Here is a 228290-nt window from a genome sequence, read left to right as displayed (position 1 = left end):
TACTTCATCTTCTTGATGGATGTCTTGCCGTCGTCGGAGTGATCCTCCGTCGACCGCGCCCAGAAGGCGGCGTCGGGTTCGATGGAGACCGTCTCTTCGGACTTGAGATTGGCAAGGCGACCGATACCAACACCTCGTGCGTGCACCCGGACGGCGGTTGCGTCGATGGTGACAGAGACCTTGTCGGAGCGCAGGCGCTTGGGCATCCAGAGGTAGGTCGCGTGCAGCAGGAGGTTCATCAGCTCATCAGCTCGGTGCGCGCGAACGGAGAGCACCTCGGCGTTCTCTTCACGGCGCGCGCGGACGTCGTCCCACTCCCATCGCTCAAGGCGGCGGTGTCTGTTGAAGATGGGGTGGTAGTCGATGAGGCTCATGATGCGGTTGGTCGACCGGCGTGCGCGCTCGTACCAGCCATCCGGGCTGACGGACGCGTCGAGGGTGATGCCGAGAATCGCGGCTGTCTCGGGTGTCAAGCGTTCGGTGATGATGTCGCGGAGCTTCTTGAGCTGAAGGGGCTGGTGCTCCCATGCGAGCACCAGCCACAGGATGAGGATCCCGCGCATCGGAACGGTCGCTGGCCGCCCCCCTCGGTTGGGCGCATGAACGTCCTGGTCCCATTGGTCGAGCAGCTCGGGAATGCCGACGCTGTCGATGAGGTTGGCACACTGCTGCACCATTCCGGTCGCGACGGGCCCGCGGGCGCGAGGGTTGAAGAGCATGTCTTCAAGGTCTGCGTTGTCGTCGAGGAAGAGGTCGTTCTTTTTCGGCTTGTCCGTTCTCATCGCGCCGCACCGACCATCCGGAGCGCCTCGTAGGCTCGGGAATCGGACATCGGGCGGACGAAGCTCATCGCCCGACGAAGGGAGTCTGTGGACGTCATCCCGGATGCCGGGAGCAGGGCGGCGAGCGGCGTTCCAGCTTCGAGGTGCGCGACCAGCCACGTCATCCGCAAGCGTGCCGGAGTGGGCTTCACGACCCCCGTAGACCCCCGCAGCACGTGTTGCATTGCACCCTTGCGGTTGGTGGCGTTCGGTGCGACGAGAAGCTCGTCCGCGGTATCAGCAAGGACCTTCTCGAAGCATCCACGCCAGCGGTCCACGACGGGAACGATTCGTCCGTCGCGTGCGACGTGCACAGCCAGCACCCCGTCCAGATCAAGCAGATCGCTGCCGCGGACCGCGAGGATCTCGCCAGAGGTCAGGCCGCATCCAACGCCGAGGGCGAAGATGGCCATACACGCCACGCGCTGGTGCTCTGTGCGCTGATAAGTAGCCCAGTGGCGGAAGGTCGCTAGTTCCTCGTCGGAGTACGGGCGCTCCGGTTCCGACGCAGTGGAGACCGCGCGCTTCTCTATCGACGGCGCGATGCCGGCCAGACGCCGAAGCATCTTCCGCTCGCGCTCAGCCATCACGCGCGCAACCTCGTGTGCCCGGTCCTCCGTGTAGACGTCGATCACGTCGTCCGCCAAGGCTTCGTCGAGCTGCACCATGCCGGTCTGCACGATCCAGTCGCCGAAGAAGGCGAGCGACCGCTGGTGCTCTTCGATCTGGCGCCGACTCATGTCAGCGCATCGCTCTGCGGTGATCTTGTCAACGAAGGGCTGCACGCGAGACCAAGTCGTCGGCGCGAGCATCGGGGTGTACTGCGAGTGAGAGGTGGACGCCGAGGCAACGATGAGGTCTGTCATGAAGACCGTGTGCGCGGCGTTCTCGCATCACTCGCGAGAAAGTGATTCCTAAGCTCACGCAATGACCATTCGTGACATTAAGTATCACAGATTGTGCGAGGATGAATCGGTGTCCCCGAGTCGCCGCGCCCCACGTATGTACGCCCCGAACCCCGGCAAGTTCGGCCAGCACGCGGCAAGACGACTCTGGACTCCATTGCCGGAGGACTCGACCGAGCGCGCACGCAGCCGCGCCGCTCAGGTCCAGGACGCGACGGTCGGGCTTGTGCTCGCCGGGCTGAAAGCGGGTCGATACAAGAGAGCCGACCTCCTCGAACGAACGGGTTGGGGCCGCGAGCGCCTGTCGCGCCTCATGAACGGAAACACCCCGGCCGGCCTGGATGACTTGATGCTTCTGCTCGATGCCGCCGGGGTGCCGTTCTCCATGGTCGCGTGGCCGTCGACGGAGGAGCAGCACAGAGAACGGCAACGCCTCACCGACGTCCGCGACTACCTGACGAAGGCACAGCAGCAGGTGCAGGAAGAAATCGCTCGAATCGAGCGAGCGCGTCCAACGACTTGACCCCGGCCGCGTACAGAAGGTCTTGAACGGGGACCCCTTCCGTCATCCGCTGCAGGAGCCACGTCGCCCGCATCCGCTGCGGCTTCGGTCGAAGTTGGTCTCCCCGCGTGGAACGAACGAAGTCACTGATCTTGTTCGGGTACCACCGCACGTTCGGCTGGAAGATGGGGCCGTCCGCGATGTGCAGTGCCCCGCTCAGCGCGTCACGCCACTCCGCCTCGACGAAAACGGCTCGCGCTCGGGGCCCGGAGACTTCGATCCATGAGGCATCAGACGAAATATCGGACGAAGTGACCCCGCAGAGCTCCGAGGAGGTCAGGCCGGCTCCCATGCCGAGAGCGAGAAGAACCCTCGCCGACGCCCGACGGCTCTCTTGCTGGACTGCGGACCATACCCGAAGCTCAGCGATCTCCTGCGCGGCATATGGCGCGCTCGGCTCGGAACCGTAAAGGGGCGGCATCGCTCGCTCGGAGACTCCGAGGGCTTCCGCCACCCGCAGGAGGATCGCACGGCGACGACCGAGGGACGCGTCGGACTTCATCGGGAGCTGTTGAACCGCCACAGCGATGACGTCTCGCCGGAACAGGAACTCCCGCTCGAGTGGGAGCCCCGACACCACGTGCGCCCACCGAACGTGCTGTTGGACGGCCGTGAGTAGGTTCTCGTGCCGATAGGACACGCGGCGGCTCACATCGTCAACGACGAGGGCGGCGAAGCGGCGCGCGTCCAGGTCCACTCCGTCGACCGTGTCATCGAGTTCGAGTGGTTTCGGTGACGTCATGACTCCTCCAAGGCATCTGCTGCGATGACGCCAAGTTAGGGCGACTGCTCGCGCACACGTCGCATCAACTGCGAGCGACACCACCGCCACGGCGTGTCACTCCAGAGCGAACGCCACCGCGCATGCCTACCGCATGCACACACCACGCAATGCCCCCAGATCCAAGAGAGACCTCGGCCCCTGGTGGGCCAGCTACGAAAGAGTCGCCGAGCACGCCCACGCTCTCGGACGGCTCCCCCGCCTCAGCGATGGAATCCCCGCCGACGTCGTGGGATGGGCGGCCGGACAGCGCCGCGCCACGACCCTGACTGCAGATCAGAAGGCCGCCCTGGTGTCGCTCCCCGGATGGAGCGACAAGCCGCGCGCGGACGCGTGGGAGGACCGGGCCGAGGAACTCCGTCGCTTCATCACGGTGGAAGGGCGGCCGCCCCGAGTAAGGGGCTCGATTCCGGGCGAGTCCGCGCTCGCCCACTGGTTCTCTCGCCAGCGCGTCGCCGAGGCCGACGGACGTCTCTCGCCTGAACGAATACGACTCCTGACCTACGCAACCCGCAATATCTGAACTGACCAACTGACGCAGACCTGCGTCCGTGCAGAAACGAAGAACGGGCTGTCCGAGGTGGACAGCCCGTTCGTCATCTTTAGCGCCTAGTTGGTGCTATCTCCCTTGTCGCAGGGGGTCTGCGTGGACCGGACACCAGCCGGGCGGAGCATGGCCCGGCGCACCCGCGGGGACTTGCATGTTGTCGTCCCCGCCGCGGGCGCGACCACCGCGACCTGAACCAGCGGCGGAACGGGCACCGTCCGGTCGCGGGGCGTCTCTCGTGCGGCGTGAAAGTCCTCGATGATGCGTGCGTTCGTCCCGATGACCGTGAGCACGCTGAGGAAGGCCTGTGCCGTCGCGCCTCGCATTCCTGCGCCCATCTTCGTCCGCGCTTCCGTCAGGGAGGCGGCGTAGAACTCGAACGCCCGACGGCCCATGCTGTACACCTTGCCCCACTGCTCGGAGCGGTAAGGGTAGTGCTGCTCATCGCGCTCATCCGAGGAGGCTGCCGGGACGTGCGGGTGGAGGCGGGCGAAGTCGGCCCGGGCATCGACGAGTGGCTTGAGCTCCTGGAACGCCTGGAAACGCTCCTTCAGGTCGGTCGCCGCCGAGAATGCACGCGCGAAGTTCTGACCTGCGGCCTGCAGGTGTGCCGGCAGCGCAGGCGCATACCAGGTTCCGTCGACCATGAGACCTGTGTCCGACTTGCCCTGAACTCCGAGCCGGGTCGCCGGATACTCCGCGACGAGCTTCACGCCGAGGTCGGCGAGCGGGGTACGGAACGAGGCCGGCTGAGAAGCCGTGTATGCGCGGTCGACGACGACATGGTCCACACCAGCGGAGCGGGCTGCGATGTCCTGAAGCATCTCGGTGGCGGCACCGGCGAACCCGACGCTAGGCCGGTGCGGATTGATGCCGATGACGATGTTCGGCACAGAGCGTCGCTTGTCGGGGTCGTTGGAGATCAGCACGGCGAGTTCGTCCTCCCACCCGTACCGTGCCTGGCCGCGCCCGCCAGCCGTCGCACCGTATACGGCGAAGCCGGCATCAGGCTCGGCGGAAACGCGTCCTTCGGCGTCGAGAGCCTCGAACCGACGACGGCTGATACCGCGGGCACCCGCCGCACGGAAGCAGCTGTCGACGACGACGCTCACCGGGGCGTCCGAGTCCGCAACTCCAGCCGCCCTGTACTGGGCTGCCAGGAGCCGGTTGGCGAAGACCACGAACCGCGTGCGTCGCTCCTGCAGTTCGTCGGCATGCTCACCACGTACCTGCACAACACGCTCCCACTCGCTCTTCGTGAGTCGACGTCCCCGAGATAAGGACGGGTAGGCATCGACGGTGTTCATCAGAGCCCGAGTCACTCGCTCAACCATGCGCGCGACCTGCTCCGGAGCGAGCGATGAGAAGCCATCGGGGAGATCAAGGGCGCGGCGCCGCGCGGACGTGAGGTTCTCGCACAGCACCGAGGTGGCGTTCGAGATGGTCAACGGCCTCCGCGTCAGTCCGAGAGCGATCCACACTGCGAGCACCTGCCGAGAGGTCAAATTCCCGGGGCGAACCGACCTGCCATCGTCCTTCGCCCAGTCCGCGAACAGTTCCGCGACCCGCGAGGCGTCGACGAGACCGAGCGCTTCCTTGAGCGTGGCCGTCGGGATCGGAGCCGTCGGACGGGCGTCGTACGACGGGAGGCGCAGACCGTTGCCGGCGAGCGTGTTCGAGTTGTTGGTGGTCATGTTGGTAGCTGAGTTGTTCATGTCAGGCTTGTGCGCGGCGAGATCTCCGCTTCTGCGAACATGTGAGCCTTTGAGTCACGCGACGATAATCTGTGATCCTGAGTGTCGCAAATCATGCTCGATCTGGGCTCTCCACGCACGCGTTCGCAGTTGATGCGAGTTCAGCACGATCCCCGGGGCGAGTTCTTGGCAATGTGAATCAGACCACTGTTGTCGCGGAGAGGATCGAGGTCGGGTGAGACACCGAGAAAGCGTCATCGACATGACGCGTGAGCAAAGTCAACCGTCGAGCACGACCGCGTGCCCGGGAGGGCGTCGCCGCTTCTTGATTGAGCTCAGCGGTGCCCGCTGGGCGCGGATATTGGCGAGAGCTCTCCCCACTCTCGCCGCGCAGGCGGCATGAACACGATGACTTCCCCCGCAACGAACCAGAAGGACAACCTGAGTGATGTGGACCCCACCGCCCCTGAAAGCACTCGAGGTCGCGCACGAGATCTCACTTCCTGACCAGCGAGTAGCCGTCGTCGGCGACATCCACGGCAACTTTCGATGGCTGGACATCGTCGCGAGGGCGGCTCAGACGCTCGCGCCGGATGTGAGCACCATGCTGCAGCTCGGCGACTGGGCGATGGATCCCGATACGACCGACGAAGCCCTCGACGGAACAGGTATCGAGCGCATCTACGTGGTCTTGGGCAACCACGAGAGTTGGAACCAGATCACCCCGCTGCTCGACGCGCATCCGGGCGCCGCCATTCGCGTCTCGAAGATCACGTGGTTGCTACCGAGACCAGCCCGTCTGACCATCGGCGGCCGCAGCGTGCTGTCGCTGCCCGGCGCGGTGTCCGTCGACAGAGCGTGGCGGCAGGAAGGGGTCAACTATTGGAAGGACGAAGAGATCACCAGTGAGCACGTGAAGGCGGCCATCGCCGGCGGTCCCGCGGATCTCATGCTCACGCACGAGCCGCCGGCGGGAACCCCGGTGCGAGCGGTCCAGGAGATCCTGCGCACGAACCCGATGCAATTCCCTGATGATGCCATCCGGGACTCGGCCAACTCCCGCGCGCGAGTCGCCAAGGTCTGGAACATCGTGTACCCGGAGCTCCTGATTCACGGTCACATGCATGCACCAGGCGGTGGTCAGACCGAGTACGGACTACGCGTGGCGAGCCTCGGTCAGGACGGTCAACAGGGCAACGTCGGATTCCTCGACATGAAGACGCTGCGCATCGAGACGCCATCGCTCCGCCAGATCCGGGAGGCGGCAGCGCGATGACCGGCGTGAACCCGTGGGCCGAGATCATCGGGCCCTGCTATCGCTCTACCTCGTTGGCGCGCGCCCTCGGATGGACCGATGAGCAGGTCGTCGAGGCCGCGGCTGCCCTCCAGATTCTCGAACTACTGACAGATGACGGTGTTCTGCTGTACCCCGCATTCCAAGTGCACGATGGTCGGGTGTTAGAGGGCCTGGCAGAAGTGTTGCGGGTCCTCAGTTCTGGAACCAGCGGCAGATGGACGTGGGCGCAGTGGCTGAACGCATCAGTTGACGATGACTCTGGCGAGGAAGCACCCAGCGCCATCGAACAACTACGTGCGGGACAACTCGATGATGTGATGCGCGACGCGAAGCACGTTGCGTGGGCGTGGAGCAACTGAGCATTGGACTGAACGCTGCTCCTGCGCCCTCACCCATTCCGGAGCCGAGGCTCTATGCATCAGCGGCGCTCTCGACGGCGTTCGCCCACACCCAACAGCGAAAGACCTTCTCTTCGGCCCGGAACTCAATGCCGACAGCGTACGGGGTGGAACGTGCGAGCTTCGCGTCGACACGGATGGCGCGTGGGCCGAAGCGAACCCAGGCGCGAACGACCCGATACGGCTGTGGGTAGATCGTCACTGGGTTCTCTCTGAGCGCAAGCTCCCGTTCGCTCAGCGACTGCAACTGCCCCGCCTGTGCTGCCCGCAGGATCTCCTGGTGCTGAGACCGCATGTCATAGTGCGCCGCTAACCTCTTGCTCGTCCCCATGCCGGCGCCCCTTCCTCCCGCCAGAGATCCAGGCTAGCAACATTCGTACTTATGTTCTATTCTCGATGGATGCGATCCGACCTCACCCACCCCATTACGACCCTGTGGATGGTCGATGACCTGCCGTCGCGGATGCTGTTCGCCGGGCAGCGGTGGCGGGTGACAGACGTGCCTACTCGGTTGAGGGACTCGATCTGGTCTTCGCTCGGTAAGCAGGCGTCTGGGCTCTACGGATGGCGCTTTCAAGGCGAGAGCCAGGACGGAACGGTCCGTGTGTTCGATGTCTTTAAAGAGCAAGACGGCTGGCATGTTCATCACGCCTGGGAATGAGGTCGGAGAAGGGGCATGTGCGTGCCGCTGCGATGCGCGATACCCCGAGGACTACTCGCTCCCCTCGGCCCGAGGTCGGCGCATGCGGCTGACTACGTAAGTCGTGACGATGATGACCGCTCCAACGACGACCACAGTGACGATGATGGGGACGACGATCCCCGCCGCGTCTTCGGTGCGCCCGGGGGTCGTCGCGGCTGGCGTGGGCGCGGTGGTTCCGGTCGGAGGGGGCCAGGTCGGTGTGTTCCCTGCCAATTGAGGTTGAACGCGGGTGGTTTCGTTGCCACACGCAGGCAGGTCCCATCCGGAGTCCGACATGCTGGGGTCCGGCGCGGTGTAGGTGAAGGTGTATCCCTCGGAGATGGGGTGGCCGTCGCTGGAGACGGCTGTCCAGACGACGGAATACAAGCCGGACGGGCCGAGCGCGACCGGAGTGGTGAGGACGTTCCTGTCGATGGTGGAGCAGGAGGTCTCGTAGAACAGACCGTCGGGACCTTGGATCTGGGCGAAGCTCGACTGGCTGAAGTCGATGAGTTCGCCGCTGAACGTGAGGACGACTGCGTCGACCTGCGTGACGACCTGGTCTGCGGCCGGGTAGGCGTCGGAGAGGTTGTCGTGGGCGACAGCAGCGGACGCCGGCGCCCACGCCATGAACGCGGCGACTACGAAGATCGCTGTGGTGTACCAGGGTGTTTTCTTAGCGCTCATTCTGAGATTCCATCCATGATGTGAGGTCGAGGTGCAGACTTCAGGGCCCGCGCCCGGCTTATCCACTGTGTGAATGCGAGAAGCGCGACGCCGACGCCCGCGAACAGAAGGATCTGACCGCCGCGGGCCTGATCCTCGAGCGGACCGACGCCCCATGTGCGTCCCATCGCTCCGAACCATTCGGAGGCCATCAGATCCGAGCGCGCGATGACGAGCAGGGCGAGAACGGTCGTCAGCATCGCGACGGAGACCAGGATGGCCGGTGTCCATCGGTGTACGTGTCGATCCTCGATGTTCATGCCGAAGAACGACGCGATGAAGAGGACCCCGACCACCAGCAGCAGCGCAGTAACGACTTCGTAGCCGAGCTGGTCGTAGACCGACCAACGGAGGATGTCGCTACCGAACACCAACCACAAAGTAGCGGCGAATAGCAGGCCGGCGACGGCCGGCTGGCGCAGCACTTGTGCAAGACGCGAGGCCGTCACGAGACTCAGCCACTCGAGCGGTCCACGGGAACCGTCACGGCGCGAGTGAAGTGTGCGTTCAGCAAGCGATCCTGGAGCTGCCAGACGCAAAAGGATCGGGATTCCGAGGATCAGAACGCACGCCGCGAGCATTCGCATGCTGAGAAGGTATTGTCCGTAGACCGCCGGTGCTCCGCTCGTTGCCCAGAACAGGAGGACCATCGCCCCGCCCCAGCTCAGTGAGCGGTACGCATGCCATCGCTCTCCGCGCCGTCGCAGTCGTCGCACACCGGCGGCGTAGAAGAATGACCCGAAGCCGACGATGAACACCCACAGCAGATCGGGGCTCCACGCCAGCACCCACTGAGTTCCTGTGAGCGGTGGAGGAACTGGCGCATCCGTCAAGATCTCCGCCGCCGTGGACTGTGCGGCCGGCGCGATGTCAGCAGGAGCCGCCGTGCGGGCGAGTGCCGCGGCCGCGCCGCTGGCAATACCCATGAAAGCAAGCTCAATGCAGACGAACCCCCAGAAGGCTTTTCCGCCGCCGCTGGCGGCTGCAATGAGGCGTCGACGGTAGAGAGCGCCGAGAACGCCCATCACGACCAGTGCCAGGATCTTGGCGACCAGGATCGCTCCGTAGGGGGTCGCGAGATCGTCCCAGCGTCCGAGTGCGGTGAGGGCACGGAAGTAGCCGGACACAGCGACGACGACGAATGCAGCGAGCGCGAGGGTCGAGTATCGGCGGAGGATGTGCTCGAGCGAGCCCTTGGCGACAGTTGGGCGGAGGAAAATGAGCAACAGCAATCCGCCCATCCAGACGGCGGCAGCGATGACGTGGAGCACCAAAGACATCACCGCAGCATCGTGGTTCGCCAGTTCCCCGGAGTGCCCCTGGGTGGCCATGGGTATGAGCGTCACCAACGCGATGACGGTGGTGACCAACACCGCTCCGTACCCTCGCACTGCGAAGGCCAGCACGGTCACGACGGCCGCGAGGATCACGGTGACGAGCCAAGCGCGGCCGAGTTCCGTATCGAGGAGGAAACGACCGAGCTGGGCACCGAACTCCGCTCCCGCGTCCACCTTCGCATTGAACGATGACAGGAACGTCAGGAACGCGACGGCGGCGCTCGTCACGGTGAGAAGAGCGGCGCCCACGGATGCCGCGTCAAGGCTCACGGCGAAGGGCTTCGTCGCAGCGTTGAGCGCAAAGGAGGCGAACACGAGCGAGCCTGCCATGAGTGCGCCGGAGAGGTTCACGAAGAGCTTGGCGACGGGAAGCCCCCACCGGACGAGTGCGCCAGGGTCGCTGATGAGGCGTGGTGCCGCGCCATCGCCGACCACAAGAGCGAGGATCATTGCGAGCATGGCGCTGACTACGAGGATGGTGGGGCCCGCTACGCGGAGGACGGAGACGTTCACGGTGTGCCCTCCCCTGCATTCGTGTCGTCGGTGGCGGGCGTCGTGCAGGCCGTTGTTGCCGGGATCTGTTGAACGGCGCCAGCGAGAGATTCCAGGACGCTGTCGGCGGAGATGGTGGTGGTGTCGACGAACACCTGCACTGCTGGCGCGCGTCCGTATGTCGTCAGCCGAAGGTTGGGGCTATCCGACTCGTCGACGAGCCAGTCGGCTCCGCCTAAGCTGACGCATTGCTGGGTGGTCTGTGCCGGTTCCTTGAGGCCGCAGGTGAGGAGGACGACGCTGGGCGTTCCCCACGCTGCGGTCGCTTGTGCGTCCGTCCACACTCGAGCTTGTTCACCCAGGGATGCCGGGAGGCGGACGATGACTTCTGCGCACATCGGGTCGTTGGCCGCGGCGGCCGGCTCGAGGTGAACGGTGGGTGCGCACCCGCTGAGCGCTGCGGTGATGCCGAGCGCGGCGGTGCCGGCGAGTACGAGGCGAGAGAGTTTCATGAGGCTCGTCGATCTTTCGGTGTCGAATGGGGAGAAAGGCGCCGCGCGAGCGGGAAGGCGGCGAACCAGAGGATGCTTGCAGCGCTCAGTGTCGGTGCGAGGGTGGGCATGAGTAGGACCGCGGGGGTGGTTCCCGAGTTCAACGCGACCTCGCTGATGCGAGCGCCGGTGGTGTTCTCAGGCAGGCCCGACGTCACAGTCCCGGCCTTCGTGATGATCTGGCTGCGGCCGGTCGTGGAGATGTTCGCGACGGTGCGGCCGGTCTCGATGGCGCGCATGCGCGCGATGGCCAATTGCTGGAGGTTCTCGTCGGTGCCGCGGAAGTCAGCGTTATTAGTCTGCAGCACGTACAGCTCTGCCCCGGATACGGCTGCGGCGTAGATCACGTCGTCGTAGATGACGTCGAAGCAGATCGCCAGTCCAATGCGCGTGCCCGCGGTGTCCATGGTCGGCGAGGTCGAACCCGGTGTGTACTCCCGCTGGATCAAGCCGACCAGATCGGGAGCGAGCGTCTCGTAGAACCATCGGTCGGGAACGTACTCGCCGAACGGAACGGGATGGGCCTTGTCGTAGAGCTGTTCCGCGCCTCGCGAGGTCCACAGCAGAGACGTGTTGAACGTCTCGTCGCCGCGCGTAGTAGCGGCGTTCAGGAGGAGGTCCGTTCCTGACGTCTCCACGAGCTCCTCGAGACGTGCGGCGGCTGACCAGTCGTTGAGGGGGTCGGCGTCGACCGACCCTTCGGGCCAGACAAGGAGGTCCACGTCTTGCCCTCGAAGCGGCTCGGTGGCACGAAGGTGCGCGTCGAGGATGTCTCCGGGCTCCTTCGCGTCGAAGTAGCCGCTGGGTCCGTCTGCTTGTACCCATCCGAGCCGGAGGGTCCCAGCGGACTCTGTCGGAAACAGCGGGACGGCGTACATGGCGACGAGCAGCGCGACCGACGCGACCAAGGACTGCCACCTTCGTCGAAGAGCAGCGTCCAGCGCGCTCGCGCAGACGAGCACCACCAGGAATGAGAGGCCCGTCGCACCTGTCCACGACGCGGTGTCGGCGAACGGCGAGTCCACCAGCGTGAGTCCCACCCGCGACCAGGGGAACCCGCCGTACGGCCAGGCGCCCATGAGGGTCTCGCGGAGCACCCAGAGTCCTGCCACCCACACCGGGATCAGCAATTCTGAGACGCCGCCGCGCGCCCGGCTGAGCCGGTACGCCAGTGCGATGAGAACGCCACCAGCACCGAAGAGGATCGACTGCAACCCCGCCAGGGCCAGCCACGGAAGCGGTCCCAGGAAGGTGACAACCCACGAAAGGTGCAGCAGGTAGAAGGCTGCGCCAAAGCCGCCCGAGACGAGGAACGCCGTTGGTAGCGAACGGCCGACAAGGGTCCAGAGGCCAACGCTGACACTCAGGAATGCAAACGGCCACCACCCGAGATCCGGATACGCGAGGTCAAGTGATGCGCCCGCGAGGACGGATGCGGTTAGGGCGACCGGCAGGGGTAGCGCACGACGGGCACCGGGTGCGACCACGGGGTCGCGTGTCAGGACCAACCTGGAGCTCATGCCGGCGACATCACGAATCTCAACGCTGTGGACCATCGACGTCCAATCCCCGTAGGTATGCGTTGTACGCGTCCAGGTCGCTGTCCCCGTGGACGTCGCGATATCGGTCCGCTGCCGCCGCCTTCGCCGTGTCATCCCGGAACCACCTGTGCATGACGTACATAAGCATGAGCACGGTCGGTGCCTCGCCGTAGGACCATGCCAGCCCTCCTGCGAGGCGTTGGTCCTCGAGCGGGTTGACTCCGAGCGCTTCGGTCGGAGCGACGAAGGACGTGATAAGGATGGTGCTGCCCATCATGAGGAACACACCGAAGAATGCGTGAAGGGCTGCTTCGGCGAAGACGTCAAGCGCGCGTGCTGCGTGGCCAAGCCGAACGGGAAGCGGGTCGGACGAGAGGATCGGGATCGTGAAGAGCATCCCGGTGATGAGGAAGCCGACCTCCAATGCCATCTGGCCGCCCGGTAGGGCAAGGATGCCGTCGGCAGCATTCGCGAGGTAGAGCCCGTAGAACGCGAGCAGGTACAGAGGCACCGTGCACCACGGGCTCAGGACCCAACGGGCGACGGGGCTGCGCAAGGCCGCGTGCGCAACGGAAAGCACGCCCAGTCCGATACCACTGTGTGGAGTCGCGCGAAGCAGGAGGGTTCCGGGCGATCCGAGCACCAGCAGCGGCGGCACGGTCATCATGAGGGTGAGCTGCTGAAACATGAAGACGGATACGAGTGCGTGCGCGTAGTCCTCGACGCCGAGGCCGGTGACCGCGGCCAGCAGCGCGCATCCGACGAAGAACGAAACGGTACGCCAGACCGGCCACCGTCGCCCTTGCCTCCACAGGCAGATCGCTCCGCAGAGGTATCCGCAGGCGAAGACCGCCGCGACGAAGGGCAGCACCGGGAGATGGACGGTCGAGGGGGCAAGGAAAGTATCGAGGCTGGGCGGTGCGCCGGGTAACTCAAACCTCATGTGGGTAGACCTATCTGGAGAACTCGGATCGCTTCGCGAGATTCGATCTGTGAGCCGTCCGTTCGCGGGTGACCTGCTGGGATAGCGACGGGCGTGACCAGCTGGCGCCCCTCACCTGCGGGCGTAGCGGGCGGCATTCACTTTCGAACGATCCTGATGGTCGCTCCAGCGGCGAGGAACACGACGGCAGCGGCTGGCTGCGCGGCGGTCCACACCGGCCCTGTGAACGGGAACGGCGCCACCGGGTTCCAGAGGACAGCGACAGCGACGAAGACGGGAATCCACCACCAGTGGCGTGCCTGGAAGGCGAACCAGGCAATGATGAGCGCGAAGATGGCCGCGACGAACTGGACCAGGGGTGCCCATCCGGCTGTGATGAGTGCAGGGGCGAGGAAGAGGATCGCAGCGGCGATGAGACTCGGTGCGAGTGCGTTGCGCTGATACTGCGAGGGGGTTCGCTGCTTCTGGGCCATGTCAGGGGTGTATCTCTTTCGTCGGTTGCTGAAGGGGTTCTTGTGCGTTCCGCGGAGGGGTACGTCTCGCCGTCAGGGCGGAGCCGAGGAGGATCGCGGCGCCGATGCCGAGCGCGACATCGGCGAGGTTTCCGATGAAGAGGTCGCCGTAGGCGAGGAAGTCCGTGACGTGGCCACGTCCGAAGGCAGGGGGTGCGAAGAGGCGGTCAGTGAGGTTCCCGACGGCGCCGCCGAGGAGGAATCCGAAGGCTACGGCCGCCGACGTGGTGCGGGTGCGGCTGGCGGCGATGAACAGACACGCCGTGACTCCGACCCCGATGAGAGTGATGACGGCGGTGCTGTCCGCGCCGAGCGAGAAGATGGAGCCCGGGTTGAACGCGAGTTGCAGGCCGAGGAGGTCGCCTAGTAGGGGGATCCGGTGCTGTTGGCTCAGTGTGTTCTGGGCTGCCGCTTTCGTTCCTTGGTCGAGGAGCAGGATGGCGGCGGCGATGATGAGGGCGAGGCCGCTGCGGCAGAGTCGCTCAGGCATCCGCGTGCTCAACTTGTTCTCGGTCCTGTCGGTGACGTCGGCGGCCGGCCATCACCACGCCGATGACTCCGCAGCCGAGGATGAGGATCGGGGCGAGCAGGTACAGCACTGGTGGAAACTCTCCGCCTCCGGAGGCTGTGCCGCCATAGGTCTGCGTGGCCGGAGATGGTGACGGAGTCGGTGTCTCCGCGTTCTCAGTCGGAGTCGGCGTGGGCGTCGGGCTAGCCTCGGCCGCCGCCGTGGGTGGAGTTGTCGCGGGTCCTTCGACTGTGTAGGTGTACTCGCCGCTGATGGGGTGCCCGTCGCTGGAGACGACCTTCCATCGGACGTTGTAGAGCCCGGGTGTCGCCTCCTGGGAGAGGTGCTGGGTCACGAAGGTGGTGCTGACGTCCGCTTCGTCCTGTGCGACATCGTTGCCTGTCTCGTCGATGACCTCGATGACGGCGCTCCCGTCCAGCTCCGTGAGCGCGGCGCTGAACCCGAGGGTTATCTCATCGGGCGAGTTCACGACGCTGCTGCCCGCCGCGGGATATGAGGTGACGAGCTCGTCGTGGGCGAACGCCGCGTTCGCGGGCCCGATGACCGCGAAAGCGGTCAGAAGCAGCGATGCGAAGGCGATTGCTGGGCGGTGATGCTTAGACATGCGTGGAGTGTTCTCCGGAATGAGATTCGGTTTCGATCTGGAACGTGGAGTGCTCGACGCTGATGGCGAAGTGCTGGCTGACGCACTCTTGAAGCGAGCGCAGCAGTGTCGCGGAGTCATCCATGGTCGTTGCGTCGTCCACGACGACGTGAGCGGTGAGTGTCGGCAGATCCGTTGACACTTGCGTGGCGTGAAGATCGTGGACGGCGATGACATGGGGAAGCTCGAGCATGTGTCGGCGGACCTTCTCGAGATCGAGGCCCGTGGGGGTGGACTCGAGAAGCACACGACCGGAGGCCTTCAACAGGACGAGCGTGCGCGGGATGATGAGCAGCGCAATGAGCACTCCGGCTACCGCATCGGCTTGATACCACCCGAACACGGCGATGAGAACAGCACTGAGGATGACACCCGCCGACCCGAGCGCGTCGTTGACAACCTCCAGGAACGCGGCGCGCATGTTGAGGTTGCGGCCACGCCCTCCCATCAGGACCAGCAGAGACGCGATGTTTGCGACCAACCCCACGATGCCGAAGAACAGGAGACTGCCCGACGCGATCTCCGGAGGCTCGAAGAGTCGACGGATGCCCTCGACGAGGGCGAAGAGCCCCACTCCAAGCAGGAGGGTCGCCTGTGCGAGCGCAGCGAGCACTTCTGCCCGTCTAAGCCCGAACGTGTATCTCGGACTCGGCGGCCGGTTCATCAGGCTGGCGGCCGTCACGGCCATCGCTAAGCCGACCACATCGGTCAGCATGTGGGCGGCGTCGACGAGCAGCGCGAGGCTACCCGTGACGACGGCCCCGACCACCTCGATGACGAACACCGAAGCGGTGATGGAGAACGCGACGACCAAGCGGGTCCGCGGCGTTCTGCCACCAGAGGCACTGTGGCTGTGACCAGAAGACATTTGCAGTCCTGACTCTTCGGTGAACGTCCTAGCGGCTACCGAGCGCGGACGAGATGGTGTCTTCGAGGTCCGTCCATCGCTCCAGGGTCACCGGTTGTCCGTCGATGAAGAAGGATGGTGTGCTGCTCACGCCGAGCGCTTCCCCATCGGCAACGTCCTGCTCGACGCGTTCCGCCGTGGCAGGGTCGGCGACGGCGGCATCGAATGCATCCATATCGAGACCGAGGTCGACGGCGAAGTCGCGGAAGATGTCGGGACGGGATTCCTGGCCCTCTCCCCACTGCGCCTGGGTCTCGAATAGCCGGTGGTACATGTCCTCCAGCCGGCCCTGCTGCGCGGCCGCTTCGGCGGCGATAGCCGCATTCTTGGAGTTGATGTGGCCGGGGAGCGGGAAGTAGCGAATCACATACGTGATCTGACCGTCGTACTTCTCCCGGATGTCTTCCACCAGTGGGTAGAAGGCCCCGCACGCCTCGCATTCGAAGTCGAGGAATTCGACGACTGTGACTGCTCCTTCCCCGCCATCGTCGAGGACGTGCGAGTTCTCGCGAACGACGAGCGAGTCCTCCTCGCCGGCGGCAACCGGTTTGGGATCTGGTTGATTCACGACGATGTAGATCAATGCCGCCACCAACAGCAGAACGACGACACCGACGGTCGCGAGGGTTACCTTCGCGGAAGTCTTCACAGCACACACTCCAAGCACGCAGAACAACAGGGCCTCGGCGTCTGCCGAGCGGTCGACATCAGGTGATGATGAGGATGTTCTGGTGATTCAGGTGCGGGACAGCGACAGTTGTTCGAGGGTGAGGGGTGTTGGTGCCGCGAGACCGGTGGACAGAATTGGAGCGGTGCTTCTGGGCGCACTGCTGAGGTGGCGCGAGGAGCGGCGGGTCAGGACCCAGCGCGCGAGAGCGAACAAGAGGATGCAGCAGAATACGCCGAGCAGACATCCCACCGATCCGAGGAGAGCCTCATCGACGGCATCCATCGCGGGCAGGGCGTCCGAAACGGGTGTCGACGCGATGGGCTCAGACGCATGGCTGAGAGCGACCGCTGAACTGGCAGCGACGACACCGAGGGAGGGCGTCTGTTCGCCCTCGTGGTGCCCGCCGACGATAGCGCCTAGGAGGACGATGAGTGAGAGCGCCACCGCCGTAATGATCTTCGTTATCAACCAGCGCGAAGTCAGCGACGCAGGTGCGAGGTACCTGGCTGGCGCGTTCATCCTTGTCCGATTGTAAATCATGGCGGGCAGTGATCTGTGCCGTGCCAGTCCTCGGGGCAGTGGGGAGCACGCGGGCTGCGGGCTCGAGCGCTCCCTCCCGCGTCAGCTCTTCAATGGAACGCGGTCTCGGGCTCCTACAAGCGCACGCACGGCCGCGGGGCGGCGAGCCGCGCGCACGCCGTTGAGGATGACGATGATCTCCGCGACCTCGTGGACGAGGACGACGCCGGCGAGGCCGAGCACACCGAAAAGCGCCAGGGGGAAAAGCACGATGATGATGGCTAGCGCGAGGCCGATGTTCGCTGTCATGATCCGACGTCCGCGTCGCGCGTGCGCCAGCGCAGCCGGGATCAGCCGAAGGTCACGCCCCGTGAAGGCGACGTCCGCAGACTCGATGGCCGCGGCGGATCCCTTCAGCCCCATCGCGATGCCGACCGTTGCCGTCGCCAGCGCTGGTGCGTCATTGATGCCGTCGCCCACCATTGCGGTCGGCTTGAGCGCGCTGAGCTGGCCGATGACCGCTGCCTTGTCAGCCGGGAGCTGTTCCGCGCGGACATCGGTGATCCCCGCCTGCGCGGCGATAGCGTCGGCGGTACGCTGGTTGTCTCCAGTGAGCATGGTCACGTCGATTCCCTGCGCCGCGAGGAGCCGCACCATCTCGCCGGACTCAGGCCTCAGTTCGTCGCGCACGCCGATGAGGCCAGCGGCACGGCCGTCTACTTCGACCGCGACGACAGTCATCCCGTCCCGCGCCATTTCTTCCGCGGGTTCAGCCAGATCCTTGAGGTCGGCGATCCAGCGCACGTTTCCCACGCGCACTGATCTGCCGTCTACGGTTCCGGAGAGACCGCACCCCGCTTCTTCAATGACATCAGTGGCAGTGGCGCGTACGGACGCCGCCCTGTTGATGGCTGCGGCCAACGGATGCGTGCTTGATGACTCGAGCGCGGCGGCGACCGACAGAACATCTTCGCGGCTGAAGGAGAAGGCTGTCGCGACGGTGACGACCTCGGGCTCGTTTCGCGTGAGTGTTCCGGTCTTGTCGAGCGCGACCGTCCGGATGGTGCCGAACTGTTCGAACGTCTCCCCGGACTTGATGACCACACCGTATTTCGACGCCGAGCCGATGGCGCTGATGACCGTGACGGGGACCGCGATGGCAAGCGCGCACGGGGAAGCCGCGACGAGGACGACGAGCGCCCGCTCAACCCATAGGCCGGGATCGCCGATGAGGAACCCGAACAGGACGACGAGAGCCGCTACGACGAGAACGGAGGGTACGAGCGGTCGTGCGATTCGGTCGGCGAGGCGTGCACGCTGGCCCTTCCGCGCGTGGGCTTGCTCGACGAGCTGAACGATCTGAGTGAGTGAGTTGTCGCGCCCATTCGCTGTCGCCTCGATGCGCAGCGTCGCGGAGCCGTTGATGGAACCGGCGGGCACCGTGTCCCCCGGGCCGACCTCGACCGGAATGGACTCGCCGGTGACGGCGGACGTGTCGATACTGGATCGACCGTCAACGACGACACCATCGGTAGGGACGCGCTCACCAGCGCCGACGACGACGATGTCGAGCTCGCGAACCTCGGCAGCCGGGATGCTGACCTCACCGGCGAGACGTGACACACGGGCCGTCTCCGGGATCAACGACAGCAGTGCACGCAGGCCCTCCTTCGCGCGATCCATCGCCCGATCTTCTAGAGCCTCGGCGAGGGAGAACAGGAACGCCAGCGCGGCCGCCTCGCCGACATGGCCGAGCAGCACCGCGCCGACGGCGGCAATGGTCATGAGCAGACCGACGCCGAGGCGACCGCGAACGAGGCGACGGAGCGCTCCAGGCACGAATGTGTACGCGCCTGCGAGGAGTGCCAGCCATTGCAGGATCAACGCTGGCATCGGCATCCCGGCCCATTCGCAGATGTAGCCAGCGAGCAATGCGACTCCGGCGATGGCGGAGGGAAGCAAAGCGGGATCACGCCACCAGGCCGGGCGAAGCTCGTCGTCGTCCGAGTCTTGTTCGACGATGACGGCCGGTCCGCAGCACGCATCGCCGTCGATGTGATCCACGCTCGGAGTCAATCTCCGCTCGTCCTTCGGGTCTGGTCCGCAGCACGCATCGCTGGCAACCACCGACTGTCGCAGCTCGATACGCCTGACGGTCTTGACTGGTCGCGGCTCGTCAGGGCCGCAGCATTCCTCGCTCACCGGGCAACCTCCACGGATTCCACGGCTAAAGTGCAGCACAGGGGTACGTCGCAGGCTTCGTCCATGCACGGCTCGCCATCGTCGTACGCCAGCACGGTGTTGACGAGCAAAGTGATGGCCTTCGTAACATGCGGGTCGGCGATCTCGTAGCGAGTCTGCCGACCTTCCGGAGTCGCCACGACGATCCCGCACCCTCGCAAGCAGCTGAGGTGGTTCGACACGTTGGTGCGGGAAAGCTCGAGCGATTCAGACAGTCGAGCCGGATACCCGGGACCGTTCAGCAACTCGAGGAGAATTCGGGATCGCGTCGGGTCCGCCATGGCACGTCCCAAGCGGTTCATCACGTCTAGGCGCGAAGCAATAGTCAGCACATGATGACCATACAGCAGCCAATGGATCGTTTCCTGACGAGGCGCCACCGTCGCCAAGGAACGTACACCGCCGTCGAAGCTGCTGAGGCCTACGAAATCGCAGGCGAACTCAGAGCGCCACCCGCCCCACCTTCATATTGGTCAGGTTTCGCTGTATAGTCAGTACATGCTGACTATTGCCTCACGACTCGATGTCATGAACCGGCTCGGACGCGCCATGGCCGATCCGACCCGCTCCCGCATCCTGATGTCGCTTCTCACTGCTCCGAGCTACCCCGCGGCGCTCTCACGCTCACTCGACTTGACCCGGTCGAACGTCTCCAATCACCTGACATGCCTCCGAGACTGCGGGATCGTGGTCGCGGAGCCCGAGGGCCGACAGACGCGTTACGAGATTGCGGACCCCCACCTGACCGCCGCTCTCATCGCGCTGCTCGATGTGACACTAGCGGTCGATGAGCACGCACCGTGTGTCGACTCGATGTGCGAAGTGCCGGGATGCTGCCAGACGGGGAAAGACCAATGAGCGCGGCGCTCAGCACCGCTCGACGGGCGACACTGCACCGTCGAGTCAGGTTCATTGTCGGCTTCACGATCTCGTACAACGTCATCGAGGCGATTGTCGCAATCTTCGCGGGAACGCTCGCTTCATCCGCGGCTCTCATCGGATTCGGACTCGACTCGATTGTCGAGGTCTTGTCGGCCGCTGCCATCGCCTGGCAATTCTCACGAAAAGATCCCGAACGGTGGGAAAAGGTCACTGTCCGAGCCATCGGACTGGCCTTCTTCGCTCTCGCGGCGTATGTGACGGTTGATGCCGTGATAAGCCTGGCGAGCCAGGAGGGCCCTGAGCACAGCCCGTTCGGGCTCGGAATTACAGCGTTGAGCCTGGTAATCATGCCGCTTCTGGCGTGGTTCGAGGTGCGTACCGGTCGCGAACTTGACTCGAAGAGCGTCATGGCCGACGCCAAGCAGCTCATTCTGTGCATCTACTTGTCCGGCGCGGTGTTCATTGGTCTGGTCCTGAACTCGCTGTTGGGTTGGTGGTGGGCTGATTCGGTTGCCGCGCTCGTTGTCGCCTTCCTGGCGATTCGGGAAGGCCTCGAAGCATGGAGAGGGGACGTGGAGTCCCCCTTCGAAGTACTCGAAGACCTCGAAGGAAGCGACAACTCAGCGGAACGACGACGGTAGGCGCGCATTCGCCTAGTGGGTCGACCTCGGCGAGGGCGGCGGGACGGTTCGCATAGACTGCTCGTTTGCGTATCACGAATAGACATGAAGGGTGTGGCGTGGACTTCCACGCCACACCCTTCCCCTGTCAGAGGGTTGCGAGGATCTCCTCCATCGTCGCGATCTCGGACGTCTGCGCATCGATGATGGTCTCGGCCAGGGCAATGGCTTCGCTGTTCTGACCGTTGTCGACTTCCTCCTGAGCCATGTCGACGGCGCCCTCGTGGTGCTGGATCATCTGCTCGAGGAACAGCCGGCCGGCGTCCGCACCGGTGGCGTCGTCGAGGGCCTTCATGTCCTCCTCGGACATCATCCCGTCGCCGTGGTCCATGCCCTCCATGTCGGAGGTGTCAGCACCCCAGTCTTCGAGCCACTGCGCCATCTTCTGGATCTCAGGCTCCTGGGCGGCTTTGATCTCCTCGGCAAGGGCGACGACGCGCTCGTCGACGTCATCCTTGCTGAGCAGCATGTCGGACATCTCGATGGCCTGCGCGTGGTGTTCCTTCATCATGCTGGCGAACATGATGTCGGCATCGTTGGCGTCAGCGGATGCCGGGGCGGAGCTGCTGCCGCCGTGGTTCATGCCCGGCATGTCGCCACCGGAGCTGGTTCCCGCGCAGCCGGTGAAGGCGAGCAGAGCGGTGAGGGTGATGGCGGCGGTCGCCACAGAACGGTTCTTCATGATGGTTCTCCAAGAGTCGGTGATGACGCCCAGCGGGTCGCTGGACGAGCGTTGTGTCCACGAGGCGCGGGCGCGGCGCTGCTCACGTACGACTGATGCAGAGAACGGTCAGGGAGGGCGGACGGAGAGGGTGACCCGTCGGTCGCGCCCACAAAAGGAGGTGCAGGATGGTCAGCTGCGACAGTGAGTGCCACCATGCAGCGGGACGTGCGAGCAAGATGACGGCGACGAGAAGCGCGAGAACGCACGCCATCCATGTCATCCCGGCGTCCTCGAAGCACCCGGCACATCCCGCGTCGTCGCTCGGCAAGGCCGGTGCGGGAGCAGTGAGCTCATGGTGCGTCTCGGTGACGTTGCCGACAGCAACGGTGTCGCTGTGCCCGGAGGCCAGGGCGTGGGTGTTCATGGAGTGCATCGCCAGCAACCCGAAGATGACACCGAGGGCGACAGCGACCACCGTGATGACGCTGCGGGTGAGCGAACGCCGGCCCTGCACGCGTCGTGCGAGTGTCGTCAACATCCGCTCACCTCCCTCCCGTCCAGCGTACGTAGCGCCCTCTGATGCGACTAGTTCTTGATGACTTCCTCCGGGGCGAGGTTCAACCGGCGCAGCAGCTGAGCGTTCAGGGCCACGACGATGGTCGACAGGGACATCAGCACCGCACCCACCGACATCGGCAGCAAGAACCCGATGGGGGCGAGAACACCGGCGGCGAGAGGAACCGAAAGGAGGTTGTAGCCGGCAGCCCACCACAGGTTCTGCTTCATCTTCCGGTAGCTCGCCCGAGACAGCTCAATGACCGACAGCACCGAGCGCGGATCGTCGCTGGCGAGGATCACTCCCGCCGATGCGATGGCGACGTCGGTTCCGGCACCGATGGCGATCCCGACATCGGCCTGAGCCAACGCGGGGGCGTCATTCACGCCATCACCGACCATCGCGACCTTCCGCCCCTCGGATTGCAGCTCCTTCACCTTCGACGCCTTGTCCTCCGGCCGCACCCCGGCGAAGAACCGGTCGATACCCAGATCTGCGGCCACGGACGCGGCGACGGCCTCGGCGTCGCCCGTGATCATGACCACCTGCACGTCGCGGTCGTGCAGAGCCTGGATGGCCGGGCGGGACTCCGGTCGGATCTCGTCCGCCAGCCGTAGCGCGCCCGCGACCCCGCCGTCAACGAGGACATGGAGGATGATAGCGCCCTCCTGCCGCCACTCGTCGGCCACGGCGAGCTCGGATGCGTTCTCCTGCTCGAGCATGTACGGACCACCCACCTGGATGGTGCGGGCGCCCACCCGTGCTCGGACGCCGACAGCTGGCGACGACTCGAAGTCCTGCGAGCTCGGAACGGTGAGGTTTTTCTCCTTCGCGGTGGCCACGATGGCCCGCGCAAGCGGGTGCTCGGAGTCAGCCTCGGCCGCAGCCGCGAGCGCGAGCAGTTTATCCCGCGATATGTCGCCCGCAGGTTCGATGGCGGTAACCGCGGGGGTTCCCTTGGTGAGCGTGCCGGTCTTGTCGAACAGCACGGTGTCGACCGTGCGCATGCTCTCCAACGCGAGGCGATCCTTCACCAGACACCGCTCCGGGCGGCGCGCTCGGTGGCAATGGACACGACCAGCGGGATGGCGAGGCCCAGCGCGTGCGGGCAGGCGATGACGAGCACGGTGATGGTGCGGATCACGGCCTGATCCGGCAGGCCGACGAGCGTCCACACCACGGCGGTGAGAACTCCGGCGCCGAGGGCGAACCAGAACAGCCAACCGGCCGCGCGGTCAGCGAGACGCTGCGCGCGCGACGACGAGCTCTGAGCCTCCGTAACGAGCTTCTGGATCCCCGCGAGAGCAGTGTCCTGCCCGACAGCGGTGATCTCAACCCGCAGCCCAGAGTCCGCGGCGACGGTACCTGCAATAACCTGGTCGCCGTCAGCGCGACGCACCGGACGCGACTCCCCGGTGATCATCGACTCGTCCATGCTCGCCGAGCCCTGCACGATGCGGCCGTCCGCGGGAACTCGTCCGCCGGGGCGGACGACGACCACGTCGCCGACCTGCAGATCGGCCGGTGCGACCGTAACTGTCGCCTCGCCGTCGACCTTCTCCGCCTCGTCGGGCAGCAGGGCGGCGAGCGAGTCCAACGCGGACGTCGTCTGCGCGAGAGAGCGCATCTCGATCCAGTGGCCGAGCAGCATGATGACGATGAGGAGCGCCAGCTCCCACCAGAAGTCGAGCTCGTGATGCAGTAGTCCGACACTCGCTCCCCAGGATGCGAGGAACGCCACGGTGATGGCGAGCGCGATGAGCAGCATCATGCCGGGCTTACGCGCCCGGAGCTCGCTTACCGCACCGGTCAGGAACGGTGCCCCGCCCCAGACGTACAAGACCGTTCCGAGGACCGGCGACACCCACATCACCCACGCCATGTCGGGCAGCGTGTAGCCGAGCAGCATCGAGAACATCGTGGAGAAGCCGACCACAGGTATGGCGAGCACGAGCATGATCCAGAACAGACGTCGGAACTGCCCGACGTGGTCGCCATGACCACCGTGACCACCGTGCCCGGCGTGACCGCTGTGGGCGTCGCTCTCGGCGTGCCCATCGTAGCTGTGGTGAGCGTGGTGGTCGTGACCGTGGTCTGCCGTCTCAGTGGTGGTGTGAGACGCGGTGTGCTGCATCGCTGTGTGGTCGTGCTGGCTCATGACGAGCCTCCTTCACTTCTGACGCGTGACGAGTGAGTGGGAGTGTGCGGGCTCAGCCCTGGGTTGAGAGGGCGTAGCCTGCTTCTTCAACCGCGGCCGTGATGGCGTCGCCGTCGATGTCGGTTTGGCTGTGGATGGTCACGCGCGACGTGCCACCCGCGTTCAGGTCGACAGTGACACTGTCGACGCCCGCGATGGCGGTCAGCTCTTCGGTGACACTGGAGACACAGTGCGAGCACGTCATGCCGTCCACCAGTACCTCCTGGGTAACCGCGGATGCCGCAGTCACGTCGACGGCTTCTTTCGCAGGTGCGGCGCAGCAGGCGCATCCGGCGGCGGCGTCCTTCAGGCGGAGTTCGATGCGTTCAGTCATGATGATCCTCCAGGGGTGTCAGGAACGGACGAGACGGGCAATCGCCTCGTTGGCTTCACGGATCTTCTCGGCAGCCACCTGGCCACCCTCGGCGCTGGCTTCAGCGACGCAATGACTCAGGTGATCTCCGAGCAACGACAGGGCCACGGTTTCCAAAGCCTTTGTCGCCGCAGACACCTGCGTGAGGATGTCGATGCAGTACTTGTCCTCGTCGACCATCCGCGCGATTCCGCGTACCTGGCCCTCCACTCGCCGCAGGCGCTGCTGCAGCGCGTCCTTGTCGTGCGCGTATCCGTTCATGCCACCGACTATACCCCCCGGGGGTATACGAGTGGCTCGAATCGGTCAAAGTGAGACCTGATGCCGTGCGGACCCGCTTGCAGGACACCGCGATGCGGAAATCCCCTCCGCCGGGGAGGCGACTACTCAGGCAAGTCGCCTCCGGCGCTCCCAGTCCTGGGTCGCCATCTGCACGGCGTCCCAGGGCGAACCGAGCGGCGGCGTATAGGAAAGGTCGAGGTCGCTCATCTGAGCGACGGTCATGCCGTGGTGCAGTGCCGTGGCGTACGTGTCGACGCGCTTGGCGATCTCTGCGGATCGCTGGCCGACGAGTTGAGCGCCGAGGAGACGGCCGTCACGGTCTCCGGTGATGCGGATGTTGATGGGGGTCGCGCCCGGGTAGTAGGCCTTGTGGTCGTTCGGCGTTGAGGATGCGGAGAACGGGGTGAAGCCAGCAGCCCTGGCTTCGTGGTCGCGGAGTCCGGTGCGGGCGGCGACCAGGTCGAAGATCTTGACGACCTGGGTGCCGAGACTCCCGGCGAAGCGGGCGTCGCCCCCGATGGCGTTCTCTCCGGCGACGCGTCCCTGCTTGTGGGCGGTGGTGCCGAGTGGGAGGTAGGTGGTTCCGAGGAGGCGGTGATGGGTGACGACGCCGTCGCCGGCAGCCCAGACATTCGGCAGGCCGGTACGCATCTGCTCGTCGACACTGACGGCGCCGCCAGGGCCGGTGGTGGCACCGGCTGCGGTGAGCAGCGTGGTGTTGGGGCGCACGCCGACGACGACGAGCACGACGTCCGCTGTGCGTTCGAATGTCTGTCCGTCGTATGCGCCTGCGACGGTGATACCGCGGTCGGCGCGGCTGATGGTTTCGATGCGCGTGTTTGTGACGACGTCGACTCCGTGGCGACTGAGCTCATCATGGACAAGGGCACCCAACTCGGCGTCGACGGTGGAGAGCACCTCCGGCCCACGCTGGATCTGGGTGACCCGGAGTCCCCGCACGGTGAGGGCCTCGGCCATCTCGAGACCGACGTAGCCGGCGCCGACGATGATGGCCGTCTCCGGCTTGTTGTCGTCGAGGTAGCGCTCGAGGGCGAAGGTGTCGCCCATGGAGTGCAGCAGGTGCACGCCGTCTTGAGGGCCGAGCTGGTCGAGGCCCGTGATGCCCGCGGTGGAGGGCGAGGCGCCGGTGCCGACCATGAGCTCGTCGTACGGGATGGTCGATTCGGCACCGTGCTCGTCGCGGACGGTGAGGTGCCGGCCGGCGACGTCGATGTCGGTGGCGAGGGTGTTCAGGCGCAGGTTCATGCCGGTCGCTTCGAGGTCGGCGTGGGTGCGGTGAGCGAGGGATTGCCAGGGCTGGACTTCGCGGGAGAAGTAGTACGGGATGCCGCAGATGGAGAAGTTCGGGTAGGCGTCGGCGACGACGACGGTGACGTCGACGGACGGGTCGAGTTCGCGGGCGCGGAGGGCGGTGGAGATGCCGGCGTCGCTTCCGCCGATGGCTACGAGGTGCATGGTGGGCCTTTCAGGAGTGGGCGGGAACGACGACGTCGCCGGCCGTGGCCGCGACGCGTGGGTAGAGGGCGACGACGAGCATGAGGCCGATGGCGCCGCCGACGAGCTGCGCGACGAGGAACGGCAGTACTGCGACCGGGGCGATGCCGGCGAAGGTGTCGGTGAACATGCGCGCGATGGTGACGGTCGGATTGGCGAAGGACGTGGAGCTGGTGAACCAGTACGCCGCTCCGATGTACGCGCCGGCAGCTGCAGCGGTGACGGTCGGTGTCGCTGTCCGTGCGAGCGCGAAGATCAGGAAGACGAGCCCCGCGGTGGCGACGACCTCGCCGACGAGGTGCCCGAACGAGACACGGTTGTTCCCGGAGAAGGCGGGCGCGACATCGAACATCACCCCCGCGAGGAGCGTTCCGCCGATACCACCGAGGATCTGTGCCACCAGGTACGGGACGACGTCACGGGCAGGGAGTGCTCCCGCGGTACGGCGCCCGAGCACGTAGTCGGCGAGCGTGACGACGGGGTTGAAGTGGGCGCCGGAGACGGGGCCGAACATGAGGATGAAGACCGCGAGTCCCAGAGCGGTCGTCAGGCTGTTCTCTAAGAGCTGCAGCCCGGTGTCCCCGGGCGACAGACGTTGCGCGGCGATACCGGAGCCGACGACCGTCGTGACGAGGAGGGCTGTGCCGAGAAACTCGGCCAGAAACCGTCGAGCAGGCGACGGGCGGTGGGGTGCGTGTTCATTCATGGCTGGCCCATCTTGACTCAGACATGTTCACTCAGTCAAGATTGAGTCAATGAACAGTGAAAGAAGTGATCTCGACCGGCGAGCGGCGAAGCACGCGGCGCTCGGTGACGCGTCGCGGCTGCGGATCGTCGACCTGCTCACGCTCGGCGACCTCTCGCCCAAGGAGATCGGCGTCACGCTCGACCTGCCCTCCAACCTCGTCGCACACCACCTCGGCGTGCTGGAGTCCGTCGGGATGGTCGCCCGCTCCCGGTCGGAGGCGGACAAGCGGCGCAGCTATGTGCATCTGACCGCCAGCGCTCTCGACGACCTGGTTCCGGCACCGTTGGAGCGTGCGCAGCGGGTGCTGTTCGTCTGCACCGCGAACTCCGCACGCTCACAGCTCGCGGCCGCTCTGTGGTCGCAGCACAGCAGCATCCCCGCGGCATCCGGGGGGACTCACCCCGCCGACCGCATCGCCGACGGCGCGGTCCACACTGCCCGGCGGCATGACCTGCCACTCCCGGATGCGGCGCCACGGCATCTGGACGAGGTGGCGACGGAGACCGACTTCATCGTCACCGTCTGCGACAGCGCGCATGAGGCGCTCAGCCCGCGCGGCCATCTGCACTGGTCGATCCCGGACCCCGTGCGCGTCGGTGACGAGAGTGCCTTCGACGCCGCCTACGACGACCTCGAGCGTCGCATCAGCGAACTCGCTCCCCGCCTGACCCCTACCCTCTGAAAGACCACGCACGTGACCTCTGTTCCCACTGTCCTGTTCATCTGCCAGCACAACGCGGGCCGCTCGCAGCTCGGCGCAGCCCTCCTCGAGCACCTCGCCGGCGACCGTTTCACTGCGACCTCCGCCGGGCTCGCCCCCGCCGACGCGGTGAATCCCGCTGTCGCCGCGACCGTCGCCGAGCTCGACATGGACATCACCGACCGCGTCCCCCGCGCCGTCACCGAAGCCGACCTCCAGGACGCGGACATCGTCGTTCTCATGAAGCCCGGACTCGAGCTCCCGGCCACCCCTCGGGGCAAGGTGCTTCAGTGGGAGTTCCCCAACCCCGAGACATGGGATGCCGACGCCGTACGCCCCCTGCGCGACGCGGTCTCGGCGAAGATCACCGAGACGCTGCTCACCCGCTGACTCAGACCGACGCCGGCGCACGACCGATCTGCAGCACCTGCGCCGGCGGAGCACAGCATGCTCCACCCAGCGACGCCCCGGAGGCATCGAAGATACCCGCACCCCCGCAGACACCCGTGTCCGGGAGAACGAGCTCCACGCGCCGGGCGGCCTCGTGGTCACCGACCAGTTCAGCCACCACGCTGCGAACCTGCTCATAACCGGTCAACGCGAGGAACGTCGGCGCTCGACCGTACGACTTGGCACCCACCATGTAGAAGCCGGGCTCGGGGTGTGCGAGGTCTGCAGCGCCGGTGGCGGCAACCGAACCGCACGAGTGGATGTTTGGGTCGATCTCCGCCGCAATCTTGGCGGGTGCCTCCAGTGTGGCATCCAGCTCCAGCCGCAGCTCGGACAGGAATGAGAGGTCCGGACGGAATCCCGTCAGTACGACGACGCGGTCTGCGGTCAGCGTGCGACCATCCTCGGCGGCGAGGACCACGCCGTCAGACTCCTCAGCGACGCGCTCCACTCGGAACCCGGTGACGACATCGACGAGACCGGCGTCGACGAGCTCCTTGGCTTTGATGCCCAGCGCGCCGCGCGCGGGCAACTCGTCAGCGTCGCCGCCACCGAAGGCGCTCGCTGCCGTCGCTCTGCGGATCGCCCACGTGACCTTGGTGGAAGGATCGCGTCGCGCCATCCGCGCCAACGCCAGCACGGCGGTGATGGCCGAATGGCCGGATCCGATGACGACGGTGTGTGCGCCAGCGAACTCGCTCGCCTTCCGGAAGTCCGGGATTCGATACGTCAGCCGCTCAGCGGCCCCTCGTTCCCCCAGCGCCGGCAGCCCGTCGGCTCCGGCCGGGTTCGGGCTCTGCCAGGTTCCGGATGCATCGATGACCGCTCGTGCGTGCAGCCGGTACTCCCCGTCCCCCGACGCGACATGAACGGTGAACGGCTGCTCACCTCGTCCGGCATCCACCAACCGATCCCGGCCTCGTCGGGACACGCCGGTCACGCGGGACCCGTACCGGATGCGGTCTCCGAGCAGTTCAGCGAGGGGTTTCAGGTACGACGCGATCCACTGGCTCCCGGTCGGGTACCCCGACTGCGGCGCCATCCATCCCGTCGGCGCGAGCAAGCGGGCGGACGCGGAATCGACGAGCTCGCGCCACTCGGAGAACAACCGCACGTGCCCCCACTCGGCGACCGCCGACGCGACACCTTTCCCCGCTTCGAGAACGACGACCTCTTCGCCGCGTTCCACCAGATGTGCGGCCGCCGCCAAGCCCTGCGGACCTGCACCGATGACGACGACGGGCAATGACTCATTCATCCTGACCTCCTCTGTTCGACGTATCGAGACTTGTCGATACATCGACAGATGTCAATACGTGTGGCAGACTCGAACCGTGACGACCCCACTTCCGCTTCTCGACGCAGACGCCGACGCCTGCTGCTCACGAGTGACCGACGGCGTGCTCGCGGTCGAAGACGCCGAACGGATCTCCGCCACGTTCAAGGCGCTCGGAGACCCGACGCGTCTCCGACTGCTGTCGCTCATCGCCGCATCCGAGGGCGGAGAAGCGTGCATCTGCGACCTGACCGAGCCGGTCGGCCTTTCGCAGCCCACGGTGTCCCATCACATGCGCCTGCTCGTCGACGCGGGCCTCGCCACCCGGGAACAGCGCGGACGATGGGCCTACTACCGCGTCATGCCGGATACGTTGGAACAAGCATCACGTGCAATCCGGCCCTGAGGCTGACGGTCGACCGCGACACTGGCGCGCCGCCGCGGACGAGTAGCTCTGACTTCGTCATAATGCTGAAAAGCACGCCTCAACGGCTGATGTAGGTGACCGGAGGTAACCTGTGTTCATGCGAGCTTCTGAAGACAACCTGGCACTGCTCGCCCTTGCCAGTCGCCCGAAGTTCTCCTGGGCATCCACGCGCCTGCAGATCGAGCAGCTTGGTTCACCCAGCGCGGTTCTCGAGTCCTCCTACGACGGGCAGCTCATCAATGGCGAACGGGATGCCGAGCTCCAAGCTGCCGCGGAGACAATCGCTGATCTCGAGCGCCGTTCCATCCATGTGTCAACTGTGGTTAGCGACGACTACCCTGCCGCACTCCGGACTGTTCACGACGCGCCTCCGGTTCTGTACTGGCAAGGGTCGATGGCCAGCCAGGACAGCAACGCCGTCGCCATCGTCGGAACTCGCCACCCCAGCCAGGGCGGTGAGATCTTCGCGCGCGATCTCGCGCGAATCCTCGCCACCAATGATGTGCCGGTGGTCAGCGGACTCGCGAGAGGAATCGACACTGTCGCCATACGCGCCTCGCTCGAAGCCGGAGGACGCACTGTCGGCGTAATCGGCACTGGCCATGGCATCTACTACCCGCGGGAGAACTCGGCGCTTCAAGACGAACTGGCGAAGAATCACCTGCTCTTGTCTCAGTTCCCACCGGGCGCCGCAGCGAGCAAGCGATCCTTCCCGATGCGAAACGTGGTCATGTCCGGCTTCTCCTCCGCGACCGTGATTGCCGAGGCTGGTGAGACGTCCGGCACCCGCATCCAGGCCCGCGCCGCGGTTCGGCATGGGCGTCCCCTCATATTGAGTGCGCATGTAGCGAACACCATCGTGTGGGCGCGCGACCTGCTGCAGGCCGGGTATGACATTTCGGTCGCACGGGACGCGGTGGAGGCGGCCGATCTCGTTCTCGCCCTTCACCGTCGACGCGACGAGGCCGCACATGGGATGTCGTTCGGCACGCTGCTCGCGTCGTGACCGCGTCGGAGTTCGACGACCTAGAGCGCGTCATTCGAGGCGCGTATCGCAACGTGCCACCGCCCGGTCCGGGCCTATGCGAACTCTGCTCCGCACCGACTACGTCGCAGAGCTACAGTCACTGTGTGCCATGCGACGCGTACCTTCGGTCCGGCATTCAACTCGCGCAGGGCGGAGTGGTCCCCCTTAGCTGGGCTCCGATGGATTCCCAGGGTTACCAAGACCTGCGGCAGTACAAGGAGCCCAGCGTCACTCCCGACCAACTCGGGCGGCTGCGCACGATGTTCGCACTAGCCTTCACGCGACACTCCGGATGCCTGGCGAAAAAGGACGACACTCGCCCGCTCGCGGTCACGTACGTGCCGAGCACCAGCGGACTCCGTCCAGGACCGCACCCTCTCAGGGAAAACTTCATCTCGATGCTGAGCGACAATGTGCCGCGAGTTGAAGTCCGCTATGTCGGCCCGGTTGGAGGAACCAGAAACTCCCGACGAGCGCTCGCCCCCGATCACTGGGAGTTTGACATGCCGCCGCAGAATCCTGGCCGCGTGCTGGTGTTCGATGACACGTGGGTCACCGGCGGACATGCTCAATCTGTTGCGGCAGCTTTTGAGCGGCAGGGCGTCGCTGCCCGAATAGTTGTTCTCGGCCGAGCTCTGGATCCGTCACGGGGCGACCACGGCGGCTTTCTGCGTGCCCACCCGGCACAGCCTTTCGATAGCAGCGTTTGCCCCGTCCATCGCGTTGAGCATTAGACACCCCATCGCGGAGGTTGAGGTAGCAGCCAGGCCCGGGACGCAATGCTGCAATGGGCGTCTCGCGGTCAATTGGCGCGCGGCGTCGCCGCCTTGTCACTCCGGGATTCTCGATCCAACCGTCGCTTCATCGCCTTCAATCGTGCGTCCGCCCGCGCCGCCGCGCCGCTCTCCTCGTCCTCCAACGCACCCGCGATACTTGCTGGTTCCTTCTTCCATGATTCGAGTAACGGAAGGAACTCATCCAGCTCTCGGTTCATGCGCGAAGGGTGCCGGCGCTGCGCGACTTCTTTCGCACTCAACTCTTTGAGTTCGAGGTCTAGGGCGCCTAGCCGTCGCCTGTACAACTTCAACAACCGAAGCCCGTTCTCCTCACCCTCCCTTTCAAGACGACGCTCGATCTGCTTCATCTGCTCGCGAAGTTGCTTACCCGCGTCGTCGTCATAGACGTGGTAGAGCCCGAACTTCGCGCGCCAGGTGGACTCGGCGAGCCATTCACGTACGTCTACGGCTACGCCACGACGGAATCGCGCGTCTCTGTCGTCCCGGTCCTCGGCTCGGTGTTTCTCCACAATCTCGTTCGCCTTCGTGGACGTCCGCCAAGAGAAGAAAGCGACCACCAGAGCAGCGAGCGCGAGAACAACGGTCGCGATTGGCGACCAGTACTCGTTCACAGGATTTTCGGGAAAGCGCTCCGAAATGAGTGCGATGAGCGACTCAATCGCGTCACGAATCCCAGCCGGATCCTCGGGCTGAACGCTTGGCGTAGGTGTTGGGCTCGGAGAGGCTAGTCGTAGCACGGTTCCTGAATCTAGCGTACGGCCAACCACTAGGTTCTTCTGCCCGATGGTTGCCGAGCACTCAACCGGTCTGCAGCGCACGGGTCGCCATGTACTCCTCAGCTGCTGGCTCGAGCTTGAAGTCGAGGAGCTCGACGGAGTGCGCCTTCAACACCTCTCGCACCTCGGTTGGGGTGGTCCGGAAGTACTCGCGGCGTAGGTTGATCTGGTTGATCCGCCTGTCGGCGAAGTGCTGGTGGAGCATTGCTTCGATGCTGACGGCATCGTCGGCGAAGAATAGGGCGTGGACGTCGAACCGGAACGGCACGGATGCGTCGCCGAGTTCGTTGACACGGTCCATCGGTTCAAGACGCCGGGTGAGGCCGATCTTCACCACGTCCGGCCCGAAAGAGCCGACGTTGCTGATGACGTACACGTAGCCGGCGCGGATGTTCGCTGCACGATAGTCGACATTCTCGATGGCGTGCTCGACATCAGCGAGCCGCGCCCGCATCCGCTCTGCACCTTCGAGGTCGCCATTGGCTTCGAGGGCCGCGATGGTGTTCGCGTAGTGTCCCCGCTCCTTCTCGAGGCGCGCCTTCTCAGCTGCCAGCTCCTTCTCCGCCTTGCGCTGCTCCCGGAGCTCTTCACGGTGAGCCCGCTCGGCTTCCTTCTCTTCCTGGACAGCACGGAGATGCCGGTTGGCAAGTTCGAGCTCACGAAGCCGGAGCTGATGGAAGTACGGCGTGATGCTTAGGTCGATCATCGTGCCGAGCCGGGCGATCTGCTCTTGCGCCGTGGTGAGACGCTTCTGCGCGGTGGCCAGGTTCCCGGCGCGAACGGCCTTGACGCAGTTCTCGGCTTCGGCGTTGTAGGAGCGGAGCATGAGCTTCGACATGTCGCGAACGAACTTCGCACCCTTCGCGGTGCTGTTGTTGAAGGTGAAGTTGCTCGTCGCCTGCGTGGCTCGACCAGAACGAACCGCGGCCTTGATGTCTGCACGCAGCGCTTCGAGCTGCGTGGCCAAGGCGACGGAGTCTTCGGCGGGATGCTCGTAGTCGTACAGACCGAGCTCCTGGACCTCGACGGCACCGCGCAGGTCGAGGAGCGACGCTTCGGTCGACGCGATGTCCGCTTGACGAGACGCCAGCTCCCCGCTGGCGGCTGCGACCTGCGCGCGCACGCCGTCGACTTCCTGGTTCAGGTGACGCTTCAGATCATCGAGGGCGGCCACCTCTTGCAACCCGTACTGGTCGATGAGGCCTTGGAGCCGCGCGACCTCCGACCGGAGCTTCTCGGCGTGCTTGCGGGCGCCGACGAGCGGGATGTTCTCGAGCACTAGTGCGTTCTGGGTGCCGCCGGACACCGGGACCTGCACCGGTTCAGCAGAGGCTACGGGCGCCGCGCTCGGCTCAGGGCGCGGGGCGACCGCGCTCTGCGTCGCGAACGCGCGGGCCTCTGCCCGGCTGCGGGCCAACGGAGCGACGGCCTGGGCACCGCCAGCGAAGACATGCTCCGTCCACGCCGTTCCATCCCAGTAGCGCTGTTCAAACTGCCCTGACGGGTCTGGATGCCAACCGGGCTGCGCAGTCTGTTCGGTCACTCGCTCAACGTAGCGCAGAGTCAAGTAGCCGACCGACCTCAGCGCTTTGGCGCCGATAGTGTCGAGCCATGGAACAACCGCGTCCATTCGAGAGAGGCCTGATTCGCGTTCCGGTGACAGATGCCGACGAGCTCGATGCCTCGCGCGTTCTCACCGAACGGCTGCTGCAGGTTGATACGCTCCTGGAGCGCTACGCGACCATCGCTCAGCTTCGAGCGAAGCCGACTTCGGAGCTCGGCGACGACGACCGACGCACGAGTTGGCTCCACTTGAGCCACTTCGTCGCATCCTGCATGTCCATGGCCACGGACAACCTCGCCGCCGCGAAGCAGTTACTTCTTCCACACGGCGAACAGCTCGAGCACCGTGTCACCGCTCACTTCCCACTTCTGCGCAGCGCGCTGGAGTCCACATCCACCGCGCTGTGGCTCCTCCGACCGGAAGTTCAACGCGACCGCATCGTCCGGCTGCTTCAGCTTCGCACGACCGACGTCGACTACGACTTGACGCTCGTCAAGGCCGCCGCCAAGCTCGCCGACCTCAGCACGCCCGAAGGAAGATCAGCTTCGCAAGCCGCCATCCGAGGTGCAGTCGCTCGCCGAAAGCGCCACTCGCAGCAGATGGCAAGGATTGCCGACGCTGAAGGCATCAGTGCCGACGAGTACACCGGCGGCGCTCCCGGACACGGTGTGATCGTCGAGCAAGCGACCGACTACCCCGACCTCAACGGCGGCTACACGTCGACGGTCTGGCGACTCATCTCCGGCCTCACTCACCCTTCCCCGCTCCGCATGATGAGCACGAGCAAACACGGCGACACTGTCGACAACGAAGACGGCACGCTCTACGTCGTCGCATCCATGAACGTCGCGCACACCACGAACGCACTGCTTGCCTCGATGATGACGTATCGCCGAGCCACCGAGACTCTCGCCGCGCGCATCTTGCGCGTCCACGCTCGACCCTAGCCACCAGGCTGGCCGCTCATACTCACTGGGCTCGGACCGGCGCCGTCATAGAACAGCGTCATGGGCGTCCCGCAGGGGCCCGGCGAGACAGGTCGACGGAAGTAGAGGATTACGGCCAAGCCAGCAGAGGATTGTCTCTAGCGACTGCACCAAACTCCCCCGGGATTACGCGGCAATACACCTTCCGCGTACAACCCACCACGTACGAGAAAGCCGCCTGGTTTCAGGCGGCTTTTCTCGTTGACGCTGGGTCTCGTTCCGGCGCGTGAATGCCGAAGCCGCCCGCGCAGCGGTCGCGGCCGCTGCATTCGTCACGGACGGGACGTCGGAGTCGGTGTCGCGTCCTCCACCGGCAGTCTCTGACGCCCGCGCGCCCGGCAGGAACGCGAACTAGCGCGCGTCCGCCCAGCCGGAGGCAGCGACGATGTCGGCGGCGATGTCTGAGACGGTGCGGCCGTCGGTGGCGATGCGGCTCACCGACCCGTCGGCGGCGTGGTCGAGCCGCCGCGCCGCGTCAGCACTGCGTCGGATGTGGGCATCCCGTCCTGATCCGATCTCCCGGCCCGCGAGTCGGGAGGCGGCGGTCTCGTCCGTCGCCGTCAGCAGGAACGAGAGCGCACGCACCTCGCCGCCGAGTGCGGCACTCAGGGTCGGGACGTGCAGCACACTGACCGTGTTCGTGAAGATGAGGCGCGCGTACCCGACGGCTCGATAGTTCGACCACGTAGCGGCGAGGTTCCGTTCGGCCAGATCGACGCCTGCACGCCACGGCTCCGGGTACGCCTGGTCGAGGTTGTCGCCCTCGATCACGGCATGACGCACGTCGAACGCCGCGAACTGCAGCGAGGCTTCCGCGGCGACGGAGGACTTGCCGACGCCCGAGCGCCCTCCGATGAACAGCACATGAGTCGGTCCCATCACTCGATCCTCCCTCACGCCTCCGAGACTGCGTCATCGACGACGCGGGAGTTCACCGTAGGGCAGTTGTGGGGTCGAGCGCTCCTGCGTCAGCCGAGCTTGCCGGCGTACATCGCGCGGTCGGCGCGATTCAGGGCGCTCTCCAGGGTGTCGTCGGCGTGGATCTGTGCCACGCCCCACGACCACGGGTGGCTGGCGTACTGACGCAGCCGCGCCATCACGGCCCGCGCCTCGTGCTCGTCGGTCTCGGGAAGCAGCATCGCGAACTCGTCGCCGCCGAGCCTGCCCACGATGTCGGTCTGACGGGAGAGTGACATCCACTGGGCGGAGAGGGAGCGCAGCACGTAGTCGCCGGCCGCGTGACCCGCCTCGTCGTTGACGGACTTGAACTTGTCGAGGTCGAGGACGACGATGCTCAGCGGCCGACCGTGGCGCGCCGCGCGACGCATCTCGAGTTCGGCCTTGGCCACGAACCCTCGGCGGTTGAGCGCCCCGGTCAGCGGGTCGGAGTGCGACTCAAGCCGGATCCTGTGCCGCACGAACAGGCCGGCCTCGAGGCACAGCCAGGTGAAGAACGCCGCGCCGATGAGGTTCGACGGGCCGAGCAGGGCCCCGGGCCCCGTGAACGGGCCGAGGGCCGCCGCGGTCCCCAGGACGACGACGATGGCGAGCTCTCCGGCGCGGGCCACCCTGGCGCCGTAGAACCAGGAGAAGAACATCGCCATGAGCGGCAGTTCCTGCAGCGCCGCGACGGCGTTCTGCCGCTCATCCGAGAAGCCGAGGTAGTAGACGGAGACGAGGGCATGGGCGAGCACGAGGGCCAGCCCGACCCAGTGCGGAAGTTCCACCCCGAAGAGGGCGACGAGCGCGAAGACACCGAGGCACACCAGTGCCGTTCCGCCGGAGAGGATCTGCTCCCACCGTGTGATGTCGGTCTCGAAGATCTCGATGACACCGAGCACGCCGAAGAGCAGGAACAGGCTGGCCGTGACGACCGAGTACGTCGACGTGCGTTCGCGGACGCGCGTGAGCCAGCCGACGCGCAGCCAGCGCAGTTCTTCCGCGTCTGCAACATGGATCCCCTGAATCACCATGCGTCTCTCCCCTTCCTCACCGTCGCAGACCTGCCTTGCACGACGTCCGCGTGTCTGCGCGGGCACCAGGCGGTATGCGGCCTCGTGCTCCTCGAACGTTTCGGACGACGCGGTTCCCCCGAACCGTGTCGTCACGTGGGTCACACCACTGGGGGAAGGGTGGTGTTCAGCGAGCGGATCGACGACACTCCCCGACGTCGACCCGCCTCCCCAGCTCGGAATCACACGTTAGCAGAGAATCGATGCGCTTGTCCCCCATTTGGGGGACAAGCCATCTTTCGGCGCACCGGTCCGTGTCGCGGCGCCGACCGGGGCTACAGTGAACCAATGACCTCCCCCGCGCGCGAAGACGCCGCCTCCGACGGCGCACCGGCGCGGGTGGTGTTCCAACCGATGGTCGATCTGCACGAGTGGCGCATCGTCGGTTTCGAGGCCCTCGCGCGCTTCCACGACGACGCGCCTCCCCCTGAGCATCTCGAGCGCGCATCGGCGTGCGGCGAACGCGAAGATCTCGAACTCCGTCTCCTCGCGCTCGCGATCGAGGACGCGCGCATGCTGCCGAAGGCCGCCGCAGTGACGCTGAACGCCTCCGGCACCACGATCCTCCGTCCTGAACTCGACAATCTGCTCTCCGGATGGGACCGCGTGTGGGGACTCGAGCTGTACGAGGGGGCGACCTCCGCCGACCTCGCCGAGGTGCGGGCGCGGGTGACCGCCCTCGGCGGCAACCTCCTCGTCGACGACGCGGGTGCCGGATGCGCGGACGAGTCGCGTATCGCGCAGCTGCAGCCCGACGTGGTGAAGATCGACCGCGCCCTGTTCTGGGCGGCCTTCGACCAACCCGACGCCCGTCGCCGGCTGGATCGGTTACGCACGGCCGCACGGGATGCAGGGGCGCTGGTGCTCGTCGAGGGCGTGTCGGAGCCGGCGCACGTCGACCTCGCGATCGAGCTCGGCGCCGATATCGCCCAGGGATTCCACCTGGGCGTGCCCACCCCCGCGGAAGACATCGATGCGTTGATCGAGGCTCTACACGGGAGCATCGGGGTGGATGCTCCGCGTTTCTGAACGCCGACTGGCACCCTGGTGCCGACGTCGGAACCGGAACCGCGGCAGGATCTTGATCATGCCGAGCACCAGGTAGACCACGGTGTTGATCGCCACGAACGTCGCCAGGACGCTGAACCAGTCCGACGAGAGGATCTCCGCCGGGAGCAGGATGCCCGCGTGCACCGGGTTCATGCCCGCACCTCCTTCGCGGCGCGATGCTCGACGTGCTTCCATGTCGCTCGGCGTCCGAAGGCGATCTCGAACACGCCCTTGAGGAACGCCAGGTTCAGGAAGCAGTCGAAGACGAGCTCGGGGAACACGAGCATCGCCACGATGCGCGCGCGCCACCCGCCTCTCCAGACCGTGACGGTGCGTTCGACGGCGAAGAGCACACCGATCCCCAACCAGAACGGGAACCACACCCACGTGTCCATGGCGAGGATCATGAGCAGGATCAGCGCGAAGTACGAGAAGAGCGCCACGACGCCGTAGCCGATGCCGATCTGCTGCGACCAGTACCGAAGTGTCTGCGGGGTGACGCCGTAGGAGCCGAGGTTCTCCAGCGCCCCGCGCTGCCATCGCAGCCGCTGGGCCCAGAGCATCCGCCACGTCGGCATCAACTCGGTGACGACCGTGCAGGCGGCCGGCGAGATGGTGAGGCCGCCCAGGGACTTGATCGCGATCGTGAGTTCGTTGTCCTCGGTCAGCGCGAACGTGTCGTACACCTCACCGGGCGTCCCCGGCAGCTGCGCGCCGCGCGCGGCGGCGACCGCCCGGAGAGCCGAGGCGCGGAACACCGACGCCGTGCCGGTCAGCACGAACACGCGTCCGTCCCGCCTCCGGATCTCGCGCTGATACCGGGTGTACTCGTTGCGCTGGAACTGGCCGAGAAGGCCGTGCCGCTGCTCCCCCTCGAACAGGCCGCCGACGGCCATGAGTGCACGGTCGTCGGTGAAGCGACGCGTCGCTTCTGCGAGGAACCCGGCGCCGATCTGACTGTCGGCATCCATCACCATCACGGTGTCGTTGTCACCGAGGGTGGGAAGCAGATCACGCAGCGCCTGATTGAGCGCCCCGCCCTTCTTGTGCACGTTCCCGACGGTCTCGTAGACGTCCGCACCGTGCTGTCGCGCGACCTCCACCGTGCGGTCGGTGCAGTTGTCGGCCACGACCACGATGCGAGTCGGGAGCTGCAGCTGGCCGCGTAGCGAGGCGAGGGTGAGTGGCAGCGACGCCTCCTCGTTGTGGGCGGGGATCAGCACGGTGACGGTCACGTCGCCGGAGAAGACACCGCGCGTCCGCGCCATCACGGCGCGCGGCGCGAGCGTGAGTCGTACCTTCTCGGGGGTCGCGCGGCGGTAGCGCGCCGCGACCACACGTTCGCTCACCGCCACCAGCAATGCGAAGAACAGCGCGATGGCGAGCGCGGTCGCCATCACCCCGAGGTTCGGCAGATCGCTGCTGTAGAGCACCTGCCAGATACCGGCGAGGGTGATCCGCGCCGGCTCCCACAGGGCAGGCGGGTTCGTCGCTGCGACACCCCACCACAGCAGACCGGCGCCGATCAACACCACGACGATCACCGCCAGCCCGACGGTCCGTTGAAAGAACCCGTTCACATCCACCCCTCCATCGCTCCCGCGCGCGCACCACGCGCCCGCATCGGCCCACGCGAAAGTTCGGAGCCGACGGAGAATCGGTTTGGCCCGCCTGTCGCTCACGACGCTGCGCGAGTGGTCCACGGAGCACTCACCCGGTCGTGGTGACGATACACCGCTGAGCCATCGCGACGGTCTCGACAAATCCCTCGCGGCGAGCGCATGCTGATCGCATGAGCGCATTCCAGACGGCACACGCCTTCAGCGGGTTCAGCGTCGACTCGATCGATGCCGCCCGATCGTTCTACCGAGACGTGCTGGGCATGGACGTCTCGACGAACGCCATGGGGTTCCTCGAGCTCCGACTCGCGGGCGACGCGATGATCCTCGTGTACGAGAAGCCCGATCACACACCGGCGGGCTTCACGATCCTGAACTTCCCGGTCGACGACATCGACGGCGCGGTGGACGAGCTCCGCGCGAAGGGTGTCGAGACGAAGATCTACTCCGACGCCGAGTTCCCCACCGACGATCGGGGGATCCTGCGCGGCGGGCCCGACCGCGGCCCCGACATCGCCTGGTTCCGCGACCCAGCGGGGAACGTTCTCGCCGTGCTGCGGCCGGCCTGAGCCGTGGGCCCCGGTCGCTCGGACCGGGGCCCCGCTGTCAGATCTCGCCGAGCGCCTGCAGGGGGATGGACACCCACCCGGGGCGGTTGCGCTTCTCGTAGACCGCTTCGTAGACCGCCTTGTCGGCGACGTACGCATTCAAGAGCGTGCGCTCCCCCTCGCTCAGGTGGGCGCCGCCGTCGTCGACAGAATCGGAATCCTCGTCGTCGGCACCGCGCATGGCCTCGATGTATGCATCGAGGAAGCATCCCCTCGCGCGCTCGGCCCATTCGCGACCGCGCTGGATGCGCAGATCGTCTTCCGCATCTTCGACAGGCTCGGTCGACGACGCCTGCGCCATCTCGACCACTCCGGGGACGTAGTCGAACGACCGCAGCATGCCGGCGACATCGCGCCAGGGCGAGTCGGGCAGCGCGCGCTCTGCGAATGGCCGCCCCGGCTCGCCCTCGAAGTCGACGATGCGCCACCCGTGGGCGGTGCGCAGCGTCTGCCCGAGGTGCAGATCGCCGTGCACGCGCTGCACGTCGAGGCCCGGCAGCTGGGCGACCGCGGCGTACGCGGCCCGCAGGCGGTCGGCGTGGGGTGCGAGCTCGGGCACCACGCCGAGGGCGTGCTCGAGCCGGTCCGCCATCGTGCGCGCGAGCGAGGCGGCCGCACGCGGGCCCCGCCGGTCGACGGGGAAGCGCTCGCGCAACGTGGCGTGCACCTCGGCGACCGCGGTGCCGAGGCGAGCGGCCTCGCCGGCGAAGTCGCCGCCCGACCCTTCGATGCTCTGCTCCGGGTCGGCCAACAGGGTCCGCACGCTGCCGGTGGCGAGGTCGAACCCGTCGGTCGCCGTCCGCAGGAACTCCTGCACCATCGCGAGCTGTACGACCTCGCCGTCGACGTCGGCCTCGACCCACCCGTACAGGACGGCGATGTGCTCGGCGCCCGCACGCGTGAGTTCGCGGTGGATCTCGATGTCGGGATTGAGTCCCGGGGTCACCTTGCGGAAGACCTTCATGATCGCCGTGTCATCGAATCGCACCGAGGAGTTCGACTGCTCGCCCGCGAGCGGCGAGGAGCGCAGAGCGGGGTCGAGCGCCTCGGTCCCGGGCACGCGACGGAAGCGCAGGCCCCCGCGCTCGTCGGTCTCGGATGCCTCGGCCGCGACGAGCCCCTCCAGCCACAGCGCCATCGCGTAGCGGTCGTGCACGGCGTCGTAGAGGTGGCGCACACGCCCCTCGTCTTCGACGGAGCCGATCGCCGCGTGCGAGATCGCCTCCTGGGGCTCGTCGTACGACGCCAGCGGCACCTGATAGGTCTCGCTGCCGCCCTCGGGGTCGTCGTACTCGACGGTCACGAGGAAGACGATGGCCTGCACGCGCCCGTCGGTGGCGGACAGGTCGGCGATGCGTCGCACGGCCGGCACGTGGAAGGGCCGGCTCTTGCCTCCGAACCAGCGCGTGCGGACGAGATAGTCCTCGAGGATCGCGTTCTCGATGAGGTTCACAGCATCCCCCTCTCGATCGCGTCCTCCGCGGGCGCCTGCAGCTGGAACCAGAAGAACCCGTGGCCGCCGAGGGTCAGCAGGTAGGGCAGCTCCCCCACGCGCGGGAAGGGCACGCCGCCCACGAGCTCGACCGGCACCATGCCCTCGAAGCGCCGCAGGTCGAGCTCGACCGGCTGCGGGAACTGCGAGAGGTTGTTCACGCACAGGATGACGTCGACGGTGCCGTCGTCGTTCGTGTGCTCCCGCGTGTACGACAGCACGGCGGGGTTCGACCCACCGAGGTCGTTGAAGCTGCCGAGGCCGAAGGCCGGGTGCTTCTTGCGCGCCTGGATCATGAGTCGCGTCCAGTGCAGCAACGACGAACGGTCCTCCTGCTGCGCCTCGACGTTGACCGAGAGGTAGCCGTACACGGGATCCTGCACGAGCGGCAGCGTGAGCTTGCCGGGGTTCGCGCTCGAGAAGCCCGCATTCCGGTCGGATGTCCACTGCATGGGAGTGCGGACACCGTCACGGTCGCCCAGCCAGATGTTGTCTCCCATGCCGATCTCGTCGCCGTAGTACAGCACCGGCGATCCGGGCAGCGACAGCAGAAGAGCGGTGAACAGCTCGATGCGGTCGACGTCGTTGTCGAGCAGGGGCGCGAGGCGCCGACGGATGCCGATGTTCGCCTTCATGCGCGGGTCCTGGGCGTACTCGCTCCACATGTAGTCGCGGTCCTCGTCGGTGACCATCTCGAGGGTGAGCTCGTCGTGGTTGCGCAGGAAGATGCCCCACTGGCATCCGGCGGGGATGGGCGGGGTGTCCGCGAGGATCTCGCTGATCGGGTAGCGCGACTCGCGCCGCACGGCCATGAAGATGCGCGGCATGACGGGGAAATGGAAGCACATGTGGCACTCGTCGCCACCGACCTCGGGGTCTCCGAAGTAGTCGACCACGTCGGCGGGCCACTGGTTCGCCTCAGCGAGCAGCACGCGGCCGGGGTACTCCTTGTCGACCATTCGGCGCACCACCTTGAGGAACTCGTGCGTCTCCGGCAGGTTCTCGCCGTTCGTGCCCGACCGCTCGAACAGGTACGGCACGGCGTCGAGGCGGAACCCATCGAGACCCATGTCGAGCCAGAACCGCATGGCGTCGAGCATCGCCTCCTGCACCTTCGGGTTGTCGAAGTTGAGGTCGGGCTGGTGGGCGAAGAAGCGGTGCCAGAAGTACTGCTGGCGCACCGGATCCCAAGTCCAGTTGCTGGGCTCGGTGTCGACGAAGATGATGCGGGCGTCCTCGTAGAGCTCGTCCGTGTCGCTCCATACGTAGAAGTCGCCGTACGGACCATCGGGGTCGCTGCGGCTCTCCTGGAACCACGGATGCTCGTCGCTCGTGTGGTTCATGACGAAGTCGATGATCACGCGCATGTCGCGCGCATGCGCCTCGTCGAGGAACTCCTTGAAGTCGGCTGTGGTGCCGAGGTCGGGCTGGATGCCGGTGTAATCGGCGACGTCGTATCCGCCGTCGCGCAGCGGGGACGGGAAGAACGGCGGCACCCACAGGCAATCGACTCCCAGCCAGTGCAGGTAGTCGAGCTTCTCGATGAGCCCGCGGAAGTCGCCGGAACCGTCTCCGTTGCTGTCGTTGAACGAGCGCACCAGCACCTCGTAGAACACGGCGGTCTTGAACCATTCCGGCGCGGGGCTCCCCGGGGTGTCCGGGAACGGCTCCTGGGTCAGGATCGGGATGGATGCCGTCGCGGGGGCCGGCTCGACGGCGGTCATGCAGTGGTCCTCAGGCAGGTCATGGGGTGAATCTTCCATACGCGCGGTCCGAAGTGTGTCCCCTTGCGCCCGCGGAGGCCGAAGGTGTACCGGCGTGCGTGTCGGGGGCGGTGTCGGCGGCCCGGCGTAGCATCCCGACCATGTCGTCGCCGCTCCCCCTCCCCGGCCCGTGCGCGTTGTGCGGGCACCGGGCAGGAGTCCGCACACGAAACGGCGCGCTGTCGTGCGCCCTCTGCGCGTGGCGGTTCGGCGACGTCCCCGACGACGACCTCCCGTTGCCTCGCATCGATGTCGTCTACTACCTGCGCTACGACCGTCGAGTGAAGATCGGCACGAGCCGACGCCCGCGGCAGCGGCTCGCGAGCATCCGTCATGACGAACTGCTCGCGTTCGAGCGCGGCGACCGCGCCCTCGAGCAGTCGCGGCACCGCGAGTTCGCCGAGCTGCGCGAGGGCGGCGAGTGGTTCACGTTCGCCGCACCGCTCGACGTCCATGTGGCGACCCTCCGCCGCGGTGGCGACCCGTGGCACCAGTACGCTCGCTGGCTCAGCGCCGAGCTGCGCCGCTGAGCTCCTCGCTCGCGAGTTGACATGAGTTGTGCACAATTTAATTGCGTGCAACACTATTCGACATGCCCGTGACCGATGAGATGGTGTGCTTCTCGCTGTACTCCGCCGCTCGAGCGACGACTCAGGCGTACCGCACGCTTCTGGCGCCGTGGGGGCTGACGTACCCGCAGTACCTCGTTCTCGCCATCCTCTGGCACGAGGGCGAGCAGACCATCGGGTCACTCGGCGACGCCATGCAACTCGACTCCGGCACACTCTCGCCCCTGGTGCGTCGACTCGAGCAGGCCGATCTGGTCACGCGGTCGCGCAGCACCACCGATGAGCGGGTCGTGACGGTGCAGCTGACCGAGCGCGGCGAAGGACTCCGCTCCGAGCTCGCCACGGTCGCGCTCGACGTCGCCCGCCTGTCGGGCATCCGCGACGACGCACACCGCCGCCGGCTCATCTCCGAACTCCAGGAACTCACGGCTCTGCTGCAGAACGCACGGAGCTGACCGCCGTCGTCGCGCGACCCGCGCCGACGCACACCACAGGAAGGAAATCCCCATGGAAGCCCTCTACACCGCAGAAGCGCTCGCCACCGGAGCCGGCCGAGACGGGCACGTCGCCACCGACGACCGCCGCGTCGAGTTCGACCTCGCCATCCCGAAGGCGATGGGAGGGAGCGGCGACGGCGCGAACCCCGAGCAGCTCTTCGCCGCCGGCTACGCCGCGTGCTTCCACTCCGCGCTGCAGTCGGTCGCGCGTGCACAGAAGGTGAAGCTCACCGACAGCTCGGTCGGAGCGCGCGTGCACATCGGCTCGAACGGTCAGGGCGGCTTCGGCCTCGCCGTCGAGCTCGAGGTCGTCATCCCCGACCTCCCCCACGAGCAGGCGCAGGCCCTCGCCGACGCTGCGCACCAGGTGTGCCCGTACTCGAACGCGACCCGCGGCAACATCGACGTCACGATCAGCGTCTCCGACGACTGAGGGAGGCAGAAGCATGCGCGCACTCATCCACGAATCCTTCGGCGAGGCGGAAGACGTCCTCGCCCCGCAGGAGCGTCCGACCCCGGATCCCGGCCCCGGCCAGGTGCGGATCAAGGTCCTGCTCTCCCCCATCCACAACCACGACCTCTGGACCGTCCGCGGCACCTACGGCTTCGTGCCCGAGCTTCCGGCACGCTCCGGCACCGAGGCGGTCGGCACCGTCGACGCGCTCGGTGACGGCGTGACGCACCTGTCGATCGGGCAGCGCGTCGCCACCGGTGGCACGTTCGGCGCGTGGGCCGAGTACATCGTCGCGGATGCCGCCGGCCTCATCCCGGTGCCCGACGGCCTGGCGGACGAGAGCGCCGCGCAGCTGGTGTCGATGCCGTTCAGCACGATCGCCCTGCTGCACTTCCTCGATGTCGCCGAGGGCGACTGGATCGTGCAGAACGCCGCGAACGGCGCCGTCGGCCGCATGCTCGCGCAGCTCGGGGCCGCCCGCGGGATCAACGTGATCGGCCTCGTGCGTCGGAGCGAGGGCGTCGACGAGCTGCGTGATCAGGGCATCGTCAACGTGATCGCCACCGATCAGGACGACTGGCGCGACCAGGTCGAGGCTCTCACCGGCGGCGCCGCGATCGTGGCCGGCGTCGACTCCGTCGGCGGACCGGCCTCGGGCGATGTGCTCTCGCTCCTCGGCGAGGGCGGCACGCTCGTCGCCTTCGGCGCGATGAACTCGCCCATCATGGAGATCGCCTCCGGCGACGTGATCTTCAAGCAGGCGGTCGTGAAGGGCTTCTGGGGCAGCAAGGTCACCCAGCAGCTCGACGCCGACACGAAGTCGGGCCTGTTCCGCGAACTGATCCAGCGGGTCGGTGACGGGACGCTGACACTGCCCGTCGCAGGCGTGTTCGACGCGGACGAGATCGCCGACGCGGTGCGCCTCAGCAAGACGCCCGGGCGGGTCGGCAAGGTGCTCCTGCGGTTCTGACACCGCCTGGCCGTATCGAAGGGGATCGCCGGCCGGCGGTCCCCTTCGTCATGCTCAGCGGAGGGCGAGCGCGATCGCGGTGACGACCACGGCGAGCAGGGGCAGCGTGCCCTGCATCAGGGCGGCCCGGGCCTTCGAGCGGTCGGAGAGGACCAGCACGAGTGCGGCGGCGAGCATCATGCCCGTACCGGCGAACACGAGGGTGAGCCCGATCGTCTCGAAGCCGAACAGCGCGAACCCGATGCCGAACAGCGTGGTGAGTGCCAGGAACAGGTTGTAGAAGCCCTGGTTGAACGCCAGCTGCTTGGTCGTCAGGGCATCCGCCTCGTTGGCGACCCCGAAGATCTTCCTCGTCTCGGGCTCGCTCCACTTCAGCGACTCCAGCGCGAAGATGAAGACGTGGAACGCGGCGGCGGCCGCGGCGAGGACGAGTCCGACGATCAGCATGGCTCGATTCTGACAGAACCGCCCACTGCTGTGTTCAGACCAGGAAGATCGGGAGCATGCCCGGGTTGTGCGCGTGCACCAGGACGCCGAACACCACGGCGTCGAACAGCAGGTGCACCGTGACCACGTACGCGAGCGAGTGCGTGCGCAGGAAGATGAAGCCCTGGAGCAGCGCGAACGGGATCGTCAGGAGCGGACCCCACTCGCGGTAGCCCAGCTCCCACAGGAACGAGACGAAGACGATCGTCTGCAGCACGTTGGCGAGGACGTCCGGGAAGTGCCGCCGCAGCAGCGCGAAGACCGTGCAGATGAAGAACAGTTCGTCCCAGATGCCCACGGCGCCCACACCGACGAACAGGCGCGCGATGAGGTCGGGAGTGTCGACGACCGGCCAGTTCTGGTAGACGCCGCTGGTGATGAAGTAGAAGGGCAGGATCAGCCACCCGAGCACGAGAACGGCGACGAGCCAGCCCCACTGCAGCCGACCCCAGCGGCGCCCACCGCGCCAGGGGAACGAGATCGCCCGATCCCGGAAGACGAAGCGCGAGACGACGTACGGCAGCACGACGGCACCGCCGAGGGCCAGCGTGAAACGCAACATGGCACCGTTGTCGAGCTCGGCCGCCAGGGGGATGACACTGACCACCAGCATCCCCAGGGCGATCAGCGAGAGATCGCGGGTGAGCGAGGGGGCGGATGCCCTCACCCGCCCGCGCTCCAGGAGCGCTGCGAGAGCGATACCCGCGGCGAGCAGGAGCCACCCCAGCCACGGCGTCTGGAGCACGAAGAAGGCGGGCGCTGCCGCGCAGACGAGGACGGCCGGGGCGAGACCGGCGCGGGCCGGAAGGCGGACGTCGTTCACGGCCGAGCGCGGCGACGGTAGACCAGGTCGCGGATATCCCGCCCCTTCGCGAGACCCTTGCGTTCGAACGCCGTCATCACGCGGCCGTCGAAACGATCGGCCCAGTCGCCCTCGAACGCCCGCTCGAACAACGGCTCGGCGTCGAGCACCTCGCGCATCTGCAGCGCGTAGTCCTCCCAGTCGGTCGCCAGCCGCAGCAGTCCGCCGTCGACGAGCGCCCTGGCCGCGTTGTCGGCGAAACCGGGGCGCACGAGCCGGCGCTTGGTGTGGCGCTTCTTGTGCCAGGGATCGGGGAAGAAGATCCACACCTCGCGGGCCGCCGACTCGGGAAGGTACGACGAGAGCACCTCGGGGGCGTTCGCCTCGACGACGCGGAGGTTGCGCGCGCCCTCCCGTTCGGCGTCGAGCATGGTGCGCGCGAGCCCGGCCCGGAACACCTCGACGGCCAGGAAGTCGGTGTCGGGACGTGCCGAGGCGGCCGCGACGATCGCGTGGCCCTGCCCGGAGCCGATCTCGACGATCAGGTCGGCCTCGCGTCCGTACTCGGCGGCGACGTCGAGGCGGGCCTCGGGGTGCACCGAGGTCCATGCGACGTCACGGGGAACGTCGAGGAGGTAGTGCGCGGCAAGATCGGTGAAGGCTCGTTCCTGCGCCTCCGACATGCGGCCGCTGCGGCGCACGAACGACACCGGTTCGTCGCGGAAGGTTCCTGGTTCGGGCATGGTTCCAGGGTATCCGGGCGCGCACCACGCCCCCGCCGCGCCGCCGCGGGACTCAGCCGACAGGTTCGGTCACGAAGTCGATGAGTTCTTCGACCCGACCGAGCAGCGCCGGCTCGAGGTCGCGGTAGGTCTGCACCTTGCCGAGAATGTGCTGCCAGGCCCTCGCGGTGTCGGCCTGGGTCTCATGCGGCCAGCCGAAAGCCCGACAGATGCCCGTCTTCCAGTCGATCCCGCGCGGGATCTCGGGCCACCGGGCGATGCCGAGCGCGCGGGGCGTCACGCACTGCCACACGTCGACGAACGGATGCCCGACGATCTTCACATGCCGTCCGTGCGGACCGCGGGCGACCGCCGCCGCGATGCGTGACTCCTTCGACCCGGGAACCAGGTGGTCGACGAGCACGCCGTACCGCCGCTCGCGCGTCGGAGGCTCGGCCGCGAGCAGATCGTCGAGCAGGTCGACGCCCTGCAGGAACTCCACTACGACGCCCTCGACCCGCAGGTCGGCGCCCCAGACCTTCTCGACGAGTTCGGCGTCGTGCTTGCCCTCGACCAGGATGCGGCTGGGCAGCGCCACACGCGCCCGCTGATCGCCGACGGCGAAGGACCCGGATGCCGTGCGCTGCGGCGTCTGCGTCTGCGCCCGCGGGGCCGTCAGCCGCACCGGCCGCCCCTCGATCAGGAACCCGCCGCCGAGGGGGAACAGCCGCTTGCGCCCCTTCCAGTCCTCGAGCTCGACATCGCCGCTCTGCACGCGCGTCACCGCCCCGCAGAACCCGTCGCCCGCGACCTCGACGACCAGATCGAGCTCGGCGGGCACCGTCGCGACCTTCGGTGCGCCGCGCTCACGCCAGCCCGCCGAGAGCACGTCGGACCCGTACCTGTCATCCATGCCCTCCAGCGTATGCGTCTCCGCTGAGGGCGAACGCGCGATCCGGCCGCGGCGCTGTCGCGTGTCGGGGGCCAATGCATAGACTCGTGCCATGGGGCTCGCCTGCCGGTCGGAGGGAACGCGATGAAGACACGGTGGAAAGCGCTGTGTGCGCTCGCTCTCGCCACACTCCTCGGCGTCGCCCTCCCCTCCACGGCCTCCGCCACCGATCCGCTCACGCTCGATGCGGGGTATGTGACCGACGACGCGGGTGTCCTGAGCTCCGGCGAGGATCAGACACTCGAGGCTCGTCTGCAGGAGCTCACCGAGAACTCCTCCGCCGATCTCTTCGTCGTCTTCGTCGACGAGTTCACCTCGCCGTCCGATCGCATCGGATGGGCGGATCAGGTCGCGGTCGACAACGGCCTCGGACCCGACCAGTACCTTCTCGCGATCGCCACCGAGCAGCGCAGCTACTTCATCTCCGGCGCCGAGGGCGGCCCGTTGAGCGGTGATCGGCTCGACGACATCGAGCAGAAGATCCAGCCCCTGCTCGCTCAAGAGGATTGGGACGGCGCGGTCGTGCTCGCCGCCGACGAGATCCAGGGCGACGGTGGAGCAGGTGCGCTCCGCGTCCTCCTCGTGATCGTCGGGGTCGTCGCGGTGGCACTCGTGGTGTGGCTCGTGGTCGCGCTCGTCCGCCGCCGCCGACGCGAGGCCGCCATCCGTGCGCGAGGGGCGATGCCCGCGACGCCCGACCCCGCCGATCCGTTCTCGACCATGACCGACGAGCAGGTCGAGAACCTGGCCGGGGCGGCCCTGGTGCGCGCCGACGATGCGATCACCTCGTCGCGCGAAGAGCTGGCGTTCGCGATCGCCCAGTTCGGCGACGCCGCGACGGCCGAGTTCACCGCGGTGGTCGATCGCGCGCGCCAGAAACTCGCCGAGGCGTTCGACCTGCGTCAGAAGCTCGACGACGAGATCGAAGACACGATCCACGATCGACGCGCCTGGCACATCCGCATCGTCCAGATCGCCGACGAGGTCGACGACATCCTCGACGATAACGTCGAGGCCTTCGATGCGCTCCGCCGCCTGGAGCAGAACGCCCCGCAGGAGCTGGAGCGCGTGAAAGGCGAACGCGCCGCCCTCGAGGCGGCGCTGCCCGTCGCCGACGCCGCCCTCTCCGCTCTCGCCACCGCCTACACGCCGGGCGCGCTCGCGGCGGTGGCGGACAACCCGGCGCAGGCACGGGAACGGGCGGCGCTCGCGGACCGAGCCATCCAGGCAGCGTCCGACGCTGTGGCGGGCGGGCGATCCGGCGAGGCCGCGTTCGCGATCCGCACGGCCGAGCAGGCCGTCGCGCAGGCGCATCAGCTCGCCGCCGCGCTCACGACGCTGCGAGACGACCTCGCCGCGATCGAGGCACGCGCGCAGGCGCTGGTCGCCGAACTGCAGTCTGACGTCGAGACGGCCGCGCAGCTTCCCGATCCCGACGGGTCCCTCGCGGCTGCGGCCTCCGCCGTGCGGCAGCAGCTCGAGGCGGCACGCACCGACCTCGACGGCCCCTCTCGTGATCCGCAGCGCGCCTTCGACGCCCTGTCGGCCGCGAACACGACGATCGACCAGACCATCGCGCGCAGCCGGGAGAACGCCGAGCGCGCACTGCGCGCACGGCAGATGCTCGACCAGACGCTGTTGCAGGCCGACTCCGAGATCCGCACCGCGCGCGAGTTCATCGAAACCCGACGGGGTTCGGTCGGCTCGACCGCGCGCACGCGTCTGTCGCAGGCCGAGGCCTCCCGGGCGCAGGCGGAGGCCGCGCGTTCGCAGGCCCCCGACGCCGCCCTGGCCGAAGCGCGGCGCGCGCTCGACCTCGCCCGCCAGGCGATCTCCTCCGCGTCCGCCGATGTGTCGGCGTACTCCTCGTCGTCCTCCGGCTGGGATGCCGGATGGGGAGGCGGACCGTTCGGCGGCGGACGCTCGAACGACTCCGGCCTCGCCGGCGACATCCTCGGCGGCATCATCGGCGGCCTGCTCTCGGGCGGAGGCGGTGGCGGGAGCCGCTCCTCCCGCGGGAGCAGCTGGCGCTCGAGCGGCGGCGGCTTCCGCAGCTCGGGCTTCGGCGGCGGCGGACGATCCGGTGGTGCCCGGCGCCGCTCCGGAGGAGGACGCTTCTGAACTTCACAGACGACTCGGCCAGACTTCGAATGCCCCTCTTTGAAAGGAACCCCGCATGACCAAGCAGTCCATCTTCGGACGTATCTCGACGCTCGTCCGCGCGAACATCAACGCCCTCCTGGATTCTGCGGAGGACCCGCAGAAGATGATCGACCAGCTCGTTCGCGACTACACCAACAACATCGCCGACGCCGAGTCGGCGATCGCCGAGACGATCGGCAACCTCCGCCTGCTCGAGCGCGACCACGAGGAAGACGTGCAGGCCGCGACGGAGTGGGGCAACAAGGCTCTCGCCGCGAGCCGCAAGGCCGACGAGATGCGCGGAGGCGGCGATGCCGCCGGTGCGGACAAGTTCGACAGCCTCGCCAAGATCGCGCTGCAGCGTCAGATCAGCGCGGAGCGTGAGGCGAGCGCCGCCGAGCCGCAGATCGCGGCGCAGACCGAGATCGTCGACAAGCTCAAGGGCGGCCTCAACGGCATGAAGGAGAAGCTCGGCGAGCTCAAGACCAAGCGCAGCGAGCTGCTCGCCCGCGCGAAGGTCGCCGAGGCCCAGACCAAGGTGCAGGACGCGATCGGCTCGATCAACGTGCTCGACCCCACGAGCGAACTCGGCCGCTTCGAGGACAAGGTCCGCCGCCAGGAGGCGCTGGCGCAGGGCAAGGCGGAGCTGGCCGCGTCGAGCCTCGACGCACAGTTCGAGAGCCTCGAGGACGTCGGCGAGCTCACCGAGGTCGAGGCTCGTCTCGCCGAGCTGAAGGCGGGCGGCTCCGCCCCCCGTCCGGCCATCGAAGGTTCCTGATCCCCCACGGCGGGTGCCCCGGGGTGATCCCACCCCGGGGCACCCGTCGTCCTTCTTCTCGGAGGCACCCATGGTGCGTTTCCTCGTCGTCCCGCAGTGGCAAGGCTCGCCCGCCGCTCGGTCCATGCTGCTCGTCGACGGAGCGACCGCGGTCGCGGGTGATCTGCCCCGTGCGCACACCTCCGTCCTTGACGTCCCCGTCGAGGCCGGCGAGGCGCTGGGGACCGGCGTGCGGCGCCTCAGCGCGCTCCTGCGCACCCGCGCTCTGCTGCGCGAGCACATGACCGACGACACGGTGCTGATCGGGGGCGACTGCAGCATCACGGTCGGCGCCCTCAACGCGCTCCCGGGGGGCACAGACGACGTGGCTGTCGTGTGGTGCGATGCGCACGCCGACCTGCACACCCCCGACTCGTCGCCGTCTGGTGCGTTCTCGGGCATGGCGCTGCGCGCGGTCCTCGGCGAGGGCGAGCCGCAGATGGTCCTCTCCCCCGGCATCCCGCCGGAACGCATCGTCACCGTCGGGGTCCGCGAGGTCGACGACGCGGAGACCGCACCGCTCACGGCGCTGCGCACCCTGAGCGTCGACGACCTCGCCCGTACCGACGCTCTCGCCGACGCCGTGCGGGCGACGGGTGCGACCCGGGTGTGGGTGCACATCGACGTCGACGTCCTCGATCCCGCGGAACTGACCGGCGTCTCGTCTCCCGCACCATTCGGTGCGACGCCCACGGCCCTCGCCGCCGCCATCCGACGCCTCCGCGAGGAGTTCCCGCTCGCCGGCGCCACGATCGCCGGGTTCGCCCCGCGCTCGCCCGCCGATGCGGTCGACGACCTCGGCTCTCTGCTCCGGCTCGTCGGAGCGGTCGCATGAGCGAGGACTGGCGCGCGCGGGCCGATCGCGTCCTGGAGCGAGGGCGGCGGTTCGATCGGCGCATCCCGGCGTTCCTCCTGCGGTCGCCGATCAGTCGCCTGGGCTACCTCTGGGGCACCGCAGTGGGGTGGGTCTGGGGAACGCTGTGGAGCACCGGACCGGTCGAGCGTCGCGGGGGGCTGTGGATCTTCCGCGGCATGCCGTCATGGACGTTCGCACGCGGGGGCGTCTGCGTCGGCGGATGCTTCCTCACCGGCGATCGTCGACCGAGCGACGCCGTGCTGAGGCACGAGTCGGTGCATCGCGAGCAGTGGCTGCGCTACGGCTTCCTCATGCCGTTTCTGTACCTCTTCGCGGGACGCGATCCGTTGCGCAACCGCTTCGAGATCGAGGCCGGCCTGCAGGACGGGAACTACGTACCGCGCTCCCGGTGACCCGTCAGCGCTCGGTGGGCAGCAACCCGACGAAGCGCTCGGGAACGCGGATCGATGCCGCCTCGACGCCGAGGTCACCCGTCAGGTGGTCGACGATGTCGGCGGTGCCGAGGTATCCGCCGAACAGCGTGATGTGGGTCTCGTACTCGCCCTCGTAGAGCATCTCGTCGGCCCAGGCGCACGTCGCGCGTGCGACGGCCTCACCGCGAGCGCACGAGCGGCCGCTTCCCGGGGCGCCGCTACGATCGGCCCGCGCGAGCCAGGTCACGGTCATGCGACCCGGAACCTGGATGGTGCGGATGTCGTCGGCCGTCGGCACCTCGATGAAGACGCGCCCCGATGCGCACAGCGGCAGGGTCGCGAGGAACATCTCGAGGTCGACGAGCGACGTCTCGTCGGCCGTCACGAGGTGGTGGGAACGACGACGAGCGGCGCGGCGAGCCGCGCGGCTGCTCCGGGTCTCGATCGAGGTCTCCATGGTGCTCCCATCGTAACACCGATGAAGGCATGCCTTACCTACTCTGGATCACTCCGCGGGCTCGACGAGGGCGCGCTCGAGAGCGTCCAGCTCGTCGTCGGAGAGACCCTGGGCGCGCAGGTAGCCGGAGGCGGATCCCCAACGCTCATCGACGGTTTCGAGCAACCGCCGCATGACCTCGGCCGGCGACTGCGTCGCGAGGGCGACGGCGTGCACGGCCTCCGGGTGCATCTGCTCCAGGTAGCGGGCGATGCGACGATTGCGCTCGGCGGGCAGCTGGGACTCGGTGAGCGCGTAGTCGGCGATCACCGCCTCGCGATCGGCACCGACCGCCGCGAGCGCGAGGGCGACCGTCACACCGGTGCGGTCCTTCCCCACGGTGCAGTGCACGAGCGTGGGCTCCCCGGCCGCGATGATGCGCACGGCTTCGGCCAGTCGGGGCCCGCTCTCCTCGAGCAGGTGCAGGTAGAGGTCTTCGAGGCTCGTGTCGGTCTCGAAGAACGATCGGACGGAGCCGAGGAACAGCGGCAGATGGGTGGTCTCTGGACCGTGGATGCCGCTGGGCTCCGCGGCCACCTCCTCGCCGTCGCGGAGGTCGACGATGCGGCGGACTCGATGACGCAGCTCGGCGGCCCCCTGCGCGGTCGCCCCGGACAACTGCCCCGAGCGCAGCAGGACGCCGGAGCGGATGCGGCCGCCACGGGCGGGGATCCCGCCCACATCCCGAACGTTGTTCACGCCGGGGACGTCGAGCACGGTCATGCCGAGGCCGGGGTGCGCGGCGGCACCGGGTACCGCCCGGCGATGACGATGCGGTTGAACGCGTTGATCGAGACGCACGCCCAGCTCAGTGCGGCGTACTCCTTCTCGGTGAACACGCTCCCCACCCGGTCGTAGACCTCATCGGACACACCCTCCTCCGAGATGAAGGTGAACGCCTCGGCGAGCTCGAGGGCCGCGCACTCGCGATCCGAGAACACCCCGCTCTCGCGCCAAGTGGCGATCTGCATGAGGGTGTCGGCATCCATGCCTGCGGCGAGCGCGCGGTCCACGTGGATGCGCGTGCAGTACCCGCAGCCGTTGAGCTGCGAGCAGTGGATCATGACGATCTCCTTGAGACGATCGTCGATGCCGTTCGCCGCGCAGATCTCTCCGACGGTGCGAGAGAACGCATCCAGCGCCTGATACGCCGCAGGCTCGGTCTTGGAGAGGTGGACTCGCTTCTCACTCATGGAACGATGATATTCCGACCGGGCGCCGGACGAGCGAGAGCATCCGCAGTCGAAATGCAGGATGCTCATTCAATGCGGCGTTCCCCGCGCATTTAGGCTGTTACTCCGCAGCTTTACCTGGGCGATCTGCGTCGACATTTCCTGATCGCATCCGTCAGGGCGCAAGATAGGGAGCGTGCCGACCGATCACAGCGAGTTCCGCTACCTCCCCGCACAGGCCGAAGCGCGAGCGATCCCCCTGCCGCCCGTCGAGCGCCTCGCGCTCCCTCTGCCGGATGGTCGGACGCTGAGCGCCCTCCGCTTCGGAAGCGCCGCCCCCGAAGTGACCCTGCTCCACGGCGCGGGACTCAACGCCCACACGTGGGACACCACCGTCCTCGCCCTCGGCCTGCCGGCGCTGGTGATCGATCTCGCCGGTCACGGTGATTCCTCCTGGCGCACGGATGCCGACTACACGCCGCGCGTGCTGGCCGCCGACGTCGCCGTGGCGCTCGACGCCTGGGTCCGAAGCCCGCAGGTGGTCGTCGGACAGTCGCTCGGTGGCCTCACCGGCGCCGCACTGGCGGCGGCCCGCCCCGACCTGGTCCGAGAGCTGATCGTGGTCGACATCACCCCCGGCGTCGACACCACCGCCGGACCGGCCGTGCTCCGCGAGTTCTACGCGGGTCCGACGGACTTCGCCACGCGTGACGAGCTCGTCGACAAGGCGATGGCCCTCGGCTTCGGCGGCTCGCGTCCCGATACCGAACGCGGCGTCTTCCTCAACACGCGCGTGCGCGACGACGGGCGCATCGAGTGGAAGCACCACTTCGCGCACCTCGCCGCCCACGCCCTCGCAGCGCACGACCCCGGCAACTCGACCGCCCCCTCCGTGCTGCACGAGACGGGATGGGACGACCTCGCCGCCGTGCGGGCGCCGATCACCCTCGTCCGCGCGACACGGGGCTTCGTCACCGCAGACGACGCCGCCGCGTTCGCGGAGCGCGTCCCCGCGGCGCGGATCATCGAGATGGATGCCTCGCACAACGTGCAGGAGACCGCCCCGGCCGACCTCGCCCGTCTCGTCGGCGAAACCCTCGCGACGCCGCCGTCCCACCGCGGTATGTGACGTTCCGTTCCATTCACCGCCCTCGTCGCCTCCCCTGTCTCTAGGCTCGATCCACCGGCACACAGCAACTGCCGCACCGAGAGGAACCCCATGTCCCGACGCCTTCGTCGCCCCGCGCTGATCTCCGCCCTGGCGGCCGCCGCCCTGATCCTGAGCGCGTGCAGCGGCTCGACGGAGCCGGCGGCGACCCCCACGGGCTCCCCCGACCCCGACGCCACGCTGCGCGTCGGCCTGGTGCTCGAACCGACCAACCTCGACATCCGCCGGACGAGCGGAGCCGCACTCGAGCAGATCCTCATCGACAACATCTACGAGGGCCTCGTCACGCGCACGCAGGACAACGAGATCGTCGAACGACTCGCCTCGGACTACACCGTCTCCAACGACGGCCTGACGTACTCCTTCACGCTGCAGGAGGGCATCACCTTCCACGACGGCTCTCCGCTCACGTCCGCCGATGTCGTCGCCTCGTACGAGGCCGTGCGCACCGACGCCACCCTCCAGGGCAACGCGGAGTTCGCTGCGGTGTCCGCGATCACCGCCCCCGACGCGTCGACGGTCGAGATCGTGTTGTCGCAGCCCGACCAGAACTTCCTCTTCGCCCTCACCGGACCCGCCGGCCTGGTCTTCAAGACCGGTGACACCACCGATCTCAAGACCGCGGAGAACGGCACGGGTCCGTTCACCCTGACCCGGTGGAACAAGGGCAGCACGATCACGTTCGCCCGAAACGACGCCTACTGGGGAGAGCCGGTCGGTGTCGCCGAGGTCGAGTTCCAGTACATCCCCGACTTCACCGCGGGAGTGAACGCGGCGCTCGCCGGCGACCTCGACGTGCTGACCGCCGTCGACCCGAACCTCGCCCCGCAGCTCGAGGACTCCGGCGACTTCACGCTGACGACCGGACGCACCACCGACAAGGCGACGCTCGCCTTCAACAACGCGAAGGCCCCGCTCGACGACGTGCGCGTGCGCGAGGCGCTGCGCCTCGCCATCGACCACGAGGGCCTCATCGAGGCCGTCGGGGCCGGGACCGAACTGTACGGACCGATCCCGGAGCTCGACCCGGGCTACGAGGATCTGTCTGACGTCGTCTCGTACGACCCCGAGCGGGCGAAGGAGCTGCTGGCCGAGGCGGGCCAGGAAGACCTCGAGCTGACCCTCACGATCCCGGCGTTCTACGGAACCACGGTGCCGAAGGTGCTGATCTCCGACTTCGCCGAGGTCGGCGTCACGCTCGATGTCGACTCCGTCGAGTTCCCGACCTGGCTCGAAGACGTCTACACCAACCACGACTACGACCTCAGTTTCGTCTTGCACGTCGAGCCCCGTGACTTCGGGAACTTCGCGAACCCCGACTACTACTTCGGATACGACAACGCCGAGGTGCAGGCGCTCTACAACCAGGCCGAGGCCGAGGTCGACCCCGAGAAGTCGGCCGAGCTGCTCGCCCAGGCCGCGCGCATCGTCTCGGAGGAGCACGCCGCCGACTGGCTCTACAACGGCGAGACCCTCACCGCCGTGAGCCCGCTGGTCGCCGGCTTCCCGCAGGACTCGATCAACTCGCGCATCGACCTCGCGGGCGTCTCCGTGCTCGACGCCGGCTGAACGCCCCGTCGACATGCTCCGCTACGCGCTCGCCCGAGGGGCCCTGCTCATCGCAGGCCTCCTCGTGGCGAGCGCGCTCATCTTCCTGACGTTGCGGGTCTTCCCCGGCGATGTCGCGCAGCTCATCGCCGGCACGCAGGCCTCGCCGTCCGAGGTCGACGCCCTGCGCACCTCGCTGGGCCTCGACAAGCCGCTCATCGCCCAGTACGCGGAGTGGGTCGGCGGACTCCTCCGCGGCGACCTCGGCACGTCGCTCCTCTCGGGGGCATCCGTCGGGGAGGAACTGCTCCAGAAGGCGCAGGTCACCGTGCCCCTGGGCATCCTGTCGCTGCTCATCGCCGTCGCGATCGCCGTACCCTTCGGCATCGTCTCGGCGCTGCGCCGCGGCCGCCCCTCCGGCACCGTCCTGAGCGTCGGCGCCCAGGCCCTCGCCGCGGTCCCCGTGGTGTGGGCCGGCATGATGCTCATCGTCGTGTTCTCGGTGTGGCTCGGCTGGTTGCCGCCGCAGGGATTCCCCCGCACCGGCTGGAGCACTCCGGGTCGTGCCCTGGAAGCCCTCGTCCTGCCCGCGCTCACCATCGGCGTCGTCGAGGGCGCGATGCTTCTGCGATTCGTGCGCAGCGCGACACTGCAGGCCGCCGGGCAGGACTTCGTGCGAACCGCTGCGGCCAAGGGACTCACTCGCACGCAGGCCCTCGTGCGGCACGGCATCCCGGCCGTCGGACTCTCGATCGTGACGGTGCTCGGCCTGCAGGTCGCCGGCATCATCGTCGGATCCGTCGTCATCGAGCAGCTCTTCACCCTCCCCGGCATCGGACGGATGCTCGTCGCCGATGTCGGCACGCGCGACCTCGTCAAGGTGCAGAGCGAACTGCTGGTCCTGACCGGTTTCGTGCTGGTCGTCGGTTTCCTCGTCGACCTGCTGCATCGGGCCATCGACCCCCGCCAGAGGGAGGCATGATGGCACCGCAGTGGCTGCGCCGACTCGCGACGACCCCGACCGGCGCGTTCGGCATGATCGTTGTCGGCCTGATCGCCCTCGTCGCGCTCGTCTCGCTGTTCTGGACGCCCTTCGATCCGCAGACGTCGGTGATCCGCGACCGCTGGCTGCCCCCGGGCCTCCCGCACCTGCTCGGCACCGATGACACGGGACGCGACATCCTGAGCCTCCTCATGGCGGGCGCGCGCACCACGGTCTTCGTCAGCGTCGGCGCCGGCATCGTCGCCACGCTCGTCGGCATCATGCTCGCCGCGCTGGGCGCCCTCACTCCCCGCGGAGTCCGCGAGACGGTGGCGGTGCTCGTCGACATCCTCATCGCGTTCCCGGTGCTGCTGATCGCGATGATGATCTCGTCGGTGTGGGGCGGGTCGCTGTGGGTGGTCATCTGGGCCGTCGGCATCGGGTTCGGCGTGAACATCGCGCGCGTCACGCGCCCGGAGCTCCGCCGCGTGCAGCAGAGCGACTTCGTCCTCGCCGGGCGCGCCGCGGGTCTGACCACCGGGCAGAGCCTCGTCCGCCACCTCCTCCCGAACGTCGCACCGGTGTTCATCGTGCAGCTGTCGTGGTCGATGGCGGTGGCCGTGCTCGCCGAGGCGGGACTGTCGTATCTCGGATTCGGCGCATCGGTGGTCGAGCCCAGCTGGGGCATCCTCCTGGCCGATCTGCAGCGCTACATCGGCGTGCACCCGCTCTCGGTGATCTGGCCGGGCCTCGCGATCACGATCACCGTGCTCGCCCTCAACCTCCTCGGAGACGGGCTCCGCGAGGCGACGGATCCCACGCTGCGCCACCGTTCCGCCGAGACGCACACCCCGGGGGTGGTCGCATGAGTCTGCAGGTGCAGGACCTCGTCGTCGAGCTCGACGGTCGACGGCTCGTCGACGGCATCTCGTTCGAGGTGCCGGACGGCGCGCGGGTCGGGCTGATCGGCGAATCGGGGTCCGGCAAATCCCTGACCGCCCTCGCGATCCTCGGCCTGCTGCCCGACGGCGCCGTGGCGAGCGGGAGCATCCGCTGGAACGGCGCGGAGCTCATCGGACTCCCCGACCGCGAGCTCGCGCGGTTGCGCGGTGACGAGATCGGCATCGTGTTCCAGGAACCGCGCACGGCGCTCAATCCGATCCGCACCGTCGGACGCCAGATCGCGGAGTCCGTACGCATCCACGAGCGCATCGGCCGGCGCGAGGCGCGCGAGCGCGCGATCGCCGAGGCCGCGCGGGTGCGCCTGCCCGACCCCCCGTCGATCGTCGACCGCTACCCGCACCAGCTCTCGGGCGGACAGCGTCAGCGCGTGGCGATCGCGACCGCTCTCGCCTGCCGACCACGACTGCTCATCGCCGATGAGCCGACCACCGCGCTCGACGTCACCATCCAGGCCGAGATCCTGTCGCTCCTTCTCGGCCTCGTGCAGGACGAGGGCATGTCGCTCGTCTTCATCACCCACGACCTCGCGGTCCTCGCGCAGGTCGCGACCCACGGTGTGGTCCTCGAGCACGGCAGGGTGGTCGAGGACGCGCCCGTCGCGCAGCTGCTGCGCGCGCCGCAGTCCGCGGTCACGCAGGGCCTGCTCCGCGACGCGACCGCGACGCTGTGGCGTCCGGAAGGAGGCGCGTCATGACGCTGCTCAGCGCCCGCGGACTGCGGCGCGACTTCACCCGGCCCCGGCGAGCGCCCGGGGAGCGCGCGCGGACCGACACCGCCCTGCACCCCACCGACCTCGACGTGATCGAGGGGTCGTCGGTGGGAATCATCGGCGAGTCCGGCTCGGGGAAATCGACCCTCGTGCGCCTCCTGCTCGGACTCGACCGGCCCACCTCCGGCACCGTGTCGCTCGATGGGCGCGACATCGATGCCGGTGCGCGCGCACGGTCATTGCACTGGGTGCGTCGGCAGACCGGGCTGGTGTTCCAGGACCCCTACGCCTCGCTGGACCCCCGGATGACCGCGGGGCAGATCATCCGGGAGCCGCTGTGGGCGCTCGGCATCCCCGGCGACCACCGCGCCCGCGTGCAGGAGGTTCTCGCACAGGTCGGACTCGAACCCGAGATGGGCGACCGCTACCCGCACGAGTTCTCCGGCGGTCAGCGCCAGCGCATCGCGCTCGCGCGCGCGATCGTCCACCGGCCCCGTATCCTTGTGGGTGACGAGCCGCTGTCCGCGCTCGACGTCACGGTGCGCGCACAGATCCTCGAACTGCTGCGTGAGCTGCGCCGCACGGAAGACCTCACCCTCGTGCTGGTGTCGCACGACATCGGCGTGGTGCAGCATCTGTGCGACACGGTCGTGGTCATGAAGGACGGGCGCATCGTCGAACGCGGGGCGACCGACGAGGTACTCCTCCACCCGCGCGACGAATACACGCGCACGCTGCTGTCGGCGATCCCGGTGATCCCCGACGCTCAGTGACGGCGCAGGCCGGGGAGGAGGGTGCGGCGGCGCACCGGACGGAGCGCGCGCTTCATGTACACGGTGCCGAGGTCGCGCCCGAACTTGCGGCCGACGCCCGCCATGCGGCCCGCCTCGACGAAACCGAGCCGCGTGTGCAATCGGATCGACGCCTCCGCGCCCCGGTCGCTGATGACGGCCACCATCTCGCGGATGCCGCGACGTTCGCAGGCCTCGACGAGGGCGCGGAGCAGCGCGGCACCGAGACCCTTGCCGCCCGCACCCGGCCCGAGGTAGATCGAATCCTCGACGGTGTACCGGTAGGCGTTCTTCCCCGCCCAGGGTTGCGCCAGTGCATAACCCAGTACCACGCCCGCGGGCGAGACGGCCACGAGGAACGGCAGCCCGAGCCGATCGAGCAGGGCGAGCTTGTCCCGCCAGTACGGGATGCTGCTGCGCTTCTCGTCGAGGGTGACGGCGGAGTTGCTGACGAAGTGGTTGTAGATCTCGCGGACGTGCGGGAGGTCGCCGGACCGCGCGGGACGGATGGCGTAGGAGAAGACCTCGGGCGGTGCTTCGCGGCGCAGGTGGCGCGGCAGCACCCGACGACGGTCCCCGGGCTCGAACTGCATGGGCTCAGCTTAGGGAGGCCGTGGCCTCTCCCTCCACCCGCCAGTCGATCGGCGACGCCCCGAGGTCGGCGAGCAGGGCGTTCGCGCGGGAGAAGGGGCGCGATCCGAAGAAGCCCCGCCGCGCCGACAGCGGCGAGGGATGCGCCGAGGCGATGATCGGGGTGTCGCCGAGAAGGGGGCGCAGCCCCTCCGCGTCCTTCCCCCAGAGCACCGCCACGAGCGGCTGGTCGCGGGCGACGAGCGCGCGGATCGCGAGCTCCGTGACGCGCTCCCATCCCCACCGGCGATGCGATCCCGGCGCGCCGGGCTGCACGGTGAGCACACGGTTCAGCAGCAGCACCCCCTGATCGCTCCACGCCGACAGGTCGCCGTGCGGCGCGGGCGGGATGCCGAGGTCGCTCTCCCGCTCGGCATAGATGTTCACCAGGCTGCGCGGCAGCGGGCGCACGTGCTCCTCCACGGCGAACGAGAGCCCGATGGGATGCCCGGGCGTCGGATACGGATCCTGACCGGTGATCAGCACCCGCACGTCGTCCAGCGGGCGCCGGAAGGCACGGAGCACGTCACGACCCGCCGGCAGGTAACCCCGACCGGCGGCATCCTCGGCGCGGAGCCGTTCGCCGAGCGCCGCGATGTCGTCCTGCACCGGGGCCAGCGCGTCGGCCCAGCCCGGATCGATCTCCCCGTCCGCCGCGAGCTGCGCGAGGGTACGGGCCACCCTCAGTCCGCCGTCCGCACGCGCAGGGGGCCGCGCGCCAGCAGGTGCTGAGCGGACTGCGCCACGGGGCGCATCGTCACGAGGTCGAGGTTCACATGCCCCGGGGCATCGAGCGCATAGGCGATGACATCGGCCACGTCCTCCGCGCGCAGCGGCGCCTCCACCCCGGCGTACACCGACTCCGCCGCCACCGAATCGCCGCGCAGGCGGTTGAGCGTGAACTCCTCGGTGTGCACCATGCCCGGAGCCACCTCGACCACCCGGATCGGCTCGCCGTTGAGCTCTTGGCGGAGCACGCGCACCAGCATCGCCTCCGCCGCCTTCGCGGCGTTGTAGCCGGCGCCCCCCGCATAGGCGGCCTGGGCGGCTGTGGACGTCACGAACACGGTGTCGGCATGCCCGTCGGCCGCGGCGGCGCGGCGCAGCAGCGGCAGCAGCCCCGAGACGAGCCGCTGGGTCGACAGCACGTTGGCATCGAACATCCACTGCCAATCCTCGGCCGAGCCGTCCTCGATGCGGTCGGTGCCGCGTGCACCACCCGCCACCTGCACGAGCGCGTGCACGGGGCCGGTGGCCTCCAGCTCTGCGATCAGAGCGTCGACGGCCACGGGATCGGTGAGGTCGCACGCCACCGCCGACGCTCCCGTCTCGGCGACGAGGGCCGCCAGCCGGTCCTCGCGGCGGGCGACGCCGACGACGTCCCACCCGCGCGACCGGAGCTCCCGCACCGTCGCCGCCCCGATCCCCGAACTCGCACCCGTCACCACTGCACGTCTGTTGGCCATGCCTCCACCGTACGATGTTCCGCGCCGTCGCGCCGACCGCGCGTGTTACGTCACATTTCCCGGCCGTTGTTGACAGCCGGTCCCCTTCCGTACTCTCGCTGGAGCGGCATCCGCCGTCGACTCCGACCGATCGTTCCAGGGGGAACACATGCCCGCACCCGAGACCTGGCGTTTCGAGACCAAGCAGATCCACTCCGGCGCCGCGCCCGACCCCGTCACCAAGGCCCGCGCCACGCCGATCTACCAGACCACGTCGTACGTGTTCGACAGCGCGGACCACGCGGCGAACCTCTTCGCGCTCGCCGAGTTCGGCAACATCTACACGCGCATCCAGAACCCCACGCAGGACGTGCTCGAGCAGCGCCTCGCCGCGCTCGAGGGCGGCACCGGAGCACTGGTGCTCTCCAGCGGCCAGGCGGCGTCGACGTTCGCGATCCTCAACATCGCCGAGGCCGGCGATCACTTCGTCGCCTCCAGCTCGATCTACGGCGGCACCTACAACCTCTTCAAGTACACGCTCGCGAAGCTCGGCATCGAGGTCACGTTCGTCGAGAACCAGGACGACCCCGAGGAGTGGCGCCGCGCGGTGCGCGACAACACCAAGCTCTTCTTCGCCGAGACGATCGGCAACCCGCAGATCAACGTGCTCGACATCCGCACGGTCGCCGACGTCGCGCACGAGAGCGGCGTGCCGCTCATCGTCGACAACACCATCGCCACGCCGTACCTCATCCGTCCGTTCGAGCACGGCGCCGACATCGTCATCCACTCGGTCACGAAGTTCCTCGGCGGTCACGGCACCACGATCGGCGGCGTGATCATCGACGGCGGCTCGTTCGAGTGGTCGAAGAACGTCGAGAAGTTCCCCGGCCTCACGGTGCCGGACCCCTCGTACCACGGGGCGAGCTACACCGCGGCCGTGGGCGACCCGCTCGCCTACATCATCAAGGCCCGCGTGCAGCTGCTGCGCGACCTCGGATCGGCCATCTCGCCGCAGAGCGCCTGGAACCTCATCCAGGGCGTCGAGACGCTGTCCCTGCGCATCGAGCGCCACGTGCAGAACGCCCAGGAGATCGCCGAGTGGCTCGACGGTCGCGACGACGTCGCCACCGTCAACTACTCGGGCCTGCCGTCGTCGCCCTGGTACGCGAAGGCGAACGAGTACGCCCCGAAGGGCGTCGGCGCGGTGCTGTCGTTCGAACTGAAGGGCGGGGTCGAGGCGGGACGCGAGTTCGTCAACAGCCTCTCGCTGTTCAGCCACCTCGCCAACATCGGCGACGTGCGCTCGCTGGTCATCCACCCCGCGTCGACGACGCACGCGCAGCTCACCCCCGAGCAGCAGCTCACCGCCGGCGTGACGCCCGGTCTCGTGCGCCTCTCGGTCGGGATCGAGAACATCGACGACCTCAAGGCCGACCTCGACCAGGCCCTGGCCGCGGCGCGCCGCGTCAGCGAGGCCGCCCGCGCCTGATCGCGCGCAGAGACGGATGCCCCGGACCACCGCGGTCCGGGGCATCCGTCTGCGTGGCGCGACGTAACGTTCGCCGCGCGCCCCTCCGGCCACGGGAGAATGGGGAGCATGGACTGGCAGACGACCTCCGAGGACACGGTGCCGTCGGCGCTCGTGACCGACGCCGATGTCCGCCTGCTGCGCGCCCGACCGCCGGCGACCGGCGCCTGGCGCGACGGCGACCCGGCCGGAGGCCGACGCTTCGCCGCCTCCGGCGCCTTCCGCACCGAGAGCGGCGCCGAGCTGCCGAGCATCCGTCTGGCCTATGAGAGCTGGGGCGAGCTCAACGCCGCCCGCGACAACGCGGTGCTCGTGCTGCACGCGCTCACGGGAGACAGCCACGTGCGCGGGCCGGCCGGCGCCGGGCATCCGACCGCCGGCTGGTGGGAGGACCTCACCGGCCCCGGCGCTCCCCTCGACACCGACCGCTGGTTCGTGATCGCCCCGAACATGCTGGGCGGATGCCAGGGCTCCACCGGGCCCGCGAGCGTGGCCCCCGACGGCTACGAGTGGGCCTCGCGCTTCCCCTACCTGACGGTGCGCGACCAGGTCGCCGCGCAGGTGCGTCTCGCCGACGCGCTGGGGATCGACGCCTGGGCCGCGGTGATCGGCGGGTCGATGGGCGGCATGCACGCCCTGGAGTGGGCGGTGACCCATCCGGACCGCGTCGAGCGCCTCGCCGTACTCTCCTCACCCCCGGTGACGACGGCCGATCAGATCGCGTTGAACACCGTGCAGATCGAGACCATCCGCATGGACCCTCGGTTCCTCGGCGGCGAGTACTACGACCTCGACGACGGCGACGGTCCGCACCGCGGGCTGGCGCTCGCCCGCCGCATGGCCCTCCTCAACTACCGCAGCCCGATCGAGCTCAATCAGCGGTTCCAACGTTCGTGGCAGTCGGGAGTCTCCCCTCTCGGCCACGGCGGCCGCTTCGCCGTCGAGTCGTATCTCGACTTCCACGGCAACAAGTTCACGCGTCGCTTCGACGCGAACAGCTACATCACGCTCGTCGAGGCCATGAACTCGCACGACGTGGGGCGCGATCGCGGAGGCGTCGAAGAGGCCCTTCGCACCGTGACAGCCACCACGCTGGTGCTGGGGATCGACAGCGACCGGCTCTTCCCCGTCGACGGGCAGCATCGCATCGCGCGCAGCATCCCGCACACCCTCGACGGCAACGACGCCGTGGTGCTGACGAGTGATTTCGGACACGACGGCTTCCTCATCGAGACGGACGCGGTCGGCGCGCATCTTCGTCGTCTGTTCGAGAGCTGAGCGCGGCGACCGAGCGGGCCGCCGCGGGTCACGCCTCGACGAAACGCCAGGGCAGCGCGCGGGTGTCGAGCGTGCCCTGCTCCCACACGAAGTCGCGCCCGCCGTCGCGCTCGACCACGCGCGTGCGGAACAGCACCGGGGCGCCCGCTGCCGCCAGGGCGGACGCGGCATCGGCGAACGTCGAGAGTCGGTGCAGCGTCACCCAGGTCGGCGGGAACAGCGTCCACTCCCCCGCCGCATGACGCGCGAGCGCCGCCGCCGGAGACGACCACGCGATCTCTTCGACCTCGGCGGGTGACGGGACGGGCTCGGCGGCGGGAGCCTGCGCGAGGAAGAACCAGGTGCGGATGCGCGTCGGCACCTCGACGGGCGGGTGCCAGGTCGAGAGCGGAACGAGTCCGGCGACCTCGATACCCACCTCCTCTGCGACCTCGCGGAGGCCGGCACGGCGCGCATCGTCGATCTCGGAGTCGCCCGGACGGCGGTCGACCTCGTCGACCTTGCCGCCGGGGAACACCCAGCCCCCGGCGAACGAGCCGCGATCGGGGCGCCGCATCAGCAGCACCTCGAGACCGTCGCCGCCGTCGCGGAGGATCACGACCGTCCCGGCGACGGGCAGGTCATCGGGGGCGTCCACCCCCTCACCCTACGCCGCGACGCGCTCCCGGACTGCACGGCGGCGCACCTCGACGCGGTACGACAGCAGGGCGATGAGCAGACCGGCGACCGCCAGTGCGGCGCCCGTCCACGAGGGGGCCGTGTAGCCCCACCCCGCCGCGATCACCGCACCGCCGAGGAAGGCACCCAGGCTGTTGCCGATGTTGAGGGCGGAGTGGTTCATGGCCGCGGCGATCGACTGGTTGTCGCCCGCCACGTCCATCAGGCGCGTCTGGATGGTGGGGCTCAGCACCGACGAGACGAAACCGACGACGAGCACCAGCAGAGCGAGCAGGATGATCCAGGTCGACACGAGGGCGAGCACCGCGAACACGACCGCCATCGCGGTCAGGCCGATCAGAAGCGTGCGCCGCAGGTCGATGTCGGCGAGATGACCGCCGACGAGGTTGCCGGCGGTCATGCCGACACCCATCAGCACGAGGATGATCGGAACCACCCACGCCGGCGAAGCGGAGACTTCGGTGACGAGGGGCGCGATGTAGCTGTACACCGCGAAGAACCCGCCGAAGCCGATCGCGCCGACCCCCAGCGTGAACCACACCTGGCCGATGCGGAAGACGCCCAGCTCCTGACGCATGGTGCGCCCCGGCGTGCCCGGATGCTCCGGCACGAGCAGCGCGATGCACACCGTCGCGGCGGCGAACACCAGCGTCACGACGGCGAAGGCCGCCCGCCATCCGAACTGCTGACCGAGGAAGGTCCCCAGCGGAACGCCGACGACGTTCGCGACGGTGAGGCCGGTGAGGATGAAGGCGACGCCCTTGGCCCGGTTCCCCGGTCCCATCACCTCGGCTGCGACGAGCGCACCGATGCCGAAGTACGCCCCGTGCGGGAGGCCGGCGAGGAAGCGGGAGACTCCGACGAGTTCGAAGGTCGGGAGCACGACGGTGAGGGCGTTGAACACCGTGAGGGCGAGCGCGAGCACGATCATCACCCGGTGGCGCGGGAAGCGCGCGACGAAGCCCGCGATCGTCGGGGCGCCGACGACGACGCCGAGCGCATACAGCGAGACGAGCCAGCCGGCCTGACTGAGCGCGTCCTCTCGGCTGGATGCCCAGAGGGAAGGGAGCAGGTCGGACGCGATGTCGGGCAGCAGGCCCATGATCACGAACTCGGTCATGCCGATGCCGAAGCTGCCGATGGCGAGGGAGAGGAGCGCCCACTTCGCCGCACCCCTCGATTCAGTCGAGGGATTCACCGGATCAGCTTACCGGCTGAGCGGCATGCCGGCCGACCGGCGACTACTCGGCGTCGGCGTCGATCGCCCGTTCGAGACGCTCGAGCTTGGCGTCGAGCTCGCCAGAGTAGCCCGGACGGATGTCGGCCTTGAGCACGAGCGACACCCGGGAGCCGAAGGGCATCACGGCCTCGGTGGCGCGCTTGACGACATCCATCACCGTGTCCCAGTCGGGGCCTTCGATCTCGGTGAACATGCTCGTGGTGCGGTGCGGCAGGCCCGACTCGCGCACGACGCGGACGGCCGCGGCCACCGCATCGTGCACGGAGCCGTCGGCGCTGGCGGAGCCGGACGGGGCGACGGAGAAGGCGATCAGCATGGTTTCACTCCCGGAGGGTCGAGGGTCGGACGGAGGGGACCTGCACCACGGCGCGGATGCCGACGGCGAGGAGCACGAGGAGCAGCGCGTTGCGCGCGGTGAGCAGGGCGACCGGGAGCGGCTGCGCCTGGAGAAGGGCGTCGTAGGCGAGCGGGTAGACGAGGAACGTGAGGAGGCACAGCACCAGCACCAGGAGCGCCGCGACCTGCGCCCGCGCGCGGTCCACCGCCAGCCACAGCACGACCGGCGCGAGGAGCCAGACCTGGAACTGCGGCGAACCCACCTTGTTCGTCACGATGAGCGCGACGACAAGACTCAGCGCGAGCGGCGGGAGGAGCCGCGCCGACGCCGCACCGCGTCGCGCCCGCCAGACACCCAGCGCGATGATGCCGCCGACGACCACCGCCATGGCGGCCGTCAGCGCCGCACCGACCGCCTCGGCACCCGGCGCGTCGATCTGGAAGGTCAGGATGTCGAAGCTGTACTCGATCCGCGCTGCCCCGGTGGCCGCGAGCCAGAGGAACGGCGTCGCGGCGACGGCCTCGATCTGCAGCCCCCGGCCCGACTGCGCGCCGAGGAAGCCGACGATCTCCTCGCGCGCGCCGAGCAGGAGCAGGCCCGCGAGCACGACGACGGTCACGGCCACCGCCGACCCGAGCATCCGCGCCCGGTGTCGAGCGGCGATCAGCCCGGCGATGAGCACCGCCCCCGGCCAGATCTTGACCCAGGCGGCGATCGTCAACAGGGCGGCGGCGAGCGCCGGCCGAGAGGCGAGCCAGAGCCCGGCGATCACCACGAGGGGCAGTGTGATCGCGTCGAGGCGGTAGAGGGCGATCGGTCCGAGCAGCACCAGCGCCGCGCACCAGAACCAGCCGGCCGCACGTCGGGGCGCGGAGGGCCGGCGCCCGATCAGCACGGCGAAGGCGACGGCGTCGAGCACGGTCGCCAGCACCGCCCACGCGATGAGGTAGGCGGCCGAGACGCCGAGGGCGGCGACCAGCGGCGACGCGGGCAGCTTCGCGGCGAGCATCGGCAGCAGGGCGAGCTGCGGGTACACCCATGGCTCGGTGACGCCCACGACCGGTCCGCCGGAGAGAGCGGCCGAGGCCCACGGCTCGTACACCAGCACCACGTCGCCCATCGGCTGACTCGGAAGCACCCAGCCGAGCCATGCCGTCGTCAGATGGGCGAGGATGAAGACCGCCCACAGCGCCGCGACCTGGGCCGTCCGGCGCGTCACGCCAGAACGTCCGCGATCGCGCGCGGCAGCGCCTCCGCCACGTCGAGCGCGACGATCGGATGCCCCGGCTCCCCGTTCGTCGTACCGGAGGCGATCCGGGCGGCGTGACCGTGCAGCCACGCCCCGGCCGCGGCCGCCTCGGCCAGCGGCGACGCCGCCGCCGACGCCAGGACCGCGCCGAGTGCCCCGCCGAGCACGTCGCCCGTGCCGGCCGTCGAGAGCCATGCGGTGCCGGCACCGATCGCGATCACACCGCCGTCCGGTGAGGCGACGAGAGTGCGCGAGCCTTTCAGGAGCACCGTGACGTCCAACGCCGTCGCGACCTCGCTCGCCTCGGCGGCGCGATCGCCTCCGGTCGGCAGACCGAGCCGACGGCGCAGGGCCGCGAACTCCTTGGCGTGCGGCGTGAGCAGGGTCGGCGCGGTGGGACGGTCGACGAGGTCGAGCGCTCCGGCGTCCACCACGACGCGCGCGTCGCCGCGCAGCAGTGCCCGCAGCTGCTCTTCCTCCTCGGGTCGGCGGTGCGCGGCATCCGTCCCCGATCCGATGACCCAGGCATCCACCCGCGTGCGGCCGACATCGCTGCCCGTCACGGTCTCGGGGCGCCGGGTGAGGACGGCGTCCGCGACCCGCTCCTCCCCCACGTACCATACGAAGCCGGCGCCCGCGCGCCACGCGGCCTCGACACCGAGCACGGCGGCGCCGGGGTAGGCCGGCGAACCGGTCCGCAGCGCGACGACGCCGCGCGAGTACTTGTCGTCGTCGGGAGTGGGGGCGCGCAGCACCCGCGCCGTGTCACCGCGGGACCATTCGCGCACCTCGACCATGAGTCCACGTTAGCCGGGCGGCCCGCACCCCGTGCGCTCGGCGGTAGCGTCGATCCGTGAGCATCCTCTTCTCTCCCCTGCGCATCCGTTCCGTCGAGTTCCGCAATCGCCTCTGGGTGTCGCCCATGTGCATGTACAGCGCCGTCGACGGGGTGGTGCAGGAGTGGCATCACACCCACCTCGCCCAGTTCGCCTCCGGCGGCGCCGGGCTCATCGTCGCCGAGGCCACCGCCGTCGTCCCCGAGGGACGCATCTCCCCGCGCGACGCAGGGCTGTGGACCGATGAGCAGCGCGACGCGTGGCAGCCCATCGTGCGGGCGATCCACGACCGCGGCTCGCTCGCCGGTGTCCAGCTCGCCCACGCCGGTCGCAAGGCGTCGACGTGGTGGCCCTGGGCCGACGCGCGCGGCTCCGTGCCCGAGACCGAGGGGGGCTGGACGACGACCGCCCCCTCCGCCGTCGCTTTCGAGGGCTACGCCGAGCCCGCTGCACTCGACACCGCGGGCATCGACCGGGTGGTCGCGGCCTTCGGCGACGCGGCCCGTCGCGCCGTCGATGCCGGGTTCGACGTGCTCGAGATCCACGGCGCGCACGGCTACCTGCTGCACCAGTTCCTCTCGCCGCTGTCGAACCGGCGCGACGACGAGTACGGCGGCACGCTCGAGAACCGCGCCCGTCTGCTCCTCCGCGTCCTCGACGCCGTGCGGGGCGCGGTCGACGACGGCGTTCCGGTCTTCGTCCGCATCTCCGCCACCGACCACGCCGAGGGCGGGTTCTCACCGGAGGAGGCGGCGCAGGTGGGCGCCTGGGCCACGGCCCACGGCGCCGACCTGATCGACGTCTCGAGCGGCGGGCTGGTCGCCCACCAGCGCATCGACGTCTTCCCCGGATACCAGGTGCCGCTCGCCGAGACCGTGCGCCAGGGCGGCCGCATCCCGGTGTCGGCGGTGGGCCTCATCACGGCCGCCGCGCAGGCCGAGGAGGTTCTCGCCGAGGGCGCGGCCGACGCGATCTTCGCGGGACGGGAGTGGTTGCGCGACCCGCACTTCGGCCTGCGCGCCGCGCACGAGCTCGGCGACGACGTGCCCTGGCCCCCGCAGTACGACCGCTCGCGCTGGCGCTGAGCGCGTCGCCCCGCCGTACGACGAAGGCCGCCGTCCCCCCGCGGGGTCGGCGGCCTTCGTCGCGGGTCGAGGTCAGTGACCGCGAACCCGTCGGGTGGCGTCCTGCACCTCGCCCACGAGCTCCTCGAGGATGTCCTCCAGGAAGAGCACCGCGGTCGTGTCGCCCTGAGCGTCGCGCACCTTCGCGAGGTGCCGCCCGGCGCGGCGCATGACCGCGAGGGCGTCCTCGAGATCGGTGTCCTCCTGCACCGGCACCATGTGATGGATGCGCTTGGCGGGAAGCGGCTCCGACATGCGGGCATCCGCGTCGGGGCCGTCGGAGGCGCGCAGGATGTCCTTGAGGTGCACGTACCCGATGGGCGCGTGCTCGTCATCGACGATCACGTACCGCGAGAAGCCGTAGCGTGCCACGGCCTTCTCGATGTCATCCGGCGTCGTCGACTCCGGCAGGGTGACGAGGTCGCTCAGGGGAACGGCCACATCGCGGGCCTTCTTGTCGGTGAACTCGACCGCGGCGGCGACCGCCCCCGCCGTGTCCATGAGCACGCCCTCGCGGCGCGACTGGTCGACGATCGTCGCGACCTCCTCGAGGGTGAACGTCGAGGCGGCCTCGTTCTTGGGTTCGACGCGGAACAGGCGCAGCACCGCGTTGGCCGCGGCGTTCAGCACCCAGATCACGGGCATGAACACCTTCGACACCCACACGAGCGGCGGGGCGAGGAGCAGCACCGCACGGTCGGGCACCGAGAACGCGAGGTTCTTCGGCACCATCTCCCCGAACACGACGTGCAGGAACGACACGATGATCAGTGCGATCGCGAACGAGACCGCGTCGACTGCGGCATCCGGCCATCCCAGCGCGTGCAGCGGCACGGCGAGCAGGTGGTGGATCGCCGGCTCCGAGACGTTCAGGATCAGCAGCGAGCAGATGGTGATGCCCAGCTGCGAGGTCGCGAGCATGAGGGTCGCGTGCTCCATGGCGTAGAGCGCGGTCTTGGCCGCGCGCGACCCCTCTTCGGCCCGCGGTTCGATCTGCGAACGTCGCGCCGAGATCACCGCGAACTCCGCGCCGACGAAGAAGGCGTTGCCGAGCAGCAGCACGACGAGCCAGGCCAGTCCCGCCCAATCGTTCATCGGGTCACCCCCTCTTCCGTCTCGTCCGGTCTCGGGACGAAGCGGATGCGGTCGACCCGGCGCCCGTCCATGCGCACCACGTGCAGCGTGCCGCTGTCCAGCGGCACCTCGTCGCCCACCACAGGCACCCGCTCGAGCACGCTCATGACGTAGCCGGCCACCGTGTCGTAGACATCGCCCTCGGGGACGTCGATGCCCGCGCGGCTGCGCAGCTCGTCGGGTCGCAGCTCGCCAGGGAACGTGAGACCGTCGCGCCCGCGGATCACTCCGGCGCGCGTGCGGTCGTGCTCGTCCGACACCTCGCCGACGAGCTCCTCCACCAGGTCCTCCAGGGTCACGAGTCCCGCGGTGCCGCCGTACTCGTCGACCACGACGGCGAGCTGGTAGCCGCGAGCGCGCAGCTCCGAGATGAGACCGTCGACATGCACGGTCTCGGGCACGCGGAGGGGCTCGGTCGAGAGAGCCCCGACGGGGACCTCGCTCCGTCGTTCCCGCGGTACCGACACCGCCGCTTTGAGGTGCACGACGCCGGTGATGTCGTCGAGGTCGTCGTCGTACACCGGGAACCGGCTGTGGCCGGTGCGGCGCGCGAGCTGGATGACGTCGTCGGCCGAGTCGCCCGCGGCGATGGCGTGCATGCTCGGTCGTGCGGTCATGACGTCGGCGGCCGTGAGGCGCGAGAAGGTGAGAGTGCGGTCGAGGAGCGTCGCCGTGTCGGCCTCGAGCACGCCCGCGCTGGCCGAGCGGCGCACGAGCGACGAGAGCTCCTCGGCGCTCCGCGCCCCGGAGAGCTCCTCCTTCGGCTCGACGCCCATGCTGCGCAGCACGCCGTTCGCGCTGCCGTTCAGCACGACGACGGCCGGCTTGAAGACGGTCGTGAACAGCACCTGGAACGGAACGACGAGCTTGGCCGTCGCCCGCGGCAGGGCGAGGGCGAAGTTCTTGGGCACGAGTTCGCCGAGGATCATCGAGACCACCGTCGCGAGGAACATCGCCACCACCGTGGCGATCGGAGCGACGACCGGCTCGGGCAGCCGCCACGCCAGGAGCGTCGGCCGCAGCAGGTTCGACAGCGCCGGCTCCATCGTGTACCCGGTGAGGAGCGTCGTGAGCGTGATGCCGAGCTGGGCGGACGAGAGGTGCGTCGAGGTGTGCCGCAGCGCGCTGATCGTCAGCGAGAGCCGAGACTCGCCGCGTTCCTGCCGCGCCTCGAGGTCGGCGCGGTCGAGGTTGACCAGCGCGAACTCGCTCGCGACGAACAGGCCGGTGCCGACCGTGAGCAGGAGCCCCACGCCCAACATGATGTAGTCCATCAGAGGTTCCCCTCCGGCAGGAGAGGCGGACAGTGGGGCGATGTACTGCAACTGGGAGGGTCGTCCATAGTGAGGACGATTCTACAGAGTTCCGCCCGGTACCGGCGGGTGCGCGCTCACCAGCTGACGGGCAGCGCCTTCCCCTCTTCGTAGCCCGCGGCGGACTGCAGACCGACGAGCGCGCGGTCGTGGAACTCGGGCACGGTCGCCGCTCCGGCGTACGTGAACGAGGAACGAACGCCGGAGGTGATCATGTCGAGCAGGTCCTCGACGCCGGGGCGCAGCGGGTCGAGGTAGATCTTCGACGACGAGATGCCCTCGGCGAACAGCTCCTTCCGGGCACGCTCGTACGGGTCGAGCCGCTCGAACCGCGCCTGGACCGCCTTCGTGGATGCCATGCCCCACGATTCCTTGAAGATGCGGCCGTCGGCGTCGCGCTGCAGCTCGCCCGGCGCCTCGATCGTGCCGGCGAACCATGATCCGACCATGACGCTGGCCGCGCCGGCGGCGAGCGCCAGGGCCACGTCGCGCGGGTAGCGCACTCCGCCGTCGGCCCACACGTGCGCTCCGACCGCGCGCGCGGCCTCCGCGGTCTCGAGCACGGCGGAGAACTGCGGACGACCGACCGCCGTCATCATCCGTGTGGTGCACATCGCTCCGGGGCCGACGCCCACCTTGAGGATCGTCGCGCCCGCCTCCGTGAGGTCGCGCACGCCGTCGGCGGTGACGATGTTCCCGGCGACGAGCGGCAGCCCGAGCCCGAGGTCCGATACGGTGCGCAGGGCGCGGAGCATCCCCTCCTGGTGTCCATGGGCCGTGTCGAGCACGAGCACGTCGACGCCCGCGGCCGCCAGCGCTTCCGCCTTCGCGGCGACATCGCCGTTGATGCCGATCGCCGCCGCCACGATCAGGCGCCCGTCCGCGTCGACCGCGGGACGGTAGAGCGTCGAGCGCAGGGCGCTGCGCGCGCTCAGGGTACCGACGAGGTGGCCGTGCCGGATCACCGGCACGGTCTCGACACCGGCATCGGTGATGACGTCGAACGCATGCCGCTCCGACCCGATGTCGTCCGCGTCGATCGACGGCGTGCCGCCGTGGACGAGATCGCCGAGCTGCGCGTCGGGCAGCGCCGTGGCGAGTCGACTCGCGGGCAGGATGCCGCGGATGTCGCCGACATCGTGGGGAGCGGTACCGTCGGCGACGACGATGCCGTGTCCGGCGACCGCGGGAAGCAGCCGCAGGGCGTCGGCCACCGTGGCGTGAGGCGGGAGCACGAGCGGCGTGTCCCAGAGCACGGGCTGCGACTTGACGTCGCGGATGGCGGCGTCGAGGTCCTGCAGCGGCATGTCCTGCGGCAGCACGCCGAGGCCCCCGCGGCGGGCGAGCACCGCGGCCAGCCGAGGCCCGGTGACCGAGTTCATGTTGGAGGCGACGAGGGGCAGCGTCGCCGGCGTCCCGTCCTGCGGCGCGAGGTCGACCTGCAGGCGACTGGTCACGGCGGAGCGCCGTGGCACGAGGAACACGTCGGAATAGGTGAGATCGACGGCCGGCTGGGCACCTGAGAACTCCATGACCCCACGGTATCGAGGTCGGACGGATCGCGGACAGTCCTCGACGATCCGGACGGGGAAACAGGTTAGGCTGGGTGGTCGAGAGTGTGCGGACCCAGACGCATCCCGCGGCCGGCGAGCACTGTGTGATCTTCAGCGATGAAAGAGGGCGATCGAGCGTGTCGAACCAGGTGACCGGCGTCGGTGGCGACGGGGGGTTCGGAGCCAATTCCTGGCTCGTCGAAGAGCTCTACGAGCAGTTCAAGGAGAACCGCGACTCCGTCGACAAGGAGTGGTGGCCGATCCTCGAGAAGTACCACGCCGACAACGGGTCCGCTCCCGCCGCTGCTCCGGCGGCCGCCGAGCCGGCGCATCCGATCACCGCTCCGATCCCCGTGATCGGCTCGCAGCCCGTCGCTCGCACCACCGCGAAGCCCGCCACGGCCGCGCCCATCCCCGCCCAGGCGCCGAAGCCCGCCGCCCCCGCCCCGACCGAGACCGTCGAAGAAGACAAGGTCACCGTCCTCCGCGGCATGCCGAAGACGCTCGCCGCCAACATGGACGAGTCGCTGACCGTGCCGACGGCCACCAGCGTGCGGACGATCCCGGCCAAGCTGATGATCGACAACCGCATCGTCATCAACAACCACATGTCGCGCACGCGCGGCGGCAAGGTGAGCTTCACCCACCTCATCGGCTGGGCGCTCATCCGCACCCTCGACGAGTTCCGCAGCCAGAACGTGTTCTACGCCGAGATCGACGGCAAGCCCTCGGTCGTGGCTCCCGCGCACGTGAACCTCGGCATCGCGATCGACCTCCCGAAGCCCGACGGTACGCGCGCGCTCATGGTGCCCAGCATCAAGAAGGCCGACACCATGACCTTCACCGAGTACCTCGCCGCCTATGAGGACCTGGTCACCCGCGCGCGCAACAACAAGCTGACGGCCGCCGACTTCCAGGGCACCACCGTCTCGCTCACCAACCCCGGTGGCATCGGCACCGTGCACTCGGTCCCGCGTCTCATGAAGGGCCAGGGCTGCATCATCGGGGCGGGCGCGCTCGACTACCCGGCGGAATTCCAGGGCGCCAGCCAGAAGACGCTCAACGAGCTCGCGATCGGCAAGACCATCACGCTCACGAGCACGTACGACCACCGCGTCATCCAGGGTGCGGGGTCGGGCGAGTTCCTCAAGAAGGTGCACGAGCTGCTCATCGGGCAGCGCGGCTTCTACGACGACATCTTCGCGGCGCTGCGCATCCCGTACGCGCCCATCCACTGGAACCCCGACATCGCGGTCGACCTCGCCGAGCGCGTCGACAAGCAGTCGCGGGTGCAGGAGCTCATCAACTCCTTCCGGGTGCGCGGGCACCTCATGGCCGACATCGACCCGCTCGAGTACCGCCAGCGCTCGCACCCCGACCTCGAGATCGAGAGCCACGGGCTCACCTTCTGGGACCTCGACCGCGAGTTCGTCACCGGGGGCTTCGGTGGCCGTCGCGTCGCCAAGCTGCGCGACATCCTCGGCGTGCTGCGCGACTCGTACTGCCGCACCCTCGGCATCGAGTACATGCACATCCAGGACCCCGAGCAGCGGCAGTGGTTCCAGGAGAAGGTCGAGGTCAAGTACCAGAAGCCGGGCCACGACGAGCAGCTGCGCGTGCTGCGCAAGCTCAACGAGGCCGAGGCTTTCGAGACCTTCCTGCAGACGAAGTTCGTGGGGCAGAAGCGCTTCTCGCTCGAGGGCGGCGAATCGCTGATCCCCCTCCTCGATGAGATCCTCCAGGGCGCGGCGAACGCCGGCCTCGAGGGCGCCGCGATCGGGATGGCCCACCGCGGTCGCCTGAACGTGCTCACCAACATCGCGGGCAAGACCTACGGACAGGTCTTCCGCGAGTTCGAGGGCATCCAGACCCCGGGCAACCAGCGCGGCTCCGGTGACGTGAAGTACCACCTCGGCACAGAGGGAACCTTCGTCGCCGAGGACGGCGCCTCGCTGCCCGTCTACCTCGCCGCGAACCCCTCGCACCTCGAGACCGTCGACGGTGTGCTCGAGGGCATCGTCCGCGCGAAGCAGGACCGCAAGCCGATCGGCACGTTCGCCTGGCTGCCGATCCTCGTGCACGGCGACGCGGCCTTCGCGGGCCAGGGCGTCGTCGTCGAGACGCTGCAGATGTCGCAGCTGCGCGGGTACCGCACGGGCGGCACGATCCACGTCGTCGTGAACAATCAGGTCGGCTTCACGACCACCCCGAGCGACGCCCGTACCTCGGTCTACTCGACCGACGTCGCGAAGACGATCCAGGCGCCGGTGTTCCACGTGAACGGCGACGACCCCGAGGCCGTCATCCACGTGGCGCAGCTCGCGTTCGAGTACCGCGAGCGGTTCCACCGCGATGTCGTGATCGACCTCGTCTGCTACCGCCGCCGCGGTCACAACGAGGGCGACGACCCCTCGATGACGCAGCCGCTGATGACCGACCTCATCCAGGCGAAGCGCTCCGTGCGCCGCCTGTACACCGAGTCGCTCGTCGGCCGGGGTGACATCACCGAGGAGGAGTACGACGAGGCCAAGGCCGACTTCCAGAACCGCCTCGAGATCGCCTTCGCCGAGACGCACGCCGCCGAGACCGGCACCCACCCGGTCGCCCCGGAGGCCGCGCCCGCCGACGACCAGATCGGCGCCCCCGACGTCACGGGTGTCCCCGGCGAGGTCATCCGTCTGATCGGCGACGCGTTCGTCAACAAGCCCGAGGGCTTCTCGGTGCACCCGAAGATCCAGCAGCTTCTCGACAAGCGCCTCGACATGAGCCGCAACGGCGGGATCGACTGGGGCTTCGGCGAGCTGCTGGCCTTCGGATCGCTGCTCGTGGAGGGTACGACCGTACGTCTCGCCGGCCAGGACTCGCGCCGGGGCACGTTCGTGCAGCGGCACGCCACACTGCACGACCGGGCGAACGGCCAGGAGTGGCTGCCGCTGTCGAACCTCTCCGATGCGCAGGGGCGCTTCTTCGTCTACGACTCGCTCCTCAGCGAGTACGCCGCCCTCGGCTTCGAGTACGGCTACTCGGTCGAGGCGCCCGAGGCTCTGGTGCTCTGGGAGGCGCAGTTCGGCGACTTCGTGAACGGCGCGCAGTCGGTCATCGACGAGTACATCTCGGCCGCCGAGCAGAAGTGGGGTCAGCAGTCCAGCGTCACACTGCTCCTCCCCCACGGCTACGAGGGCCAGGGTCCCGACCACTCGTCGGCCCGCATCGAACGCTTCCTGCAGCTCTGCGCGCAGGAGAACATGATCATCGCCCGCCCGTCGACGCCCGCGTCGCACTTCCACCTGCTGCGCCGCCAGGCGTACGCGCGTCCGCGGAAGCCGCTGGTGGTCTTCACCCCCAAGGCGATGCTGCGTCTGCGCGGGGCGACCAGCCCGGTGGAGGCCTTCACCCAGGGTCGCTTCGAGCCGGTGATCGACGACGACCGCGCTCTCGACCGCTCGGCCGTCAAGCGCGTGCTCGTGCACTCCGGCAAGGTGCACTGGGACCTCCGCAGCGAGCTCGAGAAGAACCCGAACCCCGAGATCGCCCTGGTGCGCCTCGAGCAGCTGTACCCGACGCCGATCGACGGCCTCAAGGCGATCACCGACTCCTACCCGAACGCCGAGCTGGTGTGGGTGCAGGAGGAGCCGGAGAACCAGGGCGCCTGGCCGTTCCTCGCTCTCGCCTTCGCCGACGTGCCCGGCGACCGCTCGTTCCGACCGGTCGCGCGTTCCGCCTCGGCATCGCCCGCGACCGGATCGTCGAAGGTGCACGCCGCCGAGCAGTCCGCGCTGCTGCGCGAGGCGCTCACCCTCGGCTGACGACCGACCAGACGAAGAGAGGCGCCTCCGGTTTCCACCGGAGGCGCCTCTTCTGCGTGTGGTCGCGTGCGCGATGCGCCGCCCGACGCTTCGCGTCAGTACCAGATGTCGAGGGACGGTGCCGGAGACACCGAGAACGCCACGTCGAGTGCCCGGAGGGAGGCGTCGTCGGCGTCGATGAGCCCCGCGGCGGCGAGGGCCGAGGCCCGCACTCCTCCCGCGTAGAGCGACGACAGCGCCGCGATGCCGATCGTCACGGACGCCCCGTCCGACGCCTCGACGGCGACGATGCTCGCGGACTCTCCGGCGGCCGCGCGCAGCCGCCACGTTCCATCGGCAAGACCGAGCGGATCGACCACGCGCAGGGTCAGGTCGGTGTCGGCCGCGTACGCCCGTGCGGCGAGGGCCGTGGGGACGTCGAGGATGCGCAACCAGCCGTGATCGTGCACCTCCTGGGCGACGCCCCGCTGATCCGCGACGAGCCAGGGAAGCGGGTCGTCGGGCGCCTGCAGATCGGCGGTGACCTCGTCGACGAGGTCGTGCTGCAGGGCGAAACGCCACAGGGCGGCGCGGGCGTCTCGGGTCTCGGCCACGAGCATCCGCACGCGCAACGAGAAGCGGAAGCTGCCCTCGCGGTCGTCGACCGTGTACACCAGCACGCCGCGCACCTCGCCGTCGTCGTCGAGGTGGCGTACACCGCGCACCTTGTCGCGGTCGGTCTCGGCGGGGGCGACACCGGCGAACTGCTGCCACCGGCCTTCCCAGCCGGCGATGCGCCCGGACCGCGTGCGGCGAACCCGGTCGTGCACCAGTGCGAGGTCGTCGACGAGCTGCTCGCGCTCGCGGTACTCCAGGCGTCCGGTCGGCTCGAACCCGCCCCACCCTGCGCGTCGGGTGTCGACCGTGAACCGCGTGGCGGGAAGAGCCGAGCCGAAGCCGTACCGGCCGTAGATCGTCGCCTCCGACACCGTCAGGCCCGCGACGGCCATCCCGGCGGACCGGGCCGCGCGCAGTTCGCCCTCGAGCAGCGCGCGCGCGATGCCGCGGCGACGATGGGTGCCGGCGACCGTCACACCGCTGATGGCCCACATGGGGATCTCTCCCCCGGGCACGGTCAGCGGCGTGACCCAGGAATCGATGGTCGCGATGGGCAATGCCCCCGCCGACGCCTCCTGCTCGAAGACACCGGTCGTGCGGCGCTCCGAGAGCGCCTCGCGAGCGAAGGCCAGCGCTTCATCGGTCTGCTCGCCGCCGAGGAAGCCCCGCCCCACCGCTCGTTGGAAGGGACGCGCCTGCTCCTCGTCACGGAGGTCGACCACGCGATAGTCCAGAGCGGACTCCCGCAGTCGGTCACGGGAGGTCGAGTCGGCCGGTATCTCGCGCGCATCGATGAAGGTCATGCCTCCACCCTATGGCGAGCCGCCGACGCGGTCAGTGCTGGGAGGCCTGCACCTCGCGCAGCCGGGCGAACACCTGGTCGCGCAACTGCTCCGGTGCCGTCTCCTTGCAGGCGCGGGCGATGACCTCGGTCAACGTCGTCGCGACGAGAGCCTCGTCGCGGCACGCCGGGCAGTTCTCCAGGTGCTCGCGGATCTCGGCGTGCTCGGTGTTGCACACCTCATTGCGGAGGTACTCCTCCAGATCCCGACGCGCCTTGTCGCAACCGCAGTCGCTCATTTCCCGCTCCTCTTCTCAGCCGCGGCGATGCCCCGTTCCGCGGCGTAATCTGCCAGCAGCTCCCGCAGCATCCGCCTGCCACGGTGCAGACGGCTCATCACGGTGCCGATGGGGGTCTTCATGATGTCGGCGATCTCCTGGTAGGCGAAGCCCTCGACGTCGGCGAGGTACACCGCCAGCCGGAAGTCCTCGGGGACCGCCTGCAGCGCATCCTTCACGATCGACGCCGGCATGTGATCGATCGCCTCGGCCTCCGCCGAGCGGCTGTGACTCGCGGTCGTCGACTCGGCGCCGCCGAGCTGCCAGTCCTCGAGCTCGTCGATCGTCCCCTGGAAGGGCTCGCGCTGCTTCTTGCGATAGATGTTGATGTACGTGTTCGTGAGGATCCGGTACAGCCACGCCTTGAGGTTCGTTCCCTGTGAGAACGTCGCCCACGATCCGTAAGCCTTGACGAACGTCTCCTGCACGAGGTCGGCGGCGTCGGCCGGGTTGCGCGTCATGCGCATGGCGGCCGCGTAGAGCTGATCCATGAACGGGAGCGCCTGCTCCTCGAACTCGCGCTGGGAGTCGTTCGAGGTCGCTGCGGTTGCGGTGTCATCCATCACCGGCCAGTCTAAGCCGCCGATGTCCACCGCCCCACGTTCCAGCGTCGCCAGCATCCGATCTCCTTCTCGGCGGGTGCGCCGCCGTTCACTAAGGTGGAAACCGATGAGCGCGAACAGGTATTCCCCCTCCCCCGCCCGGGGCGTCTACGCCGCGCCCGTCGGCGAGCGACCGGTCCACGCGACGCTGACGATCCCCGGCTCGAAGTCGCTGACGAACCGCGAGCTCATCATCGCCGCGATCGCCGACGGACCGGGTCGACTGATCGCTCCTCTGCACTCCGACGACTCCCGCCGCATGGTCGACGCGCTGCGCGCTCTCGGCATCGGCATCGACGAGGTCGACACGGGCGGCGAGTTCGGCCCCGACCTCGTCGTCACCCCGGCGCGCCTGCAGGGCGGCGTGACGGTCGACTGCGGCCAGGCGGGAACGGTCATGCGCTTCGTCGCCCCGCTCGCCGGCCTCGCCGCGTCCGATGTGCATCTGACCGCGCACGAGACCGCGCTGCACCGGCCGATGGGCGGCCTCATCACGGCGCTCCGCGACCTCGGGGTCGACATCGACGACGAGGGCACCTGGGCGCTTCCGTTCACCATCCGCGGCCACGGGCGCATCCGCGGGGGCCGCGTCGAGATCGACGCCTCGGCCTCCAGCCAGTTCGTCTCCGGCCTGCTGCTCGCCGCGCCGCGGTTCGACGTCGGTCTGCACCTCGTGCACACGGGCGAGCACCTGCCGAGCCTTCCGCACATCGACATGACCATCGAGGCGCTCAGCCGACGCGGCATCCGCATCGAGCGTCCGGCCACCGGCGAGTGGCTCGTCGAGGCGGGCGTCCCGCGTGCGAAGGAGATCGCCATCGAGCCCGATCTCTCCAACGCCGCCCCCTTCCTCGCCGCGGCCCTCGTCACGGACGGAGCCGTCTCGGTGACGGGGTGGCCCGCGCACTCGACGCAGCCCGGGGCTCTCCTGCCCGAGATCCTGCAGGCGATGGGCGCCCACACCAGCCGACACGGCGGGGCGCTCACCGTACGCGCCGGCGGCGGCATCCGCGGTCTCGACCTCGATCTGTCGGCGGCGAGCGAGCTCACGCCGACTCTCGTCGGCCTGGCCGCCTTCGCCGACGGCCCGACGACGATCCGCGGCATCGGGCACATCCGCCTGCACGAGACCGACCGCATCGCGGCGCTGATCGGCAACCTCCGCGCGCTGGGCGGCGAGGCCGAAGAACTGCCCGACGGGCTGCGAGTGATCCCCCGCGCCCTCACCGGAGGCACCTGGAAGGCGCATCACGATCACCGGATGGCCACGACGGGAGCCCTGATCGGACTCCGCGTGCCCGGCGTCGAAGTCGACGACATCGGGACGACGGCGAAGACGCTCCCCGAATTCACCCTCCTGTGGGAGCGCATGCTCGCGGGCAGCGCCGCGTGAGCTGGCTCGACGACACCGACGACCTCGACGACGACTTCGAGGACTTCGACGAGAGCAGCATCCGCTCGCGACCGAACCCGAAGGGCAACCGCCCTCGCACCAAGCGTCGTCCGGCGCACGAGGATGCGGAGATCGGTCGCGTCCTCGGCGTCGATCGCGGCCGCTACTCGGTACTGCTCGGCGAGGACACCGCCGACGAGCGCACCATCACGTCCACGCGCGCGCGGGAACTGCGCAAGACGCCCATCGTCACGGGCGATCGCGCCAGGGTCGTCGGCGACACCTCCGGAGACGAGGGCACGCTGGGCCGCATCGTGGGGATCGTCGAGCGCTCGTCCCTGCTGCGGCGGAGCGCGGACGACACCGACCAGGTCGAGCGGGTCATCGTGGCCAACGCCGATCAGATGCTCGTCGTCGTCGCGGCGGCCGACCCGGAGCCCCGCGAACGCCTCGTCGACCGCTACCTCGTCGCCGCCCTCGACGCCGGCATCCGTCCTCTGCTCGTCGTGACCAAGACCGACCTCGCCGACCCGTCCGCGTTCCTCGCGCACTTCGAGGGTCTTGACCTACGGGTCTTCACGAGCGCCCGCGACGTGATGCCCGTCGACGAGATCGGCGAGGCGTTGATCGGGCACTCCACCGTGTTCGTCGGTCACTCCGGTGTCGGCAAATCCACGCTCGTCAACGCGCTCGTCCCGTCCGCGGGGCGCGCGACGGGGCACGTCAACCAGGTGACGGGGCGGGGCCGGCACACCTCATCGTCGACCGTGTCGCTGCGGTACCGCGGTGAGGGCGGGAGCGGATGGGTGATCGACACCCCGGGCGTTCGTTCGTTCGGCCTGGGGCACGTGGATCCCGCGAACATCCTCGCCGCGTTCACCGAGCTCGCCGAGATCGCAGAGCGGTGCCCCCGCGGCTGCACCCACCTGGCGGATGCCCCGGACTGCGCGCTCATCGAAGCGGCGGAGAGCGGGGAGCTGGGCGACACCGGGCGGGCCCGTCTCGACTCCCTCCAGCGGCTGCTGCAGACCTTCGCCGACAAGGCGGAGCACCCCTTCGGCCGGTAGGCTGAACGGGTGACCCAGCGCCTCGAAGCCGGAATGCCCGCCCCCGATTTCTCCCTGCTCGACCAGGACGGCCAGCGCATGTCGCTCGCCGATCTGCGCGGGCGGAAGACGGTGCTGTACTTCTACCCGGCGGCGATGACCCCCGGATGCACGACGCAGGCCTGCGACTTCCGCGACAGCATCGCCTCGCTGGAGGGCGCCGGATACCAGGTCGTCGGCGTCTCGCGGGATGAGCCGGCGAAGCTCGCGGCTTTCCGCGAGCGCGACGGCCTGACGTTCCCCCTGCTGAGCGACCCCGACCACGCCGTCCACGACGCGTACGGTGCCTGGGGAGAGAAGACGAACTACGGCAAGGTCATCGAGGGCGTACTGCGCTCGACCTTCGTCATCGACGAGGACGGCACGATCGCTCTCGCGCAGTACAACGTCAAGGCGACGGGGCACGTCGCGCGGCTGCGCAGGCTCCTCGGCATCGACGCCTGACCGGTCGGCGGCCGCGACTCAGGCGTCTTCGCGCCCTGCGGCGACGTCTGCCTCGCGGCGGGCGCTCGCGATCAACAGAGCGAAGCCGACCAGGCCCGGCAGCCCGGCGCCGAGCACGAAGGCCCAGGGCACCGGTGCCAGCGTCAGGGACGCCAGCGCGATGACGACCGCGAGCACCTGCAGGACCACGCCCCCCGACCGCGCCCAGGAGCGACCGACGCGCACGCCGGCGGCGAAGGCGAAGAGTCCTGCGGCGCCGATGAGGGTCAGCACGACCAGCGCGATGGCGGTCGGGAGCGACGAGGCGTCGCCCGCTCCGAGCCCGAGCAGTTCCAGGAAGGCCACCACAGTGAGCGCGGCGCCTTCGGCCGCCAGCACCGCCGCCGCGGCGTTCGCGAGTCGGGGTGCGCGCACGAAGTCTCCTGGGAATCGGTTATGAGCGACAAAAAGCCTTGATTTAGAAGGTTTCCTGTAACACAATAGAAACAGTCATGTGCTCCCACAGCGGCGTGGGGCGGGCGATCCGCTCGCATCACAAATTCACGGGCATCCGCCCGCATCTCAACAGGGTAACGGATCCCGAGCCGAGACCCGAATCGAGACCTCGCATCGCGAGTCTCACGACAATCCACACCGAGGAGCCCCCATGGACTGGCGCGACAAAGCCGCCTGCTTGACCGTCGACCCCGAACTGTTCTTCCCCGTCGGGAACACCGGTCCGGCTGTCGATCAGATCGAGAAGGCGAAGACCGTCTGCGCCACCTGCACCGTGACCGAGATCTGCCTGCAGTACGCCCTCGAGACCAGCCAGGACTCGGGCGTCTGGGGCGGCCTGTCGGAAGACGAGCGCCGCGCCCTCAAGCGTCGCGCCGCGCGCGCCCGCCGCGCCTCCTGATCATCGCGAAGACCCCGCCTCGGATGCCTCCGACGGCGGGGTCTTCGCGTATGCGGAGCCGGCGTGCCCGGCCCTACTTCTGCAGCCAGCGCAGCGGGATGTCGATCACGACCTCGGTGCCCTGGCCCTCGTCGCCGTGCCACGCGATCGACCCGCCGAGTTCGCCCTGGATGAGGGTGCGGATGATCTGAGTGCCCAGTCCCTGCCCGATGCGCCCTTCGGGGAGACCATGCCCGGTGTCGCGCACGGTCACGCGCAGGTTCTCCTCCGTGCGCGTCGCGTCGATCGTGACGACGCCCTCCTGACCGGCGAGGCCGTGCTCCACCGCGTTCGTCACGACCTCGGTGAGTGCGAGCGCCAGCGGCGTGGCGTACTCACTCGGCAGAACCCCGAAGCGTCCGGTGTACTGCGTGCGCGCCCGGGTGTTCGGCGCCGACGCGACCTCGGCCACCAGCTTCAGGACCCGGTGGAACACCTCGTCGAAGTCGACCTTCTGGGTGAGCCCCTGCGCGAGCGTGTCGTGCACGACGGCGATGGAGTCGACGCGGCGCATCGCCTGCGTCAGGGCGTCTCGCGCCTCGTCGGAATGGGTACGCCGCGCCTGGATGCGCAGAAGCGACGCCACCGTCTGGAGATTGTTCTTGACGCGGTGGTGGATCTCACGGATCGTCGCGTCCTTGGTGATGAGTTCCTGCTCCTGGTGCCGCAGCTCCGACACGTCGCGGCAGAGCACGATCGCACCGATGCGGGTGCCGTGGTCCTTGAGCGGGATCGCGCGGAGAGACACGGTGACCCCGCGCGCCTCCACGTCGGTCCGCCAGGGAGCTCGTCCCGTGACGACGACAGGGAGCGACTCGTCGACCTGGCGAGACGGCGGAACGATGCGAGTGGTCACCTCGGCGAGCGACTCGCCCTCCAGCTCGTCGTCGAAGCCCATGCGATTGAAAGCGGAGAGCGCATTCGGACTCGCGAACGTCGTGATGCCGTCGACGTCGATGCGGATGAGGCCATCGGATGCACGGGGCGCGCCGCGACGCGGCGAGGTCGGCGCCGCCGGGTCGGGGAAGCTGCCGTCGGCGATCATGCGGAACAGATCGTTCGCGCAGTCGTCGAAGGTGATCTGCTGGCGAGAGGGTGTGCGCGCCTCCCCCAGGTTGGTGTGACGCGTCACGACGCCGATCACCTTCGGGGGCCGGTCGGCGGAGCGGCGCTCGCTGACGATCGGCACGGCGCGCACCCGGGTCGGCGTCTCCTCGAACCAGTCGGGAGAAGACGAGTCGACGATCTCGGCCGTGTCGAAGGCGCCCTGCACCTGCGTGCGCCACTGCGGGCGCACCCGCTCCCCCACGATGTCGCGGTAGAAGAGAGTCGCAGCGCCGCTGGGCCGGGCGTGCGCCACGGCCACGAAGGACGAATCCTCGGTCTGCACCCACACGACGATGTCGGCGGAGGCGAGGTCGGCGAGCAGCTGGCCGTCGCTGGCGAGACGGTGCAGCCATTCGACGTCGCCGTCGGTCAGTAGCCCCTGGGCATGGACGAGATCGGAGAGCGTGGACACCCCACCAGCCTACGGTCCTCGTCCTCAGAGGATGGCCAGCGACGTCGCGCGCCAGCGACGATCCATCCCCTCGAGGCGGATCGCCACGGCGCGCGTACGCCCGGGCCCCGCGACGACGACGACCGCCTCGATCACCCCGTCGACGGGCTCGGAGACGCGCAGGGAGCGCAGTTCGAAGACGGGTCGGGCCGGTGCGACACCGCGGGCGCTCCGTGCCCGGGCGGAGAGGTTCGCGCGCGTCACCAGGCTGCGGAACGCGTCTTCGCTGAACCAGCGCGCCAGCTGATCGACCTCCCGCACACCGCCGAGCACCTCGAGGACGCCCTGGGTCAGCGAACGCAGCAGGGGCGCGGGATCCGGCGAGTCTGAGGAGGGGGTGGGCTGGCGGGCGAAATACTCGTGAAGCGTCATGTCGCACTTTCCATCGGGGAAGATCGCGAGTCAGTAGAGCACGCCCGCTCGGCGCTCCGGGGGCGTCTCCCGGCGGAATGTGGATAACTCGTATATGCCCGCCCCGTCTCCCCTACGCTCGGTCGCGTGAACTGGGACCGACTCTTCGACGACCTGGAAGGTCAGCTGGCCGCCGAGTGGGAGGCCGAGCGCGCGGTGCGCGACGCGGAGTCCGAACGACTGCGCATCGCGCGTCTCACGACGCTCGACCGGCTCCGAGCGCTCTGCGTCGGCGACGCCGCCGTCGTGATCGACCTCGGCGACGGACGTCGGGTCTCCGGCGTCGTCCGGACCGTCGGGGCGGACTGGCTCGCGGTCGAGGAACCACGGGCGGCGCCGAGCCTCCCGGGATGCATCCACCTGCTGCCCCTCCATGCGGTGCACGGCGTCGGAACCGACCACGGTGCGCTGCTCCGGAGCCTCGACGACGCCCCATCGGGCACCCCGTCGCTGCATGCGCGAGCCACATTCGGCTTCGTGCTGCGAGACCTCGCGCGGCGCCGGGTGGCCGTGCACCTGTCGACGAACGCCTCGGGCGAGGTCCTCGGCACGATCGACCGCGCCGGCGCGGATCACCTCGACATCGCCATCCACGACGCCGGGGCGCCGCGCACGGCGCGCGCGGTGCGCGGCTTGCGCGTGGTGCCCTTCGCAGCGGTCGTCGGTGTGCGCGTGGTCGCCGATCAGATCCGGTGACGCGCGGCGCCCCAGACCTCCGGGAAACTGGCTTCGTTCGATTGCCGCCACAGCGCCATCCGCCGCGAGACCTCGGTCTGCTCCGCCAGGTACTCCTCGATGCTCGCCTGCTCGATGCGCCACCGCGGAGGGACTCCGACCTGCACGCCGCGGAGACGACCCTCGAGAACGAGCGCGATCGTCTCGTCGACGTCGACCTCGAGCAGCTCGGCCACCTGGCTGGGCGCGAGGAACCGCGTCTCGGCACGCGGCGAATCGGTCATGTCCCCATTGTCCTCCCCGCTCGGCGGCTCCAGACCGGTCCACGCCGACCTGTGGAGAACTTCCACGGCGATCCGCGCGTCTCTGTGACGATGGGACGCCATGAGCACTTCACCGCATCAGCGACGCGCCTTCCGCGGCGACGCGCGCTTCTTCGTCGGCATCGCCCTGGTCGCCCTCTCGGTCGGCGGGGTCTGGACGTTGCTGTCCTCGGCCGATGGCACCCGACCCGCACTGCAAGCCACCCGCACCATCGTCCCGGGTGAATCGATCTCCGCCGACGACGTCGCCGTCGTCGAGGTCGACCTCGGGGCGCTCGCCGACGACTACCTGCAACCGCACGACCTCGTCGAGGGTGCGGTCGCCGGCCGCACGGTGGGGGCCGGCGAACTCGTCCCCGCCGATGCCACCACGACATCCGACGATCGTCGCTCCACCACGATCGTCGTCGAGAGCAGCACCGGCCTTCCGCAGAGCATCGGTCCGGGCAGCACCGTCGAGGTGTGGCAGGCGCCGCCGCTCGACGACGGTCGACGGCACGACGTCCCGCGTCTGCTCCTCGGCGACGTGGTGGTGGAGTCGGTGGTCGTGCCCGAGGGCGTGCTCGCCGAGGAGACGGCCGAGGTGGAGCTCGTGATCGACCGGAGCGATGTCGCCGACGTCCTCGCCGCGATCACCGGCGGCGCCGCCCTGTCGGTCGTCCCCGTGGGTATCGCCTGATGAGTACGGTGATCGTCGCCCTCGACGGCGCGCGCGGGCGGAAGCTCGCATCGGAACTCGAGACGGAGGGTCTGCGCGCGCTGCCCGTGACGCGCGAAGGAGACCTCCCAGGGCTGCTCTCCGGCGCCGACGTCATCGTGGTTCCCGCCTCGCGCGACGTGCTCACCGCCGACCTCGTGACCGCGTGCGATCGTGCCGCCGTGCGCATCCTCGCGCTCGGCGGCGCAGACAGCCGCCTGCTCGCGCGATTCGGTCTGGCCGACGGTCTGCCCGATGACGCGGCGGGGTGGCAGGTCGCGACGGCCATCCGATCGAACGCCGCTCCCGCACCGCGCCGCGACGGACCGGCCAGACGCGTCACGGCGGTCTGGGGTCCGCACGGCTCGCCGGGTCGATCCACCCTGGCCATCCTGCTGGCCGTGGAGCTCACACGCCTGGGCCGTCGCACCGCCCTCGTCGATGCGGACACGGTCGCCCCCTCGCTCGCTCTGCTGCTCGGACTCGGTGACGAGGCCGCCGGACTCGCCGCCGCCTGCCGGCGTGCCGAACTCGGCGGACTCGACCCCGCGGAGCTCACGCGCCTGGCCGCATCCGTCGACAGCAGCGCGGGGACGCTCGACGTGCTCGCGGGCATCAATCGCCCCGCGCGGTGGCCGGAGATCTCGGGCGATCGCGTCACCACCTGCCTGCAGGTATGCCGCACCTGGGCGGAGGAGACGGTGGTCGACGTGGCCGGCGAAGTGGACGCCGACGAGGAGGTCACGTACGACGTTCTCGGACCGCGGCGCCACGCCGCCACCACCGCGGTGCTCCGCGAGGCGGACGCGGTGATCGCCGTCGCGTCTGCCGACCCCCTGGGCATCAGTCGCTTCCTCCGCGAGCAGGCGGAGGTGCGCAGGATCGCCGCTCCCACGGCGCTCAGGGTCGTCGTCAACCAGGTGCGCCCCGGCCCGCTCGGACTCGACGCGCGAGGGCAGATCCGACGCACGCTCGAACGGTTCGCGGGTATCACCGACGTGACGTTCCTGCCTCACGACCCCCGGGCCGCCGACGCCGCGCTGCTGCACAGTCGAGCGATGGCCGACCTCGTGCCCCGGTCTCCCCTGGTCGCGGGCGCCCGGGAACTCGCCGCGTCGATGGCTCCGGCGGCGTCCCCGGTCAGTTCTGCCGATAGCTCGCGAGGAAGTTCCCGAGTCGCTCGACTGCTTCGCTCAGCACGCGCGGTTCGGGAAGGGTGACGACGCGCAGGTGATCGGGAGTCGGCCAGTTGAACCCCGTTCCCTGCACGAGGAGGATGTGCTCCGAGACGAGCAGGTCGTAGACGAGCCGCGCGTCGTCGCGGATCTCGTGCACGTTCGGGTCGAGGCGGGGGAACGCGTACAGCGCACCCTCCGGCTTCACGCACGACACACCGGGGATCGACTCCAGCCCCTGCCAGGCGACGTCGCGCTGCTCGTGCAGCCGCCCCGATGGCCCGATCAGCGCATCGATCGATTGCACGCCCGAGAGCGCGGCCTGCACCGCATGCTGCGAAGGCACGTTGGGGCAGAGGCGCGTCGAGGCGAGCAGGTTGATGCCCTCGAGGAACCCCTTCGCGTGGTCCTGCGGCCCGGTGATCACGAGCCACCCGGAACGGTAGCCCGCCACCCGGTAGGTCTTCGAGAGGCCGTTGAAGGTGAGGCACAGCAAGTCGGGCGCGAGCGTGGCCGTCGGGATGTGCACGGCGTCGTCGAACAGGATGCGGTCGTAGATCTCGTCGGAGAGCAGCAGCAGCTGGTGCTCCCGCGCGATGTCCACCAGCCCTTGCAGCACCTCGCGCGAGTAGACCACGCCGGTGGGGTTGTTCGGGTTGATGATGACCATCGCCTTCGTGCGGGGCGTGATCTTGGAGCGGATGTCTTCGAGGTCCGGCTGCCAGCCGTCGTCCTCGTCGCAGAGGTAGTGCACGGGCGTGCCGCCCGCGAGGCTCGTCATGGCCGTCCAGAGCGGGTAGTCCGGCGCCGGGATGAGCACCTCGTCTCCCTCGTCGAGGAGAGCCTGCATGGTCATCGTGATGAGCTCAGAGACGCCGTTGCCGAGGAAGACATCCTCCGGGCCGAAGCGCGGGAACCCCTCGATCTCCTCGTACCGGCTCACCACGGCCCGACGAGCCGAGACGATCCCCTTGCTGTCGCTGTAGCCGTGGGCGGTGGGCAGGGCCGCCAGCATGTCGTGCACGATCTGGTGCGGGGCCTCGAAGCCGAAGATGGCCGGGTTTCCGGTGTTGAGCTTGAGGACCCGGTGGCCCTCGGCCTCCAGTCGCGCCGCCTCGACGAGGGCGTTTCCGCGGATCTCGTACAGGACGTTCTTGAGCTTCGACGACTGGTCGAAGTGGCGCGATGGTGTCATTGCGCAAGCCTACAGGGACGCCGAGAGGGCCAATCCGCACGGACTGGCCCTCTCGATACGCGCTGCGCCTACTTCTTCTTCTTGGCCTGAGCGCGGCGCTGTTCGCGGTTGCCCGAGGCCGGAGCCGCCGCATCCGTCTTCTGCCCGAAGGCGCCGCGGGGCGCCTCTTCGGCGTCCTCCGCCTGCGGTGCCTGCGCGCGGGCCGCGGCCTGCCGCATGCGGTCGGTCGCCGCCTGCTGCACCTGGCCGCGATCGTTGCGAACCTCGACCTCGCCGGCGTCGTTCGCCGCGGAGTACTCCAGGCGCTGATCCGCTCCACCCTCGGTCAGGCCCTTCGCCTCGACCTCGGTGACCTCCTCGGAGTCGCCGGCCTTCCGCACCTCGACCTCGAGGTTGTAGAGGTAACCGACCGACTCCTCCTTGATCTGGCCCATCATCGACTGGAACATGGCGTACCCCTCGCGCTGGTACTCGATGAGGGGATCGCGCTGGGCCATGGCGCGCAGGCCGATGCCGTCCTTGAGGTAGTCCATCTCGTAGAGGTGGTCGCGCCAGCGGCGGTCGAGGACCTGCAGCACCACGCGGCGCTCGAGCTCTCGGGTCGCGGCCTCGCCGAGCGCCTTCTCACGCGCCTCATAGGCGATCTTGGCGTCGGACAGCAGCTCTCGTGTAAGACCGTCCGCGGTGATCCCGCCCTTGCGTCCCGCCGCCTCCGCAACGACCTCGTCGATCGTGACGTCGACCGGGTAGAGGGTCTTCAGCTCGGTCCACAGCGCGTCGAAGTCCCAACTCTCGTTGTGTCCCTCGCCGGTGTGATCGCGCACGACGCCGCTGATCGCATCCTCGATGAAGTGCTGCACCCGGTCGGCGATGTCGTCGCCCTGCAGGATGTGGCGGCGGTCGGCGTAGATCGCCTCGCGCTGGCGGTTGAGCACGTCGTCGTACTTGAGCACGTTCTTGCGCATCTCGGCGTTGCGCGCCTCGACCTGCGACTGCGCGCTGCGGATGGCCCGCGACACCAGGCCGGACTCGATCGGCACGTCGTCGGGGAAGTTCGTGCGGGCGAGGATCGCCTCCGCGGCGCCGGACTGGAACAGACGCATCAGGTCGTCGGTGAGGCTCAGGTAGAAGCGGCTCTCGCCGGGGTCGCCCTGACGGCCGGAACGACCGCGCAGCTGGTTGTCGATGCGGCGCGACTCGTGACGCTCGGTGCCCAGGACGTAGAGCCCACCGGCCTCGGCGACCTTGCGGCCCTCCTCCTCGACGGTGGCCTTCATGGCCTCGTAGGCCTCGTCCCAGGCCTCCTCGTACTCCTCCGGGGTCTCGACGGGGTCGAGGCCCTTCGACTTGAGCTCCTGTACGGCGAGGAACTCCGCGTTCCCACCGAGCATGATGTCGGTGCCTCGTCCGGCCATGTTGGTGGCCACGGTGACAGCGCCGAGGCGACCCGCACGAGCGACGATCTCGGCCTCGCGCGCGTGGTTCTTCGCGTTGAGGACCTCGTGCTTGACGCCCTTCTTGGCGAGGAGCCGAGAGAGGTACTCGCTCTTCTCGACGCTCGTGGTGCCGACCAGCACGGGCTGGCCCTTCGCGTGGCGCTCGGCGATGTCCTCGACGACCTGCGCGAACTTCGCCGTCTCGTTCTTGTAGACGAGGTCGGACTGGTCCTTGCGGATCATCGGGCGGTTGGTGGGGATCGGGATCACACCGAGCTTGTAGGTCGACATGAACTCGGCGGCCTCGGTCTCGGCCGTTCCCGTCATACCGGCGAGCTTGTCGTACAGACGGAAGTAGTTCTGCAGCGTGACGGTGGCGAGGGTCTGGTTCTCGGCCTTGACCGGCACCGCCTCCTTCGCCTCGATGGCCTGGTGGATGCCCTCGTTGTAGCGGCGTCCGACCAGGATGCGTCCGGTGTGCTCGTCGACGATCATGACCTCGTCGTTCATGACGACGTAGTCGGTGTCTTTCTTGAACAGGGCGAGCGCCTTGATCGAGTTGTTCAGGAACGAGATCAGGGGCGTGTTCGCCGACTCGTAGAGGTTGTCGATGCCGAGGTAGTCCTCGACCTTCTCGATGCCGGGCTCGAGGACGCCGACGGTGCGCTTCTTCTCGTCGACCTCGTAGTCGACGCCCGGCTCGAGGGTGCGGGCGATCTTGGCGAACTCGGCGAACCACCGGTTGGCCTCGCCGGACGAGGGGCCCGAGATGATGAGCGGCGTGCGGGCCTCGTCGATGAGGATCGAGTCGACCTCGTCGACGATCGCGAAGAAGTGCTCGCGCTGGACGAGGTCCTCCTTGCGCCACGCCATGTTGTCGCGGAGGTAGTCGAAGCCGAACTCGTTGTTCGTGCCGTAGGTGATGTCGGCGGCGTACTGCTCGCGGCGGACGGCCGGGGTCTGGCCGGACACGATGTTGCCGGTCGACATCCCGAGTGCGCGGAACACGCGGCCCATCAGTTCGGACTGGTAGGTCGCGAGGAAGTCGTTGACGGTGATGACGTGCACGCCCTTGCCCGCGATCGCGTTGAGGTACGCGGGGAAGGTGGCGACGAGGGTCTTTCCCTCACCGGTCTTCATCTCGGCGATGTTCCCGAGGTGCAGAGCCGCTCCGCCCATGATCTGCACGTCGTAGGCGCGCATGCCGAGTGTGCGCTTCGCGGCTTCGCGCACGGCGGCGAACGCCTCGGGCATGAGCTGGTCGAGCGTCTCGCCCTTCTCGTAGCGCGCGCGCAGCTCGACCGTCTCGTTGCGCAGCTCGTCGTCGGTGAGGCGCGAGATGTCCTCCTCCAGAGCCCCTACGGCCTTGACTACCTGATTGAGGCGACGGATGATCCGCCCCTCGCCGGCGCGCAGCAGCTTCTCAAGAGGATTGGCCACGGATGTCATCTCCCTGTCAGTGGGTACAGAACCGAGCCGCGCAGGGCGCGGCCGGGCATACGGTGTCATGTTACCGGCCCGTGACCTCCACGTCGCCTGCACGACGCTGCTCCGACCCGTTTCCAGGTATGCATATGCTGGGAAAGCACTTCAGGAGGTCGCATGTCCGTCCGTCTCAGTCTGCTGGCGATCCTCGACCAGGGTCCCTGCTACGGCTACCAACTCCGCCACGAGTTCGACCGGAGGACCGGTTCGATCTGGCCTCTCAATGTCGGCCAGATCTACAACACCCTCGAGCGCCTCGAACGCGACGGCCTCGTCCGCCGTGGGGAGACGGATGCCCAGGGCCACGTGTACTGGCGGATCACCGACACCGGCTCCGACGAGGTGGCGCGCTGGCTCTCCTCTCCCGTGCGGCGCACGACCGCTGCGCGCGACGAGGTCGCGATCAAGCTCACGATCGCCGCGACCCTTCCCGGGGTCGACGCCGACGCGGTGATCTCGGCGCAGCTCGCGGCGATCCGCGAGCACCTGGCTCTGTTGCGCGCAGGCGCCCCCGCGGTGGAGAGCCACGGCGACGCGGAGGTCCTGGCGCGCTCTCTGGTGCTGGACGCGGCGCTGTTCGACGCCGAGGCCGAGGAGCGCTGGCTCGAGCACCTGCGCCGGCGCCTGGCCGAGCATCCCGCGCACGCCCTCGCTCTCGGCCTCGCGACGGACCGACCGAAGCGCGGACGCCCGGCGAAACCCGCGGAATCCCCCGCTCCCGCCGTCGCCTGACGACCCGCCGCGTTCGCCCGGAGCGGATGCACAGGCACCCCGCCCTCCACGGAAAGTAGGATCAGCACATGGCAGGTTTCTGGGGCAGACGCAAGCGCGACGAGGAAGCCCTCGCGGAGCAGGACGCGGATCTCGCACGGCAGGCGGAGCAGGCGCTGGTCGCGGCTGACGAGCGCATCCGCACGACGTCGGACGAGTTGGCGTTCGCCGAGGCCGAGTTGGGCGGCTCGCTGACCGCCGATCTCAAGAAGGCGCTCGACGCCGTGCGCACGCATCTGCGCGAGGCGTTCCAGCTGCATCAGCTCAACCACGACGAGATCCCCGACACCCCCGAAGAGCTGCGCAGGCGCAACGCGCGCATCGTGCAGCTCTGCGACTGGGCGCAGGACCTGCTCGACGAGAAGACCGGGGTGCTCGCCGAGTCCATCGCGAAGGTGAGGCGTGCGCCGGAGATCGTCGCGAAGGTGCGGGCGGATGCCGCGTCGCTGCAGGAGCGGATCCCCGCAACGACCGCCGCGATCGAGCGCCTGTCGGCGCGTTACTCCCCCTCGGCGATGATGCAGATCACGGCGAGTGCGCGGGAGGCGGAGCAGCTGATCGCGTTCGCGACGCACGGCGCGTCGGTGTCGGAGCGACGCCGGGCCGCCCGGCAGAACGAGGAGGCGAACCTCGCTCTCGAGACGGCCACTGAGGCGACCCGACGTGCAGCGAACCTGCTCGACGCCGTCGAGGACTTCGAGATCGAGGCCCTCCGGGCCGAGTCGACGCTCGCCGAAGTCGTCGCCGATTCGCGGAGCGACCTGATCGCCGCTCGTACGGCTCCCCCCGTCCCGGCGGTCGCGGAAGCCGTCACCGCGCTGCAGGACGCACTGAGCTCGCTGACGCCGTCCGGTGAGCCCAACGACCCCTTCGCCGAACTCTCCCACCTGCGTGCGGCGAACACCGCTCTCGACGATGCGATCGCCAAGGCCCGCCACCGCGCGGAGAACCCGCTCCCCTCGCTCGCGCAGGTGCAGCACGCGCTCGACGACGCCGACCGTCAGCTCGGCGTGGCCCGCGGTCTCATCGCCGGTCATCGCGGCTGGATCGGTGCCGACGCGAGGACCCGTCTCGCGGAGGCTGAGCGCCTGCGTGTCGACGTGAGCGACCTCCTGCCTGCGGAGGACACGCGGGAGCAGGCGCTCCTGGGCGCCCGACGCGTCGCGCATCTGGCTTCCGAGGCGCTCCAGCTCGCGCAGCGCGACATCGACTCCGCGCGTCCGCAGAACCAGGGATGGGGCGGCGACGGCGGTTGGGGCGGCGGCGGATGGGGCGGCGGCGGCCGTCGCGGTGGAGGCGGCGACGTGGCGTCGGGCATCCTGGGCGGCCTGGTCATCGGCAGCATCCTCGACGGCATCTTCGACTGACCGCAGACGACAGACGGCCCGACCCCCTCCGGGGCCGGGCCGTCGTCGTACAGATCAGGAGGCCAGCGCCTCGGCGGGCGGAGCCGCGGTGTCGAGCGCGATCACTCCGTAGTCCCAGCCCTTGCGCCGGTAGACCACGCTCGGGTGATCGGTGCGAGCGTCGACGAAGAGGAAGAAGTCGTGGCCGACGAGCTCCATACGGTCGACGGCCTCTTCGACGGTCATCCACTCCGCCTCGAAGCTCTTCGTCCGGATGACGACGGGCGAGTACTCCTCGTCCTCCTCGTTCTGCACCGGGATGCTCCCGGTGGCGACCGCTTGCAGCACCTCGACCGAGGCGGGCTGCACGTCGATGCCCTCCAGCGAGCCGCTGCCCTTCTCGAAGTGCGGTCCACGAGGATGCTGTCGGCCGTCGACCCGCTTCTCCTTCGCGCGTCGCAGCTGCTCGGCCATCTTGTCGACCGCGAGATCGAACGCGACGAACTTGTCGCCGTCGGTCGCCTCGGCGCGCACGACGGGGCCCTTGCCGATGAGCGTCAACTCGACCGTCTCCTCGGGGACCTGCCCGTTCCGGTACACACGATGGGTGACCTTCACGTCGAGACGTTGCGCTCGAGCGGCGAACGTCTCGATCTTGGCGATCTTCTCCTCGACAACGGTTCGGAAGCGATCGGTGATACCCACTCCGACGCCAACGATGCTCGTTTCCATTGCTGCCTCCTTGTCCCGGTCCTCCCGGCCAAGGGCGGACCGTGGTCGCCTTGTGACCCCCCACGCTAGTCCGGTTGCCGGTGGATGTCACGGTCGGCTTCCTCCGTGTCACGGGTGAGTCGCCGCAGAGTCCGCCGGGAATCGGAATCTCCTCGGCGTGGCGGCGAGCGCGATCGCCCCGACGACCTCGACTCCCGCCTCGCCCAGCACTCGACAGCCCTCATCGAGCGTGGCCCCGGTCGTCACGACATCGTCCATCAGGACGACACGGGTGGCGCGCGTCGGGCGCGCGACGAAGCTCCCCCGCACGTTCCGAGCACGCTCCTCGACCCCGGCGCCGCGCTGATCGCGGTGCCGCCCGACGTGGCGGAGCATACGCAGGGGTGAGGCGCCGGCGGCGCGCAGCAGGGTCTCGGGAACCCGGTATCCGCGAGCGCGGAACGCTGCGCGCGACGTCGGGATCGGCACGACGCCGTCGAGGCCCTCCAGATCGATCACGGCGGCGAGCGCCGCGCCCAGGGGCGCCGCGAGCCGCGTCTGCCCCGCCCCTTTGAGCGCCCGGATGCAACGCGCGCCCACCCCGGTGAACTCCATCGCCGCGCGCACGCTCTGCCCGCCGGGCGTGCGAACGGTGAGCGGCGCAGCCCTCAGCGCCCGCCGGCAGGACGGGCAGAGCACCGCACCGATGCGGTCGCATCCGGCACACGAGGCGGCCAGCACGAGAGCGAGGATCTCGTCGATCAGGTCGGTCAGTCGGGAGGTCATCCCGTGATCCTCCCCGGGAACGACGTCCAGCGGGGGCGACCCCCTCCGCCGTGTGGATGATCGACCCGGCGGCTCCCGAGTGCAGGACGAGTGACTACTGCCCGGCCCGGGTGGCCAGCACCGCCACGCCGGTCGCGATCTCGCGCCAGGCCGAGCCGGCGTGGGTGAACAGGGCGCCATCGGTATCGAGAACACGGACGCCCGCTGCGCTACGCGCCCCGGCGAGGGCGGTCGCTCCGGCGGGGCTCGACTCCGCGAAGCCGACGCCGCCCACCATCTGCGTGACGAGTTCGGGGCTCTCCGGGTCGACGAGAAGACCGATCCGGTAGTCGCCGATCCACACGAGCCCGTCGACGGCGGCGTCGATGCGCCGGAGCTGCGTCATCTCGCCGATGGCCGTCGGTGTCCCGTCCTCGTCGCGGACGATGGCCGAGACCACCGCCCACCGTTGCGCACCGACGGTGATGACCGCGGCGATGCGCGCCCCGTCCGCCGAGACACGGATCGCCTCCACCGACGATGCGTCCGGCCAGGCATCCGCGATCTTCTGCTCCGCCACCTCCGAGCTCCACGCCGTGAGCGCGGCGGGGGCGCCGGAAGGCACGGACCAGGTGTAGCCGTAGGGGTCGAGCGACGGCGCGACGAGGCCGTCGCGGAGGTCGAGCTCGTCGACGCGACCATCCGAGACGAGGTACACGTGACGGTCGGAGAGCTGCACGGCCGCACGGGTGTCGTCCGCCGCGACGTCGATCGTCACGATCGGCTGCGCGATGCCCGTGAGCTCCTCGCTGATGGCGTCGATCGGCACCACCTCGTCGCCGACGATCGACCCGAACGCACCATCGAGCAGCACCAGCGGCCCCGTGTCGGCGGGCGGATCGACGACGCTCACGATGCCGGCGTCGAGGCCACGGCCGTCGACCGTGAAGCGCACCTGCGCGACGTGCACCCCCGAAGCCTGGAGGGTCGCCTGCAGTTGCGTGCGCATCCGCGCGAGCGTGGCCGAGTCGAGGCTGGAGGCGGGCCGGGTGAGAGCGACCTCGGCGACCTGGTTCGCGTTGATCGGCACCGCGTCCTGCGCGAGTTGCACGTCGGCCGGGAACGCCGACTGCACGGCCGGATCGAGCCAGGCGCTCGGCTCCCCGCCGATCAGCGCCCGGGTCACCGTGGTCGCGATGCTCGCCCGTCGGGGGAACCACCGCAGGTCGGGCACCAGCCGCGACCACGTGCTGTCGAAATACTGCAGCGGGTAGCCCTCGAACACTTTGGCGAATCGGTCCTGATCGATCACGACCCCGTCCGGCGCCTGGGAGATCCGCCACTCACCGTTCGTGCGCTCGAGCGCGAAGGCCAGGTTCGACGACCCGGGCGACGACGAGTACGCGCCCGCCGCGTCGACGCTGGCGACCTGGGCGAGCACGACGTCGACGCCGGCCTCCTGCGCCTCGTCGTCGTCCTCGGCGACGTTCGACGAGACCGAGCGCTCGATGGCGGACGCGTCGATCGACACGCCCGTCCCCGGGCGCCAGTCGCGTTGCATGTCCGGCGTGAGGAATCGACGCGCGATCTCCCAATTGTCGGCCGGGGTGATCGACGCCTCCATGAAGCCCTCGACGATCTCCTGCGGGTCGGCTCCCGGCGCCGGCCCCGAGGCGAGGGGGAGGAAGTCGGTGTCGTCCGGCGACTCCCCCAGCTCGAGACCCACGTTGACGTCGCCGTTCGTCGGAAGTCCGGTGCAGGCGCTCAGCATAAGAGCCGTCGCCGCGGCGAGGGCGCCGGCGCGCAGCAGACGACGCAGCCTCCCCGTCATCGCAGGTCTCCCGTCGCATCGCGGAGCTCGGCGAGCGAGATCGGCTGCGTCGCGTCGCCCAGCTCGGCGAGCGGTTGCTGCGGCTCGACGGGGATCGGGCTCGGGCCGTCCAGCTCGGTGCCGTGCCGGGGCAGGGTCAGGACGAAGTTCGTGCCCACGCCGATCTCCGACCACACGGCGAGCGTTCCCCCGTGCAGCATCGCGTCGCCGAGGGCGATCGACAGGCCGAGACCGGTGCCGCCGATCGTGCGCTGCCGCGAGGGGTCTGCGCGCCAGAACCGGTCGAAGACCCGCTCGGCGTCGGCGGGCGACATCCCCAGGCCCGAGTCGCGCACTCCGGCGGCCACCGCGTGCTGGTTGCTGTCGACCGTGACCACGATCGGCCGCCCCTCTCCGTGCTCGATCGCATTGCCGATGAGGTTCCGCAGAACGCGACGCACGCGCCGCGGGTCCATGTCGACCGGTGAATAGCCGCCCGGTGCGACCAGACGCAGCTCCGATCCGTGACCGTCGGCGAGTGGGCGCATCTGCTCGATCACGTCTTCCGCCACGTGGGCGAGGCTCGTCGCCTCGAGTTCGAGCTGGACGGAACCCGCGTCGTATCGGCTGATCTCGAGCAGGTCCGCCAGCAGCGTCTCGAAGCGCTGCACCTGTGCGTGCATGAGTTCCGCCGCGCGGGCGGTGATCGGATCGAAGTCCTCCCGCTGATCGTTGAGCATGTCGGCCGCGAGCCGGATCGTCGTCAGCGGGGTGCGCAGCTCGTGCGACACGTCGGAGACGAAGCGCTGCTGCACGAGCGACAGCTCGCCCAGTTCCTTGATCTGCGCCTCGATGCTGTCGGCCATCGCGTTGAAGGAGCGACCGAGTGTGGCGAGCTCGTCCTCGCCGTGCACCTCGAGCCGGACCCCGAGGTCGCCCGAGGCGAGGCGGGCGCTCGTCTCGGCGGCCTGGATGATCGGTGTCGAGACCGTGCGGAGCACGAACCACGAGATGGTGGCGACGATCGCGACCAGGCCGATGCCCGCGATCCACAGGGTGCGCTGCACGAACACGAGCGTCTGGTCAGCATCCGACAGGTCGTAGGCGACGTAGATCTCGAAGGGTCCAGCCTCGGGGACGACCAGCTGCTGACCGACGATGATCCCCGGGACCTCACCGCCGCCGTCGACGGGCAGCGCGACCGACTGCCACGCCTGCCGGTCGTCGAACTTCACGACGCGTGCGCGCAGACCGTCGCTGAGGAGGCTCGCGCTGAGCCCGGCGGTGAAGCCGTTGAGACGAACGGCGTCGGCATCGGAGTCGATGCGGATGCCGGTGAGCAGGTCGGCGTTGGAGTTGCGCGCGATGCCCTCCTGCACGGAGTTCCACAGGTCGGCCAGCGCCGCGGGATCGTCGCCCACCTCGGCGACGTCGAACGTGCTCTGGGCGATGTCGACCGCACGACGAGCGTCTTCGAGGGCCTGGTTCTTGCGGGAGACGAACAGGTCGTTCTGGATCACGAGCGCCATCGTCACGCACGTGATGAAGATCGCCAGCGATGTGGCGACGAGGGTGACCGCGAGGGTGCGGAAGCGCAACGAGCGACGCCAGGACGCCGCGAGAAGGGTCGGCCAGCCTCGCCAGTCGCGCAGGACGGCGACCGTCGTGGTGGTCGCGTTCGTAGCGGCCATGCCTCGCCTAGACGGCACTCCCAGCGCGGTAGCCGACGCCCCGGACCGTCATGACGATGCGGGGGTTGTCGGGGTCGAGCTCGACCTTCGCGCGAAGGCGCTGGACGTGCACGTTCACCAGGCGCGTGTCGGCCTTGTAGTGATACCCCCAGACCTGCTCGAGCAGCATCTCGCGCGAGAAGACCTGCTGCGGCTTCGAGGCCAGCGCCACCAACAGCTGGAACTCCAGCGGCGTGAGGGGGATGGGAGCGTCGCCGCGGCGCACCTCGTGCGCGTCGACATCGACCGTCAGGTCGCCCACGCGCAGCTGCTCGCTGCCGGTCGTCGGCGCGGGACGCAGGCGGGTGCGGATGCGCGCGACGAGCTCTTTGGGATTGAAGGGCTTGACCATGTAGTCGTCAGCGCCGACCTCGAGGCCCCGGACCACGTCTGCGGTGTCGCTGCGCGCGGTGAGCATGATGACGGGCACGCCGGATTCCGCGCGGATGCGAGTGCAGATCTCGATTCCGTCCATGCCGGGGAGCATCAGGTCGAGCAGCACGAGATCGGGCCGCTGCGTGCGCCACGCCTCGACGGCCTGCGCACCGTCGGCGCAGAAGACAGGCTCGAAACCCTCCGTACGCAGCACGATGCCGATCATCTCGGCGAGCGCGGTGTCGTCGTCGACCACGAGGATGCGTGAGGTCATACCTGTTACCTTATGGCACCCGGTCTCACGTTCCCCAGGTCCGCGCACCAGCGCGGGGGTATGGCACGATGGGAGCGCACGACGGAGGGAGTGCTTGTGAGCGTCCAGACCTGGACCCCTGCCCCGAAGAAGGGCATCATCCCCCTGCATCCGCTGTCTTTCGGCACCATCCTCGGCAAGGCCTTCGCCGCCCTGCGGCACAACCCCCGGGTGCTCTTCGGGTTCGCGGTCATGGTGCAGCTGATCGTCGTGCTGGTGACGGCGGCGCTCATGGGCGTCGTGCTATTCACCACGTTCTCGCGCCTCGAGACGCTCACCCCGGCATCACCCGACTTCGAAGCGGTGCTGAGCGGCACCATCGCGATCAACATCGTCGCCGCGATCATCGTCGCCCTCGCCTCGGTCGCCTTCACCGCCATGGTGCAGGGAGTGGTCGCGGCCGACATCGGTTTCGCCGCGGTCGGCACGAAGGCGACACTGCGCATGCTCTGGCGGCGGATGGCTCCCTCGTTCTGGCGGCTCGCCGCCTACTCCCTGATCCTCGCCGCCGCCGTGTTCGGGGTCTTCACGATCGCCGCCCTCCTCATCGTGGGGCTCGTGGCGGGAGGAGTCGCGAGCGGCACCGACGTCGTGGGCGTCGTGATCCTGGTCGTCGTGATCTTCGTGCTCGGGAGCATCCCGCTCTACATCTGGCTCGGCACGAAGCTCCTTCTCGTGCCGTCGATCCTGGTGCTCGAGCGGGCGCGCCTGCGCGAGGCGATCGTGCGCTCCTGGCGCCTGACGCGAGGGCGATTCTGGGTGGCCTTCGGCGTCACCGCTCTGATCGGCATCATCATGGGCACCGCGATGCAGGTCGTGAGCATCCCCGCCTCGTTCCTCAGCCCCATGCTCATCGGCATCGTCGCCCCGACGGGTGACCCCGAACCGAGTGCGATCCTGGGGATGGTGCTGCTCGCTCTGGTGCCGCAGATCCTCGTCCTCGCACTGCAGGCCGTCGCCCAGGTCGTGCAGTCGACCGGAGGCGCCCTGGTGTACCTCGACTGCCGTATGCGCTACGAAGGGCTCGACCACACGCTCATCGCGCATGTCGAGCGGCGAGACGAAGGGTGGGACGACGACCGGCTGGGCGACCCGTACGTCGTCGACCCGGCGCGCGCGGTCACCAGCGCTCCCCCGCCACGGCAGGTACCCGAACACGTGATCGCCGCGCAGGGCTACGCGTACCCGCCCCAGGGCTATGCAGCCGCGCAGGGATACGCTGCTCCCGCCCCGCAGGGTTACGGCTATCCTCCACAGGGCTACGCGGCGCCTCCCTCGCAGGGCCAGGCCTCTCCCCCGCAGAGCTATGCAGGGTCTTCCTCGCAGGGCTACACGGCACCCGTGCCGCAGGGCTACGCTCCGCCTTCCCCGCAGGGCTACACGGCAGCCGTGCCGCAGGGCTACGCTCCGCCTTCCCCGCAGGGCTACATGGCACCCGTGCCGCAGGGCTACGGCACCCCTCCGCAGGGGTACGCGCAGCCCCCGGCTCCGGCTCCCGCCCCGCCCTCTCCCGTCGCGAACTCCGGCGCGGATGACGACGGCGCTGGCACGACGGCATGATCCACCGGCTCGACGATCTGTTCATCCCCGACGGAGACGAGGCACGTCGCTGGGCCGAGGAGGAACTCGCGAACTCCCGCTACGCGGAGGCGCGGCCCACCTGGTTCGACTATCTGGCGCGTGACATCGGGCGCTTCTTCCGCGACCTCTTCAGCACCGACACCAGCGGCACCGTGGGTCCGATCGGCCTGATCATCGTCTGCATCGTGATCGCGGCCGCCGTCGTCGCGGCGCTCATCATCTGGGGCCGTCCTCGCCGTCCCCGCGCGGTGCGTCGTGCACGCGCGGATCTCCTCGGTGCCGCCGACGACCGTTCCGCCGCGCAACTGCGCGCCGACGCCGAGCGGGCGGCTCGCAGCGCGGATTGGGACAGCGCGGTCGTGCTCCGGTTCCGCGCCCTCGCCCGCGACCTCCTGGAGCGCGATCTCATCGACCCCGCGCCCGGGGCCACCGCACAGGCCATCGCCCGGGAAGCGAGCGGCGTGTTCGCCGCCGAGGCGGACGCCGTGCGCCGAGCGGCGACCGCGTTCGACGACGTGCGCTACCTGCGTCGCCCCGCGCACGCCGAGGACTACGCCACCCTCGCGGCGACCGACGAGCGGCTTCGCGCGCTCCGCCCCGAGGCGGTTCCGGCGTGACCGCCGTCGCAGAGGCACCGCCCTCCACCGCCGAGGCGCGTCGGTCCCCGGTGCGCGCGGTCGTCGGATGGGTCGTGGTCGGGGTGCTCGTCGTCGTCGTCGCCTGGGTCGGCCTGCAGGTGGCCGCCTCGGCTCCCGGTTCGTACCGCTCGCTCGACCCCGAGAGCGCACGAGGAACGGGCACGCTCGCCCTCGCCGAGACCCTGCGGGATCGCGGAGTCGAGGTCGAGGTGGTGCGCTCCCGTGTCGAAGCGGCCGCCGCGCTCGACGACCACGCGACTCTCGTGCTGGCGAACCCCTACACCCTGACCGATGAGGGCGTCGCCGACCTGCTCGAGCCCGCGACGAGGGTCGTGCTGCTCTCCGTCGGCGCGCACCTGCTCGACGAACTCGATCTCGGCTCCTATGCCCCCGGTGCCGCCGCGTCGGTCGAGGCGAGCTGCGACGTGCCCGAGTTCGCCCGCGTGGGGAGCATCCGCCCCGACCAGCTCCTGCAGCCGTCAGACGGGGTGACCGGCTGCTTCGGCGATGACGGCGCCTACGCCGTGCTCGTCGCCGATCGGGGCGACACCGTGATCTCGGCCGTCGACGGCAGCCGTCTCTTCAGCAACGAGGCACTGGCAGACGACGGCAACGCGGCGCTCGCTCTCGCCCTTCTCGGCCAGGAGGAGCGGGTCGTCTGGTACGTCCCGTCGCTCGACGACAGCGACATCGAGGCGCAGACGCCCGACACCCTCGGCGACCTCACCCCGGACTGGGTGACCCCTGCGATCCTGCTGCTCCTGCTCGCCGGAGCGGCGGCGGCGCTCTGGCGCGGGCGTCGCTTCGGCCCTCTCGTCGCCGAGACCCTGCCGGTCACCGTTCGCGCGTCCGAGACCATGCAGGGCCGTGCACGACTGACGGCCAGGGCGGGCGATGCCGCGCATGCGTCCGTCGCCGTGCGCGAGGGCACACGGCTGCGACTCGCCCGCCGCCTCTCGCTCGGCGATCGCGCCATCGTCGACGAGGTCGCCGACGCTGCGGCGGACCGGCTGCGCGTCCCCCGCGGCACGCTTCAGGGCCTGCTCGGAGGACCCGCTCCGACCGACGACGCGGCTCTGATCGAACTCGCCCGCCGCTTGGCTGACCTGGAGGGGGCCGTCGACGAGACCCTCCGCCCGCGGGGCGCCGCGACCCCGGACCCCACCACGACCACGACCACGACCACGACCACGACCACGGAAGAACGAGGCATCACGTGACCGCTGAGTACAACCCCGCCGACGACGCCGCTCTGCGGCAGGCCATGCATCGTGTGCGCACCGAGGTCGACAAGGCGGTCGTGGGACAGGCCGGCACCGTGACCGGCCTCCTCGTCTCGCTGCTCGCCCGCGGACACGTGCTCCTGGAGGGTGTGCCCGGTGTGGCGAAGACGCTCGTCGTGCGCTCCTTCTCCCGCGCGCTCGGGCTCGACACCACGCGCGTGCAGTTCACGCCCGACCTGATGCCCGGCGATGTCACCGGCTCGCTCGTGTACGACGCCCGCACCGGCGAGTTCGACTTCCGTGCGGGGCCCGTCTTCACCAACATCCTGCTCGCCGACGAGATCAACCGCACGCCGCCGAAGACCCAGGCCGCGCTGCTCGAAGCGATGGAGGAGCGCCAGGTGTCGGCCGACGGCGAGAGCCGACCGCTGCCCGACCCGTTCCTGGTCGCCGCGACGCAGAACCCCATCGAGCACGAGGGCACCTACTCCCTGCCCGAGGCGCAGCTGGATCGCTTCCTGATGAAGCTGGTCGTCGGCATGCCCGAGCGCGACGCCGAGGTCTCGGTGCTGCGACGTCACGCGTCCGGCTTCTCGCCGCGGGAGCTGACCGGACTGCAGGCGGTCGTCACCGCCGACGAGATCCGGGCGGCCCAGGCGGCCGCCGCACGCGTGCAGGTGACGGACGATGTGCTCGGCTACGTCGTGGACCTCGCCCGCGCCACGCGGCAGTCCCCCTCCGTCGAGCTCGGGGCGAGCCCGCGCGCCTCCACCGGCCTGCTCGCCGCCGCGAAGGCGTGGGCCTGGCTCAACGACTCGGCCGCGGTCACCCCCGATCACGTGCAGACCATGCTCGTTCCCGTGTGGCGCCACCGTCTGCAGCTCCGCCCGGACGCGCAGATGGAGGGTGTGTCGGCCGACTCCGTGCTGACCTCCGTCGTCCAGCAGACCCGGGTGCCGATCTAAGTGTTCGTCACCGGCCGTCTCCCCGTCGTCGTCGCGGCGGGCCTCCTCCCGCTCGTGCTCGCCGGCCTGGCCGGATACCCCGCCTACGCCGTGCTCGGCGGCTGGATCGCGCTCTGCGTGCTGCTCGTGATCGTCGACGTCGCCGCAGCGGCGAGCGCCCGTCAGGTGGTGGTGACGCGACGCCTTCCCGCGCGCACGCGCCTGGGCGAGCCGGTGCCCGTGAGCGTCGCACTGCAGAACCAGGGCACGCGGGTGCTCCGCGCCGTGATCCGGGATGCGTGGCAGCCGACGGCGGGAGCGGCCCCCGGACGGCCGGAGGCCGAGATCCCGCCGGGCGAGCGCCGCCGGATCGACATCCCCCTCCTCCCCCGCCGACGCGGCGAGCTGGTCAGCGAGTTCGTCGTCGTGCGCTCGCGCGGTCCTCTCGGGCTCGCCGGACGCCAGGCCGTGCATCGCGTAGGCGGGGCGATCCGGGTGCTGCCGGCGTTCTCCTCGCGCAAGCACCTGCCGTCGAGACTCGCACGCCTGCGCGAGCTGGACGGGAACACGAGCATCCAAGTGCGCGGCCAGGGCACGGAGTTCGACTCCCTGCGGGAGTATGTGCGGGGTGACGACGTGCGTTCCATCGACTGGCGGGCGACCGCTCGTGCGGGGACCACCATGCTGCGCACCTGGCGTCCGGAGCGGGATCGGCACGTCGTCATCATCATCGACACCGGTCGCACGGCAGCGGCGCGCGTCGGCGACGGAACGCGTGCCGACGCGGCCCTCGAGGCGGCCCTCCTGCTCTCGGCCCTCGCCGCGCGCGCCGGAGACCACGTGCATCTGCTCATGTACGACCGGGTGGCGCGCGCCCGCGTCACCGGCGTCGAGGGAACCGCCCTGCTCCCGGCGCTCACCGACGCGATGGCCCCCGTGCACGCTCGCCTCGTCGACACCGATTGGCAGGGCGCGTTCGGCGCTGTCCGCACGCTCACGACGCGTCCGTCGCTGATCGTCGTGCTCACGGCTCAAGACGCGGCGGAGTCCGCCCGTGGCTTCCTCGGCGCGTTCCCGACCGCCTCCCGCGCAACGACCGTGCTCGTCGGCTCGGTCACCGACGACGGCATCGCCGAGGTCGCGCGCCGACGGGATTCGCGGGAGGACATCTACCTCGCCGCCGCGGCGGAACGCACGCTCCGCGACGCGGAGAACGTCGCCGATGCGATCCGCCGTGCGGGCGGTGAGGCGATCGCGGCCGACCCCGAGGCGCTTCCCCCGAAGATCGCGGACCGGTACCTCGAACTCAAGGCCGCCGGTCGCCTCTGAGCACGCGTCAGCCGGCGAGCAGGCGGGGCGTGCCCGCTTCGAACTCGACGAGATCGCCGGTCTCGCCGCGACGCACCGCACGCCCGCCGATGACCAGCATGTAGAAGAGGAAGACGCCGAGCGCGGCGGCGCCGATTCCGATCTTGACCGGCCAGGGCAGCGCCCAGCCGGTGACGAAGCCCTCGACCAGCCCCGCCAGCAGCAGCGCGAAGATCAGGCCGATCGCGACGGTGGCGAGAGCGCGCCCCTGCGCCGCGAGGGACTCGCCGCGGGTCCGGGCGCCCGGTGCGACCCAGGCCCAGAACATGTGCAGTCCCGCCGCGGCGGCGACGAACAGGCAGGTGAGCTCGAGCATCCCGTGCGGGAGGACGTAGAGCAGCATGACGTCGCCCTGGCCGTGGGCGATCATGATGCCGCCCGCCTGGCCGACGTTCATCGCGTTGGTGACCATGGAGTACACCGGGAAGATGCCGGTCACCCCCATGATCACGCAGAGCATGGCGATCCAGGCGTTGTTGAACCAGACCATCCCCATGAACACGGCCGCCGGGTTCTCGGTGTAGTAGCCGGTGAAGCTCTCGTCCGCGTACTGCTGGAGGGCCTCGGGGGGTCCGAGCGTGGCGACCAGCGCCGGATCGCTCGCGATCCAGAACGCGGTGCCGAAGGCGATGGCGAGGAATCCCGCGCCGATCGCGAGGGTGGTCCACCGCAGTCGGTACAGCGCGGCGGGGAGCTGGTCGACGAAGAAGCGCGCCGCCTGCGTGAGGATGCTGTCGGATGCTCCCGTCAGTCGCAGCCGCGCACGGACGAGGATCGTCGACAGGTAGTCGCCCTGCGGCGACTCGCCGACGGAGGTGTTGAGCTCGGCGAGGTCGGCCGAGGCGGCCCGATACCGGACGATCAGCTCATCCACGCCGTCGCCGTCCAGGCGGGCCTTGCTGAGCTCGTCGAGACGTGCCCACTCGGCCCGGCGCGCATCGGTCAGTGCATCGGCGTCCACCTGATTTACTGTACTCATGTCCGCGCCGATCGATACGTCCGACGAGGTCCTCTCCGGCGAAGCCGTCGCGATCGGCGCGCAGCCGCTCGGCTTCCTCATGCGGTCGCTCGGGGCGCTCATCGACATGGTGGTCGGCTACGGGCTGTTCATCCTCTGGCTGTTCCTGCGCACCTGGCTCATCGATGCGGGGGTGATGACCGAGGCGACCGATCGCATCGCGAGCATCGCCGCGCTGGTCACGAGCTTCCTCGTCGTGCCGATCGCCATCGAGATGCTCACCCACGGACGCAGCCTCGGCAAGCTGGCCGTGGGCGGCCGCATCGTGCGTCTCGACGGCGGCGCCACCGGCTTCCGGCATGCCTTCATCCGCGGCCTGCTCGGCGTCGTGGAGATCTACGTGACGTTCGGCGGTTTCGCCGTGCTCAGCGGCGCGCTGACCGCACGGTCGCAGCGCCTCGGCGATCTCGTCGCCGGGACGTACAGCCAGCGGGTGCGCACCCCCGCTCTCGTCGAGAGCGTTCCGGTGATGCCGCCCGAGCTCGCCGCATGGGCTCAGGTCGCCGATGTCGCCCGCCTTCCCGACCGTCTCGCGCGACGCATCTCCCAGTTCCTCGTCCGGGCGCCGCAGCTCATGCCCGGGGCACGCGCGCGGGTCGCGGCGGAGCTGCTCTCTGAGGCATCCGCCTTCGTCTCCCCCATGCCCGCGGCGGCTCCCGAGCGGGTGCTGATGGCGATGTCGGTCATCCGACGGGAGCGGGAGCGCCGGGCCCTTGTCACGGCGGATCAGCGCGCCGAGCGGCTCACGGGCCGCCGCGTCGGAGTCTGAGCGTCACGCCCGCCGGACGCGGGCGCGGGCGCGCAGGTCAGGCGCGGAGCGCCTCGTGCCGCACCACGAGCCAGCCGGCCGGCAGCGAGAGCCGGTCCGCATGCGGAGCGCACAGGTCATGCGCGTGCGGCTGCGACGCCGGCGCGAGCGGGCCGAGAGCCGCCATCTTGTCGCCGTAGTCGTAGGTGAGCGTGGCGACCGCCTCGCGGGCGCAGGCGACCTTCGAGCAGAGTCTTCCGTCCATCTCCGCCAGGCTATGCCCGGACCGGCAAGCCCGCTCGGACGGCACGCCGAGCACCGCCGGCACACCGCCTAGACTCTCCTCATGCCCCGTCGCCGAGCCGCCGCCCCCGCCGCCTCCCGCCGCGGAACTCGACACGGGCGCCACGGTCGCCTCGGACGCAGCGAGGTCGTGCGTCCCCCGCTCGCGCCGCTCGACGGACGACTCGACCGGTTCGACCTGGCGGTCGGCACCGCCGTGGAGTTCCTGCGGGGTACCTGGCCCGAACTGCAGAGCGTGCGTTTCGAGATCGGCTCGATGCCCGGCTTCGACGGAGGCGACGAGGTGCCCCGCTGGTTCCTCGACCGCGAGCGCGAACGCATCGTCCTGTTCCGATTGCCCATCGAGCGCCTGCTGCCCCCGGGCCACGACGACGACGCGCACCGGAGGATGGCCGTCGAGAGCGCCGTGTTCCGGGCGGCTGCGGAGTACATCGGTCGCGAGCCCTGGGACCTCGGTCACGACCACTGAGCCTCAGCGTCAGGGATAGACCGTGATGCTGCCTTCGGCGCCGGCGCTGGGCGCGATCGGCCACGTCGCCAGTGCGCCGTCTCCGGCCATCGCCACCCCGGCGTGCACGGCTTCGTTCGTCGTCAGGCGGTAGACCGTTCCGGCCTCGACGTCGGCCTCGACGGAACCGCCTGACGGCACGGTGATCTGTTCGCCGTCATCCCCGTCGATGCGCGCGAGTTCGACCGTCGCATCGTCGTCGCCGCGGTTGACGAACTGCACCCGCGCGGACGGTCCCGCCGGAACCGCGAACAGAGCCTCGCTCGTGATCTCCGACGCGGGCGTGTTCCAGGCGAAGTCCGAGCCCGCGCCGAAGCCGTCCTGCTGCCGCACGCCCGCGACCACGGGAGCGTCCGACACGACGTCGACCGTGTAGGAACCGGCCGGGAGATCGCGGAGCGAGACGTCCGTCGGCAGGTCGGCGGTGAGCGGAACCGTGAACTCCTGCACGGACGAGCGGGATCCCGCCGCGCGCACCGTGACCACAGCCGACCCGGCGTCGTCGGGGGCCAGCAGCCGCAGCACCGTCAGATCGGCGTCGTCGCCCTCCCCGTCGAAGACCCGAACACCGGGCACGACGAGGGAGCGCTGCGGAGCGGCCACCGCATCCTGCAGATCGATCCCGGCGGGGTCGAGCGTGCGCACGAAGGACGACTGGAGGACGGCTCGGACGGGCGCTCCCTGCGCCGCGACCTCCACCACCGGCGAGGTGTTGCCCGCGGCGATCGAGGAGAGAGGGAGGGTCGTCTGCGTGCGGGCCGGGATCACGAGCGTGCGGTTGCTGCGGCTCTCCCCGTGCACCGAGAGCGTGACGGTCGAGGTCACCGACGAGGCATTGGTGAGCACGATCAGGTCTTTCGTTCCGGTCGCCACGCTCCCTCCGACGAGCCAGGACTCGAGCCGCGCCTCTCCGCAGGGTGCCGCCGCGAACCCCGCCAGGTCGCTGGCGGCGGCGGTGATCGACTCGGCGCCGGCGATGAGCGGCGCCGAGCGGCCGTCGACCGTGTCGGAGAGTCGCGGCACCTCGCCCCCGTCGACCAGGTCGGGAGCGGCGATCGCCGTCTGTGCAGGGTCGCCGGCGGTGCCCCCGGCGACGAGATCGAAAGCTCCTGCAGAGCGCAGGGCGAGCGGATCGGACGAGTCGCGGCCGAGCGCCTGCAAGTCGCCCGTGCAGGCGAGCACGGGATCACCGGCGAGCGGCACCACGTCGACCTGCGCGGGTTCATGCGACACCGCAGGCCAGGGCGCGTGGATCGCGAGCACGACGCCCGTGACGCAGGCGGCGGCGACGACGGTACCGACCGCGATGCGCGCACCGGTCGCCACCCGTCGGAAAGTCTGAGCGCGGCTCATCGCTGTGGCCCTTCGGGTCGGTTCTCGGTGCCTCCTGCGTCGTCGAGCGCGACGTCCGCGGGCTGCGGGGCTTCCCCGGCGGATACCTCGGCATCCGCCTCTGTGCGCTTGCTCGGCCCGGCATCTGCCTCTGCCGGCTCGGCCTCAGCGCCTGCCGGCTCGACCTCGGCGGCGTCCGCCTCGGCCGACTCGATCGGCTCGGCATCCGTGTCGATCGGCTCGGCAGGAACCAGACTGTCGTCGCCCTCGGCGAGGCGCTCCTCCATGCGTCGAGGAAGCACGAGCGGCTCGTCGGCGCCTCGACCCACGATGCGAGACCGCGCGCGGGCCGCGCGACGCGAGGCGCGCGTGGGCAGGGCGAGGAGAAGGGCGGCGAGCAATGCCACGATCTGCAGCGTGACGAAGAACCCGGCCTGGCGATGCTCTCCGTCGGTCAAGGCCGCCGGAGCCGCGGGATCCGCCTCGATACGCCACAGCACACCGCGTTCGGTCGTACCGGCGTGCACGAAGTCCGGGCGCTGATCGATCGCCGTTGTCGCCGAACCGCGCAGAGCACGTGCTCGATCGGACTCGTCACCCTCGACGTGCGCGAGCAGCACGTAACTGACGCCCTGCTCGGCCAGGCTGCTCGCCGCGTCGAACTCGCGTGCCGACAGCAGGTCGACCGCCAACTCGCTGATGTCGGTACCGACGACGTCTTCCGCGGTGCTCAGCAGCGTGGTCTGCGCGCCGAGCGTCTCACTCGCGCCCCACACGACCTCCGTGGCGACCCCGCCGTCGTTCTGCGGGGTCAGCACGAGCGTGCGGACGGGCCGGTCGCCGGCCGCCTGCGCTGCGACATACGCCGGCAAGGTCGACACCGGACCATCGGTGAGCACGGAACGATCGGCGTGCAGCGCGGTCAGGGCCGGAACGGCGCAGATCGCGAGCGCGATCGCCGCGGTCAGCGCTGCTGCCGCGCGCACCCGCGGAAGCGTGAGTGCGGTGTCGAGCGTCACCAGCGAGGCTCCGACCACGCCCGCCCAGGCGAGCGAGAGGGCGGCGCCGGGCCAGACGGCGACCGGCATGCCCTGGGCGAAACCGACGGTGACGCCGACGACGGCGAACGCCGTCACAAGCCCGGTGAGCGCGACGACGAGAAGAGTGATGCCGGCGCGCCAGCGGGGTGCGACAGCCGCCGCCGACGCCAGCAGCGCGAGCGGCGCGCAGAGGACGGGTGCCCAGACGGCGACGTCCGCCGGGAGCATCTCCCGCCAGCCGCCGAGATCGCTCGTCGGGAACCCGGTCGCGAGCGCCAGGCGGCCCAGCGCGTCCGGGGCGGCCTGCGGTCCCGCCCAGATGCGGCCGGGGTCGCCGAGGATCGCCAGCGCCGATCCGTGCGCCAGCTGCCAGATGACGAGGGGCGCGAACAGCACGGCACCCGGTACCGGGAGCCACAGCAGTCGCACGGCCCCGCGGAACTGCGCCGTGCCGAGCGTGATGCCCACCGCGATGAGCCAGAGCAGCAGCAGCGCCGGCGCGAGTGACGGAGAGCAGGCGGCGACGGCGGCGAGCAGCAGGGAGGCGGCACCGGCGGCACCCCAGGAACGGTGCGCCACGGCGGCGGTGTGGAACAGCCATGGCAGCAGGAGATGCACCAAGACCCCGGTGGGTCGTCCGTCGACGAGCGCCGTCAGAAAGGTCGGCGCGAGCGCCCAGGCCACTCCGGCGAAGATCCGCAGGCCCGGACGATCGGTGACGCGGGTGGCCGCGAACCAGCCGCCCAACACGGCCAGCGGAAGCGCCAACACCCACAGCAGGACGACGGCGAACGAGGGCGCACCCGGCCAGAGCGAACCGAGCACCGCGACGACACCCGCGAACGGATCGGCCGGACCGACGATGTCGACCCCCAGACCGTGAAGGCCCCACGCGGCGTCCTTCCACAGCGCCGACACCGTCTGACGCAGCGGCAGCAGCGCACCGCCTCCGAGCGCCGGCCACGCCAGCAGGCTCGTGAAGGAGGCGATGCTGACCACGAGGGCCGCGAGCACCGCCCAGGCTCCGCCTCCCGAGAAGAAGTGCAACTCGCCGGATGCTCCACCCTCGCTCCCGTGCCCGTCGTCGAGCCGTCGCCGGAGCTCCGACGACGTCGCCCGCAGCGGTGCGATGCTCGCCCACGACGATGTGCGGAACGAACGGATGCGCGCACGCGACTGCGCGATGGCGCGGATGCGCACCATGGCGACGAGCGCGGCACCCCATTCCGGGAGCACGGCCTCGGGCCGCTTGGCCACGAGGTGGCGCACCGACCGCCAGAGAGCCAGGGGCAGGAGGCTCAGCCAGTGCAGGGGCAGCGCCAACGGAGACGCGTAGGCCAGCCGTCGATGCAACTGCGCCAGGCGGGTGACGTAAGCACGGCGCGACCCCGAGCGAGGCAGAGCCGCGGGACCGTCGGGCGACACCGAAACGCGCGCTCCGGGTGCGATCACGACTCGTCCGCCCCCGAGCCGCGCGCGCACGCCGAGATCGAGGCCCTCGTCTGCTCCGGCGAGCGCCGGGTCGGGTCGCAGCGCCTCACGAACCTCGCTGCGGATGAGGAGTCCGCGCACGTCGGCAGCGAGCGCCTCATCGCGACCGTCGTGCTGACCCTGGTCCAACTCGCCCGCCGCGAGCTCGACCGAGCGGCCCAGTGCGGTCATCGTGACGCCGAGCGACACGATCTCGCGGTCGTCATCGGTGGCGACCAGTTTGGGGGCGACGATCGCGGCCGACGGAGAGCGCTCGAGCATCCCGGCCAGCCGCTCCAGGGCACGCGGGTGGGGCGCGGTGTCGTGCGCCAGCAGCCAGACCGCGCTTCCCTCCGCGACGCGGGGCGAGGCGAGCGCGATGGCGTCTGCGAAGGAGGTCGACGACCGCGCCTCGATGATGCCTTCGACGGAGCGGGCGATCGCTTCACTGGTGCGGGCGGTCGAGGCGTCGCCGCAGATCACGAGGGTGACGGCGGCGACCGGGGTCGTCTGCTCGTCGAGAGCCTCGAGGGTGCGGAGGAGTTGCGCGCGGGCGGAGGGGCCGGTGCGCGCGACGATGATGGCGTGTACTCGGGCTGGCATGACGTGGTCAGCCTATGCGGCAGGATGCATGCGCACGGTCAGCCCGCCCGGCGCGCCCGCGAAGCTCTCGATTCCAGGCACTCCGGCCCGCGGAACCGTGGCGTCAGCTCGCGCGGCGCTTGAGCTTGCGACGCTCGCGCTCGGAGAGTCCGCCCCAGATGCCGAAGCGCTCGTCGTTGGCGAGGGCGTATTCGAGGCACTCGCCGCGGACGTCGCAGGAGGTGCAGATGCGCTTCGCGTCACGCGTGGATCCGCCCTTCTCGGGGAAGAACGCCTCCGGGTCGGTCTGCGAGCAGAGGGCATCGGTCTGCCAGGCGAGAGCGTTGTCGTCGTCCGTCTCCACCCGGCGGGCGCCGGGCACTCCGAGGTTCACCGGATCGACGAACCAGTTCTCCGGTACGTCGGATCGATATCCCGTCATGTCGACCTCCAAACCCTCTCGTGCGCCCCCCTCCGGGCCGTGCACACCTAATTACACCCGTGTCATTCGTCCGGGTCAAGTCGCGGATCGTAAACCCTCAACGGAGTCTTGAAGGTTCTTGGCGCACCATCGGCGTGTCGCGGGCGGCGGACCACGGGCGGACCCGAGACATCAGCGACCGGGGCCGGCCACGAAGGCCTCGCCGGGCCCCGTCAGCCGCACCGCGCCCTCGGGCGCATCGAGGAACGCAGCCGTCCCCACCTGCAGAGCCAGGCGCTTTTCGCCGGCGTGCACCGAGAGCTCCCCCGACGTCGCGAGGATCATCGTCGGGCCGTCGACCGCGACCTCCAGCGGCTCGGCGGCGACCTCGACACGACGGAGCGCGAAGTCGGGCACCGGCACCTCGTACTCGGCGATCGGGCCGGCAGCCGTCGGCCGCAGCACGGGCACAGAGCCCGACGAGGAATCGACGACGGACAACAACTCTGCGACGTCGATCCGCTTCAGGGTCAACCCGCCCCGCAGTACGTTGTCGCTCGCCGCCATGATCTCCACTCCGAGACCCGAGAGGTACGCGTGCAGAAGGCCGGCCCGCAGGAACACGCCTTCGCCGCGCTGCAGCACGAGATGGTTCATGAGCAACGCCACGACCACGCCGGGGTCGCCCGGGTAGGTGTCGGCGATCCGCGCCACGGCCTGCACCGCTGCCGGGGCATCGGCGCCCGCGGCGCGAACAGCGTCGATGATGCCGTCGACCGCCTCGCCGGCGGAGCCGTCGAGCAGCCAGCGCAGCGTGTCGCGCAGCACGTCCCCCGAGCCGTTCAGACGGTCGCGGAGCGCGCGCACACCGGGCTCGTCGGGCAGACCGTCCAGTAGCGCCAGCGTCTCACCGACCGGACGCAGCCCGCTGAGCGACTCGAAGCGGTCGCTCAGCGCGACGAGCAGCTCGGGCTTGTGGTTCGCGTCGCGGTAGTTGCGTTCCGGGGCGTCCATCGCGAGACCGGCTTCACGCTCCCACCCCGCGCGGGCCTGCTCGACGGTCGGATGCACCTGGATCGACAGGGGCTGCGCGGCTGCCAGCAGTTTGAGCAGGTACGGGAGGCGCCCGCCGGTGACCGCGTCGAGCGTGCCCCCACCGTCGACGTCGGCGGGGTCGCCGGGGTGGTCTCCGAACCAGACCTCCGCTTCGGGTGCGTCGGCGGGCCCGCGGCCCTCCAGTGCGGCGAGGAGCGTGGTCGATCCCCAGGCGTAGTCGCGGGGGACGTTCGTCAGGCGAAGCAGCATGACCCCCAGCGTAGAGCCGGGCGACGGCGCTCAGCGACGCGCGGGGCCGCGCGCGGTAGCCTGATCGCGATGGCCCAGTACACCAAGCATCCGGCAGCGCCCGCGCCGACCGCCCCCGAGCGCGAGTCGACGGGCCATCTGCTGTTGCGCGGCTACGTCATCGTGATCATCTTCGCGACGTTCTCGCACAGCGCGATCTACAACCTGGTCGGGCGCACCGGAGCCGCCACCGTGCTCGTCGTGCTCACCCTGTCGACTCTCGCGATCGGCGTGCCCCTCCTCGTGCGCAACCGCCCTCAGCCCTTCCGCTGGCGGCGCCTGCCGTGGAGCGCCGTGGCGTACACCGCGCTCGCGCTGGTGTCGGTCGCGTGGTCGCAGTGGCGCGTGCCGACGATCGTCACCGGCCTGCTGCTCGCCGCTGTCACCGTGAACGGGCTCTTCATCGCCCACGTCCTGACCTGGCGGGAGATCGTCCGCGCCCTCTCGTCGGCGTTCAAGTGGATCCTGGGGCTCTCGCTCGCCCTGGAGCTATGGGTCTCCCTGGTGGTGCACGGGCCCCTGCTGCCGAATTTCTTCGAGCGCCCGGACGGCGAGATCGACCCGCAGTGGTACTGGGTGCGCGACAACCTGCTCGACGGCGGACGCATCCAGGGCATCGTCGGCAACGCGAACGTGCTCGCGATCATCTCCTTGTTCGCGCTCATCACCTTCGGAGTGCTGTTCGCCGCACGAGCGCGCTGGCGTACGACGCTCGCGCTGTGGATGCTGCTCGCCGCCTACTTCCTCTTCCGCACCGCATCGGCCACCGCTCTCGTCTGCGCCGCGATCGCCGCGCTGGTGCTCATCACGGCCCTCGCCATGCGGCGCGCCCGCACGCCGAACGCGCGCACCCGGGTCTACGTCGTGGCGATCGGCGGGTCCGCCGCGGCGGTCGCCGCCGCCTGGCTGCTGCGCGAGCCGCTGCTCGGCCTCCTCGGACGCAGCGCCGACCTGACCGGTCGCTCCGACAAGATCTGGAGCCAGGTCCTCGAGCGGGCCGTGCAGCATCCGATCGCCGGCAACGGCTTCTCGAGTCCGTGGGACGTCGGGGATCCCGCATTCGCGGGGTGGATCGAAGACCACGGCATCTCCGTCTTCCATGCCCACAACATGTGGCTCGACGTGTTCCTTCAGCTCGGCATCATCGGAGTGCTCCTCATGGCACTCGCCTACGCCGGGCTCCTCTGGAGGTCGTGGTTCTTCGCGGTCGACCGTCCCCGTTGGGACCTCGATGCCGATCGCGACTACTCGCCTCTCACGCTGCTGCCGAGCCTCTTCACCATCGTCCTCCTCGTGCAAGGGCTCTCGGAGTCGACGCCGATCATGCTGTGGGGCTGGCTGCTGCTGGTCGTGCTCACCTTCAAGATCAAGTCCGTCCCGCTGGTCGGGGTGGGAGAACGCGAGCAGGTCATCGAGCGCGGCACGGCTCCCCGGCGGGTCCCGTGACCGCAGCACACCCGCTGACCCGTCTGCTCGGTTCCGTCGAGATGGCACGGGCGTTCACCCTCGCGGTCCTGCTCGCCGCGCTCGGATCGTTCGCCCTCGAGCGTCTGACGTCAACCGTGACGCTCGCCACCGTCGTGATCGTGCTCTGCGCCCTCGGCGCCGCCATCCTGTGGGTACGGCGGGACGAGCTCTCGCCGCTCCGCCTCGCGCCCTTCTCGCTGTACGCGTTCCTCTCGTGGGCCCTGCTCAGCCTCATCTGGACGACCGACAAGACCGAGACGCTCCTGGGATGGTTCGCGTTGTTCGGCTACGCCTTCCTCGCGCTCGTCGTCGGCCATGTGCGCGACACCCTGCAGACCGTCCGCGCTCTCGGCGATGCCCTCCGCGTGCTGCTCTCCCTCTCCCTCCTGTTCGAGATCGTGTCGGGCATCCTGCTGGACGTGCCGTTCACCGCGCTGGCCATCGAGGGACGCATCGCGGAGGGGGGGCCGATCCAGGGCCTGTTCGGTAGCCGCAACATGCTCGGCTTCGTGGCCGTGATCGCCCTCATCACGTTCGTGATCGAGTGGCGCACCCAGTCGGTGACGCGCGCCGTGGCGGTCCCGTCGATCGCCCTCGGCGCGCTGCTCGCCTTCCTCTCGGCATCCCCCACCGTCGTCGTCCTCGCGGCCGCCGTCGGCATCGTGACCGCCGCCCTCACGATCGTGCGCCACGCCGCGCCTGCCCGTCGCGGAGTCGTGCAATGGACGCTGAGCGTGCTGGTCGCGGTCTCGCTGGTGATCGCCTTCGTGCTGCGCCACCGGATCATCGCCTGGCTCGACGCCGGGTCTGACTTCTCGATCCGGGCGACCCTGTGGAACGAGATCCTGGACTTCGTCGCGCTGAAGCCGATCGAGGGCTGGGGGTGGTTCGGCCCATGGGCGCGCGGAGAATACCCGTTCACCTACATCAACTTCCTGCTCGACGATCGGCACCAGAGCGCGCTGAACGCGTTCTTCGACGTGCTCCTCCAGCTCGGCTCGGCAGGACTGGCCCTGTTCCTCGTGCTCGGCGGGGTGGCCGTGGTGCGGTCGTGGCTGGTCGCGAGCGTGCGGCGGTCGGTGGTCTACGCCTGGACACCGATCGTCTTGATCACGCTCGCCGTCGACTCGATGTTCGAGAGCTTCACCCTGGCCGGGGCCGGGTGGTTCCTGCTCGTGCTCTGCGCGCTCCGGGCCGGACAGTCCCGGTCGTGGCGCGAGAACATCGACGCCACGCACACCGGAACGATCCCGACCCTGCGATCGCAGGGCTGAGTCTCAGAGGACCGACGGGAGCTTCTCGGCCCAGGCGAGGGCGTCGCGCACGCCATCGTCGACCGAACGCTCGGCGCGCCAGCCGAGCAGTTCCTCGGCGTGCTCCACCAGGGCGAAGGCTCCCGCCTGATCGCCGGGACGGCGCGGCGCCTCGACCGTGGGCAGCGACTCTCCCGTCACCCTTTCGAATGCGGCGACGAGCTCCCGCACCGTCACACCCTCCCCCGCGCCGACGTTGATGATCCGGTACGGCGCGCCGCTCGGAGCGATCGTGTCGAACCGCTCGACGGCGGCGACGTGGGCGAGCGCGAGGTCCCAGACGTGGATGTAGTCGCGGATGCCCGAGCCGTCGCGCGTGGGCCAGTCGACGCCCGTGATCGTGAACGGCACACCCTCGGCGCGCGCCTGCATGATCTTGCCGAGCGCGTGGGACGGTCGCGGATTCTGCAGACCGGTGCGCAGCCGCGGGTCCGCGCCGATCGGGTTGAAGTAGCGGAGGGCGATCGCGCGGATGCCCCCGGCAGAGGCCGTGTCGGCAAGGATGCGCTCCACCATCGCCTTCGTCATGGCGTACGGACTCGCCGGGCCGAGGGTGCCCGATTCGTCGACGCCCTCGCCGCTCTCACCGGCGTAGACCGAGGCGGACGAGCTGAACACGATGCGCTCGATGCCGGCCCGGCGCAACCGGTCGACCAGCACGATCGTCTTCCCGACGTTCGTGTCGTAGTACCCCAGGGGGTCGGCGACCGACTCGGGAACGACGATCCGAGCGGCGCAGTGCACCACGGCGTCGATGTCCGGGTGGTCGGCGAGCACGCGATCGAGCACGGCGGCATCGGCGATGTCTCCGACGTAGAGCGGACGCCCCTGGCCGAACGCACGCAGCCCCGTCGACAGGTCGTCGAGCAGCACGGGTTCGTGGCCCGCCTCCTCGCACGCCGTCGCCACGGTCGAGCCGATGTACCCGGCGCCGCCGGTGATCAATACCTTCATCGCCCTGATCCTAGCCGCCGAGCCCCCCGGCTCCAGGTGACGCTCCGGGAACCACAGGCCGCTGAGGGTAGGCTGGCTACTGCTCATCGACTCCCCCGCCTTTCGTGAGGAAGGCGCGCGGCGCCAGAACCTCGGAGACCCCACACGTGACGCACGCCCCCTCCTTCGACCCGCAGACGGCGACGATCGTCATCGTCACGTACAACCGCTCGCACCTGTTGCGCGGGCTGCTCACCAGCATCACGGCGATGGACCCGAAGCCGGGTCACGTGGTCATCATCGACAACGCGTCGTCGGACGACACCACCGAGGTGGTCGACTCGTTCCGCCCGACGATCGGCACCGAGGTCGTCTACCGGCGCCTCGAGACCAACACCGGCGGATCCGGCGGCTTCAGCGAGGGCATGCGCACCGCGTACGAGCTCGGCTCGGAGTGGATCTGGATGATGGATGACGACGTCGAGGTCCTCCCCGACGGCCTCGCCCGGATGGGCGCGTGGGCTCCGCGGTTCAAGAGCATCCAGGGACGCCGCTACGACTACGACGGCAGCGAGTTCTACTGGCAGTACCGCATCGCCGAGCGCATGGGCATCCCCATCCCGTTCGCACCGTCCGGCTTCGATGATTCCGGCTTCAAAGAGATGAACAGCGGATGCTTCGAGGGCATGTTCATCCATCGTTCGATCGTGCAGCGGATCGGCCTGCCCGACCCCCGGTTCTTCATCTACTGGGACGACCAGATGTACGGGTGGCTGGCGTCGCGCCTCACCACGGCTGTCATCGTCGACGAGTTCGTGCTGCGCCGCACGCGCGAGATCAAGCAGTGGGACATGGGCATCCGGCACATGAACGCGTCGAGCAACGCCTACCGCTTCTACATCATGCGCAATCGTGCCTACATCAAGCACTATTATCGCGCCCACGGCGTGTACAACCCGGTGCTCTTCGGACTCGGCACGGCGATGACGTTCGCCAAGGAGCTCATCCGGCTCTTCTTCGTCGAGCGCACGGTGCGCGGCACGAGCAACCTCTTCCGCGGGCTGCGCGAAGGCGGACGCATCGGCCGCGACCGCACCTGGCAGCCCATGGCACCGTTGGAGGCATGAGATGAGTGAACAGCCCGATGTGCGGTGGGCGCCGATGGAGCCGAAGCCGCGTGACCGCCGACGGGTGTGGCTGGTCGTCGCTCTCGTAGCGGCGGCTCTCGTCGTCGCCGGCATCCTGCTGATCGTCTTCCTGCCGCGCGGCGACGCGGCGGAGCCGGGGAGCACGCCCTCACCCTCTGCCTCCTCGTCGAGCGCGCAGCCGGGCTCCTCGCCGTCCCCGTTGCCGAGCGGCGCGCCTTCCGCGAGCCCCGAGCCTTCAACTCCCTCGGCCGAAAGTCCTCCGGTCCCCGAAGCGCCCTCGATCGAGGCGTTCCGCACCCAGGTGAGCGGTTGGCTCACGGACGCGCCGCGCGGGCTCGACATCATCGCCGGCTCGTCCGGGCAGGACGCGTTGCCGGTGCTCGACACGCTGCAGGAAGACGCCCAGCGCCTCTCCGACGCGCAGCCGCCGACGGCCATCGATCCGCAGTGGCGCGACGCGGTCTCCGGATATGCGCAGCGACTGGCGGACCTGCGAACCGCCCTCACCGGCGGCTCGGCGTCCGCCGACGCCGTCGACGCCGCCCGCAGTTCGGTGCAGGAGCTGCGTACGCTCGTGGGTCTCTGATCCGGTCGCGACACCCGCGTGGCGAGTGCCGCGTGCTCGGGCCGTCTCAGTCGTTGTAGTCGGAGTTGTATCGTTCGAGCACGTCGGCGATCGGAGCATCCAGCACGAGCCCGCCCTTGTCGAGGTAGAGGCCTCGCGTGCAGAAACGACGCAGGTCGCGCTCGTTGTGGCTCACGAAGAAGAGGGTGCGACCGTCGGCGAGCAGCTCGTCGATACGCTTGTAGCACTTCTCCCGGAAGGCCTTGTCGCCCACCGCGAGAACCTCGTCGACGAGCAGGATCGGCTCGTCGAGCTGCGAGACGACCGAGAACGCCAGGCGCACCTTCATGCCGTTCGACAGGTGCTTGTAGGGGGTGTCCTCGAAGCCGGCGAGCTCGGCGAAGCCGATGATGTCGTCATAGCGCCGCGACACCTCGTCACGGGACATCCCGTGGAGCCCCGCCGTGAGACGGACATTCTCCCGCACGGTCAGGTCGCCGACGAATCCTCCGGTGATCTCGATCAGCGGAGCGACTCCGCCGTTCACCTCGACGTGTCCCTCGTCCGGCAGCAGCACGCCGGCGACGAGACGGAGCAGGGTCGATTTTCCCTGTCCGTTGCGGCCGACCACGCCGATCGACTCCCCCGGCTCCACGCGGAACGAGACGTCTCGAAGAGCCCAGAACTCGCCGGGACGCGAGCGACGCGAGGCACCCGCGAACAGATCTTTGAAGCTCCTGCTCCCCCGCCGGTTGCGGCGGAAGTGCACGCCGAGGCTCTCGGCGACGATCGCGGGGCCCATCACAGCTCCTTCAACACGGGGCGTTCCATGGCTCGGAACACCCAGACGCCGAGTCCGAGGATCGCGAAGCTCATCAGCACGCTGACGATCAAGGTGAAGGGGTTCCACTGATCCGGGAAGAACGGCATCCGGTAGAGCATGAAGATGCCCGCCAGCGGGTTGAAAGCGCCGAGCGTCTGGAACATGCCCGGCAGGTCCGTGACGTTGTAGATGATGGGGGTCGCGTAGAACATCGCGCGCAGGATCAGGGCCGTCGTGCGCTCGAGGTCGACGAACATCACGCAGAGCGGGGCCACCAGAAGCCCGAGACCGACGAGCAGCACGGTCTGCAGCACCATGGCGACCGGCATCCAGAGCAGACCCCACCCGACCTCGGTGCCCGGAGCGAAGACGACGAACAGCACGAGCACGGGAAGGGAGAAGAGGTATTCGATGCCCTTGCTCAGCACGATCCTGTTGACCCAGATGGTGCGCGGGATCGATGTCGACCGAACGAGGCGCGCATCCTTCTTGAACGCCCGCGTGAAGTCGGACACCGACGAGTTGAACCACACCCACGGCAGCAGGGCGCTGATGAGGAAGACGATGTACGGCTCTTCCCCGACGTCGCGGTGGAAGATCTGGGTGAACACGAACCAGTAGATCCCGCTCATGACGAGCGGATCCAGGACCGACCAGAGGTAGCCGAGGAAGCTCGTCGAGTACCGGACCTTGAGGTCGCGCGCCGACAGCAGCCAGAGCGAATGCAGATATCGCCGGGGCGTCCCCGGCGCCCCGACAGCAGCGTGACTCACGATGACGAGTCTACGAGAGCTGGTTGTTCCACATGGACAGCGCCGAGCCGATCGCCATGTGCATGTCGAGATACTGGTAGGTTCCGAGCCGTCCGCCGAAGTGCACGTCGCGTTCGCCCCTCGTGAGCTCGCGGTACGACAGCAGGCCCTCGCGGTCGGTCGGCGTGTTGACCGGGTAGTACGGTTCGTCGTCCCGATCGGCGAAGCGGGAGAACTCGCGCATGATCACCGTCTTGTCCGCCTCGTACACGTCTCTGCGCTCGGGGTGGAAGTGCTTGAACTCGTGGATGCGCGTGTACGGGACGTCCATGTCGGGATAGTTCATGACGCTCGTGCCCTGGAAGTCCTGCACCGGGAGCACCTCCCGCTCGAAGTCGAGCGTCCGCCAGCTCAGGGCACCCTCGGAATAGTCGAAGTAACGGTCGACCGGCCCGGTGTAGACGATCGGCAGCTGCCCGACGGTCGCGCGCCTGTTGAGCGGCTGAGACTCGTCGAAGAAGTCGACCTCCAGCTGCACCTCGATGTTCGGGTGGTCGGCCATCCGCTCCAACCAGGCGGTGTAGCCGTCGGTGGGCAGCCCCTCCCAGGTGTCATTGAAGTAGCGGTTGTCGTAGGTGTAGCGCACCGGAAGACGGCTGATGATGTCACCCGACAGGTTCTGCGGATCGGTCTGCCACTGCTTGGCGGTGTAATCGCGGAAGAACGCCTCGAAGAGCGGGCGGCCGACGAGCGCGATGCCCTTCTCCTCGAAGTTCTTCGCCGTCTTCGCATCGAACTCGCCGGCCTGCTCGCGGACGAGCGCGCGCGCCTGGTCCGGCGTGTAGGCGGAATGGAAGAACTGGTTGATCGTGCCGAGATTCACGGGCATCGGGAAGACCGTGCCCTGGTGCGTCGTGTAGACGCGGTGCACGTAGTTCGTGAACGACGTGAATCGGTTGACGTACTCCCACACCGTGGGGTTCGATGTGTGGAAGAGGTGCGCTCCATAGCGGTGCACCTCGATGCCGGTCTCGGGGTCGACCTCGCTGTAGGCGTTGCCGCCGATGTGCGACCGACGATCGATCACGGTGACCTTGCGCCCGGCCTCCGCCGCGCGCTCCGCGATGGTCAGGCCGAAGAAACCCGAGCCGACGACGAGGAGATCAGCTGTCTGCGCGCCCAATGCCCACCAGCTTCCCGCCATCACGCGCGGACTCGAGCGCGGACTCCACCACCTCGAGGGTGTGCACTGCCTCGCCCATGGTGGAGAGCTCGCTGGGTCTGCCGAGGACCGCGTCGCGGAAGGCCTCGAGCTCAGCGCGAAGCGGCTCTCGCTTGGCGAACGCGAAGCGAGTGATGTCGCCCTCCGACACCCCGCGGAACGATGACACCGACTCCCATTCCAGGGGCTCGGTGCCGTTCGCGTGGAAGGTCAGATCGCCGGTGGCGGTATCGGCGACGAAGGTTCCGCGCTCACCGGTCACCATCGTGACCCGCTCCTTCATGGGGCTGAGCCAGTTGATGAGGTGATTGGTGACGATCCCGTTGCCGAGTCGACCGGTCATCGCGATCATGTCCTCGTGCTCGCGTCCGCTCTTGAAGGCCGTCTGAGCACTGATCGACGAGTACAGCGACTGGGCGACCCAGGCCGTCAGATCGATGTCGTGGGTACCGAGGTCCTTCGCCACGCCGACATCGCCGATACGTGCAGGGAAGGTGCTCTGCCGACGGGTCGCGATCTGGTAGACGGAGCCGGCGTCTCCCGCGGCCAGCCGAGCGCGAAGCTGCTGCAACGCGGGGTTGAAGCGCTCGACGTGCCCGACCGCGCCGACGAGGCCACGGGCCTCGAACCGCTCGCTGACGCGATGTCCCGAGACGCTATCGTCCGCGATGGGCTTCTCGACGAGGGTGTGGACGTCCGCGTCGGCGAGAGCCAGCGCCGCTTCGGCGTGGAACCGCGTCGGGATAGCGACGACGGCGATGTCGATGCCGGCTGCGATGAGCTGGTGCACATCTCCCAGAAGGGGGACGCCCCCCGCGACGCGGTACGGATCCCCTCCGGGATCGGCGATCGCGACCAACTCGACGCCCTCGATGTCGCGCAGAATGCGGGCGTGGTGGCGCCCCATCGATCCGACTCCGAGCAGCCCGGCGCGCAATGCCGCCATCAGCTGCCTGCTCCGGCGAGCGCGTTCACCGCGGTGACGATGCGGTCGAGGTCGGCCTCGGACAGGGACGGATGCACCGGCAGGGAGACGGCCTCCTGAGCCGCGCGCTCGGTCTCGGGCAGATCCAACCCCGGGGCGAAGTGCTGCAACGAGGGCAGCCGGTGGTTCGGGATCGGGTAGTAGACCCCGCTTCCGATGGAGTGCTCCTCTTTCAAAGCGCGGACGAAGCCGTCGCGGTCATCCTGCACCCGGATGGTGTACTGGTGGTACACGTGGCGTGCGCCCTCGGCGACGGGCGGGATCGCGACGCCGTCGAGGTGCGCGTCGAGGTAGGCGGCGTTCGTGCGGCGGGTCTCCGTCCAGGCGTCGACCTTCCCGAGCTGCACCCGTCCGATCGCGGCATGGATGTCGGTCATGCGGGCGTTGTACCCGATGACCTCGTTCTCGTACTGCCGCTCCATGCCCTGGTTGCGCAGCAGGCGAACCCGGCGGGCGGTCTCCTCGGTCGAGGTGACGACCATCCCGCCCTCACCGCTCGTCATGTTCTTGGTCGGGTAGAGCGAGAACATCGCCATCGATCCGAACGTCCCGACGGGGCGACCGCCGAGCGCCGCGCCGTGAGCCTGCGCGGCATCCTCGTACAGCGCCAAGCCATGCTTCGCCGCGATGGCCCCGAGCTCCGCCATGCGCGCGGGGTGGCCGTACAGGTGGACGGGGAGGATCCCGCGGGTGTTCGGCGACACCGCGGCCTCGACGGCCGCGGGGTCGAGCGTGAAGGTCTCGGGCTCGATATCGGCGAAGACCGGCGTAGCGCCGGTCAGCGCGACGGCGTTGGCGGTCGCCGCGAAGGTGAAGGACGGCACGATGACCTCATCCCCGGGTCCGACGCCTGCGGCCAGCAGTCCGAGATGCAGACCCGACGTCCCGGAGTTGACCGCGACCACCGGCAGGCCGTCGACGAAATGGTCGGCGAACTCCTTCTCGAAGGCCGCCACCTCCGGCCCCTGGGCCACCATGCCGCTGAGCAGCACGCGGTCGACGGCTGCACGCTCGTCGTCTCCGATCAGCGGCTTCGCCGCCGGGATGAATTCGGTCATCGTTCCTCCAATGCGAGAGAGCCTTCTGCTTCGCGATAGCGATCGCCTGTGGTCGAGCACACCCAGAGGCCCGGTTCTTCCTCGGTCAGCGGCACACCTGCTCTGCCGACCCATCCGATCCGCCGGGCGGGGACGCCTGCGACGAGTGCATAGTCGGGAACGTCCTTCACGACGACCGCACCGGCCGCGACCGTGGCCCACGCTCCGATCCGGACGGGCGCGACGCAGGTCGCGCGTGCTCCGATCGACGCGCCGTCACCGATCCGAACTCCGACGGGTTCCCAGTCGTGCGCAGACTTGAGCGTGCCGTCTGGATTGATCGCGCGGGGGTACGTGTCGTTGGTGAGCACGACCGCCGGACCGATGAAGACCCCCGCGCCGAGGACGGCCGGTTCGTACACCAGCGCGTAGTTCTGGACTTTGCAGGCGTCGCCCATGCGCACGCCGCTGCCGATGTATGCGCCGCGGCCGACGATGCAGTTCTCACCGAGGACCGCGTCCTCGCGGACCTGCGCCAGATGCCAGACGGAGCTCCCCCTTCCGATGCGGGCAGCTTCGGAGACGTCGGCACTCGGCGCGATGCGCGCGGCGGCGGACGGCGCACCCTCGGAATCGTGGGGAGTAGTCACAACGAAGAAGCTTACCCTCCCCGGTATCCGGAGCCTGATAGCGCCGCCGGACATCCGGGCTGTGTACAGACCCCCCGGGTATCATGGGCGCGACACTCGGCACCACGCCAGACGCGCGGTCCCACCACTGACGTCAGGATGATCGCGTGACTGAGAATGACACGGTGACGGGCGCGAAGCCCGCTCGGACGGGTATCGGCGTGCACGTGCGCTCGCATGGCAAGGCCCTTCTGGCGGTGGGGGTCGCGAGTGTCCTGGGGATCGTGGCGTCGTTCGCCTTCCAGTTGATCAGCGCTCGTTTCCTCTCCCCCGCCGACTTCGGCCTGCTCGCGGCGTTCTTCGTCATCGTGAACGTTGCTGCCATCGGCAGCGCCTCGCTGCAGAGCAGCGTCACCGTGCAGACGGCGTCGGCCCTCACCGCAGCACCGAGCGGTCAGCGCCGTCGGTGGCCGGTCGACGCCGTCCTGCTCGGCGTGGGCGGTGCGCTCGTCGTCGCGGCCCTCTCACCGTGGCTCGCGTCGTCGCTCTCCACCACTCCCCTGGTCATCCTCGCAGCGGCCGCGACGATCCCGCTCAGCTTCGTGTTCGCCGACGCCATGGGCCTTCTGCAGGGTTCGGGGCAGGTGGCGCGCGCGGTGTGGTGGTCGACGTTCTCCCAGATCGCTCGGGTGGCGTTCGCCGTGCTCGCCATCGCGGTCGGAACCGGCCTCGGCGGAATCGTGGGCGCCGTGCTCGCTGCCCTCCTCGTCGCTGTCGTGGGCGGGATGTGGACAGCACGCCGTGTGCCCCGTCCGGTGGACGGAGTCTTCAGTCGTGCCGGCATCACGATCGTCGTGCTCACGGTGGCCTTCGCGTGGTTGACGAGCTCTGACGTCATCTTCCTTCGCGCAGGGGCCCCGGAAGATCTGGCCGGCATGTACGCCTCCGTCACGGTTCTGGTGAAGACCGGCTTCCTCCTACCGTCCACGTTGTCCCTCTACCTGCTCCCCCGATTCGTCAAGCATCGGGACAACCCCGACCTTTCACGGATCGGGGTGCTGGCGACACTCGGACTGTCTGTGGCGACGAGCATCGTCATGGTGCTGGTCTTCCTCGTGCTCGGCCCGTGGATCGTCGCGCTGATCTACCCCGAGGCGTATGCTCCGGCGGCCGACCTGCTCGTCCCCACCGCGCTCGCCTACATGCCCTGGATCGCGGCGCAGGGCATGATGATCAAGATGACGAGCTCCGCCTCGCCCGCGGCCGCGGTCCTGCTCCTCGTCGCCTCTGCGGCGCAGTGGGTGGCCTTCTCGCTGACGATCCCGGATCTCGGCGCGATGCTCACCTCGTACGCCATCATCGGCGTGGTCGTGCTCGCTACGTTCTTCGCGATCGATATCCGGAACGCCCGGCGGCTGCGAAGCGTGGTCGCACCGCTGTAAGAAGTCGTCCAACGTCGTTCCCAGCTCGCGCAGCGGAGAACGTGGAGCGATCTCGCCTTCGGGTGACCCCGCGCCTCACCGGACGACGTGACCGTGCGGTCAGGCGCTCGTCGACGGAGCGGGGTGGGCGAGACCTCGAGAGATCAGATCGTCGACGATGATGTCGGAGGGCGATGCGCCCGGATCGACATCGTGTACGCGGTAGTCCTGAGCGTGAGCGAGGAAATCCGCTACGACCTCCTGATCCCAGCCGGAGAGCACCGCACTGGTTCCGATGCCTTCGCGACTCTCTGAGACCTTTCGGTGCACCAGCGTCGGGATACCGAAGACCGCCGCCTCCTGTTGGATGCCGCCCGAATCAGTGACCACGAAACTCGCAGCGCGGAGCGCCGCGACGAACTGGCTGTGCTCGAGCTTCGGCATGACCTGGAATTTCGTCAAGCCCAGGTCGGAGATGGTCTGCTCGATCGCATCGCGGGAGTACGCGTCCACGATCAGCCGCAGCCCCAGCGGGCTGTGGTGATCCAACGTCTTCAGCGTCTCCGTGACGAGGGCGGAGTTGGAGATGAACTCGAAGCGGTGCAGCAGCACGAGGCCGTAGGGCTGGGTGTCCGCGTCGGTGTCCTTCGCAGCGTCGCGGACGGCATCCTTCGCCGTGTTGCCGTGCGTGAGCACCACGTTCCGCTGCGATGCGAGGTTCTGCGCCGCTTCCTCGGTCGGGACGTAATGGATATGTGCGAACTTCCCGACGATACGCCGGTCGAGTTCCTCCGGGAATGGGTGTCGCCAGTTCCCGGAGCGCAGCCCGGCTTCGATGTGCGCGACCGGGACCTTCAGACGACGACCGATGAAGGTGCCGAGGACGGTCGTCATGGTGTCGCCGTGAACGACGACGACGGAACCGGCCGGTAGCGACTTACGAATGCGGCGGATGTTCCGCAGCGACCACCGCGCCACGTCGAACATCCACCCCACCATCTGCACCGGCGACTTCAGGGGCTTGCCGCGGAAGCCGTCGGCGATGACCTCCGCAGGCGGCGGGAATCCGAGTTCGGGCATTGCCTTTCGCAGCGACTCGGTGTGCTGCTGGGTCACCCAGTGCTGCACCTCGATGCCCTTGCGGTCCAGCCGCCGCGCCACGGGAGCGAGCTTGATGGCCTCGGCCGTCGTTCCGTAGATGAAGATGATCATGAGTGCGCCTTTCGGGCCGGGGGGCCGGCGGTGCGAGTTCTGTCGAAGAAAGCGGACCGGTGGATGACGATGCCGCGAACGAGACCGCTCCAGAACGGCACCAGGAAGATGGGGACGTACGCGAGGTACGCGAGCACCGCTCGACGGGGGCAACGGTTCAGCGCCGCCGGAATCGTCGGAGCGGCGAGGAGAATGAGCGCTACGGCGATGAGCCCGATCGCCAGGACTCCCCATCCAGCCACGATCAGCCACACCACGGCCGCGAGGGCGACGATGGGCGCGAGCGCAGCGATGATGAGAATCAGCGAGCGCAGTGGCGAGGTGCCGGCGTAGCTGTCGACGAACAGGGTGCCCCGATCGAAGGAGTGACGGACGAACCCGGAGACCGTGGTCCGCGGACGGTACGTGGCTGAGAAGCCCGGGTCGAGACGGATGCCGCCGTTCTCCGCGATCCATCGAAGGATCTTCGTGTCGTCGGAGATGAGCCGCGCGTCTCCCTCGGGCCAGGCCTGCAGGAACGCCTGGCGCAGAGTATCGCGACGGGCGAGGAACGCGCCGGTGCCCTTCGGCGCGCTGTCGAAGGTGTCGGCCGTCAGGTCGTATGGGCGTGGGTCGCGCAGGTACCGGCCCCAGAAGACGAAGGTGGGCACTTCCCAGAAGCGGCCCACGAGGGGCGAAGTCGGGTCGGTATGGACGTGCCCGTTCCATCCGGCGGGGCGCGGGTCCGCCGCCACGGCGCTCAGGAGATACCGCAGCGAGTCCGGCGCCACGACGACGCGGGAGTCGAGAAGGAGCACGAGGTCGGACGACGCCGCCTCGAGACCCGCCCAGCGAGCGAGGAAGCGGCCGCCGTTCTCTTGCGGCAACACTCGGAGTTCGCCCGGAAACGTCTCGGACAGCTCGTTGATCACGACATCCGAGCCGTCGGTACTGCCGTCGTCGACGACGATCACCTCGACATCCGCGGCCGCTTCGCGCACCGCCGTGGCGAGAGCATCGAGGGTCGAGGGGAGCCACGGCGCAGAGTTGTACGAGGGGATGACGACGCTCAGCGTGCGCGCCTTCGACGTGGTCATCTCGGGGGCTCCACTGACGCACCGTTCAACGAATCCGGCGAGCGTTCAGGACACCGCTGAGCGCGCGGATAGGATGACACTCGGTGAAGACGCACCCAGCCAGAATACCTGCGACACCAGCGCCGCCGAAATGAGCCGGCCGCGTGGTCGTGGCCCACACCGAGGAGTTTTCCCCCGATGACCCGCCGGACACGACAGATCGTCGCCGCCGTGATGGCGCCCCTTGCCCTGTTGCTCGCTCTCCTGGCCTGGGGCGTGTCCTCGCCCCCGGGCTCGAGCCCGGACGAGGATTACCACATGGGCAGCATCTGGTGTGCGAACGGACCCGCTGCCGACCGCTGCGAGACGACGGCAGATGCGACGACTCGTGAACTCCCCGGCGATGTGGTGAAGGCCGCGTCATGCTTCGCTTTCCACGGCGGACAGGCCGCCTCGTGCCCTCTCGACGAACACGCCATGGAGCCATCCACTCGCGGCAACTGGCTCGACAACGGCTACCCGCCGGTGTTCTATGCGGTGATGAGCGCCTTCGTCAGCTCGGACATGTCGGTCTCCATCATTCTGATGCGCTCGCTGAACGCCCTCCTCTTCGTCGGCATGCTCGTCGCCCTCTTCTTCTTGCTGCCGCTTCGGTCGCGCCACCTCGTCCTCTGGGGCGCGCTCGTTGCGATCGTGCCCCTCGGTGCCTTCCTCATTCCCAGCGTCAACCCGAGCTCGTGGTCCATCATCCAGGCCAGCGGCCTCTGGCTTGCGACGTGGGGGTTCTTCCTGCAGAGCGGCAAGAAGAAGGTAGGCCTGGCCGCGCTCGCGGTGTTGCTCATGGTCATGGGGGCGGGCGCGAGAAGCGATTCCGCAGCCTACGGGGTGCTGGCTGTCGCCGTGGCCGTCGTGCTCGGATTCCGGCGCGATCGTCGCTTCCTTCTGGAACTGCTTCTTCCTGTGGCCCTTGTGATCATCGCGGCATCGCTTTTCTTGACGAGTGGCCAGTCGGGAGTCCTCACAGCGGAGACCGAACGCACGCAGAGCATCTATTCCCTGCTTGTGGCCAACATCCAGCTGCTGCCGCAGCTCTGGGTCGGGGCTCTCGGCACCTGGGGCTTGGGCTGGTTCGACACCCCCATGCCCCCGCTCGTCTGGGTCACGTCCGTCGTGGTAGTCGGGGCCGTCGTGTTCTGGGGCTTGAAGGCAGGTTCGCCGCGGAAGGGACTCGCGCTCATCGGTGTCGCCGCAGGACTCGTTGCCGTGCCGCTTTACATCCTCGTCCGCGAAGGAGTCACTGTCGGAACCGGCGTACAGCCGCGATACGTCTATCCGATGATGGTGATGTTCGTCGGGATCGCTCTCGTCGGGCTGCGAAGCGCGACCCTCGGAATGAGCCGGCTGCAGCTTGCGGTGCTCGTGGCCTCGCTCGGAATCGCGAACAGCATGGCGCTGCACATCAATTTGCGGCGATACATCACGGGTCTCGACGACCCGGGGATGAATCTTGACCGCGATGTCGAGTGGTGGTGGAACACACCCATCTCGCCCATGACCGTATGGATCGCGGGCTCGGTGGCGTTCACTCTCGCCATCGCCCTGCTCGCCGCGCTCGCATGGACGAACCGGGAGCGAGCACTCGCGCCCGCGAGCGTCTGACGAGAATCGAGAATCAGCGCACGTCGGGATCGATCGTTCCGCGACCGGGCTTCAAGCTCTCGACCTCCGCCCGGAGGATCGCAACCTCTTCGGCCACTCGACGCGTCTCCTCCTCGGCTGTCGAGATCTCCCACGATTGGTGCAGAGTCACGCCAACCAGAAGAGCGATGGCTCCGATGAAGAGAAGGTTCGCGGGAACCTGCACGCCGATCGCATCTGAGAGCCAGACGAGCAGCCCCGGGAACACGGTGAGGACCAGCATCGCGACGCCGATGATGAGCCACAGCACAGCGTATTTCTCGCGCAGGCGCTGCGTCAGCAGCATCCAGACGATCATCGCCAACACGAGCAGAGCGAACGCGATACCGAGGAAGACGATCATGCGGATGCCTTTCGTCGCCCCCGCAGCAAAGCGAGGCCGAGGGCGAAAACGGAGCGGAACAGATAGATCGTCGAGCCGAGAGCGCCCTGAGAAGGGCGTCCGTGCACACGCGGGCGCATGGCTACGGGCACCTGCGTGACGGTCAGACCGGCGTGCGCCCCAGCGACGAGGGAATCGATCGTGTCGCCGAGGTACTCGGCCGGGTAGTAGCGCACGTACTGGGCGATGGCGCGCGCGTTCGCCGCTCGGAAACCACTGGTGACGTCAGTGAGTTTCGCTCCTGTGACGCGGGAGACGACCGAAGCGAGAAAGACCATCGCCCACCGGCGGGGGCCGCGGACGGAGTAGTCGCCGACGTCGGCGAAGCGGGCACCGATCGAGATGTCCGCGCGATCGAGCCCGTGCAGTACCTCTGCGATGTTCGCGGGGTTGTGCTGACCGTCGGCGTCGACCTGAATGGCCCGGGCATAGCCGTGGCGCTGAGCATAGGTGTAGCCCGTCTTCATCGCACCTCCCACGCCAAGGTTGAACGGGAGTGGAAGGACGATGGCGCCGGCGCTGCGGGCAACGGCGGCAGTGGCATCGGTCGATCCGTCGTCGACGACGACGACATCGTAACGATCGTCGGCTTGGAGAATTTCCTCGACAGTGTTGCCGACGTTCTGCTCCTCGTTCCATGCGGGGACGATCACCAGCACGCGTTCAGTCATTCTTGCCACGATTAGTCATCCTAATAGCGCACCTGCACGTCACCGACGACGGTGCACGGTGCGGTTGTAAACCTGCATCTCGAGCATCCGCTGCCAGAACAAGGCCTTGCAGATCATCCGTTGGCGGAACGACAGCCGCGAGAGGCGCTCGCTCACGATGCTCTCGTCGGCCTCGAATATCTCGCGTTCCTCGAGCGTGGTCACACTTCGGCGCTCCACGTCGATCGCTTTCAGACCGAGGTACGCGCGCGCGGGCGTGATTCCCATGCTCATCGCGAGATCGAACGACCGCGCATGCGCGGAGACGATGTCGGAGTAGTAGCTCGTCGACTTGAGCGCGTGCGAAACGCTGTCGCCCCGCTGCAGCCAGAGGTAGAGTCCGTCGCTGCACGAGACGACCTTGGACATGCGGCGGTACAGCGGCATGGCAACCGCCACGTCCTGCGCGTATCTCCCCGGCGGGAACCGCAGCCCGTCGAACAGCGCGGCGCGATACAGCTTCCCCCAGTTCGCTTCGCTGAAGTAGCGCAGCTCCATTCGGAGCAGCCGTCGCACCGCGACGGCGAAGACGAGCTGATACGCCCGAGGCGCGTTACGAAAAACCTCGAACCGGCCGAACGGATCATCGCGATGCTTGCGCAGCTCGGCCTGCCCGCGGCTGGCTCCGACGTTGCGCCAGCGGCAGCAGCTCATGTCAGCGCCGGTTCGGAGAAGCAGATCGACCAGCCGCTCCAGCATCCGCGGCAGCATGAGGTCGTCGTTATCGCAGAAGGTGATGAGCTCACCAGCGGCGACGTCGAGCCCGGCGTTCTGCGCGACGGCGATGCCGGCGTTCTTCTGGTGCAGCACGCGCACGCGCTGGTCCTCGGCGGCGAGGCGGTCGAGGAGCTCCCCCGATCCGTCGGTGGAGCCGTCGTCGACGACGATGACCTCGACGTTCTCGTAGGTCTGAGCCAGGACCGAGCGCACGCACGGTTCGAGGTGTCTCCCCGCGTTGTAGACCGGAATGATGACGGAGACCAACGGCCTCTCGCCAGAAACGGCGGGCCTCATGCGATGCGCACGTTGGTCGCCACGGGACCCACCGAGACGACGTCACCCAGCACGGTGAACTCCGCCGCGTTCATCAGTCCGTGCGAGGTGGGTTCGCTGATACCGGAAGCGTTGACGTTCACGGTGTAGGTACCCGGGCTCAGCCCATCGGTGGTGAAGGTAATGTTCACCGTTCGCGACGCGTGGAGCGGGTCCAGAGTGATCCCCAACAGATCGGTGTTCGACGCCAGAGCGATTTGGCCCAGCGAGGAGTCCACGCTGAACCCGATCGCCCAACGCTCGATGGGTCTGATCATCTCGACATCGATGATCAGACTGACCTCGTCCCCCGAGCGGATTTCGTCGGTCCGACTGTTCGCCTCGTTCGTGATCTCGACGGATCGGATCTCGAGCGCGCGGGAGATGGGCTCAGGGCGAGCCTGACCCACCGAGTTGTCTTCGAGCAATTCGCGGAAGCGCTCGATGGCCGTCACCGGAATGCCGTCGTAGACCAGCTTGCCGGTGTCCATCACGACGACTCGATCGCACAGCGACTGGATCTGATCGAGGGCGTGACTGACGATGATGATCGTTCGCCCCTCCGTCTGGAACTCTTTGATCTTGTCGAGGCACTTCTGCTGGAACTGCTCGTCGCCCACGGCGAGGACCTCGTCGACCAGCAGGATATCGGGATCGGTATGCACGGCGATCGCGAACGCGAGCCGCACGTACATCCCCGACGAATAGAACTTCACCTGGGTGTCGATGAACTCGCCGACCCCGGAGAACTCGAGGATCGCGTCGAACTGGGACTCGACCTCTTCCCGACTCAGTCCAAGCACCGAGCCGTTCAGGAAGACGTTCTCGCGCCCCGTGAGATCCGGGTGGAACCCGGCTCCGAGCTCGAGGAGGGCAGCTACCCGTCCGCGCTGCTCGACACTGCCGGACGTGGGCTGAATGATGCCGCCCAGGACCTTGAGGAGCGTGCTCTTGCCGGACCCGTTATGTCCGATGAGACCGATCGTCGTGCCGGCACTGATACCGAGGCTGACGTCGCTCAAGCCCCAGAAGTCCTGCCGGTGCTGTCTCCCCGCACGCCCGAGCGTCACGACGCGCTCCTTCAGCGAGGAGTCCTTGCGAACGGTGAACCGCTTGGAGACGTGAGAGACACGGATGACCTCGGGCGCCGGGACATCGAACGCCCGGGAATTCTTTACGGGCATGCTCACAGCTCCTGCGCGAAATTGCCCTGCAGACGCAGGAAGACTCGGTGGCTCACGAAGAGGAGGACGACACCGATGAGGAGCGCGATGAGCATCCGCACCATCAGACCTCCGGGCCATTCGACGGCGTCCCCGGCGAGCCAGAAGGTGCGCTGGAAACCCAGGACGGCGAGCGTGAGCGGATTGTTGGTATACAGCTCGATCACCCAAGGGGTGTTGACCAGCTGCTTCACCATCTGCCAGGCGTAGACCACCGGCGATGCCCAGAACAGGAGCATCGTGATGACGTCGATCAAATACTGAGTGTCGCGCAGGTAGACATTGATCGCCCCGCAGAGGAGCGCCAGAGCCAACCCGTAAACGACGATGATGGCGAGGGCCGGGAGGAAGTAGATCGCGCCGAAATGGATCGGGGGTTTCCCGATGGCGATGGTGGCCGCGAGCAGAACTACCAGCTGAACGCCGAAGTTGAAGAGCGCCGCCCCCGTGCTCGCGAGAGGAAAGACCTCGCGAGGAACGTACACCTTCTTGACCAGACCCGCATTCGCGAGGATCGAACCGGTGCCCCCGACGAGAATCTCCTGGAACAGTCCCATCGCCGTCAATCCGGCGAAGACGTAGATCGCGAAGTCCGGGATACCACGCGCCGCGCCGAGGAAGTGCCCGAGCACGACGAAGTAAATGCCCAGCTGCATCAGCGGCCGCGCGAGCACCCACAGGAAGCCGAGAGCGGAGTCCTTGTATCGCGCCTTCAGATCGCGCTTGACCAACAGCGAGAGCATCTCCCGATGGTCGACGAGTTCCCGCAACGGCCCGAGGAACCCCGCGGTCGCGCCCCTCCCCACCGCGCCGATGCTCCGCATGGGGAGCGAAGAGAGACGAGAGAATCTCTCGCTCGCTGCCGAAGCAGATGCTTCTGTCATTACGTCCTTGCTCCCTTGTAGCCCCGCTGGATCCTCCGCAGCACCCTCGCGGGCGTCAGGCGACCCAACCGCCGACGCCAGGGGGCGATCCGCGCGAACACCGCTCGAAGTCGAGGCTCGAGTTCGGGTCGGTTCATGCGCGCGTACATGTACGCGAAAGCCTCGAGTCCGCCATCACCGAAGTCCCCAGCGGCACGCATTCGTTCGATCTGCTGCATCGTCGTGTCCATCATCGTGCTGGACATCTGATCGAGATTGTATTCCAGCGCCGTGTGACTGCGGGCCAGGTAGTCCGGTGTCGCGATCGTGCGGGTGTGGAACCCGAGCTCTCCCGCGGCGTACGACGGCATCCGCTCCAGCACATGAGCAAGGCCGCCGTCCTTGTACTGGTCGGCACCGCCGAAGTCGTCGTAGTCCCATTCCGCGTCGACCAGAAGTCGAAGCGCCTGAGGTCGAGCGAAGTACATCGAGCCGAAGGGCGCGAGGGGTGAGAGCTCATCGACCGGTACACGGATGCCCAGTTCGGCGGCGACCTCGATGAACCGAGCGCGGTTGTCCCACCAGGCGTGCCCCATCGTTCCGTAGCCGATGTGCACCATCGGCGGGTAGGCCAGCCCCAGACCGGGCTCTTTCTGGAACAACGCGACGATGTTGGCTACGTGGCCCTCGCTGTGCAACAGGTTGTCGAGTTGCTGCCGCGCAAAGAGCCGACCCGGGTTGAACGCGTCCTGCGGCGTCTTCTTCGAGTGGACCTTAACGACGAGGTCGTAGTTTCCGTGAAGCAGTTCATCGCGGCATGCGATGAGAAAGGCGCTCTGATCACGACCATGGTTCGAGGCAACCACACGCACGTCCACGGCGCCCCGCTTCTCCCTGCCCGCCAGCACCGTGCGGATGGCGTCTGCTCGCTCCTGATCGGCCGTCGTGATGGTGAGGTCGAAAGAGCCCGGGAGGCGCTCGAGTCCGTCGAGCATGCTCGTCGCGAGCTCGGGGTAGTAGATATGGGCGATGGCCAGCGTGCGAAGCGGGTCGCTCGGGTCGTAGGACCTGTCCGTTTCGGAGATGACGTCGAGCAGCGCCGCGTCTGCATTCAGGGTCCGCGGTTCTACGTTGCGGGCGAGATCCTGCATCAGGATCCGCATCGGGTACCCGTAGCGCGCCGCTGCCTCCAGCGTCCAACGCCCGATGACCGCAAGTCGATCGAGGTAGGGCGGCCACTGGAAGAACGGCCGCCGCTTCAACGTCGGGCATCCGGCATCGAGCAGGTGCTCCGCGTAGAGCACGGCATGGTTCTCGATCTTGTCTGTGATCGTCGGGAACGCGACCTCGCCGACGAACCCGAAGGAGGTGAACCGTTCGGTGAAGACCGCTTCGTGCTTCGTGACGGCATCGGAGTAGCTGTTCATGACCGGCAACTGCGCCCAGTAATCGATCCACTCCGTACTGGCTACGAGTTCTTTTCGTGCCACCAACCAGTACGACTGCAGGTGGTACGCCAGGTAGCCCGTCTGCGTGAACGGGTTGGGCTCGACCCGCATGTGGTCGGTCATCCCCCAGAAGTGCAGCTCCTGGCGATCCATACGCTCGAAGACCGGGCCGAACGGTCGGACGGGTCCGAACCAGGTGTCGTTCGCGAGAATGACCTCGTCGAATTCCGCGACCGCGGCGCCGACGTGGTCGAGACCGTGCTTATACCCCCAGATGTCGAACCCGATGTTCTCCCGCTCGAGAACCTCGTCGGCAACCGCCTCGAGCGCGGTACGGCCCGTCGGCGTGAGAGGACCGTTGGAAACGACGAGAATCTGGTCGCAGAACTCCCGCAGCGCAGTCAATGCATACGGGATGTAGTCCTCGACCTCCCCGCGGCGGTCGTACACGACGTAGATCAGAAGGCGACGACCGCCCTCGGGGAAGCGCGCAGCCGCCCGCGTCGGGAACGTCGTGAGTTCAGCAGTTCTCATCAGGATCTCCCCCTGTACTCACGAACTCTTTCGCGCGCGGCGCCAAGAGCCTGACGCGCGAGCTTGGAGACATGGATGGCGACACGCGCACCGCGGTACGCCGGGTCGACGATGGCGGCGAGAACCGGGTGGTTTCGAGTGAGGTACATCCGGGACAGACCGAAAATCCCCCGACCGCTCATCCGACCGGCACTCTGAACCAGGGTGATCGCCTCGACGGGATATCCGCTGGTCGTCGAGAACAACTGGTCGACCTTGAAATCCAGGGCCGTGTGGCTGATCGCCGCATGCTCCGGCGTCAGAACGGTCTGCGTGTAGTAGCCGGCGGCCGCGGCAGTGTGGGCGATCAACCGCTCCTGCAGGCGACCGAGACCCTTGACGGATCCGCTCGACCCGAAGTCGCGATACGACGGACGGTCCTGGGCGATCGGAGCCATGGCCTCGGGGCGGCAGATCCACATCCCGCCATAAGGAGCGAGAGGCGAGACCTTCTCGAGGGGGACGTTCACCCCGATGGCCCGCGCGTAGCGCGAGGCGGCCGCCGCGTTGCGCTTACCGGCCCACCCCGACCCGAGGATCGAATACCCGATGTGCATGGTGGGCGGGAACACGACACCGAGATGCGGCTTGCGGACGAATTCCGAGAGCACATTGCGAACGTACTCGGGCGTGCCGAGAAGATTCTCCGTCTGGTAACGCGTGAAGTATCGCACCACGTTGAGCGTCTTGTTCGGATGCTTGCGGGCGTGCACCTTGACGAGGAGATCGTATTCCCGCTCCAGGAGGAGGTCGTGGCAACCCGCGAAGAAGTCGGCGATGTCGCGTCCCCTCCGAGAGGGGGTGACCCGCACGTCCAACTTGCCGTGTCCAAGGCGGCGGGACTCCACGAAGCGCTCGATCCGCGCAGCCTTGCGACCGTCGGTGGTGGTGATGATCAGATCGAAACCTGCGGGAAGATTCATGAGCTTGTCGCAGAGCTGTTCGAATGCGGGGAGGTCGCGGGCATAGACCACGGCGGCGACGCGAAGTGCCTCGACGTCGGTGTCACCTCGTGTGCTGCGCGTGGGCAGGATCTCGAGCAGACCGGCGTTGGCATTCAGCGTCCGCGGGGGCACGCTGCGCGCCAGCGACGCCAGTGCAGCGTCGCGGTCGAGTCCGGCTTCCTCGGCGACGTCGAGAAGGTCTCGTCCGATAACGCCGTGCCGATCCAGATAGGGGGGATACCAGCCGAAGACGCCGCGGTCGACGAAGGGGTACCCGTCCTGGATCAGGAGGTCTCCGACGTGCGCCGGTGCGTTCGGGACGGGATAGCGCGATGCGGGGAACGCGAACTCGATCCGCTGCCCTGCAGCGACCAACCGTCGAGCGATCAGCCGCTCGTGCTCCGCTGGACGCGGCAGGTGGGGCTGTGCATCCCAGAACGATCGCCATGCCGCGCTCTCGAAGAGAGACCGTCGCGCGACGAACCACGCCCATGGCATCGGACGTAGCGGATGCTCCTGATCATCGAAGGACTGGTCCAGCTCCCCCACGATCTCCGCCGCCTGCCACCCGTCACCCGGAACGGAGTCCATGCGTTCGAGCATGGCGTCGAAAGTGGGGAGAGGGCCGAACCAGCCGTCGCCGGTGAGCACGATCTCGTCGATTTCGCGGTGCTGCGGGGCAACCGCCTCCAGGGCGATCCGGTAGTTCTCCGGCGAGAAGCGATCGGTGTGCACCGGAACGACCTGCGCCTCGACGTTCGCGAGGTGCGCTTCGACGTCGGCCGTCACCCCGGTCGGCACGGTCACGACTACCCGCGTGGCGTGGCCGGCGAGGGCCGTTATCGCCGAGATGGCCGTATCCTCCATCGCGGGCGAATCTCCGGTGAGCGCAAAAATCACAACCCGGCGAGGCGCCGATAGAACGCCGCTATTCGCCACTCAGCGCCTCCCGTGCTGGAGCGCCTTGAGCAGGTACTCCCCGTACCCGCTCTTCCGCAGAGGCTCGGCGAGCGCGCGGAGCTCGTCGTCGGAGAGGAACCCCATGCGCCAGGCCACCTCTTCCGGGCACCCGATGGACAGGCCCTGGCGCTTCTCGACGGTGCGGATGAAGTCGGTCGCCTCGGCGAGCGAATCGAACGTTCCGGTGTCGAGCCAGGCGGTTCCTCGAGTCAGCAGCTGCACCTTGAGCTTGCCGCGGTCGAGGTACTCGCGATTGACGTCGGTGATCTCCAGCTCGCCGCGCGGCGACGGCTTGAGGGCCTTGGCGATCTCGATGACGTCGTTGTCGTAGAAGTAGAGACCGGGGACGGCGTAGTTGCTCTTGGGCTGGGCGGGCTTCTCCTCGAGGGAGACGACCTTGCCGGCCTGGTCGAACTCGACGACGCCGTAGGCGGTCGCGTCATCGACCCAGTAACCGAAGACGACGCCGCCGTCGAGGTCGGTGTACTGACGCAACTGCGTGCCCATCCCCTGGCCGTAGAAGATGTTGTCGCCGAGCACGAGGGCGGCGGAGTCGGACCCGATGTGGTCCTCGCCGAGAATGAACGCCTGGGCGAGACCATCGGGAGAAGGCTGGGTCTTGTAGGTGATCGAGACCCCGAAGCGCGACCCGTCGCCGAGCAGCCGCTGGAACGACTCGGCGTCGTGCGGCGTCGTGATCATCAGGATGTCGCGGATGCCGGCGAGGATCAGCGTCGACAACGGGTAGTAGATCATCGGCTTGTCGTACACCGGGACCAGCTGCTTCGAGACGCCGAGAGTGATCGGGTGCAGCCGGGAGCCTGTGCCGCCGGCGAGAATGATGCCACGCATGCCTACCAGTCTCCCTGATCGCGCGCACCTGGACAAACGCCGAGGGGTGGGAGAAGGGCAGCCGGTACGCTGAGAGCCATGCAGAGACTGCTCGTCACCGGCGGCGCCGGCTTCATCGGTTCCAATTTCGTCCACCACGTCATCGACAACACCGATGCCCACGTCACCGTGCTCGACAAGCTGACCTACGCGGGCAACCGCGCCTCGCTCGACGGTCTGCCCGCGGATCGGGTGACGTTCGTCGAGGGCGACATCGCCGACGCGGAGCTGGTCGACGGGCTGTTCGCCGAGGTGGACGCCGTCGTGCACTACGCGGCGGAGTCGCACAACGACAACTCGCTCCACGACCCGCGTCCGTTCCTCGATACGAACATCATCGGCACCTACACGCTGCTCGAGGCCGCCCGGCGCCACGACCGCCGCTTCCACCACATCTCGACCGACGAGGTCTACGGCGACCTCGAGCTCGACGACCCGGAACGGTTCACGGAGTCCACCCCGTACAACCCGTCTTCCCCGTACTCCTCGACCAAAGCCGGCAGCGACCTCCTCGTCCGCGCCTGGGTCCGCTCCTTCGGCGTGCAGGCGACCATTTCAAACTGCTCGAACAACTACGGCCCCTATCAGCACGTCGAGAAGTTCATCCCGCGGCAGATCACCAACGTGCTCCGCGGCATCCGTCCGAAGCTCTACGGCGCCGGTCAGAACGTGCGCGACTGGATCCATGCCGACGACCACTCGTCCGCAGTGCTCACCATCCTCGAGAAGGGCGCGATCGGCGAGACGTACCTGATCGGTGCCGACGGCGAGAAGGACAACAAGTCGGTGGTCGAGCTGATTCTGACGCAGATGGGGCAGGCGGCCGACGCATACGACCACGTCACCGACCGGGCAGGGCACGACCTCCGGTACGCGATCGATTCCACCAAGCTCCGCACGGAACTCGGCTGGACGCCGAAGTTCGGAGACTTCGAGTCGGGGCTCGCCTCGACCATCGACTGGTATCGCGACAACGAGGCGTGGTGGGCACCGTCGAAGGATGCGACAGAGTCCTTCTACGCCTCGAAGGGCCAGTGATGACCGAGTTCGGCAAGTCGCTCGCGATGACCGAGACCACGATCCCCGGGTTGCTCATCGCCGAACTGCCCGTGCACGGCGATTCGCGGGGCTGGTTCAAGGAGAACTGGCAGCGCGAGAAGATGGTGGCCGCCGGCCTCCCCGACTTCGGGCCCGTACAGAACAACGTGTCGTTCAACGATGCGGTCGGCACGACGCGCGGCATCCATGCGGAGCCCTGGGACAAGTGGGTGTCGGTCGCGACGGGACGGATCTTCGGCGCGTGGGTCGATCTGCGGGAAGGCCCGTCCTTCGGCGCGGTCTTCACGGCCGAGCTCGATCCCTCGCGGGCGATCTTCGTCCCCCGCGGGGTCGGGAACTCCTATCAGACCCTCGAGCCCGATACGGCCTACACGTATCTCGTCAACGACCACTGGTCACCCGACGCGGAGTACTCGTTCCTGAACCTCGCCGACGAGACGACCGCGATCGACTGGCCGATCCCGTTGAGCGAGGTCGAGATCTCCGCGAAGGACCTGGCGCACCCCCGTCTCGCCGACGTGACGCCGATCCCGCCGAAGAAGACACTCGTGATCGGTGCCAACGGACAGCTCGGTCGCGCGCTGCGCGATGCATACGGCGACGGGCAGGCGTTCGAGTACGCCACCCGCGACGACATCGATCTCGCAGACCCTGACTTCGTCGGCGCGCGGCGCTGGCGGGATTACGGAACCATCATCAACGCCGCCGCGTACACGGCGGTCGACCTGGCCGAGACTCCGGAAGGGCGGGAGCACGCCTGGGCGGCGAACGTCACGGGCGCGGCTGCGCTCGCACGCATCGCCACGGCGAACGGCATCACGCTCGTGCACGTCTCCAGCGACTACGTGTTCGATGGAACGAAGCAGGGTGAGTATTCCGAGGACGACCAGGTGCGTCCGCTGGGCGTCTACGGCCAGACCAAGGCAGCGGGCGACGCGATCGTGTCGACCGTGCCCCAGCACTACATCATCCGCACATCCTGGGTGATCGGCGAGGGAAAGAACTTCGTGCGGACGATGGCCTCTCTCGCGGAGCGCGGCGTGGACCCGAAGGTGGTCGACGACCAGACCGGACGACTGACGTTCACGACCGACATCGCCGCCGCGATCCGTCACCTGCTCGAGACGCGCAGCCCGTTCGGTATCTACAACGTCACGGGCGCCGGCGAGCCGATGACCTGGGCCGCCCTCGCAGCCGAGGTCTTCGCAGCGACCGGACACGACCGTTCACGCGTCACGGGCGTCAGCACCAGCGACTATTTCGCCTCGGCGACCGGTCCGGTGGCCCCGCGACCCGAGAACAGCGTGCTGAGCCTCCAGAAGATCGAAGCCACGGGCTTCGTCCCGGCCCCCATGCTCGAATCGTTGGCACTGTACCTGTGACAACGAAGAAGGCGCCGCGTGGAGCAATCCACGCGGCGCCTTCTTCATGTCTCTAGGGGACACGCACAGTGGTGCAGAGGATCAGCGGGTTGCCTCCCGCACCGTTGTTGATCGCGTAGAGGCACACCTGGTTCGATCCCGAGGGCATCGGGACGAACGAGCTGAAGCCGTGCTTGGATCCGACGCCGGGGTACGCCGCGCCAACGTCCGGACGTTCTCCGTCCGCGAGGAAACTGGTCCCCACGCCGTTGACGTATGCGTGCACCTGAATCGAGTCGACCGTGTCAGGGTCGAAGGCCCACCCCGTCAACGTGGCGCCGCCGGCTCCAGGAACTGCACTCTCCAAGAAGCCCTTCGGTACGCGCCCCTGGTCGGACGGGGTCGAGGCTGCCACCGTCACTGACGCGCATGCGATCAGGGGGTTGCCGCCCGCGCCGTTGTTGATCGCGTACACGCAGACGCGGTGGGTGCCCGCCGACATGGCGAGGAACTCGCTGAATCCGCTTCGGCTCCCCGCCCCCGGGTAGGCCGCTGCGACGTCAGGGCGGGAACGGTCGGCGGTGAAGCCCTTGCCTGCACCATCCACGTAGATGTGCACCTGGATCGGATCGACAGTGTCGAGATCGAAAGCCCAGCCCGAGACTGTCGCTCCGCCGTTACCCGGTGTGATGCTCTCGACGAACCCGACGGGCGCACGACCGAGATCGGCGGGGGCCGTCACCTTCACGCTCGCGCACGTGAGGGTCGGGTTACCGCCCGCCCCGTTGTTGATGGCATATACGCAGACCTGATGGGTTCCGACAGACATCGAGATGAACGCGTCGAAGCCGCTGTTGGGGCCTGCTCCCGGGTACGCCGCGACGATGTCCGGACGGCTGCCGTTCGCCGGGATACCCTTACCGACTCCGTCGACGTAGACATGCACCTGGATGGGATCCGTCGTGTCGGGGTCGAACGCCCACCCCTTGACCGTTGCACCGCCGGGGCCCGGAACGATGCTCTCAACGAAGCCGACAGGCGGGCGCCCCTGGTCGACGGGGGCCGTGACCTTGACGGTGGAGCAGACAATCAGAGGGCTGTCCCCTGCGCCATTGTTGAGTGCATAGACGCAGACCTGGTGGGACCCCACGCTCATCGAGATGAACTCGTTGAAGCCGTGGCGGGAACCCATGGACGGGTACGCGGCGCCGAAGTCCGGTCGATCCTTGTCGGCGCGATAGGTCTTCGACGCTCCGTCGACGGTGATGCGAACGTCGATCGGGTCGGTCGTGTCAGGGTCGTATGCCCAGCCGGACACCGTCGCACCGCCTGGCCCAGCGACCATGCCTTCGACGTGCCCGACTGGGGCACGCCCCGGATCGCGCGCCGGGGGAACGGTCACCGTCGTGCAGCCGAGCAACGCGTTCGCCCCGTTGCCCACATTGATGCCGTATGCACAGACCTGTTGCACGCCCGCCGGGGCCGTGATCCGGGCACCGAAGCCATGCGCGTCCCCGTAGAGGGGATACTGCACCCGCACGTCGGTCCGCGAACGGCTTGCGACCAACGCTGTCGCCGATGAACCAACGTAGACGTGGACGGCGATGGAGCTGGCCGAGTCGGGGTCGAGCGCCCATCCGGCGACTTCGACCGCGCCGTCGACGCCCACCGCACTCTCCAGGAAGCCGACCGGCGGGCCGGTTCGCCCCGCGGTCTCCTCGCACCGCAGCGTCGAGTTCGCACCGGCGCCGATATTGATGCCGTAGACGCAAAGCCGCAGGGCTCCCGCCTCCGTCGCCGGGATGCGCACGTCGAACCCGTGCGCGTTACCCTTACCCGGGTACGCGGCGCCGACATCGGGACGGTCCCCGTTCGCGGTGAACGCGTACCCCGACGCCCCTGCGTAGACGTGCACAGCGATGCTGTCGCTCACGTTGGGATCCAGGGCCCACCCGCGGACACGGAACTCACCGGGAAGGGACTCGATGGATTCGACGACCCCGATCGGGTCCTCCTTGGGACCCTGCGTCGAACCGAACCAGTCGGTGAAGTAGTTGTAGAAGTTGCGGTTGCCGTAGGCGGAGCATCCGTCTCCCGTGCCGTAGCCGGCGCGGAGCGCGGCGGCGTTGGGCTGGTACGGCGTGTAGTAGTAGAGCGCCGAGGTCGCCTTATTGGCGACGTAGACCGGCGAGCTGCCGCAGTTGGCGTTCGGGTTGTACTGGATGTTCCAGGTCCTGCCCGGGGCGTACCACTGGAACCAGCGGCCCTCCATGTAGATCTGCATCTGGCGCGCGGCGCCATAGATCTGGTGGAAGAAGCCGATGTAGTTCGGGTCGCAGGGTGCGGTGTCCGGGCACCCCTGGCCCAGGGCGATGTTGTACCGCCAGGCGCTCGGCCAGGTGTGCGTGATGAGACCCTGCTCCTTCTGGAGCATGACGATGAGCACCTGCGGGTTGATGTTGCAGGCCTGAGCGACGCGGTAGATGATGCGCGCTGCCGACTCGTTCGCCGCGCCCGAGTAGCCGCTGCAGTACGCGTCGGCGGGGCGGGTCACCGAGGTGATGCGGAAGTCCTTGAGGCACACGATAGGTTTGCCGTCCTCATCGGTGCCTCCCTGGCACCGCGCGACCTTGCTCTCGAAGAACGCCTGGATCTGCGCCTCGGACATCGTGTTCTTGTTGGTGAACACGGCGTCGCTGATGATGTTGCCCGGGGTGAACCCGTCCAGGGTCATCTTCGCGATGCCGGTCGCCGGGTCGACAGCGCTCCGGGCGGCCGTCGTGACGGCGGGAGCGGCGACGGCAGCGGTCGACGGCACGAGGATGCCGACGACGAGGGCTGCGACGGCGACGAGGACCGTGACCCAGCGGTGGGGAACGCTGGTACGGAGAGGACGTGGGGGGTGTCCAGACATACAGACATTCTTGCGGAGATTCCCAGTCAGCGGTGAGCGAACACACCCGTCCGCGACGGCTCATGCAACGATCGCATCACAATTCAGCGTGGAGCGCCCAGATCCGCTCGGCGGACCCCGCCCAGGAGAACGCCCGCGAGCGGTCGCGAGCGAGCACCGACAGGCGCCGCGCAGACCCCTCGCATGCCTCGGCGACGGCCTCGGCGAGGTCGGTCGCGGAGACGAGCATGCCCCCATCGGCGATCACGTCGTGGTGCGCACCGCTGTCGACGGCGACCACCGGGACGCCGAGGGTCATGGCCTCCAGCGCGCGCCAGGGCCAGGATGCGAGCGGGCTGGTCGCGACGTACGCCGCGGCACCGGCGAGGATTGCCGCACGGTCCGCATCGTCGAGTCGTCCGCGCACATGGGCACGCTGCTCGGGCAGCCCGGCGGCGGCCGCGATGTCGGCGATCGCCGGCTCGACACCCTCGGCCGCATCGAGCACCACAGCGTGAGCGTCACTCGCCGCGGCACCGCGGAAGCCGTCGGCGAGCGCATCGCCGGTTCCCGTGACGACGATGTACCGGTCAGGCACGGACAGCGCCGCACGCCTCTCGACAGCGTCGGTCGGGACGGCGAAGCCGGACGGCGCAGCTCCCGCGATGACCTGGATGCGGTCCCCGAGCTTCGACAGCTCGGCCAGGCGCCGCGCGATCGCGTGCGTCGGCACGACCACGGCGTCGGCGTGCTTGACCGCTCGCTTCAGCATCGCGCGGTGCCAGGCAACGCTCGTCTTCGACATCGTCTCGGGAGCCTCCCAGGCGTCGAGACACCACAGGCTCACGGTCGTCTGGTCGTGGTCGTGCAGGCGATCGTGACGGACGAGGGGCGCGAGGAGCGACGGGGCGTGGATCATCCCCCCACCCACCCCGGGAGCGATGCCGAGCTGCCACGACGCGGCGAGCTCCCGACGGGCCAGACCGAGCGTGCGCGTGGCGGCCAGGCCGTCGACCGACGGATCGCCGCCGGCCGGCACGATGGCTTCGACGCTGCACCCCGATGGAGCCGTGGCGACCAATCCGTGCGCGAGGTCGAGAGCGGCGGCCGCCTGGTCGGGATCGACGACCTGTACGACCTGATCCAGGACGACGCGAAGGCGAGCACTCATGGCACTCAGGTTAAGCCCGTGCGCCCCGCCCGCCCGTCACCGGCGAGCGCGGCGCGGACGACTGTCAGCAATTCCCCAGATCCGCCCCTCGCAGGGGCCGTTCGTGCTTGAATGCCATCGTGAGCGACGGCCGCCTTCCGCGACGACGACGACGGTGGGTGGGATGGGCCGTCGGTCTTCTGCTGACCTGCCTGCTCCTGGCGGTCGGGTGGGTCGCGGTCCGCGGTATCGGAGCCGTCGATGCGCTGCAGACCGTGCGCGAGCGGGCCGGCGAGTTGAAGACCGCGATCGCCGCCCGCGATGTCGACGAGGCGGATCGCCTGGCGGCGAGCATCGCCCGCCATGCCGCCTCCGCTCACGACCTCACCTCGGATCCGGTGTGGACGGCGTTCGGCTACGTCCCCTGGCTGGGCCCCAACTTCCGCGCCGTGAGCGAGGTCGCCGCGATCACCGACGATGTGGCCGCCGATGCCCTCTCGCCGGTTCTCGACGCCGCCGCGGACCTCGACCTCGCGCGCCTCGGACTCAGTGGCGGCGCGGTCGACCTCGCACCCTTCGCCGCGATCGAGCCGTCGCTCGCCGAGGCGGCCGAGGTGCTCGCGGACGCCGCGGATCGAGCGCGCCGCATCGACGCCGACGCGACGCTCCCCCCGCTCGCCGACGCGGTGCGCGAGATGCGCGGCGCCGTCACCGAGGCGGCGACCGTGGTCGGAGGCCTGCACGGAGCCGCCCTGCTGCTGCCCTCGATGCTGGGCGGTGAAGGGCCGCGGAACTACGTCGTGGCGATGCAGAACAACGCGGAGCTGCGCTCCTCGGGCGGCATCATCGGGTCGATCGCCCTCATCCACGCCGAGAACGGGCAGATCTCCCTCGTCCAGCAGGCGTCGACGCGCGACTTCCCGCCCCTCGACGCTCCGTTGCCGTTGAGCGAATCGACGGTAGCCCTCTTCGAGGACGGCCCGGGTCGCTACCTGCAGAACCTCACGAGCATTCCGGACTTCGCCGAGGCGGGCCCGGCGATCGCCGCCCGTTGGCAGGGGGTGTTCGGCGGCACGGTCGACGGGGTCGTGGCCGTCGACGCCGTCGTCGCAGCCCATCTGCTGGAGGCGTCCGGCGATGTGACCTTCGGGCCGTTCACCGTCTCGTCCGCGACGGTCGTCGACGTGCTGCTCTCCCAGATCTACGCCGCCGTGCCGGATCCTGCCGCGCAGGACGAGGTGTTCGCGCAGGCGGCCGGCGCCCTCCTCGGCGCCGCTCTCACGGCGGCCGAGCCGCAGGCGCTGCTCGCCTCCCTCGGCGCGGCAGCCGACGAACAGCGCATCCGGATCTGGAGCGCGCACGAAGACGAGCAGTCCGTGCTCGCGGCGTCGTCGCTGAGCGCAACTCTTCCGACGGATGCCGAGGACGAGGCGACCGTTGGCGTGCTCCTCAACGACACGACCGGCGGCAAGATGGACTACTACGCCCGCGCGAAGGTGGGGGTCGCGACCGGCGTCTGCGCCGGCATCCCCACCACCCAGGTGCGGGTGACGTGGTCGAACGATGCGCCGCCGGACGCGGCCACCTCCCTGCCGGCGTATGTGACCGGAGGCGGGCAGTACGGCGTAGACCCCGGGTCGGTGCGCACCCTCATCGCGATCTACGGACCCGAGCAGTCGGTGTTCGCTGGATCGCAGCGCGATGGCGCCGAGGAACCCGTGCAGACCGCGCTCCTGGGCACGAGACCGGTGGTGCAGCACGAGGTGGTGCTCGCGCCCGGGGAGTCCGCGACGGTCGTGGCGGAGTTCCGCGACGGTGGCGCGGGCGAGCGACTGACCTCGGTCAGCCAGACCCCGACCGTCTCGCCCGCCGAGGCGACACGCGACGAGCTGCGCTGCGGCTCGTGACTTTGCACCCGGGATGGGGTACGGTCATCTCACTGGGGAATATCTGGGCCTGACAGAACCTGCCGTGGGGGCAGGAAGGGCTCACGCAGTCGGACGCAGGGGTGTGTCCGGATGCGATTCCGCGTGAGATCTGGGGAGATCATGCTGAAAAAACTGGCTGCAATCAGCCTCATCGCCGGCGCGGCGGTATTCGTCGCGCCCGCCGTCGCCACGGCGGACGACTCTTACTCCGACAAGCCGAGTGTGACGGTCGACGACCCGATCATCGACAACTGCGACGTCTCGACCATCATGTTCGGCCCTGGCTCGTTCCCGGCCGGCGAGACCGTCGGGGTCTCGGTCTCGGGGCTCGATGCGTCTGATGCCGCTCTCTCGGGCAACGTGGCCGCCGCCGACGGCAGCCTGACCGTGGCGTTCCGTCCGCCCCGTGGCGGCTCGGGTGCCTACGCCATCACCTTCACGAGCTCGGCGGGCGCGTCGACCGCGCGTGTGGCGTCGATCGCGTCGATCGGGCAGTACACCGCCGTCATCACGGTCGACGGGCGGACCTCGACCTGCCCGCGTGACCCGGCGGTTTCGGCGGCGGCGGGGAGCGAGTTGCCGCTCAGCGGCGACGGTTCCATCGAGCTCGCCCTCACGGGCGGAGGGGTCTCGCCCTGGCTGGTCGGCGGAGGCGCCGCGGCGCTCGTCGCGGGCGGAGGGCTCTTCGCCGTCGGCGTCGCGCGTCGCAAGCGCTCCGAGATCTGATCACCGCGTAGCGGTGGTCGACTGGACGACGGTGATCCCTCCCCCTCCGATCACCGTCGTCTGGCGAATCCGGCGTTCACGCCGGATGCCCGCGGCCGTCCTCCTTCACTCTCCCGAGGACGGTCGCGGGCACTCGCATGCCCGTCCGCTGCTCGACGTGGTGGATACCGACGACGCGCCGCGTCCGGCGCGAACGACCGCGCCTCACGGAGCGGGCGTCGGCGTCTCCGTCGGCGGGTGGAGCGCCTGCTGCACCATGTCGCGGATGTAGGCATAGTCGGGCTGCTTCTCGTCGACGCCGTTCTCGGGTGTGAGCTCGATCGTCTGCACCGGCTGCTCTTTCGCCTTCATCATGAGATCGAAGAACTCCGGCAGCTTGTCCTGCGGCAGATCGGTATCGATCAGCGCCGTGCCGGCCGCCGCGACCTCGTTGAACCGGGTGAGCACCGTCTGCGGTGTGAACTGGTCGAGGATCGCCTGCTGCAGCTCGCGCTGCCGCTTCATCCGATCCCAGTCGCTCGTCGTATAGCGCGAACGGGCGTACCACTGGGCGGTGTCGCCGTCCATGTGCTGCTGGCCCACCTCGATCCAGCCGATCGCCCACTCGTTGACGTCGGTGCCGTGCCACCCCTCGGGCGGACCACCCTTCGGAAGCCGCTCGGTGACGTTGATGTCGACCCCGCCGAGCGCATCCACGACATCGGCGAAGCCGTGCATGTCGACGAACACGTAATAGGGGATCTTGATGCCGAGCACGCCCTCGGCGGCATCCTTCGTCGCCTCGATGCCCGGGTCCGAGCCGTGCGCCGCGGCGTCGGGGTAAAGACCCGTGCCGTTGTCCTCCCGACAGATCTCCGCGGCATTGCGGATGTGGTTCATCCAGCCGTTCCATCCGCAGGTCGACGAGCCGTGCCCCTCGAAACCGTTCGGGTAGAGCTCGCGCATCGGGCTCCCCTCGCTGAACGGCGCGTTCGGCAGCTCGCGCGGGATACCGGTGATGGTGACCGCCCCCGTGGCCGCGTTGACCGAGACCACCGAGATGCTGTCGAAACGCATGGAATCGCGTCCGTCGCCGCTGTCGGCGCCCAGGAGGAGGATGTTGTAGTAGCCGTCGTCGGGCGGAAGGCTCGGCCCGCTCTGGCCGAAGATCGAGGAGATCGTGCTCCGGGCGCTGCCGACCGCGGTGGCGGCATAGGCGGCACCGCCGCCGACCAGACCCAGCAGGATGAGGGCCACGACCGGAATCGCGAAACGGGAGACGGTGGGCACCCTGACCAGCCGCACGAGCCGCAGGACGTCGAAGGTGAGCACGGCCCACAGCACTGCGTAGCCGACGAGCAGGATCTGCACGAGTGTGAGCACGAGCGCCGAGAACCACCCGGCCCCGACCGTGAGCCAGAGGAACACGGGACGAGCGAACAGCACGAGCCCCGCGGAGATCACGACGAGCGCCCAGGCCGCCAGGGTCGCCCCGAGGCCGATGCGGCCCAGACGACGATTGCCGGCCAGCACCTGCGCCGACCCGGGGATCAACAGGTTCAGAACGACGAGCCACCAACCGCGCTTGCCCATCATCGCCGGATCCGACGCATCGGGCCGACGGAGGGGATGCGTCTCGATCAGCGGGCGCCCTGGGGCGCGCGGGGGCGCGAGGGTCACAGAGCTTCCTTCAGTCGCGCGTTCTTCGCCTCGACCTGCGCCTCGAGGTCGCGGGCGAACGCCTCGACCCGGTCGGCGAGGTCGTCGTCGGACGTCGCGAGGATTCGCGCGGCGAGGAGTCCGGCGTTGCGGGCCCCGCCGATGGACACGGTCGCCACCGGGATGCCCGCCGGCATCTGCACGATCGAGAGCAGCGAGTCCATGCCATCGAGGTACGCGAGCGGAACGGGCACACCCACCACGGGCAGGGGTGTCATCGAGGCGACCATGCCCGGCAGATGGGCGGCTCCCCCGGCTCCGGCGATGATCACGCGGATGCCCCGCCCCCGGGCCTCGCGGGCGTAGCTCATGAGCTTGTCGGGGGTGCGGTGGGCGGAGACCACCTCGACCTCGTGCGGGATGCCGAAGTCGCTCAGCGCCTGAGAGGCGTCGCTCATCACGCGCCAGTCGGAGTCGGAACCCATGATGACGCCGACGAGCGGGGTCTCGGAGGAGTGCAGAGGCTCGGTCACCAGAACAGGGTACGGTCTCGCTCCGGGGAATCCCCCGAAGGCGCGCGGCCGGGGTGCACGGCGATGCGGCGGATCAGTCGAAGTGCGCGGCGGCAGCCCGGGCGATGTACACCGTGTCGTCGAGATCGCCGCCCGTCACATTCACGTGACCCACCTTGCGGCCGGGGCGCGAGGCCTTGCCGTAGGTGTGGATCTTCGCGTCGGGGTGCGCCGACATGGCAGTGTCGAAGCGCTCGTCGATCGTCGCATCCTGCGGGCCGCCGAGGATGTTCACCATTACGGCCCAGGGGGCGCGAGGAGCGGTCGCACCGAGCGGCAGATCGGCGACGGCACGCAGGTGCTGCTCGAACTGGCCGGTCACCGCACCGTCTTGGCTCCAGTGGCCGCTGTTGTGGGGGCGCATCGCCAGCTCGTTCACCAGGATGCGCTCGTCGTCGGTCTCGAAGAGCTCGACCGCGAGCATGCCCGTGACACCCAGACCCTCGGCGATACGCACACCGATCTCGGAGGCGACCTGAGCGAGGCGGTCGCCGGCGGCCGGCGCGGGCGCGATGACCTCGGCGCAGACACCGTCGCGCTGCACCGTCTCGACCACCGGGTACACCGCGATCTGTCCGCTCGGCCGACGCGCGACCTGCTGGGCGAGCTCCCGTACGAAGGGCACGAGCTCCTCGACGAGCAGCGCATCACCCGATCCGAGCTCGGCGAACCAGTCGTCGGCGTCACCGGCGGCGCGGACCACGCGCACGCCCTTGCCGTCGTATCCGCCACGGGGGGTCTTCACCACGCCGGCCCCGCCGTGAGCATCGAGGAAGGCCCGCAGATCGTCGGACGACCGCACGGCCGCCCACTCGGGCTGCGGCACGCCGAGATCGGCCAGACGCGCCCGCATGTCGAGCTTGTCCTGGGCGAACCGCAGCGCGTCCGGTCCCGGATGCACCGCGACGCCCTCGTCGACGAGGGCCCGCAGGACGTCCTGCGGCACGTGCTCGTGGTCGAACGTCACCACGTCGACATCGGCCGCGAACGCGCGCACCGTGGCGAGGTCGCGGTAGTCGCCGACCGCGGTCGCGGCCAGCTGGGCCGACATGCCCTCCCCTTCGGCGAGCACTCGGATGTCCATCCCGAGTTCGACCGCCGGGGCGATCATCATCCGGGCCAGCTGTCCTCCGCCGATCACGCCCACACGCAGTGCCATCACGGATCTCCTCTCGTCTCGACCATTCTCGCCCATCGCGGCGAGCCGCGCCGACGGTGCGGATCCCGCCGCCGTCAGGCGGATGCGAACGACTCGCCGCCGGCCTGCGCGTCGCGGTGCGCGAGGATCTGGCTGACCTCGATCTGATCGGCGAGCGTCTCGTGCACGAGGGTGGCGTTCGGAACCTCGACCAGCCGCAGAGGGTCGTCGACACCGTTCGACAGGGTGATGGTCGCCGTGCCCCAGAGTCGCTGCAGGGGTCCGCGCCGCACGGCGATCGTGTACCCGCGCGCGTGCGACATCTCGCGCCGCTGACGTGACCCGATCCCCCGCCGCACGATGATGCGGCGGGTCGTGATCGTCGTGGTGCGGGAGAGCCAGACGACGAACGGCAGCACGACGAGGAACAGGATGATCGCTCCCGCCGCCGCGAGCAGCATCCAGTCCTCGAACGGGGCCGGCAGGTTGCCGTACAGGTACGCGGTCGCACCGAAAGTCGCGACGAGCAGGACCGCCGACCAGAACAGCCGCCGCGCGTGCCCGCGGAACCGCGCGATCAGGCGCTCCTCCGACGGCACCCCGGGGGGCGGCATCATCGGACGTCCTCCGAGCGTCACAGGCTGCGTCACCCCACCATTGTGCCCGGCCCGACCGACAACGCCGGGCGCGGCCGCGGCGTGTGCGGATTCACGCCCGGCGTGCGTGCACCACGTCGCCGGCGGAGACCGCCTCGCGACGTCCGTCCGCGGAGACGACCAGCCGCCCCTCGTCGTCGAGCGCGACCGCGGTTCCCACGAGCATCCGTCCGCCCGGCAGGGTCACCTCGACCTCCCGACCGATGCTGGCACTGCGGGCCACCGCAGCCGCGTGCACGCCCCCGGCCATCGGGTCGCCTGACGCCGACAGCATCCCCAGCAGCTCATCGAGCCGATCGAGGTAGTCGGCGAGCAGGCGATCCTCGTCCGCGACCGCGCCCAGCACGGCGAACGACGTGGCCGTCGGAACCGGCAGCTGCTCCACGGTCATGGCGGTGTTCACACCGGCACCCACGATCACCGCGTCGTCGGAGGCCTCGGCGAGGATCCCGCAGATCTTGAGTCCATCCACGAGCACGTCGTTCGGCCATTTCACGGCCACGTCCCGGGCCGCCACCTGCTCCGAGATCGCATCAGCCATCGCCACGCCCGCGATCAGGGGGATCCATCCGCGTAGGGCGTGATCCATCCGCGGCCGCAGGATCACCGAGATCGCGAGCGCCGCGCCGGCCGGGGCGATCCACACCCGGTCGAGGCGCCCGCGCCCCGCGGTCTGGTCACGCGTGACCAGCACGGACAGATGCGGCCACGACGTCGTGTCGTGGGCGTGCGCACGCAGGTCGGCGTTGGTCGACCCGGTGCGGGCGACCACATCAAGTCGGCTCGCGCGTGCGGCGCTCCGCGGGAACTCCATCGTCATGCGTCGACGTCGTCGTCCGCCGGCTCCGCCGGGACGTCTCCGATCTCGCGCCCGTGCCACTCGTCCCACTTGACCAGCAGCTCCTCGATCGCGGCGTGGAATTTCGCGGTGGCGACTCCGGGCGAGGTGTCGCCGAAATAGTGCTGCACCCACATGCGCAGGCGCGCGACCGCCGCCTCGTCGTCGCGTACGCGCTCGACCTCCTCGACGATGTGCGAGGCGCCCTCGACGGTCAGCCATTCACAGTCGGAGAGGTAGCCCGACTCGTCGACCGACGCCCGGTCGTCAGCGGGGCGGGTGATCAGCAGGGGCTTCCCCGCCGCCAGACGGTCGTAGACCATCGCGGAGATGTCGACCACGGCGACGTCGGCCGTCGACAGCTGCCAGCCGAGTTCCGGTCCGTCGTCGTAGACGTGCTGGGCCGAGGGGTCGGCGGCGTTGGCGCGTTCGAGCATGCCGAGGATGCGCCGGTGCGCGGCACCGTACGCCGCGTCGACGACACCGCTGCGCGGGTGTGGCCGGTAGATCACGCGGTGCGATCCCGAGGCGACGAGGGCGCCGACCAGCGCCTCTCCGTGCGTGGCGATCGAGCCGTAGTGCGCACTGGGGCGGTCGCCTTCCCAGGTGGGCGCGTACAGGACGACGGTCCGGGCGTCCGGTGTGAAGGGGATGACCCCGGAGTAGTGGTCGGCCTGCGGACGCCCGATCTCGAGCGTTCGCCGGTCGACGTCGTAATCCCACAGCGTGCGGGTGAGGCGGTCACGCGCGGCCTGCCCGGCGACGAAAGCGTAGTCGTACGCCTTGTACTGATTCGTCGTCATGTACATCTTGTCGGACTCGCCGTGGTTGATGAACACGTGCCAGCGGCGCCCGTACCGGAACATCTGGAAGTTCCGGGTGTTCTGATTCACGTACAGCACGATGCGGATGTCATGCCGGGCGACGAACTGCTCGAGGCTGCGCACGGTGGGCACGAATGCGACCGGAGGAGCGCCGTCCTCCTCGAGCAGCTTCTCGGCTCCCGTGGCGTGACGGGCCAGCACCACGACGGGCCAGCGCGTCGCGAGCTCGGCCAGGGGCCGGTACCACTGGCGCATCTGATACATGTTCACCGCGCCGTCGGCGAAGTAGACCGCGATCCGGAAGTGATCGTCGGGGAATGGCTCGCGCGTGGCGAGCGTGCGCCGCACGTGCTGCACCGCCGTGCGGGAGGCGAGTGCCCGTCGGAGGAGACCGTATGCCTTCTTCACGTCGGAGAGTGCGCCCATCCCTCCAGGATACCGGCCCGTCCCCCGCTCCCGACCGGCCTCCAGCGGAGCGTCCGCCGCGCATGACATGATCGACGAATGCACGAAGACGAGACACCCACGACCACTGCGGGGGTCTCGTTCGTCATGCCCGTGCTGAACGAGCACGCGTACCTCGAGCACGCCGTGCGGTCGGTGCTCTCGCAGGACCTCGATGCGCCCGTCGAACTCGTGCTCGCCCTCGGGCCGTCCACGGACGGCACGACCCAGCTCGCCCAGCGCCTCGCGGCCGCCGACGACCGCATCCGCCTCGTCGACAACCCGGCGGCGCACATCCCGGTGGGGCTGAACGCCGCGATCCGCGCGAGCCGCTACGCGATCGTCATCCGGGTCGACGCCCATTCCGAGCTGGCCCCCGGCTATGCCGCCCGCGCCCTGGCCACGCTCGAACGCACGGGAGCCGCGAACGTGGGCGGCGTCATGCACGCCGAGGGCCGTGCGCCGTTCCAGAAGGCGGTCGCGCGGCTCTACAACTCCCCCGTCGGTCTCGGCGGCGGCGCTTACCACGGCGCCGGCGACGAGGGCGAGGCGGAGTCGGCCTACCTGGGCGTCATGCGGCGCTCGGTGCTCGACGAGGTCGGGCTCTTCGACGAGACCATCCGCCGCGGCGAGGACTGGGAGCTGAATCTCCGCATCCGCCGCGCAGGGCACCGGGTGTGGTTCGATCCGCAGCTGTCGGTCACCTACTGGCCCCGCGAGAGCTGGATCCGGCTCGCCCGCCAGTTCCGGGCGACCGGCGCCTGGCGGGGAGAACTCGTACGCCGTTTCGGTCGACGCAACAGCCTGCGGTACTTCGCCCCGCCGGCGCTGGTGGCGCTCGTGCTGCTCGCCGTCGTGGTGGCCGTCCTGCAGATCACCGGCGTTCTGCACGGACTCGCCGGGCTGCTGTCGTCGATCGTCTACGTGCCGCTCGTCGCCTACGCGTTGCTCGTGGTGGCGGTCGCACTGGCCCCCGGGGGCGGAGGCTGGCGTCAGCGGCTGTGGACGCTCGTCGTGCTGCCGACCATGCACCTGTCGTGGGGCATCGGTTTCGTCGGCGGAGTACTGCGCGGTGCGCGCGACACGGTCGACGCCTCGCGTCTGGGCACGCAGAACACCCCGCTCCCCTGAACAGGGTCGTCGACGCGTGCGGCGGGGCCGAGCAGCCGGTCAGCGGTCGAGGAACCCCAGGTCGAAGATCCGGTCCACCACGCGCTCCGCGGCATGCCCGTCGTCGCGCGTGTTGAACTGCCGCTGCCACGCGGCGTACCGCTCCGCGAACCGCTCGGCGTGCCCGTCGTCGGCGAGCGCCGCGACGAGCTCGTCCTGCGAGTGCACCAGCGGACCGGGCGCGCGCTCCGCCAGGTCGAAGTAGAACCCGCGCAGATCGCCGCGGTAGTGATCGATGTCCGGCACGAGGAAGTACATCGGCTTGCCGGTCACGCTGAAGTCGAACATGACCGACGAGTAGTCGGTGATGAGGGCATCCGCCGCGAGGAGCAGCTGCGCGGTCTCCGGGTAGCCGGTCACGTCGATGACGCGGGCGCCCGCATGGTCTCGTCCCTCGGGAAGGGTGCGCGAGTGCCCGCGCACCAGCACGACCGCGTCGGCCGCTTCGGCGAGGCGCTCCGCGTCGACGAAGTCGACCATCTCGGCACGGTCGTCGCGCCAGGTCGGCGCATAGAGGAGCACGCGCTCGTCGTCGGCGATCCCCAGTGCGGAGCGGATGCCCGACGCATCGCCGCCGACCAGGGCGTCGTTGCGGGGGTAGCCCTCGACCCAGATCGGGCGTCCGAAGAAGGCGTAGGCCTTGCGCAGGATGCGCTCGGCGTAGACGTTCTGCCCGAGGAGCACGTCCCACCGGCGCGACTCCTTGACGACCGCCGCCATGCGGCGCAGGTCGAAGCCCGGTCGATGCAGCGCCAACCGCTTCAGCGGAGTGCCGTGCCAGGTCTGCAGCACCTTCTGGCCGGGCTTGCGCGCGAAACGCCGACGCAACCAGTCGTTGACGACCAGCAGACGCGCGTCTGCGCGTGCACGCCACCACTCCGGGCTGCCCTCGACGACGGCGACCGCGCCCTCCGGCACGGGCACCGAGAGGTCGACGACGCTCCAGTACCGACGCACGGCGGGAGCCCGCCGTGCGATCTCGCGGTCGATGGCCTGCGGATTGCATCCGACGCTGCGCCCGTAGAAGCTCTCGAAGAAGACCGCGTTCTCCCGCTCTCCGCGGTGAGCCGCGTACCGCTCTTCGAGGGTCGCCTGCCCCTCCGCGCTGAGGTACGCCGGGTCGACCGGCGCGGCGACGCGCACGGCGCCGTCCTCGACCGATGCCCGCACCCCGCGCAGCAGCACCGGAGCGACCGTGAGGTCGGAGGTGTCGACGTCGGCGATGCGCAGTCGGTAGGTGCCCGTCGGCAGCGGCAGCGACGGCCCGCCCCACCGCGACGCTTCCAACGCGAAGACCGCCCGCCAGGTCTCGCCGCCGCCGGTGATGCGACCGGCGACGCGCGCGCGGGCTCCGACGAGGTCGGCGGAGGCCGGGCGCTCCCCCGTGCCGGTGATCACGAGCGTCTGCGCCGCCTCGTCGATGCGCGCCGTCGTCATGCTGCTCCCTTCGGCGCGCGGGCACCCCGCGCGCGGATCGCGCGGTAGACGCGCTCGGTGTTGCGACCGTCGCGATGCGCGTGCATCGCCGCACTGAGCGACGCGGACCGCGCGGCGCGAGCGGCGAACGCCGCGTCGTCGTCGAGGATCGCCGCGAGCTGCGAGACGAGCTCCGGCCACCCCGGTGCCGCGTCGTCGCCGGCGACGTCGTCGAAACGGCCGTAGAACCCGCGGGTGCGGGCGTACTCCTCCGCGTCCGGAGCGAGGAAGAGCACGGGCATCCGCAGCAGGCCCACGTCGTATGCGAGCGAGGAGTAGTCGGTGATCAGCACGTCGATCGCCGGGAGCGCCGGTGTCACGTCCGGGAGCACGCCCGACCCGAGCATCCGTACCCGCGACGTGGCGGGGGGCGCGTAGGCGCCCTCGCCGAGGGGATGCGAGCGGATCAGGAGCACCGCATCGTGGCGGTCGAGCACGTCGATGATGCGAGCCCACTCGTCCGCGTCGGGAACGGCCGGGTCGATGGCGCCGTCGCGCCAGGTCGGTGCGTAGAGGATGCGGCGCGGCCCGGCGGGGATGCCGTCGACGACGGAGGTCAGCAGCGCTTCGGCCCGGGAGCGGCGGCTCTCGTTCGTACCGGCGGAGAGCACGTCGACCCGGGGCTCCCCCGTCACCACCACGCGATCGCCGGGCAGCGCGAACGCGGACTCGAGGCGGCCCCGCGCGCGGTGCGATGCGGCGGGGAGGATGCGGATGCGCTGGGCGGCCCGTCGGTAGAGCACCTCGATGGCGCGGCGGAGGATCGGCGCCCCGGGGATCGACGGCAGCTGGGTGGTGGCGGGCGAGTCGAGGCCGATGCGCTTGAGCGGGATGCCGTGCCACAGCTGCACGACGAGGGCTCCCGTACTCCCGTAGCGGTTGACGTCGCCCAGCCCATGGGTCACCACGACGACCCCGGCGCGGGCGGTCTCCCACCAGCCCCGCCACCCGCTCTTTCGGACCGTGCGGATGCCGAGGGCCGCAGCATCTGCCTCCTCCCGAGGGGACGACGTCAGCCAGACGAGATCGTGGCCCTGCGCGCTCGCGAAGGTGTGGAGAGCGAGAGCGCCGTCGCCGATCCCGGCTCCGCAGCCGACCACCCAGCGATCTCCGCGCGGCACGACGAGGGTCCCGATGCGTCCCAGGAGATACAGCGGGATCCGCAGCAGCTTGGCCGCGTTGCCGGACCCGAACGAGAAGGACGCCACCCCGCGAGCCTAGCGGGGTGGCGTCCGTTCTCCGAGTCGGATCGGGTCAGCCGGCGAGTTCGCCGAGGGTGACGTCGGCCTCGTACTCCTTGCCGTTGCGGTTGTAGGTGACCGTCGCGTCGCTGCCACCCGCGGCCGCACGGACCTGGGCGGTCAGATCAGTCGCGCTCGAGATCGGGACGCCGTTGAACGCCGTCACGACATCGCCCGCTTTGAGTCCCGCCGCAGCCGCCGCGCCGCCGCCGGTGACCTCGGCGATCGACGCCCCGGCGACCGTCGCGTTCTCGGTCGAGGCGGCATCCTGCACGGATGCGCCGAGCAGCCCGTGGCTGGCGGATCCGTCGGAGATGATCTCCTCCGACACCCGCTTCGCGATGTTCGACGGAATCGAGAACCCGAGGCCGATCGATCCGGACTCCTCGGACGACCCCGAACTCGCGATCGCCACGTTGATGCCGATGAGCTTGCCCTCGCTGTCGACCAGCGCGCCGCCCGAGTTGCCGTGGTTGATCGCGGCGTCGGTCTGGATGACGGCGATCGAGATGGAGTCCGTCGTCTGCTGCTGTCCGTTGCCCGGCAGGTCGAACTGGAACGGCCCCTGACCCTGCTGGCCCTCCTCGGGCGCCTGCTCCTGCGGCGCGTCCTCCCCGGACGAGTCCGGGAGGGCGGACGAGGCGATCTGGATGCTCCGGTTCAGCGCGCTCACGATTCCGGTGGTCACCGAGTTCGACAGACCCAGGGGGGCACCGAGCGCCACCGCCGTGTCGCCGACGTTGAGCTTCGACGAGTCCGCGAACTCGATCGGGGTGAGGTCTTCGGCGTCGGTGAGCTTGATGACCGCGAGGTCGTAGATCGGGTCGGTGCCCACGACGGTGGCCGAGTAGATCCGACCGTCGGAGGCGGTCACGCGGATCGTCGGATCGGCGACCGCGCCGCCCAGAGTGACGACGTGGGTGTTGGTGAGCACGTAGCCGTCGTCGCTGATGATCACGCCCGAACCGCTGCCGGCCTCGCTGGAGCCGGCGACCTCGATGGTGACGACCGACGGGAGGGCGGTGGTCGCCACCGCGGTGGTCTCGTTGACCGAACCGGGGTTGTTCACGGTGACGGTCTGCGGGCCCTCGGCCACGCCGACCGACGACTCCCCGCCGATGCCGTTCCAGATCGCGCCGCCCCCGAACCCGGCGACACCGCCGACCAGAGCGGCTGCCACGACGATGGCGGCCAGGCGCACGCCGCCGCGCGGCTTCTCCTTGACGGACTCGGCAGACGCTCCGGCGGGCGCGGCGGTTTGCGCGTCGGGCCCGACGGGCAGACCGAAGGCCGCCCCCGATGACGCGGCGACGTACGCCGGGGCGGCGGGCGCGGACTGCGGATGTGCGGAGGCGAAGGTGCGCGGCATCTCGTGACCGGCGACGGGAGCGCCGACGGAGGCGGGAGCAGTGGACGGATGCGCAGGGGCGCCGGCGGATGCGGGGCGCTCGGGCGCGGCGGGAGCGGGGTGCTCGGGCGCGAGGGGGCGGTCGGCAGCGGAGGCGGCCGGTCGGCCGGTGCCCTCTGCGGCGGGGGTGGACGGCACTTCGGGTGCCGTGTGGTCCTGGGGGGTGTCCTCGTTCATGATGTGCTCCTTCAACGACACTCCCAGAGTGCCCCTGATGTCTGTGCGTTTCTTATGGCCGAGGTGAGTTTCGTCTATGGCCTTAGCCTGGTGTCCATGAGTGTGATTCCCGGCGCATGGCGGCGCACGGCGGCGGGCGCTGGCCTGCTCGCGACGAACGGGGCCGTCGCGCCCACCATCTTCGCAGAGATGTCGGCGCTCGCGGCGACCACGGGCGCGATCAATCTGGGTCAGGGCTTCCCCGACGAGGACGGTCCCGCCGAGGTCCTCGACGCCGCACGTCGAGCGATCGCTGACGGTCTGAACCAGTACCCGCCCGGCCGTGGCACCCCCGATCTCCGCCTCGCCATCGCCGAGCATCAGAAGCGGTTCTACGGACTCGACGTCGATGCAGACACGGAGGTGCTCGTGACGGTCGGCGCGACCGAGGCCCTGGCGGCCACGCTCCTCGCCCTCATCGACGGTCCCGACGACGAGGTCGTCGTTTTCGAGCCCTACTACGACTCCTACGCGGCCGCGGTGTCGCTCGCGGGCGGAACGCTGCGCACGGTGCCGCTGCGCGCGCCCGACTTCCAGCCCGACCTCGACCGCCTCGCCGATGCGGTGACCGATCGCACCCGCCTGATCCTCGTGAACGATCCGCACAACCCCACCGGCGCCGTCTTCGGACGGGACGTGCTCGACGAGATCGTGCGGCTCGCCGAGCTCCACGATGCGGTGATCGTGACCGACGAGGTGTACGAGCACCTCTCGTTCCATGCCCCTCACGTGCCGATCGCCACGCTGCCGGGTGCCTCCGAGCGCACGCTCACGATCTCGTCGGCGGGCAAGACGTTCTCGGCCACCGGATGGAAGATCGGGTGGATCCACGGGCCTGCCGCCCTCATCACCGCGGTCATCACGGTGAAGCAGTTCCTCACGTACGTCGGCGGCTCACCCTTCCAGCCCGCGATCGCGGCGGGACTTCGGCTCCCTGACGCGTTCTTCGCGGATGCCGCGGCAGCACTCGCCCGGAAGCACGAGCTGCTCGGGGCCGGCCTGGAGGCTGCGGGATTCCGGGTGTTCGCCCCGCAGGGCGGGTACTTCACGATCGCGGACGCCACGGGTGTCGGCGGTGCGGACGGCGCCGCCTTCTGCCGCACCCTGCCGACACGCGCCGGAGTCGGGGCGATCCCGATGGCGGCGTTCCTCTCCCCTGCGCACCGAGCCGATCCGGAGTACGCCGGCATCGTGCGGTTCGCGGCCTGCAAGCGCGTCGAGGTCCTGGAGGAGGCGGTGCGGCGACTCTCGGTGCTGCAGGACTACTGAGGGACGAGCTACCGGACGATCAGCGCGGGACGACCGCGTAGCGACGCATCCGCAGCGAGGGGTTCGTCTCCCGCACTCGGTCGACGGTGGCGCGCTCGACCGAGGTGACCGCGATGCCCTCGCCGGAACCCACCTGCGTTGTCACCACTCCCTGAGGGTCGACGACCTGCGACAGCCCGACCCCGATCGGACCCGGGTGGTCGGCCGCCACCACGTACACCGTGTTCTCGATCGCACGCGCGGCGAGCAGGGTGTTCCAGTGGTGCTCCTTGAGCGGGCCGCGCACCCACTCCGCGGGCACGACCAGCACGTCGGCGCCCGCGTCGACCAGGGTGCGTGCGACCTCGGGGAAGCGCAGGTCGTAACAGGTCATCAACCCGAAGCGCACCCCCGCCAGGTCGAAGACCGACGCCTCCCCCACCGCGCCCGCCTCGACCCAGTCGGATTCGGTCTGACCGAACGCGTCGTACAGGTGCTGCTTGCGGTAGACGGCGAGGATGCCGTCGCCGCGCACGGCGACGAGCGTGTTCCGCACGCGTCGCCCGTCCTCCGCCGGCTCGACCAGACCGGCGACGATCACGACGGCGTGCTCGGCCGCCAGAGCGGTCAACGCCTGCACGAACGGCCCGTCGAGCGCCTCCGCGTTCGCCGCGAGGGTCTCGTCCATGGGATTCACGAAGTAGCTGGAGTACTCGGGGAGCACGACCAGACGCGCTCCCCGCCCCGCGGCCTCGGCGACGAGTTCGGCGATGCGCTCGATGTTGCCGCCGCGGGAGTCGGTCGGGGCGAACTGGCAGACGGCGACGGCGGTACGCGAGGACATGCCCTCATCCTCGCGCATCGCCGGCGGTCCCGCCCTCGATTCGCGCCCGGTCGAAACCCGTGTTAGGCTATAACTCGTGCCGCGGGGTGGAGCAGTTCGGTAGCTCGCCGGGCTCATAACCCGGAGGTCGCAGGTTCAAATCCTGTCCCCGCAACAAGAGAAAGGCCCCTGATCTGGAGAAATCCGGTCAGGGGCCTTTCGCATACCCGGGCGGTGGACTGCTGCGGATGCCGCCGGCCCGGTTCGACGGCGCCCGACGCAGCCCTGGAAACGACGGATGCCGCACCCCCGAGGGGATGCGGCATCCGGGAGAACGCGGGAGCGGTTACTCGCCCTCGCCGCCCTCCATGTCGATCAGCTTCTGCACGGCCTCGGTGAGGCGCTTGTCGGCCTCGGCGAACGTCTCGAGGTCGCCCGCCTTGAGCGCCGCGTCACGGTCGAGCAGCGCCTGTCGAGCGTCGGCGAGCGCCGTCGCCTCCTCGCCCGACGGTGTCGTCGGCGCCGTGTCCGGCACCTCGCCCGTGTCGGGATCGGGCTCCGACGGTTCCACCTCGTCGTCGCCACCCGTGGCACCGGAGTCTCCACCGAACAGGGCGTCGAGCGCCTCTGTGAGCGTGTTCTCGAACGCGACCCGGTCGCCGAAGGCGACGAGCACCTTCTGCAGGCGAGGCAGCTGCGTGCCCTCCGAGGACTGCACGTACACCGGCTGCACGTAGAGCAGACCGCCACCCACCGGCAGGGTGAGCAGGTTTCCGTAGATGACCTCCGACTCGCCCTGCTGCAGCAGGTTCAGCTGCGGCACCACCGCGGTGTCGGAGTTGTAGGTGTTCTGCACCTGTCCAGGACCGGGCACCGTCGTGTCGTCGTTGATCTCGAGCATCCGCAGCTGGCCGTAGCCCTCCGCCTTCACGCCGTCTTCCGATCCGGCGTCCGAATCGACGGCGAGGTATCCCATGAGCACGTCTCGAGTGCTGCCGGCCCCCTGCGAGGCCGGGATGAACGTCGAGAACATCGAGAACCGCGGGCCGTCCTGGCCGGGCATCTGCATCGTCAGGTAGTACGGCGGCTGCAGCATCGACTCGCTGCGCGGATCGTTCGGCGTCTGCCACCGGTTGTCCTGCTGCGCGAACGACCCTGCGGTGTCGATGTGGTAGATGCCGAGCACATCGCGCTGCACCTTGAACAGATCGGTCGGGTATCGCACGTGGCTCATGAGGTCGCCCGACATCTCGCTGATCGGCTTGACCGTCGACGGGTAGACCTTCTGCCAGGTCTGGAGGATCGGGTCCTCGTCGTCCCAGGCGTACAGCGTCACGGTGCCGTCGTAGGCGTCGACCGTGGCCTTCACCGAGTTGCGGATGTAGTTGATCTCGTCGATCGCCAGGTTCGGCGCGCGCGTGTTGGAGTCGGCGATGGCGTCGGAGAGGCTGACGCTCGTCGAGTACGGGTACGTCGAGCTCGTCGTGTACCCGTCGACGATCCACACCACGCGGCCGTCGACCACGCTGGGGTACGGGTCGCTGTCGAGCTCGAGGTACGGCGCGACCTTCTGCACGCGCGTCTTCGGGTCGCGGTCGTAGAGGATCTGCGAGTCGCCGTTCACGAGGTTCGAGAAGAGGATCTGCTCGGACTGGAACTTCAGCGCGTAGAGCAGCTTGGTGAACGTGTCCCCGATCTTCGGTCCGCCGTCGCCGTCGAAGGTCGTCTTCGTCTCGCTGGAACCGTCCTTGCCGCGCGGGTAGTCGATCTCGACCGGGTCGCTCCCCTCGGGGGCGCCGACGATCGAGTACTCGGGCGAGTTCTCACCGAAGTAGATGCGGGGCTCGAAGTTCTCGCCCTCGGTGAGGAAGCCCGAGGTCGGGATGCCGCGCTCGAGGAACACCGGCTCGCCGTCGGTCGTGCGCTGGTTTCCGGCCGCGGCGACGAGGCCGTAACCGTGCGTGTAGACCGCGACGCGGTTGTTCCAGTTGTCACCCTCGCCGAGCTTGGTGATGTCGAGGTCGCGGATCGCGACCACCGTGTCCTGCACCTGTCCGTCGACCTCGTAGCGGTCGACGTCGAGGGTCTCCTCGAACTGGTAGTACGCGCGGTACTGCTCGAGCTGACGGACCGTGGGGCTGATGACCTTCGGGTCCATGATGCGGATCGAGGCGGTCGTCTCGGCGTCCTCCCGCAGCTGACCGGCCTCGGGGTCGGTCTCGGCCTCGAACGTCGTGGTCTCGAGGTTCGCGACGCCGTAGGCCTCCTTCGTGCCGTCGATGTTCCGCTGGTAGTACTCCGCCTGGTAGGCGTTCTGGTTCGGTCGCACCTGGAAGGTGGTGACCACCCACGGGTATCCGACGCCCACCACGAGCGACGCGACGAGCAGCAGGGCCGTGGCGGCGAGCGGGAAGCGCCAACGGCCGATGACCGCCGTGACGAAGAAGAGGATCGCGACGAGAACCGAGATGATGGCCAGGATGCCGAGGCCGGGGATCGTGGCGTTGACGCCGGTGTACGCGGCACCCGTGATGCGGTCGTCGGGGGTCGTGAGCGTCTTGAAGCGGTCGAGCCAGAGGCTGGCCGCCTGGACGAGCAGGTAGAGCCCCGCGATCACTGCGAGCTGGATGCGCGCGGGCTTCGAGATGCGGAGCTCGCCCTGGCCGATGCGCACCGAACCGTACAGGTACGACACGAGCGCCGTGATGAGGAGCGAGAGCAGGAGGACCGCCGAGATGAAGGCGAGCGCGATCGAGTAGAACGGCATCGCGAACAGGTAGAAGCCCGTGTCGACGCCGAACTGGGGGTCGACGTCGCTCGTCGCGACACCGTTGGCCCACAGCCAGACGGTGCGCCACTGACTCGCCGCCGAGAAGCCGGCGAAGAGGCCGAAGAAGATCGGCATGCCCCACATCGCCAGGCGGCGCAGCGGCTCGATGACCTCCTGGTACCGGTCGAGCTGCGAGCTCAGCCGCACGTAGACCGGCCGCAGACGGTACGCCAGCTGGATGACCACGAACAGCGGGACGGCCATGCCGAGGAATCCGACGAGGAACATCACGACGGTGGCGACCCACTGGGTGGTCAGCACCTCGGTGAAGCCCACCTGGTCGAACCAGAGGAATTCGGTGTACAGCGAGGCGAACACGAAGAACGCCGCGATCAGGGCGGCGATGATCGCCAGCGAGATGCCGAAGATGCGCCGGGATGTTCGGGGAGTGGCCGGATTCTGAGCGGAGGTCGTGGTCACCCCTCCATCCTAGGTGCGCCTCACTGGACGGCGCCCGTGATCGCGATCACGGGCCGATCACGACGCGGTGCAGGCCGGGAGAGAGGCGACGTCACCGCCCTCGGCGATCACCGAGAGCGCGTCGAGCGACTCCTCGAGCGTGCTCGTGCGGATCACCTGCAGGCCGTCGGGGATGTGGCCGACGACCTCGTCGCAGTTCGCCGCCGGGGCGAGGAAATACTCCGCTCCGGCATCCCTCGCGCCGTAGAGCTTCTGACGGATGCCGCCGATCGGACCGACCGTCCCCTCGGCGTCGATGGTGCCGGTGCCGGCCACGTTCTCGCCGCCGTTGAGTTCTCCGGGCGTGAGCTGGTCGACGATGCCGAGGGCGAACATCATGCCGGCGCTCGGGCCGCCCACGTTGTCGAGCTGGATGGTCACATCGATGGGGAAGTCGTAATCGGTGCGCAGCGTGATCCCGATGAGCCAGGTCGTCGTGCCGCCCTCGGTGTGCTTCTCCGGCGTGATCGAGAGCTGCTGCTCAGCGCCCGCCCGACGCACGGTGAGGTCGATCTCGTCGCCCTCCGCCTCCTGGATCCGCTCGCGCAGCTGCGTCGCCGAGGTGACGGCCTCGCCGTCGATCGCGGTGATGACGTCGTCGGACTCGAGGACCCCGGCGGCAGGGGTGTCGTCGACCGCCTCGACCACGACGACCTCGGCGCCGGTGTCGTAGCCCAGCTCACCGAGCGCGGCCGCCGTCGCCTCGTGCTGGGAGTCGACCATGAGGGTGGCGTTGCGTTCGTCGCGCTGCTCGGTCGTCACCCCTTCGGGGAAGACCGACTCGATCGGCACGACGGCGCGGGATCGATCGGTCCAGGCGAGGCCGAGCTCGAACCAGCTCGGGGTGCGGTCGCGGTTGCCGACGACCTGCACGGTGGTGAGGTCGAGCGTTCCCCCGGTCTCGTACGTCTCGGCGCCCTCGATGCTGATGAGGGGCACCTGCTGGTCGTCCGGCCCCGCGGCGGTGCCGAGCGTGTCGTAGACCGGTCCCGGCCGCTGGATGACGTACGGCGTGGGGAGGAAGGTGAGCACGACGAGGGCGACGAGCGCCACCACCAGGGCCCAGACTCCCAGTCCGAGCCGCGCAGGGCGGATCCGTTCCACAGCATTCCTCCGTCGTTCGCGAGCGGCGTACAGCGATCCGCCCGCTCCGGGGTCGCTCGCATGAACCTGTGACTAGCGTAGATGGCACGGCTACACGCGCGCTGAGAGGGCGGACGACATGGCAGACAACGAACCCGGTCCCGAGGACTTCCAGGAGTTCCTGCGGCGGATGATGTCCGGCCAGGGCGGCGACATCGATCCCGAAGCCCTGCGCGGCGCCTTCGAGGGCATGGACGGTCTCGCGATCGATCCCGCGATGATGCAGAGGATCATGTCGCAGCTGCAGGGCGCGTTCGGCGGCGACCCGTGGGACAACGCCCTGCGTCAGGCCCTTCATATCGCGAACCGCGACGGCCAGGCCATCGGCGACGGCTCGCGGTCCTCGCTGGTCGACGCCTTCGGGCTCGCCGCACTCTGGCTGGGCGAGGCGACCACGATCTCCGACCTCGCCGAGCCGCCGGTCGCCATGACCCGGGGCGAGTGGGTCGAGAAGACGCTCCCGGTGTGGAAGGAGATCGCCGGGCCGGTGTCGACGAGCATCGCCGACGCCCTCACCTCTGCTCTCGACACGCAGGTGCCCGACGACATGCGCAGCGTCGTGCAGGGCGCCGGCAAGCTCATGCGCGGCCTGGGCGGCTCGGTGTTCGCGGCTCAGTTCGGCCAGGTGCTCGGCAACCTCTCGCTCGAAGTCGTCTCGGGCGGCGATGTCGGCATCCCCGTGCTGCCCGCCGGAACCGCCGCGGTGATCCCGCAGAACCTCGCCGCGTTCGGCGACGGACTGGAGATCCCCGAGGATCAGGTCGCGCTCTACCTCGCGGCCCGCGAACTGGCCTACGCCCGCCTGTACCGCCACGCGAAGTGGCTGCACCTGCACGTCATGGCGCAGATCACCGACTTCGCGCGCGGAGTCACGGTCGACGTCGACGCTCTCGAAGACGTCGCCAGCCGCCTCGACCCCTCGAACCCCGAGGAGCTGCGGTCGGCGATCGAGGGCGGCGCATTGCTGCCCACCCAGACCGAGGCGCAGCGCGAGGCGCTGGCGCGCCTCGAGAACCTCATCGCGACGGTCGACGGCTGGGTCGATGTCGTCACGGCCCAGGCGACCTCGCGACTGCCCGACGGTGCGCGCATCGCCGAGGCCGCCCGGCGTCGGCGCGCGGTGGGCGGTCCCGCCGAGGATGCCCTCGGAGCCCTGGTCGGCCTCAAGCTGCGCCCGCGCCGTCTCCGCGAGGCGGCCGCGATGTGGCAGGCGGTGACGGATGCGGTGGGCATCGCCGACCGCGACGCCCTGTGGGACTATCCGGACCTCATGCCCACAGCCGACGACATCGACGATCCGAGCGCGCTCGTCGCGCGTCTGCAGGCGGCCGCACGCGGTGAGCAGCCGGTGGCGGACGAGTTCGACGAGGCACTCGCCCGCCTTCTCGACGGTGACGACTTCTCGTCGGGCACCGCGGGCGACACCGAGCCGGATGCCGGCGCGGAGGCGGCGGACGGTGCAGGCGACGACGCGGCGGACGATTCTGGCGCGGCGCCCGACGAGGACGACCGCGGCGAGGATCCGCGGCCCGAAGGCGACCGTCCCGTCTGAGTCGCCCGGTCCTCCTCCCCCGCGGGCGGACGGCGCTGAGTTGTCCACCGATCCCCGATCCGCGCCCCCGGCACCCCGGCGCGTCCGCAGAATCGAGGGATGCCTCCGCTGACCCCGCTCGTCCTCACCCGCCTCGCCCCCGGACAACCGATGCTGCTGCGCGACGAGCGCACCGTGCAGTTCGGTCTGGAGGGCGGACTGCGGGTGGGCATCGAGGCCGAGTGGGTGGAGCCGTTCCTCACCCGCCTCCGCGCCGGCTTCCGACGCGGAGGGATCGATGTGGTCGCGCACGGCGTGGGAGCCCCGCGGGAGTCGGCACGTCGTCTCGTGGCCTTCCTCGAACCGCTCCTCATCGACGACGCTCCCCCGCGTCTCCGCGCCTGGGTCGACGCCGATGGCATCCGCGACCCCCGCTGCGGCTACCGGCTGCGAGAAGCGCTCGCCGACGAGGCGGTTCCCCGCGGGGAGCGGGAGCGCCCCGATGACGTCGCCGTCGTCGTGCTCGCCGGGGCCGCGGCGGCCGTGCAGCTCGCCCCGTACCTGCGCGACGACGTGCCGCACCTCCCGATCGCGATCGACCGCCGACGCGCCACCGTCGGCCCCCTGATCCTGCCGGGACGCACGCCGTGTCTGGCGTGCCGTGACGGTCACATGCGCGACCGTGACCCGGCCTGGCCGCGCCTGCATGCGCAGATGGTGGGACGCGACCCTGGACCCGTGCCGGCCGCGCTGATCGCGGGCGCCGGGGCGGCGGCCGCCACCCTCCTGGCCCCCGTCGGCGACGACGCGGGCCGGGTGATCACACTCGGGTCTGACGGTTCGCGCGCGACGACCGCGGTGCGATTTCACGAAGAATGCCGGTGCCGCGAGCCGTCGTCCCGATCTCTGCCAGGAACCGTGACGGGGCACGTTCCCCCCGCCCCGCCGACCGCGACCAGCTCAGCGACAGCGTCCGTGCGGCGCGCGTGACGCCGACGTAGGCGAGGCGGCGCTCCTCGTCGATCGCCTCGAACCCAGTCGCGTACGAGATCGGCAGCGCACCCTCCGCCCAACCGGCGAGGTGCACGTGGGGCCATTCCAGACCCTTCGCGGCGTGCAGCGTCGACAGGGTCACGGTCCGCAGCGTCGGCTCGTGCTGGTCCTTCGCTCGGGCCATCAGCGCGTCGCTGAACGACCGCAGGTTCTCGCCCGGGTCGGCCTCCTCGGCGAGTCGCAGAATGGCGCGGCGCGCCTCCCAGCCGTCGCGCTGCGCTCCCCCCGCTGCCGGGGGTTCCTCGGTCAGCCCGAGTTCCCGCAGCACACGTCGCACCGAGACGAGGAAGTCGTGCTCGACCGGGGCGACGGCCGCCGCGCGCAGCGCGAGGATCGCCTGACGCACCTCCGGCATCGAGAAGAAGCGCGTTCCGCCGAGCACGGTCGTGGCGATCCCTGCGGCGGCGAGGGCCTGCTGGATGAGCGCGGATTGCGCGTGCGCGCGGTACAGGACGGCGATCTCCGCGGGCGAGACGCCGTCGGAGATCTGTGCGGCGATCGCCGCCGCGATCCCCTCCGCCTCTTCGCGTTCCCCGTCGAAAGCCGTCACGGTCGGGGCATCCGCCTGGAACTGCTCCCGGGCGGGAACCAGTTCGAGGGCGCCGGGGCGTCCGCGCATGAGCGCATTCGCCGCCGCGAGGATGGGAGCCTGGGAGCGGTAGTTGGTCTCGAGCCGCACGACCGTCGCATCGGGATGCCGTCGCTCGAACTCGAGCAGGAAGCGCTGCTCCGCCCCGGCGAACGAGTAGATGGTCTGGCTGGCGTCGCCGACGACGCAGATGTCGTGGCGGTCGCCGAGCCACAGCTCGAGCAGACGGTTCTGCAGCGGCGACACATCCTGGTACTCGTCGACCGTGAAGTGACGGTACTGCTCGTGCACCGACGCGGCGACCCGGGGCTCGGCCTCGAGCATGCCCGCGCACGCCAGCAGCACGTCCTCGAAGTCGAGCTGGTGCCGTTCGTCCTTCAGCGCCTCGTACCCGCGCTGGAGCTCGGCGAACTGCGTGGCGTCGACGCCGGTCACCGGCCGCCCGAGCGCGGCGTGCTCGTCGATCGAAAGCATCGACACCTTGCGCCACTCGATCTCCGAGGCGATGTCGCGCAGGGTCGCCGTGCTCGGACGCAGCCGCAGCGCATCGGCTGCCTGACCGAGCAGCCGCACCTTGTTGTCGATGATGCTCGGCGCCGGAGCCCCCGCGAGGGTCGGCCAGAAGAAGTTCAGCTGGGCGAGCGCCGCCGCGTGGAACGTGCGTGCCGCGACGCCCTCGACGCCGAGCGCCCGCAGCCGGCCGCGCAACTCCCCCGCCGCCTTCGCGGTGAAGGTGACCGCCATCACCCGCGACGGCGAGTACGCTCCCGTGTCGACGCCGTGGGCGATGCGATGCGTGATGACCCGCGTCTTGCCGGTGCCGGCGCCGGCGAGCACGGCGACGGGACCGCGCAGCACCGTGGCCGCCTGCCGCTGTCTTTCATCGAGTGCGTCGAGCGCACTCATCGGCCGCCCTCGTACCACTCGGTGATGAGCGCGCGGGCGATGGAGGCGGGGCTGGGGAGACCGACGGGGCCGTCTCCGGCGAGCGCGCTCCCGATCTCGTCACGGGTGAACCACCGCACGTCGACGATCTCCTCGCCGTCGGGCCGCGCGGCGTGCTCGTCGTCGACGACGGCCCGGAAACCGACCATGAGCGACCGGGGGAACGGCCAGGCCTGCGAGCCGACGAAACGCAGCTCCCGCAGACGCACGCCCGACTCCTCTTCGAGTTCGCGGTGCACCGTCGACTCGAGCGACTCCCCCGCCTCGACGAACCCGGCGAAGCACGAGAACATGCGGCCGCCCCACGTGGCGTTCGCCCCGAGGAGCAGGCGGTCGCCGTCGCGGCTCTCGACGGCCACGATCACCGCGGGGTCGGTGCGCGGGAAGTGCTGGCGTCCGCAGACGAGGCAGCGCCGCGACCATCCCGCTTGGTGAAGCTCGGTGCCGCCCCCGCAGGCCGGGCAGAACGGCGCGTCGCGCAGCCACGCGGCGAGAGCGAGCGCCTCGATGAGCAGCTCCGTCTCGAACGCGTCGAGCCGTGCCCCGAGATCGCGCAGTCCGAGCCAGGTCTCGTCGGGGGCGGCGTCGATCGCGGCATCCTCCGGCGGCAGGGCGGCGAGCAGGAGGGGCGTCCCGTCGAGGTCGCGCCCGAGGAGGGCCCAGGTCGCGTCTGTCGCCTCGTGCGGCGACGTGCGACGCAGGGCGGAGCCGTCGAGACGCACGCGTCCCTGGCGCACCACGATCGTGCGGGTCGAGGGCTCGGCGCGCAACCGGTCGATCGTCGACGGGTCTTCCCGCAGCTCGGCGGCACGGTCCAGCACGGCGTGCGGCAACATGATCGACTCCCTCTCTCACGGGCGTGGCGAGGGCGTGAGCGCCCCGGAGCCGACCTACCCTGGGGGGATGGGACGCTCACCTTTCACTCTAGCCGCGGCGGTGACGGCGGCACTTGCGGGTGCGGAGGTCACGGGAACGCGCGTGCTCACCGCCGACGGCGATGCGCGGTTCGATTCGGCGGTCGCCACGCTGGCCGACGGTCGCGAACTCGCGATCCGCGTCGCCGACGACGACGATGCCGCCCGGGAGATCGCCGCCGAGGCGATCGCGTTGCGATCGCTCACCACGGGAGCGCGTGCCCTGCTGCCTTTCCGTGCGCCCGAGTACATCGGTGAGACCCGCGTCGGCGACGGCCGGGCGCTCGTCACCGAGCTGCTGCCCGGATTCCAGATCGAGGCCGCGCACATCCCGCCCGGGCGTGGTGCCGCGGTGTCGATCGGCACTGCTCTCGCCGCCCTCCATCAGCTCCCCGCCTCCGTGGTCCGCAGCGCGGGCCTGCTGGCGCGCACTGCGGCGGAGAGCCGCGCCGACGTCGAACGCCTCGTCGACGAGGCCGCCGCGACCGGCCGCGTTCCCGCCCGCCTCACCGTGCGGTGGCGCGAGGCGGTGGCCGATGACGACCTGTGGCGGTTCGAGTCGACCACGACGCTCGGCGGCGCTCAGGCGACCTCCTTCCTCTTCGAGGACGACCCCCAGCGCGGCCCGGAGGTCGTCGGGGTACTGGGGTGGCACGGACTCGCCGTCGGCGACCCCGCGGTGGATCTGGCCTGGCTCTCGGCGGCACCGGATGCCTCGGCCGACGTCTACGCCGCCTACGGGGCGGCCCTCGAGCGCTCCCCCGACCCCGCACTCGAGGTACGGGCGCGCCTGCTCGCCGAGCTCGAGTTCGCGCGGTGGCTGGTGCACGGCGACTCCCTGCGTCGTGCGGACATCGTCGACGACGCCGCGGCTCTGCTCGACGCGCTCGCCGAGAACCTCCGGTCCGAGGATCTCGCGGTCGTCGCCGCACGAACGGAGGGGGTCGACTCCGCCCTCGACGCGCTCGACCGTGTGCCCGTCGATCACGACGTGCACGTCGACACCTCCATGCAGACCGATGCCTACAACCCCGATCAGCTCTGGTCGGAGGGCGAGACCGCGACCGGCGACATCGTCTCCGGAACCGCAGCAGGCAACGATGCGGCCGCCGCGCACCGTGCCGCGATGGGAGACGTCCCGACGGAGGATCTCTCTGACGTGCGGGCGGCGTTCGCCGACGACTCGGACTCCGGTGACCGGCCCCACGGTGAACCGGCCGACGACGACGATCAGGACGACGAAGCTCAGCGGGCTGCGCGGGCCGCGCTCCAGCGCTGGAGAAGTTCGGCCTCGGAGTAGACGTGCGAATCGCGGATGACGAGGTCGTCGGCGACGTAGTACAGCGCGACGTCGATCTCGTCGAGCGGAACACCGAAACGTCGGTGGTACGCGAGCCGATAGAGCGCCAGCTGCAGCATCCGCTCGTCTTTCTCGGAGGCGGTGCGAGGCGCGCGTCCCGTCTTCCAGTCGACGATCTCGATCCGTCCCCCGCGGTCCTGGCGCCGGTAGACCGCGTCGAGCTTGCAGATGATGATGTTCGACTCGGGCGAGGCGGCACCGACCGCCCGACCTGACCGTTCCTGCTCCCCCGGCAGCGCGTCGCTCTCGGCCCCCAGGGCGAAATCGATCTCGATCTCCACCGCGATCGGGCGCAGCGCGCCCCACTCGCTGCGTTCGAAGGTGCTCTGCAGCGCGGCGAGGTCGACGGCATCCGCCGCGTCTCCCGCGGTGGCGGACGCGGCATCGCTCATCGCCTCGTCCTCATCGAGTTCCCAGAGCGCCTCCTCCGGCCTCGTCCCGGTGCCGACGAGTGCCGAGCGCTGCTCCACCCAGGCGTGGAACAGGGTGCCCAGCCGGGTCTGCCGGTACGGGCGCTCGGGCATCGGCCGCACGATCGACGCGACCGTGCCGGCGTAGTCGGTCACGTAGTCCTTGAAGCGCGACGCAGGAACGCGGGTCGGGGGGTCGGCGTCGATGCCCCGCAGGCGCGCGGCGCGCTCGGCCAGCAGTCGTTCGAGCTCCGGACTCGGCTGCAGCGCCTCGCCGCGAGTGCCGGCGGCCCGTACTGCGGCCGCAGCGTCCTCCACCGCGCGGCGCCGGGAGCCGAGGGGGTCCAGCGGCCATACCATCGTGGCGCCCGGGCCGTCGTAGGGGTTCTCGTCCGGGTCGACGGGATCGATCGGATCCCGTCCGAGCACCTCCATCGCCTCGGCGAGGAAGGGGCTCGGCGTGCGCGGAGCTTTCTGCCCCGCCCAGTGGGCGCCCGTGAGGAGCAGGTCGGTGCGGGCGCGGGTGATCGCGACGTAGGCGAGCCGTCGCTCCTCCTGCTGCTGGTAGGCGCGGTAGGCGTCCTTGAAGCGACGGAGCGCTCCGCCGTGCGGGTTGGCCTTCGTGATGCCTCCGGAGAGCGACGACTGGGCCAGCGCCTGACGCTTCTTCGGGTCGGCCTCGTCGCCGATCGCCGCTGCGGGATCCCAGTCGAAGCGCGGGAGGGCATCCCGGTCGCCGCGCAGGGCGAACGGGACGACCCCGAAACCGAACCAGCCCGACGTGTCGGAGACGCGTCCGGGCAGCTCGTCGACGACCAGCCGCACGACGGCGACCGCGTCCCACTCGAGCCCCTTCGACCCGTGGATCGTGAGCAACTGCACCACGCCGGGCTCGGGCGGTTCCGGCCGGGGCATGAGTTCGTCGGTGCGCTCCGCTTTCTCGAGCCACGCCAACAGGCTGCCGATCGTGCCGCGGTCGTCCGCGGCGAGGAACGCGCGCACTTCGTCGGAGAACGCGCGCAGCTGCGTCGCCGCGATGCGGGCCGGCCCGCGCGTCTCGTTCGACGCCAGCTCGATGTCGAGCCGCAATTCGAGCTCGATCAGCCGCAGCAGTTCGAGGAGCGGCTGCGACGACGCCCGACGGAGCCGCTCCAGCATCTCGCCCGCCGCGCGAATACGCGTCCGCCCCTCGGGCGTGATGCGTTCGAGCAGCCGGTAATCGTCGCGGACCGCGCGCACCACGTCGACGGCGTCGATGATCGACACCGCTTCGTCTGCGCCGCGCGATGACCGCAGCCGCACCCGCACCTCCTCAGGCAGGGGCATCATCCCGGTGTCGCGCTCCGCGAGCGCGCGGCCGAGGTCGTAGAGGGCCGCCATGTCGGCGACGCCGACGGCGAAGCGCGGACCGGTGAGCAGGCGGATGAGCGCGGACCCGGCGGTCGGATCGTGCACCACCCGCAGCGTGGAGACGACGTCGACCACCTCCGGCGTCGCCAGCAGACCCCCGAGTCCGAGGATGCGGTGGGGAACGCCGCGCGCGGCCAGGGCCGCTGCGAAGGTCTGCATGTGACGCTTGGACCGGAAGAGGATCGCACCCGTGTGCGGCCGCCCCGCGGAGGCACCGTCGTGCGCGGCCCGCCGTTCGACGAACCAGTCGGCCACCGCCTCGGCCTCCTCGTCGACCGTGAGTGGGAATCGCACATCGACCGCGCCGTCGCCGGAGCCGGGCCGCGGCTCGAGGGGCGGCACGTCGAGACCGGGGCGTTGCAGGGGTTCGAGCACGCGGTTCGCGACGTCGAGGATGCGCCGGTCGTTGCGCCAGCTGGTCATGAGGCTGAACGTCTGCGCAGCCTCGGACCGGGCGAAGGCACCGGAGAAGGCGTAGAGGTTGTCGGCACTCGCCCCGCGCCACCCGTAGATCGACTGGTGGGGGTCGCCGACGGCCATGACCGGTGCATCGTGGAACAGGGCGGCGAGGAATCGCGTCTGGATGACGGACGTGTCCTGGTACTCGTCGAGGAGCACGACACGGTGCTGTTCGCGCAGTTCCGCGCGCACGTCGGGTGCGGCCTCGACGATGTCGAACGCGCCTCCGACCTGGTCGGCGAAGTCGAGCACTCCGCGGCGGTGCTTCTCGGCGATGTACTCGCGCACGAGGCGCAGGAGCGTCGGGAGGGCGAGGAGGTTGGCCGCCGCCTTCTCGACATCGGCGTTGCCGCGATACGGCTCGAACGAGTCGGCCGTCTGCCGCGCGATACGCTCGGCCGCCCCGAGATCGACGCGATGGTCGAGCACGTCGCCGGCGAGCCGCTGCACCGCGTCGATCACGGTGCCGACGGCGTAATCGATGTCTTCGAGCTCGGGGAGGTCGGCGGCGAGCACCACATCGCGTGCCAGCATCCACGATGCGGCCTGGCTCAGCATCGCCACATCGGCGTCGCGGCCGATGCGAGCCGCGTGCTCGCGCACGATGCCGTCGGCGAAGGCGTTGTAGGTCGACACCCGCGGGCGGATCAGCAGGTCTTCGGCGGAGCGCGCGGCCGAGACGTCGGCGGTCGTCCCGTACGAGACGGCGAGCTCGTCGAGCACCTGGGAACGGACGAGTTCGCGCTGGCGGCCCGGTGCGGCGGCGTCGACACGGGCGAGTCCGCCCGACCGCACGATCTCGGGGAGATGCGGCAGCAGCCCGCGGCGGCCGTACTCGTCGATCACGGCGAGCCGATGGGAGATGCGCTCGGCCAGCTCTCCCGCGGCTTTGCGGGTGAAGGTCAGCCCGAGGATCTCGTCGCGGCGCACGTGGCCGTTGGCCACCAGCCACACCACGCGGCCCGACATCGTCTCGGTCTTGCCGCTCCCGGCGCCCGCCACCACCAGCGCCGGCGACGGTGCGGCTTCGATCACCCGCTGCTGCGCGGGCGTCGGCGACGGCTGTCCGAGCGCCGCCGCGACATCGGTCGCCGAGATGCCCAAGCCGCCCTGCCATGCGCTCACGCGCTCACCGCCGGCACGGTGTGGATGCGGCAGGGGTGCAGTCGGCGCTGCGTGTCGGCGCAGTGCGACTCGACCTGCGCCGTGAAGCTCGAGGCCGACATTCCCCGCGCCGCCTCGCCCACGCGCCGCAGGAAGGCGACCCGCTCGTCATCGCCCAGCGTGTGCTGATGAGCCACCCGGTAGTCGCTCTTCGCCAGGGTCTTCGACACGATGACCAGGCGGGCACCGCCGAGCGAGCGCGCACCGGCCCCGTCGACCAGCCCCTCCTGCACGGCCACCTGGTACGCGGCCAGCTGAGCATGGGCGGCGACGGCGGGGTCGGATTCCGGGTCGCTCTTGCCGGTCTTGAGGTCGACGACGACGGTGCGTTCGCCGTCGTCGGGAACGGACATCCCCGTCCAACCGCGCCCGCGCGCGGCCGGGTGCTCCCCCGCCTCGGGGGGATACGCCTCGATCCGATCGATCGAGCCGCTGACGATCGCCCGCGGCACTCCGATGGCATCGTCGGGGAGACGCACGGTCGGGACCGCCTGATCGTCGTCCGGTAGCGCGACCGCGAACTGGAACCTCGTCTCGCTTCCCAGAACGCGCCCGCCGTCGCGGCGCACCTCGCCGAGGTAGGCGTGCAGCCGCTCGACGTACAGGTCGGCACGACGACGTTCCTTGCGACCGATCCACGCGGTCTCGAAGTCCAGTTCCGGCCAGTGCTCGTCGACCACCCTCCGCATGCCCTCCAGGTCGCCGTCGGGGTGACGCTCCATCGCCTCGTGGATGATCGTGCCGATGCCCGCTGAGGGGGGAACGATCGTGTCTCCACCGAACGAGGACACCGCCCAGTTGAGGCCGCACTCCTCGAAGGCTTCGAGGCGCGAGGGCGACACGCGCGCACCCTCTTCCGCCAGGTCTCGCACGGGCTCGAGCGTGCTCACCGGGGCGACGCCGTACCAGTCGTCCGGGTCGGCTCCGGGAACGCCCTCGCGGGCCAGCACGGCGAGCTGCGCGGCCGCCTCCGCGCGCGCGGCGACCGAGGTCGTGGTCGTCAACACGCGACGGTGCCGCGCGACCAGACCGCGCAGAGTCAGCGGATGTTCGGCCGACGCGTGCGCCTCGGGGGCGGTGGGCGGCGGCAGGAACCCGAAGAACGGGCTCGGGCCCAGATCGTCGTCGTCGACGGCGGTCACGAGCAGACGCCGCCGGGCGCGGGAGACGGCGCGCACGAAGAGTCGCAGCTCGTCGTGCAGGGCGGCGCGACGACGGTCGAGCACACCGGGGACGTCGGCGTCCACGCCGGCGCGACGGGCGTGCACGACCGTCGAGAGCCGCCAGGTCTGCAGCAGTCCGCCGCGCAGCCGCAGGTTCGGCCACACCCCATCCTGCAGACCGGCGACCACCACCGCGTCGAACTCGGTGCCGAGGGCGGTCGCCGGCGTGAGGAGCGTCACACGCCCCGGCCGGTCGGGGGTGGAGAGCGAGTCTTCCGGCACCTCGCTGTCGAGGATGTCGCGGACGAAGGCCTCGGGCCGCAGGTGCGGAGACCGCTCGACGAAACGCTTGGCGGCGTCGAACAGCGAGACGAGCGCGTCGAGGGCTCGGGCGGTCTCCGCTCCGGTGGGCTGCAGAGCGATCTCGCGCCAGGCGATCAGCAGACGTCGGCCGTCGACGGCACGCGCCTGCTCCCAGACGCGCCAGAGCAGGTCGTGGATCGTCTCGCCGTCGGCGGCCGCCGCACCGACCTGTGCGAGGGTGTCAGCGAAACGGCGCGCGGTGCGCGACTCGGGCGCGTCGATCAGGGTGAAGTGCTCGGGGGCCGCCATGGCTTGCCTGAGCAGCTCCCGAGCCGGAGTGGAACCGCCCTGCTCGAGCTCGAGATGGCGGAGGCGGGCGCGGAGCCGCCGCAGACCGATCGCGTCCATCCCTCCGAACGGCGTGCGCAGCGCCTCCTCCAGGTCGGCGGGCGTGCGCTCCTCGACCGGCGTGAGCGCGAGGCGCACGATGCCGACGATGTCGCGCACGATGCCCTCGCTCCCCAGCGGACGCTGCACACCGGCGGCCCGCGTCGGGATCTCGCGCGCCGCGAGCTCGGCCTCGAGCAGCGACACCTGTCGGGTGTCGTGGGCGATGACCGCCATGCGGTCCCACGGAACGTCGTCGACGAGGTGCCACGCGCGCATGACGCCGGCGATGCGGTCGAACTCCTCGTGGGGCGACGGGGCGAGGAAGGTCGTGATCGCCTCGTCGACCTCGTCGGCGGTCGCCGCCACCGGTGCCCGCCGATGATCGACCCTGCCCGAGGCGCCGATCGCCTGGGTCGCCGTGCGGGTGAGCGCGGCGAGAGCGGGGTGCTGGCGGTGTGCGCCGTCGAGCACGTGCACCTCGCCGAGCAGCCCGGCCACCTCGGCGAACAGCTCGGGACTGGCACCGCGGAACGCCCCGGACGAGATGTCGGGGTCGCCGAACGCCAGGACGGCGATGCCGCGTGCCCGCAGCGCGCGGACCACTCCGACACCGCCGCGGGTGAGCTCCTGCGCGTCGTCGATCAGGACGACACGGAGCGGCGCGAGGGGTCCCAGTGTGGACGGCTCCGCCCGACGCAGCACGGCGGCCGCCTCGCTGAGCAGGTCGGCGGCATCACGGTGCGCCGACCGGAGCGCATCGAGCACCTCGCGGTACTCGCGCAGGAACTCCGCGGCGGCGGCCCAGACGGGCTCGCCCGCGTCGCGCAGTTCGGCGGCGGTCGCACCGAGCTCGGTGCATTCCGCGAGGAAGGCGCGCAACTCGGACCGGAAGCCCCGTGACGCGCGGACCGACGCACTCAGGGCATCGGGCCACGTCACGCGATCGTCTTCGGCGTCGCCGTCGAGAAGGTCGGCGATGATGCGGTCCTGGTCGGCGCCGGTCAGCAGCGCCGGCGGGTCCTCCCCCGCCTGGACCATCGCCCCGCGCACGATCTGGAAGGCGAACGAGCCCAGCGAGCGCGCGAGCGGCCCGGGGGTGGCCTCGCGCACGCGCACGCCGATGCGGTCGCGCAGCGCGGTGGCCGCCTGACGACTGGGCGTGAGGACCAGAACCTCCTCCGGCCGGAGCGCCGCGGCATCAAGCAGGTGCGCGACGCGCTCGATCAACGTGCGCGTCTTACCGGTTCCCGGTGCCCCGATGATCACGCCGGATGCCGTCGCGGAGGCCTGGATCACGGCTCGTTGCGCGGCATCGGGTGTCATGCCTCCACGCTATCCCGCGCCACCGACACCGCCCCGCGCGGCGCCCGCCAACGCCCGCGCGGAGACCTCCCGCGCCGGCGTGTGCGCTGCTGGCGAAACCGCCCTGCGCGGCCGATCCGGCCCGCACGGCCCGTTATAGAGTGGGCGGAGACCTCGGACGAGAGATCGTCCTCACACTCCAAGGAGCACGCGTGGAAATCCGCATCGGAATCATCAACACGGGCCGCGAGCTGAGCTTCGAGACCGCCACCGCCGCAGACGAGATCCGCGCGCAGGTCTCGGCCGCTCTCGAGCAGAGCACCGCTCACCTGAGCTTCTCCGATGTGAAGGGCAACTCCTACATCGTCCCGACCGCGAACCTCGCCTACATCGAGCTGGGCACCGAGGAGTCGCGCCGCGTCGGTTTCGTCGCCTGACCGCGATGTACATCCTCCTGGCTCTCATCGCTGCGTGCGTGCTCGGCATCGTCGTGCACTTCACCGTGGCGGGGCGCGAGCTCCGCGGCGTCGTGCTCGCGCCGGCAGTGGCGGTCGCCGTCACCGCCGCCGCCTACACGGGGCTGCAGTGGGCCGGATGGGCGGAGAGCAACGTCTGGCTCTGGGTCGCGAGCATCCTCGGCGGCACCGTCGTCTCGATCGTCGCGACGCTCGCCGTCGTCACCGCGCGACGGCGCTCCGATGCCGCGCGCACCGCGGCGCTGGGCATCTGAGCCCGACGACTCCGACTCGCCCGTCACGCGGAGCATCGCTTCTCAGGAGGCGAGACCCATCGCGTCCATGCGGCGTGCGTGTGCGCCCATGAGCTCGGTGTACACCGGCTCGATCCGCTCGTCGTCGGGAGCGACCAGGGCGTCGGGACGCAGAGCCGAGCGACAGACCAGGATGGTGTCGCCGACGAGGCGGCGCGCCCACATCGACAGCAGCGAGCGCCACTCCTCGTCGCTCTCGATCGTCTCCTGGATGATCGCGACGATCTCGTGCCGCGCGTCGTCCTCGCGCAGGATCGCGGCGATCCGCTGCCCCGTCTCGCCGTAGCTCGAGGCGAGCGCCAGGTAGAAGTCGTCGAGCATGCCCGCCGTGATGTACACGGCCAGCAGCGTCTCGCGCGGCCGCGCGCCGATCGTCTTGCGGCGGAACGCATCGAGGTTCTCGCGGAACGGCAGCATGAGCTGCGTCGGGTCGTCGCCCCGGGCGGCGATCACCTCGACGATGCCGCGGTGCTTCGTGAGCGCCGCACCCGCGGCGCGCGACAGCGCCTCCTTCTCGGCGAGGGCGGGGGTCGCGCGGATGAGGCGGGTGAGCGTCTCGAAGTAGCCGAGCTGGAGATACGCCGCCTGCCCGAGGAAGCGGGGCAGCTCCGGGGCGAGCTCGGCGAAGTCCACCCGCGTCGCGTCGCCCTGATCTCCGCGGCTGCGCAGGGCGAGCGTGCGCCGAGGCGCAGCATCTCGCTGCCAGAACCATTTCACCACCGGGGTCTCCTTCCCGCGTCGGCCGCCAGGATCACCCTACCCGCCGCGGCACTCCCTCCCGGGGCTGTGGGCGCCCTCCGGTAGGCTGGGCGTGTCCCCGCCGTCGGAGCGGGGCCCGCGCCTGTGGCACAAGAGACGGCGTGGATCGTTTACGTGGCGGTCGGTCGCGACCGCCGGACAGGCAATCTGAACACTGTGACTACTTTCTCCGATCTCGGGATCGATCAGGACATCGTCGACGCCCTCGCTGCGAAGGGGATCGTCGACGCCTTCCCCATCCAGGAGCAGACCATCCCCCTCGGCCTGCCGGGGCAGGACATCATCGGCCAGGCCAAGACGGGCACGGGCAAGACCTTCGGCTTCGGCATCCCCGTGGTGCAGCGTCTCGGCCAGAACCCCGAGCCGGGTGTGAAGGCCCTGATCGTCGTTCCGACGCGCGAACTCGCCGTCCAGGTCTACGAAGACATGGACCTGCTCACCAGCAACCGGCCGACCAGCGTCGTCGCGATCTACGGCGGCAAGGCGTACGAGGGCCAGATCGACCAGCTCAAGGCCGGCGCGCAGATCGTCGTCGGCACCCCCGGCCGCCTGATCGACCTGGCGGGTCAGCGGCTGCTCGACCTGTCGAACGCGACCGAGGTCGTGCTCGACGAGGCCGACAAGATGCTCGACCTCGGCTTCCTCGCCGACATCGAGAAGATCTTCCAGAAGGTCCCTGCGGTGCGGCACACGCAGCTGTTCTCGGCGACCATGCCGGGACCGATCGTCGCGCTCGCCCGCCGGTTCATGACCAACCCCATCCACATCCGCGCGAACGACCCCGACGAGGGGCTCACCCAGGCCAACATCAAGCACCTCGTCTACCGCGCCCACTCGCTCGACAAGGACGAGGTCATCGCGCGCATCCTCCAGGCCGAAGGCCGCGGCAAGACGGTGATCTTCACGCGCACGAAGCGCGCGGCCCAGCGCCTGGTCGACGAGCTCGGCGACCGCGGCTTCAACGTGGGCGGCGTGCACGGCGACATGGGGCAGGACCAGCGCGAGCGCTCGATGGCCGCCTTCAAGGCGGGCAAGAAGGACGTGCTCGTCGCGACCGACGTCGCGGCCCGCGGCATCGACGTCGACGACGTCACCCACGTGATCAACCACACCATCCCCGACGAGGACAAGACGTACCTGCACCGCGCCGGCCGCACCGGTCGCGCGGGCAAGACCGGAATCGCGGTCACGTTCGTCGACTGGGAGGACCTGCACAAGTGGGCCCTCATCAACCGTGCCCTCGAGTTCGGCCAGCCGGAGCCCGTCGAGACCTACTCGTCGAGCCCGCACCTGTACGAAGACCTCGACATCCCCGCCGGTACGAAGGGCCGTCTCGTGTCGGCGCCGAAGACCGAGTCGACGAAGACCCCGCGCGGGCCCCGTCCCGAGCGCGCCGCCGATGCCGCGGCCGAGGGCGCCGGCGAGGGCGGCACGCGTCGCCGGCGCCGCCGTCGCGGCGGATCCGACGCCGTGGGATCGAGCTTCACCGAGGGTGCGCCTTCCTCCTCCTCCTCCGAGAGCGGAGGCGCCGGGGCGACCGACCGCGGCGCCGAGGGCGCCGGCACGCACGACGGCGCGGGCAAGGAGCACCACGACGGCAAGCCGGCACCGGCGCGTCGCCGTCGCCGTCGCCGCGGCGGCTCCGGGGCGGGCTCCGCTCCGGTCGCCGGCGCCTGAGCGTCGATCACGACATCGTCCGAGAGGGGCGGATGCTGCGGCGTCCGCCCCTCTCGCGTTCCCCTCGGTCCTGCGCGCCCGGAGCGCGCGGCGGGTACACCCAGGTGACGAGCACCACCGAGATGATCATGAGCAGGAACCACGACACGAGCTTGCTCGGCGACACGAGCTGCCATCCGTCGAGCTGATCCGGGTACGCCCAGGCTCCCGCGAGGGTGCCGATGTTCTCGGCGAACCAGATGAACACGGCCACTCCGCCGAAGGCGAGGAGCAGCGGGATGCGGAGGGTGCGGCGCCACACGCGCGCATGCATGATCGTCGGCGCCCAGAGCGCGAGCACCGCCACCAGCAGCACCCAGCGCGCATCCCACCAGAAGTGGTGGGTGAAGAAGTTGAGGTAAATCGCGCCGGCGACGAGGGCGGTCACCCATCGCCGCGGATACCGGGTGAACCCCAGGTCGAAGAGGCGGTGCACGCGCACCATGTACGACCCGACCGCCGCGTACATGAAACCGCTGAACAGGGGCACCCCGCCCAGCCGCAGCACGCCGTCCGCGGCGTACGCCCACGAGCCCACATCGGTCTTGAAGAGCTCCATCACCGTGCCGGTGACGTGGAAGAGCACGATGACCCACAGCTCGCGCCCCGACTCCAGACGGAAGACGAGCATCGCGATCTGGATGAGCACCGCCGTGAGCGTGAGCACGTCGTTGCGCGCGACGACGGCATCGTCGGGGGACCACAGCCGCGCGGCGACGATCGCCACGAGCAGCGCGGCTCCGAACACGCAGGCCCACGCCTGCTTGCACACGAACACCGCGACCTCGACGAGCGCCGCCCGTGCGCCGTTCGCGGGCGCATCGCGGAGCAACCGATGGGCGATGCCGTCGAGTCGTCGCTCGAGAGGTGTGGCGCGCTGCATCCGGCGATGCTATCGGCGTCCGCGGCGAGCACGCCGGGAGAACCCCGTCAGACCGCCGGCGCCGACGTCAGGGGAACCGCGGGGCGGTGCCCGTTGCGCGGTCGATCAGCCGCTGAACCATGTCGTCGTCGGTGGTGTTCTCGCCGGGGCGGTTGGGCTTGCCCGTGCCGTGATAGTCGCTCGAGCCCGTGACGATGAGGTCGTGCCGCGCGGCGATGTCGCGCAGCAGCCGCTTGCCCTCCGCGGTGTTCTCGCGGTGGTCGATCTCGAATCCGCCGAGTCCGGCGTCGATGAGTCGCTCGAGGAAGGACACCGGCATCATGCGGTCGCGACCCGCTGTCACGGGGTGCGCGATCACGGCCACTCCCCCGGCCCCGGTGATCAGCCGCACCGCGGTCAGGGGGTCCGGCGCGTAGTGCGGCTCGTAATACCCCTCGCGCGGATGGAGGATGCCGTCGAACGCCTCGGTGCGGTCGCGGACGATCCCGCGCGCGACGAGCGCGTCGGCGATGTGCGGGCGCCCGACGGTCGCGTCGAGCGTGGTCTGCGCCAGCACGTCGTCCCAGCTGAGGTCGTAGTCGCGGCCGATGCTGCGCACGATGCGTTCGGCGCGTCCGATGCGATCGCCCCGGATGCGGGCCGTCTCGGCGCCGAGTGCGGCGTCGTCTGCATCGAACAGGTAGCCGAGCACGTGCACGCTGCGCCACTCGTGCTTCGCCGACAGCTCCATGCCGGGGAGGAACGTCATCCCGAGCGCCGCGGCCGCGTCGCCCGCCTCCGTCCACCCCGTGGTGCGGTCGTGGTCGGTGAGGGCGATCGTGCGCAGACCGTGGGCGTGCGCCTGGCGCACGACCTCGGCGGGGGCCTCCGTCCCGTCGGAGTGATTGGAGTGCAGATGCAGGTCGGCGGGACCGGCGAATCGGCGAGAGAGGTCAGAGGCCATCCTCCGAGCGTACCGACGGCAGCACAGCAGGGACTTCACAGGACCGCGCTTCTACTCTGGTGGGGATGCTTCGCCTCCTCGGAATCCTCGTCACCGTGCTGTTCGCCGCCGCCACGGCGGTCGTGGTGTGGCCGCAGTTCTTCCACCTGGAGCAGACCTACCCGTTCGCGCAGCTGGTAGCGGTGCGCGGGGTGGTGCTCGTCGGGTTCGCGGCGATCGCGCTGGTGGCGCTGCTGCTGCTCCTCGCCCGACCGCTGCGGGGCTTCGCGGCGTCCATCCTCATCGTGGCCCTGCTCGGCGCGGGTGCGACGGCCGGCATCGGTGCCCTGCGCGGGTTCGGCGGGGGTGACCTGCCGGAGAAGACGGAGGGCAGCGTACGCGTGCTCACCTGGAACACCGCGGGCGAGGCCGTCGGGGCCGAGCAGATCGCGCAGCAGATCCTCGATCAGGGCGCCGACATCGTGGCCCTGCCCGAGACCACCGAGGCGGTCGGCGAGCGGATCGCCGTGATGCTGCGCGAGCAGGGGCATCCGATGTGGGTGCATCACGTGCAGTTCCGCCCCGACATCCCCAACGGCCCGCAGTCGTGGCAGACGACGGTGCTGGTGTCCCCCGACCTCGGCGAGTACTCGGTGATCCAGTCGTCGGAGGACGGATCGAGCAACACCGGCTCCGTGCCCAGCGTCGTGCTCATGCCGATCGACGGCACCGGTCCGACGGTCGTCGCCGTGCACGCCGTCGCACCGCGGCAGGAGGAGATGGCGCAGTGGCAGGCCGACCTGTCGTGGATCGCCGACCAGTGCCCCGAGGGCGACTTCATCCTGGCGGGCGACTTCAACGCGACGATCGACCACATGGCCGGCCTCGGGGTCGACGGCGGCGACATCGGCTACTGCCGCGACGTCGCCTCCCGCACGGGCAACGGGATGCAGGGCACCTGGCCCAGCTCGTTCCCCGCCCTCGCCGGCGCGCCCATCGACCACGTGATGGCCTCGCAGAACTGGACGCCCACGGGATCGCGCGTGCTCGACGACGCCGGGGGCAGCGACCACCGCGCGCTGGTCGTGCAGCTCGAGCCGGCCGGCTGAGACGCCTCGCTCCGGCGCGCCCAGGTGAGAGACTGGGGGGATGAGCACCGCAGCAGAGCGCGACACCGTCGCGGAACCCCAGGCCGAGAACAGCACGACGAACCGCAAGCAGCCGTTCCCCCAGGGGTTCCTCGACACGATCTCGACCGGCTGGGCGGAGCGCCCCGAGACCCTTCCCACCGCCCGAGCCCAGGCGCCGTTCGCCGCGCGTCGCCGTGCGGCCCTCTCCGCCGCGTTCCCCGGCAAGCGCCTCGTCATCCCGGCCGGCTCGCTGAAGCAGCGCAGCAACGACACCGACTACGTGTTCCGTGCGCACTCGGCCTTCGCGCACCTCACCGGGTGGGCCTCCGACACCGAACCCGATTCGGTGCTGGTGTTCGACCCGACCGACGACGGCCACGACGTCACCCTCTACTTCCGTGAGCGGGCCGACCGCACCACCACCGAGTTCTACGCCGACGCCACCGTCGGCGAATTCTGGATCGGCCCGCGCCCGTCGCTCGCCGGAGTGGCTGCCGACCTCGCGATCGAGACCGCGCACCTGGCGGACTTCGCCGTGTCCGAGGGCCAGCTCGTGCTCGACGAGGACGACACGCTGACCCGCGTCGTCTCCGAGCTGCGCCTCATCAAGGACGAGTACGAGATCGCCGAGATGCGACGTGCGGTGGCCATCACCGCGGCGGGCTTCGACGACATCCTCCGAGAACTGCCCGCCGCGATCGCGCACTCCCGCGGCGAGCGCGTCGTCGAGGGCGTGTTCCACCGCCGCGCCCGTGAAGACGGCAACGGCGAGGGCTACGACACGATCGCGGCATCCGGTCCCCATGCCTGCTACCTGCACTGGACCCGCAACGACGGCGCCGTGCTGCCCGGCGACCTCATCCTGGTCGATGCCGGAGTCGAGGCCGACAGCCTCTACACCGCCGACATCACCCGCACCATCCCGGTGTCCGGGACGTTCACCGACGTGCAGCGCAAGGTCTACGAGACGGTGCGCGAGGCCGCCGACGTCGCCTTCGCCGCCGCGAAGGTCGGCGTGCGCTTCCGCGACATCCACGCCGCCGCGATGTCGGTGATCGCCGCCCGCACGGCGGAGTGGGGTCTGCTGCCGGTGACGGCCGACGAGGCGCTCGACGCCGACCGCGGCGGACAGCACCGGCGCTACATGGTGCACGGCACCTCGCACCACCTCGGCATCGACGTGCACGACTGCGCGCAGGCCCGCCGCGAGATGTACTACGACGGCATCCTCGCCCCCGGCATGGTGTTCACGATCGAGCCGGGTCTGTACTTCCAGATCGACGATCTCACGGTGCCCGAGGAGCTGCGCGGCATCGGGGTGCGCATCGAGGACGACATCCTCATGACCGAAGACGGTCCGGTCAATCTGTCGGCGGACATCCCCCGCACGGCCGACGAGATCGAGGCCTGGATCGCCCGCGCCCAGAGCTGACGCCGCGAAGCTTCGCCGTCGCGCCGCTCAGCGCGCGGCGGCGAACTCGGCGACGATCGGTGCGAGGGAGGCCCCCACCTCGGATGCCCCGACCTTGCGCCCCTTCACCTCGAAGCTGTGGCCGCCGCCCTCGATCCAGACGACCCGGGCGTCCCGACACCCGGCCACGACCTCGTCGAACTGCTCGCGCGGCTGGATGAACGGGTCGTTCGACCCCTCGACGAACAGCTGCGGCACCGCGATTCCCGGCAGGTGCTCGGCGCGCAGCTTCTCGGGCGCTCCCGGCGGATGCAGCGGGTATCCCAGGTAGGCGAGAGCATCGATCGCGAGACCGTCGGCCACCGCCATCGACGCCATGCGCCCGCCGTAGGACTTCCCGGTCGCGATGATGCGCGCGCCCGGCGCGGCCTCCCGCACGGCGTCGACCACGGCCCGCCACGTGGCCGTCGCGTGGGCGGCGGGTCCGGGCATCCGCCGGCCCTGCTCGACGTACGGGAAGTTGAACCGCAGGGTGCCGAACCCTTCGGCGGCCAGCGCCTCGGCGAAACCGGTGAGGAACGGATGCTCCATGCCCGCTCCCGCACCGTGCGCGACGATCACGACCGTCCCGTCGACGGGAGGCGTCCACAGCGCCGACACGGTGGTCGGGCCGGCGGGCAGCGCGACCTCGATCACGCGCCGCTCCGGATCGGGCATCAGGCGGGCTCGGGCGCACCCGGCGTGGGAGCGCCGCCCTCGTCCGGCTTCCCCGCGTCGGCCCCGGGGGACGAGGGGGTCTCGGCACCGGGCGTCTGAGCACCGGGCGTCGGGTCGGCGGGGCGGGGCGGCACCACCGGCGGCACGGGCGGCGCGACCGGCGGCTGCTGTCCGGGCGTGGCGCCCCCGGCCGGGATCCGCTCGCCGTACCGCGGCGGCTCGTCGAGGTTCACGGGAGGCCGCGGGGCGGCCGGACGCGCACCCAGCACCTGCCGGGCCTTGGCGAGGGAGGCGGCCAGCACGGTGACCTCGTAGTGGTCGGACGCCAGCTGGGTGACGCTCGCGAAGTCCCGGCGTCGCCGCACGATGGCGAAGGTGACGAGGCTGAGGATCATGCCGATCGCGACGCCGATGAGCACGAAGCCGACGAACAGCTGGATCGGCACCTCGGGATTGCCGAGCACCAGGATGGCGGACAGGAAGAGGCCGATCAGGATGCCGTTCACGGCACCGGAGCGCGCCGCCGTCGCGTAGCCGAGACGGCCGGTGATGCGCTCCACGGTACGGATGCCCTGGCCGACGATGGCGATGTCGCGCGCGGGCACCTCCCCCGCGATGAGCTTCGAGACCGTCTTCTGGGCGGCCTCGTAGTCGCGCATCGAGGCGACGACCTCGCCGATGTCGGTGCTGTTCGCGGGGCGGTTGAGCATGCTCATCGCCCCATTGTCCCATGCCGTCCCGGGCATCCGCCCGGCTGCGGGATCGGGCGCGCGCCCCCGCACCGCCGACTACGCTGGTCGGGTGAGCACACAACGGGTATTCGCCGCGCGCCTGGCAGGCTGCGCCGTCTTCGACCCCGTGGGCGACCGGCTCGGCAAGGTCCGTGACGTCGTCGTCGTGTACCGAAGTACCGCGGCCCCCCGAGTGATCGGGCTGGTCGTCGAGATCCCCGGCCGCCGTCAGGTGTTCGTCTCCATCGGGCGGGTCACGTCGATCCGCTCCGGACAGGTCATCACCACCGGACTGATCAACGTGCGCCGGTTCTCGCCGCGCCCCGGCGAGGTGCGCGTGCTCGCCGAGCTGCTCGGCCGCCGCGTGAGCCTCGTCGACGGTAGCGGTACTGCCGTGATTGAGGATGTCGCGATCGAACCCAACCGCCTGGGCGAGTGGGCCGTGAGCCAGTTGTTCCTCCGCCGCCCGAAGACCAGCGCCTCGCCGTTCGCGAAGGGCTCGACGACGTTCGCGGCGTGGAACGAGGTCTCCGAGCAGCGTTCACCGGGCGAGTCGCAGTCTGCCGAGCAGCTCGTCGCGTCGTACTCCGAACTGCACGCCGCCGACCTCGCCAACACGCTCCTCGACCTTCCCCAGCAGCGCATGATCGAGGTCGCCGAGGAGCTGTCGGACGACCGGCTCGCCGACGCCCTCGAAGAGATGCCCGAAGACGAGCAGGTGCATATCCTCGACCGTCTCGGCGACGAGCGCGCTGCCGACATCCTCGACCAGATGGAGCCCGACGACGCAGCCGACCTGCTCGCGCAGCTGCCGCCGAACCGCCTGGAGCACCTCCTCGAGCTGATGGAGCCCGAAGAGGCCGACGATGTGCGCATGCTGCTGCGCTACGGCCCCGACACCGCCGGTGGCCTCATGACGCCCGAGCCGATCGTGCTCTCCGCCGACGCGACCGTCGCCGAGGCGCTCGCGCTCATCCGCCGTCACGAGCTGCATCCCGCCCTCGCCGCGGCGGTCTTCGTGACGCTGCCCCCGTTCGAGACGCCGACCGGCCGTCTGCTCGGGGTCGTGCACTTCCAGCGGATGCTCCGTTACCCGCCGCACGAGCGGTTGGGGGCCATCGTCGACGACAGTCTCGAGCCCGTCCCCGTCACGGCATCCGCCGCCGAGGTGGCCCGTCTGCTCGCCAGCTACGACCTGGTGTCACTGCCTGTCGTCGATGCGGCCCACCGCCTCGTCGGCGCGATCAGCGTCGACGACGTGCTCGACTACCTGCTGCCGGACGACTGGCGCACGCACGACATCGACAGCTCACCCGGTACGTCTGCGGAGGTGCGCTGATGGCCCGCTCGCGCTCCCCCCAGCTCGACGCACCCCTGGGCCGCGGCACGACGCGGCAGAAGACGACGTCGCGCGACCGGTTCGGCCGCTTCACCGAATGGGTGGCCCGCGCGATGGGCACCCCCGCGTTCCTGGTGATCCTCAGCCTGTTCTGCCTGCTGTGGATCGGGTGGAACACGCTCATGCCCGAGGGGTTGCGTTTCGACGACGCGACCTTGGGGTTCACCGCGCTCACGCTCATGCTCTCCCTGCAGGCGTCGTACGCCGCCCCGCTCATCCTGTTGGCCCAGAACCGGCAGGACGACCGCGACCGCGTGCAGATCGAACAGGACCGGCAGCGCGCGGAGCGCAACCTCGCCGACACCGAGTACCTCGCCCGCGAGATCGTCGCGCTGCGCATGGCGCTCGAGGAGCGCAACGCGCAGGTCGTGACGCGCGACGTGCTGCGGCAGGAGCTGAAGGCGCTGCTCGCCGATCTCGACGAGAACGAGGCCGGCGCCGACCCGTCGCAGACCGCGTCCGCGCACCCGCAGACCGGTCCGATCCGCACGCGCTCCCCGCGACCGCGCCGATGACGACCGCCGACGACGTTCGTCGGGCCGTGGCGGCGGTGTCGGACCCCGAACTGCGCCGGCCCATCGGCGACCTCGACATGGTGCGCGGAGTCTCCGTCGAAGGCGCCTCCGCGCAGGTGGGGATCGTGCTCACGATCGTCGGTTGTCCCGCCGCGGATCGCATCGAGGCGGATGTGCGCGCCGCAGCGGCGTCGGTCCCCGGGATCGCCGAGGTGACCGTCGAGGTCGGCGTGATGACGCCGGACGAGCGGCGCGCACTCACCGAGAAACTGCGCGACGGACGAGCACCCCGGCAGATGCCCTTCGGACCCGACTCGCTCACGCGGGTCATCCTCGTCTCGAGCGGCAAGGGCGGGGTCGGCAAGTCCACGGTCACGGCGAACCTCGCGGTGGCGATGGCCGAGCGCGGATTGGCCGTCGGCCTGGTCGACGCCGACGTGCACGGGTTCTCGATCCCCGGGCTGCTCGGCATTCCCGCAGGCACGCAGCCGACGCGGATCGACGACCTGATGCTGCCGCCGGTGGCGTACGGCGTGAAGACCATCTCGATCGGGATGTTCTTGCGTGACGGGGAGGGGGTCGTCGCGTGGCGCGGCCCGATGCTGCACCGCACGGTCTCGCAGTTCCTCACCGACGTGCACTTCGGCGACCTCGACGTGCTGCTCATCGACATGCCGCCGGGGACCGGCGACATCGCCATCTCGATGGGTCAGCTCCTCCCCCACGCCGACGTGCTGGTGGTCACGACCCCGCAGGTCGCGGCCTCCGACGTCGCGATCCGCAGCGGGCTCGTCGCGCGTCAGACCGGGCAGCGCGTGATCGGCGTGGTCGAGAACATGGGTCCGCTGCGGATGCCCGACGGCTCGATGCTCGAACTCTTCGGCGCCGGCGGGGGCGCCGCGGTCGCGGACGCCCTGACCGTCGAGGATGCGGCCGTGCCGCTGCTCGCGTCGATCCCCCTGAGCCCCGCCCTGCGCGAGGGCGGGGACGCCGGGATGCCCGTGGTGCTGCAGCATCCGGACGACGCGGCCGCGATCGAGATCCGCGAACTCGCAGCCGCCCTGTCGCGCCGGCCCGAGAGCCTCGCAGGGCGACGCCTGCCCTTCTCGCCGCGCTGACCCTGCCTGCGGGGGCGCCGCGGCGCAGACACGGTCGTCAGGTGGCTTCGGCGTCGAACGGCGGCAGGTGCGAGGCGTCGAACGGGGTCATCGGGCGCCGCGGCGCGGGCTCGGCGATGACGGCGGGCGCGGCGGTCGCCGCCGGAGCCGGGTCCTCGAACAGCGCGTCGCGGATGATGCGGCGGGGGTCGTACTGACGCGGATCGAGCTTGCGCCAGTCGACCTCGTCGATCTCGGGGCCCATCTCGTCGCGCATGCGGCTGCGGGTGTCGCGCAGGAACTCGCCACCTCGGCGCACCACGCGAGCGAACCCTTCGGCCATACGCGGCAGGCGTTCGGGGCCCACGATGAGCACGGCGACGAGACCGATCAGCAGCAGCTTCTCGATGGTCAGTCCGAACTCCATCTCCCCAGGCTACCGCCGCGCCTGCGCTCGGCTCGTCCACGGAGCGAATACCCTGGGAGAAGTCACAGCGCAGGGAAAGGCCCCCCATGAGCGAGCACGACGCGAACGCGCGTTTCCTCCGCGAGTCCATCGTCGAACCGGATGCGATCTCCCGCGCCCGCGCGCACGCTCTCGAGCTCGGCGCGGCGCCGATCAGCGCAGCCGTGGGCTCGCAGGTCGCCGTCCTCGCCGCCGCGACATCGGCCCGCTCCATTGTCGAGATCGGCACCGGTGCCGGTGTCTCCGGCCTCTGGCTGCTGCGCGGGGCTCCGCAGGCCGTCCTCACGACGATCGACAACGAGCCGGAGCACCTCGCCGCCGCCCGCCAGTCTTTCGCCGACGCCCGCGTTCCCGCGACGAGGGCGCGGTTCATCACGGGTCGCGCCGCCGATGTGCTTCCCCGCATGAACGAGGCGTCGTACGACATCGTGTTCGTCGACGCCGACCCCGACAACGTCATCGACTACGTCGAGCACGGCCTGCGCCTGGTCCGCGAGGGCGGCATGGTGCTCGTGCCGCGCGTCCTCGCAGGTGGTCGTGTGGCCGACCCGGTGCAGCGCGACGAGGTGACGGCCTCGTACCGCTCCCTCATCCAGGCGACCCAGGAATCGGCCGCGGTCCTCGCGACCGTCTCCGGCACGGGCGAGGGCCTGCTGCAGCTCATCGGGCTCCCCGAGCGCGGCTGACCGCCGCTTCTTCAGACGCGAAAGAGGGCGGTGGATCGGATGATCCACCGCCCTCTTCTCTGCGTACCCGTTGCGGACGGGCCTCAGGCCGGCGCCACGACGGCTGCCAGCACGTCGTGAAGCTCCTTCGCCTCGGCGTCGTTCACGGAGACGACCAGACGGCCCCCTCCTTCGAGCGGAACACGCACGATGATGAGTCGTCCCTCTTTCACGGCCTCCATGGGGCCGTCCCCGGTCCTCGGCTTCATCGCTGCCATCGCGGCTTCCTTTCCTCGGTGGTATGCAGAGAGTTTATCGGGTACGGCCACCACCTGAGCGTCACCTGTGAAGAAAAGCATCCGTTGTTCACGCTCACGGGACCTGCCAGAACGCGTTCCCGAGGGCGTAGACATGGAAGATCCAGACCCACTGCCCGAGCAGGCAGAGGGCGACGACCCCGATCCGCCAGCCCCGAGACCGCGGCACCGCCGCCGCCCCCCAGAGGGGGCTGAGGGGCAGCAGGAGTCGGAAGGTGCTCGACTGAGGGAAGAACACCGCGAGGAGGTAGAGCAGGTAGCTGGCGCTCCACAGCCGCAGATCCGACCCGAGTGCGCGCACCTGCGGGAGAAGCAGCAGAAGAAGGGTCACGCCGATGAGGACGAGTGCCAGGACGACAGGACCCGCCCACGCCGGGAGTCCCCACAGCGTGAACCACAGAGACGCGGCCTGGATCCACCCCTCGAAGGGCACGAAGCCCTCGACACCGCCCGGCACCCACTGTCGCCGCCACGCCAGTTCGGTCTGCAGATAGGCGCCCATGTCGCCGGTCACGAGCCCGGCGATGACCTGCCAGGCGAAGCCGGTGATCGTCGCCAGCGCACCCGCCGCAACGATGTGCACGACCTCGACGCGCCTCAGAGGATCCCGTCGCCGCCGCATCCAGCGCACGATGCCGTGCAGCCCGAGGAACAGGGCGAAGGCCAGGATGCCCGGACGCGTGAACGCCATGACGGGGATCAGCAGGTACAGCCAGGCGTACGCGCGACGCTGGACCGCATCCAGCGCGAGGAAGAGAAGGAGGAGGAACAGCGACTCCGCGTACCCGACCTGGAACATCGCCGCGACCGGGCCCGTGGCGAAGAAGACCACCGCCCACGACGCCGCAGATGCCCCGATCCGGTCGCGCAGCAGACGGTGCAGCGCCAGACAGGCCAGATAGCCAGACACGAACGAGACGAGGAAGGCGCCGACGCCCCACGACCCGAACAACACGCCGAGTCCCTGTGCGACGTAGGCGAAGACCGGCATGAAGGCCCACGCGTTCTCGGCCACCGTTCCCGCGTCCGTCAGCGGGAGTGTCGTCGGGTACCCCTCCACCGCGACCAGCCAGTACCACTGCGCATCCCAGCCGAGCACGAAATCGGCGAGGCCGGGGTCGGCGCCGAACCGCGACAGCGAGGTGGAGAGATCCGCCGCGAGCACGAGGAACGCCGTCGTGACGACCCGTGCAACGAGGTAGACGACCGCGATGCGCAGGGCCAGCGGCAGCTGCGCCCAGCGCCGCGCCGCGGTCAGCGCCGCGTGAGCCATGCGCGCAGACCGCGCTCGACGGCGTCGATCTGAGCGAGCGGCACCCGCTCCTCGTCGTGGTGGGCGAGATGCGGGTCGCCCGGCCCGTAGTTCACCGCGGGGATGCCGAGCGCCGAGAAGCGCGCCACGTCGGTCCAGCCGTACTTGGGCCGCGGCTCGGCGCCGACCGCCGTGACGAAGTCGTGCGCGATCGGTGCGTCGAGTCCTGGTCTGGCCCCCTCCGCGGCATCCGTGATCTCGACCTCGAAACCGGCCAGCACGCTGCGCAGGTGCGCTTCCGCCTTCGCCGCCGACGTGTCGGGCGCGAACCGGTAGTTGACCTCGACCTCGCAGAGATCCGGGATGACATTGCCCGCCACCCCACCGGTGATGCGCACCGCGCTCAGGCTCTCGCGGTACAGCAGGCCGTCCACCGGGATCTCCCGCGCCCGATACTCGGCGAGACGCGCGAGGATGGGGGCGGCGGCGTGGATGGCGTTCTCCCCGATCCACGCACGAGCGCTGTGCGCACGTACCCCGTGGGTCCGGACGATCGCGCGCATCGTGCCGTTGCATCCCCCCTCGACCTCGCCGTTCGAGGGCTCTCCCAGAATTGCGAAGTCGGCGGCGAACAAGTCGGGGCGGTCGGCCGCCAGAAGACCGAGTCCGTTCTTCGCGGCGTCGACCTCCTCGTTGTCGTACCACATCCAGGTGATGTCGACGGCGGGATCGACGAGCTCGGCGGCGAGCTTCAGCTGCACGGCCGTGCCCCCCTTCATGTCGACGGTGCCGCGCCCCCACAGGTGGGGCTCGCCGTCGATGTCGACCAGGCGCGTGGGGAGGTTGCCGTTGAGGGGGACGGTGTCGATGTGGCCGGCGATGGCGACGCGCTGCGCACGCCCCAACGCGGTGCGCGCGACGACCGTGTTGCCGTGCCGGATGACCTCGAGATGATCGAGCGGCGCCAGCGCCTCCTCGATCAGATCGGCGAGGGCCTTCTCGTCGCCCGAGACGCTGGGAACGTCGCAGATCGCGCGGGTGAGGTCGACGGAGGATGCGGTCAGATCGAGCGGCATCCCCCCAGCCTACGACCTGGCCGCCGGCACTCGCGGGGCGACGCATCGGGCGGACGGCCACGAGCCGGTACCGTGGAGGCATGACTGACGCGCGCACCGTGTGGGGTATCGGACTGACGACCATCGCCGACGACGGCACCGTGCTCGACGCGTGGTACCCCGAGGTCGCCGCAGGGTCGCTTCCTGCCGACGGCGACGCCGGACTGGGCGCCGAGGCGGATGCTGACGATCGCCGCGGCGTGCGCACCGAACTCGTGCGGCTGCAGATCGACCTCGACGCCGCTCCGGCGTCGACCGCCGATGCGTACCTGCGCCTCCACGCCCTCTCGCACCTGATCGCGCGCCCGAACGAGCTGAACCTCGACGGCATCTTCGCCCACCTGCCCAACGTGGCCTGGACCAACGCGGGGCCGATGCTGCCCGGCGAGGCCGCACGCCGTCGGCCGCAGCTCCAGCGCGCCGGAATCCAGGTGCAGGGGCTCGACAAGTTCCCGCGCCTCACCGACTACGTGCAGCCGGTCGGTGTGCGCATCGCCGACGCCTCCCGCGTGCGCCTGGGCGCCCACCTCGCCTCCGGCACGACCGTGATGCACGAGGGCTTCGTGAACTTCAACGCCGGCACGCTGGGGGCCTCCATGGTGGAGGGTCGCATCTCACAGGGCGTCGTCGTCGGAGACGGCAGCGACATCGGAGGAGGCGCGTCGATCATGGGCACGCTCTCGGGCGGGGGCTCGCATCGCGTGTCGATCGGCGCGCGCACGCTCCTCGGCGCGAACGCCGGCATCGGCATCTCCCTCGGCGACGACTGCGTGGTCGAGGCCGGCCTCTACGTCACCGCCGGCACGAAGATCGTGCTGGCCGATGCGCCCGCGACGGCCGACGGCGGGCGCCGCACCGTGAAGGGTGCGGAACTCTCCGGGCAGAGCGGCCTGCTCTTCCGGCGCAACTCCCTCTCCGGCGCCGTAGAGGCCGTGCGGCGCGCCGGCGCGGGCGTGACGCTCAACGAGACGCTGCACGCCTGACGGCGGCGCTGAGCCCGGTCCCAGGTCGCGCTGCTAGACTGGGGCGTCGTCTGGACCGTGTCCCGGCGGCGTCGTCGTCGTCACGGGGTCATTGAGGACCAGAACGAGCCACCAGGCTCCCACCACCAGCGATCGCTGGCCTTTCGAACGGCGGACCGATGCGCTCCTCCCTGAGCGCCGGCGCCCACCTCAACCCACTACCCGTGCGTGATCCCACGCACCGACGGAGTCACGCATGCCTACTTTCCTCGATCTCGGCGTTCCCGCCGAGCTCGCCGCCGTCCTCGCCGAATCCGGCAAGACCGAGGCGTTCGCCATCCAGCGCGACACGCTTCCCGACTCGCTCGCGGGGCGCGACCTGCTCGGCCGCGGCCGCACCGGCAGCGGCAAGACCATCGCCTTCGCCCTGCCGCTCGTCGCCCGCCTCGCCGCGTCGGGCGCTCCTCGCCGTGCGGGCCTTCCGCGCGGACTGGTGCTCGCACCGACCCGCGAGCTCGCGACGCAGATCGCCGCGACCATCGCCCCCCTCGCCGAGGCCGTCGGCCTGCGCGTCACCACGGTCTTCGGCGGCGTGAGCCAGCGCCCGCAGGAGAAGGCCCTGGGCGGCGGCGTCGACATCGTCGTCGCCTGCCCCGGTCGACTCGAAGACCTCATGAAGCAGCAGATCGTGCGCCTGAGCCAGGTGGAGGTGGCGGTGCTCGACGAGGCCGACCACATGGCCGACCTCGGGTTCCTCCCCGGCGTCACCCGCATCCTGTCGGCGACCCCCGCCGGTGGTCAGCGTCTGCTCTTCAGCGCCACCCTCGACCGCGGCATCGACACGCTCGCCCGCCGTTTCCTGGTGAACCCGGTCAGCCACGAGGTCGACGAGGCCAGCGTGCCCGTCGGCGAGATGACGCACCGCGTGCTCGTCGTCGACTCGACCGAGAACAAGACCACGCTCGTGCGCGAGCTCGCCTCCGGCACCGGCCGTCGCATCCTGTTCACCCGAACGAAGCACCAGGCGAAGAAGCTCGCGAAGCAGCTCACCGCCGCCGGCATCCCGGCCGTCGACCTGCACGGCAACCTGTCGCAGAACGCGCGTGAGCGCAACCTCGGCGCCTTCTCCTCCGACCCCGCCGACGGGGGCGTGCGCGTGCTCGTCGCGACCGATGTCGCCGCACGCGGCGTGCACGTCGACAACGTCGACCTCGTCGTCCATGTCGACCCGCCCGTCGAGCACAAGGCGTACCTGCACCGTTCGGGCCGCACCGCGCGCGCCGGCGCCGCCGGCACCGTCGTCACGGTCGTGCTCCCCGAGCAGCGCCGCGACGTGAAGGACCTGCTGCGCAAGGCCGCGATCGTGGCCCCGCTCGAAGACGTCACCGCCGCCGCGGTCACCGAGCTCGTGCCCGAGCGCGCGCCGCACGTGCGTCCCGCTCCCCCGCAGCCCGCGCAGCGTCAGGCGCCGAAGCAGCGTCCCGCCGGTGGCGAGCGCAGCGGAGCGGCGACGCCTCCGGCTCGCCGTCGTCGTCGCCCGCGTCCCGCCGGCCAGGGCCAGGCACAGGCCGGCGCTGCCCCGGCGCGTCAGGGCGGTCAGTCGCGGACCGGTGGCCAGGGCGGCCGTCCGGGCGCGAACCGCCAGGGCGGACGCGGCTCGCAGGCGCGCTGACCCGCGACGCCGGATCGATTCACGACCCCGAGGGGCTCCGCACCGCGCGGAGCACCTCGGGGTCGCTGCATCCGGCGACGAAACCGTCGAGCCGCCGCCTGATCTCGTACCCCAGCACGCGCACGCCGATCAATTCGGCGATCGGGGCGAGCCACGCGGGACGGCACGCGAAGTTGTACTTCCACGTCGCGATCGTGCCCGCGCCGTCGTCGGCGGGAGCGAAACGCCATCCGCCGCCCATCTTGGCGAACAACCAGGGGCCGTCCTCCATGACCATGCCCACGTTGGTCGGCGGAGCGTACGAGACGTACCTGCTGGTCATCGACAGGCCGAAGCGCTGTCGAGTGTGCGTGCGCACGCCCTTGGCCGCCGCTACGGCCCCGTCGAGGAAGTGCTGCTCGCTGATGAACCGGTCCCACCGCCGGCGCACGGCACCGGTCGTCTGCGAGACCGCGAACGCGGTCGCAGGGTCGACGGGAACGTACGCCTCGGAGCTGACGACGGGCACGGGGCGCGCCCGATCAGCGCGTCGGGTACGAGCGCTCCGGCGACCCGGTGTAGAGCTGCTGCGGGCGCCCGATCTTGGTCTGCGGGTCGTTCTGCAGCTCGCGCCACTGCGCCAGCCACCCGGGGAGGCGGCCGATCGCGAACAGCACCGTGAACATGCGCGTGGGGAAGCCCATCGCCTTGTAGATGACGCCGGTGTAGAAGTCGACGTTCGGGTACAGGCGTCGCTCGCGGAAGTAGTCGTCGGCGAGGGCGATCTCCTCGAGCTCCTTCGCAAGATCGAGGAGCGGATCGGTCACGCCCAGCGACGCGAGGACCTCGTCTGCGGCCTCCTTGACGAGCTTGGCGCGCGGGTCGTAGTTCTTGTAGACCCGGTGGCCGAAGCCCATGAGCTTGACGCCCTCCTCCTTGTTCTTCACGCGCTCGACGAAGCGGGAGACGCTCTGACCGGAGTCGCGGATCTGCCCGAGCATCGTGAGCACGGCCTCGTTCGCGCCACCGTGCAGCGGTCCGGAGAGCGCCTGGATGCCTGCGGAGATCGACGCGAACTGGTTCGCACCGGTGGAGCCGACCAGACGCACGGTCGACGTCGACGCGTTCTGCTCGTGGTCCTCGTGCAGGATCAGCAGCAGCTCGAGCGCCTTGGCCATGACCGGGTTGATCTCGTACGGCTCGGAGTTCACGCCGAAGTTGAGCTTGAGGAAGTTCTCGACGAAGCCCAGCGAGTTGTCGGGGTACAGGAATGCCTGCCCGATGCTCTTCTTGTGCGCGTAGGCCGCGATGACCGGGAGCTTGGCGAGCATGCGGATCGTGTTGATCTCGACGTGCTCGGGGTTGTGCGGGTCGGTCTGGCCCTCGTAGTAGGTCGATAGCGCGGCGACGGCAGACGAGAGCACCGACATCGGATGCGCGGTGTGCGGCAGCGCCGAGAAGAAGTGCTTGAGGTCTTCGTGGAGCAGCGTGTGCCGACGGATCTTCTCGTCGAACTCGGCGAGCTCGGTCTCGCTGGGCAGTTCGCCGTAGATGAGCAGCCAGGCCACCTCGAGGTAGCTCGTGCGACCGGCCAACTGCTCGATCGGGTAGCCGCGATAACGCAGGATGCCCTGGTCGCCGTCGATGAACGTGATCTCCGACTTGGTCGACGCGGTGTTCACGAAACCGTAGTCGAGGCCGGTGTAACCGGTCTGCCGCGTCAGCGTCGAGAAGTCGATGCTGTTGTGGCCCGCAGTGCCGTGCAGGAGCGGGAATTCGGCGGTCGTGTCACCGATCGTCAGCTTCGCCGTGGCCTGCTGGTCTGCCGCTGCACTCACGCGGACCTCCTTGGGTTTCTGCCCGTAGTCTGTCTCGTCTCGCACCGCGCGGGCCGGTCATCCTTGGAATCGGTGCTGCGCGGAGCGGGCGATCTCACGGCGCACAGCGCCAGGCCGGATCACGACCGAATCGCCTCTACAGCCTAGTAGGCCGATCCGCCTACTGTCGCATCCGCCAAACGGATGCCTCCCCCGAGGAGGAAACCTACAGGATGGTCGCCGTCATACTGCGCGGAGACGCCGCGCGGCCTCGGCGATGCGCTCCGTCGGGGCGGTCAGCGCGAGCCGCACGTGGCGGTGGGCCGCCGCTCCGTAGAACGGCCCAGGACCCGCGAGGATGCCGAGATCGGCCAGGCGCCCCATCGACTCCCAGGCGTCGCGCCCTTCCGTCGCCCACAGGTAGAGTCCGGCCTCAGAGCCGTCGATGCGGAATCCGGCGGCCTCGAGCGCAGGGCGCAGGAGGTCGCGCCGCTCGCGGTAGAGCTCCTTCTGGGCGGCGACGTGGTCGTCGTCACCGAGCGCCACGGCCATGGCGTGCTGCACGGGAGCGGGCGGCATGAGACCGAGGTGCTTGCGCGCAGTGAGCAGGTCGCCGACGATGCGGGCGCAGCCCGCGACGAAGGCCGCCCGGTACCCGGCGAGGTTGGACTGCTTGCTGAGCGAGTACACGCTCAGCAGGTTGGCGCGGCTCCCGCCCGTGACCCGGGGGTCGAGGATCGAGGGGATCGCCTCGGTCGCCCAGGCCCCGTCCCAGCCGAGCTCGGCGTAGCACTCGTCGCTCGCGAGCACGGCGCCGAGCTCGCGCGCACGGGCGACGGCGGCCGCGAGTTCGTCGACCGTCCAGGTGCGCCCGTCGGGGTTGCCCGGGGAGTTGATCCAGATGAGCTTGGTGCCATCGGGCCACTGGGCCGGGTCATCGGCGGGCAGCGGGGTCGCACCCACGACGCGGGCGCCCACGTCGTACGTGGGGTAGGCGATCTCGGGATGCACGACGATGTCGCCCTCCCCCAGACCGAGGAGCGTGGGCAGGAGGGCGACGAACTCCTTGGATCCGATGGTCGGGAGCACGTTCGCGACGGTCAAATCGTCGACGCCGCGTCGCCGCGCATACCAGTCGACGATCGCCTCGCGCAGGGCCGGCGACCCGACCGTCTGGGGGTAGGCGTGCGCATCGGTCGCGTCGGCGAGGGCGCGGCGGATGATCTCGGGGGTGGGGTCGACGGGCGAGCCGACGGAGAGATCCGCGAGTCCGCCCGGATGCTGCGCGGCGCGCTCGCGATACGGCACGACCGCGTCCCAGGGGTAGTCGGCGAGGTCGCGGACGCTCACGCGTTCTCGCCCTGGGGCGGGAGGGCGGCGATGATCGGATGATCGTGAGCGATCACGCCCACCTTCGCCGCACCACCGGGAGAGCCGATCTCGTCGAAGAACTCCACATTCGCCTTGTAGTAGTCCTGCCACTCATCGGGCAGATCATCCTCGTAGTAGATCGCCTCGACCGGGCACACCGGCTCGCACGCCCCGCAATCCACGCACTCGTCGGGGTGGATGTACAGCGACCGCTCCCCCTCGTAGATGCAGTCGACAGGACACTCGTCGATGCACGCACGATCCTTCACATCGACACAGGGCAGAGCGATCACATAGGTCACGCCCCCAGTCTACGTCGGCTGCCCGTCGCTCTCCTGCGTGCGCGCGGGGGGCGGCGTCGGCTGCGAGAAACCCGGCACGTCGGTGATGAGCGGCGCGGGAGGCGCATCGGCCGCGACGGGAACAGCATCCGCAGGCGGGCGTCGAGCGACGTCGGGGCGCCGGAACGACGGCCAGGCGACGACGAGCAGCACGATCGCCGCGATCAAGTAGGTCCAGATCTGCCCCGCAGGGGTGTTGGGGACCACCACGGATCCCCCGGGTCCGACGCCCGAGATCACCAGCAGAGTGCCGACCATGCCGAGTCCGGCGGCGACGGCCGCGCCGCGATCGTGGGTGAGCGACCGCACGGCGATGAGGATGGCGGCGCACGCCACCGCTCCGACGATGATGCCAACGGGCACGGGCCCCCAGGTGAGGCTGTGGCCGATCGTTCCGGCCACGCCGTAGACGCCGCCGATCAGGGCCGACGCGACCCACGACACGATCCTCGACACCCAGCTCATCCGCACCCCTCGATCCTACGCGGGGCGCACCGTCATCCCGTCACACCGCGATTCCCCAGAGACGCAGCACCGCGGCCGTCAAGGCCGCCGCGAACACCACGACGAGGAACGACTGCCGAAGCCAGAGCAGGCCCGCCGCGACCAGGAGGGCCGGCACGCGGGCGTCGACGACGATGGCCTGGCCCGCACCCAGGGTCTGCACGGCCACGAGTGCCGAGAGCAGAGCCACGGTCAGCAGGTCGGAGATGCGCGCGGGGCGAGGCGCCTCCAGCACGCTCGGCGGCACGAGGTAGCCCGCTGCTTTGAGCGCGAGGCAGATGAGGGCCGCGAGCAGGATCGCACTCCACACGCTCATGACGCCGCCCCGTGCGCCGGCTCGGCCCGCCCTCGTCCGGCGAACCAGCCGAACCATCCGACGACGATCGCGACGACGGCCGCGACCAGCACGGGCAGCCCCGGCATGAGCACGGGGGTGAACGCCGCCGCGACCACGGCCGCCGCAACGCCGACCGCGATCGCCTGACGCTCGCGCAGACGCGGCCAGAGCAGCGCCAGGAAGGCCGCTGCGGCGGCGGCATCCAGTCCCCAATCCCGCGGGTCGCCGAGCACGTCACCGAGCAGCGCTCCGACGAGGGTCGTGATGTTCCACCCCACGAAGATGCCGACGCCGGTGAGCCAGAAGCCGACCCGACGCAGACGCGGATCGTCCTGGGCGATCGCGACGGCGGTCGACTCGTCGATCGTGAAGGGCGCGGCCAGCGCCCGCGTCGCCGCGCCGCCGCCGATCACGGGCGACATGCGCATGCCGTAGGCGACGTTCCGCACGCCGAGGAGTGCCGCCGATGCGATCGCCGAGGGAAGCGCCGCGAGTCCTCCGGCCCCGAAGACCCCGACGAACGCGAACTGCGAGCCACCCGTGAACATCAACAGGCTCAGGGCGCAGGCCTGCCAGACGTCGAGTCCGGATGCAACGGCGAGCGCCCCGAACGATATGCCGTAGGCACTGGTCGCGAGCACCACTCCGACCGCCTCACGCCGCACGGCGCTCTCGGCGCTCATCCAACGGCCTCGCGCTGGCGCGTTCGACATGATGAACACATGATCATCATTCTGAACATCCCCGACTGGCTAGTCAAGCGAACGATCGTTTGACAGGATGAACGGATGGACGATCTTCGCACCCGCATCGCACGCACCCTGCGTCGGGAGCGGGAGGCCGCGGGCCTGTCGATCTCCGAACTCGCGCGGCGCTCCGGCGTATCGAAGGCCACGGTCTCGCAGCTCGAGAACGGTGCGGGCAACCCCAGCGTCGAGACGCTCTGGGCACTGGGCGTCGCGCTCGATGTGCCGTTCGCCGTCTTCGTCGATCCGCCTGCCTCGGCGTCGCCCACTCTCATCCGCGCCAGCGATCTCGCCGGAGTGCCCTCAGCCGCGGCGGCGTACAGCGCGACTCTGCTGGCGGCGAGCCCTCCCGGCGCGCGGCGCGACCTTTACCTCATCCGCGCCGAACCCGGCGAAGCCCGACGCTCAGACCCGCACCACCCCGGCACGGTGGAGCACGTCGTCCTCATGACGGGCCGGGCCTCCGTCGGGCCGGCATCCGACCCGGTCCTCCTCTCCCCCGGTGACTACCTGACCTACGCGGGCGACGCCCCGCACGTTTTCGAGGCGGAGGAGCCCGGCACGAGCGCGGTGCTCGTCTCGGAACTCCGCTGACGCTGACGCGCAGAAGCCGCCCGCAGAAGAGCTGCGGGCGGCTTCTCTGGGGGGGAGGAATCAGTACCAGTCCGTGGCCTGCGAGTGTCCCCAGGCGCTGCAGGGGGTGCCGTAGACGGAGTCGATGTAGCCGAGGCCCCAGGCGACCTGGGTCGAGGCGTTGGTCTGCCAGTCACTGCCCGATGACGCCATCTTGCTCCCGGGGAGGGCCTGTGGGATGCCGGTCGCACCGCTGGAGTTGTACGCCTGATAGTTCCACTGCGATTCTTTAGTCCACAGCTTCACGAGGCACGAAAACTGGTCCTCGCCCCAGCCGTAGCGACTCGCGGCCATCTCACGAGCCGTCGCCTTCGCACCCTCGGGGGTGTTGGCGGCGGCGAGAGCGGCGGCGGCCGCGGCCTGGCGCTGCTCCTCGGCGGCTTGGGCCGCAGCGGCATCGGCGGCGGCCTTGGCCTCCTGCGCGGCGGTGAAGGCGGTCTGCAGTTCGGCCGTCTCGGCCAGGACCTCGGTCGTGCGCTGCTGCGCCGTGACGGTGAGGAGCGACAGCTCCAACGGGGGCGTCGAGGCGCGATCAGCCAGGTCCGAGATGTCATCGTGGAGCTCGACCGTGTCGACCGACGGTGCCGCGGGGCCGAGGTCGAGGCCGGACGCGGCGACCTCGGCGGTCAGAGTATCGGCACCGGCGACCGCCTCCTGCGCGGCGGTGGTGGCCTGCGTGACCTCGTCGGGGATCTTCAGAAGGGCGGCGGTGCTCGCCTTACCCTGCGTCTCGCCGACATCGGTGGGGCCGGAAGCGAGTGCGGGCGTGGTGACGGCTCCCACCGTCACGGACGCGCCGAGCAGGAGGCCGGCGATCGTGCCGACGATGAGGAGGGGGCGCTTGGCGCGGACGGCGGAGTGAGCGGAGGCGGCCTCGTGGGCGCGCCGGGACGCACGGGAATCAGGGGTGTTCAGCAAGGATCGACTTTCGGGTCGTCGATGCGCCCGGACCTGCGTGCAGGGCGACTCATCGGGAGCCGTCTCGACGGGCGTAAGTCAACGAGTCTGCGCCATCAGTCTGGACGCCCCCTCCGCGGCACCTGACCGGAGCATATGCCCCACCTGGGTATCCCATGAGAAAGGGCCCCGCCGCGCTGATCGCGCGTCGGGGCCCTTTCGCAAGCGGATGCTCAGGCGTTGGCGTCCTGGCGCTTGAGGCGCGAGGTCTCGCGTGCGCGGACCGTCTGGTCGAGGATGACCTTGCGGATGCGGACCATCTCGGGCGTCACCTCGACGCATTCGTCGTCGCGAGCGAACTCGAGGCTCTCCTCGAGGGTGAGCACGCGGGGCGGCGTCATCGACTCGAAGCTGTCGGAGCTCGCCGCACGCATGTTGGTGAGCTTCTTCTCCTTCGTGATGTTCACGTCCATGTCGTCGGCGCGCGAGTTCTCGCCGATGACCATGCCCTCGTAAACCTCCTGCGTGGGCTGCACGAAGAACGACATGCGCTCCTGCAGGGCGATCATCGCGAACGGCGTGACAACGCCCTGACGGTCGGCGACGATCGAGCCGTTCTGACGGGTCACGATCTGGCCGGCCCACGGCTCGTAGCCGTGCGAGATGGCGTTGGCGATGCCCGTACCGCGCGTGGTGGTGAGGAACTCGCTGCGGAAGCCGATGAGGCCGCGCGACGGGACGACGAACTCCATGCGCACCCAGCCGGTGCCGTGGTTCGTCATGTTCTCCATGCGGCCCTTGCGGTTCGCCAGCAGCTGCGTGATCGCGCCGAGGTGCTCCTCCGGCGTGTCGATCGTGAGGTGCTCGAACGGCTCGTAGGTCTTGCCGTCGATCTTCTTCGTGACCACCTGCGGCTTGCCGACGGTCAGCTCGAAGCCCTCGCGACGCATGTTCTCGACGAGGATGGCGAGGGCCAGCTCACCGCGACCCTGCACCTCCCAGGCATCCGGGCGTCCGATGTCGACGACCTTGAGCGAAACGTTGCCGATGAGCTCCTTGTCGAGCCGGTCCTTGACCATGCGCGCGGTGAGCTTGTGGCCCTTCACCTTGCCCATGAGGGGCGAGGTGTTGGTGCCGATCGTCATCGAGATGGCGGGGTCGTCGACCGTGATCGCCGGGAGCGGGCGCACGTCTTCGGGGTCGGCGATGGTCTCGCCGATCGTGATGTCCTCGAAGCCCGCGATCGCGACGATGTCGCCGGGGCCGGCCGACTCGGCCGGGTAGCGCTCGAGGGCGCGGGTCTTCAGCAGTTCGGTGATGCGGGCGTTGCTGGTCGATCCGTCGGCACGCACCCAGGCGACCGTCTGGCCCTTCTTCAGCGTGCCGTTGAAGACGCGCAGCAGCGCGAGGCGGCCGAGGAACGGGCTGGAGTCGAGGTTGGTGACCCAGGCCTGCAGCGGCGCCTCGTCATCGTACGACGGAGCGGGCACATGCTCGAGGATGGCCTCGAACAGCGGCTCGAGGTCGTCGTTGTCGGGCAGCGAGCCGTCGGCGGGGCGGTTGCTCGACGCCGCGCCGGCGCGGCCCGAGGCGTAGACGACGGGAACGTCGAGCAGGGCGTCGACGTCGAGATCGGGCACGTCGTCGACCAGGTCGGACGCGAGACCCAGCAGCAGGTCGTGGGCCTCCTCCTCGACCTCGGCGATGCGCGCGTCGGGGCGGTCGGTCTTGTTGACCAGGAGGATGACGGGGAGCTTGGCCTCGAGCGCCTTGCGCAGCACGAAGCGGGTCTGCGGCAGCGGGCCCTCGCTCGCGTCGACGAGCAGCACGACGCCGTCGACCATCGACAGACCGCGCTCGACCTCGCCGCCGAAGTCGGCGTGGCCGGGGGTGTCGATCACGTTGATCGTGATCTCCTTGCCGTCGGCGTGCTTGCCCTTGTACGTGATCGCCGTGTTCTTGGCGAGGATCGTGATGCCCTTCTCACGCTCGAGGTCGTTCGAGTCCATCGCGCGTTCCTCGACGTGCGAGTGCTCGCCGAAGGAGCCCGTCTGGCGGAGCATCGCGTCGACGAGAGTGGTCTTGCCGTGGTCGACGTGGGCGACGATTGCGACGTTGCGGAGGTCAGAGCGGAGGGCGTGCGCCATGCAGATGTCCTAAGAAGAGGAAGGGGATGCGCCGGGAAGCCGACTCTCCAGAGTAACGCACTCGCACGGCGGGTTCCTGGATGGAGGCCGTAGCATCGGAAAAATGACTCCCCCTCCCTCCCGCTCGCGCCTGTGGTGGGAGATCGCGATCGTCCTCGCGCTGGGTCTCGGCCAGTCGGCGATCTACGCGATCGTGCAACTCGCATACCGGCTCACCGACACCACTCCCCTGGCCGACCAGACCGCGACGTTGAACCCCTCGCGCAGCGACCGCGAACTGTTCGACCTCATCTACCAGGTGCTGTCGATCGGATTCTCGATCGTGCCGGTGCTGCTCGTGTGCTTCCTGCTCTGGCAGCACCGTCGACCGCACCTCGGAGCGCTCGGACTCGACGGCACGAGAGTGACGACCGATGTCGGCCGCGGAGCGCTGCTCGTGCTCGCCGTCGGCTTCCCCGGCCTCGCGCTCTACATCGGGGGCCGCGCGCTCGGCCTCTTCGTGGCGGTGAACCCCGCGGGCCTCGACACGCATTGGTGGACCATCCCGATCCTGCTTCTCGCCGCCGCGCGGGCCTCGCTGCAGGAGGAGTTCGTCGTGCTGGGGTACCTCTTCGCACGGTTGAAGCAGCTCGGCTGGTCGCTCTGGACGATCATCGTCTCGACCTCGGTGCTGCGCGCGACGTACCACTTGTACCAGGGCCCCGGCGCGTTCGTGGGCAACCTCGCGATGGGCCTGCTGTTCGGCTGGCTGTTCCAGCGCAGCGGGCGCCTGCTGCCGTTCCTGGTCGCGCACTTCCTCATCGACGCGACGGTCTTCGTCGGCTACCCGTGGGCGGCCGCCACATTCCCCGACCTCTTCGGCCTGCCCGGGTGAGGGGCGTCGCCCCGCCCGGCTGACGGAGCGATTCAGGCCGCGCCCGCCACCAGTACCGCGCCGACGGCCCAGAGCACGAGTGCGACGAGCACCACGAGGGCCCGGACGTCCCACTCGCGGCGGATCGGAGCATCCGCCCCCGTCGCCGCCTGCCAGCGGTCGCGGATCTCGGTCAACTCCCCCACACCGGTGGGGACCTTCGACGCCCCCTCGTCGGCGGCGCGAGCCCGGGTCGGGCGCGACCGGGCCGGCCCGCCGTATGCGCCGACCTTCGAAGCGTCGTCGAGCTCGAACTCGAGCTGCCACCGGAAGTCGATGTCGCGTACGCGGCTCCACCCGAACGACGTGCGTCGCAGCATGTTCTGCACCAGCGCGCCGTCATCGTCGATGCGGACCATCGAGACGAAGCTCAACTCGTAGGCGACCCACAGCCCGAGCAGCACCCAGGGCGCGACGAGGAGCATCTGCCCCCAGCTCCCCCGTACGACGGTGTCGCCGAGCAGGAAGAGCGCGAGGGCCGACAGCAGGACGAGCACGACGGGGCCCGAGGACGCGCGGTAGGTGCGCGCGCCCTCGGAGCCCGACGACGAGGTCACGATCCGTGGCCGCCGAGCGTGATCGAGGCACCGGGGATCGCCTGCAGAAGGCGCTCGGTGTACTCCTGCTGGGGGCGGGCGAAGATCTCGTCGACCGTGCCCTGCTCGACGATGCGACCCTTCTCCATGACGCAGACCAGGTCGCTCGACACCCGGACGACTGCGAGGTCGTGCGTGATGAAGAGGTAGGTCAGTCCGAGTTCGGACTGCAGCTCCGCGAGGAGCTGGAGAACCTGGTCCTGCACGAGCACATCGAGCGCCGAGACGGCCTCGTCGAGCACGAGGATGTCGGGCTTGAGCGCCAGCGCACGCGCGATCGCGACGCGCTGACGCTGACCGCCGGACAGCTCGTTCGGGTACCGCGTCGCAAGCACACGGGGCAACGCCACCTGGTCGAGCAGCTCCTCGACGCGCGCACGGTGCGAGGCGCGGTCGCCGACGCCGTGGATCTGCAGCGGCTCGGCGATGGTGTTGCCGATGTTGCGCAGCGGGTCGAGCGACCCGTACGGGTCCTGGAAGACGGGCTGCATACGACGGCGCAGTCCGAACGCCTGCGCGTTCGAGAGCTTCGACACGTCCTGCCCGTCGATCTCGATGGTGCCGGCGGTCGGCTCCTCGAGCTTGAGGACCATCTTCGCCACGGTCGACTTGCCCGAGCCGGACTCGCCGACGAGCGCCAGCGTCTTGCCCTTCGGGATCTCGAACGACACGTCGTCGACGGCGCGGAACGCCTCGCTGCGGAAGCCTCCCTGACGGATCTTGTAATCCTTGGTCAGACCGGCGACGCGGACCGTCGGCGGGATCGCGGCGAGGTCTTCGAGGGTCTCGATGCCGCGGTCCTCGACCACCGCCTGGATCCGCTGCGACGCCACGCTGGGTGCCGCCGCGACGAGCCGCTTGGTGTACGGATGCTGCGGGTCCTCGAGGATCTGCCGGCTGGGGCCCGCCTCGACGATGTTGCCGCCGTTCATCACGATGATCTTGTCGGCGCGCTCGGCCGCGAGACCGAGGTCGTGCGTGATGAGGAGCACCGAGGTGCCCTTGTCGCGCGTGAGCGACGCCATGTGATCGAGGATGACGCGCTGCACGGTGACGTCGAGAGCCGAGGTCGGCTCGTCGGCGATCAGCAGCTTCGGATCGGCGGCGAGGCCGATACCGATGAGCGCGCGCTGGCGCATGCCTCCGGAGAACTGGTGCGGGAACTGATGCAGACGCCGTTCGGCGTCGGCGAGCCCCGCCTGCTGCAGCACCTCGATCGCGCGGGCCTTAACGGCCTGACGCCCCTGGGCGATGCCGTTGGCGCGGATGGCCTCCTTCACCTGGAAGCCGATGCTCCACACCGGGTTGAGGTTCGACATCGGGTCCTGCGGGACGAAACCGATATCGCGTCCGCGCACGCTCTCCATGGCGCTGCGGCCGAGCGTGGTCAGCTCGCGGCCCTCGAGGGTGATCGACCCGGCCGTGACCTCGCCGGTGCCGGGCAGCAGGTCGACGATGGCCGTGGCCGTGGTCGACTTGCCCGACCCCGACTCGCCCACGATCGCGACGGTCTCGCCGGGGAACACGTCGAAGCTGACTCCGTGCAGCACCTCCCGCAGCCCGTCCTGGGTGCGGAAGGCGACCGTGAGGTCGCGGATGCTGAGCAGAGGCGCCTGTTCGGTGATGCGGTCGCTCATCGGCGTGCCCTCGCCTTCGGGTCGAGGGCGTCTCGGATGAGCTCGCCCAAGGTCACGAACGCCAGGACCGCGAGGGTCAGGGCGATCGACGGATAGATGAGCGCCGTCGGGGCGATGCGCAGCGAGGCCTGGGCCTTGCTGATGTCGTTGCCCCACGACATGACGTCGCTGCCCAGACCGACACCGAGGAACGACAGGGTCGCCTCGGCGACGATCGCGGCCGCGAGACCCAGCGTCGAGACGACGAGGAGCGGCGCGATGGCATTCGGGATGACGTGGTTGAGCAGCGTCTTGAACTTCGACTGCCCGAGGGCGCGCGAGGCCATGACGAAGTCGGCCTGCCGCACCCGCAGGATCTCGGCGCGCACCACACGTGCGGTCGAGGCCCAGGCGAATCCACCGATCGCGAGTGCGAGCGTCCACACCGAGCGCGAGTCGCGGAAGACCGTCATCACGACGACCGCCGCGAGGATGTACGGGATGGCGAAGAAGATGTCGCCGATGCGCGAGAGCAGCCCGTCGAGCCATCCGCCGTAGAAGCCCGCGAGCGCACCCATGAGCAGACCCAGGAAGGCCGAGATCAGGGTGGCGATGAGGCCCACCGAGAGCGACGTCTGCGCACCCCACACGATGCGGGCGTAGATGTCGCAGCCCTGGAAGGTGAAGCCGAGCGGATGCCCGTCGATCGGACCGCCGTTGCTGTTGGCCAGCTGGCAGTCGGAGTTCGGCGGCGTCGCGGTGAACAGCGTCGGGAACAGCGCCATCACCAGGAAGACGACCGCGAGGACGACGGAGAACCAGAACAGCGGACGACGGCGCAGATCGCGCCAGGCGTCGCGCCACAGGTTGCTGGGCTTGTCGGAGATGCGGACCGCGTCGACCGCGATCGACTCGGTCTCGACCGGGGCGACGTAATGCTTCTGGGTCGTGGGGTCAGACATAGCGGATCCTCGGGTCGAGCAGACCGTAGAGCAGGTCGATGAGCAGGTTGACCAGGACGTACAGGATGACGAAGACCGTCACGAAGGAGACGACCGTCGGGCCCTCTCCGCGCTGGATCGCCTGGAACAGGGTGTTGCCCACGCCGGGGACGTTGAAGATGCCCTCGGTCACGGTCGCACCCACGAGCAGCACGCCGAAGTTGGTGGCCGAGTTCGTGATCACGGGGATGAGCGAGTTGCGCAGGACGTGCACGGGGATGACGCGGTGGCGTGGCAGGCCCTTGCTGTACGCGGTGCGCACCCAGTCCTGGTTCATCGTGTCGATCACCGAGCTGCGCATCAGACGCATGCTGACCGCGTAGAGGCTGAAGCCGAGCACGATGGCCGGCAGCCACAGGCCGCCCCAGTCGTTGTCGGCGCCCACCGTGGGCTTGAACCAGCCGAGCTGGATCGCCAGGAAGTACTGGGCGAGGAACGCCACGACGAAGATCGGGATGGCGATCGCGACCAGCGCGACGATCAGCGAGACGTTGTCGAAGAGCTTGCCCTTCCGCAGCGCCGAGATCGTGCCGATGATGATCGCGAGCGTGAACTCGATGCCGATCGCCATCAGGGCCAGGCGCCCGGTGACCGGAAGCGTCGCGGCGAGCACGGCCGAGACCGGACGGCCCGAGAACGTGTCGCCGAGATCGCCCTGGAACACGCCGGCGATGTAGTAGCCGTACTGGACGATGAACGGATCGTTCAGGTGGTACTGCTCGCGGAGCTGTTCGAGGACGGCCGGGTTCGGCGTCTTGTCGCCGAACAGCGCGAGGATCGGGTCGCCGGGCATGGCGAACACGAGGAAGTAGATGAGCAGGGTCGCGCCGAAGAACACGGGGATCACCTGCAGGAGACGTCTCAGGATGTAACCGAGCATCCGCTGTCCCTTCTTGGACCGGGGAGTAGAGCGTGCAGAACACAGCCCGTGAGGCGGTGACGAAGAATCGTCACCGCCTCACGGGTGAAGTGCCGTCAGGCTTTACTCGCCGGCCTTCGTGATCTCGTAGTACAGCGGAACCGAGTTCCAGCCGAACGTGACGTTGTCGACGTTCTCGCTGAAACCACCGGTCACGTTCGAGTACCACAGCGGGATCGCGGGAAGGTCCTTGAACAGAACCTCCTGCGCCTTGGTGAAGTCCTCGAGCTGAGCGTCGGCGTCGGGGTTGCTGATGCCGGCCTCGATGAGGTCGTCGAACTCGGGGTTCGAGTAGTCACCGTCGTTGGAGCCGGCGCCCGTGGCGTAGAGCGGTCCGAGGAAGTTGTACAGACCCGGGTAGTCGGCCTGCCATCCCGAGCGTGCTGCCGTGGTGATGGTGCGGTCGTTGACCTTGGTGCGCAGGTCCTGGAACGTGGGGTACGGGTCGCCCGATGCCTCGATGCCCAGGGTGTTCTTGATGCTGTTGCTCACCGCGTCGACCCAGGCGTCGTGCCCGCCGTCGGCGTTGTAGGCGATCTTGAAGTCACCCTCCCACGGCGAGATGGCGTCGGCCTCGGCCCACAGCTCCTTCGCCTTCTCGGGGTTGTACTCGAGCACCTCGCTGCCGGGGACCGAGTCGGACCAGCCGGCGATGACCGGCGACGTGAAGTCGGAGGCCGGGGTGCGGGTGCCCGAGAAGATCGTCTCGGTGATCTCCTCGCGGTTGATCGCCATCGACAGCGCCTGGCGGCGCAGCATGCCCTCTTCGCCCGAGAAGTGCGGGAGGAACTGGCCGATGGTGAACGACTGGAAGACGGCCGACGGCTGGTTCACCGCGCGGTCGCCGAGCTCGTCGGTGAAGACCTGGAGCGAGTTGGTCGGGATCGCGTCGATGACGTCGACCTCGTTCGACAGCAGGTCGGCGTACGCCGCTTCCTGCGTGGCGTAGAACTTGATGGTCAGGCCACCGTTCTGCGCCTGGCGGCCGCCCTCGTAGTCGTCGTTGCGGACGAGGTCGATCTGCACGTCGTGCTGCCACGCGTCGTCGCCGTCGATCTTGTACGGACCGTTGCCGATCGGGTTCTCGCCGAAAGCCTCCATGTCCTCGAACGCGACGTCGGGGAGCGGGTAGAAGGCCGAGTAGCCGAGGCGCAGCGCGAAGTCGGAGGCCGGCTTGTTCAGCGCGATCGTGAAGGTGTAGTCGTCGACCTGCTTCAGACCCGTGAGCTCGGAGTCGGTCTCGTAGCTGAAGCCCTCGATGTCCTCGAAGAAGTAGCTGGAGAGGTGACCGTTGGAGAGCTTGGCGCCCTCGTTCCACGCCTTGATGAAGTTGTCGGCCGTGACCTCTTCACCGTCGCTGAACTTCTGGCCCTCCTTGAGCTTCACCGTGAGGTTCTGCGGGTCCTCGGTGGTGATCTCCTCGGCCATGTCGTTGACCGGCTTGCCGTCGGCGTCGTAGTAGACGAGTCCGGCGAAGATCTCGTCGAGGATCTTGCCGCCGCCGACCTCGTTGGTGTTGGTCGGGATCAGCGGGTTCTCGGGCTCGGAGCCGTTGGTCGTGATGATCGCGTCCGCGTCGGCGTCTCCGCCCGCGTTGCCGCTGTCCGAGTTGCCGCCGCCGCTCGCGCAGCCCGCGAGCGCCAGGGCGCCGATCGCGAACAGCGCGGTGCCCGCCAGGGCGATCTTGTTGCGCTTCACTATGTGTCCTCCTAGGACGTGTACATCAAAACTGCGCGCTCATCGTCGAACGCGTAGGGATGGTGTCAGGTTATATCGGCATCCGAGAAGCCGCGCTCCCGGCTAATCAACCGTTACTGAGTGGTGACCATCGGAAACATCCCCGAAACAGACCGTGACGCGCCGCCAAACGACGGATGGCACCGCCCCTCGCGGGAGCGGTGCCATCCGTCGTGATCGGCGTGGGTCAGGCGAACGCCTCGATCGGCGGGCAGGCGCACACGAGGTTGCGGTCGCCGTACGCCTGATCGATGCGACGCACCGGAGGCCAGTACTTGCCGGCGATCAGAGCGGGCACCGGGTAGGCGGCCTCTTCACGGGTGTAAGAGTGCTCCCACTCCCCCGCGATGAGCGACGCGGCGGTGTGCGGCGCGTTCACGAGCGGGTTGTCCGCCGCCGGCCAGCGTCCGGCGGCGACCGCATCCGCCTCGGCCTTGATCTGGATCATCGCCTCGATGAACCGCTCGATCTCGGCGAGGTCCTCCGATTCGGTCGGCTCGACCATGAGCGTGCCCGCGACGGGGAACGACATCGTGGGCGCGTGGAAGCCGTAGTCGATCAGTCGCTTGGCGACGTCGTCGACCGTGACCCCGGTCGCCTCCTTGAGCGGACGCAGGTCGAGGATGCACTCGTGCGCGACCCGGCCGTTCTCGCCCGTGTAGAGCACCGGGTAGTGGCTCCCGAGGCGCTCGGCGATGTAGTTCGCCGAGAGGACGGCTGCCGCGGTCGCGCGGCGCAGTCCGTCGGCGCCCATCATGCGCACGTACGCCCACGAGATCGGCAGCACCCCCGCCGACCCGTAGGGCGCACCCGAGACCACGCCGCCGTCGAAGACGAAGCCGCCCGCGTGCTCCGACCGCTGCGCGAGGGGATGCGAGGGAAGGAACGGTGCCAGATGCGACTTCGCCGCCACGGGACCGACACCGGGACCGCCGCCGCCGTGCGGGATGGCGAACGTCTTGTGCAGGTTCAGGTGCGAGACGTCTCCACCCAGGTCGCCGAAGCGCGCGAAACCGAGCAGCGCGTTGAGGTTCGCTCCGTCGACGTACACCTGGCCGCCCGCGTCGTGCACCGCTGCGGTGATCTCGATCACGTCGTGCTCGTACACGCCGTGGGTCGAGGGGTAGGTGATCATCAGGGCCGAGAGCTCGGACGCGTGCGCGGCGATCTTCGCCCGCAGGTCGTCGAGGTCGACGTTGCCGAGCTCGTCGCAGGCGACGACGACGACCTTCATGCCGGCGAGCACCGCCGAGGCCGCGTTCGTGCCGTGCGCCGACGACGGGATGAGGCACACCGTGCGCTGGTCGTCGCCGTTCGCGCGGTGGTAGCCGCGGATCGCGAGGAGACCCGCCAGCTCACCCTGGGAGCCCGCGTTGGGCTGCAGGGAGACGGCGTCGTAGCCGGTGACCTCGGCGAGCCACGCCTCGAGCTGGTCGATCAGCTCGAGGTACCCCGTCACATCGGATGCCGGCGCGAACGGGTGGATGCCCGCGAACTCCGGCCACGTGATCGCCGCCATCTCGGTCGCCGCGTTGAGCTTCATCGTGCACGAGCCCAGCGGGATCATGCCGCGGTCGAGCGCGTAGTCGCGATCGGCGAGGCACTTCAGGTACCGCATCATGGCGGTCTCGCTGCGATGGGCGTGGAAGACCGGGTGGGTGAGGAACTCGTCCGCGCGACGCAGCGCACCGGGCAGGCCGTCCCGCCCGCCGACGAAGGCGAACGCGCGTCCCGCACGCCCGCCGAAGACCCGGGCGACCTGCAGCAGCTCGTCGACCGTGGTGGTCTCGTCGACCGTGATCCCCACGGTGTCGGCATCCGCGGCGTGCAGCAGGATGCCGAAGCCGTGGTGCGCCTGCGAGACGTACTCCGCTGCACGACCAGGCACCCGCACCCGCAGGGTGTCGAAGAACGCGTCGTGCACGACCTCGATGCCGTCCTCGACCAGCCACGACCGCAGCAGAGCCGCCTTGCCGGCGACCTCCCGCGCGATCGCCGTCAGTCCGTCCGGCCCGTGGTACACGGCGTACATCGAGGCCATGACCGCGAGCAGCACCTGCGCGGTGCAGATGTTCGAGGTGGCCTTCTCCCGGCGGATGTGCTGCTCGCGGGTCTGCAGCGAGAGGCGGTAGGCGGGCTTGCCGTCGGCATCCACCGACACACCGACGAGGCGTCCGGGCAGCTGACGCTCGAGACCCGACCGCACGGCCATGTAGCCCGCGTGCGGACCGCCGAAGCCCATGGGCACGCCGAAGCGCTGCGTCGTGCCCACCGCGACGTCGGCGCCGAGCGAGCCGGGCGAGGCGAGAAGCGTGAGCGCGAGCAGGTCGGCGGCGACGACGGCCAGACCGCCCGCGACGTGCGCCGCGTCGATGACGGCCGACGGGTCCCAGACCCGTCCGGATGCCCCCGGGTACTGCACGAAGACGCCGAACAGCTCGTCCGGCAGCTGCTCGCCGGCGGCGAAGTCGACGGTCACGAGCTCGATGCCCACGGCATCCGCCCGGTTCTCGAGCAGTGCTCGCGTCTGCGGCAGCGCATCGGCGTCGACCGCGAACACGTCGGTCTTCGCCTTCGAGGCGCGTCGGGCGAGCAGCATGCCCTCGGCGACCGCGGTGGACTCGTCGAGCATCGACGCGTTCGCCGTCGACAGCCCGGTGAGATCGGCGACCATGGTCTGGAAGTTGATGAGCGCCTCGAGGCGCCCCTGCGAGATCTCGGGCTGATACGGCGTGTACGCCGTGTACCACGAGGGGTTCTCCAGCACATTGCGCTGGATCACCTGCGGCGTGATGGTGCCGTGGTAGCCGAGCCCGATCATCGGACGGTTGACCGTGTTGCGGGCGGCGAGGGCGCGCAGCTCGCGCAGCGCCTCGGTCTCGGTCGCGGCGGCGGGGATGCTGCTGGCCGACCCCGGGGAGTCGGAGGCGGCGGGCGTGAAGATCGACGAGGGCACGGCCTGAGCCATGAGCGCCTCGAGCGGCCCGGCGGGATCGGCACCCTCGGCGATGCCGAGCGCGTCGAGCATCTGTCGCTGCGCGTCGGCCGTGGGTCCGATGTGACGGTCGGCGAAGGAGACCACTCGGGATCAGCCCTCCGTGAGAGCGACGTACGCGTCGCGGTCGAGCAGCCCGTCGGTGGCACCGGCGGCGACCGATACCTTCACGAGCCAGCCGCCCTCGAACGGCTCGCCGTTGACCAGCGAGGGGTCGTCGACGACGGCGTCGTTGATCTCGACGACCGTGCCGGTGACCGGCGCGTAGAGCTCGCCGACCGACTTGGTCGACTCGATCTCGCCGACCACCGCACCCGCGGTGATCTCGGTGCCGACGGCGGGCAGTTCGACGAAGACTACGTCACCGAGCTTGTCGGCGGCGAAATCGGTGATGCCGATCGTCACGGTGTCGCCGTCTGCGGCAATCCACTCGTGCTCCTCGGTGTAGTGCAGGGTGTTCAGATCGGTCATTTCGTCCTCCGGTAGAAAGGCAGAGCGGTCACGACGGCGGGGATCCTCGTCCCCCGCACATCCAGGAACAGGTCGGTCCCCACCGCGGCTGCGGACGGGGAGACGTAGGCCATCGCGATCGGATGGCCGAGAGTGGGGCTGAGCGCGCCGCTCGTGATCTCGCCGACGGCTGCGCCGTCGGCATCGACCACCGGGTAGCCGGCGCGCCCGGCCCGGCGCCCTTCCGCGACGAGGCCGACCAGCACCGGCGCATCCGCGGAGGCATCCGGGGCGTCCTTGCCGACGAAGCTCTCCTTAGCCGACACGACGACGCGGCCGAGTCCGGCCTGCGCGGGGGTCGCGTGGAGGCCGAGCTCGTGGCCGTAGAGCGGCATCCCGGCCTCGAGGCGCAGAGTGTCGCGGGCGGCGAGACCCGCGGGCACCAGACCGTGCTCGGTGCCCGCGTCGAGGAGGGCGTCCCACAGGGCGACCGCGTGCGCGGCGGGCACCAGCAGCTCGAAGCCGTCTTCGCCGGTGTAGCCGGTACGGGCGAGCAGCAGCGACTCCCCCGCGAAGCTCGCGCGGGCCCAGGCGTAGTAGCGCTGCTCGGACCAGGGGATGCTCACGTCGTCGATGCCCGCGGTCGCCGAGACGATCGCCTCGGCGGCGGGCCCCTGCACCGCCAGCAGCGCGTAGTCGTCGGACACGTCGACGACCTCGGCGTCGAACCCTGCCGCCCGCGCGAGAAGGGCCTCGCGCACGGCGTCGCGATTGCCCGCGTTCGAGATCACGAGGAAGTCGTCGTCGCCCAGCCGGTAGACGATCACGTCATCGACGATGCCGCCCGTCTCCGCCAGCAGCAGCGAGTACTTCGCCTTCCCGTCGGCGAGCGCCGAGAGTCGACCGGCGAGCGCGTAGTCGAGCAGGGCGCCGGCCTCCGCGCCGCGGACCGTGAATTCGGCCATGTGCGAGATGTCGAACAGGCCCGCCGCGCGGCGGACGGCGTGATGCTCGGCGAGATCGGAGGTGTAGCGCACCGGCATCTGCCACCCGCCGAAGTCGGTGAAGGAGGCGCCCAGCGCCTCGTGGCGCTCGCGGAGCGGGGTGTAACGGGGTTCTGACACGGAGTTCTCCCGGATGCGGTCGGGCGGGGCGGCGACGACGTCGCCCCTCGGAACTCCCCCTCTGTCATGGGCCTGAGAGTTTCACCCCGCGTCGCAGGGCTTTCACCGTCGGCGGATCGCGCAGACGTGCGCGATCGCTTTCCAGAGTGGCCGGATCCACGCGGTACGCGTACCTGAGAGATTGGCGGGGAGGCTTGCTCCTTCGGTGCCCGGCTGCGTTCGCCGGGGCTCTCCCGCGGGGGTCGTTCGGCCCGTGTTCGATTGTGCGGCCAGTCTAGCGGGGGCATCCGCTCATCCGTGGCCCTTCCCGTCGCACTTTCTGTCGCACGACTCCGCCCCCAGCGACAGAAAGTGCGACGGGAGCGGTGGATGAGGGAGGGGTGAGCCGGGGCTGTCGAGGGAGGGCTCGACTTATGGTCAGAAGGACACTAAGATCGAGCGCGGAGGTTAAGGTGCCGAAGACCCGAAGTGAAGCCATCCGCGTGGCGGGATCCACCGTGATCCTCACCCTGCGCCCATCGGGCGACGGGGCGCCCCGGCTGGCCATCCCTCTCGTGCACCGCACGCGCGAGCCCTTCGCCGACCGATGGGCGCTGCCCGGGGGCTGGATCGCCACCGACGAATCGCCGATCGACACCGCCGCCCGCACGCTCGCCGAGACCACGGGCCTCGCACCCTCGTATCTCGAACAGCTCTACGCCTTCGGCGCCGTCGACCGCTCCCCCACGCGCGTGATCTCCATCGTGTACTGGGCCCTGCTGCGGCAGGACGACGTGGTCGCGCAGAGCGCCGCGCACGTCGCCGCGGGCCGGGCGCCCGAGAACGTCGAGTGGTTCGACATCGACGCGCTGCCGGCGCTGGCCTTCGACCACGCCGACATCATCGAGTACGCGCTCTGGCGCCTGCGCAACAAGGTCGGCTACAGCCGCGTCGCGCACGGCTTCCTGCCGTCGGAGTTCACCCTGTCCGACCTGCGAGAGGCCTACGAGGCCATCCTCGGCAGACACCTCGACCCCGCCAATTTCCGACGGCAGGTGGAGGCCGCCGGAAACCTCATCCCCACCGACCGCTTCCGCACGGGCAGCCACCGGCCCGCCCGCCTCTACCGCGACAACACCGACGTCGAGCTGGCCGCCCGCGGCCCCCTCGGTCCCGCAGAAACGAGCATCCGATGAGCATCGCCTTCCTCCCCACCCCCGGCGGCCGTCCGCTCGACGGCTCGGTCGACCACGCCATCCAGGACATCGTCGCCGGGCGCTCGACCGACGCCACCTGCACGACCGACCTCGCCGCCGGCCCATGGGACTTCGACATCCGCCCCGGCTACGGCCCCGGGTCGTCGATGGGCGACGTCATCCCCACCGGCGCCCCGCGCCAGGGCGAGCTCCCGGTCGCGTACCGCGAGGCCTCGGAGGAGGAGCTGGATGCCCGCATCCGCGCGGCCAAGCAGGTGCTCGGCGACCGGGTCGTCGTGCTCGGGCACTTCTACCAGCGCGAGGAGGTCGTGCGTCACGCCGACTACGTGGGCGACTCGTTCCAGCTCGCCACGGCCGCGAAGGGGCGGCCCGATGCCGAGGCCATCGTCTTCTGCGGCGTTCACTTCATGGCCGAGACGGCCGACCTGCTGTCGGGGCCGGAACAGGCCGTGATCCTGCCCAATCTGGCTGCCGGATGCTCCATGGCCGACATGGCCGACATCGATCAGGTCGAGGAGTGCTGGGAGCAGCTCGCCGATGCCCTCGGCCCCCTCGACGTCGCCGACGACGAGGGCCTGGTGCCGGTGATCCCCGTCACGTACATGAACTCCTCCGCGGCGATCAAGGGGTTCGTGGGACGGCACGGCGGCATCGTGTGCACGTCGTCGAACGCGCAGACCGTTCTGGAGTGGGCGTTCGCGCGCGGGCGCCGCGTGCTGTTCTTCCCCGACCAGCACCTCGGACGCAACACCGCGAAGGCGATGGGCGTGCCTCTCGAACGCATGCCGATGTGGAATCCGCGACGTCCGTGGGGCGGATCGTCGCCCACCGAGCTCGTCGACGCGCGCGTCATCCTCTGGCACGGATTCTGCTCGGTGCACCGCCGGTTCACGGTCGGGCAGATCGATCAGGCCCGCGCGGAGCACCCGGGTGTGCGCGTCATCGTGCACCCCGAGTGCCCGATGGAGGTCGTCGACGCAGCCGATGAGGCCGGATCGACCGACTACATCCGTCGGGCCATCGACGCCGCCAGCGAACCCACCACGTTCGCGATCGGCACCGAGATCAACCTCGTCAAGCGGTTGGCCGCGCAGTACCCGCAGCACGAGATCTTCTGCCTCGACCAGGTCGTGTGCCCGTGCTCGACGATGTACCGCATCCACCCCGGGTACCTCGCCTGGGTGCTGGAGGAGCTGGTCGCCGGTCGAACGCCGAACCGAATCACGGTGCCGGCCGATGTCGCCGACCCCGCCCGTGTGTCGCTCGAGCGCATGCTGGCCGCGAAGCCCCCGGCACCGGTCGGCCGATGAGGATCATCGTCGCGGGCACCGGCATCGCGGGACTCACCGCGGCGCTGCACGCGCAGGAGCGCGGGCACGATGTCACCGTCGTCACCAAGGGCGCCTCCGGCGACGGATGCACGCGGTACGCGCAGGGCGGCATCGCAGGGGTCCGCGGCCCCGGCGACTCCGCCGCGCAGCACGCCGCAGACACGATCGCCGCCGGTGCCGGTCTCGCCGACCCCGCCGCAGTGGAGACGCTGGTGCGGAGCGCCGACGCCGCACTCGCCGATCTGATCGCGCGCGGTGTGGCCTTCGATCGGGATGCCTCGGGGCAGCTGCTCCGCGGTCGGGAGGCCGCGCACCGCCACGCGCGCATCGCCCATGCGGGTGGCGACGCGACGGGTGCCGAGATCTCGCGCGCCCTGACCGACGCGGTCCGTCGCGCGGGCATCCGGGTAGTGGAGCGAACGATGCTCGTCGACCTCCACGAGGATGCCGGTGCCGTGCGCGGCGTGCGGTTGCTGCGCGACGGCAAGTACGACGATCTCGACGCCGACGCCGTGGTGCTCGCCACGGGGGGCGCCGGTCGGCTCTTCTCCCGCACGACGAATCCGGAGGGGACGACGGGCGACGGCATTGCCGCTGCTCTGCGTGCAGGAGCACGGGTCTCCGACCTCGAGTTCGTGCAGTTCCATCCGACGGTGCTCGCCGGAGGAGACCCCTTCCTCCTCTCCGAGGCCGTGCGCGGCGAGGGCGCGACGCTGCTCGACGAGACCGGCCGACGGTTCTGCCTCGACGTGCACCCCGACGGCGAGCTCGCCCCTCGTGACGTCGTCGCGCAGGCGATCGCCCGTCAGTGCGCGCTGCAGGGGTCGCCCGTGCTGCTCGACGCGACGATGCTCGGGGCGAGGACTCTCGCCCGCCGCTTCCCGACGATCGACCGCGTCACGCGCGAGCGCGGCTTCGACTGGTCGCGCGAGCCGCTGCCCGTGACCCCGGCCGCGCACTACCTCATGGGCGGCGTCGACACCGACCTCGACGGACGCACGTCGATCCCCGGTCTGTTCGCCGGCGGCGAGGTCGCCCGCACGGGCGTGCACGGCGCGAACCGCCTCGCTTCCAACTCCCTGCTCGAAGGCGCCGTGTTCGGGGCGAGGGTCGCCCGCGCCATGACGGAACCGTGGCCGGTGGGCGCCATGCAGGCGAGCGCAGCCGCGGGGAGCCCCGCCTCCGAGCACCTGCCCCTCAGCACCGCTGCGGCACCTCCCGCGTTCTCCCGTGCCGCTCTGCAAGAACTCATGAGCGCTCACGTCGGCCTGCTCCGCAGCGATGCGGGCCTCGCGCATGCCCGGCAGACGCTGCACGCCTGGGCCGCGACCCCGCTCCCCCTCTCCACCCTCGCCGACCACGAGAACGCGAACCTCCTCCTGGTCGCCCAGGCGACCGCCTCCGCCGCCGCGGCACGCACCGACTCCGTCGGCGCCCACGTGCGCGAACCCGCCCTGATCGGAGTCTGATGCTCACCCCCGTCACCATCCACCGCGTCGTCGGAGCGGCCCTCGAGGAAGATGCCCCCTGGGGCGATCTCACGAGCGAGGCACTCATCCCCGCGGATGCCATCGCCACCGCCGACCTCGTCGCACGCGAGGCCGGGGTGCTGAGCGGAGGCAGCGTGTTCACGGCGGCTTTCGCCCTCACCGACCCCGGGGTCGCCGTCGACGTCCACGTGGGCGACGGTGACGAGTTCGCACCCGGCGACGTGCTCGCGTCGGTCTCGGGGCCGGCGCGGAGCATCCTGACCGCCGAACGCGTGGCGCTCAACTTCACGCAGCGCATGAGCGGCATCGCCACCCTCACCGCCGCGTACGTGCGCGCCGTCGCCGGGTCGGCGGCCCGCATCGCCGACACCCGCAAGACCACTCCCGGCCTGCGGGCCTTCGAGCGCCACGCCGTCGCCTCGGGCGGCGGCAGCAACCACCGCTTCTCCCTGTCCGACGCCGTCATGGCGAAGGACAATCACCTCGCCGTGCTCACCCGCTCCGGCGTCGACACCGCAACCGCACTGCGCGCGGCGATCGCGCGGTTGCCGCACACCGCCCACGTCGTCGTCGAGGTCGACCGGCTCGATCAGATCCCGGCCGTGCTCGACGGGGGCGCGCACACCGTGCTGCTCGACAACTTCTCGCTCGACGACCTGCGTGCCGGGGTCGCCCTGATCGGCGGACGGGCGACGGTCGAGGCATCGGGCGGCGTCGACCTCGACACCGTCGGCGCGATCGCGGCGACGGGTGTCGACGTCATCTCGGTCGGTGCTCTCACCCACTCCGCCCGTGCGCTCGATCTCGGACTCGACCTGCGGATCGCTTGACGGTGCTCTACCTCGACCACGCCGCCACCTCGCCCGTGCGCCCGGAGGTGCGGGCCGCCATGGAGCCGTTCCTCGCCGTGACGTTCGGCAACCCGTCGAGCCGACACACCGCGGGCGAGGCTGCAGCACTCGCCCTCGCCGACGCACGCCGGCGGGTCGCCCGCGTGCTCGGCATGCGCGCGGGCGACATCGTGTTCACGAGCGGCGGCACCGAGGCCAACAACCTCGCCATCAAGGGCATCGCGCTGGCGGCTCTGGAGCGCGGCGCCCGGCACCTGGTCGTCTCGCCGATCGAGCACGAGTCCATCCTCGAGTCGGTCGCGTTCCTGCGGCGCTTCCACGGCGTCGAGGTGACCGTTCTACCCGTCGACCGTCACGGCCGCATCGCACCGCAGTCGGTCGTCGACGCGGCGCGCGACGACACGGCCCTCGTGAGCTTCGGGCACGCCAACAACGAGATCGGGACCGTTCAGGATGCTCCGGCGCTGATCGCCGCCGCTCACGCCGCCGGGACCGTGGTGCACCTCGATGCCGTGCAGTCGGCGGGCTGGTTGCCCCTCGCCGGCCTCGACACCGACGCCGTCTCGATCGCCGGTCACAAACTCGGCGCGCCGAAGGGCATTGGCGTGCTCGCCGTGCGTGGGCGGGTACCCCTCGAGCCGCTGCTCCACGGCGGTGGACAGGAGCGCGGTCGACGCTCCGGCACCGAGAACGTCGCGGGCGCGGTGGCCCTCGCCACCGCCCTCGAGCTCGCCGAGGCGGAACGCGACGCGACGAGCGTTCGAGTGGGCGCCGCCACGCGGCGCTTCATCGACGCGGTGCTCGGCGCGGTGCCCCGAGCCGAACTCACCGGCGATCCGACGCACCGTCTCCCCTGCACGGCGAGCTTCACGTTCGCCGGCACGAGCGGCGAGGCGGTGCTGCTCGAACTCGAGCGCCGCGGCGTGATCTCGTCGAGCGGGTCGGCATGCGCCGCAGGCAGCGACGAGCCGTCGCCCGTGCTCGTCGCCTGCGGCATCGATCCGGTCGTCGCCCAGACCTCCGTGCGCTTCACGTTCGGTCGCGACGTGCTTTCCGACGACGCGCCCGAGAGACTCGCCGCGCTCGTCGCGGAGGCCGTGCGCGCGGTCGCTTCCTGATCCGACACCCCTCGGCGACGATCGCCGCGGAACCCCGCCCTAGAATCGCAGGGTGAGCGCCCCCGACCCGATCGTGACGATGATCGTGCCGGGGCGTGACGTGGCGGCGTTCGCCCCCGCGGCCATCGCGTCGCTGCAGGCGCAGACCGAGCCCGGCTGGCGTGCGATCCTCGTCGACGACGGATCGGTCGACGCGACGTCCGACATCTTCCTGGCCGCCGCGTCCGACGACCCGCGGTTCCAGGTGGTGCGCCACGACCGGGCGAGGGGGCTGGGCGCCGCGCGCAACGCGGGCCTCGAACGCGTCGACACTCCGTTCCTGGGATTCCTCGACGCCGATGACGAGCTCGCGCCGACCGCGCTCGACCGCATGACGACCACGCTGCGCGAGACCGGGAGCGACTTCGTGGCCGGCGCGTACGTGCGGTCCCGCCTGCGGGGAGACGCTTACGTCGCGGGTCGCGTTCAGCCCTGGGTCGCCGCCGCGACGGCCCCGGAGCGTCGGCGCACGACGCTCGAGGAGCATCCGGATGCCTCCGCCAACATCGTCGCCTGGTCGAAGGTGAGCCGCACGGCGTTCTGGACCGACCTGCGATTCCCCGAGGGCGTCGCCTACGAGGACCAGGTCGTCGCGCAGCTCATGTACACCCGGGCGCACGCGTTCGACGTCATCCCCGACGTCGTCGTGGAGTGGCGACTCCGTGCCGACGGCACATCGATCACGCAGGGCAAGGCTCGGGTGGAGGTGCTCGTCGACTACCTCGCGGCGCTGCGCGGCGGCATCGCCGTTCTCCGCGACGCCGGGGCGCACGCCGCAGTCGCCGCGCGCCTGTCACTGATCCTGACGATGGACCTCCCGTCGTTGCACGAGATCGCCGCCGAGCATCCCGACCCCGCGTACGCGGCCGCTCTCGACGCCTTCGTCGCCGACCTCCGGGCGCTCCCCGAGTACGCCGACGCCCGCCTCGACCCCTCGCTCACCGCCGGTCTGGCCTGGTGATCCGGCGCCGCCCGACTGCGCGCCCCCCTCGACCCGGCACAGCCCCCGCCCCACCCACGCCCCTTCCATTAGGCGCAGAACCCTCGGAGACGCATGACCACCTACCTCGACAGCCTGTTCTCGCTGCAGGGGCGCACGGCGCTCATCACCGGAGGCAGCTCCGGCATCGGCCGTGGCATCGCCACGGCCCTCGCCGGTGCCGGCGCATCCACCGTGATCCTCGCCCGCGGGGAGGATCGGGTGTCG

213 protein-coding genes, 1 tRNA gene, 1 pseudogene and 1 riboswitch (2 of these 216 running past the window's edge) are annotated in these 228290 nt (G+C 69.5%); of the genes and pseudogenes, 84 read left to right on the top strand and 131 right to left on the bottom strand.

The genetic code is table 11. The annotated features are described in order from the left end of the window. Together RWS82_RS03100 and RWS82_RS03095 are read right to left on the bottom strand one after the other, a co-directional pair. Positions 1-782, bottom strand: partial view of a hypothetical protein gene (locus RWS82_RS03100; RefSeq protein ID WP_314646792.1) — the 5' portion only. The gene continues 1066 nt to the left of window position 1, outside the view; the window shows 782 of its 1848 coding nt (coding positions 1-782); its start codon is at positions 780-782; the stop codon falls past the left edge of the window. Then, the gene (locus RWS82_RS03095) at positions 779-1687 is read right to left on the bottom strand and encodes a hypothetical protein (protein ID WP_314646789.1); all 909 of its coding nucleotides are present in this window, start codon (positions 1685-1687) and stop codon (positions 779-781) included. The genes RWS82_RS03100 and RWS82_RS03095 overlap by 4 nt, the downstream gene beginning before the upstream one ends. 61 nt (positions 1688-1748) lie before the next feature. On the opposite strand from RWS82_RS03095, the gene RWS82_RS03090 reads away from it, so the two are divergent. Both RWS82_RS03090 and RWS82_RS15160 read left to right on the top strand, forming a co-directional pair. Next, positions 1749-2249, top strand: coding sequence for a hypothetical protein (locus tag RWS82_RS03090; RefSeq protein ID WP_314646786.1), 501 nt, complete (start codon positions 1749-1751; stop codon positions 2247-2249). 914 nt (positions 2250-3163) lie between these two features. After that, positions 3164-3592, top strand: a complete 429-nt coding sequence (locus RWS82_RS15160; RefSeq protein ID WP_400190056.1) for a helicase associated domain-containing protein — start codon at positions 3164-3166, stop codon at positions 3590-3592. A gap of 86 nt (positions 3593-3678) precedes the next feature. Here RWS82_RS15160 and RWS82_RS03085 read toward each other — a convergent pair whose 3' ends face one another. After that, a complete protein-coding gene (locus tag RWS82_RS03085; protein WP_314646784.1) occupies positions 3679-5331 on the bottom strand; it encodes a hypothetical protein in 1653 nt (550 codons plus the stop codon). Between the two features lie 427 nt (positions 5332-5758). On the opposite strand from RWS82_RS03085, the gene RWS82_RS03080 reads away from it, so the two are divergent. Beyond that, positions 5759-6586: a metallophosphoesterase gene (locus RWS82_RS03080; RefSeq protein WP_314648168.1), complete on the top strand. Its 828-nt coding sequence runs from the start codon at positions 5759-5761 to the stop codon at positions 6584-6586. Further along, the gene (locus tag RWS82_RS03075) at positions 6583-6966 is read left to right on the top strand and encodes a hypothetical protein (protein WP_314646781.1); all 384 of its coding nucleotides are present in this window, start codon (positions 6583-6585) and stop codon (positions 6964-6966) included. Before RWS82_RS03080 ends, RWS82_RS03075 begins: the two co-directional genes overlap by 4 nt. A gap of 52 nt (positions 6967-7018) precedes the next feature. On the opposite strand, the gene RWS82_RS03070 is transcribed toward RWS82_RS03075, so the two are convergent. Next, a complete protein-coding gene (locus RWS82_RS03070) occupies positions 7019-7336 on the bottom strand; it encodes a hypothetical protein (protein WP_314646780.1) in 318 nt (105 codons plus the stop codon). A 69-nt stretch (positions 7337-7405) separates the two neighbouring features. On the opposite strand from RWS82_RS03070, the gene RWS82_RS03065 reads away from it, so the two are divergent. Continuing rightward, a complete protein-coding gene (locus tag RWS82_RS03065; protein ID WP_314646778.1) occupies positions 7406-7666 on the top strand; it encodes a hypothetical protein in 261 nt (86 codons plus the stop codon). Between the two features lie 51 nt (positions 7667-7717). Here the strand turns inward: RWS82_RS03065 and RWS82_RS03060 are convergent, their stop codons facing one another. From RWS82_RS03060 to RWS82_RS03015, 10 genes are all read right to left on the bottom strand, one after another. Continuing rightward, positions 7718-8374, bottom strand: a complete 657-nt coding sequence (locus tag RWS82_RS03060) for a copper resistance protein CopC (protein ID WP_314646777.1) — start codon at positions 8372-8374, stop codon at positions 7718-7720. Further along, positions 8371-10263, bottom strand: coding sequence for a cytochrome c oxidase assembly protein (locus RWS82_RS03055; protein WP_314646776.1), 1893 nt, complete (start codon positions 10261-10263; stop codon positions 8371-8373). Before RWS82_RS03055 ends, RWS82_RS03060 begins: the two co-directional genes overlap by 4 nt. After that, positions 10260-10754 (bottom strand): DUF3515 family protein, encoded by a 495-nt coding sequence (locus RWS82_RS03050; RefSeq protein WP_314646774.1) that lies wholly within the window; start codon positions 10752-10754, stop codon positions 10260-10262. The genes RWS82_RS03055 and RWS82_RS03050 overlap by 4 nt, the downstream gene beginning before the upstream one ends. Then, positions 10751-12280: an apolipoprotein N-acyltransferase gene (gene lnt / locus RWS82_RS03045; RefSeq protein WP_314646773.1), complete on the bottom strand. Its 1530-nt coding sequence runs from the start codon at positions 12278-12280 to the stop codon at positions 10751-10753. The genes RWS82_RS03050 and lnt overlap by 4 nt, the downstream gene beginning before the upstream one ends. A gap of 52 nt (positions 12281-12332) precedes the next feature. Beyond that, positions 12333-13277, bottom strand: a complete 945-nt coding sequence (locus RWS82_RS03040; protein WP_400190055.1) for a cytochrome c oxidase assembly protein — start codon at positions 13275-13277, stop codon at positions 12333-12335. A 137-nt stretch (positions 13278-13414) separates the two neighbouring features. Continuing rightward, positions 13415-13750, bottom strand: a complete 336-nt coding sequence (locus tag RWS82_RS03035) for a DUF6804 family protein (protein WP_314646768.1) — start codon at positions 13748-13750, stop codon at positions 13415-13417. 1 nt (position 13751) lies between these two features. After that, entirely contained in the window at positions 13752-14279 is a 528-nt protein-coding gene (locus tag RWS82_RS03030) for a signal peptidase II (protein WP_314646765.1), read from the bottom strand. Further along, on the bottom strand, positions 14272-14922 hold the full coding sequence (locus tag RWS82_RS03025) for a copper resistance protein CopC (RefSeq protein WP_314646761.1): 651 nt from the start codon (positions 14920-14922) through the stop codon (positions 14272-14274). Before RWS82_RS03025 ends, RWS82_RS03030 begins: the two co-directional genes overlap by 8 nt. Beyond that, positions 14915-15829: a cation diffusion facilitator family transporter gene (locus RWS82_RS03020; protein ID WP_314646758.1), complete on the bottom strand. Its 915-nt coding sequence runs from the start codon at positions 15827-15829 to the stop codon at positions 14915-14917. Before RWS82_RS03020 ends, RWS82_RS03025 begins: the two co-directional genes overlap by 8 nt. Positions 15830-15857: 28 nt before the next feature. Then, on the bottom strand, positions 15858-16517 hold the full coding sequence (locus RWS82_RS03015; protein WP_314646755.1) for a thioredoxin domain-containing protein: 660 nt from the start codon (positions 16515-16517) through the stop codon (positions 15858-15860). 82 nt (positions 16518-16599) lie between these two features. Between RWS82_RS03015 and RWS82_RS03010 the strand changes: the two genes are divergently transcribed. Next, on the top strand, positions 16600-17073 hold the full coding sequence (locus RWS82_RS03010; RefSeq protein ID WP_314646754.1) for a hypothetical protein: 474 nt from the start codon (positions 16600-16602) through the stop codon (positions 17071-17073). 86 nt (positions 17074-17159) lie between these two features. On the opposite strand, the gene RWS82_RS03005 is transcribed toward RWS82_RS03010, so the two are convergent. Both RWS82_RS03005 and RWS82_RS03000 read right to left on the bottom strand, forming a co-directional pair. Beyond that, the gene (locus tag RWS82_RS03005; RefSeq protein ID WP_400190054.1) at positions 17160-19121 is read right to left on the bottom strand and encodes a heavy metal translocating P-type ATPase; all 1962 of its coding nucleotides are present in this window, start codon (positions 19119-19121) and stop codon (positions 17160-17162) included. A 134-nt stretch (positions 19122-19255) separates the two neighbouring features. Further along, entirely contained in the window at positions 19256-19630 is a 375-nt protein-coding gene (locus tag RWS82_RS03000; RefSeq protein WP_314648164.1) for a metalloregulator ArsR/SmtB family transcription factor, read from the bottom strand. A gap of 166 nt (positions 19631-19796) precedes the next feature. Here RWS82_RS03000 and RWS82_RS02995 point away from each other — a divergent pair, with 166 nt between their 5' ends. Together RWS82_RS02995 and RWS82_RS02990 are read left to right on the top strand one after the other, a co-directional pair. After that, positions 19797-20156 (top strand): metalloregulator ArsR/SmtB family transcription factor, encoded by a 360-nt coding sequence (locus RWS82_RS02995; RefSeq protein ID WP_314646751.1) that lies wholly within the window; start codon positions 19797-19799, stop codon positions 20154-20156. Further along, positions 20153-20821 carry a cation transporter gene (locus RWS82_RS02990; RefSeq protein WP_314646750.1) on the top strand — a complete coding sequence of 223 codons (669 nt, stop codon included), beginning with the start codon at positions 20153-20155 and terminating at the stop codon, positions 20819-20821. Before RWS82_RS02995 ends, RWS82_RS02990 begins: the two co-directional genes overlap by 4 nt. 127 nt (positions 20822-20948) lie before the next feature. Here RWS82_RS02990 and RWS82_RS02985 read toward each other — a convergent pair whose 3' ends face one another. The 7 genes and pseudogenes from RWS82_RS02985 to RWS82_RS02955 form a co-directional block, all read right to left on the bottom strand. Then, positions 20949-21542 carry a DUF305 domain-containing protein gene (locus tag RWS82_RS02985; protein ID WP_314646748.1) on the bottom strand — a complete coding sequence of 198 codons (594 nt, stop codon included), beginning with the start codon at positions 21540-21542 and terminating at the stop codon, positions 20949-20951. Positions 21543-21624: 82 nt separating this feature from the next. Then, entirely contained in the window at positions 21625-22062 is a 438-nt protein-coding gene (locus RWS82_RS02980) for a DUF6153 family protein (RefSeq protein ID WP_314646745.1), read from the bottom strand. A 47-nt stretch (positions 22063-22109) separates the two neighbouring features. After that, a pseudogene (locus tag RWS82_RS02975) lies at positions 22110-24037 on the bottom strand (heavy metal translocating P-type ATPase). Between the two features lie 253 nt (positions 24038-24290). Next, positions 24291-24611 carry a heavy metal-associated domain-containing protein gene (locus RWS82_RS02970; protein ID WP_314646744.1) on the bottom strand — a complete coding sequence of 107 codons (321 nt, stop codon included), beginning with the start codon at positions 24609-24611 and terminating at the stop codon, positions 24291-24293. Positions 24612-24629: 18 nt separating this feature from the next. After that, entirely contained in the window at positions 24630-24911 is a 282-nt protein-coding gene (locus tag RWS82_RS02965) for a metal-sensitive transcriptional regulator (RefSeq protein ID WP_314646741.1), read from the bottom strand. Positions 24912-25037: 126 nt separating this feature from the next. After that, complete coding sequence (locus RWS82_RS02960; protein ID WP_314646739.1) at positions 25038-26408, bottom strand: FAD-dependent oxidoreductase; 1371 nt, start codon at positions 26406-26408, stop codon at positions 25038-25040. 10 nt (positions 26409-26418) lie between these two features. Continuing rightward, positions 26419-27153 (bottom strand): MIP/aquaporin family protein, encoded by a 735-nt coding sequence (locus RWS82_RS02955; protein ID WP_314646736.1) that lies wholly within the window; start codon positions 27151-27153, stop codon positions 26419-26421. A 49-nt stretch (positions 27154-27202) separates the two neighbouring features. Here RWS82_RS02955 and RWS82_RS02950 point away from each other — a divergent pair, with 49 nt between their 5' ends. Both RWS82_RS02950 and RWS82_RS02945 read left to right on the top strand, forming a co-directional pair. Further along, positions 27203-27877 carry a helix-turn-helix domain-containing protein gene (locus RWS82_RS02950; protein WP_314646733.1) on the top strand — a complete coding sequence of 225 codons (675 nt, stop codon included), beginning with the start codon at positions 27203-27205 and terminating at the stop codon, positions 27875-27877. Between the two features lie 12 nt (positions 27878-27889). After that, complete coding sequence (locus tag RWS82_RS02945; protein WP_314646731.1) at positions 27890-28285, top strand: low molecular weight phosphatase family protein; 396 nt, start codon at positions 27890-27892, stop codon at positions 28283-28285. Between the two features lies 1 nt (position 28286). Here the strand turns inward: RWS82_RS02945 and RWS82_RS02940 are convergent, their stop codons facing one another. Next, positions 28287-29603 carry an NAD(P)-binding domain-containing protein gene (locus tag RWS82_RS02940; RefSeq protein ID WP_314646729.1) on the bottom strand — a complete coding sequence of 439 codons (1317 nt, stop codon included), beginning with the start codon at positions 29601-29603 and terminating at the stop codon, positions 28287-28289. 76 nt (positions 29604-29679) lie between these two features. Between RWS82_RS02940 and RWS82_RS02935 the strand changes: the two genes are divergently transcribed. Further along, entirely contained in the window at positions 29680-30027 is a 348-nt protein-coding gene (locus RWS82_RS02935; protein ID WP_400190053.1) for an ArsR/SmtB family transcription factor, read from the top strand. Positions 30028-30145: 118 nt separating this feature from the next. Beyond that, complete coding sequence (locus RWS82_RS02930) at positions 30146-31054, top strand: DNA-processing protein DprA (RefSeq protein ID WP_314646727.1); 909 nt, start codon at positions 30146-30148, stop codon at positions 31052-31054. Positions 31055-31877: 823 nt separating this feature from the next. On the opposite strand, the gene RWS82_RS02925 is transcribed toward RWS82_RS02930, so the two are convergent. Together RWS82_RS02925 and RWS82_RS02920 are read right to left on the bottom strand one after the other, a co-directional pair. Beyond that, positions 31878-32483, bottom strand: a complete 606-nt coding sequence (locus RWS82_RS02925; RefSeq protein ID WP_314646724.1) for a hypothetical protein — start codon at positions 32481-32483, stop codon at positions 31878-31880. Between the two features lie 187 nt (positions 32484-32670). After that, the gene (locus RWS82_RS02920) at positions 32671-34191 is read right to left on the bottom strand and encodes a DUF4041 domain-containing protein (protein WP_314646722.1); all 1521 of its coding nucleotides are present in this window, start codon (positions 34189-34191) and stop codon (positions 32671-32673) included. Between the two features lie 68 nt (positions 34192-34259). On the opposite strand from RWS82_RS02920, the gene RWS82_RS02915 reads away from it, so the two are divergent. Further along, complete coding sequence (locus RWS82_RS02915) at positions 34260-35159, top strand: hypothetical protein (RefSeq protein WP_314646719.1); 900 nt, start codon at positions 34260-34262, stop codon at positions 35157-35159. Between the two features lie 390 nt (positions 35160-35549). Here RWS82_RS02915 and RWS82_RS02910 read toward each other — a convergent pair whose 3' ends face one another. After that, positions 35550-36077 (bottom strand): adenylyl-sulfate kinase, encoded by a 528-nt coding sequence (locus tag RWS82_RS02910; protein ID WP_314646716.1) that lies wholly within the window; start codon positions 36075-36077, stop codon positions 35550-35552. A gap of 89 nt (positions 36078-36166) precedes the next feature. After that, positions 36167-37171 carry a GGDEF domain-containing protein gene (locus RWS82_RS02905; RefSeq protein WP_314646713.1) on the bottom strand — a complete coding sequence of 335 codons (1005 nt, stop codon included), beginning with the start codon at positions 37169-37171 and terminating at the stop codon, positions 36167-36169. Positions 37172-37498: 327 nt separating this feature from the next. Between RWS82_RS02905 and RWS82_RS02900 the strand changes: the two genes are divergently transcribed. Further along, the gene (locus RWS82_RS02900; RefSeq protein ID WP_314646710.1) at positions 37499-38239 is read left to right on the top strand and encodes an EAL domain-containing protein; all 741 of its coding nucleotides are present in this window, start codon (positions 37499-37501) and stop codon (positions 38237-38239) included. Here RWS82_RS02900 and RWS82_RS02895 read toward each other — a convergent pair. After that, positions 38201-38413, bottom strand: a complete 213-nt coding sequence (locus RWS82_RS02895) for a hypothetical protein (RefSeq protein ID WP_314646707.1) — start codon at positions 38411-38413, stop codon at positions 38201-38203. The genes RWS82_RS02900 and RWS82_RS02895 overlap by 39 nt on opposite strands. Beyond that, positions 38410-39840, bottom strand: coding sequence for a glycosyltransferase family 2 protein (locus RWS82_RS02890; RefSeq protein ID WP_314646704.1), 1431 nt, complete (start codon positions 39838-39840; stop codon positions 38410-38412). Before RWS82_RS02890 ends, RWS82_RS02895 begins: the two co-directional genes overlap by 4 nt. 212 nt (positions 39841-40052) lie before the next feature. On the opposite strand from RWS82_RS02890, the gene RWS82_RS02885 reads away from it, so the two are divergent. Next, a complete protein-coding gene (locus RWS82_RS02885; RefSeq protein WP_314646701.1) occupies positions 40053-40448 on the top strand; it encodes a VOC family protein in 396 nt (131 codons plus the stop codon). Positions 40449-40485: 37 nt separating this feature from the next. Here the strand turns inward: RWS82_RS02885 and RWS82_RS02880 are convergent, their stop codons facing one another. Together RWS82_RS02880 and treS are read right to left on the bottom strand one after the other, a co-directional pair. Continuing rightward, a complete protein-coding gene (locus RWS82_RS02880; RefSeq protein ID WP_314646698.1) occupies positions 40486-41940 on the bottom strand; it encodes a maltokinase N-terminal cap-like domain-containing protein in 1455 nt (484 codons plus the stop codon). Beyond that, positions 41937-43703, bottom strand: coding sequence for a maltose alpha-D-glucosyltransferase (treS, locus tag RWS82_RS02875; RefSeq protein ID WP_314646697.1), 1767 nt, complete (start codon positions 43701-43703; stop codon positions 41937-41939). The genes RWS82_RS02880 and treS overlap by 4 nt, the downstream gene beginning before the upstream one ends. A gap of 140 nt (positions 43704-43843) precedes the next feature. Between treS and RWS82_RS02870 the strand changes: the two genes are divergently transcribed. From RWS82_RS02870 to RWS82_RS02855, 4 genes are all read left to right on the top strand, one after another. Next, complete coding sequence (locus RWS82_RS02870; protein ID WP_314646694.1) at positions 43844-44272, top strand: GIY-YIG nuclease family protein; 429 nt, start codon at positions 43844-43846, stop codon at positions 44270-44272. Between the two features lie 62 nt (positions 44273-44334). Then, positions 44335-44766 carry a MarR family transcriptional regulator gene (locus RWS82_RS02865; protein ID WP_314646692.1) on the top strand — a complete coding sequence of 144 codons (432 nt, stop codon included), beginning with the start codon at positions 44335-44337 and terminating at the stop codon, positions 44764-44766. A gap of 52 nt (positions 44767-44818) precedes the next feature. After that, positions 44819-45241: an organic hydroperoxide resistance protein gene (locus RWS82_RS02860; protein WP_314646690.1), complete on the top strand. Its 423-nt coding sequence runs from the start codon at positions 44819-44821 to the stop codon at positions 45239-45241. A 13-nt stretch (positions 45242-45254) separates the two neighbouring features. After that, positions 45255-46232: a zinc-binding dehydrogenase gene (locus RWS82_RS02855; protein ID WP_314646687.1), complete on the top strand. Its 978-nt coding sequence runs from the start codon at positions 45255-45257 to the stop codon at positions 46230-46232. Positions 46233-46286: 54 nt separating this feature from the next. On the opposite strand, the gene RWS82_RS02850 is transcribed toward RWS82_RS02855, so the two are convergent. Genes RWS82_RS02850 through RWS82_RS02835 form a run of 4 tightly spaced genes read right to left on the bottom strand, consistent with a single transcriptional unit; the run spans position 46287 to position 49155 of the window. Next, positions 46287-46679: a DUF1304 domain-containing protein gene (locus tag RWS82_RS02850; RefSeq protein ID WP_314646684.1), complete on the bottom strand. Its 393-nt coding sequence runs from the start codon at positions 46677-46679 to the stop codon at positions 46287-46289. A gap of 34 nt (positions 46680-46713) precedes the next feature. Further along, positions 46714-47541, bottom strand: coding sequence for a CPBP family intramembrane glutamic endopeptidase (locus RWS82_RS02845; protein WP_314646681.1), 828 nt, complete (start codon positions 47539-47541; stop codon positions 46714-46716). Continuing rightward, positions 47538-48263 (bottom strand): tRNA (guanosine(46)-N7)-methyltransferase TrmB, encoded by a 726-nt coding sequence (gene trmB, locus RWS82_RS02840; RefSeq protein WP_314646679.1) that lies wholly within the window; start codon positions 48261-48263, stop codon positions 47538-47540. The genes RWS82_RS02845 and trmB overlap by 4 nt, the downstream gene beginning before the upstream one ends. A gap of 52 nt (positions 48264-48315) precedes the next feature. Next, positions 48316-49155: a DUF3097 domain-containing protein gene (locus RWS82_RS02835; RefSeq protein WP_314646678.1), complete on the bottom strand. Its 840-nt coding sequence runs from the start codon at positions 49153-49155 to the stop codon at positions 48316-48318. A 123-nt stretch (positions 49156-49278) separates the two neighbouring features. Between RWS82_RS02835 and RWS82_RS02830 the strand changes: the two genes are divergently transcribed. From RWS82_RS02830 to RWS82_RS02815, 4 genes are all read left to right on the top strand, one after another. Continuing rightward, positions 49279-51315: a TPM domain-containing protein gene (locus RWS82_RS02830; RefSeq protein WP_314646677.1), complete on the top strand. Its 2037-nt coding sequence runs from the start codon at positions 49279-49281 to the stop codon at positions 51313-51315. A 55-nt stretch (positions 51316-51370) separates the two neighbouring features. Then, positions 51371-52114: a PspA/IM30 family protein gene (locus RWS82_RS02825; RefSeq protein ID WP_314646675.1), complete on the top strand. Its 744-nt coding sequence runs from the start codon at positions 51371-51373 to the stop codon at positions 52112-52114. A 70-nt stretch (positions 52115-52184) separates the two neighbouring features. Further along, positions 52185-52988 (top strand): arginase family protein, encoded by an 804-nt coding sequence (locus RWS82_RS02820; RefSeq protein ID WP_314646674.1) that lies wholly within the window; start codon positions 52185-52187, stop codon positions 52986-52988. Beyond that, positions 52985-53422 (top strand): Fe-S oxidoreductase, encoded by a 438-nt coding sequence (locus RWS82_RS02815; protein WP_314646672.1) that lies wholly within the window; start codon positions 52985-52987, stop codon positions 53420-53422. Before RWS82_RS02820 ends, RWS82_RS02815 begins: the two co-directional genes overlap by 4 nt. Positions 53423-53426: 4 nt before the next feature. Here RWS82_RS02815 and RWS82_RS02810 read toward each other — a convergent pair whose 3' ends face one another. The 3 genes from RWS82_RS02810 to RWS82_RS02800 are packed head-to-tail and all read right to left on the bottom strand — an operon-like array spanning position 53427 to position 55132. Beyond that, a complete protein-coding gene (locus RWS82_RS02810; RefSeq protein ID WP_314646670.1) occupies positions 53427-53900 on the bottom strand; it encodes an SIP domain-containing protein in 474 nt (157 codons plus the stop codon). A gap of 48 nt (positions 53901-53948) precedes the next feature. Then, positions 53949-54662, bottom strand: a complete 714-nt coding sequence (locus RWS82_RS02805) for a tyrosine-protein phosphatase (protein ID WP_314646669.1) — start codon at positions 54660-54662, stop codon at positions 53949-53951. Next, a complete protein-coding gene (locus RWS82_RS02800; RefSeq protein WP_314646668.1) occupies positions 54659-55132 on the bottom strand; it encodes a carboxymuconolactone decarboxylase family protein in 474 nt (157 codons plus the stop codon). The genes RWS82_RS02805 and RWS82_RS02800 overlap by 4 nt, the downstream gene beginning before the upstream one ends. A 175-nt stretch (positions 55133-55307) precedes the next feature. Here RWS82_RS02800 and RWS82_RS02795 point away from each other — a divergent pair, with 175 nt between their 5' ends. From RWS82_RS02795 to RWS82_RS02770, 6 genes are all read left to right on the top strand, one after another. Then, positions 55308-56240, top strand: coding sequence for an alpha/beta hydrolase (locus RWS82_RS02795; RefSeq protein WP_314646666.1), 933 nt, complete (start codon positions 55308-55310; stop codon positions 56238-56240). Between the two features lie 90 nt (positions 56241-56330). Then, positions 56331-57848, top strand: coding sequence for an ABC transporter substrate-binding protein (locus RWS82_RS02790; protein ID WP_314646663.1), 1518 nt, complete (start codon positions 56331-56333; stop codon positions 57846-57848). A gap of 13 nt (positions 57849-57861) precedes the next feature. Then, positions 57862-58809, top strand: coding sequence for an ABC transporter permease (locus tag RWS82_RS02785; RefSeq protein WP_314646660.1), 948 nt, complete (start codon positions 57862-57864; stop codon positions 58807-58809). Beyond that, positions 58806-59678, top strand: a complete 873-nt coding sequence (locus tag RWS82_RS02780) for an ABC transporter permease (protein WP_314646658.1) — start codon at positions 58806-58808, stop codon at positions 59676-59678. The genes RWS82_RS02785 and RWS82_RS02780 overlap by 4 nt, the downstream gene beginning before the upstream one ends. After that, positions 59675-60466, top strand: a complete 792-nt coding sequence (locus RWS82_RS02775; protein ID WP_314646656.1) for an ABC transporter ATP-binding protein — start codon at positions 59675-59677, stop codon at positions 60464-60466. Before RWS82_RS02780 ends, RWS82_RS02775 begins: the two co-directional genes overlap by 4 nt. Next, entirely contained in the window at positions 60463-61254 is a 792-nt protein-coding gene (locus RWS82_RS02770; protein WP_314646653.1) for an ABC transporter ATP-binding protein, read from the top strand. The genes RWS82_RS02775 and RWS82_RS02770 overlap by 4 nt, the downstream gene beginning before the upstream one ends. Here RWS82_RS02770 and RWS82_RS02765 read toward each other — a convergent pair. Genes RWS82_RS02765 through RWS82_RS02755 form a run of 3 tightly spaced genes read right to left on the bottom strand, consistent with a single transcriptional unit; the run spans position 61248 to position 63368 of the window. Next, on the bottom strand, positions 61248-61865 hold the full coding sequence (locus tag RWS82_RS02765; RefSeq protein ID WP_314646650.1) for a GNAT family N-acetyltransferase: 618 nt from the start codon (positions 61863-61865) through the stop codon (positions 61248-61250). The two genes, RWS82_RS02770 and RWS82_RS02765, sit on opposite strands and share 7 nt — an antisense overlap. A 4-nt stretch (positions 61866-61869) precedes the next feature. Beyond that, positions 61870-62583, bottom strand: a complete 714-nt coding sequence (locus tag RWS82_RS02760) for a uracil-DNA glycosylase (RefSeq protein WP_314646648.1) — start codon at positions 62581-62583, stop codon at positions 61870-61872. Between the two features lie 2 nt (positions 62584-62585). Then, complete coding sequence (locus RWS82_RS02755) at positions 62586-63368, bottom strand: SDR family oxidoreductase (protein WP_314646646.1); 783 nt, start codon at positions 63366-63368, stop codon at positions 62586-62588. A 148-nt stretch (positions 63369-63516) separates the two neighbouring features. On the opposite strand from RWS82_RS02755, the gene RWS82_RS02750 reads away from it, so the two are divergent. Both RWS82_RS02750 and RWS82_RS02745 read left to right on the top strand, forming a co-directional pair. Further along, positions 63517-64839: a bifunctional o-acetylhomoserine/o-acetylserine sulfhydrylase gene (locus RWS82_RS02750; protein ID WP_314646643.1), complete on the top strand. Its 1323-nt coding sequence runs from the start codon at positions 63517-63519 to the stop codon at positions 64837-64839. Between the two features lie 108 nt (positions 64840-64947). Further along, on the top strand, positions 64948-66156 hold the full coding sequence (locus RWS82_RS02745; RefSeq protein ID WP_314646640.1) for a homoserine O-acetyltransferase: 1209 nt from the start codon (positions 64948-64950) through the stop codon (positions 66154-66156). 28 nt (positions 66157-66184) lie between these two features. Here RWS82_RS02745 and RWS82_RS02740 read toward each other — a convergent pair whose 3' ends face one another. The 5 genes from RWS82_RS02740 to RWS82_RS02720 are packed head-to-tail and all read right to left on the bottom strand — an operon-like array spanning position 66185 to position 70457. Next, positions 66185-66793: an NUDIX domain-containing protein gene (locus tag RWS82_RS02740; protein ID WP_314646638.1), complete on the bottom strand. Its 609-nt coding sequence runs from the start codon at positions 66791-66793 to the stop codon at positions 66185-66187. Positions 66794-66802: 9 nt separating this feature from the next. Further along, positions 66803-68032: an MFS transporter gene (locus tag RWS82_RS02735; protein ID WP_314646636.1), complete on the bottom strand. Its 1230-nt coding sequence runs from the start codon at positions 68030-68032 to the stop codon at positions 66803-66805. Between the two features lie 43 nt (positions 68033-68075). Beyond that, positions 68076-68390 (bottom strand): thiamine-binding protein, encoded by a 315-nt coding sequence (locus tag RWS82_RS02730; protein ID WP_314646633.1) that lies wholly within the window; start codon positions 68388-68390, stop codon positions 68076-68078. A 4-nt stretch (positions 68391-68394) separates the two neighbouring features. Further along, positions 68395-69630 carry a hypothetical protein gene (locus RWS82_RS02725; protein WP_314646631.1) on the bottom strand — a complete coding sequence of 412 codons (1236 nt, stop codon included), beginning with the start codon at positions 69628-69630 and terminating at the stop codon, positions 68395-68397. Then, positions 69627-70457, bottom strand: coding sequence for an ADP/ATP-dependent (S)-NAD(P)H-hydrate dehydratase (locus tag RWS82_RS02720; RefSeq protein WP_314646629.1), 831 nt, complete (start codon positions 70455-70457; stop codon positions 69627-69629). Before RWS82_RS02720 ends, RWS82_RS02725 begins: the two co-directional genes overlap by 4 nt. 56 nt (positions 70458-70513) lie before the next feature. On the opposite strand from RWS82_RS02720, the gene RWS82_RS02715 reads away from it, so the two are divergent. Next, a complete protein-coding gene (locus tag RWS82_RS02715; protein WP_314646628.1) occupies positions 70514-71581 on the top strand; it encodes an NADH:flavin oxidoreductase/NADH oxidase in 1068 nt (355 codons plus the stop codon). 72 nt (positions 71582-71653) lie between these two features. On the opposite strand, the gene RWS82_RS02710 is transcribed toward RWS82_RS02715, so the two are convergent. The 3 genes from RWS82_RS02710 to RWS82_RS02700 all read right to left on the bottom strand — a co-directional run bounded on the left by RWS82_RS02710 (position 71654) and on the right by RWS82_RS02700 (position 75599). Beyond that, on the bottom strand, positions 71654-72715 hold the full coding sequence (locus RWS82_RS02710) for a hemolysin family protein (protein WP_314646627.1): 1062 nt from the start codon (positions 72713-72715) through the stop codon (positions 71654-71656). After that, the gene (locus RWS82_RS02705) at positions 72712-74028 is read right to left on the bottom strand and encodes a hemolysin family protein (RefSeq protein WP_314646624.1); all 1317 of its coding nucleotides are present in this window, start codon (positions 74026-74028) and stop codon (positions 72712-72714) included. The genes RWS82_RS02710 and RWS82_RS02705 overlap by 4 nt, the downstream gene beginning before the upstream one ends. A gap of 116 nt (positions 74029-74144) precedes the next feature. Next, positions 74145-75599: a GuaB1 family IMP dehydrogenase-related protein gene (locus RWS82_RS02700; protein ID WP_314646623.1), complete on the bottom strand. Its 1455-nt coding sequence runs from the start codon at positions 75597-75599 to the stop codon at positions 74145-74147. 158 nt (positions 75600-75757) lie between these two features. On the opposite strand from RWS82_RS02700, the gene RWS82_RS02695 reads away from it, so the two are divergent. Then, positions 75758-79426, top strand: a complete 3669-nt coding sequence (locus tag RWS82_RS02695) for a multifunctional oxoglutarate decarboxylase/oxoglutarate dehydrogenase thiamine pyrophosphate-binding subunit/dihydrolipoyllysine-residue succinyltransferase subunit (RefSeq protein WP_314646621.1) — start codon at positions 75758-75760, stop codon at positions 79424-79426. Positions 79427-79521: 95 nt separating this feature from the next. Here the strand turns inward: RWS82_RS02695 and RWS82_RS02690 are convergent, their stop codons facing one another. From RWS82_RS02690 to RWS82_RS02680, 3 genes are read right to left on the bottom strand one after another with little or no spacing between them, the layout of a single operon-like run. Next, the gene (locus RWS82_RS02690) at positions 79522-80826 is read right to left on the bottom strand and encodes a GNAT family N-acetyltransferase (protein ID WP_314646620.1); all 1305 of its coding nucleotides are present in this window, start codon (positions 80824-80826) and stop codon (positions 79522-79524) included. Positions 80827-80857: 31 nt separating this feature from the next. Beyond that, on the bottom strand, positions 80858-81103 hold the full coding sequence (locus RWS82_RS02685; protein WP_314646618.1) for a zf-HC2 domain-containing protein: 246 nt from the start codon (positions 81101-81103) through the stop codon (positions 80858-80860). Further along, positions 81100-81762, bottom strand: a complete 663-nt coding sequence (locus RWS82_RS02680) for a sigma-70 family RNA polymerase sigma factor (RefSeq protein ID WP_314646616.1) — start codon at positions 81760-81762, stop codon at positions 81100-81102. Before RWS82_RS02680 ends, RWS82_RS02685 begins: the two co-directional genes overlap by 4 nt. A 49-nt stretch (positions 81763-81811) precedes the next feature. On the opposite strand from RWS82_RS02680, the gene aroA reads away from it, so the two are divergent. The 3 genes from aroA to bcp are packed head-to-tail and all read left to right on the top strand — an operon-like array spanning position 81812 to position 84687. After that, the gene (gene aroA / locus RWS82_RS02675; RefSeq protein ID WP_314646613.1) at positions 81812-83137 is read left to right on the top strand and encodes a 3-phosphoshikimate 1-carboxyvinyltransferase; all 1326 of its coding nucleotides are present in this window, start codon (positions 81812-81814) and stop codon (positions 83135-83137) included. Continuing rightward, a complete protein-coding gene (gene rsgA, locus RWS82_RS02670; protein WP_314646611.1) occupies positions 83134-84204 on the top strand; it encodes a ribosome small subunit-dependent GTPase A in 1071 nt (356 codons plus the stop codon). The genes aroA and rsgA overlap by 4 nt, the downstream gene beginning before the upstream one ends. Before the next feature lie 9 nt (positions 84205-84213). Continuing rightward, positions 84214-84687 carry a thioredoxin-dependent thiol peroxidase gene (bcp, locus tag RWS82_RS02665; protein ID WP_314646610.1) on the top strand — a complete coding sequence of 158 codons (474 nt, stop codon included), beginning with the start codon at positions 84214-84216 and terminating at the stop codon, positions 84685-84687. 18 nt (positions 84688-84705) lie between these two features. Here the strand turns inward: bcp and RWS82_RS02660 are convergent, their stop codons facing one another. After that, the gene (locus RWS82_RS02660) at positions 84706-85101 is read right to left on the bottom strand and encodes a hypothetical protein (RefSeq protein WP_314646607.1); all 396 of its coding nucleotides are present in this window, start codon (positions 85099-85101) and stop codon (positions 84706-84708) included. A gap of 232 nt (positions 85102-85333) precedes the next feature. Here RWS82_RS02660 and RWS82_RS02655 point away from each other — a divergent pair, with 232 nt between their 5' ends. After that, the gene (locus RWS82_RS02655; RefSeq protein ID WP_017203224.1) at positions 85334-85582 is read left to right on the top strand and encodes a WhiB family transcriptional regulator; all 249 of its coding nucleotides are present in this window, start codon (positions 85334-85336) and stop codon (positions 85580-85582) included. A 73-nt stretch (positions 85583-85655) separates the two neighbouring features. Here the strand turns inward: RWS82_RS02655 and RWS82_RS02650 are convergent, their stop codons facing one another. After that, positions 85656-87140 (bottom strand): histidine kinase N-terminal domain-containing protein, encoded by a 1485-nt coding sequence (locus tag RWS82_RS02650; RefSeq protein WP_314646604.1) that lies wholly within the window; start codon positions 87138-87140, stop codon positions 85656-85658. 24 nt (positions 87141-87164) lie between these two features. Beyond that, positions 87165-87551, bottom strand: coding sequence for an Rv3235 family protein (locus RWS82_RS02645; protein ID WP_314646602.1), 387 nt, complete (start codon positions 87549-87551; stop codon positions 87165-87167). 126 nt (positions 87552-87677) lie between these two features. On the opposite strand from RWS82_RS02645, the gene RWS82_RS02640 reads away from it, so the two are divergent. Then, on the top strand, positions 87678-88286 hold the full coding sequence (locus tag RWS82_RS02640) for a hypothetical protein (protein ID WP_314646599.1): 609 nt from the start codon (positions 87678-87680) through the stop codon (positions 88284-88286). Here RWS82_RS02640 and RWS82_RS02635 read toward each other — a convergent pair. Beyond that, positions 88274-88549: a helix-turn-helix domain-containing protein gene (locus RWS82_RS02635; RefSeq protein ID WP_314646596.1), complete on the bottom strand. Its 276-nt coding sequence runs from the start codon at positions 88547-88549 to the stop codon at positions 88274-88276. The genes RWS82_RS02640 and RWS82_RS02635 overlap by 13 nt on opposite strands. A 100-nt stretch (positions 88550-88649) precedes the next feature. Here RWS82_RS02635 and RWS82_RS02630 point away from each other — a divergent pair, with 100 nt between their 5' ends. Beyond that, positions 88650-89267, top strand: a complete 618-nt coding sequence (locus RWS82_RS02630) for an SAF domain-containing protein (RefSeq protein ID WP_314646594.1) — start codon at positions 88650-88652, stop codon at positions 89265-89267. Then, on the top strand, positions 89267-90505 hold the full coding sequence (locus tag RWS82_RS02625) for a hypothetical protein (protein ID WP_314646592.1): 1239 nt from the start codon (positions 89267-89269) through the stop codon (positions 90503-90505). The genes RWS82_RS02630 and RWS82_RS02625 overlap by 1 nt, the downstream gene beginning before the upstream one ends. Here RWS82_RS02625 and RWS82_RS02620 read toward each other — a convergent pair. Next, complete coding sequence (locus RWS82_RS02620) at positions 90426-91655, bottom strand: pyridoxal phosphate-dependent aminotransferase (RefSeq protein ID WP_314646589.1); 1230 nt, start codon at positions 91653-91655, stop codon at positions 90426-90428. The two genes, RWS82_RS02625 and RWS82_RS02620, sit on opposite strands and share 80 nt — an antisense overlap. A gap of 68 nt (positions 91656-91723) precedes the next feature. Continuing rightward, on the bottom strand, positions 91724-94531 hold the full coding sequence (gene secA, locus RWS82_RS02615) for a preprotein translocase subunit SecA (protein WP_314646587.1): 2808 nt from the start codon (positions 94529-94531) through the stop codon (positions 91724-91726). Between the two features lie 162 nt (positions 94532-94693). On the opposite strand from secA, the gene RWS82_RS02610 reads away from it, so the two are divergent. Continuing rightward, positions 94694-95308 carry a helix-turn-helix transcriptional regulator gene (locus RWS82_RS02610; protein WP_314646585.1) on the top strand — a complete coding sequence of 205 codons (615 nt, stop codon included), beginning with the start codon at positions 94694-94696 and terminating at the stop codon, positions 95306-95308. Positions 95309-95376: 68 nt separating this feature from the next. Beyond that, on the top strand, positions 95377-96714 hold the full coding sequence (locus RWS82_RS02605) for a hypothetical protein (RefSeq protein ID WP_314646580.1): 1338 nt from the start codon (positions 95377-95379) through the stop codon (positions 96712-96714). A gap of 54 nt (positions 96715-96768) precedes the next feature. On the opposite strand, the gene hpf is transcribed toward RWS82_RS02605, so the two are convergent. From hpf to mtrA, 5 genes are all read right to left on the bottom strand, one after another. Then, positions 96769-97425, bottom strand: coding sequence for a ribosome hibernation-promoting factor, HPF/YfiA family (gene hpf, locus RWS82_RS02600; RefSeq protein ID WP_314646577.1), 657 nt, complete (start codon positions 97423-97425; stop codon positions 96769-96771). Positions 97426-97533: 108 nt separating this feature from the next. Beyond that, the gene (locus tag RWS82_RS02595) at positions 97534-98190 is read right to left on the bottom strand and encodes a phosphoribosyltransferase family protein (RefSeq protein ID WP_314646575.1); all 657 of its coding nucleotides are present in this window, start codon (positions 98188-98190) and stop codon (positions 97534-97536) included. Between the two features lie 94 nt (positions 98191-98284). Next, a complete protein-coding gene (locus tag RWS82_RS02590) occupies positions 98285-100000 on the bottom strand; it encodes a GerMN domain-containing protein (protein ID WP_314646573.1) in 1716 nt (571 codons plus the stop codon). Next, positions 99997-101670, bottom strand: coding sequence for an MtrAB system histidine kinase MtrB (gene mtrB, locus RWS82_RS02585; RefSeq protein ID WP_314646571.1), 1674 nt, complete (start codon positions 101668-101670; stop codon positions 99997-99999). The genes RWS82_RS02590 and mtrB overlap by 4 nt, the downstream gene beginning before the upstream one ends. Before the next feature lie 7 nt (positions 101671-101677). After that, complete coding sequence (gene mtrA / locus RWS82_RS02580; protein WP_314646569.1) at positions 101678-102358, bottom strand: MtrAB system response regulator MtrA; 681 nt, start codon at positions 102356-102358, stop codon at positions 101678-101680. A gap of 96 nt (positions 102359-102454) precedes the next feature. Between mtrA and RWS82_RS02575 the strand changes: the two genes are divergently transcribed. From RWS82_RS02575 to RWS82_RS02555, 5 genes are read left to right on the top strand one after another with little or no spacing between them, the layout of a single operon-like run. Further along, positions 102455-103957 (top strand): hypothetical protein, encoded by a 1503-nt coding sequence (locus RWS82_RS02575; RefSeq protein ID WP_314646566.1) that lies wholly within the window; start codon positions 102455-102457, stop codon positions 103955-103957. Continuing rightward, the gene (locus RWS82_RS02570) at positions 103954-104595 is read left to right on the top strand and encodes a DUF4129 domain-containing protein (protein ID WP_314646562.1); all 642 of its coding nucleotides are present in this window, start codon (positions 103954-103956) and stop codon (positions 104593-104595) included. Before RWS82_RS02575 ends, RWS82_RS02570 begins: the two co-directional genes overlap by 4 nt. Next, positions 104592-105836: a DUF4350 domain-containing protein gene (locus RWS82_RS02565; protein WP_314646560.1), complete on the top strand. Its 1245-nt coding sequence runs from the start codon at positions 104592-104594 to the stop codon at positions 105834-105836. The genes RWS82_RS02570 and RWS82_RS02565 overlap by 4 nt, the downstream gene beginning before the upstream one ends. 44 nt (positions 105837-105880) lie before the next feature. Continuing rightward, positions 105881-106804 carry a MoxR family ATPase gene (locus RWS82_RS02560; RefSeq protein WP_314648160.1) on the top strand — a complete coding sequence of 308 codons (924 nt, stop codon included), beginning with the start codon at positions 105881-105883 and terminating at the stop codon, positions 106802-106804. Next, positions 106805-108112: a DUF58 domain-containing protein gene (locus RWS82_RS02555; protein ID WP_314646557.1), complete on the top strand. Its 1308-nt coding sequence runs from the start codon at positions 106805-106807 to the stop codon at positions 108110-108112. Between the two features lie 7 nt (positions 108113-108119). Here the strand turns inward: RWS82_RS02555 and RWS82_RS02550 are convergent, their stop codons facing one another. Then, complete coding sequence (locus tag RWS82_RS02550; RefSeq protein WP_314646554.1) at positions 108120-109112, bottom strand: stage II sporulation protein M; 993 nt, start codon at positions 109110-109112, stop codon at positions 108120-108122. A gap of 16 nt (positions 109113-109128) precedes the next feature. Here RWS82_RS02550 and RWS82_RS02545 point away from each other — a divergent pair, with 16 nt between their 5' ends. After that, a complete protein-coding gene (locus tag RWS82_RS02545; RefSeq protein ID WP_314646551.1) occupies positions 109129-109938 on the top strand; it encodes an RDD family protein in 810 nt (269 codons plus the stop codon). A gap of 37 nt (positions 109939-109975) precedes the next feature. Here the strand turns inward: RWS82_RS02545 and RWS82_RS02540 are convergent, their stop codons facing one another. After that, positions 109976-110182, bottom strand: coding sequence for a DUF3499 family protein (locus RWS82_RS02540; RefSeq protein ID WP_314646548.1), 207 nt, complete (start codon positions 110180-110182; stop codon positions 109976-109978). Positions 110183-110263: 81 nt separating this feature from the next. On the opposite strand from RWS82_RS02540, the gene RWS82_RS02535 reads away from it, so the two are divergent. Continuing rightward, a complete protein-coding gene (locus RWS82_RS02535; protein ID WP_314646547.1) occupies positions 110264-110689 on the top strand; it encodes a metallopeptidase family protein in 426 nt (141 codons plus the stop codon). A 9-nt stretch (positions 110690-110698) separates the two neighbouring features. Here the strand turns inward: RWS82_RS02535 and RWS82_RS02530 are convergent, their stop codons facing one another. From RWS82_RS02530 to manA, 4 genes are all read right to left on the bottom strand, one after another. Next, positions 110699-112081 carry a DUF5719 family protein gene (locus RWS82_RS02530; protein ID WP_314646546.1) on the bottom strand — a complete coding sequence of 461 codons (1383 nt, stop codon included), beginning with the start codon at positions 112079-112081 and terminating at the stop codon, positions 110699-110701. After that, on the bottom strand, positions 112078-115173 hold the full coding sequence (locus RWS82_RS02525) for a glycosyltransferase (protein ID WP_314646545.1): 3096 nt from the start codon (positions 115171-115173) through the stop codon (positions 112078-112080). Before RWS82_RS02525 ends, RWS82_RS02530 begins: the two co-directional genes overlap by 4 nt. Positions 115174-115276: 103 nt before the next feature. Further along, positions 115277-115594 carry a WhiB family transcriptional regulator gene (locus RWS82_RS02520; RefSeq protein ID WP_314646544.1) on the bottom strand — a complete coding sequence of 106 codons (318 nt, stop codon included), beginning with the start codon at positions 115592-115594 and terminating at the stop codon, positions 115277-115279. 171 nt (positions 115595-115765) lie between these two features. Further along, a complete protein-coding gene (gene manA, locus RWS82_RS02515) occupies positions 115766-116878 on the bottom strand; it encodes a mannose-6-phosphate isomerase, class I (protein WP_314646543.1) in 1113 nt (370 codons plus the stop codon). Between the two features lie 69 nt (positions 116879-116947). Between manA and RWS82_RS02510 the strand changes: the two genes are divergently transcribed. Then, positions 116948-118363: an O-antigen ligase family protein gene (locus RWS82_RS02510; protein ID WP_314646542.1), complete on the top strand. Its 1416-nt coding sequence runs from the start codon at positions 116948-116950 to the stop codon at positions 118361-118363. Continuing rightward, positions 118360-119658, top strand: coding sequence for an O-antigen ligase family protein (locus RWS82_RS02505; protein ID WP_314646539.1), 1299 nt, complete (start codon positions 118360-118362; stop codon positions 119656-119658). Before RWS82_RS02510 ends, RWS82_RS02505 begins: the two co-directional genes overlap by 4 nt. A 3-nt stretch (positions 119659-119661) precedes the next feature. Here RWS82_RS02505 and galE read toward each other — a convergent pair whose 3' ends face one another. Further along, complete coding sequence (gene galE / locus RWS82_RS02500; protein WP_314646537.1) at positions 119662-120651, bottom strand: UDP-glucose 4-epimerase GalE; 990 nt, start codon at positions 120649-120651, stop codon at positions 119662-119664. 146 nt (positions 120652-120797) lie between these two features. On the opposite strand from galE, the gene RWS82_RS02495 reads away from it, so the two are divergent. Both RWS82_RS02495 and RWS82_RS02490 read left to right on the top strand, forming a co-directional pair. Then, positions 120798-121757 (top strand): glycosyltransferase family 2 protein, encoded by a 960-nt coding sequence (locus tag RWS82_RS02495; RefSeq protein WP_314646534.1) that lies wholly within the window; start codon positions 120798-120800, stop codon positions 121755-121757. Position 121758: 1 nt separating this feature from the next. Further along, positions 121759-122364, top strand: coding sequence for a hypothetical protein (locus RWS82_RS02490; protein WP_314646532.1), 606 nt, complete (start codon positions 121759-121761; stop codon positions 122362-122364). 46 nt (positions 122365-122410) lie between these two features. On the opposite strand, the gene RWS82_RS02485 is transcribed toward RWS82_RS02490, so the two are convergent. The 6 genes from RWS82_RS02485 to RWS82_RS02460 are packed head-to-tail and all read right to left on the bottom strand — an operon-like array spanning position 122411 to position 127866. After that, the gene (locus RWS82_RS02485; RefSeq protein ID WP_314646529.1) at positions 122411-123145 is read right to left on the bottom strand and encodes an ABC transporter ATP-binding protein; all 735 of its coding nucleotides are present in this window, start codon (positions 123143-123145) and stop codon (positions 122411-122413) included. Next, the gene (locus RWS82_RS02480) at positions 123145-123939 is read right to left on the bottom strand and encodes an ABC transporter permease (RefSeq protein ID WP_314646528.1); all 795 of its coding nucleotides are present in this window, start codon (positions 123937-123939) and stop codon (positions 123145-123147) included. The genes RWS82_RS02485 and RWS82_RS02480 overlap by 1 nt, the downstream gene beginning before the upstream one ends. Before the next feature lie 10 nt (positions 123940-123949). Then, entirely contained in the window at positions 123950-125122 is a 1173-nt protein-coding gene (glf, locus tag RWS82_RS02475) for a UDP-galactopyranose mutase (RefSeq protein WP_314646527.1), read from the bottom strand. After that, positions 125082-126086: a Gfo/Idh/MocA family oxidoreductase gene (locus RWS82_RS02470; RefSeq protein ID WP_314646524.1), complete on the bottom strand. Its 1005-nt coding sequence runs from the start codon at positions 126084-126086 to the stop codon at positions 125082-125084. The genes glf and RWS82_RS02470 overlap by 41 nt, the downstream gene beginning before the upstream one ends. Continuing rightward, positions 126086-127183: a DegT/DnrJ/EryC1/StrS family aminotransferase gene (locus RWS82_RS02465; RefSeq protein ID WP_314646522.1), complete on the bottom strand. Its 1098-nt coding sequence runs from the start codon at positions 127181-127183 to the stop codon at positions 126086-126088. The genes RWS82_RS02470 and RWS82_RS02465 overlap by 1 nt, the downstream gene beginning before the upstream one ends. Further along, positions 127180-127866 (bottom strand): acyltransferase, encoded by a 687-nt coding sequence (locus tag RWS82_RS02460; protein WP_314646519.1) that lies wholly within the window; start codon positions 127864-127866, stop codon positions 127180-127182. Before RWS82_RS02460 ends, RWS82_RS02465 begins: the two co-directional genes overlap by 4 nt. Positions 127867-127958: 92 nt before the next feature. On the opposite strand from RWS82_RS02460, the gene RWS82_RS02455 reads away from it, so the two are divergent. Next, the gene (locus RWS82_RS02455) at positions 127959-129233 is read left to right on the top strand and encodes an oligosaccharide flippase family protein (protein ID WP_314646516.1); all 1275 of its coding nucleotides are present in this window, start codon (positions 127959-127961) and stop codon (positions 129231-129233) included. Between the two features lie 99 nt (positions 129234-129332). Here the strand turns inward: RWS82_RS02455 and RWS82_RS02450 are convergent, their stop codons facing one another. Together RWS82_RS02450 and RWS82_RS02445 are read right to left on the bottom strand one after the other, a co-directional pair. After that, entirely contained in the window at positions 129333-130424 is a 1092-nt protein-coding gene (locus RWS82_RS02450) for a UDP-N-acetylglucosamine 2-epimerase (RefSeq protein ID WP_314646514.1), read from the bottom strand. After that, positions 130421-131500: a glycosyltransferase family 2 protein gene (locus RWS82_RS02445; RefSeq protein ID WP_314646511.1), complete on the bottom strand. Its 1080-nt coding sequence runs from the start codon at positions 131498-131500 to the stop codon at positions 130421-130423. The genes RWS82_RS02450 and RWS82_RS02445 overlap by 4 nt, the downstream gene beginning before the upstream one ends. Before the next feature lie 177 nt (positions 131501-131677). Between RWS82_RS02445 and RWS82_RS02440 the strand changes: the two genes are divergently transcribed. Continuing rightward, the gene (locus tag RWS82_RS02440; RefSeq protein WP_314646508.1) at positions 131678-133138 is read left to right on the top strand and encodes a DUF2142 domain-containing protein; all 1461 of its coding nucleotides are present in this window, start codon (positions 131678-131680) and stop codon (positions 133136-133138) included. A 13-nt stretch (positions 133139-133151) separates the two neighbouring features. Here RWS82_RS02440 and RWS82_RS02435 read toward each other — a convergent pair whose 3' ends face one another. The 8 genes from RWS82_RS02435 to rfbA all read right to left on the bottom strand — a co-directional run bounded on the left by RWS82_RS02435 (position 133152) and on the right by rfbA (position 142164). Then, complete coding sequence (locus RWS82_RS02435) at positions 133152-133520, bottom strand: DUF2304 domain-containing protein (protein WP_314646506.1); 369 nt, start codon at positions 133518-133520, stop codon at positions 133152-133154. After that, the gene (locus tag RWS82_RS02430; protein WP_314648158.1) at positions 133517-134230 is read right to left on the bottom strand and encodes a glycosyltransferase family 2 protein; all 714 of its coding nucleotides are present in this window, start codon (positions 134228-134230) and stop codon (positions 133517-133519) included. Before RWS82_RS02430 ends, RWS82_RS02435 begins: the two co-directional genes overlap by 4 nt. A 39-nt stretch (positions 134231-134269) precedes the next feature. Beyond that, the gene (locus tag RWS82_RS02425) at positions 134270-135283 is read right to left on the bottom strand and encodes a glycosyltransferase (protein ID WP_314646504.1); all 1014 of its coding nucleotides are present in this window, start codon (positions 135281-135283) and stop codon (positions 134270-134272) included. Beyond that, positions 135280-136485, bottom strand: coding sequence for an ABC transporter ATP-binding protein (locus RWS82_RS02420; RefSeq protein WP_314646501.1), 1206 nt, complete (start codon positions 136483-136485; stop codon positions 135280-135282). The genes RWS82_RS02425 and RWS82_RS02420 overlap by 4 nt, the downstream gene beginning before the upstream one ends. A gap of 2 nt (positions 136486-136487) precedes the next feature. Then, a complete protein-coding gene (locus tag RWS82_RS02415) occupies positions 136488-137267 on the bottom strand; it encodes an ABC transporter permease (protein ID WP_314646499.1) in 780 nt (259 codons plus the stop codon). Positions 137268-137407: 140 nt separating this feature from the next. Further along, positions 137408-139369, bottom strand: coding sequence for a rhamnan synthesis F family protein (locus RWS82_RS02410; protein WP_314646497.1), 1962 nt, complete (start codon positions 139367-139369; stop codon positions 137408-137410). After that, complete coding sequence (locus tag RWS82_RS02405) at positions 139369-141219, bottom strand: rhamnan synthesis F family protein (protein WP_314646494.1); 1851 nt, start codon at positions 141217-141219, stop codon at positions 139369-139371. Before RWS82_RS02405 ends, RWS82_RS02410 begins: the two co-directional genes overlap by 1 nt. 72 nt (positions 141220-141291) lie before the next feature. After that, complete coding sequence (gene rfbA, locus RWS82_RS02400) at positions 141292-142164, bottom strand: glucose-1-phosphate thymidylyltransferase RfbA (protein WP_314646492.1); 873 nt, start codon at positions 142162-142164, stop codon at positions 141292-141294. A gap of 78 nt (positions 142165-142242) precedes the next feature. Here rfbA and rfbB point away from each other — a divergent pair, with 78 nt between their 5' ends. Beyond that, positions 142243-143241 (top strand): dTDP-glucose 4,6-dehydratase, encoded by a 999-nt coding sequence (gene rfbB / locus RWS82_RS02395; protein WP_314646490.1) that lies wholly within the window; start codon positions 142243-142245, stop codon positions 143239-143241. Beyond that, positions 143241-144644, top strand: coding sequence for a bifunctional dTDP-4-dehydrorhamnose 3,5-epimerase family protein/NAD(P)-dependent oxidoreductase (locus RWS82_RS02390; protein WP_314646488.1), 1404 nt, complete (start codon positions 143241-143243; stop codon positions 144642-144644). Before rfbB ends, RWS82_RS02390 begins: the two co-directional genes overlap by 1 nt. Positions 144645-144696: 52 nt before the next feature. Here RWS82_RS02390 and RWS82_RS02385 read toward each other — a convergent pair whose 3' ends face one another. Next, positions 144697-147537, bottom strand: coding sequence for a hypothetical protein (locus RWS82_RS02385; RefSeq protein WP_314646486.1), 2841 nt, complete (start codon positions 147535-147537; stop codon positions 144697-144699). Between the two features lie 76 nt (positions 147538-147613). Further along, on the bottom strand, positions 147614-148687 hold the full coding sequence (locus RWS82_RS02380; RefSeq protein ID WP_314646483.1) for a glycosyltransferase: 1074 nt from the start codon (positions 148685-148687) through the stop codon (positions 147614-147616). Between the two features lie 119 nt (positions 148688-148806). Between RWS82_RS02380 and RWS82_RS02375 the strand changes: the two genes are divergently transcribed. Further along, the gene (locus RWS82_RS02375) at positions 148807-150573 is read left to right on the top strand and encodes a DUF4012 domain-containing protein (protein ID WP_314646482.1); all 1767 of its coding nucleotides are present in this window, start codon (positions 148807-148809) and stop codon (positions 150571-150573) included. Between the two features lie 141 nt (positions 150574-150714). Then, on the top strand, positions 150715-151320 hold the full coding sequence (locus RWS82_RS02370; protein WP_314646480.1) for a hypothetical protein: 606 nt from the start codon (positions 150715-150717) through the stop codon (positions 151318-151320). Between the two features lie 204 nt (positions 151321-151524). Here the strand turns inward: RWS82_RS02370 and RWS82_RS02365 are convergent, their stop codons facing one another. From RWS82_RS02365 to RWS82_RS02340, 6 genes are all read right to left on the bottom strand, one after another. Further along, on the bottom strand, positions 151525-152979 hold the full coding sequence (locus RWS82_RS02365) for an LCP family protein (protein ID WP_314646478.1): 1455 nt from the start codon (positions 152977-152979) through the stop codon (positions 151525-151527). After that, on the bottom strand, positions 152976-153443 hold the full coding sequence (gene purE / locus RWS82_RS02360) for a 5-(carboxyamino)imidazole ribonucleotide mutase (protein ID WP_314648156.1): 468 nt from the start codon (positions 153441-153443) through the stop codon (positions 152976-152978). The genes RWS82_RS02365 and purE overlap by 4 nt, the downstream gene beginning before the upstream one ends. A 121-nt stretch (positions 153444-153564) precedes the next feature. Further along, positions 153565-154725, bottom strand: coding sequence for a 5-(carboxyamino)imidazole ribonucleotide synthase (locus RWS82_RS02355; RefSeq protein WP_314646475.1), 1161 nt, complete (start codon positions 154723-154725; stop codon positions 153565-153567). A gap of 38 nt (positions 154726-154763) precedes the next feature. Further along, entirely contained in the window at positions 154764-155318 is a 555-nt protein-coding gene (locus RWS82_RS02350; RefSeq protein ID WP_314646474.1) for a PH domain-containing protein, read from the bottom strand. A gap of 58 nt (positions 155319-155376) precedes the next feature. Beyond that, the gene (locus RWS82_RS02345) at positions 155377-156144 is read right to left on the bottom strand and encodes a biotin--[acetyl-CoA-carboxylase] ligase (RefSeq protein WP_314646473.1); all 768 of its coding nucleotides are present in this window, start codon (positions 156142-156144) and stop codon (positions 155377-155379) included. Continuing rightward, positions 156141-157412, bottom strand: coding sequence for a CDP-glycerol glycerophosphotransferase family protein (locus RWS82_RS02340; protein ID WP_314646471.1), 1272 nt, complete (start codon positions 157410-157412; stop codon positions 156141-156143). The genes RWS82_RS02345 and RWS82_RS02340 overlap by 4 nt, the downstream gene beginning before the upstream one ends. A gap of 78 nt (positions 157413-157490) precedes the next feature. Here RWS82_RS02340 and RWS82_RS02335 point away from each other — a divergent pair, with 78 nt between their 5' ends. Further along, positions 157491-158561, top strand: a complete 1071-nt coding sequence (locus tag RWS82_RS02335) for a glycosyltransferase family 2 protein (RefSeq protein ID WP_314646469.1) — start codon at positions 157491-157493, stop codon at positions 158559-158561. A 39-nt stretch (positions 158562-158600) separates the two neighbouring features. On the opposite strand, the gene RWS82_RS02330 is transcribed toward RWS82_RS02335, so the two are convergent. Genes RWS82_RS02330 through RWS82_RS02320 form a run of 3 tightly spaced genes read right to left on the bottom strand, consistent with a single transcriptional unit; the run spans position 158601 to position 162902 of the window. Beyond that, a complete protein-coding gene (locus tag RWS82_RS02330; protein ID WP_314646467.1) occupies positions 158601-160037 on the bottom strand; it encodes a CDP-glycerol glycerophosphotransferase family protein in 1437 nt (478 codons plus the stop codon). Continuing rightward, on the bottom strand, positions 160034-161284 hold the full coding sequence (locus RWS82_RS02325) for a CDP-glycerol glycerophosphotransferase family protein (RefSeq protein WP_314646465.1): 1251 nt from the start codon (positions 161282-161284) through the stop codon (positions 160034-160036). Before RWS82_RS02325 ends, RWS82_RS02330 begins: the two co-directional genes overlap by 4 nt. Positions 161285-161330: 46 nt before the next feature. Beyond that, on the bottom strand, positions 161331-162902 hold the full coding sequence (locus RWS82_RS02320) for a trypsin-like peptidase domain-containing protein (RefSeq protein ID WP_314646462.1): 1572 nt from the start codon (positions 162900-162902) through the stop codon (positions 161331-161333). Positions 162903-162998: 96 nt separating this feature from the next. Between RWS82_RS02320 and RWS82_RS02315 the strand changes: the two genes are divergently transcribed. Continuing rightward, complete coding sequence (locus RWS82_RS02315; RefSeq protein ID WP_314646460.1) at positions 162999-164210, top strand: aminotransferase class I/II-fold pyridoxal phosphate-dependent enzyme; 1212 nt, start codon at positions 162999-163001, stop codon at positions 164208-164210. 19 nt (positions 164211-164229) lie between these two features. Here RWS82_RS02315 and RWS82_RS02310 read toward each other — a convergent pair whose 3' ends face one another. Beyond that, positions 164230-165033: a carbon-nitrogen hydrolase family protein gene (locus tag RWS82_RS02310; protein WP_314646458.1), complete on the bottom strand. Its 804-nt coding sequence runs from the start codon at positions 165031-165033 to the stop codon at positions 164230-164232. A gap of 80 nt (positions 165034-165113) precedes the next feature. Here RWS82_RS02310 and RWS82_RS02305 point away from each other — a divergent pair. After that, a tRNA-Met gene (locus RWS82_RS02305) sits at positions 165114-165187 on the top strand. A gap of 171 nt (positions 165188-165358) precedes the next feature. Here the strand turns inward: RWS82_RS02305 and RWS82_RS02300 are convergent. Next, entirely contained in the window at positions 165359-168262 is a 2904-nt protein-coding gene (locus RWS82_RS02300; RefSeq protein WP_314646455.1) for a UPF0182 family protein, read from the bottom strand. A 57-nt stretch (positions 168263-168319) separates the two neighbouring features. Beyond that, positions 168320-169405, bottom strand: a complete 1086-nt coding sequence (locus RWS82_RS02295; RefSeq protein WP_314646453.1) for a S16 family serine protease — start codon at positions 169403-169405, stop codon at positions 168320-168322. Between the two features lie 118 nt (positions 169406-169523). Between RWS82_RS02295 and RWS82_RS02290 the strand changes: the two genes are divergently transcribed. Continuing rightward, entirely contained in the window at positions 169524-170996 is a 1473-nt protein-coding gene (locus RWS82_RS02290) for a zinc-dependent metalloprotease (RefSeq protein WP_314646451.1), read from the top strand. A gap of 799 nt (positions 170997-171795) precedes the next feature. On the opposite strand, the gene RWS82_RS02285 is transcribed toward RWS82_RS02290, so the two are convergent. Together RWS82_RS02285 and nudC are read right to left on the bottom strand one after the other, a co-directional pair. Continuing rightward, positions 171796-173523, bottom strand: a complete 1728-nt coding sequence (locus tag RWS82_RS02285; RefSeq protein WP_314646449.1) for an ATP-dependent helicase — start codon at positions 173521-173523, stop codon at positions 171796-171798. Next, the gene (nudC, locus tag RWS82_RS02280) at positions 173520-174398 is read right to left on the bottom strand and encodes an NAD(+) diphosphatase (protein ID WP_314646448.1); all 879 of its coding nucleotides are present in this window, start codon (positions 174396-174398) and stop codon (positions 173520-173522) included. The genes RWS82_RS02285 and nudC overlap by 4 nt, the downstream gene beginning before the upstream one ends. A 67-nt stretch (positions 174399-174465) precedes the next feature. Here nudC and RWS82_RS02275 point away from each other — a divergent pair, with 67 nt between their 5' ends. Continuing rightward, positions 174466-175776: a phosphotransferase gene (locus RWS82_RS02275; protein WP_314646446.1), complete on the top strand. Its 1311-nt coding sequence runs from the start codon at positions 174466-174468 to the stop codon at positions 175774-175776. Here RWS82_RS02275 and RWS82_RS02270 read toward each other — a convergent pair. Further along, complete coding sequence (locus RWS82_RS02270; RefSeq protein WP_314646445.1) at positions 175722-179240, bottom strand: ATP-dependent DNA helicase; 3519 nt, start codon at positions 179238-179240, stop codon at positions 175722-175724. The genes RWS82_RS02275 and RWS82_RS02270 overlap by 55 nt on opposite strands. Continuing rightward, positions 179237-182458: an ATP-dependent DNA helicase gene (locus tag RWS82_RS02265; RefSeq protein WP_314646442.1), complete on the bottom strand. Its 3222-nt coding sequence runs from the start codon at positions 182456-182458 to the stop codon at positions 179237-179239. Before RWS82_RS02265 ends, RWS82_RS02270 begins: the two co-directional genes overlap by 4 nt. Before the next feature lie 191 nt (positions 182459-182649). Between RWS82_RS02265 and RWS82_RS02260 the strand changes: the two genes are divergently transcribed. Further along, positions 182650-182874, top strand: a complete 225-nt coding sequence (locus RWS82_RS02260; RefSeq protein ID WP_314646439.1) for a DUF3107 domain-containing protein — start codon at positions 182650-182652, stop codon at positions 182872-182874. Positions 182875-182879: 5 nt separating this feature from the next. Next, positions 182880-183167 carry a hypothetical protein gene (locus tag RWS82_RS02255; RefSeq protein WP_314646437.1) on the top strand — a complete coding sequence of 96 codons (288 nt, stop codon included), beginning with the start codon at positions 182880-182882 and terminating at the stop codon, positions 183165-183167. A 42-nt stretch (positions 183168-183209) separates the two neighbouring features. On the opposite strand, the gene RWS82_RS02250 is transcribed toward RWS82_RS02255, so the two are convergent. Next, complete coding sequence (locus RWS82_RS02250) at positions 183210-183926, bottom strand: ferritin-like fold-containing protein (RefSeq protein WP_314646434.1); 717 nt, start codon at positions 183924-183926, stop codon at positions 183210-183212. A gap of 195 nt (positions 183927-184121) precedes the next feature. On the opposite strand from RWS82_RS02250, the gene RWS82_RS02245 reads away from it, so the two are divergent. Continuing rightward, positions 184122-185642 (top strand): DEAD/DEAH box helicase, encoded by a 1521-nt coding sequence (locus tag RWS82_RS02245; RefSeq protein WP_314646431.1) that lies wholly within the window; start codon positions 184122-184124, stop codon positions 185640-185642. Positions 185643-185649: 7 nt separating this feature from the next. Here RWS82_RS02245 and RWS82_RS02240 read toward each other — a convergent pair whose 3' ends face one another. Together RWS82_RS02240 and RWS82_RS02235 are read right to left on the bottom strand one after the other, a co-directional pair. Continuing rightward, positions 185650-186564 carry a DUF817 domain-containing protein gene (locus tag RWS82_RS02240; protein WP_314646429.1) on the bottom strand — a complete coding sequence of 305 codons (915 nt, stop codon included), beginning with the start codon at positions 186562-186564 and terminating at the stop codon, positions 185650-185652. Between the two features lie 67 nt (positions 186565-186631). After that, positions 186632-187507: a PHP domain-containing protein gene (locus RWS82_RS02235; protein WP_314646426.1), complete on the bottom strand. Its 876-nt coding sequence runs from the start codon at positions 187505-187507 to the stop codon at positions 186632-186634. Between the two features lie 65 nt (positions 187508-187572). On the opposite strand from RWS82_RS02235, the gene RWS82_RS02230 reads away from it, so the two are divergent. Both RWS82_RS02230 and RWS82_RS02225 read left to right on the top strand, forming a co-directional pair. After that, a complete protein-coding gene (locus tag RWS82_RS02230) occupies positions 187573-188595 on the top strand; it encodes an endonuclease/exonuclease/phosphatase family protein (RefSeq protein ID WP_314646425.1) in 1023 nt (340 codons plus the stop codon). Positions 188596-188635: 40 nt separating this feature from the next. Continuing rightward, positions 188636-190048 carry an aminopeptidase P family protein gene (locus RWS82_RS02225; protein WP_314646423.1) on the top strand — a complete coding sequence of 471 codons (1413 nt, stop codon included), beginning with the start codon at positions 188636-188638 and terminating at the stop codon, positions 190046-190048. A 27-nt stretch (positions 190049-190075) separates the two neighbouring features. Here the strand turns inward: RWS82_RS02225 and RWS82_RS02220 are convergent, their stop codons facing one another. Together RWS82_RS02220 and RWS82_RS02215 are read right to left on the bottom strand one after the other, a co-directional pair. Beyond that, positions 190076-190744 (bottom strand): alpha/beta fold hydrolase, encoded by a 669-nt coding sequence (locus RWS82_RS02220; protein ID WP_314646422.1) that lies wholly within the window; start codon positions 190742-190744, stop codon positions 190076-190078. Further along, positions 190744-191460: a general stress protein gene (locus RWS82_RS02215; RefSeq protein WP_314646419.1), complete on the bottom strand. Its 717-nt coding sequence runs from the start codon at positions 191458-191460 to the stop codon at positions 190744-190746. Before RWS82_RS02215 ends, RWS82_RS02220 begins: the two co-directional genes overlap by 1 nt. A gap of 85 nt (positions 191461-191545) precedes the next feature. On the opposite strand from RWS82_RS02215, the gene RWS82_RS02210 reads away from it, so the two are divergent. The 3 genes from RWS82_RS02210 to RWS82_RS02200 are packed head-to-tail and all read left to right on the top strand — an operon-like array spanning position 191546 to position 194507. Beyond that, positions 191546-192814, top strand: coding sequence for a magnesium transporter MgtE N-terminal domain-containing protein (locus RWS82_RS02210; RefSeq protein WP_314646416.1), 1269 nt, complete (start codon positions 191546-191548; stop codon positions 192812-192814). Beyond that, positions 192814-193389: a DUF1003 domain-containing protein gene (locus RWS82_RS02205; RefSeq protein WP_314646414.1), complete on the top strand. Its 576-nt coding sequence runs from the start codon at positions 192814-192816 to the stop codon at positions 193387-193389. The genes RWS82_RS02210 and RWS82_RS02205 overlap by 1 nt, the downstream gene beginning before the upstream one ends. Then, positions 193386-194507 carry an Mrp/NBP35 family ATP-binding protein gene (locus RWS82_RS02200; protein WP_314646411.1) on the top strand — a complete coding sequence of 374 codons (1122 nt, stop codon included), beginning with the start codon at positions 193386-193388 and terminating at the stop codon, positions 194505-194507. Before RWS82_RS02205 ends, RWS82_RS02200 begins: the two co-directional genes overlap by 4 nt. Before the next feature lie 37 nt (positions 194508-194544). Here the strand turns inward: RWS82_RS02200 and RWS82_RS02195 are convergent, their stop codons facing one another. After that, positions 194545-194913 carry a twin-arginine translocase TatA/TatE family subunit gene (locus tag RWS82_RS02195; protein ID WP_314646408.1) on the bottom strand — a complete coding sequence of 123 codons (369 nt, stop codon included), beginning with the start codon at positions 194911-194913 and terminating at the stop codon, positions 194545-194547. An 86-nt stretch (positions 194914-194999) separates the two neighbouring features. Here RWS82_RS02195 and RWS82_RS02190 point away from each other — a divergent pair, with 86 nt between their 5' ends. Then, positions 195000-195638 (top strand): class I SAM-dependent methyltransferase, encoded by a 639-nt coding sequence (locus RWS82_RS02190; RefSeq protein ID WP_314646406.1) that lies wholly within the window; start codon positions 195000-195002, stop codon positions 195636-195638. An 83-nt stretch (positions 195639-195721) separates the two neighbouring features. Here RWS82_RS02190 and RWS82_RS02185 read toward each other — a convergent pair whose 3' ends face one another. The 3 genes from RWS82_RS02185 to dapE form a co-directional block, all read right to left on the bottom strand. After that, positions 195722-195895, bottom strand: a complete 174-nt coding sequence (locus RWS82_RS02185) for a DUF3117 domain-containing protein (RefSeq protein WP_017203323.1) — start codon at positions 195893-195895, stop codon at positions 195722-195724. Positions 195896-195989: 94 nt separating this feature from the next. Next, positions 195990-197207 (bottom strand): hypothetical protein, encoded by a 1218-nt coding sequence (locus tag RWS82_RS02180; protein ID WP_314646403.1) that lies wholly within the window; start codon positions 197205-197207, stop codon positions 195990-195992. Further along, the gene (dapE, locus tag RWS82_RS02175) at positions 197189-198262 is read right to left on the bottom strand and encodes a succinyl-diaminopimelate desuccinylase (RefSeq protein WP_314646400.1); all 1074 of its coding nucleotides are present in this window, start codon (positions 198260-198262) and stop codon (positions 197189-197191) included. Before dapE ends, RWS82_RS02180 begins: the two co-directional genes overlap by 19 nt. 80 nt (positions 198263-198342) lie before the next feature. Here dapE and dapD point away from each other — a divergent pair, with 80 nt between their 5' ends. After that, on the top strand, positions 198343-199284 hold the full coding sequence (gene dapD / locus RWS82_RS02170) for a 2,3,4,5-tetrahydropyridine-2,6-dicarboxylate N-succinyltransferase (RefSeq protein ID WP_314646399.1): 942 nt from the start codon (positions 198343-198345) through the stop codon (positions 199282-199284). A 235-nt stretch (positions 199285-199519) separates the two neighbouring features. Continuing rightward, the gene (locus RWS82_RS02165; protein WP_314646397.1) at positions 199520-200935 is read left to right on the top strand and encodes a DEAD/DEAH box helicase; all 1416 of its coding nucleotides are present in this window, start codon (positions 199520-199522) and stop codon (positions 200933-200935) included. A gap of 19 nt (positions 200936-200954) precedes the next feature. Here the strand turns inward: RWS82_RS02165 and RWS82_RS02160 are convergent, their stop codons facing one another. The 7 genes from RWS82_RS02160 to RWS82_RS02130 form a co-directional block, all read right to left on the bottom strand. Beyond that, complete coding sequence (locus RWS82_RS02160) at positions 200955-201443, bottom strand: SRPBCC family protein (RefSeq protein ID WP_314646394.1); 489 nt, start codon at positions 201441-201443, stop codon at positions 200955-200957. Positions 201444-201456: 13 nt separating this feature from the next. Continuing rightward, complete coding sequence (locus RWS82_RS02155) at positions 201457-202752, bottom strand: citrate synthase (protein WP_314646392.1); 1296 nt, start codon at positions 202750-202752, stop codon at positions 201457-201459. A gap of 222 nt (positions 202753-202974) precedes the next feature. Then, entirely contained in the window at positions 202975-204081 is a 1107-nt protein-coding gene (gene dapC, locus RWS82_RS02150) for a succinyldiaminopimelate transaminase (RefSeq protein ID WP_314646389.1), read from the bottom strand. After that, positions 204078-204404, bottom strand: a complete 327-nt coding sequence (gene fdxA / locus RWS82_RS02145; protein ID WP_314646385.1) for a ferredoxin — start codon at positions 204402-204404, stop codon at positions 204078-204080. Before fdxA ends, dapC begins: the two co-directional genes overlap by 4 nt. Before the next feature lie 9 nt (positions 204405-204413). Continuing rightward, positions 204414-204914, bottom strand: a complete 501-nt coding sequence (locus RWS82_RS02140; RefSeq protein ID WP_314646382.1) for a histidinol dehydrogenase — start codon at positions 204912-204914, stop codon at positions 204414-204416. A 34-nt stretch (positions 204915-204948) separates the two neighbouring features. Beyond that, the gene (locus RWS82_RS02135; RefSeq protein WP_314646379.1) at positions 204949-205263 is read right to left on the bottom strand and encodes an AzlD domain-containing protein; all 315 of its coding nucleotides are present in this window, start codon (positions 205261-205263) and stop codon (positions 204949-204951) included. After that, the gene (locus RWS82_RS02130) at positions 205260-205967 is read right to left on the bottom strand and encodes an AzlC family ABC transporter permease (RefSeq protein WP_314646377.1); all 708 of its coding nucleotides are present in this window, start codon (positions 205965-205967) and stop codon (positions 205260-205262) included. The genes RWS82_RS02135 and RWS82_RS02130 overlap by 4 nt, the downstream gene beginning before the upstream one ends. Before the next feature lie 105 nt (positions 205968-206072). On the opposite strand from RWS82_RS02130, the gene RWS82_RS02125 reads away from it, so the two are divergent. Next, positions 206073-206624, top strand: a complete 552-nt coding sequence (locus RWS82_RS02125; RefSeq protein WP_314646374.1) for an XRE family transcriptional regulator — start codon at positions 206073-206075, stop codon at positions 206622-206624. Between the two features lie 60 nt (positions 206625-206684). On the opposite strand, the gene RWS82_RS02120 is transcribed toward RWS82_RS02125, so the two are convergent. Beyond that, positions 206685-207581: a phospholipase gene (locus RWS82_RS02120; RefSeq protein ID WP_314646373.1), complete on the bottom strand. Its 897-nt coding sequence runs from the start codon at positions 207579-207581 to the stop codon at positions 206685-206687. 212 nt (positions 207582-207793) lie between these two features. Beyond that, a complete protein-coding gene (gene typA / locus RWS82_RS02115; RefSeq protein WP_314646372.1) occupies positions 207794-209707 on the bottom strand; it encodes a translational GTPase TypA in 1914 nt (637 codons plus the stop codon). A gap of 103 nt (positions 209708-209810) precedes the next feature. Here typA and RWS82_RS02110 point away from each other — a divergent pair, with 103 nt between their 5' ends. After that, positions 209811-210581, top strand: coding sequence for a type II CAAX endopeptidase family protein (locus tag RWS82_RS02110; protein WP_314646371.1), 771 nt, complete (start codon positions 209811-209813; stop codon positions 210579-210581). Positions 210582-210613: 32 nt separating this feature from the next. Here the strand turns inward: RWS82_RS02110 and RWS82_RS02105 are convergent, their stop codons facing one another. The 8 genes from RWS82_RS02105 to gcvT all read right to left on the bottom strand — a co-directional run bounded on the left by RWS82_RS02105 (position 210614) and on the right by gcvT (position 221058). Then, on the bottom strand, positions 210614-211177 hold the full coding sequence (locus RWS82_RS02105; protein ID WP_314646370.1) for a PH domain-containing protein: 564 nt from the start codon (positions 211175-211177) through the stop codon (positions 210614-210616). Next, positions 211174-212853, bottom strand: coding sequence for an ABC transporter ATP-binding protein (locus RWS82_RS02100; protein ID WP_314646368.1), 1680 nt, complete (start codon positions 212851-212853; stop codon positions 211174-211176). Before RWS82_RS02100 ends, RWS82_RS02105 begins: the two co-directional genes overlap by 4 nt. After that, entirely contained in the window at positions 212850-213794 is a 945-nt protein-coding gene (locus tag RWS82_RS02095) for an ABC transporter permease (RefSeq protein WP_314646366.1), read from the bottom strand. Before RWS82_RS02095 ends, RWS82_RS02100 begins: the two co-directional genes overlap by 4 nt. Then, positions 213787-214713, bottom strand: coding sequence for an ABC transporter permease (locus RWS82_RS02090; RefSeq protein WP_314646363.1), 927 nt, complete (start codon positions 214711-214713; stop codon positions 213787-213789). The genes RWS82_RS02095 and RWS82_RS02090 overlap by 8 nt, the downstream gene beginning before the upstream one ends. Positions 214714-214815: 102 nt before the next feature. Further along, complete coding sequence (locus tag RWS82_RS02085) at positions 214816-216450, bottom strand: ABC transporter substrate-binding protein (protein WP_314646362.1); 1635 nt, start codon at positions 216448-216450, stop codon at positions 214816-214818. Positions 216451-216676: 226 nt separating this feature from the next. After that, positions 216677-219517 (bottom strand): aminomethyl-transferring glycine dehydrogenase, encoded by a 2841-nt coding sequence (gene gcvP / locus RWS82_RS02080; RefSeq protein WP_400190067.1) that lies wholly within the window; start codon positions 219515-219517, stop codon positions 216677-216679. 60 nt (positions 219518-219577) lie between these two features. After that, entirely contained in the window at positions 219578-219955 is a 378-nt protein-coding gene (gene gcvH, locus RWS82_RS02075) for a glycine cleavage system protein GcvH (RefSeq protein ID WP_314646360.1), read from the bottom strand. Then, positions 219952-221058, bottom strand: coding sequence for a glycine cleavage system aminomethyltransferase GcvT (gene gcvT, locus RWS82_RS02070; protein ID WP_314646358.1), 1107 nt, complete (start codon positions 221056-221058; stop codon positions 219952-219954). Before gcvT ends, gcvH begins: the two co-directional genes overlap by 4 nt. 151 nt (positions 221059-221209) lie before the next feature. After that, a riboswitch (glycine riboswitch) is annotated at positions 221210-221304 on the bottom strand. A 167-nt stretch (positions 221305-221471) separates the two neighbouring features. On the opposite strand from gcvT, the gene RWS82_RS02065 reads away from it, so the two are divergent. The 7 genes from RWS82_RS02065 to RWS82_RS02035 form a co-directional block, all read left to right on the top strand. Beyond that, positions 221472-222233 (top strand): NUDIX hydrolase, encoded by a 762-nt coding sequence (locus tag RWS82_RS02065; RefSeq protein WP_400190052.1) that lies wholly within the window; start codon positions 221472-221474, stop codon positions 222231-222233. After that, complete coding sequence (nadA, locus tag RWS82_RS02060) at positions 222230-223564, top strand: quinolinate synthase NadA (protein ID WP_314646354.1); 1335 nt, start codon at positions 222230-222232, stop codon at positions 223562-223564. The genes RWS82_RS02065 and nadA overlap by 4 nt, the downstream gene beginning before the upstream one ends. Beyond that, positions 223561-225054, top strand: a complete 1494-nt coding sequence (nadB, locus tag RWS82_RS02055) for an L-aspartate oxidase (RefSeq protein WP_314646352.1) — start codon at positions 223561-223563, stop codon at positions 225052-225054. Before nadA ends, nadB begins: the two co-directional genes overlap by 4 nt. Beyond that, complete coding sequence (gene nadC / locus RWS82_RS02050; RefSeq protein WP_314646350.1) at positions 225054-225905, top strand: carboxylating nicotinate-nucleotide diphosphorylase; 852 nt, start codon at positions 225054-225056, stop codon at positions 225903-225905. Before nadB ends, nadC begins: the two co-directional genes overlap by 1 nt. A gap of 2 nt (positions 225906-225907) precedes the next feature. Then, positions 225908-227044 carry a cysteine desulfurase family protein gene (locus RWS82_RS02045; protein ID WP_314648154.1) on the top strand — a complete coding sequence of 379 codons (1137 nt, stop codon included), beginning with the start codon at positions 225908-225910 and terminating at the stop codon, positions 227042-227044. Positions 227045-227096: 52 nt separating this feature from the next. After that, the gene (locus RWS82_RS02040; protein ID WP_314646347.1) at positions 227097-228044 is read left to right on the top strand and encodes a glycosyltransferase family 2 protein; all 948 of its coding nucleotides are present in this window, start codon (positions 227097-227099) and stop codon (positions 228042-228044) included. Between the two features lie 93 nt (positions 228045-228137). Beyond that, on the top strand, positions 228138-228290 hold the 5' portion of the coding sequence (locus RWS82_RS02035) for an SDR family oxidoreductase (RefSeq protein WP_314646344.1). The gene runs 621 nt beyond the window's last position; the window shows 153 of its 774 coding nt (coding positions 1-153); its start codon is at positions 228138-228140; the stop codon falls past the right edge of the window.

This window comes from uncultured Microbacterium sp. (genome assembly GCF_963528945.1).
In the GTDB taxonomy this organism is placed as follows: Bacteria; Actinomycetota; Actinomycetes; order Actinomycetales; family Microbacteriaceae; genus Microbacterium.
This window is presented reverse-complemented; position numbering and strand designations above follow the sequence as displayed.

Coding starts and splice junctions, on each gene's coding strand:
- nadA (WP_314646354.1), top strand. CDS start 222,230: ATGAGCATCGCCTTCCTCCCCACCCCCGGCGGCCGTCCGCTCGACGGC.
- RWS82_RS02775 (WP_314646656.1), top strand. CDS start 59,675: ATGAGTCTGCAGGTGCAGGACCTCGTCGTCGAGCTCGACGGTCGACGG.
- RWS82_RS02955 (WP_314646736.1), bottom strand. CDS start 27,153: ATGAATGAACACGCACCCCACCGCCCGTCGCCTGCTCGACGGTTTCTG.
- RWS82_RS02900 (WP_314646710.1), top strand. CDS start 37,499: ATGACCTCCCCCGCGCGCGAAGACGCCGCCTCCGACGGCGCACCGGCG.
- RWS82_RS03070 (WP_314646780.1), bottom strand. CDS start 7,336: ATGGGGACGAGCAAGAGGTTAGCGGCGCACTATGACATGCGGTCTCAG.
- RWS82_RS02460 (WP_314646519.1), bottom strand. CDS start 127,866: ATGTCCGGCGGCGCTATCAGGCTCCGGATACCGGGGAGGGTAAGCTTC.
- RWS82_RS02850 (WP_314646684.1), bottom strand. CDS start 46,679: ATGCTGATCGTCGGACTCGTCCTCGCCGCGGCCGCCGCCGCGTTCCAC.
- RWS82_RS02190 (WP_314646406.1), top strand. CDS start 195,000: ATGAGCGAGCACGACGCGAACGCGCGTTTCCTCCGCGAGTCCATCGTC.
- RWS82_RS02835 (WP_314646678.1), bottom strand. CDS start 49,155: ATGGATGACAGGTACGGGTCCGACGTGCTCTCGGCGGGCTGGCGTGAG.
- RWS82_RS03095 (WP_314646789.1), bottom strand. CDS start 1,687: ATGACAGACCTCATCGTTGCCTCGGCGTCCACCTCTCACTCGCAGTAC.
- RWS82_RS02830 (WP_314646677.1), top strand. CDS start 49,279: ATGAAGACACGGTGGAAAGCGCTGTGTGCGCTCGCTCTCGCCACACTC.
- RWS82_RS02330 (WP_314646467.1), bottom strand. CDS start 160,037: ATGACGACGGCGCGCATCGACGAGGCGGCGCAGACGCTCGTGATCACC.
- RWS82_RS02630 (WP_314646594.1), top strand. CDS start 88,650: ATGAGCACTTCACCGCATCAGCGACGCGCCTTCCGCGGCGACGCGCGC.
- RWS82_RS15160 (WP_400190056.1), top strand. CDS start 3,164: ATGCACACACCACGCAATGCCCCCAGATCCAAGAGAGACCTCGGCCCC.
- RWS82_RS02235 (WP_314646426.1), bottom strand. CDS start 187,507: ATGGCCTCTGACCTCTCTCGCCGATTCGCCGGTCCCGCCGACCTGCAT.
- RWS82_RS02530 (WP_314646546.1), bottom strand. CDS start 112,081: ATGAGCCGCGCTCAGACTTTCCGACGGGTGGCGACCGGTGCGCGCATC.
- RWS82_RS02230 (WP_314646425.1), top strand. CDS start 187,573: ATGCTTCGCCTCCTCGGAATCCTCGTCACCGTGCTGTTCGCCGCCGCC.
- RWS82_RS02700 (WP_314646623.1), bottom strand. CDS start 75,599: ATGGAGTTCTCAGGTGCCCAGCCGGCCGTCGATCTCACCTATTCCGAC.
- RWS82_RS02290 (WP_314646451.1), top strand. CDS start 169,524: ATGGCAGACAACGAACCCGGTCCCGAGGACTTCCAGGAGTTCCTGCGG.
- RWS82_RS02440 (WP_314646508.1), top strand. CDS start 131,678: ATGACCCGCCGGACACGACAGATCGTCGCCGCCGTGATGGCGCCCCTT.
- RWS82_RS02755 (WP_314646646.1), bottom strand. CDS start 63,368: ATGGCCAACAGACGTGCAGTGGTGACGGGTGCGAGTTCGGGGATCGGG.
- RWS82_RS02275 (WP_314646446.1), top strand. CDS start 174,466: ATGGGACGCTCACCTTTCACTCTAGCCGCGGCGGTGACGGCGGCACTT.
- RWS82_RS02545 (WP_314646551.1), top strand. CDS start 109,129: ATGTCCGCGCCGATCGATACGTCCGACGAGGTCCTCTCCGGCGAAGCC.
- RWS82_RS02730 (WP_314646633.1), bottom strand. CDS start 68,390: ATGCTGATCGCCTTCTCCGTCGCCCCGTCCGGCTCCGCCAGCGCCGAC.
- RWS82_RS02410 (WP_314646497.1), bottom strand. CDS start 139,369: ATGAGAACTGCTGAACTCACGACGTTCCCGACGCGGGCGGCTGCGCGC.
- RWS82_RS02335 (WP_314646469.1), top strand. CDS start 157,491: ATGCACGAAGACGAGACACCCACGACCACTGCGGGGGTCTCGTTCGTC.
- RWS82_RS02865 (WP_314646692.1), top strand. CDS start 44,335: ATGCCCGTGACCGATGAGATGGTGTGCTTCTCGCTGTACTCCGCCGCT.
- RWS82_RS02470 (WP_314646524.1), bottom strand. CDS start 126,086: ATGGCGGCATTGCGCGCCGGGCTGCTCGGAGTCGGATCGATGGGGCGC.
- RWS82_RS02705 (WP_314646624.1), bottom strand. CDS start 74,028: ATGGACTACATCATGTTGGGCGTGGGGCTCCTGCTCACGGTCGGCACC.
- RWS82_RS02930 (WP_314646727.1), top strand. CDS start 30,146: ATGCGAGCTTCTGAAGACAACCTGGCACTGCTCGCCCTTGCCAGTCGC.
- RWS82_RS02165 (WP_314646397.1), top strand. CDS start 199,520: ATGCCTACTTTCCTCGATCTCGGCGTTCCCGCCGAGCTCGCCGCCGTC.
- RWS82_RS02180 (WP_314646403.1), bottom strand. CDS start 197,207: ATGGCTCACGCGGCGCTGACCGCGGCGCGGCGCTGGGCGCAGCTGCCG.
- RWS82_RS02790 (WP_314646663.1), top strand. CDS start 56,331: ATGTCCCGACGCCTTCGTCGCCCCGCGCTGATCTCCGCCCTGGCGGCC.
- RWS82_RS03030 (WP_314646765.1), bottom strand. CDS start 14,279: ATGCCTGAGCGACTCTGCCGCAGCGGCCTCGCCCTCATCATCGCCGCC.
- RWS82_RS02285 (WP_314646449.1), bottom strand. CDS start 173,523: ATGAGTGCGCTCGACGCACTCGATGAAAGACAGCGGCAGGCGGCCACG.
- manA (WP_314646543.1), bottom strand. CDS start 116,878: ATGCTGCTTCGCCTGACGAACGTCCCCCGCGACTACGCCTGGGGATCG.
- RWS82_RS02430 (WP_314648158.1), bottom strand. CDS start 134,230: ATGACTGAACGCGTGCTGGTGATCGTCCCCGCATGGAACGAGGAGCAG.
- RWS82_RS02950 (WP_314646733.1), top strand. CDS start 27,203: ATGAACAGTGAAAGAAGTGATCTCGACCGGCGAGCGGCGAAGCACGCG.
- aroA (WP_314646613.1), top strand. CDS start 81,812: ATGAGCGCGAACAGGTATTCCCCCTCCCCCGCCCGGGGCGTCTACGCC.
- RWS82_RS02815 (WP_314646672.1), top strand. CDS start 52,985: ATGAGCGAGGACTGGCGCGCGCGGGCCGATCGCGTCCTGGAGCGAGGG.
- nadB (WP_314646352.1), top strand. CDS start 223,561: ATGAGGATCATCGTCGCGGGCACCGGCATCGCGGGACTCACCGCGGCG.
- RWS82_RS02385 (WP_314646486.1), bottom strand. CDS start 147,537: ATGTCTGGACACCCCCCACGTCCTCTCCGTACCAGCGTTCCCCACCGC.
- RWS82_RS02750 (WP_314646643.1), top strand. CDS start 63,517: ATGCCCGCACCCGAGACCTGGCGTTTCGAGACCAAGCAGATCCACTCC.
- RWS82_RS02690 (WP_314646620.1), bottom strand. CDS start 80,826: ATGACCTTCATCGATGCGCGCGAGATACCGGCCGACTCGACCTCCCGT.
- RWS82_RS02195 (WP_314646408.1), bottom strand. CDS start 194,913: ATGGAGTTCGGACTGACCATCGAGAAGCTGCTGCTGATCGGTCTCGTC.
- RWS82_RS02340 (WP_314646471.1), bottom strand. CDS start 157,412: ATGGGCGCACTCTCCGACGTGAAGAAGGCATACGGTCTCCTCCGACGG.
- RWS82_RS02405 (WP_314646494.1), bottom strand. CDS start 141,219: ATGGAGGATACGGCCATCTCGGCGATAACGGCCCTCGCCGGCCACGCC.
- RWS82_RS02310 (WP_314646458.1), bottom strand. CDS start 165,033: ATGTCCTCGCGTACCGCCGTCGCCGTCTGCCAGTTCGCCCCGACCGAC.
- RWS82_RS02995 (WP_314646751.1), top strand. CDS start 19,797: ATGCTGACTATTGCCTCACGACTCGATGTCATGAACCGGCTCGGACGC.
- RWS82_RS02685 (WP_314646618.1), bottom strand. CDS start 81,103: ATGAGCGACTGCGGTTGCGACAAGGCGCGTCGGGATCTGGAGGAGTAC.
- RWS82_RS02465 (WP_314646522.1), bottom strand. CDS start 127,183: ATGACCGAATTCATCCCGGCGGCGAAGCCGCTGATCGGAGACGACGAG.
- RWS82_RS02710 (WP_314646627.1), bottom strand. CDS start 72,715: ATGAACGATTGGGCGGGACTGGCCTGGCTCGTCGTGCTGCTGCTCGGC.
- RWS82_RS02895 (WP_314646707.1), bottom strand. CDS start 38,413: ATGAACCCGGTGCACGCGGGCATCCTGCTCCCGGCGGAGATCCTCTCG.
- RWS82_RS02905 (WP_314646713.1), bottom strand. CDS start 37,171: ATGGTGATTCAGGGGATCCATGTTGCAGACGCGGAAGAACTGCGCTGG.
- purE (WP_314648156.1), bottom strand. CDS start 153,443: ATGGGTTCCGACTCCGACTGGCGCGTGATGAGCGACGCCTCTCAGGCG.
- glf (WP_314646527.1), bottom strand. CDS start 125,122: ATGGCGGGAAGCTGGTGGGCATTGGGCGCGCAGACAGCTGATCTCCTC.
- RWS82_RS02655 (WP_017203224.1), top strand. CDS start 85,334: ATGGACTGGCGCGACAAAGCCGCCTGCTTGACCGTCGACCCCGAACTG.
- RWS82_RS03080 (WP_314648168.1), top strand. CDS start 5,759: ATGTGGACCCCACCGCCCCTGAAAGCACTCGAGGTCGCGCACGAGATC.
- RWS82_RS02200 (WP_314646411.1), top strand. CDS start 193,386: ATGACGACCGCCGACGACGTTCGTCGGGCCGTGGCGGCGGTGTCGGAC.
- RWS82_RS02390 (WP_314646488.1), top strand. CDS start 143,241: ATGACCGAGTTCGGCAAGTCGCTCGCGATGACCGAGACCACGATCCCC.
- RWS82_RS02885 (WP_314646701.1), top strand. CDS start 40,053: ATGAGCGCATTCCAGACGGCACACGCCTTCAGCGGGTTCAGCGTCGAC.
- nudC (WP_314646448.1), bottom strand. CDS start 174,398: ATGTTGCCGCACGCCGTGCTGGACCGTGCCGCCGAGCTGCGGGAAGAC.
- RWS82_RS02315 (WP_314646460.1), top strand. CDS start 162,999: ATGAGTGTGATTCCCGGCGCATGGCGGCGCACGGCGGCGGGCGCTGGC.
- RWS82_RS02860 (WP_314646690.1), top strand. CDS start 44,819: ATGGAAGCCCTCTACACCGCAGAAGCGCTCGCCACCGGAGCCGGCCGA.
- RWS82_RS02980 (WP_314646745.1), bottom strand. CDS start 22,062: ATGTTGACGACACTCGCACGACGCGTGCAGGGCCGGCGTTCGCTCACC.
- RWS82_RS02870 (WP_314646694.1), top strand. CDS start 43,844: ATGTCGTCGCCGCTCCCCCTCCCCGGCCCGTGCGCGTTGTGCGGGCAC.
- RWS82_RS02525 (WP_314646545.1), bottom strand. CDS start 115,173: ATGCCAGCCCGAGTACACGCCATCATCGTCGCGCGCACCGGCCCCTCC.
- RWS82_RS02620 (WP_314646589.1), bottom strand. CDS start 91,655: ATGACACCATCGCGCCACTTCGACCAGTCGTCGAAGCTCAAGAACGTC.
- RWS82_RS02985 (WP_314646748.1), bottom strand. CDS start 21,542: ATGAAGAACCGTTCTGTGGCGACCGCCGCCATCACCCTCACCGCTCTG.
- nadC (WP_314646350.1), top strand. CDS start 225,054: ATGCTCACCCCCGTCACCATCCACCGCGTCGTCGGAGCGGCCCTCGAG.
- galE (WP_314646537.1), bottom strand. CDS start 120,651: ATGAAGGTATTGATCACCGGCGGCGCCGGGTACATCGGCTCGACCGTG.
- RWS82_RS02590 (WP_314646573.1), bottom strand. CDS start 100,000: ATGACGGGGAGGCTGCGTCGTCTGCTGCGCGCCGGCGCCCTCGCCGCG.
- RWS82_RS02625 (WP_314646592.1), top strand. CDS start 89,267: ATGAGTACGGTGATCGTCGCCCTCGACGGCGCGCGCGGGCGGAAGCTC.
- RWS82_RS02420 (WP_314646501.1), bottom strand. CDS start 136,485: ATGCCCGTAAAGAATTCCCGGGCGTTCGATGTCCCGGCGCCCGAGGTC.
- RWS82_RS03085 (WP_314646784.1), bottom strand. CDS start 5,331: ATGAACAACTCAGCTACCAACATGACCACCAACAACTCGAACACGCTC.
- gcvH (WP_314646360.1), bottom strand. CDS start 219,955: ATGACCGATCTGAACACCCTGCACTACACCGAGGAGCACGAGTGGATT.
- RWS82_RS02220 (WP_314646422.1), bottom strand. CDS start 190,744: ATGCCCGATCCGGAGCGGCGCGTGATCGAGGTCGCGCTGCCCGCCGGC.
- RWS82_RS02510 (WP_314646542.1), top strand. CDS start 116,948: ATGGCCCAGTACACCAAGCATCCGGCAGCGCCCGCGCCGACCGCCCCC.
- RWS82_RS02370 (WP_314646480.1), top strand. CDS start 150,715: ATGCTGAAAAAACTGGCTGCAATCAGCCTCATCGCCGGCGCGGCGGTA.
- RWS82_RS02720 (WP_314646629.1), bottom strand. CDS start 70,457: ATGGTCGAGGTGCGCGAATGGTCCCGCGGTGACACGGCGCGGGTGCTG.
- RWS82_RS02800 (WP_314646668.1), bottom strand. CDS start 55,132: ATGAGTGAGAAGCGAGTCCACCTCTCCAAGACCGAGCCTGCGGCGTAT.
- RWS82_RS02225 (WP_314646423.1), top strand. CDS start 188,636: ATGAGCACCGCAGCAGAGCGCGACACCGTCGCGGAACCCCAGGCCGAG.
- RWS82_RS02805 (WP_314646669.1), bottom strand. CDS start 54,662: ATGACCGTGCTCGACGTCCCCGGCGTGAACAACGTTCGGGATGTGGGC.
- RWS82_RS03050 (WP_314646774.1), bottom strand. CDS start 10,754: ATGAAACTCTCTCGCCTCGTACTCGCCGGCACCGCCGCGCTCGGCATC.
- typA (WP_314646372.1), bottom strand. CDS start 209,707: ATGGCGCACGCCCTCCGCTCTGACCTCCGCAACGTCGCAATCGTCGCC.
- RWS82_RS02090 (WP_314646363.1), bottom strand. CDS start 214,713: ATGCTCGGTTACATCCTGAGACGTCTCCTGCAGGTGATCCCCGTGTTC.
- RWS82_RS02065 (WP_400190052.1), top strand. CDS start 221,472: ATGGTCAGAAGGACACTAAGATCGAGCGCGGAGGTTAAGGTGCCGAAG.
- RWS82_RS02095 (WP_314646366.1), bottom strand. CDS start 213,794: ATGTCTGACCCCACGACCCAGAAGCATTACGTCGCCCCGGTCGAGACC.
- RWS82_RS02125 (WP_314646374.1), top strand. CDS start 206,073: ATGGACGATCTTCGCACCCGCATCGCACGCACCCTGCGTCGGGAGCGG.
- RWS82_RS02990 (WP_314646750.1), top strand. CDS start 20,153: ATGAGCGCGGCGCTCAGCACCGCTCGACGGGCGACACTGCACCGTCGA.
- RWS82_RS02960 (WP_314646739.1), bottom strand. CDS start 26,408: ATGCACCTCGTAGCCATCGGCGGAAGCGACGCCGGCATCTCCACCGCC.
- RWS82_RS02645 (WP_314646602.1), bottom strand. CDS start 87,551: ATGACGCTTCACGAGTATTTCGCCCGCCAGCCCACCCCCTCCTCAGAC.
- RWS82_RS02100 (WP_314646368.1), bottom strand. CDS start 212,853: ATGAGCGACCGCATCACCGAACAGGCGCCTCTGCTCAGCATCCGCGAC.
- mtrB (WP_314646571.1), bottom strand. CDS start 101,670: ATGGCCGCTACGAACGCGACCACCACGACGGTCGCCGTCCTGCGCGAC.
- RWS82_RS03020 (WP_314646758.1), bottom strand. CDS start 15,829: ATGTCTTCTGGTCACAGCCACAGTGCCTCTGGTGGCAGAACGCCGCGG.
- RWS82_RS02490 (WP_314646532.1), top strand. CDS start 121,759: ATGAGTGAACAGCCCGATGTGCGGTGGGCGCCGATGGAGCCGAAGCCG.
- gcvP (WP_400190067.1), bottom strand. CDS start 219,517: ATGCTCGACGCGCTCGGCATCGCCGAGGGTGCCGATCCCGCCGGGCCG.
- rfbA (WP_314646492.1), bottom strand. CDS start 142,164: ATGCGTGGCATCATTCTCGCCGGCGGCACAGGCTCCCGGCTGCACCCG.
- RWS82_RS02915 (WP_314646719.1), top strand. CDS start 34,260: ATGGAACAACCGCGTCCATTCGAGAGAGGCCTGATTCGCGTTCCGGTG.
- RWS82_RS03075 (WP_314646781.1), top strand. CDS start 6,583: ATGACCGGCGTGAACCCGTGGGCCGAGATCATCGGGCCCTGCTATCGC.
- RWS82_RS02255 (WP_314646437.1), top strand. CDS start 182,880: ATGTACATCCTCCTGGCTCTCATCGCTGCGTGCGTGCTCGGCATCGTC.
- rfbB (WP_314646490.1), top strand. CDS start 142,243: ATGCAGAGACTGCTCGTCACCGGCGGCGCCGGCTTCATCGGTTCCAAT.
- RWS82_RS02535 (WP_314646547.1), top strand. CDS start 110,264: ATGCCCCGTCGCCGAGCCGCCGCCCCCGCCGCCTCCCGCCGCGGAACT.
- RWS82_RS03040 (WP_400190055.1), bottom strand. CDS start 13,277: ATGAGGTTTGAGTTACCCGGCGCACCGCCCAGCCTCGATACTTTCCTT.
- RWS82_RS03090 (WP_314646786.1), top strand. CDS start 1,749: ATGACCATTCGTGACATTAAGTATCACAGATTGTGCGAGGATGAATCG.
- RWS82_RS02855 (WP_314646687.1), top strand. CDS start 45,255: ATGCGCGCACTCATCCACGAATCCTTCGGCGAGGCGGAAGACGTCCTC.
- hpf (WP_314646577.1), bottom strand. CDS start 97,425: ATGGAAACGAGCATCGTTGGCGTCGGAGTGGGTATCACCGATCGCTTC.
- RWS82_RS02485 (WP_314646529.1), bottom strand. CDS start 123,145: ATGGGCCCCGCGATCGTCGCCGAGAGCCTCGGCGTGCACTTCCGCCGC.
- RWS82_RS02450 (WP_314646514.1), bottom strand. CDS start 130,424: ATGATCATCTTCATCTACGGAACGACGGCCGAGGCCATCAAGCTCGCT.
- RWS82_RS02215 (WP_314646419.1), bottom strand. CDS start 191,460: ATGAGCATGCTCAACCGCCCCGCGAACAGCACCGACATCGGCGAGGTC.
- treS (WP_314646697.1), bottom strand. CDS start 43,703: ATGACCGCCGTCGAGCCGGCCCCCGCGACGGCATCCATCCCGATCCTG.
- RWS82_RS02185 (WP_017203323.1), bottom strand. CDS start 195,895: ATGGCAGCGATGAAGCCGAGGACCGGGGACGGCCCCATGGAGGCCGTG.
- dapD (WP_314646399.1), top strand. CDS start 198,343: ATGACTGACGCGCGCACCGTGTGGGGTATCGGACTGACGACCATCGCC.
- mtrA (WP_314646569.1), bottom strand. CDS start 102,358: ATGACCTCACGCATCCTCGTGGTCGACGACGACACCGCGCTCGCCGAG.
- RWS82_RS02415 (WP_314646499.1), bottom strand. CDS start 137,267: ATGCTCTCGCTGTTGGTCAAGCGCGATCTGAAGGCGCGATACAAGGAC.
- RWS82_RS02970 (WP_314646744.1), bottom strand. CDS start 24,611: ATGACTGAACGCATCGAACTCCGCCTGAAGGACGCCGCCGCCGGATGC.
- RWS82_RS02240 (WP_314646429.1), bottom strand. CDS start 186,564: ATGCAGCGCGCCACACCTCTCGAGCGACGACTCGACGGCATCGCCCAT.
- RWS82_RS03065 (WP_314646778.1), top strand. CDS start 7,406: ATGCGATCCGACCTCACCCACCCCATTACGACCCTGTGGATGGTCGAT.
- RWS82_RS02810 (WP_314646670.1), bottom strand. CDS start 53,900: ATGGAGACCTCGATCGAGACCCGGAGCAGCCGCGCGGCTCGCCGCGCC.
- RWS82_RS02320 (WP_314646462.1), bottom strand. CDS start 162,902: ATGAACGAGGACACCCCCCAGGACCACACGGCACCCGAAGTGCCGTCC.
- RWS82_RS02770 (WP_314646653.1), top strand. CDS start 60,463: ATGACGCTGCTCAGCGCCCGCGGACTGCGGCGCGACTTCACCCGGCCC.
- RWS82_RS02610 (WP_314646585.1), top strand. CDS start 94,694: ATGTCCGTCCGTCTCAGTCTGCTGGCGATCCTCGACCAGGGTCCCTGC.
- RWS82_RS02110 (WP_314646371.1), top strand. CDS start 209,811: ATGACTCCCCCTCCCTCCCGCTCGCGCCTGTGGTGGGAGATCGCGATC.
- RWS82_RS03025 (WP_314646761.1), bottom strand. CDS start 14,922: ATGTCTAAGCATCACCGCCCAGCAATCGCCTTCGCATCGCTGCTTCTG.
- RWS82_RS02445 (WP_314646511.1), bottom strand. CDS start 131,500: ATGACCACGTCGAAGGCGCGCACGCTGAGCGTCGTCATCCCCTCGTAC.
- RWS82_RS02380 (WP_314646483.1), bottom strand. CDS start 148,687: ATGAGTGCTCGCCTTCGCGTCGTCCTGGATCAGGTCGTACAGGTCGTC.
- RWS82_RS02425 (WP_314646504.1), bottom strand. CDS start 135,283: ATGAGGCCCGCCGTTTCTGGCGAGAGGCCGTTGGTCTCCGTCATCATT.
- RWS82_RS02780 (WP_314646658.1), top strand. CDS start 58,806: ATGATGGCACCGCAGTGGCTGCGCCGACTCGCGACGACCCCGACCGGC.
- RWS82_RS02265 (WP_314646442.1), bottom strand. CDS start 182,458: ATGACACCCGATGCCGCGCAACGAGCCGTGATCCAGGCCTCCGCGACG.
- RWS82_RS03035 (WP_314646768.1), bottom strand. CDS start 13,750: ATGGCCCAGAAGCAGCGAACCCCCTCGCAGTATCAGCGCAACGCACTC.
- RWS82_RS02940 (WP_314646729.1), bottom strand. CDS start 29,603: ATGAATGAGTCATTGCCCGTCGTCGTCATCGGTGCAGGTCCGCAGGGC.
- RWS82_RS02560 (WP_314648160.1), top strand. CDS start 105,881: ATGCATCGTGTGCGCACCGAGGTCGACAAGGCGGTCGTGGGACAGGCC.
- RWS82_RS02595 (WP_314646575.1), bottom strand. CDS start 98,190: ATGACCTCCCGACTGACCGACCTGATCGACGAGATCCTCGCTCTCGTG.
- RWS82_RS02785 (WP_314646660.1), top strand. CDS start 57,862: ATGCTCCGCTACGCGCTCGCCCGAGGGGCCCTGCTCATCGCAGGCCTC.
- RWS82_RS02355 (WP_314646475.1), bottom strand. CDS start 154,725: ATGGGCGAGAATGGTCGAGACGAGAGGAGATCCGTGATGGCACTGCGT.
- RWS82_RS02820 (WP_314646674.1), top strand. CDS start 52,185: ATGGTGCGTTTCCTCGTCGTCCCGCAGTGGCAAGGCTCGCCCGCCGCT.
- RWS82_RS02745 (WP_314646640.1), top strand. CDS start 64,948: ATGGACTGGCAGACGACCTCCGAGGACACGGTGCCGTCGGCGCTCGTG.
- RWS82_RS02765 (WP_314646650.1), bottom strand. CDS start 61,865: ATGCAGTTCGAGCCCGGGGACCGTCGTCGGGTGCTGCCGCGCCACCTG.
- RWS82_RS02680 (WP_314646616.1), bottom strand. CDS start 81,762: ATGCTGGCGACGCTGGAACGTGGGGCGGTGGACATCGGCGGCTTAGAC.
- RWS82_RS02965 (WP_314646741.1), bottom strand. CDS start 24,911: ATGAACGGATACGCGCACGACAAGGACGCGCTGCAGCAGCGCCTGCGG.
- RWS82_RS02570 (WP_314646562.1), top strand. CDS start 103,954: ATGATCCACCGGCTCGACGATCTGTTCATCCCCGACGGAGACGAGGCA.
- RWS82_RS02605 (WP_314646580.1), top strand. CDS start 95,377: ATGGCAGGTTTCTGGGGCAGACGCAAGCGCGACGAGGAAGCCCTCGCG.
- RWS82_RS02435 (WP_314646506.1), bottom strand. CDS start 133,520: ATGATCGTCTTCCTCGGTATCGCGTTCGCTCTGCTCGTGTTGGCGATG.
- RWS82_RS02205 (WP_314646414.1), top strand. CDS start 192,814: ATGGCCCGCTCGCGCTCCCCCCAGCTCGACGCACCCCTGGGCCGCGGC.
- RWS82_RS02135 (WP_314646379.1), bottom strand. CDS start 205,263: ATGAGCGTGTGGAGTGCGATCCTGCTCGCGGCCCTCATCTGCCTCGCG.
- RWS82_RS02635 (WP_314646596.1), bottom strand. CDS start 88,549: ATGACCGATTCGCCGCGTGCCGAGACGCGGTTCCTCGCGCCCAGCCAG.
- RWS82_RS02130 (WP_314646377.1), bottom strand. CDS start 205,967: ATGAGCGCCGAGAGCGCCGTGCGGCGTGAGGCGGTCGGAGTGGTGCTC.
- RWS82_RS03060 (WP_314646777.1), bottom strand. CDS start 8,374: ATGAGCGCTAAGAAAACACCCTGGTACACCACAGCGATCTTCGTAGTC.
- RWS82_RS02520 (WP_314646544.1), bottom strand. CDS start 115,594: ATGACGGGATATCGATCCGACGTACCGGAGAACTGGTTCGTCGATCCG.
- dapE (WP_314646400.1), bottom strand. CDS start 198,262: ATGCCGCTCGATCTGACCGCATCCTCCGTCGACCTCACCCGCGCGATC.
- trmB (WP_314646679.1), bottom strand. CDS start 48,263: ATGCCCGAACCAGGAACCTTCCGCGACGAACCGGTGTCGTTCGTGCGC.
- RWS82_RS02910 (WP_314646716.1), bottom strand. CDS start 36,077: ATGGGACCGACTCATGTGCTGTTCATCGGAGGGCGCTCGGGCGTCGGC.
- RWS82_RS02540 (WP_314646548.1), bottom strand. CDS start 110,182: ATGGACGGAAGACTCTGCTCGAAGGTCGCCTGCGCCCGCGAGGCGGTC.
- RWS82_RS02345 (WP_314646473.1), bottom strand. CDS start 156,144: ATGACGATGGAGTTCCCGCGGAGCGCCGCACGCGCGAGCCGACTTGAT.
- RWS82_RS02825 (WP_314646675.1), top strand. CDS start 51,371: ATGACCAAGCAGTCCATCTTCGGACGTATCTCGACGCTCGTCCGCGCG.